This window comes from Paenibacillus aurantius (genome assembly GCF_032268605.1).
Taxonomy (GTDB): Bacteria; Bacillota; Bacilli; order Paenibacillales; family NBRC-103111; genus Paenibacillus_AO; species Paenibacillus_AO aurantius.
In genome coordinates this window covers 687,501-918,186 of record NZ_CP130318.1, presented here as the reverse complement: position 1 = coordinate 918,186, position 230,686 = coordinate 687,501, and the positions used below count along the sequence as shown (strand labels likewise).

Genomic DNA, 230,686 nt, shown 5'->3' with positions numbered 1-230,686 from the left:
ACGTAGAAGCACGGAACGATGACGCGGCCCAGGAGCAGAACGAACTGCAGCTGCTTACCGGGAATGACATTCAGGTACCGGAGAAGGAACACGTGCGCGAGCAGCACGAGAAGACAGCCCGCCAGCTTGAACAGGGTAATGCCCGGGTAGTAGTTACGCATGCTTCTTCCACTCCCCTCTTCCTTCCAAGGCGGCCCGGATTTCGGGCACCGCGATCTTGCCCGAGGGGGACAGCGGCAGCTCGGGAAGGAACACGATCGTTTGCGGAAGCTTGAAGGCGGCGAGCTGCGGCGCCGCGAAGCCCCGCAGCTTGTCGGGCGTGAGCCCGGCTCCTTCCCGGGCCACGACGCAGGCGCAAACCTGCTCGCCGTACAGCTCGTCGGGCAAGCCCAGCACGAAGGCCTCGTCCACCTCGGGATGGCCGAGCAGGACGCCCTCGATTTCAGCCGGCGAAATCTTCTCTCCGCCGCGGTGAATGAGCCGGTTCAGCCGGCCGGAGATCGTCAGGTTGCCTTCGCCGTCCACATAGCCGATATCCCCGGACCGGTACCACCCGTCCCCTGTATGCGACGGCCGGTCGCCGGTTTCCTTCGCGTAGCGCATCACCCGGTGGCTGCGGACGGCGATCTCGCCAGGCTCGTAGGGAGGCTGGAGCCGGCCCGTCTCCGGATGGAGAATGCGGAGCTCCACTCCCTTCTCGATCTTGCCCGCCAGGGAGCCGGCCGTTCCCTCGAAGGCCTCCGGCTTCACCATCCCGCTGAGAAGGCCCGCGGCCTTCAGCAGGCGGTACAGGATCGACAGCAGGGGCCGGCTCCGGTTAGGCAGGAAGCAGGCTCCGTTCGAAACGGACCCGGCCTCAGAGGAGCCGTAGCTGACGAGAAAGAAGGACAGCTCGAGCTCCTCAATGACCTTCCGCAGTACGTTTGCCGTGACGGCCGCGGAGGTGAAGACCACCCCGAGCAGAGGACGGAGGTCATAGCTTGCCCTTTCGGGAGAAGCGACCATCCGCTGGATCATGTACGGCGTGCCGATCAGCACGCGGCAGCGGCAGGCCGACAGCTGGGCCAGCGCCCGGCCGGGGTGATAATGACGCAGCATCACGATGGGGATGCTGCACGTATGCAGATTGGTGAGAATCGTTCCGAAGCCGCCCAGATGGTACAGCGGAAGCAGGTTGAGCACCGGAAAGCCGCGGGTCAGACGGTCGGTGACCCGAGCCGCCCATTCTCCCGCTATCCCCTTGTTCCGGGCAGGCGGGAGGAAGGAAGCGGCGCTTCGCAGCACGGCCTTCGGTGTTCCGGTCGTTCCGGAGGTATAGAGCAGCACCAGCGGATCGTCCTCATGTACCGATCGGCAGGCGGCGAGGAACGGCTCCCGGGTGTCTGCCCCTCTTCCGGCGGCGGTGAGCTCAGCGAACGGACGAAAGGGAGCGCAGGCGGCTGGATCCTCTCCCAGAACATAGACCCGGGAAGGCAGCCAGGAAAGGTCCTCCCCATCCGTCATGCTCTCCCGGATCATCTCCCGCAGCAGGGCCGGATAATGCTGGCCGTGTCCTTCCCGGCCGAGAATCAGAACCGCCGGGCGGGCATCCTCCAGGTAAGCCCTAAGCTCCTTTTTGCGGGAATACGCATTGAGCGGCACGGCGACGGCTCCGATGCAGCCCGCCGCATACAGGGAGAGCACCATCTCCATCCGGCCCGTCATCAAGAGAGCTACCCTGTCTCCTTTGCGGACGGGAAGCTCCAGCAGCCCGCAGGCCAGCGACTGGACTTCCTTCCATACGGAGGACCAGGTATAGGCCTGCTCCGTCTCCGGAAAGAGATAAGCGGTGTCCTCCGGTGATTTCGCCGCCCTCTCGGCCAGCAGTCCCGGAAGGCTCCGGGGGGCAAGGCCTTTTATCCGCCCCTCATGTTCTTTATAACGACCAATCATGTTTCTTTCCCCCTGCTAAATCCTGCTCATTTTCTCCACTATATCACCCGATTTGTTCTTTATAAAGAACTATTTCACATAAATAAAGAAAGCAGGCCCTTCCAGAAAGGGACCTGCTTCCTTCAACCATTCTGCCTTAAGAAATTTCCACACCTACGGCTGCCTAGGACGGTATTTCTAACGAAGCCGACAGGGCGGCGGCATCTGCCGACAAAATACTGGCGGCGGTTTCGTCCAGCCGGTGCTGATTATCCTTGACCGTGAGCTGCTTAGCAAAGAGCTCCAGCTGGTGCCGGGCCTGCACAGGCTGCCCTTTCTCCACAAAGTGGCGGGCCTGGCGCAAAGCATTGCGCAGCACCTCGCTGCTCTCCGCTGCGACATCCCCCTTCTCGAGATACCCTTGCAGCTCCTTTTCCAGAGAATCCAAGGTAACGCTGACCGTCACGGTTACCCGGTTCGTGACAAGCGTCACCCCATCCAGGACCACCTCCGCCGAAATCTCCGCTGTTCCCGGATTTAACGCGACAAGCTTGCCGTTCTCCACGGCCGCCACGTCGGGATGACTGCTCGTATAGACGGGAGCCCGCTTCTCTAGATGGGTGATCGACCGGCCCTGCGGGAAGAGGGCGCTGATGGCCGGATCCGAGCTCTCGCCTCGAGTCAAGGTAGTACGGGACAAAGAAAGCTCCGCTCCCGTCGGTTGAAGAATCAGACTGGGGATGGTCAGCTTAAGCAGATCGGCCCCTTCCGTCAAATAGAAGTTCCCGTACGCATCCTGGGAAAGCCAATTTCGTTTGCCCACATTGCGGATGACTTTCATTTCCTTGGTGGCGGCATCGATGACGAAGAACTGATTGGCCTGAACCCCGTATACGTTGCCGTCCGTACCGATCTCGAACTGCGTATCCCTCCAGACGGCGCTGGCATAGCTCCGCGGCATTAACAATTGAGTATGGATCACCTGCCGGGTTACGGGATCGAAGATGAACAGGTACCCTTCGGCCGAGCCCCAAATGTTGCCGTCCGGGCCTGCGATCAGAGCCGTAATGCCTTTGGCCCCCGGCACCGGGGTCATCTCGAACACCTTTTGCTTCGACTGGACGTCCCAGATAAACAGCTTCGCTTCCGTCGCCACCGGATCGGCTCCCAGTCCTCCCCATATGTTGGAGCCGCCGTAAATCAGCCCGTCCTTGTAAGTGACAGCCGTGACGCTCTGCTGGTCGACGATGTTCCAGTACACTTCCCTCTCGTCGGTCACCGTGTCATAGATCGCAAGGGCTCCGCCCAGATGGCCGTATTTCGGAACGGTCCCGATCGCAAGCTTCCCATCCTCCATCATAATACCGGCCAACCCGCGGTCCTGGTAGCCTACATCGGAGGCGGTAAACAGCAGCCGGGGATTCGGGGACACCGGGTCGAGACGGTTCCACGGCTTCGCCGGATCGAATTCGTATACATTCATATTGGAGTAATTAACGTAATAAACCTTGTCCCCGTAATGATAAATGCGGTCCGTCTGCGAGCCCGGAAGCTTCTGGTTGTCCCCTAACGTTTCGTTCGTAAACTCTTCGGTCTCCCCGGTAAAAGGGTTGAAGATCGCGGTTCCGCCCGACAAGTAGCCGCTTGTATGCACCAGGCCGTCCGGTCCTACCTCCACGGTTTGCAGCTCCGTGGGCACTCCCTCGATGCCGAGCCGGATGCTTTTGGCAAGACCCGTCGTCGGGTTGTACTTGAAGAGCCTTCCCTCACGGGTAACCCCGATCAGGGTGTCGCCGGGATACTGCGGGTCATTCAGCTGGGCGAACCCGAACCCGTTCATATCCCCCTGGGTTTCCACTTCAAGAGACACATACTGCTTAGTCAAGGTATCGTAATAGCCCAGCTTCGACTCCGACGTATAGTAAATCCGGTTGTCCGAAGGGGCTTTCGGGGAAACCAGCCGGGATGTGACGTTCCCGTCCACCTCGTCAAATTGTCCCGTGTTCAAGTCCATCGCGACCGTCAAGCCCGGCGAGAAACGCATGAACAGCTTGTCGCCCGCTACCGTCATATCGTAAATAAACTGGCTGGATTGGTAACGTTCGGGAATGGGGATTTCCGTCTTGGTTTGCGTGTCGCGGTCGTATTTGATCAGATGGGCATGGGCTCCGATCCCGAAGTAGGCATCGTTGCGCTGCTCGTCGTAGGCGACGGAATAAGCATAGGATTCATTGTCCATGATGCGGCCGAGATTGGTATTGGTGCCCGTTAGCAGATTAAATTCAAAAGCTTCGCTGCGGCTGTAGGTGCCGCCGATCAAGGTTCCTTCCGGTCCGTTCTTCATATCGAAAACCTGTGTCCCCGTCACCTTGCTGACGAAATTCACCTTGCTGGCGCCGGGAACATACTTGAACAGGTTGCTGGGCGTCCCCGCCATATACACCGTGCCGTCAGGCTGAACGCTGAGCCCGCGGACATACGTGCAGGAATAGGACGTGCCGTTAACCGTATCCTCAATCGGAACCGCGGCGATCAGCTTCTCTGTCTTCACGTCGATGACCAGCAGCTTGGCGGGGATGCCGACCATCGTCGAATAGGCAACGGGATTGCCAGAGGCATCCTTGCCGAGGGCGGCCCGGTGGGTGTTGATCGTATGGACCTGGGGACCGAGATTCGTTAATTTAAAAGGAATGGGGTTGGCCGGCACATCGGATTTAACGGAAAAAGCCACATCGTCTACCGAGGCCGATCCTTTCGCGGCCGATGTTGTATAGAGCAGCACCCGGGCAAACGCTGCATCTGCAGGGGCCGGGGCATCGAGGCTCATCTCCAGCCAGGACAGCGAAGAGGCGAGCGTCATCAAAGGCGGCTTCGCGATAAAGGCCGAGATCGGATTATCCGTCGCTTTCTTGTAGAAGCGGACCGCCGCATAGACCGTTCCGCTTGCTCCTTTGGTCTTCAGGCCGAGCTTATAGGACTGTCCGGCCGTTACCTCGATGGGGTCGCTGTAAACGACGATAGCCGCCGACGTGTTGTTATCCTGAACGGATAGGCTGTAGGCGCCGGAAGCGCTTGTCTCGTCCGTCACCTCAGCCGAAACACCGGGCTTGACGGTACCGTCCGCGCCCCGGTAAACGGTCCAGCGGGGAATCTCCTCCCCCGCTTCGCTCACCTGCTCAAAGCCGGGATTGGCCAGCAGATTCGGCACAGCCTGCTGGGCTCCGGTTTGCGCGGACACCCGGTTTGGCGCTCCCCCCACCGACGCTGCCATCACCAGCATGGCCAGGAGGGTGCCTGTCCATGCCCTCCCGCTTCCTGATTTCCTCGTCCTCATTGCCTTACCTCCTTCTTCCTATTGGTGCGTTATCCGCCCGTCGAAAGCGGCCGGATAAAGGCACTGGTTTAACCGGCTGGGCCGGGATCACCCTTTAATGGAGCCAAGCAGCATGCCTTTTACGAAATACTTCTGAAGGAACGGGTAGACGATCAGAATGGGCAGGGTGGCGACCACGACGGCGGCCATCTTGATGGTCTCCGGAGGCAGCTGCTGAAGGTCCTGGACGTTAAGGCCGAGCTCCTGGCTGACGCTGGGCGTCAGGATCATGCTTCTCAGCACCACTTGGATCGGCATGAGCGACTTGTCCGTCAGGTACATGATCCCGCCGAAGTAAGCGTTCCAGTGATTAACGCCGTAAAACAAGCCGAGGGTGGCGACGATCGGCATCGACAGCGGCAGCACGATGCGCAGCAGCGTCTGGAGGTCCGAGCAGCCGTCTACCTTGGCGGCCTCCTCGACCTCGGCGGGCAGGTTCTCGAAATAGCTTTTCATGATGAGCATATTGAACGAAGAGACAAGCCCGGGAATGATGAGGGCCCAGATCGTATTAAGCAGGCCTGTGGCACTGACGACCAGGTAAAGGGGAATCAGCCCTCCGGAGAAGAGCATGGTGAACACGATACTGACCAGCACGGCGTTGCGGCCGGGCAGGTACTTTTTGGAGAGCGGATAAGCGAGCAGAGAAGTGATCACCAGGTTGCACAGCGTGCCGAGCAGCGTCACCGTGACCGTGATGCTAAGGGCGTCCGGGATGCGGTCGCTTGCGAAGATGTACCGGTAAGCATCGAGCGTAATCCGGTCCGGCCAGAGCACGAACCCGCCGTTGCGGAGAACCTCCGCGATCGGAGTCACCGACATGACCATCACATAATAGAGAGGAAATAGAGTGGCGAGTCCGAAAAGGGCCAGGCCCGAGTAGAGAACGGTATCGACGGCCCGGTCCGCTTTGGTCTTCTTCAGGACATAGGACATGGGGGTTCCCTCCTTCTACCAGATTCCAGAGCCGCCGAATTTCTTGGCGACCTTGTTGGCCGTAACGACAAGGATAAAGCCGACCATGGATTTGAACAAGCCGACCGTGGCGGCCGTACTGAAATCCAAATTCTCGATCCCCCTGCGGAAAACCCACGTGTCGATAATATCGCCCACCTCGTAGACTCGGGCATTCAGGAAGATGTACACCTGCTCGAAACCGGCATCGAGAATGTGGCCGATTCTAAGAATCAGCAGCATGAGAAACACATCGCGGATCCCGGGCAGCGTCACATGCCACAGCTGCTTCCAGCGTCCGGCCCCGTCGACGACCGCCGCCTCATAGAGCTCCTGGTTGATCGTAGCGAGGGCCGCCAGATAGATAATGGCGCCGAAGCCCGTGTTCTTCCAGATGTCAGTCATGAGCAGGATCGGCCGGAACCATTCCTTGTCGGTCAGCAGCTGGAGCGAGATCCCCATGTGGTCCCGGACCCAAGTAGTGATCAGGCCCGATTCGGGGGCAAGGAAGGCGAAGGTCAACCCATAGACAATGATCCAGGAAAGAAAATACGGCCCGTACGTGACGGTCTGCATAAGCTGCTTGAACCAGCGGACGCGGATTTCATTCAGAACAAGCGCCAGGATGACGTCGGGAAGCATATTGAACACAATGCGGTACAGGCTGAGGGTGAGGGTATTCTTAAGCAGTAGAGGAAAGTCAGGGGAACGGAAGACCTCGCGGAAATGCTCCAGTCCCACCCACGGGCTCTTCCCTATGCCCTGCATCAGATTGTAATCCTTGAAAGCAATGACGAGTCCCGCCATGGGGATATAATGGTAGATCAGGTAGTACAGCAGTCCGGGAATCATCATCAAATATAACCAGTGGTACCTTCTCAAGGTACCCAGGACGGCCTTCCATGCGGTTCTGCCGGCGGCCGGGGACATAAGCCCGGGGGCTCCTGTCCATTCGGTACCGGCTCCCGGATGGTCGCTCTTCATGGGTCATACCTCCGTTCTCTCTTCCAGCAAGGATGGGATCGCTCAGGAGGACCCGGCGGAACCGTACGAGATGACGGCACCAAGCAGGGATCCCGGGTTATGCCGGTACTGCTCGTAAACCTGCCAGGCTTCCCCAACCGAAACGCAGTTCGTAATTAAACCGCTTACATCAATTCGCCGCTCGGCAAGCAGCCGGATATACTCCGCCAGGTTCCGTTCCTCCGTCCACCGGACATACCCGATCGGGTAATCGCAGCCGTCCCTTTCGTACGCCTCATCATACCGGCCGGGGCCGGCGGCGCGGGAGATGAGCACCTGGGCCTCCTTCAGAAACATTTTGCCCCTCGTAAACTCCATGTACATGTCTCCGACAATGACGATACGCCCCCGGTCCCGCAGCCAGTCAAAGCTCTCATCCAGCAGCTCCTTCTGCTTGCCGCCCGCACAGTGAAAGACACTGTCCGCTCCCTTCCCGTTCGTGGCCTCCGCCACGGTCTCCCGCAGCTCTTCCATTGTCCGGCACACTTGGATTCCGTCTACCCCAACGATTGCTTCGCACCGTTCGGGCAATAGATCGAAAGCCACCACTCGGGCGCAGGCGGCTCCCGCGATCCTCGCCATAATCTGGCCGAGGATGCCGAGGCCGACGACCACGACGGTTTCCCCGAAGCTCAGCTGAGCCTGTCGTAGAGCATGAATGGCAATGGCCCCCAAGCCGGCGGTGGAGGCCTCCCTCAGCTTGACCTGCTCCGGAACAGGAACTGCCAGATGCTTAGGAACGAGCAGATATTCCGCGTGCTTGACATAAGGGCTTCCATAGCAGGCCACGCTTTGGTTAACCCCGATTCCCTCCACCCCGTCACCGACGGCAACGGCGATTCCGGCGGCGCTGTAGCCAAGAGAAGCCGAATTCTCCGGCATCCGGCTCAGGGAGGTAAGCTCCGTTCCCGGACTGATCGCGGAATACAGGGTTTTGACCAGGATATAATGGCTCTTCACTTGCGGCAGGGGCTCATCGGCTACTTTAACCTGACCTCTATCATTAATGATGGCTTTCATAGGCTCAGCTAACTCCTTCCTAATGGATGATGGATTCCCATTCTTGCCCTTACCTCCATCATCTAATTTATATCTAGATTATAATTAATCGGAAATTCCCCTGTCAATCAAAATATTTCTCCTAACTAATTCACATCTAATAGATTAATCCACATAAAAAAACACCGGCTTCAACGGCCGGTGTTCAGTAAGTGCCTTCAGGTTGTTCTTCAAAGAATCTCTTCGATACGGGCGCAGGTGACTCCGATGTCCTGCAGCTTCGACCAATAGAGCTTGGCCTCCTGCAGAACCTCCGACAGCTGCCGGGAATTCAGCTTCAAGTCGCTGAGCAGCCGGAAAGTCGGAACGATTTCCCGGTACATGCTGTACCGCGAAGGACGCTCCATGCTTTCCTCCCCTTTCCATTCCGCCGCGCTCTTGTCCGCCGGTATACTGAGCGTATTCTTTCTCATGATGAGCTGGGCCTCCGAGGACTGGAGGAACTCTACTACCTGCCGAGCCGCTTCCTTAACCTTCGATTTGCGGCTTACCGCCAATCCGATGATGACCAGCAGGGTCCGCGCTTCGTTCAGAAACGGAAGAGGGGCTATATCATAAGAAATGGAGGAATCCTTGATCCGGTTCAGCCCGAAATAACTCGTCATGATCATGGAGACCTTACCGTTGCGAAAAAGCTCCTCCGCATCCGCGTTGCTTGCCGAAAGCATCGTCGGAAAGACGTTCGGCATGTAAATGATTTGGCGGCACATCTCCAGGCTTTCGCTTAGCGGACTTCCGCAAATCCGGTAGCGTCCGTCTTCTCCCCGCTCGAACCCCATTCCGCTTTGCAGGGGAAAGATCGGCCACCGGTTCTGGGACAACAGATGGAAATAGAAGCCGAACCTCTCGTTCTCTACAGCAAGCTTCCCGGCATGCTCCAGCAGATCGTTCCATGTCCAGCCGCTGTAAGGCTCCGACAGGCCCCGCTGTTGAAAATGATCCCGGTTGTAGCATAGGATGACCGGGGAGAACGAGAACGGCTGCACCCTATTCAGGCCATTATGCGTGAACGCATGGGTAAGAAACGGGTAAATCCCCGGATTTGGCTCACACGGCTCCAGCAGATCGACGGTCCCGTTCTCGATAAACTCCATAAAGGTCCATTGATTGATGGTGAAAACATCCAGCAGGTCGGCGTCCAAATATTCCTGAACGGAATTGTGAAAATTCGCCGGAATCTCAACTGTCTGCACTTGAATATGAGGATGGCTTTCATGAAAGGCCGCCAGCATTTCGGTCAGGGCCGTCTCGTCGTTCGTCGTCGGATGGTAGCCGATGCGCACCAGCGTCTTCTTCTCATCCAAGGGGGCGCACACCCGGTTGCCCACCTTCGGGATCTTCTCGATCAGTCCCTCTTCCACCAGCATATCCAGAGCTTTGCGGACGGATTTGTTGCTCAGCTGAAACTGCTTCGTCAAGTCCAGCTCCGACGGCAGGAACTCCCCCACCGCTCTTCTGCCGGACAGAATTTCTTCCCTTAGAACGCTGGCCATCTCCTCCAGCCTGATCCGAAACGTCTTTCGGCTTGCTTTGCCGTTTTCTTTCATCTCTCTTCTCCACCGCCCGAAGTCCTGCTTATCTCATCCAGCATACACAAATTGACAAGGGCCTTCAAGTTTCCCCACGACGAATTCCACTGCCTTGGCAAGGCAGTGGAATCGGGAATCGGGTTATGGGTTGGCCGCTACAAAGGTATACGTTTTGCCCAGCGCCTCGGACACCTGCTTCGCATAATTATCGAAAATCTCTTTGCCCTGGTATTTGTTGATCAATTCCTCGCGGTATTTGGGCCAGTTGGAGGCATCCTTCTCCTCGAACAGGATTTTGGCGTGATAGGCGTTCATTTTCGCGCGGAAGGCAGCGAGATCGAAGCCCTGCGGCGGAGTCAGGCTCGTGCCCGGGGAAGGTACATATTTATAGGTGCGGAGCTTCTCCACAATTTTGCGGTCACGGTCCGTTTCCTTCGGGTTAATCACTTCCAGCTTCAGGACGAAGGGCTCTTCCGGCGTAAACGCGCCATAAATATTGAGGAAATTGCCGTTATCCGATATGTCTTTCTTGTACGCTTCGGGGATTATCGTAATCTTCGACCCTTCTTTCTTGTAGTGGGTCCCCTCCTGCCCGTAATGGGTCAGCAGGAAGCCTTCCTCACCGAACAGCCAGTCCATAATTTCCGCCGTTCGCTGAAGATTTTCCTCCGGTGCTTTGGAGCTGAACAGGAACGGAGAGCCCGGTACCGCCTCTGACATCACGCCCGTGCTTGCCCAGGGGTGGAACGGCTGCCAATCCACCGTTTTGACGCCGGTCACATCGATCGTCTTCTTCTGCAGGCTGGTAGGGCTATTGTCAAAAGCTATGTCCCGCGCCGAGGAAAGAATAATGCCCGCCTTGCCCTGGGACGCTTTCTCCACATTGAGTCCCGTCTTGTTCAAATACCAGTCCGGATCCACGACCTTCATCGCAAGAAGCTTCTTCGTGTCCTCCAGAATTTCCTTCATCTTAATGTCGCTGGCCGAGTCGATAAACTTGTCCCCTTCCAGAATAAATCCGGCAGGCCGTCCGTATTGGTACCAAGCGGGGAAATCGCGTCCGAAGTTGGCCCCATTGCCGGCTGCCGTGAGTCCGTAGGTGTCGTTCTTGCCGTTTCCATCAGGATCGTTAAAAGTAAAGGCTTTCATAACCTCGATCATCTGGTCGTACGTCTCCGGGATCTTGAGGTTCAGCTTGTCGAGCCAGTCCTTGCGGATATAGTACGACGTATACTGGGTTCTGGCAAAAGGCACCGGGGCCCGCCCGAAAGCGCCCTGCACCTGGTACTGCTTGAGCTCCGTTTCATTGGTCCAATATTTGAAGTAATTCGGCATCGTCTTCGGAGTCACGTACTTGCCCATATCGGTTACCACTTTATCCAGGATGTACTTGTTGGATTCCCGCCCGCCCATAAAGAACATATCGGGAGACTGGCCGGAGGAGATCAGCAGATTAACCTTGCTCTGATAATCGGGACCGAACGACATGTGCTGGATTTTGAGATCCACGTTGAATTTCTTCTCGATCGTCTGTTTGACAAAATCTTTGTCCGGGGAAGGAAGCTGCGCGTTGTTGTCGGCAATCACGAACCAGTTCAGGCTGATCTTCTTCTTACCGTCCGGGGTCGTGCCTGCCGCATCGGCTGGCTTCTTGCCGCTGTCGGAGCATCCGCCCAGCAAGAGGGCTGCGGCGAGAGAGCCCCATACCGCTTTCTTCATTGCGATCAAATGATCATCCCCTTAAATAGTGTATATCTAACTCACAATTATATCGTATTTTCTTTTTTATCCCCTGTCAATAGGGTTTATTAGTTCCCCCTAATGTATTTTGCAACGCCATTCCATCAGATGAAAAAAAGGCCATTCTTCACAAAGAAGAAGGGCCCTGGGTTAAAAGTTGATGGTTATTATTTCCGTATGCTCTTTGTAACTACAGCTGAGACCAATCCCCGATAAAAGCCTCCAGCACCGGCTTCAGCAGGGAACGGGCGGCATCCGTTGCATCCTCCGGCTTCGCCTTCTCCAGATGCATTAGGGCATCCTGCAGATGCTTCACCGCCTGCTCATAGCTCCCCTTCTCCTTCTGGTGCACCGCCTGCTTGACCGCATTGGCCAGCTGCGCGCTGACGGAATGCTTCAAGTCTCCGCTTTGCTCCAGCCCGTCGATCCGGGTAAGCAGTCCTTCGGGATTAATCTTCAACGTGTAGGACATGGTGACGTCGTCATAATAGGCGGTCGTCATCCACAGGTTCGAGCAGAACAGCACCACTCTCGCATAGACGGAGCCCTCGGGTGCCGCCTTCGTCATAGTAAGCGGCTGCCACTTCCCGGCATTCGTTGTAATCTGCACGGAGGTCTGCCCGATTTCCTTATCGTTCGCGTCGTAAAAGTTTAGCGTGGCTAAGGTGCGCCCGCTCTGCAAATACACGTTCATATTGACCGTATATTCCGTCCCGGGCGTAACCGGCATCGGATCCGACTTCACCCCGACGGTCTCATTGGTTGCCTTGTCCGTCAGCTTTAGGCTGCCGGGCGCCGAGCGGACCACCTCGCTGGAGATGCCGTAGGAAACATTCGGCGTGACCGAGAACAGAGAGGTCCATCCCGGAATCTTGCCATCGGTCCCCACAGCCTGATCGAAGGAGCCGTTGACGACCGGAACCCCGATCTTCACTGGAAGCTCTCCCGTCCCTTTCGTGACGGTTATCTTCTTCAAGGAAGTGCTGTCGGCGTAATAGATGCTGCCGTCGTTCCCGAGCGTCATGAGCTCGGTGGAAGCCAGTGTGACGGAATCCAGAGCCTTAGGATCCATAACGGTCAGCTTCCCGGCCAGCGTCGTATAGAGAAGCCCGTCCGAGCCTACCCGAATATGAACCGGCCGCCATCTTCCGTAATCCGTTACGGTCGGATAGATCGTCTTGCTCTTCACAATCTCCAGCGTATCCGGGTTCATGGCGAAGATCGTGCCGTTCCCCGCCGCCCAGAGCAATCCGTCCGGACCGAAGGTCAGCCCGCTGATGATTTTCGGCTGGGAAACCGCATCCGGTATGCTCGGCACCCATTCCTTTATTTTCTTCCCGGTGGCGATATCCCAGACGAACAGCTTAGCCGCCGGCTCGGTTGGATCGATGCCGAGTCCCCCGGCTACCGTCGTCGACCCGTACAGCTTCCCGTCCCGGACGGCCAGACCGACAATCGACTGGTTATGGATCACGTCAGGGTAAACGACTGGTTCTTTTCCGGTGGTGGGGTCGAGAACCGTCAGAGCTCCGCCCAGCACACCGTAATCCGGGATGGTCCCGATGAACAGCTTGCCTTCCCCGGACTTGATGATAAAGGGCCGGTCTTCATGCGGAATGTCATAGATAAGCTTCGGGTTGACCTTGTCCTCAAGCGGCTGGGTCACATCAAGCTCATAGATCATGGCTCCCGTGTAATTGCCCAGGTACAGCTTGTTTCCGAGGGCTCCCATGCCTTCGGACTGGCCCAAGTTGAAGGATTCCATTTGGCCCGTTTCCGGAGAGAACCGGGCTCCTTTACCCCCCGGGTATCCGCTCATGTAGAGGCGGCCGTCCGGACCTTTCTCCAGCGTCTGGATGGGAATCGGGTTGCCGGACATGTCATAGGAAACCGACTTGACCTTCTTCGTCTCCAGGTTCATATAGGCCACCCCGCCGCCGAACGTGACGGTGGCCAGCGATGAGCCGGGCAGGTCGGGATCGTTCGGGATCTCGATCCATTCCGTATTCCGCAGGAACGTCCCGTATTCGATTCCGGTATCCACCGCGTTCAAGGTATTCAGATCGAGCTCCAGCAGATGGTTGTTCTGGACGAAATACGCCTTGTTGCTCCCCGGCTTGCCTAGGGAGAGCTTGATGCCCTTGTTATCGAGGTAATACTTGTCGCTCCATTCTTCCTTCTCGGTGTCATAGAACAGCAGCGCCCGGTTCCCGCTGCCCAGTCCGGCTACAATGTACTTGCCGGCCGCGTCCAATTGGTACACATCCGCGGTCTGAACCGCCCCTCCATAGGTGGGCAGGGCAATCTCTTTCGTTTCCCCGGTCTCCACATTGAGCCGGACCAGGCTTCCCTGAATGCCGATTCCGGCATACAGGTAGCCGTTCAGATAAGCGGTAGCGCGCGTGTAATTGCGGCCGGGGGCCACCGTCCCGTAGTCCTTCAACTCGCCCGTCGCCGGATCGTAACGGCCTACCTTGGCGTTGGGATAGGTTCCGAAATAGACCCGGCCCTTCTCATCGTGGGAAAGCCCGTAAGCCACTCCTTCCCCAATGCTTCCCAAGTCCTTCAGCTGTTTGGTGACCGGGGAATAGGAATAAAGCCTGCCGCTCCCGCCGCTTCCCCCGATATACACCGTGCCGTCCGGGAGGGTAAGGTGGGACCAGGAGCTTTCAGCCCCCGTCAGCGGAAACTTGCGGAGAATTTCCTTCGAAACCAGATCGACGACCTGAAAGATGGCCGGCTTGCCGGAGACGGTCGTATACATGACCTGCCGCCCGTCTTCCATACCGAAGGAGGCATTGTAGATGGCGATACTTTGAATAGGCGATCCGAGATCGACCGGTTCGCTGAACGTTTTGTCGACCCGTGCTGACGCCGGTACGGGTTGGATCATCAGGCTGCCGAAAGCCAGGCCGAGGGCCAGACAGCCTGTCAGCCCTTTTTTTCCGAGGCGGAGCCAATTCTTCATGGTGCAATTCCCTCATTTCCTAAAGGATGGATGCTGATTCTTATCAAGATTCGACAAAATATGATAACGCTTTCAAAAACAAGTGTGACTTAAGTACGATTTTCTTGATTACCTTCCCTTTTTCTTCTCTATTCAAGGCGCCATTGGTATATGTCTGGTTCGTTAACTACCATACGTTCCAAACGAACTCCGATTTCCCCTCCTTTCCTCCCTCGCAGGATGTTTATCTGGTATATATCTGGTCTGTATAACACAAAACCACCATACCACGGGTCCTTGGGCCTGTCAATTGGTACCATCCCGGGCATATCGGAAACCAAAAAAACCTTAACCGGCTTAACAACCGGTTAAGGTTAATGGGGATTATGCTGTCGCGTTTATTTCATTCCGGCAAACTCCCGGTTTGCCCGGTCCAGCATGGCAGTCCAATCGGTGAAATCCGTCTGGCGGGCCACATGCCGGTCCAAGAGCTCCCGGTGGAGGTTGCGGATGTCTTCATGGGTTTTGACCGGAAAGCTGCCCGCCTCCATGAACTCTCCGAAGCTCGGGAATCGCGTATGCTTCTCCATGAACGAGTCGGGGAACAATTGCTCCAGCGAAACCTGATCGGGGTCATCCTGGACCGTTTTCTTGCCTTGGAGCTCGGTTAAGAGCTCGTCGAACGACATGGGTTTATGCTTTCTCAGATGATCACTCCTAATTAATAGTATTAGTAAAAAACCTTACCGGCGCAAAAGCCCTTCCCAGGTGCTCTTCAGCCAAGCGTCAAACTCGTCGCCCTTGTCGCCTTCGTAGGCGTCGTACAGATCCAGCCTCATGTTCCGGAGCTTTTCCTTGAACGCTTCGTAGGAATGCTCCCGCGGCAGGCTTTTCTTGATCCGGACGAAGGTCTTATTAGCTCCGCGGATGAGCTCGCCTTTCCTTCTCGCCGGCTGCTTGACATCCTCGCCAAAGGAGCGGAGTTTGCGGTAAGCCGCCTCCTGTACCCGATATACGGTGTCGTTATTCATCCGGTGGGTCAGCACATCGATAGTGGACGGGGTGTTGAATTTCCCCAGCTCTTCGACGGCGGCAAGGCGGTCCCTCCAGGAGGACGTCCGGTTCGCGGCCGCCCTCAAAGCCTCGTAATTTTCTGGCAGCTCGGTTTTGCTTTCCTGAATGCTCAAATGATCCCATCCTGTTCTTATTTTACTTAGGCGGTGAGTCGTCTTTATTTTTAGTGCCTTTGCTCTTGTATGGTTTAGGTGCGCTCTTGGCGCGGTTTGCGGCAGCCTGCCAGCGGTTCCAGCCCTTCTTATCGGTTCCCCGGCCCGTTCCGCCCTTGCCCTTGGCTTTGCTCAAATCATCACTCCGTTTGCGATAATGCCCTTCCTTGTCCCCATTCCTAAGTTTGACAACACCTGCCCCTAGCATACCATCGTTACGGAAATAAATAAACTTATGATCTTGCCGCCCCGGTCATGCCAAAATAAGCTGCCTCAAACGCAGGTGTCCGGTCGGAAGGAGGTTCGTTCTGCTATAATGAAGGCAGAAGGCTTCCCGCCGTAGAGCCATTCTCTTGAAGAAAGGAACCGGATGCCATGCTCCCCCTCCCTTCCCTGCAGGAAAGACTCACGTTCAAGCAGAAGCTCATCCTCTTCTCGCTCCTGATCAGCCACATCCCGGTGCTGATTCTGGGCACGGCCGCCTCGTATCTGGCTTCGAGCCGGATTCAGACGGAGGTGAGCGCCAAGCATGAGCTGGCCCTCCGGCAGCTGGCCGATCAGGTCGATACCGTCCTGAAGCGGCTGGATTATTTATCGATCCAGCTGGCAGGGGACGTGACCATTGAGAAGTCGGTGCGCATGGGCATCTCCATGGACCAGCTCGACGCCCTCGAAGCCTCCCTCGATATGAAGGATACCATTGCCAAATACCGGAGCTATTCCGATATCCTGTTACATATTAACCTCGTTTATCATCATTTCTCTAAAGTATTTTCGAGCCGCCTCGGCCTCATACCCGAGAATGAATTTCCATACGGAGCCTTTTTGTTCTCCCAGCCGGCCGGGACGGGTGCCCGGATTATCCCGGCCAATACCTACCCTTCGCAGAAGGACCTCCTGATCGTCCGCCCGATCGGGCCGTCCGGCCTCGACGGAACGCTTGTACTCGAGGTGGACATGAGCCGTCTCTACCAGATGCTCAAGCGGGTCAGCCTGGGAGACGGGAGCCGGGTGCTTGCCGTGAACGGCGAAGGGCGGATCGTTCTTGGCGAAACGGAGCAGGAAATCGGCACCCCGCTGGAGCATTCCCTTTACCGGAGGGTACAGGCCTCCCGTTCTCCGCTGAGCGATACCCTGATGCTGGAGAACCGGTCCTTTCACCTGTCTTCGCTTCGTTCCGCCTTTAACGACTGGTCTTATCTCGTTCTGACGCCCAGCGCCAACCTGACGGCCAAATCGCAGCAGATCCGTAACCTGACCTGGCTCATAACCGGCTCCCTGTCGCTCCTCTGCGTCATTATGGTGCTGTTCGCCTCCCACCGGCTCTACGTCCCGATCCAGACCCTGCTCCAAAGATTACCGAAGCTTCCCCTGTCCGCCTCCTCCTCTCTCGCCGAGCTGGACCGCTTCATGGCAAACATGCTGGAGACGAACAACCGCCTGGCCGACGAGCTTAAGGAGAAGCTTCCTCTGCTTAAGGAGAATCTGCTTCTTCAGCTTCTGCGGGGCGAAATATCCGAAAGGGACTTCGCCCAACAAAGCTCCCGGAACCAGCTGAAGCTGGACGGTCCGGTCTTTCTTCTCTGTCTGTTCGAGGTGGATCAATTCGCCCATTTCCAGGAACGTTACTGGGGCCGGGACCGCTCGCTCATGATGTACTCCATGTCCAAAGTGATCACCGAGCTGGCGGGAGAGAAGCAGGAATGCTGGACGGTCACCCCCAAGCCCGGCCAAGTCGCCTTGATCCTCTCCCTGTCCTCCTTCGGTGAAGCCGCTGCGGATGAAGCGGAGGCGCTGTGCCATCAGATCCGGTTTCACATCAGTCTGTTCCTGAAATTCACCGTGACGGCGGCCATCACCCGCCCCTGCTACTCCCGCTCCCGTCTTCACGAGGCCTACCAGGAGGGGCTCGACCTGCTCCAGTACCGGATGCTGCTTGGCGGCGACATCACCGTCCAGCCGGAGGCCGTCCGGCAGATGCCCGCCATCGGCCAGTCCACCCGGATGCTGATCAAACGGCAGAAGGGGATCGTAAAGCGGATCGCGGAAGGGCGGATCGACGAGGCTTCCTCCGAATTCGAACACTTCATGCAGGAGCTGCCCCGGGTGGCGCCGGCCGCCCAGTCCGTTATCGGCATCTTCACCCAGCTTCTGGCCGAGGTGGACCACGGCCTGGACGAGCTCGGCTTGGACCTGTCCGAGCTCGTCAGCCTGAAGGCCTACAGCCGCTTGATGGAGGCCGAATCGCTCGACGCCATCAAGGCCTGGTTCGAGCAGGAGTTCTTCCCGGCCCTGCGGAGCCGGTACGAGAAGCTCTCCCCCTCGGTCGCCGCCCGGCTCGTCCAGCAGGTGGTGGAGTATATCCACAACGGGGCGGAGCAGGAGCTTTCCCTTCAGGAGGCAGCGAGCCGCTGCGGGCTGTCCCCTTCCCAGCTGAGCCGGATGTTCAAGGAAGAGAAGGGCTGCAATTTTATCGACTATGTGATGGAATGCCGGATGTCCAAGGCGAAGGAATGGCTCGCCCATACCCCTATGCCGATCAAGGAAATCGCCGAGCGTCTTCAATATACGAACACCCAAAATTTCTCCCGCGCCTTCAAGCAGCACACCGGCCATTCCCCCGGGCAGTACCGCGAGCAGGCCCGCTGAAATCCTCGCATTAACCGCCATCACCCCCAGGAGCCGGGCCGCAAAGCCCGGCTTTTGCCGTTCCGGACGCCTTGTATCTCCGCTTGCAGATGAGTATCATGCTTTGCGCCGCCCCCGCCAAAAATGGATTGTTTACGAAGCCGCCCGGCTTTCCCTATTCTAACGGTATCCCCAAACAAGGAGGGCCGCCCATTATGGCATCGTTTACCGAACCGCTCGACCCCGTCTCCCCGCTCGCCGCGAACCGCTCCAAGCGCGAGCCGACCATCGGCCGCAAGCTATGGAACAGCCGCTACATGTATGCGTTTGTCCTGCCGGGAGCCCTGTATTTCCTTCTCTTCAAGTATGTCCCCCTGCTGGGGTCGGTTATCGCCTTTCAGGACTACAGCCCGTTCCAAGGCTTTCTGCACAGCGATTGGGTCGGCTTCGCCCACTTTGCGCGCATCTTCGACAACCCCGAGGTGCTCCAGGTGCTGGTCAACACGCTGACACTGTCCTTCCTGCAGATCGCCTTCGCCTTCCCGGTTCCGATCGGGCTCGCCCTGCTGCTGAACGAGATCCGGAACGAACGGTTCAAGCGTCTCCTGCAATCCTTCATCTACCTTCCCCACTTTCTGTCGTGGGTGGTGGTGATCGGCATCGTCACTCTGTTTCTGCGGAGCGACGGCGTGATCAATTCCATGACCGCCAAGCTGTTCGGCTGGCCGTCGGTGCAGTTTCTTCAGCTTCCCTGGCTGTTCAAGCCCTTGCTCGTCCTGGAAATTATATGGAAGGAAGCCGGGTGGGGGACCATCGTCTTCCTGGCCGCCCTGGCCGCGGTAAACCCGGAGCTGCAGGAAGCCGCGATCGTGGACGGAGCGGGACGCTGGAAACGAATGTGGCACGTGACCCTGCCTGGCATCCGCGGCACGATCATCATTTTGCTCATTCTGCGGCTCGGCACGGTGCTTGACAATGGCTTCGAACAGATTTTCCTCATGCTGAACCCTTATGTCGAGGAGGTCGGGAATGTGCTCGACACCTATGTCTATTACAAAGGCATTCTGCAGTCGGATTTCAGCTTTGCCACCGCAGTAGGCCTGTTCAAGTCGGTCGTCGGCCTCATTCTCGTCGTCGGGGCGAACAAGCTTGCCAAGCGCTTCGGCGAAGACGGCATCTACTAAGGCTTTATCCGCACCAAGCTTAAGGAAGCGTAATGACTTTTCGGATAAGGCTAGCCGCCGCTTACCATTCCACAAGGAGCTGATGTCCATGCTGCACCGAACGTTTCGGGACCGGTTGACCGATTGGGCCATCGCCGTCATTCTCACCGCGGTCGCGGCCGCTATGTTTATCCCGTTTCTGTACATCTTCTCTGTGTCCTTCACCTCCATGGACGAATACTTGCGCCGATCGTTCCTTCTCTGGCCGGAGCGCTGGGTGACGGGAGCTTACCAATACATCCTCGCCAACAACCGTTTCGTCCGGTCGGTCGGAGTGACCGGTTTCATTACGGTCATCGGAACCCTGCTTAATCTCGCCTTCACCACGACGATGGCCTACGGCTTGTCCCGGCGGTTCTACGGCCAGAAGCTCTTTCTCTTCCTGGTGCTGTTCACGTTCCTGTTCAGCGCCGGCATCATTCCCACGTATCTCATCGTTAAGGCCGCCGGCCTGCTCAATACGGTATGGGCCCTCATCATTCCCGTGCTCATCTCGCCCTGGAACCTGATCGTGTTCTCCCAATTCTTCCGCGGCATCCCGGAGGAGTTGAACGAGGCCGCCGTTATCGACGGAGCCGGGCCCTTCACCGTTTTCTGGCGGGTCATTCTCCCGCTTTCCAAGCCGGCCCTGGCCACCTTCGGCCTCTTCTACGCCGTTTCGCACTGGAACGCCTACTTCACCGGCATTCTCTACATCAGCGATCCGAAGCTGTGGCCCATCCAGGTGCTGCTCCGGCAGATCGTGGTGGTGAACGACACGAGTGCCCTGCAGATCACCGAGCAGGTGCTGACGGACCCGCCTCCGCCGGAAACGGTGCAGATGGCCGCCATTCTGCTCGCCACCCTTCCCATCCTGATCGTGTATCCGTTTCTTCAAAAGCATTTTGCCAAGGGGGTGATGATCGGCTCGGTGAAGGGCTGACGGCAAGTGCGACTTTTCGGTCATTCAAGGTTTAACGGGGGAGCAAGCCAGCTGTACTAAATCCTGGAGGTGCAAGCGAATGAATCCGTCCAAAATCACGAAAGCCACGCTAGCGGTGGCACTGGCCGCCATGGCCGCCGCCTGCTCGAAGGAAGCCGCCGATGGGAACGCCGCCGGCAAACCGGCCGATTCCGGTGCCAAGACGAACAAAACGTACGACATCGGCTTCCTGAACTTTGCCTACACGATCTTCCCGGATCCGAACGGCAAAGGCGTCGAGGCGATCAAGGAGAAGTTCAACGCCAACATCAAATCCCAGTTCATCCTTCAGTCCGACTACAACGAGAAGCTGAACGTCATCATGGCCTCCGGCGACATGCCGGACGTGGTCGCCATCAAGGACCGCGACTCCAACTATTACAAATGGGCCAAGCAGGGCGCCTTCCTGCCGCTTGACGACTACCTGAACCAGTACGAAACCTTTAAGGCCGTCCCCAAGAGCATCTACGACCAGTTTCGCGTTAACGGCAAAATCTACAGCATCCCGATGTACGCGCCTACCTATTCGTTCTCCGGCACCATCCGCCAGGACTGGCTCGACAAGCTCGGCCTGAAGATGCCGACGAACTACAAGGAGCTTCTCGACGTGGCCGTCGCCTTCACGAAGAACGATCCCGACGGCAACGGCAAGAACGACACCTACGGCTTCGCCATGGGCGAGAACATCAACCCGGCTCCGACCATGGGCGCCTGGTGGTCCGGAGCCTGGTACCACAAGGATGCATCGGGCAATCTCATTCCCGGCACGATCAGCCCCGGGCGCAAGGAGGTCATCGACACCCTCGCCAAGGCATACAAGGAAGGAGCGGTGACGAAGGATTTTGCCGTGCTGAACTGGGCGCAGGCGAACAAGGAGTTTTACTCGGGGAAAGCCGGGATCTTCATCGGGACGCCGACCGGCATGGTCGAGGAGTATTATACGGGTCTGTTAAAGGTCAATCCCCAAGCCAAGGTAGCCCCCATCCCCTTCTTCGTCGCGCCGGACGGCTCCCAGGGCAACCTGAGCAACCGCGGGTTCTTCGGGCTTACGACCCTGTCGGCCAAGCTGAAGAGCGAGCCGGACAAGGTGAAGAAGATTCTCGAGATTCTCGACTACGGCCGCAAGTTCATTCCGCTTAAGGACCGCAATCCGCAGAACGAGACGTTCAACTGGATCATGGGCGGCCAGGGCGTCGGCTATGATATGGTGAACGGCTTAGCCGTGCCGAAGGCGGGACAGGAATCGAACACGCCGATCCAGTACATGCTGCAGCGCCATGAGTTCTGGAAGCCTTGGGCTCCGTCGAACGAAGCGAACGAATACTCCAAGGCGTCCTACAACTCTCCGGAAATGCAGAAATTCATCGCCACCATTGAGGATATGGAGAAAACGTATAACAAAACGCCTTACAACGACCCGTCGTACACCGTTTACTCCGAGACCCAGGCGCAGAAGGGCGTCGAGCTCGACAAATACCTGATCGCCGAGCAGACCAAGATGATCTCCGGCCAGCGTCCCCTGGACGATTGGGACAAAATGATCCAGGAATGGAAGGACCGCGGCGGAGCCCAGATCATCAAGGAAGTGAACGACGGAATCAAGGCGGCCGGCACCGGCAAATAAAAAGCATTGGCAAGAAAGGGGCGCTCGGACGCCCCTTTCCCATGAGGAAAGGAGACTTACCCATGACAACAGACCATTCCCCCCTGCCGGCTGACGTCCCCTCCCGCCTACGGGAGATTCTGAAGGACTATCTCCCTGCCGCCTCCAGCTGGATCGCGGAGGACGGCTCCTTCCCGGATCCGTACGAGCTGGAGTACAGCGAGAATTACGCGCCGGCGAATGCCGCCGTGCTGTTCGCTTCGGTCTACACCGACACTGGGGATGCAGACGTCCTCCCCCTGCTTCATGCGGCGCTGGACCGTTCCGTTGTCCTGCTTCAGGACCGGGCAGGGGTCTCCCCCTTTTGCCGGGTGTTCCTGATCCACTACAGCCTTCTGGCTATCCTTCTGCTGGAGGAAGCCGAACGGGAGAAGCTGGCCGCGGCGTACGGTCCCTTCTTCGGCTCCTACGAGGACGACTGCCCCGTCGTGAATACGAACTGCGCCGCCCTTCAGTGGGGAACCGAACGGTACCTGGACACGCTCGGGTACCGTCAGGCGGACGGCGGGAAAGCCGGACGGCTTCTTGCCTTTGTGGAGAAGGCCCAGCTCGAATCGGGCTTTATCAACGATGAAGTAACGGAGCAGGGGGCCGAGGACGGGATGCCTATTGCCTATCACGCGTTTACGCTGTTTATTATAACCGGCGTCCTGGCCGGCGTTGGAGAGGAGGCGCTGCCGGAGGAATCCAAGGCGACCGTACACCGCGTGATGCGGAAAGGACTTGCGTGGATAAGCCATACCGTAACGTTGGACGGCTCCTTCGCCATGGTGGAACGAAGCAGCTACCAGACGTTCACGTGGGGAGCCTTCACCGCCCTGTGCGCCTATTCCGGCTTCACCGGAGAAACGGCGGACGACCTGCTGCGGCGGGCCGTCGATTATTGGCTGCCATTCCGGCACAGCGACGGCACCTACGGGTGTACTCCCAATCACCTGCCCCATTCGCTGCGGGCCGGCTACGAAACCTACACCCACCTGAACATGTACAACCTGCTCGGCTTGACCGGCCTGGCCGTCGCCGGCCGGCTGCTGGAGAGAGGCCAGCGGCTGGAAGACTCGGAGGGGGCGGAAGAACGAGACAGGAGAATCGCGGACGCAGCGGCGAATTGGGGGCGGGAAACCGCGGCCGGAAGGGACGGCCTGCTGGCCCAGGCGGAGATGGAGCCGCTCGCGGACGGCCGGGTGAAAGAGGTGCGCGGAATACGGAGCGAAGGCGGGAACTCGCGGGAGCCGGCGGCCGGTTCGGGCGAATCTCCCCCGCTGGCCCAGGGTAAGCACGAGCGGGTTGAGCGGGAGAACGACCGCAGGGCGGCCCCGTTGACGGCGGCCGCCGGATTCCGGCTTCCTGCGCGGAACTCCTTCGTCGACGAAGCCAGCGGGTATGCGTTCCTCCGCCGGGGAGACGACTTCCTCGGCTGCACGCTGCGGATGCACAACCGGCGGTACGCCCCGGCGATGCAGGGCTTTCACCTCCGGCTGGGGGGACGCCCCCTCCCCCTCGCGGAGCCCCGGCTGCCCGCCAAAGGCAGCTCCGATGCCGCCGCGGACGACGGCGTCTGGGAGGGCTTCCTTCTGCGGGAGGGAGCAGCCGGAGAAGCCGGCGGCCGGGTCCTCTTCCCGGCTTTCACGGCCAATGCCGCGGTCACGCCGGTCCAGGACGGCTTCCAGCTGCACCATGAGGAGGAGGCCTTCCGCGTCCTCAAAACCATCCGCCTTCTGGAAGACGGCATCTCCTGGGCCTACCGGCTGGAGCGGAAGCGGCCGTTCCCCGGCTGCGAGCAGGTCATCCCCCTGCTCGTTCATGACGGCCGGCAGGCGCTGAGGATCCGGGAAGAGAGCGGCCAGAGCCTCCTCCTCCGCTTCGGAGACACCGCCTGGCGGCTCGAATGCTCCGCTGCCCTCCGCATGCGGATGCGGCTCGAGCGCTCCCTGCTCTCCGTAAGCGGCGTGTCCGCCCAGCTGCGGATCGTGCTCGCGGAGACGGGAGCGGAGACGCCTGCCGAGTTGAGCTGGCAGACGACCCTGCGGCGGATCTCCGGGTGACGCTGTCGGGATGAAGGCGGGCGGTTTTCAAGCAACGTCGAATCCTCCAACGATAATTCAGAGCCGCCCCCAAGGCGGCTTTTTCTTGCGAAGAGTTTCTTCTATCCTTCCATTGACGGAACCGGTGATCTAATCTTATTTCCAATGCTTGACAAGCAACCCCAGGGTTGCCTATACTCGAGGTATGAATGAGGACAACAACGCTATTTTCCATGCTCTTGCTGACTCGACCCGGCGGCTTATGCTAGACGAACTATCCGAACGCAAGGAGATGACTTTGTATGAGCTTTCGGCACGTCTGATTATGAAGCACCACCTTTCCATTTCACGGCAGGCCATAGCCAAGCATCTATCGGTACTGGAAGAGGCCGGACTCGTCCAATCGGAGAAGAAGGGCAAGTACCGGGTGCTTGTCTTCCACAACGAACCTCTTAAGCATTTGTTGAAGCGATGGATAGAGGAAGGGCAATAAAACCCTCTGTCGCAACCATTATCCAGGGAGGCCAACCCATTATGAAAATCATTGTCACCAGTCTATTCGTTCAAGATCAGGACCAGGCGTTGCAGTTTTATACCGAGAAGCTAGGCTTTGTCCTAAAACATGACGTTCCCGTCGGAGAATTCAGGTGGATCGCGCTGGTTTCCCCCCATGACCAGGACGGTACCGAGCTTTTGCTCGAACCGAATAACCATCCCGCCGCCAAGGATTACCAAGCCAGGATAGCGGCCGACGGCATTCCCGCCACCATGTTTGGAGTGGAGGATATTCATAAAGAGCACAAGCGTTTGTTGGATAACGGCGTGAAGTTTACCATGGAGCCGACCCAAATGGGCGAAGTCACCATTGCGGTCTTCGACGATACGTGCGGCAATCTGATTCAGATGATAGAGAAATAGCCGTCAACTAAACGATCAACAGGAGAGTAAATGACAGGAAAACGTATCATTTGGATTTTGCTTTTTATTTTCATCATTCTCTGTATGTTTGGATGGTATATACAGCGTACACCTAAAATTCATGGTCAAACGGTGGCTGGCGTCACCATCTTGGATCCCGAAGGAAATCATGTGGTTAAAAAGTGGTCGTCCCAAAATAAAAAGGAGCTTGTTTGGTTGGCCCAGGCTTTCGATTATGGGGAGAAGCTAATTCCTATTCCCCAAACGAAACCAACTTATTTGGTCCATATTGAATACACCAGCGGTTCCCGAGAGGATCTTCTTGCCTGGCTCGAAGAACCGGGCAAAGGCTCTTTTGTTAATGCCTTCCCAGGCAATGGCGGTTACGAATACGGGGGCACGGCTTCCTCGTATCCTATTAAGGAAAAGGATAGAGAGGAACTAAGGCGGTTATTGCAATCGAAATGATAAAATTCCCAGGCACTCCTCGAGGGGCTCCTGGGAATTTTTTATAAGGAAAGCGGTCTCATCCCTTGCGGGCCAAAGTCTGTTATCATAGAAGTGTTCACCCGGATAAGACACGAGACAACAAAGAAAAAAGGGGACCTGCCTATGATCCGCCGCCTCTTCCAATCCCGGCTCTTTCTACGATATATGCTTTCGTATCTGACGATTCTGCTCCTTCCCCTCATCCTGCTGACCGTCCTCATCTACCAGAGCGCGGTCCGCAACCTGAGAACGGAAATCGAGCGCTCCCACCTTAACCAGTTGACCCAGGCCCGCGTAACAGTTGACGCCCGGATCCGGGAGCTCAGCGACATCGCTTCGCGGATTGCGTACGACAACCGCCTGACCCGGTACCGGGTGCATGATCCTTACTTCAGCTCGGAGGCGATTGCCGCTCTCGACCAGTACAAGGCAACCAGCTCCATTATCGGGGAGCTTTTTCTGTACTTCCATGGAGACGAACAGATCTATTCCTCCACGGGTCTCTCCTCCCTGGATGTGTTTCAATCCAAATACAGCTTCGCCGGCTGGGACAAGGAGCAGGTGCGCCAGGACCTTAACACGGCGGCCTTTCCTTTCATGCGCCCGGCCGACCGGGTTATGCGCAACGGGCACATCGAGCAGTCGATGCTCGCCTATGTCGTTCCGGTTACGCCCAACAATCCGAATCCGCACGGAACGCTTCTGTATCTCATCGAAGAAGGGGAATTCAACGGCCTGATCCGGTCCATCCTCGGGAGCTACCAGGGGCTAACCTACGTGTTCGACAACAAGGGGCAGGTGCTGACCGCAAACCGGCAGGGCGAAACGTTAAGCGCTGAAGAGACCCGGCAGCTGTTCGAGCAGCCCGGCGGCATCCACAGCCTCGTTCTCGGCGGAAGCCGGCACTCGGTCGTCTCCGTCAAGTCCGACCTGAACGGCTGGACGTATACCACCGTCATGCCGAGCAGCCAGTTCTTCAGCCGGGTCGCCCATGTGCGGAGCATGATGCTCCTGCTCTTCACGCTCGTCGGGCTCATCGGCGTGTTCGCTTCGCTGCTGCTCGCCCGGCGGCAGTACAGCCCGATCTCGCAGCTGGCCGAATTCGCCAGCTCCGCCTTTAAGGCCCCGGCCGGGCGGGGCAGCCGGGCAAGCGACGAGCTCGAGCACATCCGCCGCGTGCTGCGGGAGTCCAGCCAGCGGGCTGGCCTGCAGGAACCGTATGCGCGGAACCATTACCTGCTCATGCTGCTCAAATACGGCGGCTCGGAGAGCCTGACGCCGGATCTGCTTGAGGCGTTCCAGCTGCGCTTCGACCGGCAGCGGTACGCCGTGCTCGTCCTGGAGTGGGAGGGTCCGCACGACCGTGCGGAAGCGCCTCCCTCCCTGCCGGGCGGCCTCGCCGACCTCGAGCTGCCCGCCCTCGCCGCCTCCCTCTACGCCGTCGAGCTGCCCGAGCCGAACCGCTTCGCCTTCATCGCGGGGTTCGATCCCGCGGAGGGCGAAGCGGAGGCGGGGCAGCTCCGGCGGGTCGTGGAAGCGGCGCGGGAGCACGCGGAGGGGCAGCTCGCGGCCGGCCCGAGCATTGGCGTCGGCACCGTCTACCCGGGGCCCGGGCAGCTGAACGAGTCGTACATCGAGGCCTGCTCGGCCTTCGAATTCCGCCTCTCCACCGGCCCGGGCGGGACGAGCTTCTTCGCGGAGCTCTCCGACGCGCCGGGTCCGGCGGACTGGCTTCCCCCGAGCCTGCTGCTCAAGCTGACGCAGAGCCTCAAGCAGGGCAGCTACGATGTCGCCGTGCCGGTGATCCGGGAAGCGCTCGGCTTCCTCCAGACGTCGGGGGCGGCGGTGCCGCTTATGCGCTGCATGAGCTACGATCTCCTGAACGCCATGCTGAAGACCGCCTCCGAGCTGGGGCTTCCGCATTCGGCCCGGGACATCCCTTCCGTCACGGCCTTCAGCTCCCTGGAGGAGCTCGAGGAGAGCTTTCGGCAGCTGGCCTCCCGCATCTGCTCGCAGGCGGAGCTGAACGCGAAGACCGAGGAACGGACGCTCATGGACCGCATCGTGGCTTACATCGACCAGCATTACGGCGATCATGCCCTCAGCCTGGAGTCGATCTCGCACGAATATTCCATCTCGCCCTCTCATTTCTCCCGTTCCTTCAAGGAGAAGGTCGGCCTGAACTTCACCCAGTACGTCTGGCAGAAGCGGGTGGAGGAAGTGAAGCGCCAGCTCGCCGCCACAAGCGATCCGCTGAAGGACATCATCGTGCAGGTCGGTTATTGGGACGCCCCGAACTTCATCCGCAAGTTCAAAAAAGAAACCGGCCTGACCCCGGGTCAGTACCGCAAGCAGTACGCCCCGGACCCGGCCGGCGCATCCTTCGACGAGGAGGACGCGGAATGAGCGGGGAAGGAACGGGGATTAGTGGCAGCCCCGGATGCCCCCTCCCTCCGGACGGGATGCTCCTTGCAAATAAGGAACCGTTTCGGGAGCAGCCTTACCTATTACACACAGAAAAGGCCGGCCCCGGCAGCACGTAGTGCTGGCCGGGACCGGCCTTTCCCTCTTTACCTAGCAGCGGATGGACTCCACGACTACTTGGACTGGTTCCAGCGCTCGAAGGCGTCCTGGTAAATCTTGACCAGTTTGTCGCTTCCCATCTTCTGAACTTGAGCTACATACTTGTCCCAGTTCGAGAGCGGCTCCTGGCCGGTGACGAACTTCGCTTCCATCTGCTTCACATACGTATTCAGATCCGACAGCATGGCCGTCACCTGTGACTGCTCCTCCGGCTTGAGGAAGACGTTCGGGAACGGCACCTTGGCAAAAGGAACGAGCTTCTCCTTCGTTTCCTTGTCCACGAACTGGTCGAAATTGTCCTTCAGCCCCTTGTTGACCTCGGGATCGTTCACGCCGGGGGTAAGGATACCGTAATTCGGCGTCAGCGTGCCGCGGATTTCCTCCCGGTTCTTGCCGCCCTGCACCGGCAGCCATTCCTTCGTGTGCGTCGCTTGGTCCTTGTACTTCCAGAGCGTGTTTTCCGGCCCCTGGTTGAACAGCGTGCTGCCCTCATAGCCGTACAGGTAGTCGACCCAGCGCATGGAGGCTTCGGGAGCCGGGTTCGTTTTGGACAGGGCAAAGGTTCCGTTCGCCGACTGGCCCGGGTGCTTGCCGTACACCGGCGTGCCCGCCACCTCGCTCTTCAGCGGCTGCATCATCGGATGCTCAGAGCTCGGATCGCCGCCCATTGTGAAATACGGGAAATAATCATTGAACAAGGCGATCTGGTTGTTCTTGCCCTTCGCCTTCTTCTGATCCGGCGTTTGGGAGAACGTCTCGTGATCGAGCAGGTCCTCTTTCCACAGCTTGTTCAGGAAGGTGAGGTAGCCCTTATAGCCCTCCTCCTGCGGAGAATAATGGACCTTGCCGTCTTTGTCGGCATAGATCTTCTCGTCATACATGCCCCAGAAGCCGAACAGGAACATGCGGACATCGTCCAGCTTGGTCGAGGTGAACGGGATTTCGTCGGCCTTGCCGTTGCCGTTCGGGTCACTCGTTTTGACCTTCTTCAGGTAGTCGTACAATTCATCTGTCGTCTTGGGAATCTCCTTCACGTTCAACGCCTTCAGGAATTTCCCGTTGTACCATAGCGGGCTCATGTACCAGACGGCCGTCAGGTCGATATACGGCAGGGCGTAGATGTGCCCGTCCGGGGTCGTGATGTTTTTGCGGATTTGCGGGTTGGCGTCGAGTATCTTCTTCAGGTTGGGTGCATACCCGCCGTCGATGTATTTCTCAAGGGGAAGGAGGACCCCCTGGCTGCCGTAGGTCACCTGCTCCGCCGGCTTAAGATCCGCGGCATAGAAGATGTCCGGCAGATTGCCGCTTGCGAACACCAGATTCTTCTTCGTTTCGAAGCTGTCGAGCGGCGCATTCTGGAAGGTGAGCTTGATGTTGGAGCGCTTCTCCATCTCCTGGATGACCGGCATCGTCTCCCACTTGGCCTGACCGGCGTCGGGCGACATCATGCTGAGCGTGATCGGTTCCTTCACAATCGGCATGCCGTCCTTGCTCACCTTGTCGGCCGTCTTGGACGTCTCCTCCGTGGATTCTTTCTTCGGTTCCGTCTTGCCGCAGGCGGCAAGCGGAGTGACAGCCAAAGCCAGTCCTAGAGTGGACAGCAGCAGACGGGCAGGTTTTCGGGGTGGATTCAACATGTGAACATTCCTCCTGGGATTTCAATTGGCAGCTATGGTCTTTCCTTTCCCGTCCATGTTGCGGCTCATCAGCGGCTGGCCATCGCCCTCCTCCGCCGTTCGCCTGTTCTCTCTATTGATTCCCTTACCGGGAGGCTCTATTCTAGCCCTTCACCGAGCCGATCAGAACCCCCTGGACGAAATACCGCTGCAGGAACGGATACACCACAATAACCGGCAGCGTGGACACGATAATGACTGAATACTTCACGAGGGCCGCCACCTCGGCTTTGTTGTTGAGCGCGGAGGCCGTTGACGCATCGACCGTTCCTCCCGTCTGGGCGGACATTTCCTGGAGCACGAGAATCTGCCGCAGGATGATCTGAAGCGGATATTTGGCCTCGTCGTTCAAGTAAATAAGAGCCGAGAAGTAGCTGTTCCACTGCCCCACCCCGTAGAAGAGAGCCATAACGGCAATGATCGGCAGAGAGAGCGGCAGGATGATGGTGAGGAACAGCCGGGTCGTCGAAGCTCCGTCCATCTGGGCTGCCTCCTCCAGTTCCCTCGGAATGGCGGACATGAAGAACGTGCGGGTGACGATGATGTTGTAGATCGAGGCCGCGCCGGGCAGCACGAGCGCCCAGATGGTGTTAATCATGCCGAGATCCTTCACCAGCAGGTAAGTCGGCACCAGGCCGCCCCCGAAGAACATCGTAACCATAAACATGCCCATAAACAGGTTCCGGCCTACCAAATCCCTCCGGCTCAGCGCATACGCCGCCGGAAGCGTGACGGCTAAGCTGATCGCCGTTCCGACCAGCGTGTAGAGGATCGTGTTGGCGTAGCCGCTCCAGATCTTGGAGTTCTCGAACACCCGCTGGTAGCCCTCGAAGGTGATGCCCTTCGGCCACAGCCACATCTCCCCGGACCCTACATAGTGGGGATTGCTGATCGAAGCGCTTAGCATGTAGACCACCGGATAGGCCACAATGAGGAATGCAAGCGTCAGGTACAGGTAATTCGCGAAGAGAAAAATCCGGTCTCCCCTTGTCTCTTGGATGCGTGTAGTCATGGCAGCCTCCTCCTTTGTAGGATGATCTTCCTCACCATAGGCTGTTCTCGCTCGTCCGGCGCACGATCTGGTTCACCACGACGAGCAGCGTCGCGTTGATCACCGAGTTGAATAAGCCGACAGCCGTGGAGAAGCTGTACTGGGCATCGACGAGACCGGACTGGTAGACGAAGGTGGAGATGACGTTGGACGCTTCCATGTTGAGCGGATTCTGCAGCAGGAGAATTTTCTCGAAGCCGACTCCCAGCAGGCTGCCCATGTTCAGGATGAGCAGAATCGTCATCGTCGGCACGATCGCCGGGATGTTGATGTGGCGCATCCGCTGAAAACGGGAGGCTCCATCGATGATCGCCGCCTCATGCAGGCCGGGATCCACGCCGGACAGAGCCGCCAGGTAGATGATCGTCCCCCATCCCGCCCCCTGCCAGACGCCGGAGAGCACATACATCGTCTTGAACCAGCGCGGGTCGGTCAGGAAATCCGGGGGATTCAAGCCGATCCACTCCAGCATGTGCGTGATAATCCCTGTCGTCGGCGACAGAAACGTGATAATCATGCCCGCCATAACGACCACCGAGATGAAATGCGGGGCGTAGGTGACGGTTTGCACCATTTTTTTGAAGAAGCCCGTTCTCACTTCGTTGAAGGCCAGAGCCAGAATGATGGGGACCGGAAAACCGACCGCCAGCTCATACAGGGAGATGCTGAGCGTATTCCAGATTAGATCCCAGAAGTAATACGAATGGAAGAACCGGGTAAAATGGTCGAACCCGACCCAAGGGCTTCCCGCGAAGCCCTCGCTGGGGTTGAAGTTCTTAAAGGCGATCTGGATGCCGTACATCGGAAAATAACAGAAGATCAGGAAATACAGGAAAGCCGGAGCAATGAACAGATACAGCTCCCAATTGCGGACGATGGCCATTGCCTTGCGGCTGCCGGCTCTTCTCGCCTTCACCGGACTATCGGCGGCCAGGGATGGATTGGTGTTCTGCATGCCGTTCCCCTCCTCTCAAGATGTTGGTTGTGGATCACTTTTTACCGGATTGGGCCCAGCGGTCATACGCGTCCTGGTAAATCTTGACGATTTTGTCGCTGCCCATCTTCTTCAGCTGGGCGGTAAATTTGTCCCAGCCCGAGAGCGGCTCCTGCCCCGTGACGAACTTCGCTTCCATCTGCTCGACATAGGTGTTGAGGTCGGACAGGATCGAATTGACCTCCGACTGTTCCGCCGACGTCAAGAACACGTTGGGGTAAGGTACCTTGGCGTACGGCAGGATCTTCTCCTTGTTCTCCTTGTCCACCCACTCGTCGATCGGGCTGCGAAGGCCTTTGTTCACATCAGGCAGGGAAACGCCGGGCACCGTAATGCCGTAGTTCGGTGTAAGCTTGCCGCGGTAATTCTCCCGGTCGCCTCCGTCCGGTACCGGCAGCCATTCCTTCACCTTGTTCTCTTTGTCGGTGTATTTCCAGAGCACATTCTCGGGTCCTTTGTTAAACAGCACCGCTCCGTCATACCCGTACTGGTAGTCGATCCAGCGCATGGTCGCTTCGGGGGCCGGGTTCGTTTTGGATATCGCGAACGTGCCGTTCTTCGAAATGCCCGACGACTTCGCCGCGACCGGAGCCCCCGGAACGCCCGTCTTGAGCGGAGCCATCACCGGATTGTCCGTACTCGGTTCCCCGCCCAGCATAAAGTGCGGCAGCCAATCGTTGAAGAGTGCCACCTGGTGGTTCTTGCCCTTCGCTTTCTTCTGCTCGTCGGTCTGGGAGAACGTCTCGTGGTCGAGCAGGTCGTCCTTCCACAGCTTGTTCAAGAAGGTAAGGTAACCCTTGTAGCCCTCCTCCTGCGGAGTATAGTGAACCTTGCCGTCCTTGTCGGCATAATACACCTCGTCGTAGATGCCCCAATAGCCGAGCATCTGGACGCGGATGTCCTTCAACTTCGTGGAGGTGAGCGGAATTTCGTCCGCCTTGCCGTTGCCGTTCGGGTCGCTCGTCTTGACCTTCTTCAGGTAGTCGTACAGCTCATCCGGCGTTTCGGGCAGCTTGTCGACACCAAGCTTCTTCAGGAAGCTGCCGTTGTAATAGAGCGGGCTCTTGTACCAGACGGCCTCCAGGTCGATATAAGGAAGGGCATAGATGTGGCCGTCCGGTGTCGTGATGGACTGGCGGATCTCAGGATGCTCGTCCAGCAGCTTCTTCAGGTTCGGCGCATACCCGTCAATCAGCTTCTCCAGCGGAACCAGTGTTCCCTGGCTTCCGTAGGTTACCTGCTCCGCCGGCGTCAGGGCCGCGGCATAGAAAATATCGGGAAGCGTCCCGCTCGCAAAAATCAAATTCTTCTTCGTCTCGAAGCTGTCCACGGGAATCGTCTGAAACGTCAGCTTGACGTTCGACTGCTTCTCCATCTCCTGAAATACTTTCATGGAATTCCACTTGGCGCTGCCCACATCGGGGCCGAGAACCGACAATGTAATCGGCTTGTCGACGATGGGAAAGCCTTCCTTACGGACCGATGCCGCCGTATCGGACGCTTTGGCGCCTTCCGGCTTCGCCGACTTGTCCGGCGTACACGCGGCCAGCGGAACGAACGCCGTTGTCAGGGCGAGGGTATGGGTGATCAGTTTAAGCTTGCGCATGAGTCGAATTCCCCCTTCTGTATGGATGGTAGCAAGAGTTCTGCAGGGATGGTAGCAAGAGTTCTGCAGGGATGGTAGCAAGAGGCTCGTCCGGTTTCCTGCCGAAGGCCGTCTGTCGTCAAAAGCTCTCTATAGTACAGAATATACCTTTAGGGTAAATCCATCTCCCCTCCCCTCTTTCCTTTTTCTGCTATGGCGCCTGGCAATACTTCGTGTTACTAGATAATTCTTTTTTTGTTTTGTTGGAACGAATGGTATTCTCTTATCGCCCGCCGCGGTTGTCGTTCATTCGCTGGATGACCGGGCGGGACCCTCGTCCCCTGGTCTTCCCCCTCCTTGCCGGATTGTCGGAATGAAGCGTTTTCATATTTCTATCCTAGCGGGGTCAGGCGGGCCGCGGCTATATGTCGTTTTGGCTGGAGGGCAGGTAAAATCACGGGTTTCTTCAGGAATACCAGGCTTTGAGCCGTGTCAACAAACGCATGGTGTCCCCGTTCTGGGGTCCCGCAAATCAAGAATGACATATCGCGAATTGGTCATTTTTGCGCCGCAAAGTAAGCGTTTTCGGAAATGACAGCTAAGCCTACTCTCTTTGGCCGATGCCGCTCGGCCCCATGAACGCCATGAACTCCCCCTTGTCTTATCCCGACATCGATCAGGAGGGCGGAGGATAAGCCGGGAGGCAACTGGGCTCAGAGGGGTTGGGCATGGGGGGTGGACGTCTGCATGCGGGTCGAAAATAAAAACAGCGACAGCCCCGGACGAGAAATAAGTCCTGGACTGCCGCCGCTTCCTTAAACCATCGGATTCCGATAGCTCAGTCGACCAACCTGTATGGTTTGTTGCTTATCATCATAACGGGCCAAGCTTATTACGAAGTCATTGCCAGAACAAGAGCTTATAGACCACGAGAGAAAGACCGCGTCCCGTACTTGAAGGAATAGACAGACTGCGGGGCAGTCTGCTCGTTTAACTATCGTTTCCGTAAGCGTCTATCCTCTACTGTTTAGGCTAGATCACTGGCGTCCTTTTGTAAGGATCCGGAACGTGATACCGAATTTATCCGTTACATTACCGTACGCGGGGCTGAAGAAACTTGCTTGCAGCGGATCGTTCACTCGACCGCCTTGCTTCAATGCTTCAAAATATTGGGTAGCTTTTTCTTTGTCACCGGTTTGAACAACGATGGTGATTTGCGTTCCCTTCTCGTAGGTGCTTCCGGTAACATTATCGGTAATCTGCAGTTCGGAATCGCCAATTCTCAAGACAGCGTAATTCACCCAGTCCTTCTTTTCCGGCGGCACGGGGGCTTCCGGATTTTCCGGCATGTCTCCGAATCGAAGCATATAGGCGACCTCGGCATCCAACGCCTTCACGTATAAATCGATGGCCTCATTCGCGCTTCCGTTCATTTCAAGAAAAGGGATCAAACTCGTACTCACACAATCATCTCCTTGGATTAAATGATTTCAACGGATAACCGGTAGATGCTTCTTACCCCATAGACCTGTTTCCCTTGTCACTAACTATGTCGTAACTAAGAAAAGAAACGTGACGGACATGGCGAAAATTGTTTTAATTAGCAATCGAAATGCAAAAACGGAATTTTTTCATACCACTCTGTCACATTTAGAGGACTTCTTACGACAAATAAGTAAATAGATAAGAAACGAGAGAGGAATTGTGGTGCATGAACGATCATAGCTGGCTTGTTGAACAATTCGAAACGTACCGGAAACATTTGCAGGCGTTGGCTTACCGGATGCTAGGATCACGGAGTGAAGCAGATGACGCTGTGCAGGAGTCATGGATCCGTCTTATCCGGTCCAATACGGGAGAAGTCGAGAATATGGGAGGATGGCTGACAACCATCGTCTCGAGGGTATGCCTGGATATGCTGCGAACCCGTAAGTCGAGACGTGACGATCTTGTAATGGCTGGCGCACCTGAACCGGTTACTGGTCACCAAGACGGAAGCGATCCCGAGCACGAGGCGCTAATGGCGGATTCCATCGGACTTGCGATGCACGTTGTCCTCGAGAAATTGAATCCCGCCGAACGCGTTGCGTTCGTACTTCACGATATATTCGCCTTGTCATTCTCGGAAATCGCTCCCATCCTTGGACGTAACGAAGCCGCCGCAAGACAGCTAGCGAGCCGCGCGCGCCGCCGTGTCCAGGGTACCGAATCGTCTTTGGAAACGGCGGAGCTTCAGTGGAAAAGGGAGCTTGTCGAGGCATTCCTCGCCGCTTCTCGTAACGGAGATTTTGAGAAACTGCTTTCCATATTGGACCCGAATGTCGTACTTCGAAACGACCCCGCATTCGCGCCTGTCGCCAATGTGCCGGTTGTTCGCGGTTCAGAGGCGGTGGCCAAGCAGGCCAAGCAATTCGCCGATCGTGCCCGGAGCTTGATGCCGGTGCTTGTGAACGGATCGGCAGGCGTCATGGCCGGACCTTTCGATCAGCCGGTATTCATTCTCGAATTCACTATTGGGGATGGCAAGATTACCGAGATCGGCATGATTGCCGACCAGGCACGCCTTCGCGGGTATGACATCGCCGATATGAACGATTGATTGGCTGAAGAGGGAAGGAACGGCAACAACCCTACCCTACAATAGAACACAAAAGCAAAAAAACGCACTGTCGTTGTCGTAGACAGTGCGTTTTTTTCAGCTTACCTTTTGGTAAGTACCTGAAAATAATGTGCATACTCGCTTTATAGACACTCTGTAAGGCATAAATCGTTCAGTGGGAATAGTCGAGCCTCCTGTTTTCTCTCCCCACTCACACATCATATGCAAAATCGGAATGACGGAATGCCCGAGCTCCGTTAAGGAATATTCAACCTTCGGGGGGATTTGGGCATAATCTTTGCGCAGGATCAGACCGTCAGCTTCGAGTTCTTTTAGCATGATGCTTAACGTTCTGTAAGGAATTCCGTTAATTCTACGCATCAATTCAAGAGGTCGTAGAACATCGTGTTCGGCTAGACAGCTCAAATGAGCAGGCGTCGCGGGAAGCGGATATTCCCTATCAAGTCAGGACATTTGCCTAATCTACCGCAGCGACCGGTCTATCGGATACGGACAGCTATCCAACAGTCGAAGTCTTCCTAGATGGGGGCGTTGGGTTAAAATCACCTCGTTCCTAACAAAACCCGCCATGGGGCGGCTTTGAGGGGAATAGCCTCTTATGGGGCGATGCCTCCCTATGTACCTGTCAAGTTAAGATCCTTCTTCGGCTTGTGAGTTCTTCTCCTCCCGAAAGTTTTCCCAAAGCGGTCCGATGTACTTTTCTAAGGTCTGAACGACGTCATTTCTTCGGTTCTCCTCGACATTTACCGTGTCCTGGGAAATCTCATTTCGGATGCGGATGAGGACAAATAGAGGGGGCAAGGCCGCCTCGCGAAGAGCCTTAAGCATGAGTTCTTCTTGTGGGGTAATCTCCATAGGTTACGTTCCTTTCTTTCTGGCCGAGATCGGCTTCGGGATAATCTCATTATAGACCCTGACATTAAGGTCAGGGTCAAGAGAAAGGGAACAATAGGCTCGTAAGCTCCTAGAACCGGATTCGCACCATGGACCATGGCAGCTATTCTTTCATTGCAGCTTTTGTAATGCGTTTTTAAATATGCCCAGCACCATGCCAACAATGGTTTCATCTATATTTTCCGTGCCTAATTAATTGCTTCGATATCTTTCGCCAACTAAGCCTTCGGTCATGCAGATAGCCGGCTCCTGAGGGCCGGCTATCTGACTTGGTATGTATTGCTTATCGTTAGTTCCAGAGACAATGTAACACGATTGCTTGTTGAACATAAAGCAGATTCTTTTTAAATGTATGTCCCACAAAATAATTAGAAGAAACTGCCTCTTCACTAATCTCTTCCCCTCTGAAAAAAGGAGGGCACGGATTTAAAATAGCTTTTTTCTTAGTTAACTTCATTCTCTCCAAAGTTATTTGGTATTTAGTGATGTATTCCTGAGTCCTAAATTCCTTAGGTAAGGAATCCGTTAAAATTACATCGCTTTCCACTAGAATATCCTCAAGTTCCGTATGGAATTTGTAGGTGGGGGAATCTTTACCCATTTCATGTCCTTTTGTGCAAACATGATTAAAAGTAAGATTCATTAAAGAGGCAACCTCCGCCCACGATCTGCAAATATTCCCTACTGGACCCACGAATGTATAAACAAGTTCCTTGAAGTGCTCTCTTTGTCTACTAATCGAATATAAATCAGATAAGATTTCACACGGATGATTAAGGGAGGTCATGGCATTTATAATGGGGATCGTCGATTGATTAGACAATTCCTGTATTTTCGAAAGATTGGGATGTCTTATAATAACTCCATCCGCCCAATTCTCCAAGTAGTTAATGACATCGCTTACCTGCTCCCTCTTATCTAGGGTTTCAGGAGGGAACAATATGCACTCTCCTCCCAAATCCTTTATCCCTTTTTCGAAAGTAATTCTTGTTCTAATACTTGATTCAGGAAAGAATAGGATGAACGTTTTTCCAACCAATGAACCTCTTTCCTTTTCTAACTTGAGTCTATCGGCTAGATGAAATATATCGGTTATCTGCTTAGAAGATATATCACTGATGTCCAACAAATTCATATATTTACCCCTTTAATTAAAGAAATAAATTCATACCCGGAGCATCCACTGCTCTCTCTTTGAATCCGAATTTTTCATAGAACTCTTTCTTACCTTTAGCACAGGCTAATTGAACCCAGCGAATACCTTTGGTCTTACAATAATTCAGGAGTTCGTTCATAACTCTCTTGCCAATTCCTTTATTTTGATATTCGGGCCTTACGATCATTTCGCAGATAAAACATTGTATAAATCCATCCGAAACTAGGCGGCCCGAAGCCACAAGCTTATTATCATCGTAGACAGTGATTATGTACCAACTATTCTTAATGGCTACAAAAAGCATATCAACCGTCCAAACACCGTTTGGGTTCCACCCAGTTGTCTGAAATAAATTAAAGTATTCCTCTTTATCTGGAATATCGCTGCGACAAATAAGATTCAAAGCATCTCCCCGAATATATAATAATACATAATTACGTATATTTATACATTCGTAGGCAGCTTATTTGTATTCCGCAAACCTGCCAGCTTGTTATCGTAAGGGATAATGAAATTCCACGTCCTGATCCTTTAATTCATCCACAAAGAAATAGTTATGATCAGCTCCTACCAGGCAGAGAATTCTCTTACCTTGATTGGCTCCAATGGTATTCTTTACTCGCTCTATCATGATCAAATTCCGGATCGTCCAACGAAAGTTAAACGATCTTAGGTTCCATTGTTCTAACCATTCGTACTTTTTCCTAGTCACCTGATCAAATTCTTTGGAGTTAAATGGTATGGACCCAAACGAGCTGGTAGCCATCTGTTTGCCAAACCATTCCTCTTCCATTGTTATACCTTTCTTTTTTTCTTCCTCAGAGAGCTTAGCAAAGGGATCAAAATTGTTCCACACGTCTAGCTCGAACCAATCAATCGGAATAAACTCAATATTTCTATTTGCACATAGAGGAAAAATCAATTCCCCATACTCACTTGCCGGTTCACCCCAATATCCCTTATCATTTTTGTTCCTACAATACCTTTCCCAAGCACTGGGGTGAACTTCTCCGCAAATGATATCTGGCTTAAACTCCACAATTATTTCCTTATAGAGTTCCAGTGGACAATTATACTTTTGCCTTAATTCCTCATTATGTATGGTCCCTAAAACACCAACTACAGTCATGTTTCACCCCAATTTTGGATGCCCGCACTCGTTTATAAAATAGGACTAAGACCACCCATCCCACCCTATCCTAATGTAACTTAAGTGGGAACGCCTTCGGAATTAATCGGAACGATTGTTTCACTGAGCTGCAACGGCATGACAGACGGTAAGCGGTCGTTTTGGAAGACCGCTTCCATGGATGCCGCCATGGCTTCAGCCGCAGCGGCATGAACGGGGACCGCGTGGAGGTCTCCGTAGTGGAGCGGCACATCGGAGAACGACATATGCTGAGCTCCGTTTACCCGATAAAAGCTGGCATTCGTCAGGGCCTTATACGCATTCCGCTGACCGTTGATATAATCGTGTGCAATTTTCTCATTCATCATTGCTGCCATCGCCTCATAGTTCGAAGCTTCTTGCCGCAGCAGCAAAACAGGAGCATGGCACATTATGTCCTCTAAACGGATGATATGAAAGCTGGGATCGAGAAGGACAGCAGCTTTGATGCGTTCCTCCAACTTGGCGGCTTCGAGGACCGCGGCGCCTCCCAGCGAATGCCCAACCGCAGATACGTTCTTCATATCGAATAATCCTTCCAACTCAGAGTCGGACTCGTTTAGAGTATCGAGATATTTAATAACGGCCGTAATGGACCTAATTCGACTATCCAGGAGACGGTGCCAGCCCTTATAATCGGAACTCTTTAGCTTGACCATTTCTTTAGCTTGCTTAAGAAAGAGGCCATCCGGATATACGGTAAACACGGATTCGTACGGAGCACCAATAGTAACTACAATGTATCCCATCGGCACGAGATTTGAGATCAACCCAAGATACATATCGCGTTCTATACCGAATCCCGGTGACAGTAGAACAACGGGCCACGTTTCCTTTCTTTGCTTCTGCTTTATCACTTGTGGTCAAATTGTCGGTAATGTTCAGATTTTCAAGGTCGACGCCCATCTCCCTTAAAATAGCAGCCACCTTTTCCTGACAAGGTGCGTATAAGTCTAGCCCTCTAAGTGGGCTCCCCCCGGTCGAAGGGAAAAAAATACTGATGGCGAGACGTGGGTTCTGTCCCAAAACACGTATGATCCTCCGGATCATCCTTTCACTCCATTCGTGAATTGCTATATGGATATAAACCCTTACTCCCACATTACCCTACCTGCTAGTTAACCATTTCGCTCAACCAAACATAGTAGGTCCCCAGCATCTGTTCGAGCTCCTGGATGTTCGCCCGTATGGCTATCGCATGCTTTTCCAACGTAAAGCGTTGCATGCCACTTAATGCTTTCTAGAACAGCGGCAAAAGCTCGGGCAGAGCCCGGATCGACCGGTAAGGGGGAACGGGCAGCGTTTGCGTGCCGTGAACTCCTTTATGATCGACCCAAATGCCTTTCATGCCCAGCTTCTGGGGTGCGGCTACCTCCCACTCGTAGTTGTCACCGACCATCCAGGTTTCTTCCGGGGCTGTACCCAGCAGGTCCATCACATGCTGATAGATCGCTGGTTCCGGCTTTCCGATCCCGAACTCCTCTTCAATAAAAATGTGCTCAAAGAGAGAGCCCAGAGCAAACTTGTTGATTTTCTCGCGTTGCGGCAGGGAAGCCCCGTTCGTAATAAGTGCAACCGGGATGCCCATCGTCTTAATCTGTTGAATGGTTTCGACAGCGCCCGGAAAAAGCGTGACCAACAAGTCCCGCGCCGCCCCATAATCGGTCGCAATCCTAGCGGCGCATTTCAGGTTCGGATACTTCAGTTCATGCAACGCCGCTTCTATGATTTCCTTTCGCGCTTTTGGTAAATCCAGCCGGCCGGTCCGGTGTCTTTCGGCGTCACTCCAGTATTCTTTCGCCTGCCTTTTAATGGTCATCACGGCCTGCTCGATCATGCCCGCTTCCATCCCTGCCAGATGAGTAACGCAGGCTGCCATCCAGCAAGCATCCAGGTCCAGTCCATGGTCAAAGGACAGGATCGTATCATCCATGTCAAAAAAAATTGCACGCGGCCTCAAATGGCTTCCCCCTTAAGCGCTAATCCGCCAAATTTACAAGAAGTCGTCTATTAAAGAGCGAGCATGGGTAATCCGCATCCGGCTGTCCCTCAGGAAATCTTGAGTCCAAAGATCAGCATGCTGCAAATCCCAGCTGCGATGCATCCCCACATAAACAATAATCTCCCGAAGACGAAGGAATAAGGGCAACTGCTCTTTCCAACCCTCGGGTAGCCTCTGTCCGGATTCTGTATATCCTTCTATAAAATGATGCAGGAAGAGTTCATATTGCGCCCTTCGGTCGTTCTTGGAATCCTCGCCGAACACATAGAGCAGGTAAAAAAGCTGCACGGCAATATCTTCGACGAACCAGCTGTATTGGCATTCGTCAAAATCAAACAGCGTTAGGGTCCCGTCTTCGCCAACCCTAACATTGCCCACGTTCAGATCTCCATGAATCAAACCGAAAGTCTCTGCCGAGATCGGCAGTGCAGCCACCTGCTCCATTAGTTTCTCCAAAGCATGGAGAACTGGCTCGTCCGATATGTAATCAGCAGCACGCAAAAGGTATTCATTACGCCGCCAATCATGCCGTCGCGTCACAGGTATGTATTCTCTGGAAAGTTCATGAAGACGGCTGGTTACGCGGCCGAATTGTTTATAAAGGGAAGGGTTATGGAGGCATTCGGGATACCCATTTTCCTGCCTGCTGCGAAGTGAAACGAAGTCACATGAAAGGAGACGGGTGAACCCGAGATCGTTTCCATCTCGTTTTCCCACCACGAAGAGACGGGTTCGGAAACGGCTATCCCCTTTGAGGCTAGGTATCTTATCCATTCCAACTCCGCTTTTATTCCGTCGGAGGTACGAAGGGTACCAGGGGTGAACCGAAGGATATATTGGCTTCCGTTCCTCCTATAGGAATAGACGAAATTCTGAAAGCCGCCCAGGAAGGACATTTCCTTCAAAGGAATCCCGAACCTTTTCCCGCCTTCTGCGGCTATCTTGTCTCCAAACAATTTCTTGATTTGGAGGTCCATGAAGAATCTCCTTACCATTTCACCCAATTTTACCCATGATAAACTGTTGTGGAGATTCTCACAAGGGATCGAAAAAAGCGATGGATCGGTTCCATCGCCGCACTTCACCTAATATGTATTTCGCAACTCAGTTCTTCGCTGCCTGCATGGCTTCCCATTCCTCACGGCTTGGCCCATAAATGCCCGGCACCTTAAGGCCGGCCTGACGCATGAGAATCGTCATTTGACCGCGATGATGGGCCTGATGCTGAATAACAAACCGAAGGAACGCATGAATCGGCATGTCATGGCCGAAGAAATTGCGGACCTCTGCAAGCGAAGCGTCTGTCCATTGACTATCAACCGCCTCCAACATTGCCGTACTATCGTGACGATACGCCTCCGCGATGGACTTGGCCGATGAGGGCTGGTCAGCTTTAACCGCGGTAGAGAAATTCAAACCCGTCAGGGATAACAGAAAATGCACCGCTCCGGTTACGTGCGCAGCCAGCTTACCCAAGTTGGTGAAACCCGGTGCTACCTCTTGACCGAGCGATTCGTCCGTCAGCGCCTCCAGTACCCTTTGCGTTAATGCCGCTTCCTGCTTCCATTCCCCTTTAAATTCATCCAAGCTTCTAAACATGTCCAAACCCTCCTACCCAAAGTAATGTCCTTTTATTTTCTACAAGGACCGGATTTTTCCCTTTTCGTTACTAATCATTCACAAAAATTCTCTTGCCTCATGTCAGCACGCGAACCGGTGTCCCGGATAAATAAGCTTCGATATCCTCAACCACATCCCGATAAAACGCCTCATAATTCGCTTTCGATACATAGCCGATATGCGGCGTAGTGAGCAGATTCGGAAGTGACCGGTACGGATCGTCCTTCGGCAGCGGCTCCATTTCAAAAACATCGACCGCGGCGCCGGCGATCCGGCCGTTCCGCAAAGCCTCGGCGAGCGCGGCTTGATCGACGATCGGCGCACGCGAAGTATTGATCAGATAAGCCGACGGCCGCATTCGTCCCAGCTCCTCGGCTCCAATCAAGCCTCTTGTCCGGTCGCTCAAGACAAGATGAATGGAGACAAAGTCGCTGTTTTCCAGAAGCTCCTCCTTGGAGGCGGCCAACCTTACGCCTGCTTCATCGGCGCGCTCCTTGGTTAAGTTCTGGCTCCACGCCATGACCTCCATACCGAAGGCTTGGCCGAATCGGGCGATTTGGCTGCCCAGCTTGCCGAGTCCGAGTACGCCGAGCGTCTTGCCGTACAAATCTGCTCCGATCGTGCTTTGCCACCCCCCGCTGCGAATGGCGTTGTGCTCCTGCACAAGGTTGCGGGCCAGCGCCAAGAGCAAGGCCCATGTGAGCTCGGCGGTAGCGTTACCTGCACCGCCCGTCCCGCAAACGAGGATTCCTTGCGAAGCGGCAGCGGGTAGATCGATGGACGCATTACGCATGCCTGTGGTCACGAGCAGCCTCAAGCGCGGAAGCCGGGCAAGCAGCGGGGCGCGAAACGGAGTTCGTTCCCGCATGATCACGACAATATCGCAGTCGGCGATCTGCTCTGCCAGTTCATCCGGTTGGTCGATATGCCGATGGATGGTTTTGACCTCCACCTGTTCCAAAATCGGAGACCAATCCGCCGCAGTTAACGCCACTTGCTGGTAGTCGTCCAATATCGCGCAGCGAAGCTTCATATATCATCCCTCCTTGATCGCACGGCGTCGGTCGAGTACCGACGCCAGCACTATTTTACCATAGCTAGGCCGTGATCACGGGAAGGCCTCTTTCCTGCAGCTGGTCGCCCTAGTATTTTTTTAAAAAGATTAGTAGTTAGTCCAATTCCTTTCTCTTATTTGATCATACTCTATTTCGAATAAGATCAAAGGAGGATCACTATGGCACAACAGGTGAAAGTAAGTCCGCAATTTAGAAGGCTTTGTATGCAATTCGGCAAAATCTTGGGAGGAGAATCGGAAATTGATGCAGGTCCGGTTTGTTTTGTCACGCGAATGACGAACTTAAAAGAAACGATCTTGGGAAGAAGAACGCGCTCTCCTCTGGTTCAAATGCAAATGTTCTCGTTTGAATCGCTTGATCGTTCGGGGCGTGCGCTATGCTTGGGTGAGACTGCCCTCCATCAAGATCAGGTTAATCGTTTGATGTCGAATCTCCGTAAACGGGGGATAAAAGTGACGGCCGTTCATAATCACTGGTTAAAGGAAAATCCCCGGTTGATGTATATGCACTGGGAAGCCATCATGAATCCTGTTGTATTTGCCAGAAAAACCAAAGATTCGATCGCCTTCTTGGGTTAAGGCGCCGTCGAGATTCAAATATATTTATTTAGGAAAGGATGATTTCGTATGGGGAACCAAGTGAAAGTAAGTCCTCGCTTTAAAAGACTATGTGACCAATTTTCTACCATTTTAGGTGGAACAGAACATGAAATTACAAAAGGTCCGGTTTGTTTTGTTACTAGAAACAGGAGAGTCAACGCCTCTATTTTAGGAAGACGGACCACCTCTCCTTTGGTTCGTTATCAGCTTTTCTCGTTCGAATCCCTGGACAAATCCGGACGCGCCCTCTGTTTAGGGGAAACGGCCCTCTTCCAAAACCAAGTCAATCGATTGCTATCCAATCTTCGCAACAACGGGATTAAAGTAACCGCCGTCCATAATCACTGGCTGTTTGAGAACCCGCGTCTTATGTATATTCACTGGGAGTCGATCGATAATCCCATTGACTTTGCAAAGAAAGTAAAACGGTCTATTGCTTTCTTGGGGTAATTCCCCCGCAAGGGATCCTCGACTTTTCTTAGAGCTGTAGTGGATACAGCTCTTTTTTGTGGTCTGAGTCAGGAGCAGGAGAGTCGCCAAAAAAGGCCCGGATGCTTCAGAAAATCGATCAACTCCGGCCGGCGGACCGAGGGCATACCCGAGCACAAACTCCTCAGGAGGTTACATCACCGAAGTTCTGCAGAAGGCGCTGCTCCAGCCCTTTTTCATTGGCCTTTAATTCCTGCATGATTGGAATCCTCATATCGGTATCCGGGTTGTACTTAAGCCCCCAATGCATAATGGCAAACACGATCGGAAACAGATCGAGAGCCTTTTGGGTCGGCCGGTACATAGTCTGGGCCCGGTTGGATTGCCCTTCCTTCTTAACGAGTAAACCGGCTTCCGTTAGAGACTGGAGCCGCGCGCTTAAAATATTGGTGGAAATGCCTTCTCGTGAAGCGAGAAACTCCCGGTAATACCTCTTGTTATGGATAAGGACGTCCCGGAGAATAATCAGGCTCCAGGGATCACCCCATAGGTCAAGTGCGTATACGATTGGACAAACGGATGGGGTTCGCTTTTTCATGAGCCTGATTATACTCACGATGCTTGCTTATTACAAGTATTAAGCCTTTGATTTTTGTACTTGCATTTTGAAAGTATGGGAATTATACTCTAGTGGTAATCACTACCATATCGAAGGAGAGATCAGGCTATGGAGCAAAGCTACAGCACTTCTTTTACCGTAAACCAACCCGCCGACGAAGTCTTTCAAGCTATCAATAACGTACGCAGCTGGTGGTCCCATGACATCGAGGGGGATACCGCTCAACCCGGTGCGATCTTCCGCTACCGCTTTAAGGACATCCACCGGTGCACGATGAGGATCACCGAATTTCTACCCAACGAGAAGGTCGTCTGGCATGTCATGGATAACTTCTTCAGCTTTACAGAAGACAAATCGGAATGGAAAGATACCACTATCGTTTTCGAAATTTCCCGGAAGGACGGCCAAACGGAAGTCCGCTTCACCCATGTGGGCTTGGTTTCCGAGTTTGAGTGCTATACCGCTTGTCAGCAAGGATGGAATCAATACATAAACGGGAGCTTGCAGCAGCTGATTGCGACGGGACAAGGACAACCTAACGTCGGGGAGGCCATTACGGAAAGCGAGCAAGCGCTCGGTTGAGGAAAGGGGCTCTTAAGGAAGAAAGACGCTGAGGGGTCAATGTGCTATTCCCGAAAAAATGGTTTCGAGCGCAGTAATGACAAAAAAAGCCCGCGGTTTCCGCGGACTTCTTTTGTCTTATGGTTGGGTAACGGTAAGATCCGTCCCCCCAAATTCAACATTTACATTTCCTGATTTGATGGTGGATCCGGTCCAGTTAAGGAGCGCATAATTATTGGCTTGCAGCGCATCGATAATCCTATTATCCGTTCCGCCGCCTTTTCCACTTAAAAAGTACATTTTTTGCAGAACCGTGCTTTTCAAGGTTTCTTTCAGTGTGCTGGTCGCGTCTGTCAAATCGGCGGAAGTCGGGCTCGTTATATGATGGTTCTCATAATAGGTATTCACTATGTCATTATAGCTGTTGGTCACGATCGCATACTTAGGATTGAGGGTGCTGGCAATGGAATCCGGCATGAGGCTAAAGTAGAAACCATGATGGGCCACCTGATAAACACTAACATTTCCTACGACCTCTTGTATCTTTTTCCCAACCTCATAAGAATAATTCTGATTGCTATTCTCCCCTACGTCAGCGCCCAAGTAGGTTCTGAAATTGGTGCCCGTACTGGTTGTGCATTTTAGCAGCAAAGGGGCTGCGTTCAAGTTATCATCCCATGTTCCGGACAACTGTTCGATGATAGACTCATGATTCCAGTTGTTTCCGTTAAACCAGGTCATGGTAAATTTACCGAAGGTGATCGTATCATAGAGGCCAGCCGATACATAGCTGCCTTGTGCGTTTTTAGTAAATTTCTCAATTTTCGCCTTGAATTTGTTGGCGGATAAGCCTCTAAGCTCCGTTAAGGATCCCACATCATTGTCGAAGGCTTCATAAGGCTTTATTTTCCCGATAGGCATGCTTTTGGCCTTGGCAGCCGTTATGATCGTATCTGCTCTATTGGCAATACTGGCTTCACCGGGATAAGTAGAGGCGGGATCGGCTACGTCCTTGATATAAAGGGTCGTGTTGGCATTCGCAAAACCAGCGATGGCCGCTTCGGCACCTCCTGCATGATCCCCATGCATATGGGAGAAGGCGATAAAAGACAATTTGGTCGTTCCCAATACGGAGGTTAAGTAGGGCTCTACATAGGTGGTGTAATCTCCACTCGAGCCGGTGTCAACCAACCCATAGCTCGCCGTCGTCCCACTAATGGTTTTGATCAGGGTGGCATTTCCCTTTTCCCCGAGATTGATAAAATAAACGCCGGCTTCCGCAGGAGCTGTTGCAAAGGAGGTTGCGTTTACCATAAGCAAACTCATACAAAATAGGACAACCACGGAAAATCTCATTCTCCATTTTGTTTTCATCCTAATCCTCTCCCTTGTTTAGATTAGATGACCTACTCCAGCGGAACAAGCTTCAGGGCATTCTCCGCATAAATCTTCCGGAGCACGGCTTCCGGCAGCCCCAATTCATTCAGGAACTCCTGGTGGACATTATCCAAATAATCCCGCCCGTACAGAATCCGGTCCTGGAATTCAGTCAGGAACGACCGGGCAAACTCCGGGTCGCGCTTGAACGCGTTGCAGCCGGAGCCGGCCGAGATGTCGCAGTACAGGTTCGGGTACTTGTGCAGCATCTCGACGACCTTGCCTCCCGGCTGGATGGGGCCCGTTGGGTAGGCAGCCTTGTCGTATTGGTCATCCCCGGACAGATGGGCCCAGAAGCCCGGAGCATGACCGAGAAAAATGGTTTCCGGGCAGGCTTGAACGGCCCGTTCAAATGCTCCGATCCCTCCGCCGTACCACCAGTTAGGCCGGGGATAGGCATAGCCCGTCGCAAACTCATAGTCGATATGCACGACCACCGGAAGCCCCTTCTCCCCGCAGTACCGGTACAGCCGGATGGCATCCGGGTTATCGTACATCATCCGCAGCTTCAGCTCTCCGTACACCCTTACCCCATAGAGCTCGACGGCATGCTTCAGCAAATCGATCGCTTCCGGCCGGCGCGGATCCGGGGCATATCCAAGCACAAACTTGTCCGGTCGCTGCTGCACATACGCCACGCACCGCTCGAATGGAATCGGGCCATTCCCTCCGACAACGGGAACTTTGGAATTGTACTGGGGATCGTACTCGCTGGCCGGGCACTCCCAGCTGAGCAGCCAGGTCCGGTCGATATTATACTTTTCCATGTTGGCGAGAAAGCGGGTAATGTCATACCCGTACCAATCGGGATGGTTATGCGCGTCGATGATCATTGGTTTATCCTCCTTAGACCAGATCGTATACCTTCTGATTCGTAGCCGCGTTCGTTACGGTAAAGCCTTTGAAATTGTTTCCCATACTGACGAAAATATTGGACGAGGGCGGCGACACGGACAAGCCGACGGAAGCTACGTGGTCGTGCTGTAATTCCGCACTTAGCTCCCCTGCTTCACCACATACGTTCCTTCCGGGACGAAGACGATCACGGACTTGCTGCTGTTCGCCGGATTGGCCGTATCTTTGGCGACATCGAACTCCGCCTGGAAGGCGGCATAATCATCGGTTACCCCGTTGCCCACGGCACCGTAATCCTTACCATCAATGTACGCGCTTACAGTACTGGCCGATGCCTTCTGCGGTTCGGAGAGCCATCCCCCTGAGGCCATGGCGACTCCAGCCAAGCCTACCGTTTTCAGCAGGCTCCTCCGGTTCATTCTTACTTCCGTCTGCCTCTTCTGTCCATTCGGGTTCCGGTCCGTGCTCTTGTCCATTCCTCGTCCTCCTCATGAGAAATCCTAGACTTCCTGCGCCTATCCTCTATGGCTCGAAAAACAAGTCGGGCAGCCGGATGGGCCTGCCCCGCCTGCTTCCAGGTGGGTTCCAAGCGATGGAGCAGCGGGCTTGTTCTTCCCCCAAATTGTACCATACCGGTTTCTTTTTAAGGTGACTTTTAGGAGGCAGCGTTAAAAAAAATCTCCCTATCCGAAGGATGGGAGGTGGGGTGGCCAGGTCTGGGCCTAAAAGCATAAAATCAATAGACTTATAGACTCATATTTATAGATTTAATAAAGGAAAATAACGGAATTCGCCGAATTAAAGAGGGGTATTTAGCATTCAATGGTAACTATCTTCTTTTAAGAGGTGAGGACGGATGGGATCGCAGGCAAGATTGATGGACACAAGCAAGCGGATCGTAGAAATCGTATAGTTACGACGAGGCTCTGCATTTCTTAACATCGGAAGGGTAACCCCCGCCTGACAGGCGTTCCCGTTTAAGACGACTGATCCGTTTTTCTTCCAATTAGCCCCAGCCGAGCGGCATCGGATTATCAGAGAATAAACGCTCGTCAAAAAAAGAGACCCTCCGGTGTCTTCGGTTTTAGCCGGATGGCGGGTGGATGAGATTTTATTGCAATAACCCAATCCGCATTGATTCGTATATTTCATTCGTGGTAAGATTAGAATAGAAAGAAGAGCCGGGGGCCTAATCCCGACTCTAATGTAACCTCTTGGTGGGATTACCTCCGAGGGTGAAGCCGCAGAAGTAACCCACTAGGCCCTTAACCTACGGTGGGTTACTTTCGTTTATCGATGTAGGTCAGCAGCGCGATCAAGAAGATCCCGAAGGTGAGCATTATCGAGATAGCGGAAGTTTCCATAGCATGACCTCCTCTCTGGAGGTCAGACTATCCCACGCAAGGCAGTTACAGTTGAATTATACCAAATTCTGAGAGTCTAGCATACGCTGGGCTCTTTTGCTTTCTACCAAACCCATTCCGCCAGAAGCTTCGTATGCTTAATCATCCGATCCGTTCTCGCATTCCGGTCCAGGTACACTTCCGCGATCCCCGCTTCGCCAAGGACATCCGACACAATGTTGGCGGTTCGCAAATTCGAGTCTCTCCGTTCCTTGATCCTTCTATCCAACCCGTCTTTCGACTTCTCCCTAACCCGGTTGCTGCAGTTTTGAGGGAGTGCCTTCCCGGGTGCTTCGTTCAGAACCCCCATCGCAACCCGAATGAGCTCGGAATCGATCTTTATCCCCCGAAGTTTAAAAGGAAACTGCGGACGTGAGCCGCTAATCACCGCTACGGCCCTGTCCAACACTTCCTCGGCCAATCCTTCCTTATGCATTCTAGTAGCCCCTCCCTATATCGTGCAGCCTCTTAATGAACCACCGGCTGCTTCTGACCCTTACGCTCAAAATGATAGTGAAGCCGGTACTGACAAATCTCCAGCGTCCAACGGTACAGAATCCGGCTTTCCGGCGGTCCCAGCTGATCAAGCTTCAGAGAGAACACTCCGTCCTCAAACGTCGTACGGCTGCCCTTGGACGAGCTCCATTTGGTCATCGGCATGTCGGCGATGAGCCGGCTGACACCGGTTTCGTTATAAACCCATAGCTTCCGAGAGCTGGGGTCCGAGAAATCGATCCGCTTCCGGTGCTCCTTCTCCGTGAGGTAGCGGTGAAAGAACGGAGCCGCCTCCTGCGGCGTTATAGGCTCCGTCCAGCGTTCCGGTCCGCGCTCCAGCATGTAGAGCAGGATAATCATTTTGTAGCTCTTGTTCATGGCCGTCTTCTCGGTGTCGCGCAGCCAGTCCTCGTATTTCAGGAAAACCTCCGTCTCCTCCGGCGTCAGGCCGTCCGCCCAGTGAAGGAATCCGGCATAGGAGCCGAATTCCCCCCGGTACTCCCCACTTCCGGACTGTCCGTGCAGATGGAGCTCCAGATAGGACGGAATCCGGCCGAGCTCGCTTTTCAAATCCAGAAAGGACCTCAGCAACTGGTCCCGGTGCGGCATCCGCTTGCGGCTGAGCTCATCCAGCAGGTTGATGACGCCCGTCTCCAGATTAAGCTCGCAGCCCTCGGGCACGGAGGCGGCAAACGGCTCCCTCCGGCCTCCTTTCACCTCCCCGGGATCCCCCGAGAACAGCCCCAGCTTGATATCCGCATTCCGGTAATTGCCGATCAGGTCGATGATGGAGTAGAACGCCTTCCCTTCCGCGAGACGCAGGCCCCGCCCGATCTGCTGGGTAAACACGGTCAGCGATTCCGTAGGCCTTACGAATAACAGCGTGTCCACGCTTGGAATATCCACGCCTTCATTAAAGAGATCCACGGTAAAAAGAACCTCCAGGCTGCCCTCCGTCAGCCACCGGATCGCTTCCTCGCGGGTGATGCCAACGGTACCGGAATGCAGTCTTACCGAAGGAATGCCCTGTTCCTGAAAATAACGGGCGAGAAAGTCCGCCTGGCGGATGGACGAACAGAACCCGATGGTCCGGGTCTGCCTGTGTCTCTTCCATGCCTCCAGCACCTTCTCCGCCTGGCTTTCCTTCAGCTGGGCGGCAGCCAGCTGCTCTTCGTCATACCGGGTGCCCATCCACCGGATAGCGGAGTAATCCGTATCGTCATAGACGCCGTAATACCGGAAAGGCGACAGCCAACCCCTGCGGATCGCCTCGATAAAATGAATCCGGTAAGCCACGTTCCCTCCGCAGATGGCGTAAACGTCCTTCCCGTCCATCCGGTCGGGGGTGGCCGTAATGCCGAGCAGGAAGTTCGGCTTGAAATAGTCGATCACCGCTTGGTACGAGGCTGCAGCGGCATGATGGAATTCATCCACTACGATCAGATCGAACCGCTCCGGAGTGAAGGCCTCCCGGTGTTTCTTCATCCCCAAGGTATAGATGGAGGCGAACACGCAGTCCGCTTCCCCTTCCTTCCGCTGGCCGTTGTAGAGCCCGCTTGTCCGTTCCGGCATGATTCGTTGGAAGGATTTTTGCGCCTGGTACAGAATTTCCTCCCGGTGGGCGACGAACAGGATTCGGGTGAAGCGGGTGCCGAAGAACCCGGCCAGGTAGGTTTTGCCGAGGCCGGTCGCCATAATAACCATGGCCCGGTTGTATTCTTCCTCGAGCGTCCGCTCAAGCTCCTCCAGAGCGGCCTCCTGGGCCGGTCTCGGTTTCATCGGAACCACGCCCGTTTCCAGGGAATCAGCCGCCGGTTCTTCTGTAGCGGTAACCCGGTATTCCGCCTCTTCCATTTCCGTAATCTGACGGATGAGCTCCGGATTCTTCTGATGGTAAAGCCTGTATTCGTCCTCGTACAGGGCAATGGTGTCTTCGTGGAGCGGCAGCGTGGAATCGTGATAGAAGTTTTGCATGAATTTGTCCAAAGCGATCTGGAAGGTGTACGGCTCCGCCTGCGCATTCATGGCGAGATTCCATTCCATGCCCATTTTCATGGCCGAAAGGGAGAAATTGGAGGAGCCTACGATCAGTATGCCTTCCCCGTTCTCATAGTCAAAAAGGTACGCCTTCGGATGAAAAGACGCCCCGGCGCTGCGCCACAGCCGGGCCTCCAGCCGGTCGTCGATCTGCCGGAGGGCCCGGAGTCCTTCCGGCTGGGTGACAAAAAGGTAGTCTCCCGCCAGTACCTTGACCTCCGCCCCTTTGTCCAGGGCGCTTTTGAGATGGGGGGCTAGCAGACGGACCCCCGACTGCATCACGAAGGAGGTCATGATGTAAATGGCGGAGGCATTCTGCATGCCATGGATCAGTTCGTCCCCCAGATTCTCGGTAATGAGCTTAACGTTAAGCGTCGGCTGCATCGATCAAATACACCCGGTCCTGGAACCCGCCGCGTGCCTCCGCTTTCTTTGCCCTCAGGGCTTCCAGCTCCTCTCCATCCGCCCCGTGGACTTCCGCCAGAGCCCGGATGACCTCCAGCATGTCCGCCAGCTCTTCCAAGGCTTCCCTGGAATCCTCCGCTTGAAAATATTCCTCCGCTTCTTCCCGGAGCTTCGTTCGTAAGGCTTCCCGGTACTCCTCCGCATCCAGAATGCGGGTTCGGAACGGTTGACCGCTTGCTTCTATGATTTGCGGGATTTTATCCCGGACCAGCTTGTTGTAGACGGGCACTTCGTTCACCTGCTTTATTTTTAGATGGATTAATCGTTTACCCCGCTAACCCTGCCGACCATCACCCATAAAGCCGGCTCCATTTTGCCAGCCGCTCCTTCATCGACTCGCGGTACGACCTTGGCTCCAGAATCTCCGCGTCCTCCCCATACTGGAACACCCAGTTAAGGAACTCGCGGTCATGGTTCAGCGTCACCTCGAACAGCAGGCCGCCGTCCGGAAGATCGGTCATCTTCGGCTTCACGAAGAGCTCTTCCTCTTTCACGTACCGCGCCACCACCGGGGAGAACCGCACCTTGAAGGAGATCTGCCCCTGCCCCCGCTCAATGGACCAGGTGTTCTTCATATACTGCCGGAGGTTGAAATCCCCGCGGCGGAAAAAATGCTTCGTGATCTCCACGCGGCGAAACCGGCTCAGCCGGAATGTCCGGATGGCCTCCGCCTGATGGCAGTAACCGATCAGGTAGAAGCGCTGGTCGCGCGGCACGAGGTAGTACGGGTCGATCTTCCGTTCCGTGAGCTCGTTGCGGCTTTGGGTATGGTAGACGGCGGAGATGGTTTTCTCGGCGAGGATGGCCTGAATGACGGGAAGCAGGTAATTCGGGGATTCCTCTTTATAGGCGGGCGAACCCATCTGAATGATGTCGGTCACGTTCTGGAGAATGTCCTGATCGCGCCTTTTCTGCTTGAGATGGGAAGCCATGACTTTGTCATAGGCGGTATCGAAGCCCGGGGGAAGGCTGCTCCGGTCGACGAAGGAAGGCAGCATGGAGAACACCAGCGCCTCCTGCTCCGTCCAGTTAAACGGATACAGGGCAAAATCCCCCGCGAACGTATACCCTTTGCCGTATCCTTCGTTGGTGATGGGGACAAGCGAATCAAGCGCCCGCAGGTCCCGGTAGGTGGTCCGGACGTCGGTTTCACACCGGTCGGCGAGCTCCGGAGCGGTAATGCCCGGTCTTGCCTGAATCGCCTGGACGATGCGGAACCACCGGAAGAACTTCTCTGCCATGCTGTACACTCCCAAGGTCCTAATGTCTTCCATGGAAAGATTCGACAATTTAGGACTTTTTCCCTTCTTTTTGGTTAAAAAAGAGGTTTTCGCTTGTATTCTCCGCCAGGACTCCGGGGATAGGGAATCCGAATCGGCTCTTCCTCCTCCCAAGGAGAAGAAACGATAGGCCATCCGGTCACCTCCTCGGCGGCTTCCACGATAATGGTGTCCCGCACAATGAAGCGGATTACGCCATAAAAGACTTCCTCCACCTGGTCGTACGCCCGCCCCGCGCTCCGGCAGCCCGTCGGTACCGTATGCGGGCTGTTGGCGACATAGCCGATCTTACCCAGAGGTTCGAGCTCGGCGCGGATGGCGTCGGGGTCGTGGCGGTTGTCCGGTTCTTTGACCAGGCGCAGCCACAGTCCGGGCTTCAGGAAGTCCGCTCCGTAATAATGGGTCGTTCCCGTGACGGCCAAATAGATGGTTCCCATGGTTGGTCTCTCCTCTCTCTTGCCTCCATTATGCCGGAGGAGTGTGGCGGAGCCTGTCAGCGAACGTATGGTCGGGAGAAAATTATCCGATAGCCCTTCCCATCGCAGTACCTTGAAGGCCTTTGGACCCGTTACCAAGTTACAATTGGGATTTCCTTGTGTATACTATAGATATAGACAAGTTGCTGCGGAACTTGAAAGAAATGACGAGGTGGACATCATGAAACACGAGCCGAACGGCTCGATCAGGCGGGGATCGGCAATTACCCGTATACAGGAGGAAAGGCATCCGGGCGGCGGAAGCTTGTCCCTGCTCGATAACAACACAAAGGGCGGCAAGCCCGCGGACGGATTTACCGGAGAAGAAGCGGCGGTCAAAACGTGTACGCACTGCGGCCGTTCCCTTCCGCTCAGCGAGTTCAAACGCCGCTCGGGACGGCGGTCCGGCCGGACCGGACGCCGCGGCGCCTGCCGCACGTGCCGTCAGCTTCTGACGGCACAGGGAGAAGCAGCAGAGAACCGGGACGGCACCGCTCAGGAGCCGGGTATGCTGCTGAAAGCGGCGGCCGGGATAGAACGGAGCTCCGATCCGGCGAGTGATAAGGCAAAAGACAAGAACGGAGTGAAACGTAAAGAGAAAGCGGCTCCAACCGGGATGGACGGAAAGGCAAGGCCTGGCATGAAAGGGGAAGCGGAAGGGGCGGAGCCGGCCGGCAAGGAAGATGCGGTACTGTCCGCACAGAACGGAGAAGCTGGAGAAGCAGCTCCGGGCAAAAAGACGGGCAGAAGCCGGGTATCCTCCAGGAAGAGGAAGCGGCGTACCTCTGCTTCCGGCGCGCACGAGCGCGACACCGCTCTGCTTGAGGCGGAGAAGCTTCCGGAGGCCGGTGAGCAGGCGGACAGGAGCGAAGCGGCATTTGCGGCAGGCCGTCCGCGTGACCGCGGGGCCACCGAGGCTCCGCCGCAAGTGAGCGGCGAGGAGGCGAATGCACCGGGAGCCGAGGCAGTGGCTGTGGGGACCGAGGCGGAGGGCGCCGATGCCGGCGCTCCGGAGGCAGGCGAGGATGGCGGCAGCAAGCGCAAGCGCCGCCGCCGGGGCCGCCGTCGGCGCAAGGCTGCGGGGGCGGTGGCTCTCGCCGGGGCTGACGCGCCAAGCGCAAGCGGCGCCGCCAAGGCCGCGGGAGCGCACGCTTCGGCCGTGACTGCCGCGGAGGCGGTTGCCGCCCCTGGCGCAGCCGCTGCGCGAGATGCGGGCCCGGCTGCAAGCGAGCCGTCCGAGCCTGCCAGCGCAGGGCCGCGCGACGCGGGTCCCGCCGGGGCCGGGTGGCGTGCCCGCGCGGGCACGGCGGCGCAGGAAGCGGCTCCTGCGGACGGAGCCGCGCCGACCGGCGATGGCGCAGCCGACGCAGCGCAGCCGCCGGAGGCGGAGGCCCCTGCCTCCGCGCCGCGCAAGAAGCGCCGCCGCCGCAATCGGCGCGGAGCCAAGGCCCGTGCGCGGCTCGCTGATGGCGGCAGCCTTGGCGAGGCGGCCCTGACTCCGCCGCGGCGCATCCGCCGGCCTCTGCCGGTGCCGCCGCCGCGGCCGAAAGGGCCGGACGTCTCGGTGCTGCGCCCCACCCGCGCAGGCGTGATCAAGATGCGCGGCCGCACCGATAAAGGCCGCCGCTGGGTTCAGGACACGGACCTCGCCACCGCGATCAACCTGGTGATCGAGCACGCCGCCGTTGTGGTGAATCCGCATACGATCCGGCGCCTCTATTCCAGCCGGTCGTTCCGGCAATATATCCTGGAGCGGGACAAGTACACCTGCTTCTTCTGCGGCGAATACGGCAATACAATCGATCACCTCGTGCCGCGTTCGAAGTCCGGCCACACAACGCCGATCAACTGCGTCTGCGCCTGCCACCTCTGTAACCAGAGCAAGGCGAGCCGCGACCTGGACGACTTCTACGAAGACGAGTAAGCCGGGCACCTACACCGCCCGACCGCACGAAAAGGCTGCTTCCATGGGAAAGCAGCCTTTTCGTGTGATCATTTGAGTTCCTGGACGCTTCAGCGCTCTCAAAGCCTCTTTATCCATGATAAAACCGGCCAGCTTACCAAGTCTGCTCCCCCCCGGTCCGGGGCTCCGGTCCTGGTGTGCAGCTCCTACAAAGCCTCCGAAGCGGCCTTCACCCAGGAGGTCAACTGACCGGGGTCAAAGGAATCCCCTTGGTGAAGCTTCATCGTCTTCCTTTCCGGCGGGCCGTCGAACCGGTCCTCCGGAAGCTCCAGCGCGGCCGCGTTAAAGATGGTGAAGCTCACCGCGTCCTTCGAGGTGGAGATGACGGCGGCATACTTGCCGTTCTTCAGGAAGTGCGGCTTCTTGTATTGAATCCGCTCCTGCGCGTCGGGAATGGCCCCCTGAACCGCCTTGCGGAGCCCGGCGGACAGCTCCTGCTGCCAAGGCTCTTTCAACGCTTCAATAAAATCCGTTACTTCTTGGTTCATCATTAGCCACTCTCCTTCGAATGTAAGTAATCCGTGAATTTGTCCTTCTGAAGCCCCCGTTCCGCCGCATGCAGCAGCTGCAGCCGGAGGTCGGCTTCCATGGTCCGGATCCCCGGTCCCCGGCGGCTCTCTTCCCGCTCCTTCAGCTGGCGCAGCTCAAGCCGGTACGCCCCTCGTCCCGCGGGGACCGGCATCCGCAGCACCCATTGGAGCGCCTCGTCCTCCGACTCGACCTCCAGAACCGCGTAGGCGGCTACAAGCCCGCCATCCGAGGGAAAAGGCCCCGCCTCCACCTCCGGCTCTCCTCCTGCCGCCGGGTAGGTGATTCGCATACCGGCCGCGCTCGGGACCAGCTCCTCGGAGGCAAGCAGCGCACCGGCGCCGGCTAACGCCCGACGGTAGGCCGCCATGGCTTCCACGTGCTCCGGTCCTGGCCCTATGCCCGCTTCCGAGAATCCCGTCGCCTGAATCATGACCATATATCTCATCCGTTTTCCCTCCTCGCGGGAGGATTGCAACCTCTCCGGTCCGATCCCCTCCCTTACTTAGACAACGAAGAGGAGCGCCTGCAATCGACATGCCGCACGAAAAAAATTATTCCCCCTCCGCCATATTCCCGCAAGCAGCGGCACGGTTCAGCAGCAGCGTCCGCTCCCGCTCGTTGCGGGTCATGGCGGCCGCCCGCTCGAACTCCGCCCGGGCTTCCTCGTGCCGGCCCAGCTTAGAAAGAAGATCGCCGCGCACGCTGGGCAGCAGATGGTAGTCCTTAAGCGCCGGCTCGGCGCACAGCTCGTCCACGAGCTGCAGCCCGAAGGCCGGGCCGAACGCCATCGAGACCGCGACGGCGCGGTTTAGCTCGACGACCGGCGACGGGGCCACCCGCGAGAGGGCCTCGTAGAGCGCAGCGATCCGCGTCCAGTCCGTCTCCTCGGGGGTAACGGCCTGGGCGTGGCACGCCGTGATCGCGGCCTGCAGCGAATACGGCCCGAGCGCCCGCCCGAGCCTCCGGCTGCGCTCCAGCGCCGCCAGCCCCCGGCGGATCAGGAGCCGGTCCCACTGGGCCCGGTTCTGATCCATCAGCAGCACCGGCTCGCCGTCCGCGTTGACCCGGGTGCGCAGCCGCGAGGACTGGAGCTCCATCAGGGCGACCAAGCCGTGAACCTCCGGCTCCCCGGGCAGGATCTCGGCCAGCACGCGGCCGAGCCGGAGCGCCTCCTGGCACAGCAGCGGCCGGGTCCAATGCTCGCCGGAGGTGGCGGAATAGCCCTCGTTGAATAGGAGGTAGAGCACCTCCAGCACGGCGGACAGCCGCTCCTGCAGCTCGGGGCCGGCCGGCACCTCGAAGGGGACCTTCTCGGCGTTCAGCGTCCGCTTCGCCCGGACGATGCGCTGGGCGATGGTCGACTCGGCCGCGAGAAAGGAGCGCGCGATCTCCTCGGTGGTCAGGCCGCCCAAAAGCCGGAGCGTCAGCGCTACCCGGGCCTCGCGCGACAGCACCGGATGGCAGGTCATGAAAATCAAACGAAGGAGATCATCACCGATCTCCCCGTCCAGCCGGCTGTCCGCGTCGTCCTCGGTGTACAGGCTTGTTTCCCGCGCCAGTTCGGCATACTTCTCGTCGCGCCGCTTGCTTCGCCGCAGCACGTCGATGGCCCGGCGCTTCGCGGTCATCATGAGCCAGGCGCCCGGATTGGCGGGAATGCCCGTCTCTGGCCAGCGCTCCAGCGCAATGACGAGCGCATCCTGGGCGAGGTCCTCGGCCAGGCCCACGTCGCGCACCATCCGCGTCAAGCCGGCGATGACCTTCGGCGATTCGATCCGCCAGATCGTGTCTATCGTCCGATGGGCCGGATTCGGGCTCACGCTTTATTCCGCTCCCCCAGCTTCATGCGCAGGGCGTTTTCCTTTTCCTGCGATTCCGGGTTTTCCATGATGTCCTCCACCTCGTACACCTGCCGCAGCTCGATCTCACCCTGCCCGAAGCCATGGGGGTCCGGCATCCGCATCGCCCATTCGATCGCTTCTTCCCTGGACTTCACTTCAATGAGCGTGTAGCCCGCGATCATTTCTTTTGCCTCCGTAAAAGGCCCGTCCACCACCTTCGGCTTGCCTCCCGGCTCCGGATACGAGATGCGGACGGCGCCCGCGCTCGGCATCAGCCCATCGGCCGCAAGCAGCACCCCGGCCTTCACCAGCTCCTCGTTATATCTCTGCATGGCGTCAATCAGTTCCTGGGTCGGCTTGACGCCGGCCTCCGAATCGGTCGTCGCTTTTACGATCATCATGAATCTCATCGTTATCCCTCCTGGTTGGTGTTATCTACAAAAACGCCATCAGCTCCGAAGCCACCATACGGGCATTCAGCTTCTTTGTATGGCCTAGCCCCTTCCTGCTCACCAGCTTCCCTTGGGGAAGGGCTTGCGCCAGCGCTTGGGCCGCATGCCGCAAGGAAGCCGGGCTTTCCGGCCCCTCCAGGACCAGCGCGGGCATCGAAACGCCGTTTGTCAGCTCCGTTGGCAGCGGCTTCCCTTCCGAATAGCCGTCCAAGAGAGCCGCATCGTAAGGAAGCGTGTGAGCCAAGGCCATAAGCTGCGACCATACGGGCATCCAACGCAGCATCGTCACTACGAAGGACGGGGCGCCCATCCCCTCGGTCATGAAAACCTTGACCGCCTCCGCCCGGCGGCCCTCCGCCACCAGCCCGTTCACGCGTTTGCCCAAGTCCTTCGGCGGCCGGCGGTCTTCGGGCTTCACCACGAACGGAGGCTCATGCAGCGCGAGCTTCGAGATGTTCAACCCGCGGGCCGCCGCCCGCAGCGCCAGCACGGCACCCGAGGACAAACCGTAGACATAGGCGGAACCGCCTGCCGCGTCGATGATGGCCTGCAGGTCCTCGATCTCTTTTTCCACCGAGTAGGGTCCGGTGTCCCCGCTGTCCCCGCGTCCTCTGCGGTCATAATTGAAGACGGTGAAGCGCTCCGCCAGCTGTTCGGCCAGATGAACCTGTCCCGGGAATTTCCGGTAGCTGAACGCTCCGGCGACGAGAATCAAGGCGGGCCCTTGGCCTATCCGGTCATACGCGATAAAAGTTCCATCCTTGGAAACGGTAGTGTGCATCGTATCTCTCCTTTGCTTTCCCTGTCATGGAAGACGCTCTTAGTAACACAACGAAGGGATGACGACGGAATCGACATATCCATTAAAAATAATTTTCGCGGCCGGCAGCCTGTTTTCCTGCCAGTTCTACTGAGGCTTCGTTCCACCAGGGCTCGGTCACACAGCAGCTTCCCTCCTTTATCCCCACCGGCTCATTCGACACGGGCGGCGGTCTTCTTTATGCTAGAGGAAAGGAAGATAGAGAACTTAGGGAAAGAACCTAGAGAAAGAGGGGCATCCGATGCCGATTCGCTACGGGGTGCTGAAGGGGAAGGCGGTCGACCGCCGGCGGGGAACCCTGGACAGCCTGCATTATCAGATTAAGGTCATGGCCAAGGGAGTGCCTTACCGGGTGGCCGTTAACGTCAAATCCCGGATCCGGCCGTATGATTTGCTCTACTGGGCGGACGAGCAGTTCGAGCATGAAATTACGCGCGAGCTGGAGCGGCTGCCCGAAGGTTACACAGAGCTGGAAAACCGCCCGGGCGGCATAGCGCTGGATTTCATCCGCAGCAACCTTTTCGATCCGGCTCTCATGAGGCCGCTGCCGTTCGACCTGCCGGGGGCGGACAACGATCTCAATGAGAAAATGGACCATTACTTCGCCAAAGCCGCCGCCTCGAAGGACGCGAGGCTGTATGCTTTTGGGGAGCCTTGGGGGCCGGAGGCGCAGTCGCCGGACCGGATGTTCGGCTTCGAGCCCGGACAGGGCATGCATAACGTTCATATGAACCAGGGCAACGCTCGGCCTTACCGCAAGGATGACGGCGTATACCAGGACGGCGCGCTCCTGTTTCACTTCCCTGCGGAGAACCGCTGGATCGGGGTCTTCCTCGCCTTCCAGTCGCAAAGCTGGCATACCGATGACACGACCGGCCATGCGCTCGGCGCTGGGCGGACCCTCCAACCGCCGGTTAGGGCGGAAGGCGGGAATGAGCCGGGATTGGCAGGCACAGCGGACCACGGCATCGCGCCGGGACCGGCGGGCTTTCCTCCGCAGCAGCCTGGCACCGCTGACCGAGGGGCCGGGCTGGAGCCGGAGGCTGGTCGTTCTTCGCGGAATGCCGACCGGCCAGCTAGCCGGCAGCCGGGTACCACCGACCGAGTTGCCAAGCGGGGGCCGGCGGGTATTTCCTCACAGCGGTCCCCCGCTCCCGAAGGCGAGCCGCTCCCTCCACGCGAGGGCGAACTACCGTCTTCCGCGTTGCCGGACCCTTTTCCCGGGCCGGTCTACCTGGCGGGAGCGCGTGTCTATTCCGCCGGGGCATACGTCCGGGAAAGCGTCACGCTCGTGAACGCCGGTGACCGGCCGGTGGACTTGAGCGGCTGGACGGTCACCAACAAGATGAAGGCGAAGCAAGCATTGAGCGGAACCCTTCAGCCGGGCGAGTTCCGGACGTTCGAGTTGGAGCGGCTTCCCGGCGGGGGGCTTTTTCTCGGGGAGCAGGGCAATCTCCTCACCCTCCTCGACCCTTCCGGGCTCAAGCGGCACGGCGTCTCCTACACCCACCGCCGGGTCCGGCCGGGCTGGACTATACGTTTCTGATCCATTATGACACTAGGTGTCATAAATCCTTTTGTAGAATAGAAACAGAACACGAAAGGGGATGAACGTTGTGAAGAAACCGCTGGAAGGAAAAATCGCTCTCGTCACAGGGGCAAGCCGGGGTGCCGGACGGGGGATCGCCGTCGAGCTTGGAGAAGCGGGGGCCACGGTGTATGGATCTGGAAGAAGCTTGCGGGGGGCGACGACACTCGGGTTTCCAGGCAGTCTCGACGAAACTGTCGAAGCCATTCAAGCCTCGGGGGGAACGGCCTTCGCCTGCCGCTGCGATCATACGAACGACGAGGAAACGAAGGGCCTGATCGAGAGAATCCGCCGGGAGCAAGGGCGGCTCGACATCCTGGTGAATAATGTTTGGGGTCTGCATGAGCTGGAGTCAAATCCTCATCCCAAGCCATTCTGGGAGTATCCTTTGCAGATGTGGGACGCGACCTTTCAGAGGGGGGTCCGCGCGCAGCTGGCGACGAACCATTTTGCCATCCCGCTTATGCTCGAGACCGGCTCCGGCCTAATCGTCCATACCACGTTCCGGGACCGGGACAAGTACCTGGGGAGCTTCTACTACGACTTGGCCAAAAATGCGATCAACCGCATGGTGTTCGGGCTGGCGCAGGATCTGGCCGGCACCGGCCTGGCGGCGGTGGGGGTCTCCCCGGGCTGGATGCGGACGGAGCTCGTGCTGAAGGCTTTTCATACGGATGAAGAGCATTGGCAGGAGGTCGGGGAGCTGCAGCAGACCGAATCGCCCTATTATGTCGGGCGGGCCGTAGCGGCCCTGGCCGCCGATCCGGAGGTGCGGAACCGAAGCGGACAGGTGCTCCTGACGGGCGACCTGGCGCGGGAATACGGGTTCACCGACCGGGACGGCCGCGTGATCCCTCCTTTTCGTCTCTAAGGGGACGGAAGATAATTGGATACTTCAATCAGGTTAAGATCCGGATCGCGGAAATAAACCGATTCGATTGGTCCCATCGCCCCTGTCCGTTTAACCGGCCCTTCGAGGATTGCAATGCCGGAAGCGTTCAGATGCCGAATGATGTCGGCCAGGGGCGTAGGGGAAACAAAACATAGATCCGCCGAGCCGGGGACCGGATGATGGGCTTTCGGCTCGAACTCTTTGCCCTGCTCGTGCAGGTTGATCTTCTGCCGGCCGAACTGCAGCGCACAGCGGCCTTCTCCGAACCGGACCACCTCCATACCCATAATCTCCTCGTAAAACTTTACCGTTCGCTGAATATCCCGTACCGTCAGCACGAAATGGTCCAGCCGCTCGATGACGATGCCGGTTGGTTGACTCATTTTCATTTTTCCTCCTTATTCGCAGCCGATTTCCTCCAGGAATTATTTCGTACCAGACTATCGTAAAGTATCGTTTATTCGAAATCCAATCCATTCTTGAACAGGCGGGTCCCGGTCTTATGCCCGAGCCAAAGCAGCGGGATGACTCCCCCGACCCCCAGCAGAAGCCCAAGTTCCGCCGTCGCCCAGGTCAGCAGATCAGCGGAGAACAGACGGTAGTATGCATAGATCGAATACGGAAGTACGAGAAGGACCGCTGTCGCGACGCCAGGCGTGTAGCGGCGAAGCAGAACGGACTGCCCCAGATGGGTGAAGGAATGTGCGAAAAAAACGGCCAGAGCCGCGGCGAACGGCAGCAAGCTTCCCCCTTGGTCCAACGCTATCCCTGCCCAGACGGTACAGAAGGAGACGCCCAGCAGCATGAAGCCGACTGCCACCGCAAAGGAGCCTGTCCGCATGCCGAAGATCTTATTAAGACGTTTGCCGATCCCCGAAGGCAGCCGCTTCTCTATCTCCATGCGGTTACGCCGCATGAAGGGCTCGACCGTCACAATTTCCTCGAGATCGTGAAACATAAAGACAATCGGCAGCAGCCAAATCACCGTATGCAGGGATAACACTTGATTCAGCCATGGAAACATAACGATACTTCCTTTCTACATTTAATTTGCAAGATAGAGATAGAAAAACACCCCTTAGAATTCATGGAAAGCATCGTAGGGCTCCCATTCTATTCTAAGGGGTATTCTTCAAAAAAAGATAACACTTTCTTTGCTTACGACTTGCAAAAAACAAGGAATTGGATTTTGTCGACCTTACGCAAAAGCTGCACTGCTGTCAGCCGAGATGATTCCTTTAGAGATGAGAATCGAACGAGAACTGTTGTCGGAAGGGACATAACCTTTTTCCAGCAAATCGTTAATGTGAAGTTTATTATAAACAAAGCAAAAGACCCATGAGCTTAATCCGAAGGTGATAGAAGCGCACAGAAACTGAATAATCGCCCATTTCCAGTCTCCTCTGAAAATTGCCGGAAAGAAGCCAAAGAAGAACGTTGTCCAAGAAAATCCCAGTTTCCGCTGCTTTACCATTCCTACTTGGTTTTTCAAATTGATTATCATGTTAACCCCCACCTTATGAACTAGTTCTTAAGAACCAATATTTTTGATTATAAGGGAAATACATCCAAAAAGGAAGGTTTTTTAGGAATAAATACCCATAAATTTTATTGATTTCTCTCAAAACATCTTTTCCAGTAACTCTACCAGCCACCAAAAAAAGACCCAAAGGGCCGGAAACCCTTGGGTCTTCTTGTCTACTTCTCTGCCTGTTCCTTCCGGCGCGCATCCTCGAGCGTAACCTCCACCAGACGGCGGATGGCCTCGTCCAGCGCTTCGCCGAATGCCTCCGGATCGGACGTGGCCTGCCAGCGGTTTTCGCGGATGACGGCAAGCGGGCCTTTAACGGATTCGTCCCGAATGCCCGCATCCTCCAGCAGCTCGACTGCTTTAGTCAGCGTGTCGACTAAACGCATCGGGCCGTAGCTTGCCGGCTCCTTGCCCAGCGCCCGTGCGGCGGTGAGGACATACCCGACGAAATCCAAAAGCCGTTCATGCCGCTCTTCTTCAGATCGATTCCTTGCCGTATCGGTCATAGGACAGCACCTCCCTGGACGGCTTGCTCGTTTTCGGCCGCGGCGGCTGGTCCGCGTACCCGAGGGTGATCATCAGCTCGGGCACGACCTCCTCCGGCAGGCCGAGCAGCTGCTGGATCGCCTTCGCGTGAAAGGACCGGGCCGGACAGCTCGATACCCCGAGCGATTGCGCGGTCAACAGGATGTAGGCCGCCGCAATGCCCAGATTGACGAAGCGCAGCGTTTCGGCTGTATCCGCTCCGCCTTTGGATAAGGCTTCCACCCGGTTGGAGCAGAGAACCGCCACGGCGGCCGGGTTTCCCGAGACGCCCTGGGCAAATCGTTTTACCCTCCGGATCTGGTCCGGCTCCTGTACGATCACAAAATGCGATTCCTGCGCGTTGCTGCCGGACGGGCTGTTCAGCACGGCCTGCTCCAGCGCTTCAAACACTTCCCGGGGAAGCCGCTTGGTGGAATCGTAAGAGCGCGTGCTCCGCCTCGTTCTTATAGACTCTGCTACGTCTAGTACCATTGGTCATCTCCCGCCTTCCCTACCGCCGTCTAGCGAATCGTAAAACCAAGCTTCTCCACCGTCTGCTTCAAATTGTCCCGCAGGCTGGCCGACGCCGCGATCGTCTCCGGACGCGTGCAGCGTCTGGCGGAATGCTCCGTCCAGCCGTACTCCACGCCTTCCTTCTCGGGCTCGCCGGCAAGCGAGACCCGGCGGCCGTCGTACGTCCGGCGGGCCATCATCGTCCGGTCGTACTCGGCCAGCCCCTCCTCCAAGGAGGCGGTATCGTAACGTTCCTCGTGCACGGTCACTTGGGCTGGCAGCCGCGGCTTCACGCCCCGCCGCACGCCCTCCCGCTCGAGCCCGATGGCAAGACCCGCGAGCGCAAACACGCCGGCCGGGAAGTCCAGCTCCTGCGCGACAGCGGCCGGGTCGTTGCGGATGGAGCCCACCGGCACAGCGGCCAGCCCCATGGACTCCGCCGCAACGAGCGCGTTCTGCAGCGCCAAGGCTGCGTCGACGGAGGCGAGCAGGAACATCTCCAGCGTATCCGCCGCGAACCGGTAGCCCTGCCTCTCGGTCAGGTGCTTCAGCCGGTAGATGTCGGCACAGAACACAAGGAACACCGGGGCTTCGCTAATAAAGCCCTGGCGGCCGGAAAGCTCCGCCAGGCGGGCCTTCCGCTGTTCGTCCTTAACGACGAGGATGCTGTACGCCTGCAGGTTCGAAGAGGTCGGCGCACTTCTCGCCGAGGTCAGAATGGCCTCCAAGGCCCCTTCCGGAAGCGGCTTGTCCCGGAATCCCCGAACCGATTCGTGGGACGCGAGAACATTCAGCGTCTCGTTCTTAACACCAGCCGGAAGCTCGATCCCCTCAAGCTCCCAGCGGCTCCGGACCGGTTCCCCGCTCATAGTGTCAGCTTCCCGTTCTCCAGGATGATCCGCTCATCAAGGAAGACGTCCGGTGCCGTCACCACTCCGTCGATGTGAACGCCGGCCGAAACGGTTCCGCCGAACGTGTTGTTGCTGCCGAAGGCCACGTGAATCGTGCCGTACACCTTCTCGTCCTCCAGCACGACGCCGGTAATTCGGGCTTTGTCGTTGGTCCCGACGCCGAATTCCCCCAGCTGCCGGCCCTCGCCTTCGCCCAGCACGCCGAGCAGCCAGTCCGCCGCTTCGCCCTCGGCCCGGACAATCCGGCCCTTCTCGACGGTCAATAGCAGCGGCTCCCCCAGCTTGCCGTAGTTCGCGAGCGAGCCGTCGATAAGAATTTGGCCTTCGGCCGAGCCTTCCACGGGAGCGATGTACCCTTCCCCGGACGGCAGGTTGCCGGATTCGCCGGGATTCCGGTACACGCCCGTGCTCGGCACACCTTTTCTTCCGTCGATGGAGAAGGTGAGGGTGTAGCCTCCCTTCTCAATGCGGACCTGCTTGCCCTCCGTCAAAACCGCGGTTACCTGCTCCGTCCGTTCCTTGACTTCGGCATAATCCGCCGCGATGGCGCCTTCGAGGAACATATCCTCCGTAATGCCCGGCATGGTGGCCAGGCGGGCCCCTGCGGCAACGGCCGCTTTACGCGCCTGGGTATGCGTCAGCGAATGCTCGGTGATGCATAGGACGACCTGCGATGCGGCCATCGCCGCGGCAACGGGAGCCGGCGGCTCTTGGCCGGAGCGCTCCCTTTCCCGGATCACGGCGAGCATGGCTTCCGCACCCAGTCTTTTTCCCGCCTCATAAACGGATTCGGCCAGCTCCTTCTTGACATCATCGGCTACGATCAAGAAGGTTTCGCCGGCCTGCAGGCCGAGACAGTTTTGCAGCATTTTCACACTGACTTCCACAAGCTGTTCCTTCATCTGTATTCCACCCATCCTATAGAGTTTGGGGCATCTATCCCTATTAAATCATTTCCGAGACCAGCTTCGCCATCAGGGCATTGGACAGAACGACCGGTTTGCCGCTCAGGCGGTGCACCCGTTCCCGCGCCTCCTCCGTGTAGCCCATGCAGTCGAGCAGGATCAGGTCGGCCTCGTCCTTCAGCTTCTCCGCCGCCTTCTCATAGGCTCCTTCCTCGATCCGGTAAGGCGAGGCGATGCCGAACACCGGATTCAAGCCGACGGAGGTGTATTTCGGCAGCAGGCTGTCCGTCTGCTCCCGAAGCGGCACCAGAACGCCGAGACGTCGCCCGCCCGCCATCGCCTTGACCGCAGGCGGGATAATGTGGTCCGGCTCGATGAGATGAGCCGTTGTCGTCTTTAATCCCGGGAATACGCCGGTGCAGAGCAGCAGGATTTGATGGATTCCCGCCTCCTCCAGCTCCCGGATCTTCCTCTGCAGAATCGGCTGGATCTTCTCGCGCGAGAAGACGGCGGATTCCCCCGTCGTTAAACGGGACGTCAGAACGTATTCTCCGGGCTCCGGCTTAAGCTTCGTGTCGATCTCCTCTTTCGTACAACCGTCCAGCGCGCCGGCTTGAACCAGCTCGGCGCGGCCCTCGAGGTACCGCTCCAGAATCGGCGCCACATCCGTGCGGGGAGCCTGGCCGATCGTGACCATCCCTAACCGTTCCATCCGTCCTTCCTCCCTTTCTTGAAATCGGACAAAGAAACCCCCGGCGCTAAGCGCGCTGGGAGTTTTCTCCGCCGGTCTGTAAAATTTTCATGGAGCCATAGAGCTTGGTAATGAGCGCAAACTCTTCCTTATCGTAAAACTGCGCAACGCCGCCGGTAAACTCCTTGGCCACTTCCACCGCAAACCGTACGGCGGCCGCGATGTCGATCTCGTGGCTGGCGCCGGTGCCACAGCCCGGCACGGCCGATTGGGCCGTAACGGCAAGTCCGACAACCGGAGCGTCGGTCGCTACACAAGGCTGCAAAATCGAGTTGATGTGATACAAATCGTTGCCGTAAGGCGTAATATCCTGCGTCGTGACCGGGAACGTGCGGGCGAGCTCGCCTGTGGCCATTTCCATTATCCGCACGAGGTCCTCGCTAATGCGGAGGATGTACCCCTCCTTGACCGTAGGGGAGAGGGCGATGCCCTTATGGTTGATGACGCGGTTGCCCTTCGTCGTATCGATCGACAGGATCGCTTCCATCTCCGGCGTCACTTCGTGGTTGTTCATGGTCAAAATATCGACCGGCGAATCCATGAAGTCGACCGGCTCATGCGGCCGGGTCGGCGCATCCGGGCAGATGTGGGTGCTGACGATGACGTCGCCCGTCAGGGTGTCGCCTTTCGTCTGCATGTCCGCCAGCTTCAAGGCGGCGGCGACGGCCGCTACCGCGCCGTCGGCGTCGGAGACGAGGCCGATCCGGCTCGGGCGGGCGCCGATGCCGCCGAGGCGGCCGACGATCCCGAGGGTCGGCGCGCTGCCGCCTTGGCTTTTGCCTTCCGTTCCCGGAATGACGATCTTAACGAAATCCGTGCTTCCTTTGCTCCCCGTCACTTTGGTTACAGTAACAGATACGCCCGGGTAAGCGGCGAACAGCTCCTTGATTTGGTCTCCGTTGACATAGGCGCTGTCCATCGCCTCCAGCACCGTCATGGTGTGCTTCAGTGACATTTTGTTTCCTCCATCCTGTGTTGAGCTTAAGCCAGATACGGAAGGACCGGTTTCCCGATGATGTCCTCGACCGGCTTCAGCAGCTTCTGGTTGTACATGGTGGTGCTGAGCAGCAGATTGTGTTTCGTTACAGTGATCACGGCCACCTGCTGGCCTTTCTCGATGGCGGCGGTGATGACCGGCTTGGCGGTTCGGGCATCCAGCGTCATGATCAGGTCCGGGAAGGTCGAATAGCGCTCACCGTCCTTCTCGAGCGTCATGTACTCGTTCCAGAAGGTCATCTCATATTGGTTGTCGATCACGACGGTTCCGACATCGAATCCTCCAGTCGTTTCAAGCCGGAAGTCCGTGACCGTACCGGTCGTGACCACCTTGCCGCCCAGCTGGCGGACCACGGCGTCGATTGCGGCCTCGCCCTTCTGCGACAGGAGCGCCTCGCCGACTTGGATCGCCTGCGAGATCGCGCCCGGCGCGCCGTTCTGCTTCGCGTAGCCGGCGGTGACCGGGTTGCGGGCGACCGCCACCAATCCGCCCGCCTCGACGGACGCCTTGCGGATGAGGGTGGCGGACCGTTCGAGCGAGCCGGACAGGCTCAGCTCTAAGTAGTTCGCGCCTTTGCCGCCCACGCCCGCCTGGTGGGACACATACCCCTCCACTTCGGACAGGTTCAGGGAACCCATCGATCCCGTCGGATGGGCCCGTCCGTTGCAGGCAAAGTCCACAAGCGGGATGCCGGTGATGGCGGACTGGAACCATCCGTTCACGGTGGTACCGGCTCCGTTCTCATTGGTATGGAGCCCCTGGATCGGCCTGCCGATCTGCTTCGAAAGCAGCTCCAGCGCCCGGGCATAGTGGATCGGCATGACATACTGGTCCTTGGCCGCGGGCGCGCCCACCATGGACACGGTCACAAGCAGGTCGCTGTCCGCAAACGAGTCGATCGGGGTGAGCTCGATCGGCCCGACCTCCAGAGCCAGGCGTCCGAGCTTGAGGCCTTCCTCAATCCAGCCTCCCCCGCCGCCGCCCAGCACGGCTCCGCCATATACCGCGTACTCCACCATCTCGCGGTCTATTTTTAGGTTAGGCATCAGGGAATCTACCTCACTTTCTGAACTTGAATACCGAGTTGAAGAAGCTGTAAAGCGCATCCCCTGCGATAAACCCGGCCGCCATGATGCTCATCGGCGTCTCGGCTTCCTTCTTCCAGATGGCCGTTACGATGAGCCGGATCGCGATACCGGCGAGCACCGCCCAGCAGGCGTTCGGCGTAAGGATCAACAGACCGGTGGCGAACAGAACCCCGAGCTGGCGGCTCGGTCCGCCGATCAGCTGGACGATCGCGCCTGGAATCGCCCACAGCAGCAGCTGCTTGGCGACATCCGGCGAAGCACCCGCCTTAATGGTCGAGACATACACCTTGTCGATCGGCGGCACAAGATTTTGCGCGAAATAGGAATTGTAGGTGGCGACTACGGTCAAGAGAGCCACGCCGAAGGCGATCATGCCTGTGATATACTGCTGCTTCCGTCCCGCCAGCTCGTGCTCGCGGTCGGCCCCGTTGCCCCGCAGAATATGGCCCGTCTTGAGGTCATAGCCCATATCGGCGAACGCCGGACCGGTGGAAGCGCTGAAGCCGGCCAGAAGAGCGAGCGCCACCGGCGGGAAGCCGACCAGCATGCCGAACAAGAGCGTGATGAAAGCGACGGCAAAAGCCGGGAACCAGCCGGAGTGCATCGCCGCAATGCCCACGATCAGCTCGTGGATGAAGGCGGCGAAGGCGGCGAAGAACAGGAACCCGATCAGCATGCCGAGGGACATCTTCGTCACCAGCCCGCCGAGAAGCGCAATGACCAGGGCCACAACCAGGTAAGCGACGAAGCCGAGGCCAAGCGCGCGCTTTGCTTCGTTAATCGGACGCGTAAGCCGGGCATCATCGGCTGCTTCTTGTTTCCGTGCGGCTTCGCCTGCAGCCGGGTCCTTCTTCCGCCCCCGGAAGATCAGGATGGACACCTGAATCAAAGCGACAATGCCCGCTCCGATCATAATGCCGTGGGCGATATACAGCTTATTGACGTCCACGTCGAACCACGGCACGGAATACTGGCGGATCATGAGGCCGATGCCGAACATGGTAAGTGCCCAGATGTTCCCAATAAACGCCACCCCGAAGGCCGACATCGAAATGTGGAACCAGGAGCCGATGAGGCCGATGGCCGTCCCGATCCCGAGAAGCCCGGCACGCTTGCCTCCCTTGTCCCCCGCGAGGATCGATTCCGCAGTCGCCACCCCTGGCGCCCAAGTACCGGAAGCCGGGAACAGTTTGGAGTCGAAGAGCTTATACAGGAGGCCGGCATCCACGAACATCGCAAGCGCGGCCCCGATGAGCATCGGCACGATCAGCTCCGGCGTCCCCATGGCGAAGGGAATGCCGATCGGAATGAGCAGGGAGTTCGCCGCGCCGAAGGTCGCCGACGAAATCGAGGTCTGCACCAGGTTTTGCCGGTGAATGGATTTGTATTTCTTGAATATGGTAACCGGGATGCGGGCGATCAGCATGGCGACCAGCGCCCCGATAATCGCTGTGTTCGGCGTGACGCCGAGGGTGGTGACGATCTGCATGCCGATGATGGCGCCGATCACCGCCGTCACGATGTTCAGAAGGAGGGCGAACGGTTCAAAGATACTCGGGTGCTTCTTTTCCTGTTCCTCTTGCTGCAATGGATCGTTTTTCATTAGATAATCCCCCGTTTCCTCTAGTGCCTTAGCCGTAAGTGTTGTTCTGCTTCCCTTTTCATTTTCGTGCGCCTAGAGAGATTCTCTCTTTCTTAAGGATGGCCAGTCCCCTCCGCCCTTTAAACCAAGCCGGTATAGGTAACCATGTAAACATTCCCTAAAGCTTCCTCTTCCCGCTCCCTCGGTTCCACGTTCCCAGCATCACGCCCGCGAAGACGAGCAGCGCCCCGGTTACTTTGCCTGCGGAAAGCGCATGGCGGAAAAGAATCAGATCCAGCAGCATCGTCATCATCGGCTGAAGGTTCAGCACGATCGCGGCCTTGGCGGCGCCGACGGTTTGCATGCTTTGGTTCCACCACACGTTCGTCAGCCCCTGCGCGATCAGGATGGAGCCCAAGGCAAGCCCCCAGATCCATAGGGAATGCTTCCATTCAATCGGAACATAAGCCAGCACGAACGGGTCGAACAGCAGGCTGCTAAGCGCAAAGCTGTACACGGTGACGATAAAGGGCGCGAGCCGCCTCGACAGGATGCGGATGAAGATCAGGTTGCAGGAGAACGTGAACGTCGCGCCTAGCATAAGCCAGTCCCCCGAATGAAGCTGGAAGCCGGTGAGCCCTAGCGCCTGGGAGATTCCTGCGATGGCCACGAGGCTGCCCGCGATCATGCGCCAAGTCACCCTTTCCTTAAGAAAAAGTGCGGCGAGGCCGGCCGTGATGAGCGGCGCCAAGGTGAACAGAAGCGAGGCGTTCGTAGCCGTCGTCCGTTTCAGGCCCTGGTACAGAAAAAGCTGGTTGGCGATAAGCCCGACCAACGCCGACAGGAGCAGGAACAGCATCTCTTTCCGGTTCACCCGAACCGCCGCCTTCGTGGCAAGCGCCCAGACGAGGAAGACGACGCCTATAACCGTCAGGCTCAGCGCCGAAAGAAAATACGGCGAAAATTCCTTAAGCAGAATTTGACGCGAAAGGTAGTTCAGCGACCAAATGAAGACGCACAGGAAGAGGAGCGTGTAGGAACGGGCCGGTGTATAGGCCCGGGAATCCGAATCAGACAACCGCCCTCTCCCTTTCCAGCTGCTTGTACAAGGCGGAGGCGAGCAGGCCTTCCGCCTCGACCGCATCGATCACGAGCACGTTCAGCTCCTGCCGCAGGACATCGGCAAGGCCAATTGTCGAGAAGCCCGTGCAGGCGAAGACGATGACCTCCACCCCCTGCTCCATCAGACGGCGGGCGGCGGCAATCGCCTTCTCGCCTCCGGCCGGAGTCATCAGGTCGGTCGTGTTCGTGACTTCCTCCGGCTGGAGGTAGGTCACCAGCCTGTCGCCGAGCAGTTCCTGCATGACGGCCGGCGCCCCGTCGGTAATGCCCATTACGCCGACCTTCCGGCCGACGGCGAGCGCCAGGTGCGACGCCGCGCTACCCGCTCCGATGACGGGGACCGCCACCTTCTCGCGAAGCTCCCGGATGGCGGGGTCCGCCGCGCAGCTGATCACCAGAACCCGGCAGCCTTGGGCTTCCAGGCTCTGGCCGAGCTCCACAATCTTTGGAACGGCGGCCGCTTCCGTCTCGTCGTTGTAAATGCCGAGCGGCTGATCCGGAATGCACCGGCTGATAACCGGCACTCCATACAGACGCGAGATCAACTTCCCGTGCTGCTCCAGCACTTCCTCATTCGACGTGGTCAACACACGAATCAAACCGATCATGGCCTGTCATCCTTTCCAGTTGTAATGGACTAAACGGAAAAAGTGTTTTTTTCATTGTATCCGCCACCAAATGTGTCAACAATGTGTCGAGACGCCAAAATGCACAAAGACCTCTTGTGCTCGCAGCACAAGAGGTCGGATTTTAGTCAGACTTTTTCAGCAAATAAAACGCCGTGCACAAATAATAAACGAACCGGTTCAGCGCATTATCCAGGTCGATGTCCAGAATTTCCTTAATCCGGTCGATCCGGTATTTAACCGAGTTCCGGTGCACATACATCCGGTTGGCCGTCTCGATCAGGCTGCCGCCGGTGGCCAGGTAATAATAAAAAGTGGTGATCAGGTCGGTTCCGTTCTCTTTGTCATAAAGGGACAATTTCCCTATTTTCTTCTCGAGCAGCGGATCGAATTGGACATATTCCGAGGATTCAAGAAGCAGGTGGAACATCTCCACCTCGTCGAAGGTGAAGGTGTGCCGGTCCTTGTCCAACCGGGCCCCGAGCGTGATCGCTTTCTTCGCTTCGATGTAGCTGCGGTTGACCTCCCCCAAAGGGCGTTTGCCGCCGAACCCGGTGCACACCTTTCCGCCCTGTTCCAGCAGCGGGCCTAGGAGCTCACTCCACTCCCTGGCGGGCTCCCTGCCTAGTGCCGGCTTCCGGTCTAGGCTTCCTTTGGCAGTGGCCAGCAGCAGCACAAGCCGTCCCGTCTGCAACTGGAGGTGGCAGCGGACCTTCCGGCGGGCGGCCTCCTGGTGAACGAGCTCGCTCACCTTCACGAACAGCGGGCTGCTCTCGTCCAGGACGCCGTCTTCCCCCTCGATCATGCACACCTCCCACAGCCAGTCCGGCTGCAGGCCCAGCTGCCGCGCTTTGTTCTCCACCTCCTGGCGGGATAGCGGCAGGCCCATCAGCAGCTCCTCGAAGAAGCTGCCGCGCAGCCGCTGCTCGGTGTCGTGCTCGGTTTTGCGGCGCATGAGCTCCAGCGCGAAGACGAGGCGGGCCTGCTCGATGCAGACCAGCTCCAGCTCGTCCAGCTCCTCCTTGCCCACAACCAGCCGGCCGACCGACCGCTTGTCCACCGTGACGTCCCATTGGCGGCTTCCCGCAGAGGGCTCGTAGGGGGCCGATGACGGAGAGGACACGAGCAGCTCGCCGCCGCTGCCCACGATCCAGATCGGGCATTTTACCAGCTCGGCCACATTATCCGCCACTACCTGAATGCCGCTGTTGTTCAGCACCAGCGCCGTGAGCGTCTTGTATACCTCTTCGGACCGCCGGAGCAGCGCCGCCTGCTTGTCCAGAATCTGCTCCATGACCGTATAGGTAATGTCAATATAGGGCGTTTCGTTCGGGATCTCGATGATGGGCACCTCGTACCGGCTGCTGAGCTCCAGCACCTCCTGGGGAATCCCGGTCATGAACCGTTCCGGCTTGATCCCGAGCGCCGCGGCCTCCGCCTGCGCCAGCTGCTCGACCAGATCCAGAAGCAGCTTCGGATCATGGCGGATGGAATAGCCCGTCGTCAGAATAAGCTCGCCTTCGCGGAGCCAGTCCTTCACGTCCGGCACTTCCATAATGTCGATGTAGCGGACGATGCGATCGAGCCCCTGATCCCCGCTGACCAGCTTCGCGTTCTTCAGAATGGGCAGCTTCAGCAAATCCTTAACCGTCAGCCCTTTGAATTTCATGGTTGTCACCTGCCTCAGGCAGAGTATGAGTATGTTCCTTCATTGTACCATATGGCCGGGACGGGTCCGGGGCTTCGGGCTTGTCCTGTTTTTGGCAATACAAAAAAAACCTCGCAACGGCAGCGGGAGGAGCATCCTGTCGGATGTCCGGTTATCCGCTGCCTTCGCGAGGGGATCGTAACGTTTAGGATCAGCCATATCATTTTTTAAGCTTGCTATTGAACTTTTGTACCCGTTAGTTCAATTACTTAAGGTATTGCGTTTCATTTTCAGGATACTTCGTGCATTACAATCAGGACATGATAAATATCTTTCGAAGTCCAATGGATTCACATTACTTTGAATGTCCTTTACTTGTAAATAAAAATGCCCACATTCAGGACAAACGACTTTTTCGGATGGGTCCTTACCTAAAACCTTTGCAGCGTCTAACTAATTTTGGTTCATAATTCGCCTTCTTACTTATTATTTTTATCTTCATTATCTTTGCAATTCCAATGATGTCCCCCACGTAATCTTTAGTATCGGTTTGGTTTGTAATTCCAATGGAATAACAAAATTATCTTTGTTAAATTCGATAATTAGACTTTCAAAATTATTAGCCCTTTTTATAGTGAGGTTATGAATATTCTCTAAGAAGAACTTGTTTATTTTTTCATTCCCAAGATAGTTCAGGGATTTTAATCGTAATCACCATCGTTTCTTTCTTGTGTAAATATCTTTATTGATTCGTGAATTAATTGAACCCATTACTTTAACAAACCAGGGACAGCTACCTTAGGCTATCTGCTCCCTGGTTTGTTGCGCCCTAGCTCTCATGCTTGTTAACAATCAAAACTAATTAAAAAATGAATGCTTCCCTAAAAATTTTCCTTTTATTTGTATCTAACTCAAAATCATAATTAATCAATTGTAGAGTAGCATTGTGGGGGAGATTCATTATCCCCCCAAGATCATTTATTTGCGACAGAATCTCTTTTAATGTTAACCCTTTATCAATGTTCTTTACAGCTGAAAGAAGTGAGTCTTTTTCCTTTTCATAATTAATATTAACACCCAAATTATAAGCTGATTTTATCCGCTCTATCTTATAATCCTCAAACTTCTTATACTGTTTTTCATTATCACGAAAAAATTTCGTGACATATTCGTAAGTATCATATGAAATATGCTTACAGAATGAAGCAGCACAAGACTCCCATCCTAGGGAAAACCGAAGATTTGAGGAAAATGCTTTCTTTAAAACAAATATTGGATCTGGCAGGATGGCTCCAATTTCGAGTAGCTCCTTTTTAAAACAATGCGTGGTTTCATCAACATACCTAGGGTGGATCTCTATGATCTGAAATACACCTTTAGAATATCCCGTTACCCAGTCACCTTTAGAAAACTCCATGCAAATACCTCGGAAAGTAAATTTTTTACATCCTTATCTTAGCATAACTTCATTGAAGAAATCTGCCTGTTACTGGAGCAGCAACTATTGCAAAGCAAATAGGCGATGGATCGGTTCATCACCGCACTCTCGTTTCACTTTAGCTGAACGTATATTGATTAAATTCGTTATGTCACAATGGATAATTCCATAAATATTTCAGCAATATCATTATCATTGTATTTTGGTATCTCATAAAAGCCAAAACTTTGAAATACAGACATCGCTTTATAAGATTGTTTCTCAGTGTCCAACCTCAGCTTTATTAATCCAGCTTGTCTTGCAAATTCTATTATTTGGCTCATCATGCTTTTACCGTAACCCTTATCTTGATATTCAGGTAAGACGAAAAACCTCTTTATTTCACCAATTCTGTTTTCAGAATCAATACCCTTCAAACCAATAGTCCCAATAACACTCTGTTCTTTCTTCAATAACCAGAATCCGCCTCCCGTTTCAAAATATAGCCGTTCAATACTTCTAATATCTGAATGCGACCCTTCAGGATCAAAGACATATCCTCTGGAAACATACATAATTTTCATAAACTCTTCCAATTGATACTGGTCTGATCTAATGTATCTTTGTAGCAATAAGCATTCCCCTCTCTTTTGTATTCAACAAAATGCAATCAACAAAACTGCCCGTTAGCGGAACAAGCGGCCGCTTGTTGTCGTTGCGTTATCGTCCCCGTTAGAGCAAAAAATTAAAATATTGTCGGTACCATTCCCCCATCTATGCGGATCGGGGATCCTTTGAAGGCGGAGGTCATTGGGCTGCAAATGAAAGCAGTCAATCGGCCGATCTCCACAGGTCTTATAAACCGTTGGATTTCGGATTGAGGCAGGTTCTTCGTCATAAAGTCTTTCTCTTTATCCTCGAAGGTCATCTCTTCGTTCGAATAAATGCTCTCGATGATCTGCTGCACGTTTTCGGAGAGGGTCGGTCCCGGCAGGATCGTGTTCACTGTAACTTCGGTGCCGCGGGTCAACTTGGACAAGCTCTTGGACAATGACAACAGCATGGATTTGGTCACACCGTATTGAGGCATCTGTCCGGAAGGCATGACGGCTTCCTCACTGGCGATGAAGATAATACGGCCGTATTCGCGACTAAGCATGGAAGGCAAATAAAACTTGGTTAAGTCGTTGGCGGCGAGAAAGTTCGTGCGGAAGTACTTTTCCCATACGGCATCGTCTACGTCGTCATAGGACATGATCTCATAGATGCCCATGCTGTTGACGAGGATATCGACGTGGGGGAAATTTGCGAATAAAGTTTCTCTTTGCATCGAATCGACGAGATCGGCCGTTGCATTTCGAGGTTCCGTTTCCGGGAACGCCGCTTGGATCTCAGCCACCGTGCGCTCTACGTCATCGTTGTTCCGACCATTTATGAGAACATGAACGCCTTCCCTGGCAAGTTCAAGGGCAATCGCTTTTCCTATGCCTCTAGTTGATCCCGTTACTAAAGCTGTCTTATTCTTCAATCCCATATCCATCTGCCTGCACTCCTTATGTCTAGGATAGGGATCATGATACATCGTTTCGCCTACCCGGTAACTAGCACGGAGCGTCAATTTTCTTGCGCGACGCGCCAATTGGTGGGAGTATCCCCTTTCCATGAGCGGAACGCGCGATAAAACGAATTTTGGTCCTCGTAGCCGACAAGAAATGCGACCTCTTTGACTTCCAGCGCGGGGTCTGCCAAGTAAGCGACGGCCATCTCCCGCCTAGTTTTCGCCAGCAACTGCTTAAAGCTTGCGCCTTCTTCCGTCAGCCTGCGCTGCAAGGTGCGCTCGCTCATCCCCAACTCGGAGGCTACGGTTTGAATGTCGATTCGCCCTCGAGCTAGGCATCGGGTTAAGATCCACTGCACCTTAGCGCTCACGGTGAGCTGGTTCTGTCGTTCTTCCAGCGTACGATCCAAGGCGGGAGTCAGAATCTCGAGAAGCTCTTCGTTGTACGACGTGAAGGGGCGGTCCAGATCATCGCTATTCAGTATTAGCCGATTGCGTAGCGTCCCCATCCGAACGCGGCAACCGAAAAAACTTTCAAGGGCTTGAACGTCGCCCATGGGGTTTATGAATTCGACGGAATGTGCCTTCAGATGACGGCCGGTTCCCCGGCGCCCTAACTCAAGCAGGTAGGCGAGCGTAATGCCGACAAGCACCTGCGGTCCGGGAAGCTCGGCATGCTGCCACTCCAGTTCAATAGAGCATTGCTTGCCTTCTTCCTGAATCCTCAAGTTTTCCGGAGGGCACATTTGCTTATAGCGCGCCATTCGGTTCAGCGCGTCCCGGTAGTCGCGAGCGTGAAAGGTCGCCAAAGCAGCCGGTGGATACTGAGCTGTCTCGTACGCGGTCGCAAGCTTAACGATTCCTGTAGCGATGTCTCCGACTAGTTCGGAATAGGCTTGCCAGATCGAATAATATTGTGCGGTCGTGACTAACGGTTCGGTGATGACGGTTAGCGGTAGACGTGCTTGGCGCGCTACATCCATAGGTTCTACCCCTATTCCCCTGAGGCTAGTCCAGAAACCTGGCGAGATCTTGATACGGTCTGCGGAAGAAGCATTCATAGCTGTCGACCTCCAAGGACAAAGTCCAACTACAATAATCCACGGAGCCCGTGGCCCATTGATTCCTCTGATTATAGCCTAACCGTGCGGGGTGAGGCCACCTGGTTAACCGGCATTCCATGAAAACAACTGGGGAGACGCTTCCGGCCTACTGTGAGAACGAAATTCTGAAGATTGGGTGCATGTAAATTAACATGATTTCAAAACCAGATTGTTATTCTTGCAACTTGGACAATCAGAACGCTCCAAGTTCCTCAACCTTCCGAATATCCACCATATCATGTTTCTTAGCTTCTATCCCCAGCAAATAAAAAATCCGACCCGTTTTGGTTCCGACTTTTGACTTCTCCTCATTATAAAAAAATGGAAATTCGCCATAAGAGTTTCGGATTATCTTTTGGATCCCAATCAACTAAGGCCCTTACGCCGCTCTTAGCAATTTTCTTTACTACTCCGTGGATTAGGTATTTATCTTTCTTGTGCTTTACAATATCACCTGGTTTTATGGATTCCATGCAATTATTCCCCCCTACTTCTTTGAACTTTGACTACATCGGTGGGCTATAGGGTGATATTGAGCACTCTGCACCGGGTGGGATTTGCTCCACAACGAATATTAGAATTGAGGAAAATCTCAGTTTGCCGCTTAGGCAAGCTTATGCTTCCAATTTACCTCGGAAAACTTATGCTTCTAAAATGAAAAAGCCCTTTAATTTCAAGGGCTTTTTCAGAATTATCCAAATAAATTTTTAAGGATCGCCGAAAGCTCGGTATAGGATATCCTTTATTTTAACAGCAAGCTTTTCTGCAGTGGTTGTGCCGGAAAGTGCAGTAACTATCTCGCGAATTTCAGTTTCGTATTCGTCGTCAGGACAATGAGTAGCAAGCAAATCAAAGGGGTCCCACCTATCAATTGTTTCTTAAACTAACAAAAACAGATTCATGTTAACCCCTTTAATTTTGGGAAGATTGGTTTGAGCGAATCCGGGCACGCCACAAACGGAAAACGGCCATCTCCTCAGGTGGACGAAAATGGCCGTTATGGCGGTGACGGAGCACCTTTGCCGTCAGTTCGTCTTCACGACTCTCGTGCCGCGAACCGATGCTGTTGCATATACGGCGAGCGCTGTCCAGATGAGCGCGAAGCCGGCGAGCAGAACCGGTGAGACCGATTCTTTGAACACGAATACGCTCAGAAACAGCATAATTGTCGGTCCAATGTATTGTACGAAGCCGAGCGCTGACAGCGCCATCCGGGCCGCCGCCCGCGCAAAGAAGAGCAGCGGCAGCGCCGTTACTACGCCGGACAGAAGCAGTTCGACGAACGTGGACGCGGGCAGCGTCCATGCGGTCGTCTTTCCCACGGCGGCCAAGTAGATCCAGTAGCCAAGCGCGACGGGCAGGACGACAGCCGTCTCCGACAGCAAACCTACAGAAGCGTCTTGCACGATCTTCTTCTTCGCGAAGCCGTACAAGCTGAACGACGCGGCCAGCGAGATCGCGACCCACGGGAACCGCCCGTAGTCGATGGCGATGATGAGCACCGCGGCGCCAGCGATGGCAATCGCGAGCCATTGGCCTCGGTTTGGCTTCTCACGAAGGAAGACGACCGCCAGCAGCACATTTAACAATGGGTTTAAGTAATAGCCGAGACTTGTCTCGACGACATGCCCGTTGTTGACCGCCCAGATGAAGATGAGCCAATTCGCCGCTATCAGTAGTCCGCTGGCGGTGAGCGACAGCACTAGCGCGCGGCTAGCCGCAATTCGCTTCATGTCGCCCAAGCGGCGCTGGATGGCGACAAGAATACCCATGAAGACGAACGACCAGACGACCCGATGGGACAGAATCTCGCCTGCCGGCACGTCGTTAAACAGCTTCCAATAAAGCGGGAGAACCCCCCACATGATATACGCGATAATGGCGTTGATCAACCCGTTGTTCATAATCATTTCCCCGCTTCTCGCTCCAATGTCTGAACGGATTATACTCTTCGATCCGCGCTTAAGCAAAGGAAATATTTGGTGTGGCGGCCGGCAACGGCGCCCCTGTTCGGCTGCTGTTGTGTATTTTGAGCTATCGTATCCGTTAGTTCAATTCACATTACAGATGCAGCTTGTTCGAAACAAAAAATACCCACGGGCTAATCAAAAATAACTAAAATATTGCTATCCTGGCTGCTTTTTCTGCATGAATCTGTGTCGTATCAAAGACTGGTAAAGAAGTGTCTTCTTGCTGTATAAGTAATCCTATTTCAGTACATCCCAAAATTACACCTTGGGCTCCTTGTGAGGCAAGTCGTTCCATGACATCAAGATACTTTTTCTTGGACAGTTCAGAAGCTATGCCTAGACACAGCTCATGATAAATAATGTCGTTGACCACTTCAATTTCCTGCTCATTCGGAATCAGTACTTCAATCCCTGAATCAATCAGTTTCTTTTTATAGAAGTCTTGCGTCATGGTGTATTTAGTACCTAGCAGCGCAACCTTTTGAACTTTATGCTGTAGCAATTTGCTTGCAGTCGCCTCAGCGATGTGAATAATGGGAATATCAATATTGGCTTGAATTTGTGGAGCGACTTTGTGCATGGTATTCGTACATATGACGATGAAGTCCGCTCCGCCCTTTTGTAAATTTTGTGCTGCTTCAGACAAAATGGCTGCGCTCTTATCCCAGTCGCCATTCACCTGACATTCTTCAATTTCAGCAAAATCTACACTGTACATCAAGATTTTTGCTGAGTGTAATCCGCCTAGTTCTTTCTTAACAACTTCATTCACAGTCTGATAATATCGTGCAGTACTTTCCCAGCTCATACCACCAAGCATTCCGATCGTTTTCAAATGTGTATTTCCCCTTTAATATGTGATTAATGAACTTTATTCATAGCTTTTGACGACAACATCGTTTAATTCTAACAAAGAGAAAAAGATATATAAAGCTCCGAGAATCTCAAGTGTTGACTTTACCCGAATTACCAACAGAACTTAATGTATATAAAAGTATAGATTTAAATCCATTAAAGTAAACTGCCCTTTAGCTTAAAAGGCTGCCACACATTTTCGTGGCAGCCTTCCCAACTCCCCTTATTTAACTATCGTATCCCGTTAGCGTAATGAAAAAGCAGCCGTAGTTTGGCTGCCTCTGCTCAAATGGACGTTCAAAAATTAAGTGCGCTGTTCGGTGAGATATGTTTTGACTGAAGGAGCCTTATAAATCGAGAACTGCTTCAGAATCCCCTCTGGAGTATTATCTGTAATGACCATAGCACGATACTTCGATTGCATGAAATGGTCGCGTTCCATAGCATCAAACATGGAGACAAGTGGATCAAAATATTGATTGATGTTCAGCAATCCACATGGCTTTTGATGCAATCCTAACTGACCCCATGTAAAGATCTCAAAATACTCTTCTAATGTTCCAGGTCCACCAGGAAGAGCAATAAACCCATCTGCCAATTCCGCCATCTTTGCCTTACGCTCATGCATCGAATCCACCATTATAAGCTCTGTTAAGCCCGTATGCGCTATCTCACGGTTTTGAAGAAATTGAGGGAGTACTCCAATAACAGAACCTCCATGCTCCAGCGCAGCATTAGCAACAATCCCCATTAGTCCGACATTAGCTCCACCGTAAATTAGAGTGATTTGTTGTTTGGCAAGCTCTTGTCCTAATTTAAGTGCGTTTTCTTTATAAATTGAAGAAGCTCCTTCACTAGAACCACAAAATACAGCGATTGATTTCATAACCCATCTCCGTTTGTTTTAATTTTCTGAATAACGTGCCTGAAGCTTTTGTTTATGTGATATCAGGATATCATCAAGCGATATATCATATTTATTAGCGATCACAATGAGATTTCCTAAAACATCTCCAAGTTCTTCTGTTAATTCAGATTTATTCTCTTGAAATGTGCCTACAACCTCATCTGGACGATCCCTACCAATCTCTAATGCACGAATTGCACGAGCTACTTCCCCAGTTTCCTCAGCAAGAAATCCAATACGGACAAATATATCTAAGTCTGACCAGTTACGATTCTTATAATAATCCTTAACCCATTGTTGAAATTCAATGATATCCATGTTTCCCTCCAACATAACAAGATTGCTCGATCTCAAAAACTCGAAAATCATAATACCATATTGAAGTTTAATAATCTATTTAGCCAATTTCATCGGTTGCTTTCTGTGAATTAATCATTGGAACTAACCTAATCTGCCCTTTAGCTTAATGAAACCGGCGGCCTATCATTAGAGCAGCTGCCGCCCGATCTGCTCTCTGGTTTCCAGTCTACTTGCTATCCATTCATGATGGCTTCTTACATGCAAATGACTATTTGGGTATTCTTCTCCATAAAGAAGTGCTAAAACTGCCTCATCATGGTTACCTGTTATCATAGAAATATCAATCGCCCAATAAAAAACCAAACGACACTAAGGAAATGTCGTTTGGTTTCTCTGGTAACCACCTTCAGCCGTCAGATAATATCGAGCGGCTTTTTACGTGTGGGCGGGGGAAACGCCTCATCGAGCTTCCTCTGCTCCTCCTCCGTTAACGAGAGGGCCGCCGCACGGGCATTCTCGAGAACATGCCGCTCCGTCGAAGCCTTCGGAATGGCGATCACGTCCCCGCCGCGGATGCACCAGGCGAGCATGACGGAGAACGGAGAGACCCCGTGCCGATCGGCGATCTCCCGGACGGCAGGGTGCGTCACGAGACCTTTTCGAAGAGAGCCCGCCTGTGCCAAGGGGCTGTAGGCCATGGCCGGAAGCCGATGCTCCCTCATCCAAGGCAGCAGGTCATACTCGATGCCCCGGGAGCCGAGATGGTAGAGCACCTGATCGGTCGCGCAGCGGGTCCCGCCCGGCAAGCCGAGCAGCTCCTCCATGTCCGCCTGATCGAGGTTGGAGACACCCCACCGCAGGATTTTGCCCTCCTTCACCAGCTTCTCCATGCCTTCGATCGTCTCACCGAGGGGCACGCTCCCCCGCCAGTGAAGCAGATACAGATCCAGCCGGTCGGTCTTCAGCCTCCTTAAGCTGTCCTCGCAGCTGCGGGCGATCCGGCCCCGTCCTGCGTTATGGGGGTACACCTTGGACACGAGGAACACCTCGTCCCGGATCCCTTCGATCGCTTCGCCGACCAGGGACTCGGAGAGTCCTTCTCCGTACATCTCCGCCGTATCGATTAGGTTCATGCCGAGCTCGACCCCGAGCCGGAGCGTGCGGATTTCCTCCTGAGCCGCCGCAGGGTTATCTCCCATATTCCAGGTCCCCTGCCCGAGTCTCGGCACCCGCGTCCCGTCCGGAAGCTCTACCCGGCTTTCGTTCAAGCTTTTCCGGATGCGGTCCCTCTCGTCTTGACCGATGGTCGCCATGTTCTCCACTCCTTCTCCGTATAATGCCCGAGATAGTCCGAGCCTTGTCTCTAACCCGGCTATTTCGACGGCTGGGATGCGGCTTCCCGGATCTCTTGGGGAATGCTCACTTCGTTGATTTTATTGAACTGGTCGTAACTCAGGTCCACCCGGAGGGTGACAGTCTGCGCCGCATTGTTAGCCGTGGCTTCATAGTGAAGCTCCCGGATAAACAGGGTTTCCTTGTCCACTATTGTTTTCAGGTCGGAGTGAACCTGGCTCTGGTCTACGCCCTTGAAGTTTATGGTAAAAGGCTTCTTAAAGGCCTCATAAACATTGCCGCTCTCCCCTGAATAGGACAGGGAGTATCCCTCTTCCCGTGGTTCGACGGACAGCTCCGACTCGATTTTCCTCAGCGCTTCGACGAGATCCGCATGGGTGGCTTTCAGCAGCTCTTCCTTTTGCAGCCGGGCGGAAACATCCTTCCAGCCCTGTTCGTTCTCATTGGAAAGAATCAGCTTCCCTTGCTTGTAGAGCTCCGTTTTCCCCTGCTTGCCGCTTCCCTTATTCGTGGTGACGTAGGAGGAGTGAAGGTCGGGATCTTCCTTGGCGATGTATTCGACCGCTCCCTCTACCGTTTCTTCGGACTGTACGAGGCTCCCGCTCTTTACCTGTGCGGTTAGACGGAGCTTCACCTGGTAATTGGCTGCTTTGTCTGCCTTCTCGGCCATCGCGGCCACGGCTTCCTCCTTCGGCAATTCCTTGGCGTTGCTGCCGCACGCCGCCGTCGTTAACAAAGCCAACGCTGCCAGTGTAACGCCTACCATTCTTCTCATCGTGCAAGTCCCCTCTTCTTTTTAAGTCATTCCCCATCTCGTGATTACTTGGTAAATTACCCAGAAAAAACGAAAAGAATCAGGAAAAGACTCCTGATTCTGTCAAAGTAGATGGTGGTTGCGGTGGTGATTCCTGGGCAGATAGCGAGGATACGTTTTTGGCCATTACTTATACGCTTGATCAACCGTCCTTACCATTTGATTCATCACATCATCCCAGTCCAGGGAAGGGTTCTCTATGATATAGGCTGGGAACGGCAGCTTATCCAGCAGGCTTAGTTCGATCCGCTTGCGGTTCTCCATAAACCGGATGTTGGATTCCGTGGCGAAACGGGGCCTGGACCGGATGGAGGAAATCCAAATCTGCTGCTCCCTCACACTGGGATGAGTCAAATATAGCAAAACAGGGTTCAGAGCGGCAATCCGATCGGCGATTCCCCGGATATGCTCCTTTATAAGGCGATCACTCGCCTGATAGTGGCCAAGCATATCATGAATCTGATGCTGAAAAAGCACCGCTTCCAGCACATAGACCTCTTCGGAGCGGCTGGCAAGCTCAGCAAAGCGCGCCCATTGCCGCTGTATTAAGGAGGTGAATTCGGGAAGAGAGGCGGGCGGCGAATCCGTCCAGCATAGCTCGTGTGAATTCAGCTCGGCATAGAGCGCCTCCCGCTCCCGAAATGCCCCGACCTCACGGTAAGGAATCAGATAATAGCTGCCGTCTTCTACGGCCCGTTGGCGGATTTCTTGGGCTGCATCCGGAAATCGCTTCAAAAGCTTTGCATACTCCTCCTCTCGAAAGAAAGCATGCCCATTTAAGCTCGCCGGATGCCCCTTGGCTCCTTCATCATAGAATCGGGACGAGATGCCTTGCTGTATCAGGCGGTGATGCAAGCGTTCCGCTAGGGTGGATTTCCCCGTACCGCACAAGCCTTCCACCAATATTAATTTGCCTCTCCTTCGCATTCCACTGGCTCCTGGTTCGAACGATTTTAAAAGATTCAAAACATGATATCCAGAGGAAGCCGGATTTCCACCCGCGTTCCTTCCTTCACCTTACTGGTATACGTAATAGTCCCCTTGTGCTGCTTGATGATCCGATGGCAGATCATGAGGCCGAGGCCGGTTCCTTTTTCCTTCAAGCTATAGAAAGGCTGGCCCAGCCGCGGCAGCAGCTCCTCGGGGATCCCGCAGCCCTGGTCTTCCACCGAAACCGTGCACTCTTCCTCCGAGGTTCGGCGCAGGGTGATGCGGATCTCGCCGCCGGCAGGCATGGCTTCTATCGCGTTCTTCAGGAGATTGAGAAACACCTGCTTTAACTGGTTTTTCTCGCAGAGGATGGGATAAGCGGCGTCCTTATACTCCCGGATAAATTCAATCCGGTTCATAAGTGCCTGGGGAGACAGAAACTCGATCGTGTACTCGATCAGCTCCCGGATATCCGTGCTGGTCAGCTGCGCAGCTTGGGGCTTTGCCATCGAAAGCAGCTCCCCGGTAATAATCTCGATCCTCTCGAGCTCGCTCAGGAGCAGGTCCGCATGCTGGATCCGTTGATCCTCCCGCTTGTACACCTGCAGGAACCCTTTGATGGTCGTCAAGGGATTGCGGATTTCATGGGCCACTCCCGCGGCCAGCTGCCCCACGACGGACAGCTTCTCGGATTGCAGAAGGAATTCCTCCGCCTTCTTGCGCTCGGAGATGTCCCGGCCGATGATGACGATATGTTCGATCCGGCCGCCCTCTCCCCTAACCGACCGGCAGCGGGATTCAAAATCGATCCAACGCCCCTCCACATGCCGGAGCCGGATCTCCATCGTGTGGGCATCCTCCTGCTCGAACAGCCTTCGGATCATATCATGGAACATCCCGCGATCGTCCGGATGCACCAGCCCGCTTGCCTCCCCTCCTACCCCCTCCAAGCTGGGATACCCCAGCACGTGCCCGTGGGAAGGCGAGAAATAGCTGACGGACTGGTCACGGTCGAGCACCAGAATGAGGTCAGACGTATTCTCGGCGATCAGCCGGTATTGGGCTTCGCTCGCCTCCAGCGATTTCTCCATGACCTTCTTCTCTTCTATGATCCGGCGAAGCCGCTCATAGGATTCGATCAGCAGGCCGCCCAGGAGAACGCCAAGCATCACGAAGACCAGGTACTGGACGTGAAAGAGCGGCTCGTCGATGAGAATACGAAACGTAAAGACTGTGCACAGGTAAGCCACAATATAGGCTCCAGAGAACGCCGCGAGTTTCTTAAATGGAGAGAGACGAGAGGTCCCAAGGTGCAGGCCGGAGAAGACCAGCATAATGAAGGTCCACCCAATGATAGCCGGCGCCCAATGCCCTCCCGAGAGCAATCGGGTGAGCAGGGAGAATGCGCCCGTGATCAGCCCCGGCACAGGGCCCAAATAGGCGAACATGAGAATAATCGGGGCATAGCGGATGTCATACGCATACCCCTGCTGCTTGACCGCCATGACCACGAGAATGATGGAGACGAGCCCCGCATAAATGCCCGTCCACACGCGCAGCTGCTTCAGGGACCGATGGTTCCAGAACGAACGAATGACCAATGGAGTACTGACCAAGAGTGAGAAAATGGAGAGATTCACCATGTAATCGAAAAGAATCAAGCCGGACTCCCCCGCCTTAAAAGATTGGCCGTTAGGCAACATGTCTATCATAAACCAGGGGAAGCTTGATTTCTATATTTTTACATGGGGACCGTGTGAGAATAAGATGAAAAAGCCGCTCTTCCCCTATGGGAAAGACGGCTTGGCGGGGGTAAACTTTCAACCGCCCGTGAATAACGGATCCACCGGCTTTTCCCCAGAGGGTAAATCCGTGTCCGCCACGGCGTTGCGGCGGCCGGGCCAGAAAGCCCATCTGCCCAGGAGCAGCGTGATGGCCGGTACGAGGAATGGCCGGACAATGAACGTATCGATCAGAATCCCGAGCGCGGTAATGACACCCATTTGCAGCATTAACTGGACCGGCATCGTGATCAGAACAGCGAACGTCCCCGCAAGAATGAGGCCTGCCGAGGTAATGACGGAGCCCGTCTCCTTTACGCCTTCCAAGACCGCTTGCTTCAATGGCATATGCTTGCTCTTCTGCCATATGGAAGAGATCACGAAAATGTTATAATCCTCGCCCAGCGCGATCAAAAAGACAAACGAATAAAGCGGGATCGTGCCTTGAATGACGTCCATGCCCATGAGGTTATGCAAGACGAGCCACCCTAATCCCAAAGCCGACAAATACGAGAGCAATACCGTTAAAATAAGATAAGCCGCGGCGACCAAAGAACGCAGATACACGACCAGGAGAGCGGCGATCATGATAAGGATCATCGGCAAAATGATGCGCATGTCCCGCTCGTTTGTTACTTTCGTGTCATATTGCTCCGCTGTCTCTCCGGAAATCCATACATGCTTCGCCGCATTCGTGTCGCCTGACTGACTCAACGCGCCTTCGACCGTTTGGCGAACCTCCGGAATGAGATTCATCGCCTCCATCGAATAAGGGTTTAGGTTAAGGGATACGTCATACGACACTAGCTGCGGGTTCGTCCGCCCGGCCAGCGGCGCGGATACTTGTGCCACATAAGGAAGCGAGGCCAAAGTTTGGGCAACGTCCCGATCTTGGCCGCCGGTATCCACGATCACTTTAGCGGGAGCGAGTTGGCCGGGTGAGAACTGCTCGCCGATGACGGAGAAGCCTTCTATGGAGGCCATCGTCTTCGGGAACATGGCCAGCTTATCGAACGTGAACTTCACCTGAGTCGCGAATACGGCAAAACCGCTAAGTACGGTGCAGGTCAAGACGACAATGAGCCAAGGCCGGCGGACGACAAGGGAACCGGCAAAATCACGCGAGGGCTTGTTAGAAGCCGGGGCCGAACGTCCCTTACGCTTGGCTCGTTCGGCCAGCATGCCGGGCGTCCTCGGAATGAACGGCCAGAAAGAAGCGCGCCCCATAATGGCGAGCAAAGCAGGGACAAGCGTCAAGCTGGCCAGACTCATAATGAAGATGGAAATCCCGAACGGTGCGGCGAGCAGCCGGAACGAACCGTACTCCGCCGCGAGAAACGTTAGAAGCGAGAGAATGACGGTTAAACTGCTCATCGCGATCGCGCCTGACGATCCGGTAATGGCGCCGCGAAGTGCCTTGCCCTTATCCGGTTCGGTCTGGAGCAGTTGGCGGAACCGGTAAATGAGGAACAAGCAATAATCCGTTCCGGCACCGAACAATAAGACGGTCATGATATTGGTTCCTTGCTTTTCCACCGTTATCATGCCGCTGTGCACCATCCAGCCCAAAATCGGACTGATGACGAAGTAAGCGATCCCCACGGCGACCAGCGGGGTCATGGCCAGAATCGGCGAACGGTAAATCAGCAGCAGCATCACGAGCACTAGAAGCACGGTACCGAAGAGCAAGGTTTTATCGGCCTGTCCGAATACTCCGGCTGCGTCAATCTGGATGCCGACCTGACCGGTAACCCTCGCGCTCAAATCGGCCGGGGAATCGACAGCAACCGCAAACGGATCGGAACCGAATAGGCCGGCCGCTTCTTCTTTCGCACGGTCTACGCCTTCCTTCCACTCATTCGACTGCGCGCTTTTACGGAAGAATACCGGCGAGACGATGGTGCTGCCGTCCTCCGACAGCTTCGTTTTCATAACCTGGAGGGGCATTTGATGCAAAGGCGGTATGGTGGTCTGATACGGTACGGGATGTGCCGATAATCTTTCGGTAAATTGCTGGATGCGCTGCAGGTCGGTATCGGTTAATCCCCCTTGGCGGCGCCACACGAACAGGGCAAGAGCATCTTCCGCATTCGGATATTCCTTCATCGCCAATTCCCGTGCTTGTACGGATGGCTTATCATCTGGCAGTGGGGGTGCATTATTCACGACTTCCTTGCTAAGAGACGGGGCCAGCATGCTTAACAGCCCTGCGGCGGCTAACCAAATCAACAAGGTAACCCATCTGGCAACGGGCCCTGCCACCCATTTATCGATTCCCAATCGAACCTTCATGCCTACTCTCCTTTTTTAACATCACCGGATGATAGTTTCCAAACGTGGTCCTTCTCAACACTTCAACTTTGCTGTTTTGTCATGCCGAGCCGACCGAACCAGCCGAATTATTTCCATGCTTCCCTTCAATGCCAAAAGGACAGTCATTATTTTCAGCCAAGGGATGACGTCCGGTTGGAAGATGGCGGCAATAGGCCATACCGGTAAAACTTCAGTCATATCCAACAGCAGGATAATAACTAGACCGGCAAAATGCAGAGCAATTCTTGCCATATCTTTAATAGATAGTTTAGTAGGGCCGGAATGAGCAGGACCCCCCGGTCCAAAGAAGCGCTTCACCGTTCGAGCGGTCGCATATATGAACCAGGCGCTGAGAAGGAAGATCAAGCCATTTACAAGCCAGTATTTCTGCGAAATGCTTAGACCCGATTCTCCAATGGGCTGCCCATTCAGGATATTTATGACCCCGGAGGCAATATGGGTTGTCGTAATGACGTGGGTTTGGGGCCAAGCGGCATCGATCGCGCCAAGTACGTTGGCGAACACGATCACTCCCAATTGTTGTTCCGGAACCATAAAAGCTTGGGCTTGAAAGCCTAGCGAGCCGCCCGGTGAACCGATAACCCGTAACCCGTTAATGGAATCGGCCGACCAACCCATGGCGTACGTTCCCGGAACCGGTTCGGTCTGCATGAGTCGTATGCTTTCCGAAGAAAGCACAGAATCCTTTTCAAATCGGCCGCCGTTTAGTTGGGCAATCAAGTAATGACTCATGTCCTTCGCACTCGTATAAAGGTAGCCCGCCGGCGCATCCCCCGGAATATAAACATAGGGGCCATCGTAGGCCACATTATATCCAAATACCCGGCGATAGGGCGTAGCCAATCCATGGTCAGCCGCTTCCTCCAGCGTAACGAAGCTGTTAGGCATAGACAGAGGGTTGAAAATATGTTCCTTTACATAATCGCCATAGGACTGGCCGGATACCCGCTGCACCATATAGCCAAGCAGCACATAATTGGCATTCGAATATTGGTAAGGATGTTCGGTTTGCTTGGGTTGACTTAAAAACTTTTCCGCATAAGACAAGGCGTTTTTCTCCAGGGCATTTTGGGGTTCTTGATCTTTGACGCTCGAGAGCGTGTTGCCGAAAGTGGAGATTTGGGAGAACCCGCTTGTTTGGTTAAGCAGCTGACGTACCGTTATGAACTCGGCGCCGTTATACTTTGTAGGGAGATAGCGCTGTATAGGCGCATCCAAGTCAATTTTTCCCTTGTCGGCAAGCTGCAGAACGGCTATAGCCGTAATCGACTTACCGATCGACCCTAATCCGAAGGGGGTTTCCGGTGTAACCGAACGACCCGATGAATCAGCTTCACCATATCCCTGCAGGTAAAGAATCTGATCCCCCTGTACAATCGCGAGAGCCAGCCCCGGAAGACGCTGCCGTTTCATTTCGCGGGCGATATACGCATCCACTTCGGAGAAGACGGAAGTTCCAGACCGCTCTACTTGCATGCTTCCTTCGCTTTCGGCTGAACCGGATAAGGGGAAGACAAACAGACCGCACCAGATTATGGCTAATATTCTTATTGTCATTTTCATTTCCAATCCATCCGATCTGTTCTATCCATCACTTGCTTGGAGGCTCGAAGAGTTCGATAGGGTTGCCTGCCGGGTCATCCAGTAAGATCTGCTTACCGCCAAAACCGGTGACAATATTATTGCGGAAGCTCAGTCCTGCTTCACGCAAGGACCCAACAAGGCTTTCCAGGTCATGGACCTCGAGTTGGATCCGGTTCCAGCCGCCCGGCTCCGGTTTACGCCCATCCGGCATGGCTTGAGCGGCTCCTCCTGGACCATCTTTGGCATTCACCAGAAGATTCAAGTCCCCTCGCTGCAAAACGGCAAAACCGGGTGCGGGATGGACTTTGACAAGAAAATCAAGATGCTGGGTGTAAAAGGCGATTGCCGCCTCTACATCGTCGACAATGTAACGTACTCGGATTAGGCTCATACTTTCTCCTCCTCGATTCAATCTGATCACAAGTTCTTGCAGTCTTTGGTCATTGGCTTGGAATAAAGGTAAAAAGAACCAGGATACCGGACATTCCATAGAGAACAATGACCAGCATTCGAAACCAACGGGTTCTATTCTCATAATCATGCACAACCAGATGCAGCGATACTCCGGACACGATAAGGAATAGAATGATCCATAGATAATCGGATAGATTAGGGCGGCATCTTTTCCTCTCCATCCCTATTGAAGATTGGGCTCCAAACTTCCATTCAACCGTTTTGCTTCGCAGCTTCCTGCTTTCTTTCCCTTTGGAAGGCATCGGTCTTCCGTGCGAGGGACACCGTTCCCATAAACAACAGCAGCGCGAGCACCGGATGAAGAGCAGATAAATAACCGATTCCAGACGGTAATTTTGCGCTGACCGCGATCAAAAGGATGATGCCGAACAAACCTGCACTACGCAGTCGAAGAGCAAGGGGCAGCCGGGCGATGAAAGATACCACGAGAATCAGGACGGAAACAAGGATCAGCAATCGGGCAAATCCCGTATGGCTCGCCCAACGGGCCGGATCCCAAAACAGGGCGAGCCCGGCAAGAAAGACCTGGAGTAATAGGCAAACCGCGAATAGCCTTACCATCACCTTAAATACCAAACGTGCCCCAACCACAAAAGATGATAGGCTGGTTAGTTCCACCGGGCGATCACCGGCTTCCGATTCCCTGCGGTTTACGGATAGGTTGCTCATCTTTAAATCCTCGCTTTCGTTAAAATAAAATCATCGGCCGAATTGGCTATCTCCTGTTTCACCGTCAGTTTAAACAATAAATGTCGAGAACTTATGCAGAACTTTCTCTTTTTGTATGGACTTCTTCCAGAACCTGAGGAGACGACAAAAAGCCCGCCAACGTGATAGGGTCACGTATCGGCTGGCTTTGTTTGAATACAGTCAGATTAGCGGGGATTACGGGAGCAGGTTACTATATTGAAGTCTAGACGTCGAATTCCAGACAATCCCCCCCACTCAACATACTTAACACTTGGGGAAATAGAAAAAGCCGACCGAATATTAGTATTCGATCGGCTTTGCTTAAACCCATCATAGCCATACCCTTCGCTATTCGCCGCCTGGTTCCTCGGGGCGCAGCATCGGCACGTTGTCCCGGTATTGCCCCGGGGTCATGCCTTCGAACTTTTTGAACAGCCGGATGAAATGCGACGGCTGATAGCCGATCCGCTCCGCGATATCCGACACTTTCCAATCCGTGCCTCGCAGCATCTCCTTCGACTTCTCCACCCTCAGGCGCGTAACATAATCGATGAAGTTAATGCCGACGGTTTGTTTGAACGCCCGGCTCAAGGTGAATTTGCTTACGCCGAGCTGCTCCGCGCAAGTTTCCAACGACACCTCGTTCGTGAAGTTCGATTGCAAATAGTCGGTCGCCCGGTCCACCAGCTGCTTCCGGTGACGCAGCTGGTCCTTCTCGAGCTCGTCCATGTACGGCGTCAAAATCGCCTTTTCGAGAAACTCGACCATCTTCGCCGGCTCCTTCAGCTGGAGCAGCTGCTCCAGCTTGTCGACACCGTCATAAGCTCCCTGCGACGGAACCCCCGCCTCCATGATGACATGCTGGATGCCGCCGAACAACTGAACGATCCCTTGCTGCACCGCATATTCCTTCCCGGATCGATGCACCAGCGCCTCGACGAACTCCGCCGTCCGGGTCGCTGCCTCCTCCCGGATGCCGAGCTTCACCGCTTCGAGAATCGCCGCCTCCAACTCGAAGGGATAGTCGCTGCGTTCCTTCTTCTCCGGCACGACATCCTCCATGTCGATGATCTGCCCTTCCCGCTGCAGGTCCCGGTAACGTACGACCTGGCGCAGCTCGGCGAACAAGGGCGGGATGTCCTTGGCCTGCAGCGTCGGCTGGCTTACGGCGACGATTACCTGCATCTTCAACAGCTTCCCAAGCACGTCGATCCACTGCTCCGCTATGCGGAACAGCTCGGTTTTGACCTTCTCCCGGCTCCCCTCCAAATCATACGTCAGCAGCACCCGAATCGACTTGTCCTGCATGTTCAAGACCGCGCTCTCGCCCTCCCTGCCCTGAAGCAGCTCTTCGAGGATGTTCGTTGCCGCGAAGGTCACCAAAGGGTCGTCGCCCTCCGTGAACCGGTTCTCCGGATTCCGGAGATCGTACAATTGCACGTGCATCAAGACGAAGCCCCGGTGGTCGGTGCCGAGGCCGAACGCTTCCAGCCGGTCGCGGATTTCCTCTTCCTTCATCGATTGGTAATGACCCTGAACGAATTGAAGGAGAAAGCCGTACCGGAGCAGCGGCTGTGACTTCGCCAATTCCTCCTGCAGCACCTTGCTTTGGCTTGTCATGCGATCCCATTGCATCTCGATGAACGCCATCTCGTCGCCCGGCACGTTCGCCGGCTGGCGATGATCCTGCAACCTGCCGACGAGCTGGCGGATCGGCCGGTACAGGCGCTGGGACCCGATCCAGGCGAGCAGCATCGCGACGAAGAGCCCCAGTGCACTGATGCCCAAGCTAAGGCGCGACATGGCAAGCACCGGCTCCGTCAGCTGCGACAAGGAAATCGCGGCCACGTAGGTCCACGTTGTGCCCAGTCCTTTAAACGCCCCGTAGGACACCGAGTACGTCTCCCCGCCCCAATGGTACGTAAAGACGTCGGCTGCCCTCCCCCGGTCCGCGACTGCCGCTTGCAGCCCTTCTTCGAATGCCGTCGGCGGCGCCCCGGACGCCGCTCCGCCGTATACGAGGAACTCTCCCTTTTCCCCTAACAGGAAGGAGGCTCCGTTCGTTCCGTTAAAAAATTCATTCACCGCCCGCGCGACGCGGTCGACGTCCAAATATAAGAATAAAAGCCCGTAAGCGTTCTGCCCGTATCCCAGCCGCTGAACAAATGCGATCTCCTGGCGCTTCTCCATCGGAAGCGGCATGCGCTCCACCCAAAAGGCGCCCTCGACGGCTTCCATCATCGAACGGTACCTTTCCCCGGCTTCCCCGCTAACGGGGATAATCCCCTTATCCTCCATAATGACGACTGGTTGGGATTGGTCAATATACAACTGGATTTCGCTCAAATACGGGTACGGGTTTTTCATTAAAGAAAGCGCGCTGTACAAGGTTTGCGTCTTCTGGAAATCCTGCCGGAAATTCGTGTCCCGGATCGTTTCGTTGAAGAGGGGATCGAGCGACCATTGCGCGGCGGCCAGCTCCAGCTGGGACAAATCCTCGTCGATGCGCTCCATCGCCTTGGCCAGACGTGCTTGATTCGATCGGTGCATTTCCTTCTCGATTTGCTTCGTCGCCAGCAGGTACGACCCCGCCCCGATCAATGCGGTGGGTATGCTTGCAATACACAGAATGAGGACCAAGCTTTTTCGAAAATAAGAACCTTGTCTCCCCTTGCCTCTCAACCAGCGCCATACGCGCACGGCTTTGCCCCCTTTCTCGAAACTCCCTGCCCGGAAAAGCAAGAGGAACCCCCGGCGCCCGTTCGGGGCCGGAGGTTCGAAGCAGTCATCCCTTGGCTTTACTGTTTCTTGCTTTGTAGGCTTCGTTTAATTCTTCCGTAATCTTAATCAAATCCGGGTTCGCTTTCAATTCCTTCACGAATTGATCCCAATCTTCCAGCGACTTAACGCCCATAATAACCTTCACTTTCAAATCGAAAATCTTCTTGTCCAGCTCCCCGCCCTTCTTCAGGTTCGTCTCCGAATAGAGGCCCGTCGACGGATCCGGCACGCTGATTTTTTCCCGCATGTCGATGATTTTCTTGTTGCGCTCGTACAGATCGTTCGGGATGCCCGCTCTCCATGCGCGCAAGTACTTGTCGTATTTCAAGAAGATTTGCCCGAGCGCCTGCTGCGCGACGATGTCTTTCTTGGCTTGTTCGGTCGATACCTTGATGCCATTCTCGACCGTATGGTGAACGCCCTCGAAGCCGTAGTTCGCCAAGTCGCTGCCTTCTTCGGAAGCACCGTAATCCAGGAGCGCGATCAGCTTCTTCATCTTCTCCTCCGATACCTTCTTCGGAATCGCGAACATGCCGAAGGAACCGTTATCCTTGCTTGCGAATCCGTTGAGACTGACGAGCGGCAGGAAGGTCGCATCCGGGTTCGTCTTTCTTAAGATTTCCGTGGGTTCCCAGGAGTTTTCCACAATATTTTCATAGACGCCGGCTTTGCCGCCCTTCACCATGTCGCTGACTTGGGAGCCCTTCAAGACGGCGAAGTCGCTCGGGATCAGCTTTTCGTCATACAAGCGTTTCATATATACAATGAACTCGCGCACTTCCGGCAGCAGATCGACGCGAACGAGCTCGTTGTTGATGGCCTTCCAATGCCAGTGGGTGCCGGTGAATACGTTCTGCAGATGGATGAAGTTGTTCAAGTGATCGCTTGCCGTCGCTCCGGCGAACGGCACGACCTCCGTCGGCTTCAGTCCGTCCGGGTTTTTCTCTTTAAACGCCTTCAAAGCGGTATACAAGTCTTCTGTCGTTTGCGGAACCGGCAGGTTCAGCTTCTTCAGCCAGTCCTCCCGGATGATGAATCCGCTTCCACCTTCCACCGGACGGACCCGGGGCACCCCGTAATTTTTACCGTCCCGCTGCTTCTGGTTGTTCCAAGTCGCATCCGGAAACTTCATCAGATTCGGGTAGTCTTTCCTGACATCCGTAATGTCCCAAAACGCGCCTTGCGCAACCATGGTGCGAACCTGCGCGTTGAACGGATCATCGAGCAGCACCAGATCCGGAATATCTCCGGAAGCGAGCGTTACGCTTAATTTATCCCGGTAGTTGTTGGAGGAGACCCAGGTAATGTCCAGATCCGTATTCGTCCGCTTTTCGAATTCCTTCACGATGACGTTGTCCGGTCCGGGCGGCTCGGGCGTGTAATACGTTGTCATGATGCTGACCTTCAACGGCGCTTCCTGCTTCGCCCCGCCGGTGCCTGCTGTCCCCGTATCGGATCCGCCGGCCTTGCCGTTGCTGCAAGCGCTCGCAACCAGCACGAACGCCGTGGCGAGACCAAGCAGGGATAATCCTTTGTTACGTTCCTTGCTCATGAAGTAACCTCCTTGAAATGTAAACCTATTTTATACTAAACGGATTTCAAAGAGAAATCCTGTTTATTCCTTCACCGAGCCGACCATGGCGCCCTTGGCAAAATGCTTCTGCAGGAACGGATAGACCAGCAGGATCGGCACCGTGGCGATGACCACCGCGGCCATCTTCAGCGTCTGCCCCGGAATGCGCTGCTCCGCCATCATCTGCGCGGCCTCCGAGCTGCCGGAAATCGACGAGTCGATCAGCATATTTTGCAGCAGAACCTGCAGAGGCTGCTTATCGAAACGGTTGATGTACAGCAGGGCACTGAAAAACGTGTTCCAATAATCAACCGCATAGAACAATCCGAACGCCGCGAGCGAAGGCAGGGACAGCGGCAGAATCACCCGCCACCAGACACTGAAATCGTTACAGCCGTCGATTCGCGCCGCTTCCTCGAGCGACGCCGGGATGCTGTCGAAAAAGCCTTTCATCAGGAGCACGTACCAGCCGCTTGACAGCACCGGCAGGATCAGGGACCACGTGCTGTTAATGAGCCCCAGCTCGCGCACGAGCAAATAGGGCGGGATGAGGCCGGGGTTAAACAGCGTTGTGAGCAAGATCAGCAGCAGCAGCGTCCGCCGTCCTCCTAACCGCTTGCGGGACAATGCGTAGCTCAGCCCCGACGTAACCACCAGGCTGCAGGCGGTGCCGACCGTGGCAAGGAACAGGCTGTTGCCCATAGCGTTCAAGAATGAGTTGGTCGACATCAGGTAGCGGTAGGAATCGAGCGACCATTTTTCCGGAAAAAGAACGACGCCCTTGCGAACATATTCCGACGGATCCGTGAAGGAGACAACGAAGACATAATATAACGGGAACACGGCGACAAGGCTGATCAGGATCAGAATCGCTGCATTCGTGGCGGTGAACACCCGATCGCCCATTCTAACTTTCAAGCTCAACACTCTCCCTCTCGATCTAAGAACCAATCTAGTAGACGCCTTCTTCGCCGAGCTTCTTCGCGAGCATATTCGCGCCGATGACCAGCAGCAAGCCGACAATGGATTTAAAAAGCCCGACGGCGGTGCTGAAGCTGAACTGGCCTTCCCGCACGCCCAACCGGTACACGTACGTATCGAATACATCCGCTACGTCGGACACGATGCTGTTCATCATGAGGAACACCTGCTCGAAGCCGACATCCATAATGTGGCCGATGCGCAGGATAAGCAGGATCACGATAACGTGGCGGATCGACGGCAGCGTCACGTGCACCATCTGCTTGATTCTACCCGCCCCGTCTATTTTCGCGGCTTCGTACAGCTGTGGATCGACCCCCGCGATGGCGGCCAGGAAAATAATCGTGCCCCAGCCCGCATCTTTCCAGATCGATTGCACCGTCAGCATCCCCCAGAACGTATCCGGATTCGTGAGAAAGTTGATCTTCTCGAAGCCGAGCTCCACCAACAGCTTGTTGATCGCCCCATCCCCGCTGGACAGCAGCAAAAACGAGATGCCCACGATGATGACCCAGGACAGGAAGTGCGGCAAATAGATAACCGACTGAATGATTCGCATCATAAACGTGATCCGCAGCTCGTTCAGCATGAGTGACAGCAAGATCGGGATCGGGAAAAAGAAAATCAGGTTCAACAGATTGATCGCCATCGTGTTCCGGAACAAGAGGAAGAAATCCGGATTCGAGAAAAATCGGACAAAGTGGTCGATGCCGACCCACGGGCTTTTCATCATTCCCAAGTAGGGGGAGTAATCCTGGAACGCAATTAACACGCCGTACATGGGCACATATTTGAAAAGAAGAAAATACAAGATACCCGGCAGCGCCAACAGGTATAGAAATTTATCGCGAAGAAATCGTTTGCCGATCGTGCGCCAAACGGACGGCTTCTTCGCGGCCAGTCTCGGCCTGCTTTCTTGCAACGCACTTCTTTGCATCGCGGACATTCCGTCTCACCTCATCAAGTATTGCGAATATTGTGGATGGCGAGCACCGCGTTCCCGCCTCTCGCAAGTTCGACTATATTCGCCCGCGCCATTTCCGGCAATCACGTTGTTTTGCACCACGTTTCCACCGATTGATCTATCTTGCACCGGCGCCGAAAACCCGCACAGTGCCTCGGAAAACGCAAAAGAGAACGCTAACGGAAGCAAGTTCCGGGCGTTCTGGAGACCAACTGCGGTTTTTTTCTTTTCCCAGGGGCGGATGTATCTGACAAGCAGGTTTCGGCGGCATATCCTATCTTGAAATGTACACGATGAACGAGGTGATAGGCCGATGCCGTTGCGTTATGTCGAGGAGAAATTGTTAAAAGATAAGGCGATGCGAAAAGACCCGCGGCTTCGTCACCACCTGCCCGAAACCCTTCCCTGGAGTCCGGGGATTTTGGCCATAATGATCAGCCGGTATCCAACCGTGTTTATAAAGCCGGACGTGGGGAGCCTGGGCAATGGAATCGTGAGAGTGAAGAAACAGAAAAACCATCGGCTCCAGGTTTCCTGGGGCCTTCATCACCGGGAGGTCGATCGGAACTCCCTGCTGCCTGTTTTAAGAACACTGCTTTCTCCTAGAAGGGCCTACCTCGTCCAGCAGGGGCTGCAGTTGGCCAAGTACCGAAACCGGCTCCTTGACATTCGGGTGTTCATGCAAAAGCCGGATAAGGCCTGGCGGATTTCGGGTAAAGTGGTACGGGTGGGCGCTCCCGGAAGGTTCGTCACCAATTATCATCAAGGAGCCCGACCGGAAACGGTGGAGAATGTACTTAGCGCTCTATACCCACGAGACCCCGATAAGGTGAAACATACGATTCGGGAAATCAACCAGGTTTCGGCTATGGCCGCCAAGGCTCTGGACCGGGAGTTCCCGGGACTTCGGACTCTAGGGATCGATATCGCGGTGGATAACAAGGGGCGTGTCTGGATCATCGAAGTTAACACCGCACCGACATTTAACACATTTCGCGCACTAAAGGACAAAACCATGTACTACCGGATTTTGCGGCGTGCCAGAATCATTCAAGCCAAATATGGATAGTGCGAAACGGCACCTTTAAGTTCTATGTTGTCTTCGAGCTTAACAAGGCCAAAGAAGCAAACAGGCATACAGAACCCGGGCTTTTTACAATAGCTCGGGTTCTTTCTATTAAGGCTTTTGCGCTGTTCCACCTGCAAAAAGCTTAGACAACCCCCGCCAAGCGAGAGGTTAGTCTCACTTGTGGTTTATTAATTGATTATTTGGCCAGTTGAATATTGTCATTATTAACTTTCAATCTTTTAGCCTCAATCAATAGTATGGAGTTCCACATTTCCAATAATATATTCGGTAATCCCACATATTGATCAATGTAGTTTCCTTTTAATGTAATACTGGCTTCAGCGATATGATGGACTGCGGTTAAATCAACATAGTTCCATTCCTCGGTACTTAATCTTCCGTTTCCAGAATCATTGACCCAACAATAAGAAATTACATCTTCAAAAACAACCTCGTAATTAGTTTCTACGCCATTATCTATCGCTACAGTCTTTAGGTCTATTCGGTGGTTTTTGTGGTCAATATTAAATTCTTTTACTGTTGTTCCCCAAAGTATATCCAATTTCTCTTGAATCTTAGACAAGAATGGCTCACCCCACTTCTTGATGTTAGGCAACTTCTACTGCTGTGAGTCCAACAAATAGACCTGAAGCTAGTCGCAAGGTGATTGAATGAAGATCATATTGTACTAAGTATTTACTGCAATTAAATCAAAGCGAATAACATTCAGTTGAATATTATCACCTTCTAGAAATTCTTTTTTAGTATCATTAACATGGAATAAAATAATTCCAGAAGAAGTCTCTACTGCATCATATTGCTTCCCCAAATCTCGGTCTTCCGCAATCTGTTGCCAGTCTTTTATCTCCAATTTACCAATGTACTTCCCTGTTACTTTAGTCATTTCATATCCAGGAGGTGATAAATTAGCAAATAAAATACTTTCAACATAGAATGCCACTTTTGATATTAAGTTTAGACAACTGTAATCGAATATCTTTACTATAGTGCCATCCTTCATTCTCGCCGTAATCCAGTAGTTAAATATGGTATCTTCATACTCAGAGCCTACTTCAACATTCTCAATAAATAGTAACATGCATTTCTCTCCTTAAGGGCTAAACGGGTCCTTTAGGAACTTTTGTTGATATAGTCTCCATAATAAATTTTGAAACTTGTACACCATCGGTTAAACCCCAAATAAGCAAATTCTTTTTCATGCCTTAACATAATGAAAATTTATTACTTCCTTAAAAATAAACCAATTTTTCGAGCGATATTTTCAATTAAATTGAAATGTATATGGTTCCGACAATATACAGGAAAAGACAAATCATAATTACCCACTACTATAGATTCTGTTTCTAAAAAGAAAAAGTTTGAAAAGTGTATTTCTCTCGTGGACAATATCAAAAATAAAGTTAATACCTCTTGACTAGTCGTCTTAATAACCTCTGAACCAAGTGAAATTGCTCTTTCAAGTAATTCTAACTGCTTTTCATCTAAAAATGACACATCCTCAGATTTAAACAACTCATCTAACTTTGGACTAAAAATGGTTACATGGGAGTTATTAAGAATAAATAATTCCTTAATAAAATCAAGATAGGCTCCCTCATATCTTAAGTTATGGTCATTAAAAGATGAAAGGAATTTTTCTGCATCTTCCTCCGAAAGAGCATGATTGTAAATATCTAAAATACCTGTTACGAAATGTTTTGGACCTTCATCTTCATGAATATTTAGCTTACCAAATAAATTAGTCAGAACATTAAGTTCCTCTGTATTTATTTTTGCAAGAATCAATTGGATACCCTCCACAAAGTGTGCCTATTGTTTTCTTCTCAGGATATTACCTGCTTGATCAAGTGTCCAATAGCCACTTTCACTATCCATAGAACACCCCATAATTAAAAATACTGAAAGTAAGATCAAAACCATAAGTGGTATGACTTTCTTTCTATACTGACCCATATCCAAATAAAATGAATATGATATTTCCCTTTGTCAGTAAAGGAGATATCCATCCGTAGATCATCAACCATCTCTAAGTATAGTGAAACGCGGCCGTCTTTCGCGATCAGCCCAAGCGTGCTGCCCAGGGCATCCGTCAGGTAGAACAGCGTCCTCGGGGCGACGCCGGGTTCGGCTCCGCCCGCTCCCGGGCTCGGTTCCCAGCCGTTGTTTGCATCGTACGCAGGCAAATAGGTCATGCTCAGGCGCTCTCCGCCTGCTCCGTATGTGTACGTTTCCTTCCACTTCGTTTCGTCCGCTTCCGTGGCCATCAACGGTTCCGGCAGCGCCAGGCTGACATCGTTGGTATAGCGAAATTCCCAGTGCTTTTTCTTGTACTGGGATTCCCAGCCCTCCCGCGGTCCGCCCGGATGCATGTCCGGATACGGTTCTTCCACCTGTCCGCACTTCTTGGCCAGGCCCGGGGGCACAAAGCCCGGCGGGACGGTGTGGCATTTGCCGCCGCCCTGATTCGGATTGCCGCTGCCCGCGTTGCCGTTCCCTTTTCCGTTGCCGCGCTTTTTCGGGCCGTTCGCCAGGTCCAGCATCATGCTCACCCGGTTCCCGTCCCCGTCGTAGGCATACCGGCTGCTATCGCCCTGATCGTTGACCTGCTGCACCAGTCGGTTCGCGCGATGATTCCGCCCCATAGGCTGGCTATGTTCAAGTGATTGCCAGCACTGATACGTCGTGACGGCGGGATCAATGAGCCCTTCCTTGGCTCGGCGTTTCGTGAGAACAGCGTGCCCGCCGAGGTTCCATGTCAAGCCGCGGCTCTACCTTTTGCTAGATTGTTCTTTTAGAGGTTACACACTTTTCTTGACAGACTCATCTCATCGGTACTTGCCGTCCGATCCATTCGGCACGGGGTGGGGTAAAGAAAGACCTTGAGGATTTCGCCCCAAGGCCTTCGTCATTAAATAATTTCATATTCTTTAGCTAGTATCCACCCGTTTAACCCGTATGAAGAGGAAATGACGTAATATGCATACTGTTCTTTTATCAGTTTTTCCGTTAGTTCTTCAAAGTTTCCGTAGTCAATTGGCCAGCATGAATTCTTTTGTTTCTCCAATAATTCACGATTATCTTGAATAAAATGGCTTAATTCATATTCCTCAACATCTAGAATAATGCTACCTTCAAGATGAGTTTCAAACAAATGTGCTAACACATCACTAAAGATTAATTTAGTACATGCTGAATCCCGATATTGAATAGTGTGAAGTATTATTTTGTGTTTCCTCAAATCAACTTCATAAGAAATTATCTCATTATCGTGAATATTTGACACTTATGCAACCTCCTAATTACATCACTATTGCCGTGGATTCTTCTGTGTCCAATCCCATTCATGTCTATGAGGGAAAGTATGAGTTCCATCAGCGTTTGAATGGTCATAATCGATATCTAGTTGTGCTTTTCCATCAGGCCCATAATATCTTCTTTGTGTTAGAACACCATCTTTATTATATAAGTCTACCGAGGTATTGGGTTCACCTTTAGGATCTAAAGTCCTTCCAGTGACTACTTTATGATTCTGATATGGGTCTCCCTTTGACCTTAAACTAGAAAAGTCAGGACAATTCGTATTATGCACCCAAATGCCCAAATCCGTTACATAATACGTATGGAAGTCAGCAACGGTAAAGTTGTAAACCGTTACTGGCTCATCCAGTTTAACAAACTCAACCTTCTCAATCGTCAGGTTACTTCCGTCAGCTTTTTGGAGCTTGTCCCCCACTTGAAGTTCATCGGCGAAGACCCACCCTTTGCCTTCCACCCAAAACGGATGGTTGTCGGTCGTCTCGATGACCTGCTCTCCAACATGCAATTTAATAATATCATCACGTTGGTTACGGTATAAAGCCGTTACTTCCTTGTAGGCTAATTCTCCCTCAGGGTTATTCTCATCCTTGGCAAGAACCTTATCTCCGACTTCAACGTCTTCGATATTCTTCTCCCCTTCGTCTGTAAGCACCTTGGTACCTGCCGTAAAACAATTGCAGCTCGCTACCCTTTCCAGTTTCATGACCTTTGCTAAAACCGGCGCCTTTTCTACGATTTTGGCCACGAAGGCCGTTGTCCCGGCACCCGTAAAGCTTACGGCCAGGCTCGCTATGTTGGCGATCGCTTCTCCAAAGTAAGCTCCATACTCATAATCTTCCTGATAGGTTCCCTGGTTGCTCCAGATCCGATCAAAATTCTGGTATAGATACTGGAATGGCCGAGCGAAATCTTCCCCCATGCCTTCGATTATATCGACAACCGAAATATCCCCGTTTACCACAGCTTTTGTAAATTCCCACATACCCGTATACGTTTCTTTTTTGGCAAACTGTGTGGCAGCATCTATCGCATAGTTCCAGAGATACGATCCTGCTCCAAAGGTCACGTTGGCTGCCGTTCCCCAAGATATGGTGTATTGGGATAAGACAGAAGTGCCCCCTCCGCCACCACTATCTTCCATGATTTTATGTCCACTTGGATCGATATACTTCAACGGATTATTCTGCACATACCCATAAAGATTCTGACTTTGCGGCTCAACGACGTTGCCTTTATACGTATCCTCACTAATAAACCGCCCGATCTCCGGCTTGTAATACCGCGCCCGCGCATACGTCAACCCGCTGTTGTAATCGTACCCCAGCCCGGTGTACCCGAATGGGTTGTCCGGCCCCGGCCAGTTCATGTCGAACTTCTTCGCATCCAGCGGCGTGCCGAACTCGTCGTAGTGGTAACGCGATGAAACGCGGCCGTCTTTCTCGATCAGCCCGAGCGTGCTGCCCAGGGCATCCGTCAGGTAGAACAGCGTCCTCGGGGCGACGCCGGGTTCGGCTCCGCCCGCTCCCGGGCTCGGTTCCCAGCCGTTGTTTGCATCGTACGCAGGCAAATAGGTCATGCTCAGGCGCTCTCCGCCTGCTCCGTATGTGTACGTTTCCTTCCACTTCGTTTCGTCCGCTTCCGTGGCCATCAGCGGTTCCGGCAGCGCCAGGCTGACATCGTTGGTATAGCGGAATTCCCAGTGCTTTTTCTTGTACTGGGGTTCCCAGCCTTCCCGCGGTCCGCCCGGGTGCATGTCCGGATACGGTTCTTCCACCTGTCCGCACTTCTTGGCCAGGCCCGGGGGCACAAAATCCGGCGGGACGGTGTGGCATTTACCGCCGCCCTGATTCGGGTTGCCGCTGCCCGCGTTGCCGTTCCCTTTTCCGTTGCCGCGTTTTTTCGGGCCGTTCGCCAGGTCCAGCATCATGCTCACCCGGTTCCCGTCCCCGTCGTAAGCGTACCGGCTGCTATCGCCCTGATCGTTGACCTGCTGCACCAGTCGGTTCGCGCCGTTCCATGTGTACTGCTCCAGCAGCTCCGGAAGGCCTGACGGCTCTTCTTCCTCGTCCGGTAGCGTCTGGTAGACCGCGTTTTCGACGGTCTTGTCTCCATACACAAGGGAATCCACCGAATCGAGTCCCGCCGCTTCCAGGACGGACTGCCCCAAGCCGGTGATACCGGACACCACAGGCTAGAATCACACCAGACATACATAAGCATGGGGACGATTCTTGAATTTTTCACATCGGACATAAACCGCTTGTTATGTGATAGTCAAGCCAATAACGGTAAAGCCTGAATGTTCTCGAATAAGTTGCCGCACCCCATCACACATTTGGGAAATTCACTTGGCCTCGTTCTCTCCCGGCTGCTAAATCAATGGTGCATGGTGCGTGGGGGCAACATCAAAAAGAAACCACAACGCAAGGGTTAGTCGCATTGTGGTTTTTAATTATTGTATTAGTTGGTTCTTTTTGTGAAATCTTTCATTTTGTGTGAATAATGCTTCTTGTTGTCAAATGCTACATAATTGATGCCTTGGCAGTAAGATAGGTCACCATCTATTATGTTAGTCTTGGTAAATACAAAAAATTCAAGCTTCTCAAGAGAATTAATAAAGCTTATACTTGATAATTCTCCGCAGTTAATAAGTAGTAATCTTTTGAGGTTTTTTAATTTCCCAATAATCTTAAAATTAATACTTTTGCATGATTCTATTTCTAACTCTTCAAGGGTATCTAAGACTAGTTCGAGACTTTCAATATCCTCAAGCTTGCTTAAAAAATTCAATCCCAATTTGCGTAAACTTTTTAAACCTTCACATCCCTTTAACGATGTAATAGATGATTGAGTTAATACCAATGTGTTTAATTTAGAAAGTGATATTAGTTCTTCGATATTCTTACTAATCGGCTTATATTTAAGTAAATAGAGTTGCTTTAAATGAATGCATTTTTCCAAGTTAAGAATGTGTTCCTTTCCATCCTCAATAGATAATTTCTCTAGCTGACTAAAGCGAGATAAATCAACATCTCTTTCAAGGGTATTAAGGCTCAAATCCTGCAAATTTTCACTTATAGCATATAGACCCTCAAAATTTGTAATTGGAGCTCTGATATTCAATTTTCTTACGCTAGATAACTCACTAAGAATGTTTACATCATTTTTACGGTAGTGTGGACTACAAAGGTAAACCGACTGTATATTTTTTTCCTTAATGTAATTTACATAGTCTTCAGTTCGATTATCTTCAATAATAATAGTGTCTCTATTTAGTGGGCCAGTAGAAAACTTATAACCATCACGATAATTATCCACTTTTACCTTCTTCTCCTCTCTTCTTCCTCTAAGATCTTCTTCCCTGGGCTATTAATCTTATTATAATTACCGAACTGAGTTCCGGGTCCACCATTTGCTCGTATCCTTCTTGCCTCTTCCATGAAGGCCTCCCTTCTATTAGCAGCCGGAGTAAACACTTTACCGTTAGTGGCAACCGGGTCATTATAATTTTTTAACTTTTCCCTTGCTGACTGTTCCATACGGCTTCTCGGGCCTATACCGTGATAGACCATGCCACTTTGGAAAGTGATTGTGTAGGTGCCTATCTCACAATTATGAACCCATATTCCCAGATTGGATACAAAGTATGAGTTGAAATCCTCAACTTCAAAGTTATATACCGTTGAATGTTTATCCTCTTTTTCAATCCGATCAATTCCAAGTGTACGTCCATCGCTTGTTACAAGCAAGTCACCAACTTTTAAATCTTTAACTAACGTCCAGCCCTTGCCCTCTTGCCAGAATGGGTGTTCTCCAGTTACCTCGATTATTTCATTACCAATATGAATATAGTAGACTTGATCAGCTTGTTTCTGGAACAACCCTACTACTTCTTTGTATGCTATTTCGCCAGTAGCATCATCTTTAGCAAGTACCTTATCGCCAACTTCAATTTTCTCAATGGGCTTCTCTCCATCAAGAGTCTTAACCTTTGTACCTGCCGTAAAACAATTACATTCGAATTGCACTGGACCATCATCTAGACTGACAACTGCATAAGACTTAATCTCCCCATCTACATTATGATGAATATTAAGATAGCCTTGGCCTTTTTCAGTAAAATACGCTGAACCACTTTTACACCCATCTGCTAAGTAACTGCAAGCATCACTCCTTAAGGCCAGTCCTTGTATTTCCATTACTGTACGCATACTACTATCTGCAACTGCAAATGTCTTTTTAAGCATTTCCAAGTTATATTGTTGTTTACCATTAAGTAAGTTATCGTAACCACTAAATTGATTTATCGGTAACGTATTAAAAAAGTAATTAAGAGAATTAATATACCACGTCTCTTTAGCTAGTTCTCTTAATCTATCTGCACTTGGTAGTTCATATTCATTACCCGATGGATCAACATAAAGTAGAGGATTATTGAGCACATACTCATAAAGATTCTGACTCTGCGGGTTCCACAGACTGCCCTTATACGTATCCTCACTAATAAACCGCCCGATCTCCGGCTTGTAATACCGCGCCCGCGCATACGTCAACCCGCTGTTGTAATCGTACCCCAGCCCGGTGTACCCGAATGGGTTGTCCGGCCCCGGCCAGTTCATGTCGAACTTCTTCGCATCCAGCGGCGTGCCGAACTCGTCGTAGTGGTAACGCGATGAAACGCGGCCGTCTTTCTCGATCAGCCCGAGCGTGCTGCCCAGGGCATCCGTCAGGTAGAACAGCGTCCTCGGGGCGACGCCGGGTTCGGCTCCGCCCGCTCCCGGGCTCGGTTCCCAGCCGTTGTTTGCATCGTACGCAGGCAAATAGGTCATGCTCAGGCGCTCTCCGCCTGCTCCGTATGTGTACGTTTCCTTCCACTTCGTTTCGTCCGCTTCCGTGGCCATCAGCGGTTCCGGCAGCGCCAGGCTGACATCGTTGGTATAGCGGAACTCCCAGTGCTTTTTCTTGTACTGGGATTCCCAGCCTTCCCGCGGTCCGCCCGGGTGCATGTCCGGGTACGGTTCTTCCACCTGTCCGCACTTCTTAGCCAAGCCCGGGGGCACAAAGCCCGGCGGGACGGTGTGGCATTTACCACCGTCTTGATTCGGATTGCCGCTGCCCGCGTTGCCGTTCCCTTTTCCGTTGCCGCGCTTTTTCGGGCCGTTCGCCAGGTCCAGCATCATGCTCACCCGGTTCCCGTCCCCGTCGTAAGCGTACCGGCTGCTGTCGCCCTGCTCGTTGACCTGCTGCACCAGTCGGTTCGCACCGTTCCAGGTGTACTGCTCCAGCAGTTCCGGAAGGCCTGACGGCTCCTCTTCCTCGTCCGGCAGCGTCTGGTAGACCGCGTTTTCAACGGTCTTGTCTCCATACACAAGAGAATCCACCGAATCGAGTCCCGCCGCTTCCAGCACGGACAGACCCAAGCCGGTGACACCGGTGATGCTCAGCAGGTTGCCGCGCAGGTCGTAGGCGAAATCCTTGTAATTGTCGCCGTTCTGAATATGGGTCAGCTTGTCGGCTGCATCGTACGTGTACTCCTCGGTGTCGGTGACTCCGCCCCATAGGCTGGTTTTGTTCAAGCGATTGCCGGCCTTGTCGTACTGATACGTCGTGACGGCTGGATCTATGGTCCCTTCCTTGTACTGCTGCACCTGAGTCAGGCGGCTCAGAGCGTCGTATGCGTAATCGGCAATCACGCTATCGGCATGGTCCGTTGAGTCCGTATCGTCCTCGTCGTTGCCGTCGCTTCTGCGCTCGGAGCGGATCCGGTTGCCGATCGGATCGTAAGCGTATTTCATTTGCTCTACGATTTTCCCGTACTGGTTAGCATGGCGGATGTCCAGGCCGCCTGAGCATCACCTTCCTGTACGCTTGTAGTTGTCGAGACAACAAGGGTACGGGGGCAAGGAAATGCTGCAGATGGCTAATGACCGGTTAATCAAGCAAACCGATAAGCGATACGGCCAGGAAGACCGCCTGAGATCCGCTCGGAGGACATAATTTTCGTTATACGCTGATAAAGATCAAAAATCCCAGCGATTCACGCTCACTAGGTGAACGTAAACCGCTGGGCTAATGATCATATGCTATCCGTAAACGCCAAATCCCCGTTTTCCGGCTTCCCTCTCTTCCTGACCTCGCTTCTCCTGTAGGCAGTGGCGATAATCGTCGCCGCGATCAGCAGGACTCCACTGATCATCACCCTAATGGACAAGGCATGGCCAAGCACGAGATAGTCCAACACGGCCGTCAGGGCCGGCTCCAGACAGAACAAGATCGACACCGTAACCGGAGGAAGCCGGCGTTGGCCGAAAACCTGCAGCAAATTCGCCGCAACCGATACGAATAGGATCATGTAAAGAATGCCGGCGACCGTCCCCGGCTGAGACAGCAGGCTCGGCAGGGCAAACCCGCCGGGGTTGAAGCAGGCATAGATACTCGCCGCCAACGTGAAATAGACAGCACAGCCGGCTACGCCCAGGAACGAAACCTGAATGACCGACGCCCGATGGAGGGAAAGCAGCCGGCTCGTTAGCACGATGGAGTAAGCACTGCCGAGCATGCCGATGAAAGCCAACCCGTCCCCCAACCGAACGGCGCCGTCCTCGGGTCCGACCAGCAGCGCTACAGCGGTTAGGGCGATGCCCACTGACCAGATTTCGCCACGGGCGGGCCTGCACCGTTCATGAATCCAGCGGAGCAGAGGAACGACTCCGATGATCAGGCTGTTGATCACCACTACCCTCGTTGGCGTCGTATATTGCACGGCATAAATAGAGAAAAAGCCTAGGACAAAGTTAGCCAAACCGAGGCGCATCAGTCCCATTTTCCAGAGTGAGCCGGATATGGCCTTAATCGAACGATAAAAACAAAGGAAATAGACCATGGCCACCGCCGCATACCTCCAAAATTGGAACAGCAGCTGGGGATAATCGGTTGTCGCCGTTTTCATCACGATATAGGACACGGCCCAGATCAATACCGCTCCCAGCAAGGCAAAATAACCCTTCATGACGAGCCGCCGGCCCTCACACCAACCACCACGCAAGCGCGCTCCGCGGAGCCAGCTCGACCGCTCCGGAAGCAGGGGCCGGCACGTCTTGCCCGGACCAGAATTCCTTCCATTCGTGCGGCTTAGCCATACATTCTGGAGGGATAGCTTGCGTTCGGTAATCGTCGCCGAGATTGAACAGCACGAGTAAGGTCCGCACCCCGCTCTCCGTCAGGACGATGGGCAATTCATCTCCGTCGGGCTCGAACAGGTTGAGGGGGATCATGCCCCGCTGAATGGGGGCACGGAGCAGACAATCGAGCAGTTCGGTCCCAAGCGGATTGAGCTTCGTCAGAGCATCCCCAAGAATGAGGTCTCCTCCGGTTACGTAACAAGCCAAGAGGAGGGTTTTGGCCTCCGTTAGGCTCATTTTTCGGCCCGATGTCCAATTGGCTCCGGCACTCCACGGTTTCCTCTTCGAGCGGCGGTTGGGCTGTTTGTCGTCCGATGTTTCCTTGCACCGAACAATGGCCGTGTCCGGATCCGTGTTCCCGATCGATCCCTGCATCCACCCCCGCCCGAACATGGAGCGGATGTTCTGGCGGATATGACTCCAGTAGTTGTGAATGTCGCCAGTCGTCCGATGGGCGTCCGCGATGCCGATAACGGCTTCGTACGGAGCGCCGCAAGCGAGCAGATAGCTTTCCGCTCCGATCGTTTCCCGGATCACCTCGAACAGCCGGCGAATCATCCCCGCATGGGACATATCGCTTCGATGGAAGGTGGAAGCGCCGAGAAGCAGCTGGGCAAAGTCGCATTTGAAGTAAGTAAATCCGGCGGAGTGCAGGTGCTCGTAGGTTCTTCGGATATGCGCTTCGACTTCCGGATGGGTGATATCCAGCTGGGCCATGACACCGTACGCCGTGTCTTCCAGGTAGACGTTCCCCTGCTCGTCTCCGGCGAACCAATCGGGATGCTCCCGGTACAAAGGGGTATACACATTCACCAGGAGGGGTGCCGTCCAGATCCCGGGCTCGTATCCGCTGGACCGGATCTGCTCGCAGACGGCGGACAGGCCCTCTTCGAATTTCCAGCCGGCTTCCCATATTCCCCACTGGCGCTCGTAGCCTTCGTCTATCACGATGTACGTAAGGGCGTCGCCATATTGCTCCCGGGCTTTGGCCGCATTGCGGGCGACATCCTCCGCACGGACCGCCCCCGAGTAGTAATCCCAAGTGTTCCAGCCGGTGATCCGTTCAGGGCGGGGGCTGAAATCCTTCAGGCGCGTCCGGATGACGTCCGCATACCGATTTAGCAGATCTATGCCGTTTCCTCCCTGCAGCACCATCAAGTGGGCGAGCGTTACCCGCTGACCAGGGCCAACCGTGCGGGGAGCCTGAAGATGAAAGCCGAACCCGAACGCCCCGTCATGATGCGGTTCTTCGTGCAGAATAGGAAGGTCGACAAAGCAGTCTCCATAAGGCGGAACTGCCCCCAAAAGGATACTATCGCCCGTCTGCCGATGACGGAGCACGCTCACCATGCCCGAGGCGTCCGCAGGCCGGGACCAGTCATTCGGCCGGTGCACCGGACGGATGCCGCACAGCTTCATGAAATCCCGCGGATGATAGAGCTGGATATAGTCGCGCGCATCCAGCGAGGACTGGAAGAAGGAAGCCGGCCATTCCAAAAGGACCCGGCGCAAGCCCACCTCCTGCAGCCCTTCATTGTGTATCGAAACGGCCAGGACCCCGGCATCCCCGGCGGGTTCCAAAGAAACCGAGAGGGAGACGGCCCGATAAACCGCCGCCCCGTCGTTTGTCCGTTCCGCTGCACCAACCTCCAGGGTTTGATTGGATAGGACTACACGCACCGATGCCCTGTTCAGGTGCAAAGCTTGTTTTAGCATTCGTTAACCACCTTGCCTCTCTGCCGTGTCGAACGCTGCCGCGTTCGCCGCTTCCTATTTTCCGACCCGTTCCCAAATGAATCCCGGGCCGTTGTCATGCCTGCCGGGGAAGATGGGATTGAATCGCCGTATTGACCGACTCCCTGAATTCCAGCAGCCATTGGGCATCCTTCGGGTATTGGCTGAAGGTTAACGCCTCCGGCAGCCCTTCATCGATCATCGCTACCACCTGCTCACGCCCAATCAAGCTTTCCAGCAGTTGAAGCGCCCTCATATCCTGCAGGGCTTCGAAGAAGACCTCCATACGGATCGATTCGACGGGGAAGCCGTCCTCGCCCGGGTAAACGAGGAAAGCATCCCCCGATGGAAAGCTGCGGCCCGCATCCGTAACGCGGTAAGGATCGATCGGTTTTAACGAATACTGCGAGTTCCAGAAGTTATAGCCCCAATGCAGGAAACCGGCGATTTGGAATTTGTACAGCTGGATGCCAATAATGCGGTTGCGCGCCGACGGCATATGGAAGAAACGGTTGGAGACCTTCCGGTATTGAACGCAGGCATAATAAGTCCAAAGCTCCGGAACCCCACGTTCCAGGAAGAGTTCGACGTGATCATTAGTCGGGATCGGCCGTTTCACCAGTCCCTGCTCATAATATTCATAATTGGTAAGGGCATCGATGATTGGAAAATCTCCTAAGTGGGCCTGCATCAACTCGCTCGCGCTCCGGTACCAGGGCATATGCTCCAGAAACGGTTCGTCCGAGATATGAAAATAGCTCCGCTTCTCCACCTTCTGCTCCCGAAGATAAGCGACGAGTGCGGGGAGAAATTGACCCAGAAAGCTTTTGTAGGCTTCTCCCGTCGCATCCGTATCCCATCCGAAAATACGCCGGTATTCGCCTTCCTCTTCGGCCATAATCTTCGGGGCGTGCTTCGCTCCCCACTGGGTAAACAAGTGTGAAAATTCAAAATAACGGATTCCCGCCCGTTGACCCATATCGATCCAGCGTCCAAGCCGGGTAAAATCAAACCGGTAGGCCGCTCCTTCCTTTTTTACATCCACAAGCTGCACAGTTAAGCGCTCCCCTCCCTCCTGGGTATCAAGCGGAGGGGTAAACAGAGGCGTTAGGATCATGTTGATGCCGTGACGGACGGCCGTCTCCACATACCGTTCCATGAGCTGCCAATGCGCCTCGCTAAATACTTCCACCCCGTAATAGTGAGCCAGACAATCGCAATGGAACCATTCGGTGTGAATCAGGGTTTGATCGGGAAGCGCCGCGTCCATCACCTGCAGCTCAAAGCACTCCTCGGCGAGCGGTTCCCCCATTTTATCTGCAAAACGGACGGTGATGGGATACAGACCCGCCTCCGCATCGTCGTCCACCTCCACCGTTACCCAGACGGACCGCCATTGATAATGGGTACCGGTTACCCCTTCCTGTGCATCGATCGGAAATAGCGGGTCCGGATACAGGCCGGGCGTGGTCCGGAGCACATTCTCGTCGTGACCGCGTTGGCAGGGAAGCTCAGACGGCGCCAATCCGACGGACCGCAGGGTAATCCGTCCCGGCAAGGCGGAATCAACACTCACCGAAATATTCTTTTTTAACTGCTGCGTCCGATAGGCCACCTGGAAGGCGTACACCTCTCCCCGCAGCATCGACCCCCGTGTAACGGAGCCGGCCTGGAGCTCTTCGTCCGGAAATACTTTCTCCAGGGAGGTGAGGCATCTCGTTTCCAATCGATCCATTGGCTCAGGCATAAAAGGCCTCCTTTGTTGTCACCGGCAAGGAAAAGGCTTCGCCCTCATCATGGACGGTGGCCGTTGACGTAATAGGTGACGGCCGCCGCGCTTGCGCTTGGTACGGGCAGCCGCCCTACTATCCACTCCTCCACCATAACAGCTCCCCTAACAAAAAAAAGTGCAAAATCTGCACTTTTCTCGCTTATCGGGCTGTTCAATTTGGATTTTTGTGAACCACTCGGCGGAAGGGCTTAATCAACTTTTTCTGTCATGCCAAAAAAGCCAAACGGGAATCGATGTCCCGTTCGGCTTTTTTTACTTACGGCTGCAGCCGTTTCATCCGTTCGTTGGCGTCACTTATTTCGAGTTATCATGAGGGACCGTAACGGTGGCGACCGCAACCGCCGCGTTGCCGGCTTGATCCGTCACGGTATACGTGATGGTATAAAGGCGTCCGTTTCCTTGGCCGGATCGCTCCGCACGCAGAGCAAAATCATAATCCGCCGTACCGAAATCCGCTTCTTGGATGTCGCCCGCCTTATCCCCGTCACCGAGCCCGTTGTCCGGCTCATTGCTGGAGATGGAGGTCAGCACGATCGAAGCGGCCCCCGACAGACTATCGCTTGCATCGACGTCCACATGGATCGGGATGAGCTTATGATTAGGCGTCGCAAGAGTTTCCAAGCTCGGAGAGAGCTTGACGACCGGCGCCGTCTGGTCCAGCCGCACCGTCATCGTATGAGGCTCTTCAACGTTGCCGGCACGATCCGTACTCCAGTAACGGATCGTATGAACCCCGTCCGCCGCGAGCTTAATGCTGGTGCTGGTCTGCACGGCTCCGTCGTCCACCACATAGGAAGTGAACGCCACACCCGATTCCTCATCAACCCCGTTCAGGGTGACGGTAACCTCGGAGGAATACCAGCCGTTCACGGCAGGCTTCGCAGCACTTGCATCCGCGCTCGTAACCGGCGCCGTAACGTCCAGAACCTTCACGGTTATCGTGTTGGATTGCACGGTGACTCCCCCTAACGTCACCGTTGCGGTAACCGTAGTCGATCCATAGCTCTTGGCCTTCACCTTACCGTCCTCTACAGAAGCGATAGCCGGGTTACCGACCGAATACTGAATCGCCGCGCCCGCCAAATCCTTCGTCGTGTGCCCCTTTTCGAGCAGACCTGTCAGCGTGAGGGACGTCTCCTCGCCCGGCTTCAGCTCCGTTTGCGCCGCCGTCAGGTCAGCGCCGGTCAGCTTGAGCACAAGCTCCGGAATCGTATACCGGTACAGGTGAGAGCCTTCCGGGTTGCTGTACAGGTAGAAGCGTCCGTAATCGTCCACGGCGACCTTGCGGGCCTGGGTGGCGAGTACCGTCATCTGCTTGGTCACGGCGTCAATTTTGAAGAAGCGCCCGCCGACCGTCGCATACACGTTGCCGTCCGTACCCGTTACGAACGAGCCGTCGATCCATCGGCCGTTCGCATCCGGGAATTCATCCTTGCTGTAGATCACTTGCCGGGTCACCGGGTCGAAAATAAATAACGTTCCGTTGGCCAACCCCCAAATGTTGCCGTCCGGCCCGATGTGAAGCGCGGTAATGGACTGTTTGCCCGGCGCCGGCACGACTTCGAACACCTTCTCGCCCTTGAGCACATCCCAAATGAACAGAACGGCGCTCGTGGCCGTCGGGGTGCCGCCTTGCCCGCCGTGAATCGAAGTGCCGCCGTATACGAACCCATCCTTGTACTCGAGCGATAAAATGCTTTGATCCGGCACGATATTCCAGTAAACGTCCGGTTTCCCGCGCTTCTCCAGATCATAGACAGCGAAGGCGCCGCCGAGCAGACTGTTTTTCGGTACCGTTCCGACGAACAGCTTGTGCAGGTCCTCGGAGCCTGCCATGCCGAACGGACGGTCCTGATCCGTGTAGCCCGGAATATCCGGATTGTAGGTCAACGCAAACAGCAGATTCGGATTGAGCTTGTCGGAGTTGGTCCGGTTCCACGGCTTCGACGTATCGTACTCATACACCTTGGCCGTCGGATATATCCCGAAATACAGATTATCGCCGATGGAAGTCATGCCTTCCCCTTGCGAAATCCCGCTTAAATACTGACTTTGGCCGCTTGAAGGCGTGTAAACTCCCACATTGCCTTGCAAATAGCCGGTTGTATAAATATTGCCGTCCGGCCCCGTCATGATGTCATGAATGTTCACCGGTTCGGCCGGCACCTGAACATCCTTTAGCTCCACCTTGCCGGTTTCCAGGTTGTACTTGAACAGCTTGCCTTCGTTGCCGGACAGACCGACCAGGCTGTAGCCCGGGAAGCCGTCCTCCTGCAGCTGGGCGAAGCCGTAGCCGATCGCCGCTCCTTCAATGGTTACGTGCAGCGAACGGTACACATTCGTATCCAGGTCATATTCGAACAGTTCACCGCCCGCGCCTGCAAAATAAAACTTGTTCGCAACCGGAGACTTCGGCGAAATGCCGCGCGAGAGGTTCGGGAAGACGAAGCTCTTCTCCCCTGTATCGCCGTTGGTCACTTCCACCTGAGCCCCGGTTTTTACGTCGATGACGAACGTTTCGTTCGCGTTGTTCGCTTCCTTGCGCGCAAACAGCCTGCCGCCGACCAGGTTCAAATCGTACACCGCGATAATATCGCTATACTCCGCAGGAAGAAGATCCCGCTTTGCGCCCGTCGTCAGGTCGTACTCGAGCAAGCGCGGTGTGTTGCCGACGCCGGCGTAAATTTTGTTCGTCTCTTCGTCATACACGACCACGCGCGTCCAGCGCTCGCCGCTCGTCTTGAAGGACATTGTCCCGTAATCCGTGAAGCGGTTCGTGGCCGGATCGTATTCATACAGATTGGCGGTCGGGTACGTGCTGCCGTACATTTTGCCATCCTTGCCCGCGGCCATCGGATACAGCACGGAATCTTTGGTCGGCAGCGGGTGACCCAGGTTAATCAGCTCGTCGGTTTGCGGGATGTACCGATACAGCAGCCCCAGGTTGTACGCTCCCAGATAGACCGTGCCGTCGCTGGCGGTTGTCACCGACCAGGCACCCGACGTATCCGGCATCGGCTTGCTCGAGGTAACGGTTCCCGTCGAGATATCGATGATCGTGAAGACGGAAGGCGCACCCGCTACAACCGTGTACATCACATCCCGGCCTTGACCGTCCTTGCCGTAAGCCCCCCGCATCAGCGTCGCTTTGCGGATCTGGACGCCCAGATCTTCTCCTACTTTCAGAATAGAATTATCAGGTACCGGTACCTCTTTCACTTCGTGATCTCCCCGCAGGATTCGGACATCGTCCGCATAGTAGGTATACGTCCTGTTGTTCGAACCGGCATACATCACCGCAGCGTAAGCCGCCTCAGCCGGTACGGTAAATTTCACGAATTGATCGAACCAGGCGTCCGTCGGCTCCGACAAAATGCTCCAGTTCTGCTTGCCCAAATAAGCGCCGGAGGCATCGAAAAAGCGGACATACATGCCGGAGGAGCCGGCTTGAATGTACGTTTTGGACAGAGCTGTGTAGGTGGCGCCCGGCTCGACAGGGATCCGATCGCTCACTACGTTCAAGTACTGCCCCGGAGTGTTGGTCAATTTAAGGCTTGCGGTGCCGCCTGCAGACAGCTCGTTCGTGAGACCGAAGCTTGACGCGTCGGAGGCCGCAAACTTCTTCCAGCCCGGAATGACGCCGTCCGCCGCAGGCTTCTCCATGTCTCCGTTGGCGAGCACCTTCAGCACGCTGACATCGTCCAGGTATAGACGGTAGTCCTTCCTATTCCCGGAGATAAGCGACACCTTCAGCTTCTTCCCGCCTGCCGGAACGGTGAACCGCTTCTCGACATACGTCCATTCGCCCGCCGGAATCGCCGTTCCCGGAAGCGCGCTCAGGTAGGTTTGGAAATCCTTCCCGTCGGGGCTTTTGACGAGATTGCCTTGGGCGTCATAGACATAAACGTACAGCCCCTCAAGCCCTCCGGCCTCCAGGTTGACCTGGGTCGAAAGCCGGTAGTCAGCGTTCTCTTCCACGTCGATCAGCCCGCTGTCCATGTTGATGCCGCTGCCGGTCGTTTTCACATTCTGCACGAAGAGGCTGCTGCTGCCGTCCGTCGCCGTCGAAGCAGTAAGCGAGGCCAGTCCGGACTTCACGGTCCAGCCGGGAATCGCACTCCCTTGAAGCGGCTGCTCGAAGCTGCCGTTCACGAGATACAGCTGAGCGGGCGGCGGAGGCAGCTCCTCCGACCAGGTTAAACGATCGAAATAATACGTTCCTATATTCGTTTTGCTCGAATACAGCACAACGGCGGCCTTCACGGCTCCCGCGGGAGCAGCCTGCTTTAGCGTAAGCGCCTGCCAGCCCGCCGGCGGATTCGCCGCTACCGTATTCACATTGCTCAGAAGCGTATCGTTCGCGTCATAGAAACGCAGGTACATTTCCGCGTTGCCCGCTCCATCGCCGGACAACATGGAGCCGGCCGTGTAGAGCTTGCCCGGCGTTACCGCGATAAAATCGCTGATCACGCCGAGCGGATCGGCATCCGAGCTATCTGCGAGCACCAGGCTGCGGGAGCCTTCCAAATAGCGGTCCGCGCTGAGCGTAGTCGGCTGCGTGCCGAACGCCCGCGACCAATTCGGAATGCCGCTTCCGTTCAGTGGCTGCTCGAACCCGGCGTTCTGCAAAGTGGGATACACCGTTCCCGGTCCGGGGTCCGTTTGACTGACATAATCCGGCAGGCGCTCCATCAGGACGACGTCGTCCCAGTAGGATACGCCCTTGGTCGTTTTGCCGCTGACCAGCACGACGGACGCCTGGGTCGCGGCTTGCGGGGCGACCGCCTTGACGCTTATCGTCTGCCAGACTCCAACGGGCTGCGACGTGTAGTTCGGGTCGTTCACGGCAATCGTCCCGGTCAGCTTGCCCGTCGGATCATAGTAACGGAGCTGCAGCTGCACTGGCCCGCTTCCGATATAGACGGCGGACGTGACGGTTTGCTCGCGGCCTGCGACAACCGGGGTCTTAGCGCTTTCGACACCGAAATTCACCGCGTCCTGATCATTAAGGCGAAGGCTGGCCGCACCGCTCTTGACCGTCGTCGTATCCAGGGAAACGCTTCCAATCTTCCCAACGCCGAAGGTTTGGGTCCAGCTTGGAACAACAGTGGAGCCGTCCGCGGCCGCCTCAAAGCCGTTATTCTCGATCGGCAGGCTGCGGGACAACGCGACGTCGTCCACATACATCGTCCCCTTCGAGGTCTTGCCGGTAACGAGCACGACGGTCAAATAGGCCCCCTGCTCCGGAACGGCCGCCTGAACGCTTAAGGGGATCCATTGATTCGTCGGTCCCGTCGTAAAGTTCGGGTTATCGACGGCGATGCTTCCACTGATCAGCACGCCGGTCGGATCGTAAAATCTCAGCTGCAGCTGGGCGGCACCCGACTGCAGGTACCAATACGTATCGGCCTTGTAGGTCTGACCGGCCGTAACCGGGACCTTGCGGCTCTCGATCGCGAAGCTGACGCTATCGTTATCGACGAGCTTCAGGCTCGAATTGCCGCTGTGGAATTGCTCCGAGCTTGTGGCAAAGCTTCCGTTCTTGCCGGCCCCGAGCAATAGAGACCAACCCGGTACAGCCCCGCCCGCGGAGCTTAACTCGAAACCCGGGTTTTCCAAGCCTTCCTGGTCCGGCTGCCCTGCCGCTTCCGCGGATACAAAGCCGCTAAGGCCTAGGGACATGAACACCATAAGGACACATAACAGAACAAGTCCAACTTTACTGCGAAATGCGTCGTACAAAATGCCGCCTCCTTCGAAGTGGATCCATTCTACTTGCGATCGTCAACTAGCGGTTTTGCGCTTTCGAAACGGTAAGCTTACTAGATTAATGTTTATTCCGTTTCCGATCTGCCCCTCCTCTTCCAAACGGCTTCTGGTATTCGTAAAAAACCTGTGTTATGTCACTTTCAGCTTGAGCTGAAAGCTTCTATTCATATGGTAGCACAGCCCTAAATGTTAGTACAGGAATGGTACATGTTTCTAAAGTAATAAATTCCTCCTTATTTCGACACAGTCTGATAGGATCAATCGAAAGGAGGGACTTTCGTCCCCCTTTCGGAAATCCGGTAAACCAAAAAGGGCAGTGCAGACACAGACCCACGATGGTCCGTCTCCGCACTGCCCTTCGTTATTTTCTAGCTGCCGTTACCTATTGCCGATAATATTTAGTTTTTTTCCATAACATCTTATTGAAAATGATAATCTGATCCTGTTGATGGATCGTACCCTTTGAGAGCCATCTCGTAGCATTTTAACCTTGTAATTTACCAAGCAATAGTTGACTCAACTCTTGATTTATTTCCCCCGACTTCAAACAATAAGCCCCCATCCGATATTTCTTCCGGTATTCATCTTCAAAAAAATGCGTATTATCTACTCCTGCTGCTGGTGTAATAATGTAGACCTCTTCAACTGCCCTAGTGCTGTCCGACCTCCGCACAATGCCATCCCGATATTTATGCATCTCCCCAAGAGCAAGCGGGAGGTTATGGTCAAGTCGATACTTCGGATCGAACACATAAAGCTTGCCCTCCTTCTCCAGTACGATGTCCGGTTTCATCCCATGGGTATAGGTCATAAATTCTTGAGTGGAACGGGTAAACCACCGTTGGTAGGCCAAGGTAGCGCCACCAACCAATCGAACGCGGTTTTCTTTCTTCTCCGATAAGCTCAGAACCAGACCATCCTGCTCTAACGAAAACATCTTCTTCGCATCCAAGAGCAGATCGTTTACTCGAAGCATCCTGACCATTTGCATAAAAACCCAAATCTCGTATAAATGATAGGTATCTTTTAGGGGGATCGAGTTTTTCATACCGACTGTGTACCGATCAAACTGATAAAGCTGCTTAAACCAGGAAAACCAACTGCGATAAATAGGATGCTTCCGAAATACCTGAGAGATGACGATTGGACCTTGGTGTAGCTTAACTTTTTGAAAAAACAATGAGCGAAGCCAATAACTTACTTGGTCATTATATTTTATGGCCTTCAACCGAATCGTATCGACGGATATCGATTGATACTGTTTCAAAAGATATTGCAGCTCCCGCATTTGGCGGAGAATGACCCGGTTTTCATAAACGTCAAACGAATCCTCTCTAACCTCAGTCCATAGCATGGTTGAAACCGGGGTTTCAGGAGTCATTCCACTGCTAGGATGACGTTCCGACCAAGCTAGGAGCGAGGGGGTGACATGTTTGACATTTTCCCTTCGCATCCACTGATTCTCTGTATTAAGCCTGCGTAAAGGCGCTCCTTGAATATCCCGAAATAGCTGGCACAACCGATAAAAGGATCGCTCGATATAATCCCATTGTGCAATCGAGATTCTTCTTTCAAAGCCACTACTATCGAATGCCAGCTTAGCCCCTTGGAATTGAAAACAAGCGGCTGCCTCCGTAAGGATGTCTGTAATCATCCTTTGATACTCGGATTCCGTCAATTTTCGCCTATCCGGATACAAATAGGACTTGACATTTTTCCGTTCAGTCTGCTCAATCGTAAATGTAATCATGCCCGACTGGAAAGGCATCATCACTTCGCCTTCCCACCCCTCCTTCGTCTGGATCATCGGAAGGGGGATGTTATTGAAGAGAAAACCAAATGGAGATCGAAAGGATGATCTCCAGTGATATGTTTTCGCCTCTTCGAACCGCATGAGCTCAATAGAAATCCAGGATCCCGTGTCCGGACATTTAAAATGAAGACCACTATCTCCAGAACTGGGTGGCACCATAACGATCCAGTTCCCCCTTCATGCGTTTCAAATGCGCTAGCGAAACGGAATGGTCACCAAAAGAGGAATTTGTCCACTCCACCAATTGCTCAAGTAGGGGCTCAACCCGTTCGTCTCCCCTTATCTTCGGCAATACCTTCTCTGCGATTACACGATCGACGGCTTCTGCTTTATTCAAACGGATTTCCTCGGGCAACTGAAAATTGGCGTACAACTTACGAATGATTTCATTCATCGTGCGATATCCGAAATGGAGATCAAAGTGGCTTAGCTTTTCATGAAGCTGCTTCATTAATACCCATTCACTTTGCAGAACTGTCCTATATTTTGTACCTACCAATTCCCAAAATTGATCCAGGTCGACATCCGATAACGTCATGACAAAAGCTCGGTCCAATACTTTATCCGAGATACTGTGAGTCGTTTCATCCACGTTAATTGTCCCAATAACGTATAAGTTATTAGGGATGTGCAGCTCCTTTGGAACATCCGTTATATGGTCTTCGGTATGCAACCGTACGGACTGTCTTGATTCAATTGCACTTAAATAATCGCTCAAATAGTATTCAACTCGAGCCAGATTCATTTCATCCAGAACAATAAACATCGGCTTCCCCTCTTGGATGGCCTGAAGAACTGCATTTAGGAAGGGGGTGCGTACATATCTCTTTTCCAAGGCACTGTAATAGCCAAACAAGGATGTGGAATCCGTCCAGTCAGGCCTGACCGGGATCACTTTTAAATATGGATTTACCGCGTCAAGTGGTTTTCCGTATACTGCATTTGCGTACAGCAGACATAGCTTTGTTTTTCCTGTACCTGAGATTCCATTCAAAATGACAAAGTGCTTATCTTCCAAGCATACTAAATTCAGATGGAAATCACGTATGATCGCTTGGCTATACGTAAGTCCGCTTCCCTGAATGTTGCTGATGATGCTGGACAGATCAAAGTCATGCTCGAATAACTCCCCTTCCAGTTCTGCCTCAGTTTCATCAGTAATCATTACATTGCTTTCAGAAATCTGAGCATCTTTTGGTAGGTTAATCATTCCGGTGCTTTCAGCGAAAAGGACAGCTGCTGCAATAAATCTCCGTTTTATTTCTCCGCTGGGCTCCACAAATTGCAAATTTACATTATCCCATGTTCCTACGGTAAACGTATTTCCTTCCAGGTTAAAGCCATGGACCTCAAGTGCCTCCATCGCCCTTTGCTGCGTGGCCTTATTGACATCTTCACTTTCTTTTTTGTGATGTCTAAAACTCTTCGTAATTTTCCATTTTACACAGCCATCTCCATGCAGGTTGCGCAGATTTGAAAAAATAAAACCGGCACCATTAACGAAGATCCCCACTGCTTCATTCGGTTCTCTTCGGTAGCCCGCCAAAGCTCCGTCCGTGACCAGCTGTCCTTTGTCATAAATTCCGAAGTTCTGGCGCCGCTGATAAGACTTGTTTTTGAAAACCTCTTCGAATTTAATTTCATAGGTTCGGCCGTAGAGCTTTAGCGATACTGGATCTTGATGCTCATGCAACGCATGCAGCATTCTCAAGGAGAGCGCGTGTCTTGACGTCTCTTGCTCTAAATAGTCTTTTATCGGTTTCATCCGGTTCCACGTCGTCCACATCAAATCCAGAATCTGCTCCGAGGATACGAGATTATCAAAATCAATAAACGTACCAAAATAGAACCATGGTTTTTTCTTCTCGGACACGCACTTTTGAAGGAATGGGATGAGTTCATCTTTATTCAAAAAGATGTCCTTATCCGAAGTTTGGATTTCTATTTCTTCAGGTAGAGATTCGATTACTTTAGCAAATTCCTTCTCATTTCCTTTAGTCCGGATGGCTTCCCATAACGGATAAAAATTGGTTGGGAGTACAATCTTACACTTTCTTTCAGGACCGTAAAAGCCAAGATTAAGTACCCAAAACTCTGTTTGGAAGGAATAGCTTTTGTCCGCTAATTCAATCCACGCTTTTTTACCGATATCCGAATTCCGCTTTTGTTCCGCATAATTTGGATTTCGCGCATCGTGCATGGTTGTTCTAAGCGTTACCTCGTAGGTATTGACGCTATAGTCCAAAAGTTTAGGTACTTCCGCCTCATGTTTATTTTTAAAGTCATCCATCAATTGTCTAAGTACCGGTTGTACTTCATCGAGTACCCGCTGACAACGTAACGCTGTATCAGAAATTGAGAGGGCTTCTTCTATTTGTTGGATGTTCATAGATCCTCCGTCTTAGTCATAGTTAGCTTTCTACATCAATCCGCATTACCCGCTCCACGCGGTCCACATGCACATGGTCAAGCTGCACCTTGACTTTGCCGCGGCGGCCCTTCGGTAGCGGGGCGCCTGGAATAGATAGGATGCAATTTGCTGGCGAATGACCGCGAAGTGTCTACCCGGCGGACGGCCCAGCATGCGGCCATTACGCGCCGCTTCCAACATTCCCTCCTGCAGCAGTTGCTTCCGTGCCTCTTCCGGATCTAGCGATTCTTTGCCAACATGAAACAACGAAGGATCCAAAGAAGAAAGCTGATCCCTTGTGAGTTTATGAATGAGTTGCTCGTACAGTCCTAGCTTCATGAAGCACCTCGTTTGCAGGATTTCACTGGAAAGTTTTTGTGTTATGCATTTATGAGCTGTTGTAAGTCCCTCCCAGCCTTATATTCATTCTCGTAATCTATGGTATAGACCTTAAGCCACTTGTTGGGGTTACCCTCCAGGTGCCACGATTCTAAACATTCTCCACTTGCATGAACTCCTTCATGATGTGGATACAACAGAATAACGCTTCCTACATCCTTATACCTCGTCAGATAGGCGTACATTTGATAAAAATCCTGCCTTTGTACCCCATGTCTCGCTCTGGAAGAATGGAGGAGCTTCCACTTGGTGTCCACGATCACCGTTTGGCCGGAAAGATTCTCTAAAAGCAAATCCGGCTCAAGCTGGAAGACCCCTCGGTTCGAACCAGCCTGTACCAACAGCTTGTGAGTTCGGTCCTTGACGGTTACTCGGTTACAAACCTTTCGTGCTAGATAGGAAACATAGGCTTCGAATAAATCATTCATCTTAAACAGAATGGAACTGCTCCTGCTAGAACCTGGTGTTGGTACTGGTGCTGATTGACTGATTAAAAGCTTAGCTAATGTAAAACAGGGTTGAAATCGCCGGTTTGTTCTGTCAAAATGTACCCGGCCCATAAGAGCTTGGTTAGTAGTGACTGAGGTAACCCCATCTAGTAAGGCCAAACAACTTGCCGCCGCTTTTCGAGTCTCTGTGTACTTGCAACGAGATATTACCAGCAGAAGGGCAGCCATAAACACTTGATTTAGCGGATGGTTTATTTGAAACTCATCATACAAACAGCTAACCCCGCCCTGCATCATGGCCTCACGACGAAGCTGACGATTCATATCAATTTTCCCACGTACGAGATGGAGCTCGCCTTGTTCACTTTGATACGTGCGGTAGATGCCCTTTCGCATTTCGCGTGTGAGTTGGTAAGTAAAAAGATAACCTATTATTTCCATCAGGTTCATTCGTTCTAATTTCAGCTGACTGACCTGACTTTCATGAAAATCTAGAAACCCGGACCGCTGTAGCATGCGCAGAAGCACTCGTCTGGAATGCGCAGGGTCATTTCCTGTAACCTTCGGCAGCACCTCGACGGAACAAGAGCTTAACTGGATAAAACCTACATAGTTCATAAAACGAACTTCATGCCGAGTAAAGACTATCCCTTCCTCGTCCAGCCCTTGCTGACGGACGTAAGCGGCCAGCTCATCCGCCTCTTCGGGGGTAACCCCCTCCTGAGAATGCGTGGATATCGGAAGTGAGCCGCTGCATTCTATGGCTACAAGATGCTTCATTCTAGGTCATCCTGTCCGTTCGAATCTGTCGCTGTCTCATAAATTCGCTTTAAAGCTGCCTTTGTCGGATTGTAGTGGACCAGGTATCGGCTTTTATTAGGTTCGAGCGCTCCTATTCTACCTTTAAAGATGCGCGGAGCCAGTAGTTCCTCTCTATTTAAGAAGTAAGTGCTGTCTCCAACTTTCCCCGCTCCTCCTAAAATCAATTCGATTTGTTCCCAATCTTCATAGAAGTATTCCTGAAGCAAAGGAATCACCTTGTTTTGAATTACATAGATGTACTTCAGGATACTAGGGTTATCCATAATTAAATAAGAATGTCCAATAACATGGTCTCGATCATACAGGTACTCAATTCTGTCGTTAATGGTCCGGAGCAGCAGCCTAATGTTAATCCCCTCGACATCGGTTGGAAGCACTGCATAATCAGGTAGCATCTCAACAAATTCAAATCTTCTCCGGAGAGCTGTATCGATTAAGGCGATGGACCGGTCAGCGGTATTCATCGTTCCCAGTAGGTGAACGTTTGATGGTACCCGAAGACGCTCCTCAGAATATGGCAGCGTGATCGAGAGCTCGTTATTCTGTCCCATGCGTTTGTCTGCTTCAATTAGAGTAATAAGCTCACCAAAAATTTTAGAAACGTTACCTCGGTTAATCTCATCAATAATGAGGACATAATTTTGGTTTTTCCCCTGGTGTGCTTGATCCCCAGAGATTATGTTTTGAATACTTTCCATATTCAAGTCTTGAGAGTTGAACATGTAGACTGTTTGTTGGGAGAAGACCTTATCTCGTAGGATACTTTGAACAGGAAGCAGCACTTCGTTATCTTCGAATAGCCATTGCACTTCGCGGAACTGATGGTAGGCAATGGGGGAATCGGCCACATAAGAGTAATCCCCTGTTATTTTGCCAATCGCCCTAGCTTTCTTATTGCCATAAGAAACTACTACAATATCTCCTGGCCTCATCCAATGTTTGAACCTCTCTACAAACTCCACCCCATACGGATTTTCGTTTGGCAGCTCAGCTTCATACAATCGCCGAATTTCCTGCTTATTCCCACAACTCGTGAAATCTACATGCTCCCCCCAACCAAGGGCAATCACATTGTTCGAAATACAATAGTCGTATACCTCGTCGTCATCCGTTGCTGTATTGCCAAGTGACATCTTGAAAACACGGGTATTTTCTGGGTCAAAGTTATAAGTCTGCTTCCGATCAGACGTAGCTGCACGCGCGGCATTACATAGCCTCTTGAAGACACCGTCTTGAACATCATAACGGTTCTTCTCTTTGTTGAAGCGAATGCCTTCGACGAATTCCTCATAACTAAAGGATTGGTGAAACGTGCAGAAGGTGACCTGATTACTTTCAACATACTGGTTAAAAAGATTAACCGCCTCATCCCTACGGCTAGGATCGGTAATAAGATTATTATCGAGATCGGGATCTAATATTGTCAGGGCCTCATAGATGACATGATAAGTTTTTCCGGTGCCCGGAGGGCCATATAAGATCTTATTTACCGGTTGCTTAGTTTTCATAACTACTTGATGACCTCCCCTATCCTCTTCATAACGTTCGAGTAAATATACCACATGATAAGCATCGATTAGGTCTTGCACGTTATACCCAAGCTTTTTTGCCCGGGCAAGGATCATGTGGGTAACTTCATTATATAAGGTATATCTCTCTACCACGTTGTTAGGTGCTGTAAGCCCCAGTCGGTCGACATAGACTCCGTAATCATTGGGTTTATAAAGAACGTAGTCCTCTGGACTATAGGCCGCTAACAAAAGGGCCAGGAGCTGATTCGGTGTCTCCACCTTCTTCTTCGATGCGGCGAACTTACCAGCCTGAAACAACAGGGTATATTGATCCTCCAGTAGCAGCCTAACATCCTTGGTTATGCCATGTTCGAATAATTGCAGAAGGAAGTCTGATACCTTCTCAGAGCTTGCATAGCGCAAGAAGACGAGGAAGTCATCCAGCCAAATATAACCCCCGAGAATTTTCTGAAGAAATGGACGGATGTTGTGCTCCTTATCTTCCCCAGAGATGATTCCTACCAGTTGGTTAATGGCCTTAGTCGCATCTTGCTTTATTCCCCGAAGAATCGGTCCAATAGCAGAAATGAACGTTGTTTTTGGGTTTCTCTCTTGCACAAGATATTTCTGTTCGTTCTGCAGCCGGAACTGGTGGAAACAAGCCAACGATTCGTCCATGAAGGCTTGGTTGAATTGTCCAGTCGATTGACTACTCTCCAGGGCCATTAACTGCTTCAATACCAGTTCACTGTCCTTTTGCCACGGACGGCCATTTGGCCTATCATCTTTGTAATGAACCAAGGTCACACTTGTGGTACTTACCGTCGGATTCTCCTGAAATAAAAGACGAACACCTTGTTTCTTTGCAGCCTCTAGTTTGCCTTGAACCTCAGTCTGAGCAATCTCCGCACCGCTATCTAGCACTATCACATAGTAATGATGGCTATCTATCTTGATAGTCAGAATATAGTACCGAGTCTCTGTCCCCATGATGTATTGTCGATTCACAATACCTAAACGAGCTCGATTAAGAATCTGCTCCTTCAATCGATCCAGCCTCCGCGACTAACATTGTTAAATCTATTTTTGCCAGCCCCACAACAACATCTGTAATATCTCATGGACATGTCCCTGTATCCGCTTGTATATCAACACCACTAGAAGTAATATAATTCCATTATAGCAAGCTAATTGATTAGATGTATGTCATGGAATGTCTGTTCATAAAAAAACCTGCGCGGCGGCGCAGGTGAGAAGTTAAAGTCGGCGTGGGAAGGGATTCCGATTGGCAATGACTTGGATTAGCCTTCGTCGGAATGCGACAGTTGAGGATAAATGGCCGCAGGGGATGAGGGGTTTCTCTGTCTGGAAGATAGCTTGAGAAAGAAAAAACCGAGCGATAATCAGGGAAAATTCCTGATTTCTGTCGGCTCAGCGGCAGACTATTTTTGTTTTCCACAGTTACTTACGTACCAACAACACCACCGACTCCACATGGCTTGAGTAGCAGTCGCAGACACATTGATGTAGTGGTGTTTACCTTAAATTACTAATCCTAAAACCAAGTGATTACGTGCAAATGAACAATATGATTATTTTTGCTTTAAAACAATCCCTTAAAATCACCTTATATTTTTCTGTATTCTTTCAAACCAAACAGCATCCCAAAGAATCATCGCATTATCTAAAAACCATGTTGACCAAAGAACTGGACTCTTTTCCACCACTCTATGAGAATTCTCATGTACCATTAATCTATTAATCACCTTTTTAACCGCAACAAAAAATTGATCAATATCTTCATCAAAGATCTCTGAGAAGTCCCACCATTTACTCATACTCGGGTGCCCACCGAAAAAATTTCTTATGTCGTATAATCTAGCTAACTGGTGTTTTTCCTCTCCCGACATTTCAAAAGCAGTAAGAGTTAAATCCCTTTGATTATCAGAACCATTAATATTCATACGTTCCCTAGCATATTGCTGTATTACGTCTACTGTTTTATCTAAAGAAGTTATAGCTTCTTCATAAAATCCACTGTTTAGTAACTTACAAGAATTTAGAAAATTAAAATGGATTCTATGAACAAATGGGTCTAATGAGTTTGATTGCTCAATTAAGTAAAATAATTGTCTCTCGTTCGAACTTAGTCGTTCCTTATAGATTGGAACAGCCTCAGATTTTAATGCTAATTCAAGGCTGTTCTTACAGTTACTTTTTTCTTTTAGGAACCTAATCATTTTGTGCCCTCTAAAATCACATGTTCGTCCATAAACAAGATTAATTGACGCAATTACATCTATCATCCGACTCCTAGCTACATATTGCGAAGCATAATGGAAAAACCAGGATACTACATCGTATACATGTTCATCTCTACAAATATGTCGTAATCCCCTTTCCCATGAAGGCATTATAATACCTATGTATAAATTCTCCATTCTACTATCAGGAGCAGTTAATAGTTCTTCACCTTTATAGCTAAAACTCAGTTCTTTCGAATCCACTAAATTTCTAATAATTATCTGCACGTCATTGTCTCTTTCAAAAAGATGACTCATTAATACATTATCTAATGAATTAGTGAACTTTCTTGTACCGTGCTCAGGTAGATTCGATTGAGCCCACTGGCAAAACTTACTTTTGAACTTTTGAGCACTAGTTGTCAATGGCACTTGAACATCCACCCTTACTTATTAAAATAAGCCCCTCCTAATTCCGTTCCATTGTGGCACATGCATGAATCACTGAATACATCTTTTGAGTTACTACTATGCATGTTTAAAGTAATCCATACAAATGTTACAGAAATCAGCTTCATATCCACCATCGTCACTGTATCTTCTGTAGATAAGCTTTTCGTTGCACCTTGGTCCATTGCAGGTTGTTAAGTTATCTTGGGTCGGTTTTACCCCACAGGTCAAGCACACATACTGATACCCATCTAGACATAAGAAAGTTTCCAAATCACACTCAGGGCACTCTAACAGAGGGTCTTCTCCACCATCCATCACATGACTGTATCTATCAACAAAACTATCAATATACTGTTCTGTAAAATTCTTGATATTCCCATCACAGAAGTAACAGAAAGCATCGGTTTCATCTGTAAATTCAACCGTCTCTTGATTACAAATTGGACATTGTAAAATTACATCAACATTTTTTAATTTTTTCTGAATTAACTGAAGTCTCTCTTTAACATATTCATCAAATTCATTTAGGTACTCTTGTATTTCTGAAAATCTTTCGTCATCAGAATCAATCAATTCTGTTTCAATCATTTCTGACTTAATAAAAGGAATGAGGTATGCAAAAAGCTTTACAATATTGGATTTAAGCACATCAGCAGTTACTACAAAGTGATAATGTTCTGTTTTATTTCTTTCCTTTCGCAACCAATCCATCATATCAAGAAGGTTCTCATCGAATTTAATACCACTAATTTTCTGTAGCCTCTTGATTAAAGTATCATAATTTACACTTATAAAATCCCCGGATTTCAACTTATCTTTATCGGCAGACTCTATACTTTGAAATATTAACGACCAGTGCTCTTGGAAAAGTATCTCTTTCAATAGCAGCTGTATCCCTGCGTGCAAATTGATTAGTGAATATTTTAGATCTTCATCTGGTCTTTCAATAGTTTGTAAGGACTTTGAAATAAAATCTAATCCGTTCTCGACCATATTTAAGTTAATGCGATGAGCCATGCAGTTTTCCCCCTCCTTAATTACAAAATGATAATAGAACTTGTTTTCAAAACCGAAGCGTTAGCCCAAGGTATAATTGATCGCTTAATGTATGGGGGAGGACTATTGGGTAGGATCTGCACCGTAGCAGAAGTTGTTAGAAACGATTCTGCTATTCCATTCAGTTGTGCAGCAATGTTTTTAAAATCAATATCAAATCGAGCATTTTCACACGAATTTTGTTTCCACTCATCTCAAAATCACAATCTGGCGTAATGGCTTCTTCCGTTTTAGCATAGAGCAACATACCCGCCACATTGTCGGTATTCTCCACATCCTGATTTTTAACGTATGTAAATATCTGATAGAGGTTTTTGGAATAGAAGAACATGTTATAAAATCATCTAATGTGAAGAGATGCTTTATTGCGACGCTTTATAAATCATCGGTTATTTCGTCGCTTTCGTTTTCAGTTGTAAATGATACAAAAAATGGATTAAACCCTGATTTGCTTTGATTTACTAAATCTTCAAAATGGCTTGGTTCTATTGATAAACTTTCAAATTGCTTATTATCAAACATAAAAATCTGAAGATTATCCTTTCCTATGCTTTCATAAGCTTCTGAAATCACTCTTCCTATAGCTTTACAATTTTTTTCATCAAATGGTTTTGATATATGATCAATAACGAGTATGGGTATCAATGGATATCTGTTATCCCTTATCAAAAAATTTAGGAAAGCTAAATACCCACATAGCTGAATAAGAGTATGTCTTGCCATACTACCAATGTAATAGTTGACTTCCTTTTTTATATTTGTTTCGCCATCCACAGCTTTAGTTACCATCGGTTGTAAAATGTTGCCCCGTTTAATATATTGAATTTTAAATCCTTCTTGATTCATATCATCTTCAACTACTGATGATATATCTTTAGCAGAGTAATATAGATTTGTTATCAATTCGGAAATTTCTTTTATTTTTTTAGTATCATCGGAAGCTTGTAGCAGCTTTAATTCTTCACGTATTTTCTTAACTCGTTTTCTTTTCTCTTTTAATTCCTCATCTAAATTACGTACATCTGTCGTAAGATAATCTTCAATCATTGCAATTGATTTGGACTTTTCTTCTAGTGTATACATTTCAAACCGAGAATCATTTCTCTTCATTGCACTTCTTAGCTCTTCTCTCTGTTTTCTCAATTCCTTTATAGTGTTATCACTTATTACATAATTGCTAAATGAAATTGTATTATCAATTTGCCACAGTAGATTTTTTAGAGGATCTATTAAATAGTTAAATCCTTCATTTTCGGTTATTAACGTTTCTAGTTTGCTTAATAGTAGTTTTCTGTTTACATTATCTTTTTCAAATTGCTTTGCATCGGACAAACTGTTTTCATATATCTTTATTTGTTCCGAAATATTGTTATACATGACTTCCAAATCGGCGATATTTCTTTCACTCTTTTTTTTATTTATATTCTGCATACTTTTTATTGTGATTAAGAATTTCCGTATGTCATCCGCATTCTTGCCGGTATACCAAATATTACCCCCTAATTTTTGGAGGTTTTTGTTGACTTGGTTTATAACAAAGTCATATTTAGCAGCGTTCATTTCTATCTCTCTAAGCTCAGCCAGTAAGACTTCTAGCTCATTCTGCAATTCATATATTTTTTCTAAGTTATTGTTAAAGATGAAGTTTAGGACCGGAGCTAACTTGACAGAATATCTTACATCACTACATTTATCTAAAAAATCATGTATTGCTCCTTGTCTTTTTTCACCAAGAAAATTAAACATTGTGAATGTCCTATAAGTTAATTCTTCATCAGTAAAATTCCGAATGTCTCTTAATAAATTAATGTCTCGAGCAAAAATGGAGTTCAATTTATCTTTATATTCTCTTAAATCTATAGCATCTGGCTCGTTCTCTCCGAAGTAATACAAATAATTCTGATTTGGCTCTCTGGTTCTCGAAATACAATACTTTATATTATCAATTTCAAATACCATAGTGGCTTTCTTGAGAGAGTCCACATACCAAGGTTTTTTCCTAATATCTTCAGATGATCCAAACATAAAATCTATAAAACTATAAAACTCAGTCTTACCTGAACTGTTTTTTCCTTTGAAGTAATTTATTCCCGACTTAAACTTGTAGGTATATATTTCGCCATCCATGCTAAACAGCATTAATTCGCTTATTTCAAACATTGTACATTACCTCTTTTATAAATTGTTTGTCCGTCATCCTCTTGCTGGCCTCAATAGTTTTTTCTAAAAAGGCATTCTCACGATAAACTAATTTAGAATTATCTATTGTTGAAATAGCTCTTATGATATTATTTTCTATAAGAATTTCTTCGTTAATTTTCAAAAGATGAATAGCCTTAATGATATATTCGATACTTTCACAGAAACCCTTATAATCCCCTGCTAGAAGAGAGAGACCTTTATATATTAAATCCTGAGAAGAATTAGCATTATATACATTATTCAATAGAAAATTGTTATTTTTAGTAAGATATGAAAAAACAAGCATTTTGCTTATGCTTAACTCATTGTGTCTTTTCAAGATTTGCTTAATTATGTTGCAATATATGCTAATCTGAATAGTTTCTGTTTCAAACTTTAGACTTCGCATTCTGCTCGTCCTCCCATGAGATTTGATTATCAACTATATCTTCTCTTGTAAGATATATGCCACAGCCATATCTTATTTGTTCATTTTCAGCATGTGAATTCGGCAATTTTTTCGTCTCTTCTAGTCTGTTATATGGTTCATCAAGGCTTTCTTTTTGTAGTCTAAATTTTACATTTTCAAAATTCTCAAATGTAGTTTCTTCAATATCTTCAACTTTACTCAATTTATTTGTTTCCATATATTTCATTAGTATATTTTCATAGTAATTCTTAAATGTTAAATGTTGTTTTATTAAATTCTCTGGCAACTCACATGCAACAAGTTGTTTATATTCTCTTAATCCGGATACTTTGCTATCCGTAAGATCTATCTGATTGATTTTTTTAAATTTAGAGTATAATGGAGCAGTAACTTTTTCAGTTAGACGAGACGAAATATCCTCAATCAGTTTAACAAAGTCAGAATACTTAATAGAATATGAACTTTTCTTGTTTACGGCTTCCATAATTTCAACTGTAATATGTTGCAACAATTCCTTGAGTCTTTGATTATAAACTATAGAATTTGCAACTTTTCTAAAGTGAATAGCACATTTGTCGTCAATTTGCTTATCAATATCATTTAACGACAAAAACTCGTATTTTTCATTGATTGCTTTGTATATCTTTTCAAAATCTTCATATTTGTCTTTAAATAACTCTTTCACTTTTGATATCGTGGCATTCTTTTTTTTATTTGACTTTATAATAGTTTTAAATACATCTTCTACTTTATTATCAAAAATAATGTCTTTATTGTTATAAACGTCTTCAGTTAATAAGACATATTTCGTCACATTATTACTCGAAGACTCAAGTAATATCCAATTCAATAAGATTTTCATGGCAACATCATTCGAAATAGTTGTTCTTTTAACCTGAATAGCATGATTAAAGTCTTTACTCAACAAGGTGCTTCTAAAACTTTCACTATTGTCATCAATAGTATCAGCTTTAATTTTTTTCACATTTACATCTTCAATAGTTTCAAATTCTATTTGCATGCCTTCCTTAAGTTCAAGCATATAGTATACAAACACTTTGATTTGAAATGAAAAACCGCTTAAACTATTTATTCCGCTAGAATCTTGCTCGTATTCCATATCTTTTACACCTCACTTTTCAGCCCAATTCAAATTGGAACATAGGATGTCCTATCCTTTTGCCTTCGTATAACTTTGATTCTGATTTCTCTTTAATGCCATGTTTATATTACCTCCAGAATCAGAGGCATGTGTTTTCTTATGATTTCCATAGTATTTCTAATCTTGTGGTACTTTCTATTGATACATTTGAAAATATTCACTATACTTTTTTCTATAAAACTACATAAAATTCCTTTTTTTGCAGATCAATCACCACTCTTGCAACACACATATAGGAATATCCATCAATATATAACCGCCACTCTGCAACAGAAAATTGGGGACGCGAATCGTACGCGTCCCCAATTCATCTATTCAATCATTCAAATTCCTTAAGGAACATCATGATGAAATTCACAATAACATATGGTATTATCGCTGTTCAACTGAGTTATCATTATAAAATATCGGCAACATATCCGTCTTTCGTCTTTGAAAACACAACTTTAGATGGGAATACGTTCTCGCCCATATTTGCTAAACCAACAAAAGTCATCGTCCATTCAGATAACTCTTTTGGAATTCGATAGCATTTTACTTCGTCTTCTTCTACAATCGTAACTACTGGAATCATTTCTTTACTTAAGCCTACTGATAATACATCGAAGGTTTGGTGTCCGTTTTTTATTTCAAGCAAAGGTTGCCTGTCAATGTCAAAGTAAACCTTTGCACCTCGACGATTTATTACAAAACCATTAGATAAGTCATTATCTGTAACGGCATCAATTGGCAACGCCGGTATTTGTCTGCCGTATCTCATTTGTTCAAAATGTTCACCAAGATGTTCACAACAATAAGCGTTAAAATACTCACCTTGCATATCAAGGTCTTTATTTATATCTTCCACCGATTTAAAGTGATTCATGAAACTTAGGAGAGCAATGAACCCAATCAAATCATCCGAGTATGTTCCGGCAAACGCCTTATACCATGTCTTGTTCAATTCAATGGCCATTTGGTGCAATTTCTTGTAAAGAGCGAGCTGTCGCTCATTGACGAGGAACCAGCTCTTGTCGAGAATCTTCTTGTTTAGCAGTTCTTCAGGCGAAGCATATTCCAGTGCGCTATGTAGTGCCTTAAGCAACTTTGAAATGATGCCTGCCAACATATCAGCCATACGAATTCCGCAGGAAGTCAATGAGTCTGCCTCGGAAACTGAGCATAAACCCACTCGTTCAGCGGCTTTTACCGTGTTGCAATGTTCACCTTCCTTGTCTATGGTAATCGAATAATCATGGATTCCTTTTTCGTCCAAAAATTTTCTAAATCCCACGAAAGCAATATCATAATTCCAGTCAATTGTTTTAATCGTGGACACGTCATCCAAGAGCAAGAGAATTTGGCTGAATTGCACGATCTCTTTTTGCTTCAGCGTTTCGTTTGCCTTACCTTTTTCGATTTGGGCTGTAAAGAAGTCTTTCAATAATCCAATAAGTTCACTTGTATTATTATACATCCCCGCCATAATTTCGCTTGGCTGATACAAGACTATTGCCTTCGTGATGGAATATTTCATGGCATCCATATCCACGAAAAGGCTGTTTTCGTAGTCTTCAAATAGCTGATGAATGATGTACTCGATTTTGCTTGTAACAGCATAGTAGACAAGGATTCTTTCATCGAACAGCGCCAAGAAGTCCTCTAACAAGGAGAGGTTATCAGCGTTCAAGGAGGCAAAACCACTTTTTAGTTGGCTTTGCTTGATAGTAGTGCTTTTTAGTTCGCCGTTTGACTGCCTGTGTAGATACTTAGACTCAAACGTTGCGTATCTTTCATACAAGGCTGCCTGATTGTTGGAGGGCCAGCCAACGACAACCGCAATAAAGCTGTCGAAATAATTCTCCGCAGTTATAGTTTTGTGGTTGATTTTCCGGCTATGCTCAGATTCATCATAGTAAAAACTGTATTTGCTCATCGGCTGCCTCCTTTCGCGGTGTGGTAAATCATCATTAATTGCTTTACTTTGACGGAATATATCATTCCCCCTGATAATTTATCAAGCACATATTATCAACGAAATTCTCAAGAGCTCTTCACCATAAAAGGTGCTTGATACTCTCTCTATCGCATGTTTAAATATGTTTGGGGGGCTAACCCCCCAAAATAATTCGGCTATGCTGATTTGCATTCCATTCTTATTCTCGTTTCAAAATGACGCATACTACTGTAGCCATAAGCACGTCGCTTAAGCACCTTTATTTTGTTATTGGTTCCTTCCATGGGAGCGTTGGAGACGCGGTACTGAAAGTAAGACTCGATTTCCGCTCGCCATTTCAAAATTGCTAGGCGTATAGAATTCGCCTCCGCCTTGTCCTAACATAAATGCGAATTTGCCCAAGAAGTATTCATATACTCTACCCAGTGCATCTTCTTCAATTAGCAGAGTATCCGAGTTTTCAAATACTAAAACGACTTCACCTACTCTTCTTTGATCAATATCAGCACCTGAGTAGATTTTAGGGAGCACGCCTGCCAGCTTTTTATTTTCTTTTTCAATCGCAATAAACGCTTCATCAATGATCTGTCCGATATTCGGCTTGGTCGCATGTTCAATAATATATTTCCATCGCGCTTTTTCTGGCACATAGAAAACGTTAAAGCGTTCATACTCATCCCGATCATTTTCAAAACCACCGCCCTCATCGACAAGCTCCTGGTATCTTTTTTCAAAACGATCCGAAATATATTTGAGGAAGATAATCCCCAAGACTACATTTTTATATGCATCAATACTGCCTCTTAATTTATCTGCTGAAGCCCATAATTTATCTTCTAAGCTTGCAACTAACTTCTCGAGCTGGAGGCAAAGTCTGTAAAGTCCAAACTTCAACTACAAAAACAACTCGATAAATTATCAAAAGACATCGATACATTGAAGAAGCGTAAAAAGAATTTTGTCAACCTTTTAGCTGATGAGCTCCTTACACATGAGGAGTATCGCGAAAATGTTGATGCCACCAATACTGAAATCAATGAGTTAGTCTTGAAGAAAACCGAGTTGACATCCGAATTTGAACATGAAAATGTTACAGAAAACCTTAGTCAGCTGAAGTCAGAGTTGCTTAGCTTCCTAAATTTCGATGAATTAACTCCCGAGATGCTACACCGTTTGGTAACTCGGATTGAAGTTCGAGAAGACGGAATGCCACGGATTCATTACCGCTTCTCTGCTCCAAACAACTGAATAGAAGCAGGCTATCCCTTATCGGGAGCCTGCTTCTTCTTTTAAGACGATCTGCGAGACACACTCAACGAGCTCCGTATGCGGGAACATGTACGGGTTGGTTGGGATCTGTATTGGTTGGTTAATACCCTTGATATATAAGGGTTTTAACTATAGCATATCGGTCCTTTTGTTTGAGTTTGATTGCTTGTTGACGCTGTTCGTCAACAAGACGTCAACAAGTCCGTAAGGTTCTATACACAACAAAAATTCCTCATCCGGCTTTTTTTGTTCAAGTTGCGAAAAGGTGGTTTACCTGAGTCCTGTGTGTCTATTAGATACCTCAGGACTCATGCTACTTAGCCTTGAATGCCGAGGACCGGAATCGAACCCGTATAGTGGCCATCCACCGCAGGATTTTAAGTCCTGAACCGTCCTTCGTGCCCCCTCTTCTACATTACGAAAAGCTCGTGCATAAATCCTTTAACCATGCGGCTTAAAGGCACTCTTTATGTTCTACGAGCTCTATGTTAAGGAAGATGCATACGGAGCCATGTTAGCAAAAATGTTAGCAAAATTAAAAGAGCAGAAGCCGTTTAATTCTGCTCTTTTTTAGGACAGCTCACGCTTACAATTGATGCCTATCCAATAAAAATATGCTTAGATGCGATTTTTCAGGCATATGCATCGTATGCGGAGAACGACCTATTCCCGCGATATTGGTTACAGTCACTTCGGGCATGAGTTTTTGAAATGAATACTTCATATCCCCCTTGAGGAAGGCTCTTTTCGTTCTTTATTTATACCGTAGCCTCACCACTAAAAGGCTTGCCATCGGTGTTGTATGTCACGTTGAAAACCATATCCGCCAGCCACTTCTTGAAGGACGGATTGTCACCCCATTGCTTGAATATTTCCATATTATCAGCCATAATGTTAAAAATCACTCGTTGTAAGGCAGCATCACTCTCCATACGGGCGTTTTGCTTATCCGAATTCTTCATAGCGTTTTGGTACTTGGTATCCTTTGATACCATGCCCGGAATACGCTGTATTTGCGCCCGTACATTATCCGCGTCCTTCCAGTCGATGTTTCCGAACAGGTCGTTGAAGATTGACAGTATGTTTGTAAGCAAATCAAGTTCGGGTGGCTGCTTGCCACCGATTCCGCCAGTCGGAACAGGGGCAACTTCGGCATTATCATCTCCAAGCTGAATTGAAATCATAGAGCGGGCTTCCGCACGGTAGCTATCGAGGTCGATTGATTCCATAATACCCGCCGACAAATCTTCCTCTTTGGGTGACGGAAGTTTCGGTAGCAATAGGTTTAGGAAGATGGACAGCTTTTCCCACTCGGCATTACCGTAAGGCAGTATCGCACCGAGGAATCCATATGTTCGTACAAATCCTTTTGCAGAAGACTTGAATTCAACTTGTCCTGCTTCATCAAGTTTTTTGTAATTGTTGGCACAAGTGTCCAGAATTGGATCGAGTTTATCGCGCTCCGCACTGCCAAGATAAAGGTTAATAAAACCGTCCACATGATATTCTGTGTAGACTTGGTGTTGCTCCATTGCTGAAATCAAGTCATATAGCTTGTTCGGGTCTGTTTCGCCTGATAGAATCGTTGTGCGATAATAGCGCGAGAACGCATTTCCAATATCTTCCGATTCGTTAGCAAAATCTAAAACGAAAGTGTCAAACTTACCCTCTTTTGCGCGATTTAGTCGGGAAAGGGTCTGTACCGCTTTAATGTCGGTCAAAATTTTGTCTACATACATTGTATGCAGGAGTGGCTCGTCATAGCCGGTTTGGAACTTGTCCGCTACGACTAAAATACGATAGGGTTCTTCGGCGAACATATCTTCAATATCCTTGCTGGGGAAATCGTTAATTAGGCTCTCGTTTAGCGTTTTGCCACCGTATTCCTTGTCACCCGAAAAGGCGATGATGGCTTTATACGGACTTTTTCGTGCTTCTAGGCAGCTGTAAATGGCGTAAAAGTATTCAATCGCCCGCTCGATACTACTCGTTACGACCATTGCTCGCGCCTTGCCGTCAATTTTGCGGCAGACGATGTCGTGGAAATGCTCAACCATGATGCCCGCTTTAGTGGCAATGGCGAATTCATCACTCTCAACGTAAGCACGGAGTCTTTTCTGCGCCTTTTTCTTGTCGTATTCGGGATTGTCGGTTACAGTTTTCACTAGTTTATAGAAACTCTTTATTGGTGTATAGTATTTCAGCACATCCAAAATAAAGCCTTCTTGAATGGCTTGTTTCATCGAATAGTTATGGAACGGATAGTGTTTGACTGTACCGTCTGGTTGCGAAGAAGGAATGCCGAACATCTCAAGAGTTTTGTTTTTGGGTGTCGCGGTAAAGGCGAAATAACTGGCGTTAGTCAGCATTTTGCGCCCTTCAACAAGTGCGTTGATTTTGTCCTCTACGTCGGCTTCGGGGTCAAAATCGCCACCAAGGGCGACGTTCATAGATGAAGACATATTACCACTTTGACTGCTATGTGCCTCGTCTATGATAATAGCAAATTTGCTGCCTTTATGAGCTGTGCCGATGTCATTTAAAATAAACGGGAATTTGTGTACAGTCGTTATAATAATTTTCTTACCACCGGCGATTGCTTCCCGCAAATCTCCTGAACGCTCCGCCCACGCCACGGTATTCGACACCTGCATAAACTGCTTGATAGTGTCACGGATTTGTTTATCGAGATTCACACGGTCTGTAACCACAATCACAGAATCCACCACCGCAACGCCGTTTACTTCAAGACCTACAAGCTGGTGAGCAAGCCACGCAATGGAGTTCGACTTGCCGCTACCCGCGCTATGCTGGATAAGGTATTTTTGCCCGACGCCATTGGCTTTAACGTTGGCAAGCAATGACCGAACCACGCTGAGTTGATGGTAGCGCGGAAAAATCTGCTTTTCGGTTTTCTTCTTTGTTTTTTTATTTTCATCAATCACCACTTGGGCGTAGTTTTCAATAATATTGGCAAGGCTAAATTTTGTAAGTATTTCTTTCCAAAGGTAGTCGGTCATGATGCCGTTGGGGTTGGGCGGATTGCCCGCACCGTCATTGTAGCCTTTGTCAAAAGGCAGAAACCACGACGCTTTCCCTGCTAGTTTAGTGCAAAACTTCACCCTTGCGTCGTCCACGGCGAAATGCACCATACACCGCTTGAAACTAAACAGCAACTCCTTTGGGTCGCGGTAGGTCTTGTATTGATAAACGGCATCTTCCACGTCTTGTTTGGTTAGCTGGTTCTTCAGCTCGCAGGTGACGACGGGCAAACCGTTTATAAAAACGCAAAAATCTAAAGCGAGGCGAGTGTTATCCTTACTGTATTGCAATTGGCGGGTGACACTAAAAATGTTCTTCTCAAAAAGTTCCTTTGCCGCAGGGTTCTTTTCCGATGGGGTCATGTAAAACATAACAAGGCTTGCGGGATAAACTTTCACACCGTTTCGAAGAACGTCAATAACGCCGCGTTTGGCGATTTCACCAACAAGTCGGTCAAGAAACTGACTATATTTAAGTCTGCTTTGCTTAACCCCAAGCAATTCCAATTGTTTAGGTTGTGTCGCCTCTAAGAAGCGGAACAACCGCGTTTCATCAATAGTATACTCTTTGTTGTAGTCCTCGTTCGTGCCTTGATCGTAGCCGTTTTTTTCTACGAGCCAGTCAACAATTAGGGACTCAAGTCCCGATTCTCTTGTATTTTGCATACTCAAACCTCGTTCGCCATTTGTGGAAGTTCATATACATTTTTAAGCAATTGACTAATAAATACAATTATTCGTGCAGCGTCTTCTTTTGTTGCTTCGTCTATTTCGTGGATGTAATGGTTTCCTCGTTCCCTTATTTTGTCGACCCAAGGTCGATTGTGCCGCGATGTATACCCTTCTGTCTCTAAATAGTTTACATATTCAATAAAACTAAGATTTGCGCCTGCACCTTTATCCACAGCTATATGCATCACTAACGAGCGAGCGACCATTATAACCGAGTAGTAACATTCAGTAGAAAACGACTTTCTACATTCAACGTACATCTTTTCAATCTTCTCTGGCAGATGCTTTATATCCTCAAATGGCAGGAATAAGGACGGCGGTATTATCTTGCCATCTTGCCCTATCGTTACGGGCATACTGCACTGCGAACACTTAAAGATATGGTACTTAATCGCACCGAGTTCGGCATCAACAATTCTTGTGTCGGCAGTTGTGCGAACAACAACATTACAATACGGACAGCGAAAAGTTTCTTCTTTTCGTTCTCGCTTGCTTGGCTTTTCCCAATTCCATTCTTTTATTGCGAGCATTATTCATCACCCGCTTCTTCAAAACTATCGTCCGCATCATCATCTTCCACAACAGCAGTTTCCTCTACAGTTTCATAATCGGGAATTACCACGTCCCGCACATCCATTTTGCCTGTGACTACATCGGAAATAAGGCGAGTGCGGTATTCCTGGAGGAGTTTCATCTGCTCGTTTTCAATTTTTATTTTGCTATCAATACCAACACAAATGGTATCAAGCTGTGAAACAATAGCTTCTTGCTCTCCAATAGGAGGTACAAGAATTTTGAGTCGACGAAGCGCACTTGTAGAAATGTGAACGATAATATCACCTTTTGCCATAGATGCCCTTTGTTTTGCTACATAAGGACACCGTAAAGCGTAAGCCAAAAAGCTATATAAAACATTATCATTAGCAGTGAATATTGCGGCATCACCACTACACCATGTGTCCTCGTCAATACTATTAACAAGTGCTTGCCCTATTTCCTCTTTAGTTTCTCCGGATAAAGCAAACAACATTTCGGACTTATAAACTCGAGCATATGAAACTGATGACTCCGCTGTAATTCTTGTGATTGGTTCGTGCAAGAACAATACGCCACTACGATAAATATCACCATAACGAATACAAGCAACGCCACCGCTCTCTGCATCATCGGCACGAGAACCACCAAATCCTTTACGAAAGCTACCAAGATTACCAAGACTAACGTCCTGCCATCCATCACCGCCTCGCGTCACAGCCTCATTTATCGCAGCCCGCTTCTGCTCCTGCAACAGTGCAATCAGCTTCTTCTTAGCGTTAATAAGCCTGTTTATCCCCAAGACTCTCCAATCTAAAAAGCGTACAATTTGGTCTTGCTCATTGCGTGGCGGGAGGGGCATCATAACATAGTTCATATTTTGCATTGAAACACGTAAGCGAATTGTATTAAGGCTTCCTGTTGAAGATTCGTGAACAAGAATGCCTTTGCTAATACCAATTAAACTTCGATAGAACGTAACCAAACGAAAGATGTAATTGTAGTACCAGATGTTGATTTCATCTGCGTTCCTTGGATATAAAGCGTAGTACACAGGGCTTATCGCACCATGCCATTTAGAAACACCACAAGAGCCTGCCAGTACATTCATGCAGTTAACAAGCAAGTCGTTCTCATGTGCGATTGAATATTTTGTTAAGTCATTTTTAGGCTTGTTGCCTCCTTTCTCCACGCGCTCGGAATACGGAACAACACCATGTGCCGCTGACAGAGATAGGATAAAATCCGTTTTCACTGGTGCATTTGTCTCTTTGCGTTGCTGCAACAACGCCCCAATACGCTTACTTTCCCATCGTTCTGGCAGATCACCAAACCATTCGCTCATTCCAATACCTCCGCAAGCAAACCATTGGTTTCCACTTCCAACGCCCGAATATCTGCAACAATTTCCGTGAGTTCACGGAGTTGTACCGCCTTATAAAAATGCTTGGTGAAACTGATTTCATAACCGATTTGCGTCTTGTTTGCATCCACCCAAGCATCGGGAGCGTAAGGCAAAACTTCTTTTTCAATAAAAGCATCAATACCGCCTTTGTAGTCGAGCGGAATCTGTTCTGTTTCGGTCAAGTCCTTATTCGGCACGAGTTTACCTTTTTTATCGCGGAGTGGCTTGCCGTCCTCTCCCAACTGCGGACGCAAAACAGTAACTTTCCAATAACCAAACGCGCTGTTGTCAAAAATCTTACTGGATTCGTTCTCTTCAAAATCAAGGAACAATTGCAGAATCTGCTCACGCAACGCCTTTGTTAGCTCGCAGTTCTTTTGCCCAAGGTTCTTGCGAAGCGGTGATTTAAGCGTGGTCGCGTCAATCAACTGGATTTTCCCCCTGCGCTGCGCGTCTTTACGGTTGGACAGCACCCAAATAAATGTACCAATGCCCGTGTTGTAAAACATATTGTTTGGCAAGGCTATAATCGCTTCTACCAAATCCCGCTCAATCATATAGCGACGAGCATTGCTTTCTCCTTGCCCTGCATCACCCGTAAATAATGAAGAACCGTTATGAACCTCGGCAATGCGCGAACCCATTTCGGTGGTTTCTTTCATCTTGGCCACGTTGTTAAGCAAAAATAAAAGCTGACCATCGCTGACGCGCGGAATCATCGAGAATTCGGGATTGTCATCGAAAGACGTAACAAAGCGGGTGTCCTGAATACCTTTCTTGCCGCCGAGCCTATCCGCATCGGTCTTCCATGATTTTCCATAAGGGGGATTGGAAAGCATAAAATCAAACTGTCGGGAGGGAAAGCCATCGCTCGATAGTGTAGAACCGAACGCGATATTGTCCGCTTCAGCACCCTCTCCTTTTAGCAGCATATCCGCCTTGGTGATGGCATAGGTTTCGGGGTTGATTTCTTGCCCAAACAAATGAATAGACACCGTGAGGTTATTCTTTTCAGCAAGGGAAAGCAGACGGTCTTGGCTCACAGTGAGCATACCACCAGTGCCGCTCGCGCCGTCATACACGGAATATGTAGAGTCCTTTATTTGGTCGGCAACCGGTAAAAAAATAAGGTCTGCCATCAACTCTACAACGTCACGGGGAGTGAAGTGTTCCCCAGCTTCCTCGTTGTTTTCCTCATTGAAGCGGCGAATAAGTTCCTCGAAAATAACTCCCATCGAGTGGTTGTCCAGCGCGGGTATGCGAACGCCGCCTGTATCATCCAACACAGGGAGTGGACTGAGATTAACGGTTGGAGACACGAATTTCTCAATTACCGCACCGAGAATGTCCGCGTCAATCATCGTGTCTATCTGGTTACGGAATTTGAACTTTTCGAGTATTTCTTGCACGTTTGGCGAAAAGCCATCTAAATAGGCGATAAAGTCAGTTTTTAGTTTCTGCTGGCTTACGCGGCTCGTCAAGTCACGCAGACGAAAATCCGATGAGTTGCAGAAAGACTGCCCAGCGGCATTGCATAACGCTTCGTTCTGATTGGTCACGCCCGCCGAGTCCAGCTTCTTTTTCATATCAAGAACAGCGTCCTTGGTATCTTCAAGCACGGCATCCAAGCGACGGATGACCGTCATGGGTAAAATAACATCGCGGTACTTGCCGCGTACATATACATCTCGCAGGCAGTCGTCTGCAATGCCCCATATGAAACTGACTATTCGGTTGTGAGTTTGGTTATTCATCATTCGTTCTCCTTAGAATCATCTATGGTAATTATTTCTGCCACTTGCCCAGAACGTATCCATGAGTCCACTTCGGGGCTTCGAAAACTGGCGTTTGCTTGTTTGATTTCAGAATCTGCGGTGCACTTTTCACCTGTTTCCATGTACTTGAAATGCCGCCACTTGGGTCGTTATCGTCGCGGTTATCATCTTCTTTCGCGCCTTCCGTAGTAATAATCTCGTTCAGCTCAGCAAGCACGTCCGTCAGACGCTTCCGAAAATGTTTCATCATCGAATGATGAAACGGCTGCTTTATGACGATCCCGGCCACCCCGCTTTAGTATGGTATGTATGGGATTTTTGCTGATCGTTTCTAGTCTCGGTCGGATAGCTGCATTCTCTCTTGGATGATAGGCGAGCCAAATCCCATCGCAAACTGAGCGTTTGCTGATCTCGAAAGGTATCTTTGAGAAACTTACCGTATTTCTGCCCGGCCGCTGCCCACTGCACCAGCCGGGCCAACTGAACACTTCGATTTTCTTCATCCAGCTTTCCACCGAATGGAAGGAAGAAATCTCCGGGCAGAATCAATTGTATCTTTCAGTTGCTCCGTTGGTTTGAACACACGCCTCGCCCCATTTGTAAAGGTTTTGCGTTATTTACGGGATTTTCCTTAATATGTGATGAATTCGACAAAAAGTGCTAATATCCTTGTTTCAGTGTAATTTCCAATCACTCTTACCGTTCGGCAAGCCCTATGTAAGACCTTAAATCTTGAGTAAACATGTGAATTCAAGATACATCGCTATAACCAATTAGGAAGTTCAACTCCCCAACAGCCTTCAATATTAACATACACAGGCATCTCGTAAAAATCTATTTAATCACAAAATACGTTCTCGAAAATTGGAAAACACAAATCTATATTATATCCATGTGTATAAAAATGACCACTAGTAACAAACCTTCAAGCATGTACTGCCCTTATGTGTCCTATCATATTATATCGGAGTATCTTCAACGAGGTTTAATAGTATATCCTGGTCATATAAGGTAGAATCTTTGTCTTCCCTCTCGGGGTAAAGTCTAAGATAATTAACATTATAATCATTCAGCAACTCGTCGATATTTGCGGATTTTCAAATAAATCATTGATTCCATCTTTTTGATCCTATGTATAGATGCTGTTAGTTCGAATTCCAAGCCTTTTTTCTTTCATACTCCCTTCAATATGTTCATCTACATTCCAAAAAAACTCCTTTATTTCTGAAGACGTATAATATCCTTCCTATTTGTCTTTCAGTTATTCGAAATATTAATTTTGTTGATACGATAGTTTCACAACCGCTTTCATATTCTGCCGATCGATCATGTTCGATATGAAGGCCGTATTCGTCACAGATAGGGCACTTATATCGTTTTTTATAGGTTAATGCTGGGTATTTTTCTCTAAATAATCTTTGCCACATAAGTATGCACCCCATTTATTAAATATACATGTAGCAATAGTATTGTCGGCATAATGAAAAAAGCTCCAATAGTCATCTATATAATGACTTCGGAGCCTTTATCACCTTGAACCTAATGCCCTAATAACTTTGAAGCCGTCTGGTAAACCCAATAATAATAAAGGCCTACCATTGCGAAAAAATACATATTCACTTCAAAGCTTTCTAAGCCAAGAGCATTCCTAAGTAACGGAATTACTTTTGGATATAGTTTTTTAAGTGGGTACAAGAAAAGTAAGGAAATAACGTGGATCGTGAGAAAAATAAACATTTAACATTCCTCCATAGAAATTGGTATCAGAGTAGTTTTTAGGCATATGCCCTTGCATCGCTTAAATTACTCTTACACCTCTATGGGGCTTTTCTCACTATGCCCCTTATTCCTTAACTCACCATAAAACTATTGAAGTCCAAGGGTAGGTAAATAATACCATATTCCGTTTTATTATTCAATATCTTATAAATAGCACATTTATTCCACTTTATATTAAAGCCTAAATTAATGTTACCTAGTAAGAGGTGACAGATATAAATTGAATAACGTAAAAAAAAATCCATCAAGCTAGCAAGCGAGGACAAGTTTCGCTTTCCAGCATGAATATTCATTTTTCAAATTTTATGTTATCCAACACTAAACAAACTTCATTTAGAAATTCGCTAAATATCTTGACCATGTAACTGATAAATTCATAGTTGAATTCTAGAGACCTTGCCTGATTCTCTAGTTGTAAAATGCACTAAATTTATCATATTATCAAGCGATAAGATTATACGGTATAATTCTGTTCCGCTTTCCACAATACTCTTTCCTTCATGTGCAATAAAGTTTCTGATCTGCCTAATTTCATTTACTTGTTCCCAAAGTCTACTCTCGAATAACGAAGCAAATGTATCGGTGGTCTTAATCAAATAATCTTTAGATTGAATTATTCCGAAGTTTTTCTTTCTGCCTAAAGAAGAGAAACGGTATCTGCGATGAAGAACATCACATAAATTCTTAAGTTGTACCTCAAAAAATGAATAACAAGAAATCACCATAGACCTCTTTAAAATATTTGGGAACGATTTATTTATCGTAGTGTAGTCATCTAAATACATATATTCGAACATCTCATCTTTGCTTTCATCATCTAACCCCTTAGATTGCTCCTCAAAATCATCTTCTACTCTTTTTTTTCTCACACTGATCGCTACTTCCATATCCGAAAAGAATTTTTCAAATTCATCAAATCCAATTTCATAGGTCATTTTAAGCCAACCAGTTGCAATTTTTTCTCCCATTCTGTTCACCCTTCTTTATCTAAAGATCGCGCCAATAACTTTTACACTAGCATCTGGGTTTCAACTTCGAAAATAATATTTTACATTTCACTAGCTTTGATTTAATAGCTAAGTAAGTCTCACTTCAATTTCCATCTTAATACGATAGGATAAGATTTTTAAACCTTTATTATTGATGATTTCATTTTTAGTTCAGGTTTCCCTCATTTGATTGGTTATTTTTTTTCAACTAACAAAACAATTACAGAACTAATAAACACCCGATTTCTGCATCGGGTGTTTTCAAATCAATCTATTAATTTCGTCAACAATCAGTCAACTCTACTATTTTCAAGTATCTGTTTTACACTTTCAACTAATCTGTACTACTCCCCAAACCCGCTCCACTACTACATTCTTAGCTCTCTACACCATCCCTCACCAACAAAGCCACCGACTCCACATGCACCGTATGCGGAAACATATCCACCGGCTGAACCTCCACCGTGCGGTACCCTCCATCCTCCAGCACCCTCAAATCCCTCGCCAGCGTGGCCGGGTTGCACGACACGTACACCACGCGCCGCGGTTGCATCTCGATAATCGTCTCGAGCAGCGCCGGGTCGCAGCCTTTGCGCGGCGGGTCGACGACGATGATGTCGGGGGCGAGGCCCTCTTCGGCGCGCCAGGCCGGGATGACTTCCTCGGCTTTGCCGACGGCGAAGTCGACGTTGGCGATACCATTCAGCGCGGCGTTGCGGCGGGCGTCGGCGATGGCTTCGGCGACGATCTCGACGCCGCGGACCTGCTTCGCGTGGCGTGCGAGGAAGAGCGAGATCGTTCCGATGCCGCAGTAGGCGTCGATGACATTCTCGCTGCCGGTCAAAGCCGCGTAGTCCAGGGCGGTGCGGTACAGCACCTCGGTCTGGACCGGGTTGACCTGGTAGAAGGAACGGGCCGAGATGGCGAATTTCACGTCGCCGATGTAGTCGTAGATGAACTCATCGCCCCACAGGACTGTTGTTGAGTCCCCGAAAATAACGTTCGTCCGTTTCGTATTGACGTTGTGGCAGATGCTCTTCACGCCCGGCACGGCTTCGCGGATCTCGCGCACCCATTCGTCCAAGTGAGGAACCTTGTTCCCGTTGGTGACGAGGACGACCATGACGTCGCCCGTGCGGAAGCCGAACTTGACGACCACGTGCCGCAGCAGGCCTTCGTGTGAGGCTTCGTCATACGCGGTAATACCGAGCTTGCGGCCGATTTCCTTCACCTTGCGCACGACATCATCGTTGGCCTCATGCTGGATGAGGCAGCTGTCCATGTCGACGATCCGGTGGCTGCCCTGGGCATAGAAACCCCCGACGAGGCCGCCTTCCGCCCAGCCGAATGGAACCTGGGCCTTGTTGCGGTAGCGCCAAGGCTCGTCCATACCAATGGTCGGGTGGACCACGATGCCGCGTTCGGAAGGGTCCCCGTTTACTCCGGCCCCAGTGACTTCAACGGAAACCGAATGTTCCCGAGCCCTAGGGCCTGCTGCCTCTCCATCTGTCTTTCCGGCCGTCTTTCCAGCCCTATCTTCTTCTCCACCTGCCTCAGCGTCCTCACTACCACCAACCAAATCCGCTTCCCCCACCAGCACATCCGCGCCTCTGCCGCTACAGCAAACCACCAGCTTCCCGATCCGCTCCAGGCTGTCGATGACGCTCTGCCGCTTCCACTTCAGCTGGGCCTCGTAGCTCAGGTGCTGCAGCTGGCAGCCGCCGCACTGGCTGTAGATCGGGCAAGGGGGCGCGCTGCGGTCGGGGCTGGCCTCGAGCACCTCGAGGAGCTTGCCGTAGCCGTACTGCTTTTTCAACTTCACGACCTTCACGCGCACGCGCTCACCCGGCAGGGCCCCATGTATAAAAAGGGTAAAGCCGTTAACCCGGCCTACCCCTTCTCCGTCGTGTCCCAACCCGATAATGTCCGCTTCGTAGTCTTCGTTCTTCTTCACCGGCAGGCCGGCTTCATAAGCCCGGCTCCCGCCGGCCTCTCCCGAGCGACGGGCTCCTGCCGGTTTCCGGCCCTCCCCGCGGGGGGCGGGCCGCTTCTGTCTGTTCATCTATGGTCACAACTCCGTTGGTTAATTTTCGTTGCGGGTATACGTCGCGCTGGGCGCTTCCTGGTTGAAGCCGAGCGTCTGGATCAGCGTCTTCTTGACCGGCTTGTACGTGGAATGGCCCGACTCGTCGATGATAATATCCAGGTGGCACGGCAGCACCGAGATGGTGCACGGCAGCGTGCCGCCGAACTCTCCGTCCAGGTTAAGCTGGACATAGTCCCGCGAGGTGATCTCGACATGGCTCGTGGAGAAATGGATCAGGTTCGGGTCGCCCATATGCTCGCCGCGCATGGTGGCGGAAACGAGGCGGATGAACTCCGCGAGGTTGCACTTCTTCAGGATGAACACATCGAGCCGCCCGTCGCTCATGCTGGCGTCCGGGGCGAGCTTCTCGAAGCCGCCGACGGAATTGCTGTTCGTCACCAGGAAGAGCATGATCTCGCCCTCGAACTCGATCTCCTTCGCCTTGATGAACACCTCGATCGGGCGCAGACGGGGCAGCTTCTCGAGTCCCTTCATATAATAGGCCATCTGCCCCAGCATGGTCTTGAGCTTGCTCGGCACCTCGTAGGTAAGCTCGGTCAGCGACCCGCCCCCGGCGATGTTGATGAAGTACTTCTGGTTCACCTTGCCGACGTCGATCTCCTTCGTGTGCTGCTTGATGATGAGGTCGCACGCCGCCTCCCAGTTCTTCGGAATGCCGAGAGCCCGGGCAAAATCGTTCGTCGTCCCGAGAGGAAGAATGCCCAGCATCGGCCGGTGCGGCTTCCCCGCCAGGCCGTTGATGACCTCATAGAGCGTCCCGTCGCCGCCGGCGGCGATGACGATGTCGAAGCCCCGCTCGACGGCTTCCGCCGCGGCCAAGGTCGCATCGCCTTCCCCGATGGTCGCGTGGGTGGACGTTTCGAGTCCGCCCCGCTCCAGGCGGGCGAGCACCTCCGACAGGCGCTTCTTCATTTCCTCGCGCCCCGAGGTCGGGTTGTATATCAGTCTTGCACGTTTGGCCATTCGTTAATCACCCGTATCTCATTATTAGGAAGGGCTCCGGTCCCCTGCTCTTCGGATGGGAGCGCAGCGTGCGGCAGGAAAGCCGCCGCCTGCTTCTCGATCCACCGCGACACGAGAGGGTTCGGCAGGAGCGCCCGGCCGTTGTACCGGTACTCCAGCCCTTCCAGACGGGAAGGGATCACGGTCTTCGTGAAATACCCTTCACTCAAAAAAAGCGGCGACACAATCACGGCCAGGTCCGGCTTGCGCTTCCGCATCGATCGTATTTGACAGGCCAGCTGGTCGGGCAGCAGCATCGCCGTCCCGGCCTCCGCGAAGCCTCCCTGCTCCTTCAGCCGCTCCGCGAGCTTCCGGAGGCCCTCCCGCCAGCGGCGGTGGAAGCCCTTCTCCTTGCTGCCGTGGCCGACGAGCAGGACGGCTTCCTTCGCCGGATCCGCCGACAGCTCCGCGAGGTTGGCGTACAGCATGCGGGCCACGTCGGGATCGTCGTCGATCGGCGAGGCGAAGTGGACGCGCGCTTCGATCCGGAAAGGCTCCAGGTCCGTCTCGAGAGACGGCTCCGGCTGGACCCCGAGCGCGTAGGCGATCTCATCGATGTGCGTACTGCCCGAGGAAACAAAAAGCGGGACGACCACCAAATCGGTTACGCCCTGCCGCTCTAATTCGTCTATGCCGTCCTGGATCAGGCGGCCTTCTACAATTTCGAGAAAAGAAGAGGACACCGGAACGTCCTCCGGCATCCGGACCGCCGCCACCGCGTCGTCGACCAAGCCGACCCATTCCGCGCTGCGCGACCCGTGGCTGATGACCAGAAGCCCGTATTTCTGCATCGTTCATCTCTCCCGGGTTGCGTGTTTCTTCTATTATTCATGCTACCCATCCGAAGGCCTATTGTCAATGTTTTGAGGGGCAAGCCGCACGCCCGGACACCAGAAAAAGCCAGGCGGCGAAAGCCCCCGCCGATCGTCCGGAAGCCTCCTTGAGCCCAGCTCTTTGCAAACTTATGATTCCTAGTCCGAGGCTGTCTAACGGCCGAGGCGCTCCAGCGTGAGGCTGTAGCCGTCATTGCCGTAGTTCAGGCACCGTTTGACGCGGGAAATGGTTGCCGTGCTCGCTCCCGTCTCCGCTTCGATCTGGTTGTACGTGTTGCCCTTGCGGAGCATCCGCGCCACCTCGAGCCGCTGGGACAGCGACTGGATCTCGTTCACTGTGCACAGGTCGTCGAAGAACACGTAGCACTCCTCGATGTCCTTCAACGTCAGAATCGCTTCGAACAGCTGGTCGATCGCTTTATCGTTAAGTTTCTTTAACTGCATGAAAGAATCCTCCCGGATTGGCTTGATGAATTAGATGGTTTGTTCTCTTTTTCGACATCCGCGCCGTCAATCCCTGCTTTAGAAGTTCATGACGGTAAAATTTTTCAGCGTTAGCGCACTAAATTCCTTCCCCATACCACTGCGCTTCCACCGCCATACAAGCAAAAGTCCAAAGCCCCACGTAGGCGTCTGTCCCTCCGCTTCTTACCGCTTCCCCGCTATATAAAGCAGGAAGGAATACCGGGAAGCGTCGGGTGATGCAGATGAAGCGGGACTCGCCCCAGGCGGATGCCGGTCCCTTTTTGGGGAATGCGGGCTATCGTCCATACCAACCTTCCGCCCACCACATAGACTAACACATAGATTATAATTAAAAAAGGATCGTGAATCCAGTGAAACCTAACTTACCAGCAGTGTATACCCCGCAGACCCCCTACACCGAGGTCATCCCGGCTAGGGCTCAAACGCGCGCGTTAGCCCCCGGTTCAGGCGGCGGGTTCTTTGGAGGAGGCGGGGGCGGTGCTCCCGGGGGCGGATTCTTCGGCAGTGGAGGCGGAGCTTCAGGTGGTGGCTTCTTCGGCGGAGGTGGTGCACCAGGCGGCGGCTTCTTCGGAAGCGGGGGAGCCCCAGGTGGCGGCTTCTTCGGAAGCGGGGGAGCCCCAGGTGGCGGCTTCCTCGGAGGCGGAGGCGGAGCTCCAGGCGGTGGCTTCTTCGGCGGAGGTGGAGCGCCGGGTGGCGGCTTCTTTGGCGGCGGAGGCGCGCCGGGCGGAGGGTTCTTCGGAGGCGGCGCACCGGGTGCCGGAGCGGGCACAGGGCTTATCCCCGGCGGGGGAGCCGGTGCAGGCGGAGCGGGCGGCAGCGGCTTCAACATGGCCCAGCTCAAAACAATGGTCGACCGCATGGGCGGGATCGACGGCATCATCAACACGATGGGCAAGGTTCAGAAGGTCGTGCAGAACGTGCAGCAGTTCGGTCCGATGCTGAAGCTGCTCATGGGCTCCTTCGGGGCGAAAGCCGCTGTGAAGGAAGGCGGCAGCACCACGGGCACCGGCAAGCGCAGACGCCGCAAGAGCAAGACGAAGAAAGCTCCGGCCCGGCGCAAGACCGGCGCCTCCCGGCCGTTAACCCGGACGCGCAAACGCACCCGGCGGTAGCCGGCACGCAAGCAAGGTCTCCGTTCGCGGAGGCCTTTTTGGCGTTATCCTCCTCTCCTCAAAGTCAACGAATCGCCACAAACCCTATCGGGATTTCGTTGTGCGGTTCGGCGTCCTTTTGCTACAATGGAGGATGGATATGCTTTAGGGGGTCAACCATGAATATTAAAATGAAAGCCACACTGATTCTGCTCGCCATTCTCGGCGTGACCGGGCTGCTCGTCTACCTGCTCATTCTGGGCGGGATGCGCAACGATACGCAGACGGTGCTGACGCTCCCTTCGGAGAGCGAGGCCAGAGCCTATGTGCTGGATAAAAAGCTGCTGGCAAGCGCCAGCAAAATAGAGAAGACGCGGTCCGGCGGACCGGAATTCCTGATGGTCGACGGTTTCGACGCGGAGGGGAATCCCAAAGCCGTTTGGCTCGCTGTCAAGGACAAGTCGATCAAGGTCTTCGGAAGCGCCCTGTACAAAGAAGGCGTGACGAAGGAAAGCATTGTAGCGAAGGTGAAGGAGAAGGGCATTGCCGAGGATCAGATCCGGTATATCTATCCGACCGCCTACGATTACACCTCCAACAAGGTCATCTGGTATGTGCAGGAGCAGGGCGATAAGAAGCATATGCTCATGTATGATTTTCATAACGGGGATCTGCTGTGGGAAGGGTACCAGGACCCGACGGCGTGGAAGCTGACGGGTAACTGACCGGCAACGACCCATACGGATCTTAGCGGACCCACACCAAAGAAGAGGACCGGCAAGGAGTTTGGAACTCCCGCCGGCCCTTTTTTGTGCCTGATGCCTTATCCGCCTTTATGCCTGGTGCCTTATCTGTAAATGGAATTCTTCTTCCCTGTTGAGTTAACTGCCTATAAGGAGGCCTCGTTCCAACAGAGTTACCGGAAAAGGCACAGGCTATCCATTCGCCACATTCCGTATTCAGCTTTCGTCCACCCAAACGTTAATGGGAAAGCCGTCCGGCCCGATCTCGAAGCTCCAATAGGCCGTGTATTTTACGTTCAGCACTTCCAGCTCCGGCTTCTGCCAAACCCTTCTGCCCTGCTCGTTCCGTCCTGTATCCCGTGTTTCCATCGCGGTTCACCTCCTGTTCGGCCCGGGGAGTCAGTCTTTCCCCAGGCCTTTATTTCCTTCTGTTCCCTCAAAATGATCAATAGGCTCCTGCACCAGTGAAGGTACCCCGGTCAAAGTCCATTTTGTTCATCGGGCTCTCCGTGTTTCCGGTCAGGTCGGTACTGAAGTACTCCACCGTGTGGGTTTCCCCGGCATAGATGACGAACGTTCCGGTATAGGTCTTCCACGCTCCGCCGTTGATGCGGTATTGGATGCTCTTGACTCCAGAGCCTCCCGTGTTGTCGGTCGCCTGCAGGGATACGTTATACCCCTTGACGTACCGGACCCCTTTGCTGGATACCGCATAGATCGGGTCAAAATGATACTTCGTCACCGGCGCGACCGTATCGGCCGGCGGTTTCGGCGTCTTATCCAGCTTGAACCCGGCCGTCTTCACGGCCTCCTGGTTCCCTGCAAGGTCCGTGCTGCGGTAGTCTACGGTGTAGATCCCGTTCTCCGTCAAGGCCACCGGCCCGCTGAACAGGCTCCAGGCCCCGCCGTTGATCCGGTATTCCGTCTTGGCCACGCCGCTTAAATCATCCGTCGCCGTGAACGTAATGGTAATGTCGGTCGTGTACCAGCCGTCCGTTCCGTTAGGTGAAGATGGGGAATAGACAGCCGTCGTCACCGGAGGAGTCGTATCGAGAACGACCGGCGTCTTGGCGATCTTGAAGGATTTGGATTGTGTATCCTCCTTATTCCCCGCTTGATCCGTGCTCCGGTAGTCGAAGGCGTACGCTCCGTTCTCCGAAACGGTGACCGGTCCGGTATAGAGGGACCAGCTGCCTCCGTTCATCCGGTATTCCGTTGTTGCGATGCCGGAGAGGCTGTCGAAGGCAGTCAGGGTCACGCTCACATTCGTGGTGTATTCCCCGTTCGCCCCGTCCGGTGCCGCCGGATTCAGAACCGCAGTGGTTGCCGGTTTGCCTTTGTCCAGCTTGACGGAGACGGATTTCTCTTCCTCGACGTTCCCTTTCTTGTCCGTGCTGCGGAACCCGACGGTCGTCGTTCCCTCCGCTGTTACCGGAATCGGGCCCTGGTAATCCGCCCAGCTGCCGCTGTTGATCCGGTACTCCGTCTTGACCACTCCCGAGCTGTTATCGGTTGCGGTTAAGGTGACGGAGGCGCCGGTCACATACCAGCCGTTCGTCCCGTTAGGTGCAGCCGGATTGACCGCGGCTTCCGTGACAGGCGGCGTTTTGTCCGCCGGCAGCCATTTGACCGCTGCGGGATCGGACTGGATTTTGACCGTTCGGGCGATTAGGGTATCGTCTCCGGCGTTATTCCCCGTATAGCGGAACACCGCCGTGCCATCCGTCCCCGTGACGGCCGTGTATACGCCGGGGTTGGCGCCAGTTACTTCCAGGGTGAGAGGCATTCCCGCCATGGTGTTTCCTTTGGCATCCTTTACCGTTGCGGAAAGCTCATGCGTCGCCCCAACCTCCCGTTCGGCCGCGGCCGGGTTAAGCAGAACCTGGGCCGGAGGAGCGGATCCGAAGCCGGATAGAGGCGCTACGTCATCGAGACAGGACTCCACATAAGGCGTCGTGGCATAATTGTGCCGGTCGCCGACCAGCTTCGAATACGAATAATCCAGGAACAGAAGATAGCCGTTGTTGTCGGCGACAAGGATATGCCCTTTGCCGTCCGCCGCGCCCTGGTCAAAAATCCGGCCCGGGAAAATACGCTCCGAAACCAGCGTACGCGTTTCCGGATTGATCTGGGCGATCTGGTCATCCCCCACCAGAATCAGGTCCCCCGTGTACACGTCATAGAACATGCCGTGTGCCCCAGGAATGTCTTTCATGAGTCTCTTGGTCGTGAAGGTATCGAGATCGATCGTCCCAAAGGTTCCGTTACCGCCGGCGCCGCTGCTCGTGTAATAGGCGTTCCCCACGCTGTCGAAAGCAATGGAGGTGATGTAATCCTCATCGCCCTTGATCGAATGATAGGTTCCTTTGCCGAACGGCTCGAGCGGGAAGTCGATCAGGACGCCCGGAATGCCGCTCGCCCATACCTTCGTTCCGCTCTTGTCGAGGGCCAGGTGATACACCGTCCCGCCGTTAGGCGAGGCTTGAAGGGTCGCTCCCGTTTGCGGGTTGACCTTGTACAGATAGTTCGCGCCGCCGACCAGCAAATCCCCGTCCGGAGCAAAAATCAGTCCGTCCGCCTTGGCCGTGGAGGTAATGGTGGCCGGCGTCTTCAAGGTAAACTGATTCGCGCCGTCATAGCTGAACTCCACTTTGCGCACATTCGGCGCTGTGCAGTGCCGGGTATAGAACAGATCATTGGCCGAAATGGCGGATCCCGGGTAGAGATAAGGCGCGTAAGCCGTTACTTTAAGGGACGATTGGGTGCTTCCGCCGTCATCATCGGTCACCGTCAGCGTGGCCGTATAGGTAACATCCGGCGCCCCGTCGGCCACAATCGGGTACGTATGGCTGAAGGAGCACGTGGTGGACGTGGTCCCATCCCCGAAATCCCACAGGCATGTGCGTGAATCACGTCCCGGGTCGGTGATGACGGGACTGAAAGCAACCCGCTGCCCGTTCGCGGCCCACTGGTTCGCCATAGCGCCGATGGACGGGCTCACGTTGTTCACGGTGATCGTCTTTATGGCTTGGGAGACCAGTCCCCGGTCATCCGTCGCCTCCAGGGTCACCGAATACGTCCCGTTGTCCGCAAACGTATGGCCGACGGCCGGCTCGCCCGTTTTGCGTGTTTCCTTCGCCGTACCGTCGCCGAAATCCCACACCCGTTTAACGACCTTGCCTCCACCCGGAACAGCGGTCGTGTCCGTGAAGGTCACGGCCTGCGCTTCATTCGGAACGGCGGGAGTGAAGGTATAGCCCGGCTCCGCCGGCGCGAAGACCGTCTGCTTCAGCGAGAAGCTTCCGGTCTTGCCCGTGGCATCGGTGGCGGTCAGCTTGACCGTATACTCTCCCGGACCCGGGAACGTATGGGTCGGTGCCTTCTCGGTGCTGCTCGTTCCGTCGCCAAAATCCCAGCTCCAGGCCGAAATATCGTCGTCGGGGTCGGTGGACAGGTTCTGGAAGGTGACCGTGGCTCCGCCTTCCTGCCCGCTCATCACCTTAAGCTGCTGCGTCGAAATGACGGTGGCCGCCCCGTGCCGGGACAGCGGACTGTATTTCACATACTTGGCGAGAACCGGCTTCGGCAGCATAAATTCCTGCAGCGTCCCGTTGTTCGCGGTCGTTGCCCGAAGCACCGTCGTGTATTCTTTATCGTCCAGGGAAACCGCGATCTCAAAATCCTTCACCCGCTGATCGGCATAGTCGATCCGGGGCATGACCTGTACCCGGTCGATGAGGTACGTTTGGCCGCCCGCCAGGCTGAAACGGACCCACTGGTTGTTGATGCCCGATGTGGCCCACGGGTACCAGGGTTCCGCCGAGTAATCCAGCATGGCCTGCGGAGTGTGATACCCGTCGTATTGACTGGACACCGCTACGACGGCCGCCCCCGACTCGAGAAGCGCCGCATTCCGCCAGCTTGGCGACGGGTTGAAGAAAGCCTGAGGCGCTCTGTTCTTGTCGATCTCGACCGAGACGGATTGGGGCTCCTCCCGGTTCCCCGCCTGGTCCGTACTCCGGTATTCCACCAGGTAGGAGCCGCTCGCGGTTAACGAAATCACGCTGCCGTAGGGGGTCCAGCCTCCCCCGTTCACCCGGTATTCCGTAGACGCCGGGCCGGAGCCGCTGTCGGAAACCGACAGGCTGACCGAAACGTCGGACGAATACAGGCCGCCCGGGCTGTCGGGAGCCGGACTGATGTTTGCCGCAGTCACCGGCTTCGTCTGGTCGATCCGGAGGCTCGATTGGCCCTCGGAGACATGGCCCGCCTTATCCGCCGCGCGGTAGCCCAGCGTATGGCTGCCGTCTTCCGCATAAGCAACCGGACTGACGTAGGACGTCCACGCTCCGCCATCGATGCGGTACTCGACTGAAGCGATCCCGGAGACCGGGTCGGAGGCGGTGAGGGCCGCGGAAACCGGCGTCGTGTACCAGCCGTTCGTCCCGTTCGGATCGGCCGGCGTAAAGGCGGCTGTCACGACGGGCAGGCCGGTATCGATCCGGAAAGCGGCCGTTAGAACGGCTTCGCGGTTCCCGGCATGGTCGATACTCCGGTACTCCACGGCATGGGGGCCTTCCCCGGTTACGGCTGCCGCCCCGGCATACTCCGTCCAAGCCCCGCCGTCGATCCGGTATTCCGTTCTCGCCACGCCGGCCCGGTCGTCCGTTGCCGAGAGGCGGAAGGACACCGCCGAGGTGTACCAGCCGTTGCTGCCTTGCGGCCCTGCCGGATCCAGCACGATCGTCGTGACGGGAGGAACTGTATCCTGGACTTCCGGCGGAAGCTGGATCGTAAAGCTTACGTTCTGCCCGGCCTCCACATTGCCGGCCGCGTCCGTGCTGCGGTAATCCACCGCATACGTTCCGTTCGCGGCAATCGTAAACGGATCGGAGTATGCCTTCCATACTCCCCCGTTGATCCGGTATTCCGTTTTCGCCACGCCGGATGCGTTGTCCACGGCCGTAAGCTTCACGGTCACGCTGGAAGCATACGTCCCGCTCTCCCCGTCAGGGACGGCTGGAGTAAGGGCCGCCGTGGTAGAGGGAGGCGTCGTATCCCGCGGCGTCCATTGAAGCTTGAGCGGTGTCGAAGAGATTCCTCCCGCCGAAGCGGTGATCGTATCCTCTCCGGCCGTGCTTCCGGTGTACGTGAAGCCCGCTTTGCCGTCGGAGCCGGTGACCGCGCTAAGCGTCGTCGGGTTCGCACCCGTGATCACCGCCGTAACCGGCAGGCCCGCCACCGGCTTTCCTTCCTCATCCGTGACGGATGCGGTGAAGGCATGCACTTTGCCCACTTCTTCCGCAGGTGCCGTTTGGGATAGCTGCACGGCGGCCGGCAGCGGAACACGGGCGGTCACCATCCAGCCGATCCTCACCGTTCCGCCTAACGGATTACCGTCCGACGCTTCCGCCTCCACGATATGAATTCCCGCTGTGGATGGGGTATACGAATACGCGGCACCCGTACCAGCCGGCGCTCCGTCCGCATACCATTGAACCGTGACCGGCTGTCCTTCCGGATCCGCCGCCGTTACCTGAAAGGCAAGAGGTTCGCCGACAAGTCCGTCCGCATAGAGGAAGGACGGCGAGTAGGCGGTCAGAACCGGCCGTTTGTTCGCCTCGCTAATCTCCACGGGGGAGTACGCGACCTGGCTGAAGCCTTCGCTGTCCGTCACCTTCACTCCCGCCAGTCCGCGGAACGGCTGCGTGTAGGTGAAGGTGACGTTCGATCCCGTCCCATCATTGAAGCTCCCGTCTCCGTCGAGATCCCACTCGTACTTCAAGATGGACGAAGGGCCGGACGCCGTCGCGTTAAAGTAAATCGCGTTACCTTCGGTTCCGCTGTACGGTCCGCCTGCGCTGACAACCGGATCTTTGTCCGGAATGGAGGGATCCTCCTTCAGCGTCTCGATCAGGTTGGCGATGAACGAGCCGGCGTAAGAATAGAGATCCGCGCCGAACTGGCCGTTATCGTTCTTAAAATCGGATTGGAAATTAATAAAGTCCGCTTTGGTGAAAACATAATTTTTAGCCGCAAGCCCGGCCCTCACCTGCTCGATCTCCTCATCGCTGTAGCCGAGGCTTCTCAGCCGGGTGAGCTCCTCCGCCGTGAAGCCCGTGCTGACGATCCGGCTCCGCAGCTGCTCGAGGGCGGCTGCCGTCGCGTCAAGCGGCCGCTTATCGGCGGCCAGCGCCTGGAACAGCTGGGTCATGGCCGCGTTGGTGCGCGTAAGCTGGGCGTCGAGAAGATTCGCATACTTCTGGATCGCCCGCACATGAGAGAGCGCCCACTGACCGTGAGACGCGGCGTCCGCTCCCTGGTAGCGCTCGAGCGAGGTCAGGAGCGCCTGGTTGATGGCCTGCTCCGTCCCGGCGGCCGTGCCGACCGCTGCTTCGGCGATATCGAGCGGATCGTTGCTCAGGAAGTCGAAGGCCGGCCGGCTGCCAAGCGGCGTCACCTGCTGGTAATTCGGATCCGGCGGATCGTCGGCGATTCCCTCGTAATGCTTAGCCTGGTTCGCCATCTGGATCAAGGTGCCCTTACGGGGATCCGTCAAGCCGCTCCTCATAAGGAAATCCACAAACTTCTCATTCGGATTCCGGTTTTCATCGGCGGCTTTGGCGAGCGCAAAGAGCTTCTCCATGTACTCCTTGTATTTCTCCCACCGTTCGGCGGCCTTGCCCGCATCCTCCTTCAGCTTCGTCAAATCCAAGGGAGGAATGGGGTCCGAGCTGGAATAATCCACCTCGAATGAATTCTTAATGATTTTATCGACGAAAGGGTTGTATTTCCCGTCCTGGCATTCGTCGAACACCAGGTCATATTTCCCGGGTCCGATCTTACCCACAGGAGCCGTATACCCGATCGGCTCGGAGATGAACACCCCGCTCGCCGTCATCGCCATGACGGAGTTCGGCTTGCCTCCGCCGGCATCCTCAAGCTCCTGTCCCGCCTCGGTCACACTGCCGGCGGGCACAATATAGATGTCCGTCCAGGGCATCAGAAAATCTTCCGTCCCCTCCTCGGGGCAGGCGGCCACGTACTCCATGGCTCCCTCGTAGATCCGGATTTCCTGGTTCGCCCCGAAGGTGCGGAACGCCTCGTAATCGTACGTCCACACCACAAACTGGTGGAACGCCTGTGCTTTCGAAAGCGGGAAGCCCGCCAGGAGAACCACCATAATCAACAATCCGATTAACGTCTTTCTCAACTCTTCCATCCTCCCTGCCTTATGGCAGTTTGTTAGATAAACCGCTTAACCTTATGCAACCCTAGACTATTTAACCCCTGCGTTTCGTGGCGGCCACCTCCTGTCTTTTCCTGGCGCTGAATCAGGGGAATGAGGATGAATCGTTCGCCTGCCTGCCCATCTGTTGTTCTTAATGAAGAACGACATTATGATTTTATAACGAACATCGCCTTTCGACAATATGCCGGAGCAGTTTTTTTACCAATTATTTTACAAGACTTTTGTCCTACCTTTTATCCGGGAAAAAGAAAAAGACCAACTGCGGACAGTTGGCCAAGGTACCGCTTTAGCAAATCATTAAGCTGCTTTCCGGTTGTAAGCGCGCATCGCGAACAGATAGGCGACGATCATGATGCCCAAGCACCATGCTAGAGCGATCCAGATCTCATGGCCTGCCGGCTGACCGGACAGCAGGGCCCGGAGGGTCTCGACTATCGACGTCACCGGCTGGTTCTCGGCAAAGGCGCGTACGACGGACGGCATGGTCTCGGTCGGCACAAAGGCGGAGGAGATGAAGGGCAGGAAGATTAACGGATAGGAAAAGGCGCTTGCCCCTTCGATCGTTTTGGCGGACAGTCCGGCAATGGCCGCGATCCAAGTCAACGCCAGTGTAAACAGCACGAGGATACCGGCTGCGGCAAGCCAAGACAGGACCCCGGCCGACGAACGAAAGCCCATAAGAAGCGCGACGAGAACGATGATGACAATGGTCATGACGTTGGAAACCACCGAGGTCAGCACATGCCCCCACAGGACGGCGGAACGCGCAATCGGCATGGAGTGGAATCGCTCCATGATGCCCTTCTGCTTATCCATAAACAGGCGGTAAGCCACGTAGGCCACCCCGCTCGCAATAGCCATAAGCAGAATGCCGGGAAGCAGGTAGTTCACATAGTTATCCGTGCCGGTCTGGATGGCGCCGCCGAACACATAAACGAATAGCAGCATCATGGCAATCGGAGTGATGCAGACCGTAAGGATGGTATCCAGGCTGCGGAAAATATGGCGCATGGAGCGTCCAAGCATAACGCTCATGTCGCCGAAGAAATGATTTTTTGACGTCTCCATTTACATGGCCTCCTTATGACCGATGATGGCAAGGAAGATTTCCTCCAAGGTCGGCTGCTTCTCCACGTACTCCACCTGTGCTTTCGGGAACAGCTGCTTCAACTCGGCGAGCGTGCCGCTCGCAATAATCCGGCCCTCGTGCAGAATGGCTATCTGACCGGCAAGCTGCTCGGCTTCCTCCAAATACTGCGTGGTCAGGAATACCGTCGTCCCGCCGTCGGCCAGCTCCTTTACGATCTTCCAGACTTCGATCCGTGCCTCGGGGTCAAGCCCGGTGGTGGGCTCATCGAGGAATAGGACCGGCGGGCTTCCCACCAGGCTCAAGGCGATGTCGAGCCTGCGGCGCATCCCACCCGAATAAGTGGATGGCTTGCGGTCGGCCGCGTCCGTCAAGCCGAAACGTTTCAGCAAATCGTCCGCCACTTGACGCGGATTGGCGAGGTGGCGCAGCCTGGCGATCATGATGAGATTTTCCCGCCCGGTCAAGATCTCGTCTACCGCCGCAAACTGCCCGGTCAGGCTGATCGACTGCCGCACCTGGCCGGGCTTTGACGCGACGTCAAATCCGTTTACGGTAACGGTTCCGCTGTCCGGCTTAAGGAGAGTGCTGAGGATTTTGACAACCGTCGTCTTGCCCGCGCCGTTGGAGCCGAGCAGGGCGAAAATGCTGCCCTTGCTCACCTCGAAATCCACGCCCTTCAGAACATGATGCTGTTTGTAGGACTTTTGCAGACCTTTCACCATAATGGCTTTTTCCATCCCGTTGTTCCCCTCCTACTTTTGGTTATCCGTGACTTTTTTGATGGCCTTGCGGGTTTCTTTGCCAACCGATTCCTGCCAGTTGTCCGTGTGCGTTTTGGAATCTTTGATCAGCTCGTCAGCGAATGCCGCTACGTCACGGCCCGTCACTTCGAGCACGCCCTTTCCCGAGGCCGCACCTTCTTCAAAAAGATCGACAATCCCCGAAAGCAGCCCCGTTCCTTCGTTCAGCTCTACAGGGCCCACCTTAAAGAGATATTTTTGAATCTCTTTGTAGACAATCTGATAATCCTGCGGAAGCGCTTTGACACGCGCCACGTGTGCCCGCCATTCTCTTTTGCCTTCGATGATATCGCGGATGTTCATAGTAATCCTCCTCCTATTTACCTAACTTTTTCGCGATCGTAGTATTGAGCTGCTCGCGCCACTTGTCGCGGACAGACTTGGCGCCTTCTTCGCCGGCCAGCGCGGAACAGAAGCCTTTGATATCGTCCCCCAGAACCTCTTGGACACGTTGACCGTCCGCCGCCGATTCTTCGAGCAGGCCAAGCACACCGTCAAGAATGGGTATGAGGTTGCGGCCGGTAAAATCGGCGTGCGCCCAAAGATTGACGTTAATTTCCTCCCATGCGGCCTGATATTCGGCCGGCAGCTTTTTGACTCGTGATTCAAACGTCTTAAATTCTTTGGTCATGTCGCTCCCGGTGATTCTTTCCCAAAAATTCATGATTCGGTCTCCTTTAGCTCGTTAATTTTGGAGGATACGAACTCCCATTTTCTCCAGAACTTCTGCAGCTCCTCACGCCCGGCGTCGTTAATCGCGAAAAACTTCCGCGGCGGTCCCATGTCGGAGGGTCTCTTCGTGACCTCCACCAGCTTGTTTTTTTCAAGCCGGATCAAGATGGTGTACACCGTTCCCTCCACCACATCGGTGAAGCCGAGGGCGTTCAGCCGCCGCGTGATTTCGTAGCCGTAGGTTTCATTGCGGTTAATAATTTCAAGGACACAGCCCTCCAGCACGCCTTTGAGCAATTCCGTCAGGTCTTCCAGCACAACCACCTCTATTCTGTATGACTGATATTCAGTATCACTTACTACTGCTATATAGTAACACGTAGTACCACATCTGTCAAAGAATTATTTTCCATCCCCATTGGCCTCTCCCACAGCAAAAAAGCCATCCGCCAAAGCGGACAGCTTCTCTATGGGTCTCCTGCCTTCCTAGTCCCGGGAAAGCCCGAACAGACGCAGCAGCGACAAAAACAGGTTGATGAAATCCAAATACAGGTTGAGCACGGCAAGCGGGATCATCTCTTCCGTCAGCCCGTGCTTGTACTGCGAGATGTCGTACAGGATGTAGCCGGAGAAAATGACGACTCCGAAGAAGGCGAGCGTCAGGCCGAGCGTGCCCCCGAAACCACCGGTGAACATCCCCACCAGGCTGAAGCCCACCAAGGTCAAGAGCCCGATCATGAGAAAGCCCCCGAGGAAGGTGAAGTCCCTCTTACTCAAGTAGGCATACAGGGTCAAGCCGGCAAAAACAACCGTCGTCACCACGAACGCCGAGGTCACGATCCCCGCTCCACCGGTGGAGGCGTAGTAGGCGATCGTCGGATAAAGCGTGATTCCGCTGATGAAACAGAAGGCGTACGTAAACAGGTAGCCGATGGACTTCTTCCGGCGCCGGATGAACATGGCGGAGATCAGCATGATGAACTCCACGACGATGAGCGGCAGGATCAGCGCGGGAGGCACCTGGGTGCCTGCCAGCGTACCAAGAAACGAGATCAGGATCGAAAGCGTAAACATGCGGAGCAGCTTATGAAACGAGGAGTTGTACTCCCTTTCCCAATCGGCCGCTTTCTCGCTTTGCTGCAGGTTCATGGGTTTCCCACCTTTCTGGTTATACTTTTAGTATATCATACCGGGGGGACGAACTATGCCTGCGGTTTTCCGGCTGGGTAAGGCTCGCAGGGGTGGAAAAGGTAAGGTTCTTTTCGGTCGGATCTGGGGCATTTTGTTAACCGGGCGGCGGTTCGTCAAAAGGCGTTCCGGGTAATTAACCTATGAGTATATTATAGAAGGGAGCTTGACCCATGGAGAGAAACCAATTGGAAAAGCATATTTCAAGCATGCTCGACAACACCCGCTTCTGTTCGTTCGCGACGGTGGAAGGCGGCAAGCCTCATGTCCGGTATATGACCGTTTATCATGACGGGCTGACGATCTACCTGGCCACCAACCGCAAGTCCCACAAGGTGGAGGAGCTCGACGACAACCCTCACGTGCATATTCTTACGGAGCTGAAGGACGACAAGCCGGACGAGTTCCTGCAGATCGAGGCTACCGCGACCGTTACGAAGGATGACTCCCTGCGCCATAAGGTGTGGAACGATTGGCTGAAGCCGTGGTTCGAAGGACCGGACGATCCGGACTATGTCATTCTCGAGGTGAAGCCGTCCCGCATTGCATTCGCGAAGGACATGAACGTGCAGGTGTGGGAGGCTTAGGCAGCGTGGAAGCGGATGGTTAGCGCTATAACAAAAAGCTCCTCAAGAGGGTGTCCCGAAAGCCATGAAAGCGGCTCAGGGATACCCTTTTTTTGGGGCTGGGCTTAGGTGGCTGCTCTTCCCGCCCTGACAGACTCACCACATGGGGCGGATTGGCGGAGTTCTTCAATGCTTGGTCCGCAGAATGATTTCCTCTCCCTGGTTCAGAATGATTCGGTAGCCCTCTAGGAGGGGGAGCATATCATGAATCTCTTCTTCCGTCAGGTCACTGGTCCGGATATCGATTTCCCCGCTGTATTCCACTTTCTTGCCTGCTTGTAATCTTTTCTCTTGCTGAATACTCTCCACCTCGCCCAAGACGATCCGCTTCCCTCTCTCATTCAGCAGGGGCACCACTTGGTCAATCGTAAAAGAATGGTTCGTCGGGTTGTCAAACGAAACGGAAAAGCCCAGCACGCTTTTCTCGGATGGCTCCTTACGGACCGATTCATCAGAACCCCCGATGTAAAACAAGGCAGGCTCGTTACTATCACTTGAGAAAACCTTCATTAAAAAGACGGCTATGCCCAGCATAATAAGCAAATAGCCTAAAGATCTAGAAACGGGCGCCGTCCTCTGACCTGCTCTCATTTTCATCCCCCCTGTCACGTAACCCATAAATTTTCCATCCAATTTTAGCAAACTTACAAAAAATGAAAAAGCCCTTGATTTTCATGGACATTTTAGCAGGGGCAGAGCTATTAGGTTGATGGCTCTGTTTTTAAAAGCAAGTAATAATGCTCAAAATCTTGTTTCCCTTCCCTACATACTTCAAATCCGATACTTAGGATAGCAGATTTGAGTTGACTTATTGGGATTCTGCTAGTTAATGGAGGGCCGAACGCGCCTTGAGTTTCAGGGTCAAATTTAGAAATTAATATGCGCGTTTTTACATTGGAAAGAGTGCGTACATTCTTGAGGATGTCAAGAATTGACTCTGCATGGTGAAGCACATCGGTAAGTGTAATCACATCAATATCATGAATTTCAGTATTGTAGGGTTGCTCTGCATTCCAGCATACAGTTATAACATTAGGCTGGTTTGAGGTCTTTAAAAAATAATCAATAGCTTCTTTTGATTTTTCAAGAGCTATGACTTTACCGTTTGTTCCGACCAAACTGGCGTATTCATTCAAAAAGGCTCCGGGGCCAGGTCCGATATCAAGTAAGGTACTGCCTTCTTTGATACCGGCAATTGAAGCCCATTCGGAGACTAACGACATTCGTTGTAGCTGGCGATTTCTCACCTCTTCCCATCCTAGATGAGACAGATCTTTTTGAAATTCCATAATAACCCACCTTTTTACCAACCGAATTGGTTTAATGTGTAAAAGATAAACCCCAATGATACAACTGTTGAAATAATTGAAAATGCTATTGTCCAAGGCTCCTTGCACTTGTGTTTGAACAAACGGTAAATCGAAATAACAACCATTATTAAGGTCAAAATGATCATAGTTCTTCTTATCCAAAAGACAGTTGACATTGTAGCCATCATATTAGTTGATCCACCTAATAGAGCCAGTATGCCCATGTGTAACCAATGATGAGAAGATGCTAAAAATGCAAGAACGAAAGACGATAGATTGGTTAGCGTTTGTCCCCTTTTACTTATCATTTTGATTCCTCCTATAACGAGATAAGGCGAGTGTAAGCTTATTAAATCCTCCGAGAATAAGTTCCTTATCTTCATCCGAAAATTCCTCCACTAGGCTACGAAAAAAATCTACCGACCGCTGCCTGACTTGTTGAATGGACTTATTTCCTTTTTCAGATAAATACAAAATTACTTCTCTACGATTAGCTGCATTTATGTCACGATTTACAAATCCCCCCTTAACTAGATCATCAACGAGCCTGCTTACCGAACTTCTTTCCAGCTCTAGTTTTGAGGCCAGTTCTGTAATGGACAGTTGGTTAGATTCTAATTCTTGTAATGCGTAAACCTGGGATACAGAAAGAGGGTAGCCACAGGGGGTAGCGTTGGTTTCGAGTAGTCCAAATAACTTTACAAAGTTTTGTACGCTTGATCTAAGCTCAAAGTAATATTCATCTTTCATAACAACCACCCCTTAAACGTGATCTATACAACATATGTATCATACACTAATTATGCCCATTACGCATAGTGCTTCTAGCTTGAATTTGGAAAATCGTGATTATCACTAACCTTCCTCTATGAGAAAAGGTTTTTCTCCGGAATACTCGCTCTTTCTCACGAATTCTTTCTCACGAATGCGGCTTTTCCGAGAATACAATAGCCATGACTGGCTGGAATGGTTATCAAGATGAAGAAAATCCCGGGGGCGTAGAAAGCGCAAAGCCACATCGAAATATGTTTTTATTCATTTTTCAATCTTTCTTTCGGGTGGTTTACTTCATCATAACAGATGAATCCGTCTTGCTCATCAATCGATCGATATAGACGCTAAATAAAAAATCAACCGCAGATAGACGTAAAAAGGAATTGCATTGTGTTATTTTTGGTGTGCAAAAGAAAACGAGGAGTGATTGCCATGGAATTGACCAGAAAAGACGAAGATGTCAAAGAAAGAGGAAGATTGAAGTTTACAGGCATACAATTGCTGAAACGATGGCCCTCGTTATTGGCGTTAGCTATGGCCGCAACAGGGCTCCCTGCTTCGACGGATCCCATGTCATTTATCCTGATTCTCATCGCGCTTGTCTACCCGATTGCAGGCGCAATTCGCGGTCATCTCCGCGGGGTTCGTACCATCTTGATACAGGCGGCCGCATTACTGTTTTTCAGCATTATCGCGTTAGTGTCTCTGTATGTCGACAGAGAAACGGGACTGATCCTGCTTGCGGCAGGTTATATCGGCCATGCGGTCTGGGACTTTGCTCATTTTCTGAGCAACAAGATGGTCTGGCGGTGGTATGCGGAATGGTGCACTATTTTGGATTTTTTTATTGCAGCCTTTCTGCTCGCACCGATATTCATGTAACAAGTGGAGAGGATGCCTTTGCCATTGCATAGAATCTGATGGGAAGCGGCATTGAATTTTTGACCATTACCATTGACCGCAGGAAACAGAAAGGGAATGATTCTAGATGGAATTGAAACGCTTGATGTACATGCTGCCGTGCCTACTATTTCTCCTTGCCATGACCGCATATAGTCAAAATCTTCAACAAACAGCTCATCCATCTTCTACACCAGTCGAAGCCACATTCACGCTCGAACCGAGTCAACCTGCTGCCAGAGACAACGTTACTTTTGCGGTAACCGTTACCCAGGATGGTAAACCAGTGGATGACGCAAGCGAAGTCATATTTGAATGGTGGAAAGAGGGGCAGGAGCCTCATATGATGCTACCTGCCACTTTCCAAAAGGATGGACTCTACATCGCTACGCAGGCCATCACTGAACCGGGATCGTACTTCGTCTATTACCATGTGTCGGCACGTAATCTCCACACCATGGAAAAGATCCCTTTCACGGTTACTGCTACGAAGGAACCATCCGCTTCCGCAACGACACAAGATTCGCCAGTTGAAACGATTGCTGGCAGTCAACATGAGTTGAGTGCCACCCATGATCATGGAAAGACTTTATGAGCTTTATCTTATGCCGCTTTCTCCCACTATCAAGTGGGATTTTTTATTTTTGCACACCTTGTGAATCGGTAATTATCATTCATAAAGTTGTGCTAAAACACCAATTGCGAGCTGCGAGAACGTACGCTACAGACCAGCTCCAACGGCACTGGGTGCCGGCAGCCTTGTGCAGAGTGCTAACAGAACGATCATGACGGCCTGCGCTTCCTTCTTTTATCCGTTCCCGGCCTTTGGGGGATGTGGTAATCTATGGATGAGGTCTCTAGAGGGAAAGGTTGGGTTGACATGTCCGTTCGGCGAAAACGATGGCCGGTTGTTTGCGGGGTCGTTTGGTCCTTGCTGTTCGCCTGTATGAGCTTTTATTGGGCGGGTGGCGGCTCGCTTGGTGTCGAGACGCTCGGACCGGAAATCTCGAGGCAAGCCGTCTTGAGGGACGACAGCTTTATCCTTGTCGTATGGTTGACGGGAGCGGCTAAGGTGGCCGGAGCGCTTGTCTTAATCGCTCTGGAGATCCGTTGGACCATCCGGTTCCTTCCCACAGCGCTCCGCTTCGCCGCCATGATCGGGGGAATTTTCCTGTTTCTTTACGGGCTGCTCAACTTCGCGGCCGTGCTGCTCGCCCTGGCCGGCGTGCTGGACTTGCCCGTCGACCGTTACTCGGCGTGGTGGCGGATCTTCTTCTGGGAGCCGTTCTGGATGGCGGGCGGCCTGTTCTATTTCTTTTCCGGCCGGCGGGCGAGTCAGAACCTAATAATCCCTAAACAATAAAAGCGGCAGCCCAGGACTTAACCGGTCCAGGCTGCCGCTGTTCTTATAGGCACGCTAGATTCTTCTGCCTACCGGCCGACTCCGGTAAAAGAAGCGTCCGGGCGGCGCTCCGCTTCCCCGAACCAGACACGGGATCTCCGGATCAGATACAGCGAGAGCGGCAGGGTGAGCCAGACCAGAATCTCGACCAGCCACAGCGGGAGAACCTTCGCCTGGTACAAGCCCGGGAAGAAATCCACGCCGGCATGAAGGACAATGGCCCACAGCAGCATGGCTAGGCGGCCCGAACGGACGGCATACAGCACCATGAGCGACATGGCGATCTGGAGGAAGAGAGCGGGAATCCGTTCCAGTCCGCCGACGAGGTACAGGCCAAAGCCGCTGTCCGTGAGTGCCGTTTTCAGCTGGGTGGCCGCTTCGGCCGGGAGCTTGCTCCCGAGCACCTCATCAAACGTTCCGTTGTTGAGCAGCGTGGCATACAGCAGGTACTGGACGCTCGCCAGCCCGCTGATGAGCAGCGCCTCGATCCCACCGTGGCCGAGGCCGAACGACAGGCCGTCTTTCCACTCTCTTCTCCGGGGCATGAGAAGCTTCATGCCGATCCACCGCCCGCCCTCCTCGAAGAGAGCGGCGGCCAAAGCGCCGTACACGGCGAGCACGAGCGGGGCTTTCAACCATTCCATCGTCACGGGGTTGCCGGTCATGACATACAAATGAAGCAGCTTCTCCAGCACTTGGGAGAAGACGAGGAAGACGGCGGCCCCTACCGCGAAGGGGACGAAGGAGAATTTTTCTTTGCGGTAGTAGTAGAGAATGGCGATCAAAGGAATAAGGACGGCCAGAACTCCCTGGACAATCATTCCGGCAAAAGCAGACGTTGGCACCATGCTAAGCACTCCTTTCATAATGGGCCTGCAGCCATTGCTGCAGAACCTCGGCAAGCTCCGGAGCGATCGGCTCCCCGGCCATTCGTTTATACTGCTTGATCAGCGTCAGCATGGCGGGCGTCTCCTCCGTAATCTTGAGAATGTGGGTCATGTTCGGGATGATCCTCCATTCCCCTTCGCCCTTCACGGCTGCCGCCATCCTCTCGGCGTCCGCGGGATCGACTTGGAGGTCCTTGTCTCCCGTGACGGCCAGCGTAGGACAAGCGGCCTTCGCCAAATCGTCCATGACGTTGTAGGCGAGATGCTCCCGGAACCACTTGGCGTTGAGCTTCTTGCCCTGAACTCGAATGACCGGAACGGTCGACTGCTCCAGCCTGCGAAAGAGCTTCCCCTGCTGCTTGCGCGCCTTATTCCCGACCTTCAGGAGACGGACGAGGAAGCCCTTGAAGCCGGTCAACGCTTCCAGCTCCCCGATCGCCCTCTCGTTCTGCATCGGCAGGGCATCCTTCAGGGAGCCGGCCACTCCCGCGAGCAGTATCAGCCCGCTCACCGGATGCCGGGCGTTCAGAGCCGGGCCGAGGATGCAGCCCTCGCTGTGGCCGAGAATGAGGATTCGGTTCGGGTCGACCTGCGGATGGGCCTCGAGATACCGGAGGCAGGCCTCGGCGTCGTCCACCTGATCCCACATGCCGGATTCAAGGAAGCTTCCCTTGCTGCGGCCGATTCCCCGCTTGTCGTAGCGGAGGGTTGCCCAGCCGAGCCCCGTCAGAACATGCGCCAAATCCTTGTACAGGTTCATGCGAAGCATTCGGCTGTTGCCATCCCGGTCGTTCCCTCCAGTCCCGGGGATGATCAGGATGGCGGGATAACGAACCGAAACGCCTCTGTCCGGCCTGCCTCCCTCACCCGGTACAGCCTCGGTCTCTTGCCCAGCCGCTTCCCCATTTCTTTCGCCCGCTTTCTTATCAATCGCCCCCGGAAGCGTCATAGCTCCCGCCAATTCATAGGCCGCGTGAATGGTAACTTCCTGCTCGGTAATCGGGTGTTTCATTGTGACCGTCCCTCTCTTTTTCTCTCTTTTATTATGTGGGGCTCATTCCGCTCCGTCTGCCTTCGGCTTCTCGTCCCCCTCTGAAGGAACACTCTTCTCCGGAAGGAGAATCGTCGTCAGCGTGCGTGCCCGCCGGCCGGGGCCAGGGCCATAGGAGGATGCCTTCGTAATGGCCGCTCCGATGCTCATCACCATTTCCCTCAGCTCCTCATCGCTTAAGTGAAGGCGCGCCTGCCGGTACGTGACCATATCCTTCATCATGTCGAACGACTCCTGGCTCACGTACTTTTCGAAATCCGAGATCACCCCCGCCAGAAAGGACAGAAAAAGCTGCAGATGCTCGTCAGGCGTCGCCTTTTCCAGGTCCTCTTTCGTCAGGGTATGGGCATCCGTGCCCAGCGCATAGACCTTCTCTACGGTTCCCCTTACTTGATTCTGCTCCACCACCCTGAGGAGTCCTCCCTTGGTGAGGAGGTTCAGATGCCGGTACAGAGTGGCTTGAGGAACTTCCGGCAGATGCTCCGCCATGCCTTGAACCGTCAGCCTGCGCCCGCCTATCATGGATTGGATGATTTTTAACCGGACCGGGTGCAGCAGCAGCTCAGCTTTGGTCTTGTTCATCGATTGCCGCCTCCTGATCTTTGATTATTATCATTATCAATAATGATAATATAATACAGAAAGGACGCTGAAGCAAGGGCTTTTTTGCCATGCGGTCCCCATTATCAATGGTAGGGTGAAAATTCCCTTTGTGCCTTATCCGTCAAGAGTTCTGCTTCCTTATGGATTACCGTGCGCATACGGAGTTTTTGCTCCCAACAAAGGTACCGGATAAGGCACCCGTGCCTTATCCATGAAAGAACCGCCCTGCTGAGAAGGCGGCTTAGGAAACTTCAGTTAAGGAGTCGATTCTCGTATTCATTTGTGTACAGGGAAGCGTAACACGGTTTTCAGCTTGGCCGCTTCTGTCTTGCGGGGGTCTGACAAATAAATCTCCCGGTGAATTTTGCTCGAGCGAATAAAGCCCTGCTCCGTACAGAACGCCTCCATGCGGACAAAGCTTTCCGGCTCCTCGTCAAAGCTTCCCTTATGCATCATTTGACAGCTCAACCCGTCCTCGGCCTGCTCAAACCGAACCTTCTTCAGGAACGGATTGGATTTCTTCCTCATCGCCTGCTCCAGAAACCGCCCGAATAGCTCCTCCGTCACAAAATCGGGCTGCCGGATCATCATCGTGTACTTGAGATTGCTTTTATCCGTGGGAGGCTTGGTCCGGTCGACCAGATCCCAAATGCCCTCCAGCGGAAAAACCGTGTACTCATAGTAGCCGGCCGGCACATCCGAACTTTTGTAAGACATTCTCACCGCATAGCTTAAGCTGTATAGAGCTTCCGTCACCTTGGCAAATTCCTCGCCGTTGGGGTCCCCGCTGCCATTGACCATAAAAAAGGGCATGCCCGGGACGTCCACGATTTCCGGAACCGTTTTTGGCAGGTATAGATGCTTATAGTCTTTTTTATAATCGACCTTATGGCTCAAGCCTCATCTCTCCTTAGGGGCAGGTCCGGGTAAAGGAAGCTTTCGATGCGCTTCGTCGTCTCCCGCCACGGCTTGTTGTCGTACCGCCCGTAGTTGAAGAACCCGTGCTCCATGCCTTCGTACGTTTCCAGGGTAATGTCGTTGCCGGCCTCTCTCATCCCCCTCACGAACTCCATGTTCTGCTCGTACAGGTCGTCGGAGGTGCCCAGAAGCCACAAGGTCCGGGGCAGGGCCTTGCGGATGTGGTGCAGCGGGGAAATCTCCCGGGCCTGATCCAGAATTTCCGGGTACCGCCGGCCCATAATATCCACCGCGTCCATCCCGGCGGCAAAGATAACCAGATTGTTAGGGACGGCATCCACCTCCCTTTCCTCTGGGCTTGCGTCGTCGACAGCCGGGAAGAGAATCGAGGACACCGCAATGTAGCCGCCGGCGGAAGCTCCGCAAACGGTGATCCGGGACGGATCGGCCTGAAGCTCCGCGGAATGGGTTCTCACCCAGCGTACGGCGGACTTCACATCCGCGATGGCCTGCAGGGGAGTGAACCCTTCGTCGCTTCCGTTGCGGTAATCCACACAGATCCCGATCACTCCCCGCTCGGCAAAATAACGGGCCTGGTGCTGGAATTGAACGGGACTAAGCTTAGGGTCCTTCTGGAAGCTTCCTCCGTTAAAAAAGAGGAGAACGGGACGGGGGGCGGACGATGGTTCGTCCGGCTCGAACAGATACAGCTTCAGCTCCCGTCCTGCCTCTTTGTAAACCTGTTCCCTCATGGGAAAATCGAAATGCAGGGGTTTCATGCCGCCATCTCCTTGTGCCGTTCGCAGGATAGGGTCGCCGGGAAGTCCTTGTTGGTTAGTTTCCATTTTATCACAGCAGGGAAAGGGACAGAGAGGGAAATGCAAGGGCGTGCGCTCGTTCGTGCAACCTTTCTTCTCTGCTCGACGTCAAGAAGGGCACAAGCGAACGAATAGGATTTCCATCGGAAAGGGTGGTGTCGTATGAAACGTTTACTCCCTTTGGCCCTGCTGCTTTCCCTGCTTGCCGGCTGCTCCCTCGACGCACGCACGTCGGGCAAGGGTTCCTCCGGCAGCTATCCCGGCGCTGTAGCTTGGAACGGCAGCCTGTACGGCTTGTCCGTTACGGAGGTCCCAGCGGAAAACATAGGCCGCGAGCTTGGGTCCGTGCAGAAGCAGGTGACCCCTATGCCCCGGCATAACGGGGAGGCCAACTCCATGGAGACCGGAACCCTGTTCTTCGAGATTAAGGGCACGGACCCTGGCGAGGCCGTGGCGGTCGAAAAAGAAGGACGTTACTACCATGCTAGAAAAATGGGTCCCCTCCCCTAAAGAAAAAGCCCTCCGGGCAAGACCTGCTTGCCGGAGGAGGGATGGGCTCAGACGGGCCGTCCCCCGACTTATTTGAAGTGCTTCAAGGCCTCGCGCCGGCTGAGCGGCTTCAGCTCATTCCCCGCCACAAAGGCCTGGACGCTGTCCGGGCGGACCTTCGCGTATTCCCGAAGCACCCAGCCGATCGCCTTTTGCACGAAGAACTCCCGGCTGTCCGAGCGGCGGATGACGTAACGGTAGAGCCTTTCCTCGTCCGTCGTCTCTTTGTATTTCAGCTGATACAGAATGGCCGCCCGCTGCAGCCAGAAGTTCTCGTCTTCGATCCACCGGTCGGCGTGAAGCGGGATCAGCTCCGGATACGTACGGAACAGATACCCCATGATGTGCGGGGACAAGAAGTCCACCGTATCCCACCATGATTTGGTGACGATTAACTCCGTTAACCACGGCATATCGCCCGGCCCCAGCGTTTTCTTCATCTTGCCGAGAAACTCCAGAGCCGCATACTGGTAATCCCTCTCCGGCCGGCTCCACAGGTCTTCCACAACAGCTTGAAGGTCCCGCCCCGGAAGCCCCTGCTCTTTCCAGAACCCTTTGGTCAGCGCCTGCCGTTCGGCCGAACGGATGCCGAGAAAATCAAACTGGTCCCGCATGTATTTTCGGCTCCCGGCGGCTATGGTCCCGTCCGCATGCGCCTCGTACAAATCCATCAATGGCTGGAGATAACCGTTCATGAAAAACCTCCTTAATTAAGGACGCAAATGATTAAGGCGTTCCATCTTTTATGACATACCCTTGCCCGAGCTCCGTCTCCGTGAACCCGGCCATCTGCCGGGTCTGGTACGTGATCGGCTTCCCGCTTCCCATGATCACAAAATTCCGGACCTCTGCCGATCCGGCCGCAGGCAGCGAGAACGTCTGCGTATACGGAAACTCTCCCTGAAGCGTCGTGTGCACGGCGCTAACGAGCTTATCGTTCCGTTTTCCCGTCAGGTTCATCAGGAGGGAGCCCGTCGGCTCGAGCTTTCCCCTCGCCATTCGGATGAATTCCCGGGACAGCAGGTGCAGCGGCGTTCCCTCCGCCTGGAAGGCATCCAGGACGATGGCATCGTACGAGCCGGGGGCTTCCCGCTCCAGAATCTCCCGGCCGTCCCCTACCATCAGCGGACCGCCCGCATAGCCAAAAAACCTCCGGCTGAGCTCCACCACCCCGGGCTCTAGCTCCGCGGTGGTCACCTGCCCTCTCTCGAAATAGCCGGAGATCGTCCCGATCCCATGCCCGATCACAAACAGCCGCTCTAGCGAAGGATGGTTGGCCTCGATCAGGTGAATCATCGCCCGCGGGTATTCAAACACGATGCGCTCCGGATGATCCAAGTCCAGCGCCCCCTGGATGGCGTCTTCGGAGAATTGGAGAACGCGGAAGCGGCCTTTTTCCCCGTACAGCTCGTCCGTATCGTAAACCGAAATTTGGGAAGTATGGTGGACTTCCTGGTGCAGCGGCTGCACAGCGGAGCTCCCCTTTCTTGGAAAATAATTCTTCCCTCATGGTTCCCTCATAAGGTAAAATCCCTTCATAAAAGGTACCACGGTTTGCGGATGAACGGTAGAAAAAGAATCTCAGGCATTCCGGTAAACTTCATTTCCACCCCCCCCAAGAGGAGGAGCCCGAGTCCATGAAAATCACCCATCTGTCCGATTCGGACTATTCGATAGAGGGCCTAATCCTCGATGAGCTGGGAAGCCGGCGGTTTTGTGTGTTTGATTTGGAAGCGACCGGTCCCGATCCGGATGAAGACTTCATTACTCAGATAGGGGCGGTTTGCTTAGACGGAGATGGGCTCGCAAGGCAAAGCTTTCAGACCCTCGTTAAGTCCCCCAAACCCATCCCGCCTCTTATCGAGAAGCTGACCGGGATCCGGAATGCCGATCTGACGGAGGCCCCCTCTTTTCGCGAAGCCCTGGACGCCTTCCGAACCTATGCCGGCGATGCGGTTCTCGTAACCCAGGCGGGGTATGAATACGACTGGCCTTTGCTGCACAAGGAATGCGAACGAAACAGCCTGCCGGCAATGACCAACCCGATTCTGGACACGAAGGTGCTGTTTGCGTACCTCCACGAGGTTGAGGAATGAATCTCCACCGATGCCCTTATCCGCTATTACGGGATCGACGATTCCGCCTATAAACGGCATGACGCGCTGGGGGACAGCCTTCTGATCGCGGAGATTTTCGGCAGGCTGCTGGAGGAGTTTCACCATCGGGGCATTAGCCGACTTTATCTTTCGAAACCGCTTGTTATCCAAAAATTTAAGCTCCCCCCTTTATCGTAAGCAGCAAAGGAGTGAGAACCATGCAGCCCAAAATCCATATTATCGGCTCGGTCGGCAGCGGAAAATCCACCCTTGCCCGGAAGCTTTCCGCCACGCTGGACCTTCCTTACTATGAGCTGGACAATATCGTCTGGCGGCGGGTGCCCGAAGGCCCGGATATCCGGAATCCCGATGAAGAGCGCGACCGTCTGTTTCACGGGATCCTGGCCACCGACGGCTGGATCGTCGAGGGGGCCCATAGGAATTGGGTGCAGCCGAGCTGGGAGCGCGCCGACCTAATCGTTTACCTGGACACCCCCATCCGCAAACGGAATTACCGTATTCTAAAACGATTCCTCGTCCAGAAGCTGGGATTTGAAAAGGGCAACTACAAGCAGAGCTTCGACATGCTCGCCAAAATGTACCGCTGGAGCTACAATCATGCGCGGACGGACAAGCCCAAGCTTATGGAGCAGCTTAAGCCGTACGGGGACAAGCTGGTTATTCTTGCCGACAATACGGAGCTCGACCGGGTAATCCGGCACGTGAGAGGAGACAAGAGATGATTCCAGAGAAAAATCCCCCCGCTGCCGCCTCCGCCGGGGTCCCGGATGAAAATATAATCGCCCGCCTGCGGGCCGCCGGCTGCGTCTATGCCGAAGAGGAGGCCCGGCTGCTCCTGGCCGCGGCAAGCACGCCCGACGAGCTCGCCGGCATGGTCGAGCGGAGGGCCGCCGGCTCCCCGCTGGAGCACGTCATCGGCTGGGCCGAGTTTGCCGGCCTGCGGATCGCCGTGGAGCCGGGGGTGTTCGTCCCCCGGCTCCGCACGGAGTTCCTCGTCCGCCAGGCGGTCTCCCTCGCCCGGCCGGGGGCCGTCGTGCTCGACCTCTGCTGCGGCACGGGCGCCCTTGGCGCCGCCGTCGCGGCGGCGCATGCGGGCATCGAGCTGCACGCGGCCGACCTCGACCCCGCGGCCGTAAAGTGCGCCCGCCGCAACGTGGCGGCCTTCGGCGGCCTCGTCTACGAGGGCGACCTCTTCCGCCCACTGCCGGAAAGCCTGCGGGGCCGCGTCGACGTCCTGCTCGCCAACACGCCCTACGTGCCGACGGCGGCGATCGAGCGGATGCCCGCCGAAGCCCGCCTGCATGAGGCGCGGGTGGCGCTGGACGGCGGCGCGGACGGGCTCGACGTGCAGCGGCGGGTAGCGGCCGAGGCGGCGCTGTGGCTCGCGCCGGGCGGGCACCTGCTCGTGGAGGCGAGCGAGGAGCAGGCGCCCGAGACGGCGGCGCTTTTCGCCCAGAACGGGTTCGCGCCGCAGGTCGTCCGCTGCGACGACTGGGATGCTACCGTGGTTAGAGGGACACCGTCGCATCGGGATGTGGCTGGTTGAGACGGATTCTGTTATCAGATGAGTTAACGGGTACTGGCCTGCCCCAAGCCACGCTTTTGAAGTAGTTTCACTTTCACATTAGTTAAGAAGGATCCTTTTACCTAAGCAAAGACAGCAGCCCCATGATTTCATCCACTGTCCTTTGTTTAATAAACCAACCCAGCTGTCCATATTCCTTTCCCTGATGGAACCTATGGTCGAATGCTGCGAAATCTTCTTCCCGATCCAAAGGATACACCATACAGGCCATGAACCAATCTTGTAGAGATGTTGCCTTCTCATCCAAAGGGAATACCAGAACCGACTTCCCTTCTTTCCCGCTAAACAGGTAGTAAAGACATCTGTGCTTAACGAGATAACCAGGCTGCGCCATAATAAGCCTCCCACTTTTGTTAAACTCCGCTCCTCAACCATCACACCAAAAAAAGCACCCCCATGATCCAGCAGGGAGATTCCTCTCCCCGCCAAACCCGGAGGTGCTTTTTGCATTATACCAGCGCCTTCTTGGCGATATCCGTGCGGTAGTGCTTGCCCTCGAAGCGGATCTTATCCGCTTCAGCATAGGCTCGCTCGCGGGCTTCCGCGATATCGCGGCCTTTGCCCACTACGCCCAGCACGCGGCCGCCCGCGGTGACCGTCCGTCCGTTCTCGACAGCCGTTCCCGCATGGAACACGAGCGCATCCTTCACGTCGGCAAGCCCGTCGATCACGAGCCCTTTCGGGTACAAGCCCGGGTAGCCGGGCGACGCCAGGATGACGCATACGGCCGCTTCCTCGCTCCACTCGATCTCCAGCTCGCCGAGACGTCCTTCGAGCGTCGCCAGTACGATCTCGAACAGGTCCGTCTTCAGCCGGGGCAGCAGCACCTGCGTCTCCGGATCGCCGAAGCGGGCGTTGAACTCGATCGTTTTCGGCCCGTCGGGCGTCAGCATCAAGCCGGCATAGAGCACGCCGCGGAACGGGCGCCCTTCCTTCACCATCGCCTCTGCTGTCGGGATAACGATGGTCTCCAGGGCTTCCTGCACGATAGCCGGATCAATGTGCGGAACGGGCGAATACGTGCCCATGCCGCCCGTGTTCGGCCCTTGGTCGTTGTCGAACACCGGCTTGTGGTCCTGCGAAGGGACCATCGGCCGGACGACCGTTCCGTCTACGAACGCGAGCAGCGACATCTCCTGCCCCGTCAGGAATTCCTCGATGACGACTCGATTGCCGGATGCGCCGAAAGCTTGGTCGACCATGATCGACTTCAACGCCTCTTCCGCTTCCTCCATCGTCTGGGCCACGATGACGCCTTTTCCTGCTGCCAGTCCGTCCGCTTTGATGACGATCGGCGCTCCCTGTTTGCGCAGGTATCCGAGCGCTTCCTCATAGTTGTCGAACGATTCATAAGCCGCGGTCGGAATGCGGTACGTTTTGAGCAGGTTTTTCATAAATGCCTTGCTGCCTTCGATGATCGCCGCATCCTTGTTCGGGCCGTAAGCACGGATCCCGTGGGACTCCAGATGGTCGACCAGTCCCGCTGCGAGCGGGTCGTCCGGCGCCACGAAGACCAGGTCGACTTTGTTTTCCAGCGCGTAGTCGCTGATTTTATCGAATTCGAGCTCTCCGATCGGAACGCATTCCGCGAGCTCCGCAATCCCTCCGTTGCCGGGGGCGCAGAGAAGCTTCGTAATCTTCGGGCTTTGGCTCAACGCCCATATAATCGCATGTTCCCGGCCTCCCCGGCCAATGACCATGACTTTCATCGGATCCCTCCTCCCGCCTATTTATTCAACACGGTCAGCTGAGCTTCGCCGCTCTCGCGCGAAATGGTCTTCACCAAAAGCGAGATGCGGTTGTCCGCATTCAGCAGGTTCCAGTAGAAGCGGGTCGTCTCCTCGGCGCTGTCAAACAGCGGAGCAAGCTTCGGTTCCCCATCGAACGAAGGCAGCGGGTTGCCGTCTCCCTGGTACGTCGAGATAAAATGCCCGTACCCGGCAAGGGCCTGCTCATAATGAAAATACTGCCGCTTCGTCTGCGACTCGTCGTTGTCGTTCGACTTCAGGATCGACAGCTTGTACGCATTCTGCTTGTCCCCAAGGTCTACAACGCCGGAAATCCGAGGCGTAAAATTCGGGCCGTCCGGCTCATACGTACGTGTAGCCAGAGCCCCTTCGAACGTGCCGCCCTGCTGCAGCGCTTCGTAAATGGTATCCGTCTGGTCCCCGTTCGTCACGATATGCGCCCCGCCGGTATGGCGGACCGGATAATAAATGATAAGCGACGGGTCGGACAGCTTCGCCGGGTCGGCGGCTTCCGTCCGCAGGTATCCGTTCTCTTCCTCCACAAAAATCCGGTTGCGGCTGTTCTCGCTCCGCCCCATGATCCAATACACCTGCATAAACCGCGATCCGTCCGGCGTTAAGCCGATGATGATGCCACGTCCCGGATAGACATTCTCCTTCAGCTCACGGATGGTCGCATCCGCGAGCGCCTGCCAATTTCCTGCCATTTTCCGATCCTGCCCCCTTCTCAGGCTTGCCGCCCTCTTCTCTTAATGGTGGAACAAACGCACGCCGGAATACACCATGACCATGCCGTAATCGTTCGCCGCCTGCACGACTTCCTGATCGCGCATCGAGCTGCCGGCCTGTACGACGTATTTCACTCCGCTGCGGGAAGCCCGGTCGATGTTGTCGCGGAACGGCAGGAACGCATCCGAGCCGTAAGCAACGTTCTTCAAGCCATTCAGCCATTCGCGCTTCTCCTCGCGGGTTAAACGGGGCGGCACTTCCTCGAACGCCTGCTCCCAGCTTGCCTGCTCGATCGGAGTAAGCTCTTCCTCGAGCCACAGGTCGATGGCATTGTTCTGCTCGGCACGCGCGAGTCCTTCACGGAACTTCATGCCAAGCGCAATCGGGTGCTGCCGCAAAAACCACCGGTCGGCCTTGTCCCCCGCCAGGCGGGTACAGTGTATGCGGGACTGCTGGCCGGCGCCGATACCGATCGTCTGGCCGTCAAGGGCATAGCAGATGGAGTTCGACTGCGTATATTTCAGCGTAATCAGGGCGACGAGCAGATCGCGCTTGGCGCTGTCCGGCAGCTCCTGGTTCTCCGTCACGATACGCTCGAAGGACGCTTCGGTCAGCACGGCATTGTTGCGCTCCTGCTGCAGTGTCAAGCCAAACAGGTTGCGCTGCTCGATCGGCTCCGGCACGTAATTCGGGTCGATCTCCAGGATGAGGTATTTGCCGCCCTTTTTCTGTTTCAGAAGGTCAAGGGCTTCCGGCGTGTAACCGGGAGCGACCACCAGATCGGATACTTCGCGTTTCAAAAGCTTAGCCGTCGACTCGTCGACCACGTCGCTCAGCGCCGCCGCGTCGCCGAAGGACGACATCCGGTCCGCTCCGCGCGCACGCGCATAAGCCGTAGCCAGCGGAGACAGCTCCAGTCCGGACACGCCGTAAGCCTGGGCGAGCTCCGGCGTCAGCGGGCTGTTAACCGCGGCTCCGGCCGGGGAGACATGCTTGAACGAGGCCGCTGCCGGCTCGCCTGTCGCATGGCGCAGCTCGCGCACCAGCTGGAACGCATTCAACGCATCCAGCAGGTTGATAAAGCCCGGATCTCCATTCAACACGCGAATCGGCAGCGGCTTGCCGCCGTTCGTCAGCTTCGCTTCTTTCTGATGGGGGTTCATCCCGTAGCGCAGGGACAGCTCGTTGCCATTCGTCATAATCGTTTATCCCTTCCTTATCCTCGTTTTAGTGAATCCGTACCCGGCGGCCGTTCTCCTCCAGCACCGCACGCCCTGCGCGCAGCCAGCCAATAACCTCCGGGTACAGCTCATGCTCGATTCTATGAAGGCGAAGAGCGAGCGTCTCCGCGGTGTCGTCCTCTTGAATCTCTACAGCCCGCTGGGCGATGATCGGCCCGGTGTCCATGCCGCCATCCACAAAATGAACCGTGATGCCGGCCACTTTCGCTCCGTAAGCCAGAGCTTGTCCGACCGCGTCCATACCCGGAAAAGCCGGCAGGAGCGACGGATGCACGTTCACGATCCGGCCCACGTATGGCGCGAGAAGCGTATCGGTGATGAGCCGCATGTAACCGGCCATCACGACGAGATCAACCCCGCGCTCCTGCAGCTGCCGGACGATCTCGGTCTCATACACTTCCCGCGAAGGATACTCCTTCGGGCGGAAGGCGAAGACCGGCACGCCGGCACGCCGTGCCCTTTCCACGACCGGCGCCTGCGGCCGGTCACAAACCAGAAGCTCGACGCGGACATCGAGCTTCCCCGCGGCCACCGCATCGACGATGGCCTGAAAATTGCTGCCGCTCCCCGAAGCGAGAACGGCGATCCGATAAGGCTTCATTAGACGTCCGCTCCGGTGAACGTCACCTGCTTGTCGCCTTCGGTGACGCGGCCGAGGCGGTACACGCTCTCGCCCAGCTCCTTGGCGGCCTGCTCCGCTGCCGCCGCCTGTTCCTCCGACACGATCACGACCATGCCGATGCCCATGTTGAACGTGCGGAACATGTCGTTGTTCGTGATGCTGCCGGCTTTTTGCAGAAGCTCGAAGATCGGCAGGATCGGCCAGGAACCGTAATCAATCTCCACGTTGACACCATCCGGCAGACAGCGCGGGATGTTCTCCAGGAAGCCCCCGCCGGTGATGTGCGCCATGCCTTTGATCTCCGCCTTCTCCAGCATGCCGAGAACGGATTTGACGTAGATGCGCGTCGGCTCCAGAATCACGTCGCCCAGCTTGGCGCCGAGCTCATCGATGTGCTGGTCCAGCCCGTAGCCCTTCTCCTCAAGAAGAAGACGGCGAACGAGCGAGTAGCCGTTGCTGTGGATGCCGCTCGAGGCTAGGCCAAGCACGATATCTCCCGGACGGATCGTCGAGCCGTCGATGATCTTCTTCTTGTCCACGATGCCGACCGTGAACCCGGCAATGTCGTATTCGCCGTCGGTGTACATCCCCGGCATTTCAGCCGTTTCGCCGCCGATCAAGGCACAGCCCGCCTGCACGCAGCCTTCGGAGATGCCCGCTACGATCGCCTCGATCTTCTCCGGCACAACCTTGCTCGTGGCCAGGTAATCGAGGAAGAACAGAGGCTCCGCGCCCTGTACGATGATGTCGTTCACGCACATCGCCACGGCGTCGATTCCGATCGTATCATGCTTATCCATGGCAAAAGCCACCTTGAGCTTCGTGCCGACGCCGTCGGTTCCGGACACGAGCACAGGCTCCTCGTATTGGTCCTTGTTCAGCCCGAACAGGCCGCCGAAGCCGCCCAGGTCGGTCATCACCCCGGGACGCATCGTACGTTTCACGTGCTTTTTCATGCGTTCTACGGCTTCGTTGCCCGCCGCGATGTCGACTCCGGCTTTTTTGTAGGCTTCTGACACTGTGATCTCTCCTTTGGTTGGCGGCTTGGGTGATCGCGCATGCTTCCTCCGAGGATAGCGGATCCAGTCCGGCCACCGAAAGCAGGCTCTTGAAGGTACCGGCCTCTTCCGCTCGCCCTGCGGCGCAGTGGTTCGAAGTTAGCCGAAGCCCTCTATTCGTCCTGCCACGAGCATCCGCTCGAAAATAGAGGAACTACGGTGCGCTAATCACCCATTTTGCCTACTTATTCAAAATTTAGAGGAACTATGGTTCGCTATATCCGGCGAATCCGGTCAAAAATAGCCGCTGGAGGGGATTTTTCCTCTATCCTTTCACCATCCCCTCCAGAACGGCGAATAAAGGAACCGAGTTCCTTTATTCCGTCAAGGGACCCCGGCAGCCTCGGATGAATCTCGACTTCCTCACTTGAGCTGTCCCAGCGGCCTCCCTCGGGTGTTCCTAATTAGCATGCGGCTCCCGAACTGGCGTGGTTCGATACCCGAGACCAGCTAAGGGTCCATCCAGACCCGCACCTAGCTTCCTGCCAAGCACCTGGACCCGATCCGGCTGCCTGGGGAAGGGACCGCCCAGCCTTTCACCAGTCTCTGAACTGTCTCTTGCCTGCCCAGCGTTCGCTAAACGTCTTTCCAACCTCTGCCTCGCTAGCGTTTCCACCTCACTCGGCTCCCGCCCCACTAACACCCGCAGCTGGGGTCCTCGTCGTTCACCGGCGTCGGGTAGTCGTTGTCGAAGCAGCCGGTGCACATGCCCCGGTTGTACTCGCCGACGGGGCGGCCGATCGCTTCGAGCAGGCCGTCCTTCGAGAGGAAATGCAGCGAGTCCGCGTTGATCGAGCGGCGAATTTCCTCGACCGATTTCGTCGACGCGATGAGCTCCTTGCGGCTCGGCGTGTCGATGCCGTAGAAGCACGGGTTCATGTACGGCGGTGAACTGATCCGCACATGAACCTCGGCCGCGCCGGCCTCGCGAAGCATATTCACGATGCGCAGAGAAGTGGTCCCGCGGACGATCGAGTCGTCGATCATGACGACGCGCTTGCCCTCGACCACCTTGCGCACGGCGCTCAGCTTCATCTTCACGCCACGCTCCCGAAGTTCCTGGCTCGGCTGGATGAAGGTCCGGCCGGTGTACCGGTTCTTGATCATCCCGAGCTCGTAAGGGATGCCCGTCTGCTCGGCGAAGCCGATCGCCGCCGAGATGCTCGAATCCGGCACGCCGGTCACGACGTCGGCGTCCACGAACGCTTCCATCGCGAGCTGCTGCCCCATTCTTTTGCGGGAGGAATGGAGGTTGATGTTGTCCAGGTCGCTGTCGGGCCGCGAGAAGTAGATATACTCCATGGCACAGAGCGCCCGCCGCTCCATCTCGGCAAACCGGTCCTCCTTCAGCCCATCGCTATCGAAGATGAGGAGCTCGCCCGGCTCGATGTCGCGGATGAATTCGGCGCCGACTGTTTCGAAAGCGCACGTTTCCGAGGCGAACAGGTACGCGTCTCCGAGCTTCGCCATAGCCAGCGGCCTCAGGCCGTGGGGATCGCGGGCCACAAACAGGCGGTCGTTGACCATGATCAGGAAGGCAAACCCGCCGACAACGCGGCGCAGCGCTTCCTTGACCGCCATGACAAGCCCGTTCGCCTTGGACCGCGAGATGAGGTGAATGACCACCTCGGTATCGCTTGTCGTCTGGAAGATCGAGCCTTCCTCCTCGAGCTCGGCGCGGATCTCATCCGCGTTGGTGATGTTACCGTTCGTGCAGATGGCGATGTTTCCGCCGCGGTACTTGAACACAAGCGGCTGCGCATTCTCCAGCTTGCTTGCTCCCGACGTCGAATACCGGACGTGCCCGATGGCCGTCGTTCCCTTCAAGTACTCAATGCGCTCGTTCGTGAAGACTTCCTTCACCAGGCCCATGCCTTTGTGAACAAAGAACTCGCTTCCGTCCACGGTGGTGCAGACGCCCGCGCTCTCTTCCCCGCGGTGCTGCAGGGCATGAAGCCCGAAGAACGAAAGGGCCGAAGCCTCCGGGTGACCGAACACCCCGAAGACCCCGCATTCCTCTTTCAATTTATCAAAAACGTCCGAATCGACTCCCTCATTATAATAACGCCCGGTCCATAACGGCTGGGGGTTTATGAGTTCATCAGACATGGGATCGCATCCTTCCAGGCTTTTTCTAGCTGATCGACGGATGAACGGATAGCCGGCTTGCGGTTGACCGAAGCCGACAGGTCTTTCCCTCCTACCGTACCCAACTTCACGACCGGAACCCCACGGTCAGCCAAATGCTTCTGCAAAGCCTCCGCCTTATCGGGCGTGGCGCTCAGCAGCACGCGGGACTGGCTCTCGCTGAACAGCGCGATGTCCGGACGCAGGTCCGAAGCAAAATCGACCTCCGCCCCGATGCGGCCGCTGATGCAGCTCTCCGCAAGTGCTGCGGCCAGTCCGCCTTCGGACAGGTCATGCGCGGAAGCCACCAGGCCCTGCTGGATAGCGCCAAGCAGCGCTTCCTGAAGGTTTTTTTCCACGTTCAGGTCGATCTGCGGAGGACGGCCTTCCGTCACGCCGTGAATCACGTACTGGAACTCGCTCCCGCCAAGCTCGGCCTTCGTCTCGCCGGCGAGCAGGATCACGTCCCCTTCGCGCTTGAAGCTCTGGGTCGTGATGTGGTCCACGTCATGCACCAAGCCGACCATGCCAACGACCGGCGTCGGGTAGATGGCGCCTTTGGCATTCTCGTTGTACAAGCTCACGTTCCCGCCGATAACCGGCGAGTTCAGCGCGCGGCAGGCTTCCGCCATGCCGTCGACGGCCTTCTCGAGCTGCCAGAAGATCTCCGGCTTCTCCGGGCTTCCGAAGTTCAGGTTGTCCGTGATGGCCAGCGGCTCGGCGCCCGAGCAGACCACGTTGCGCGCCGCTTCGCTGACGGCGATTTTCCCGCCTACCTCGGGATCGAGGTAGACGTAGCGGCCGTTGCAGTCGGTTGTCATGGCAAGCGCCTTGCGGGTGCCTGGAATGGTCACGACCGCTGCATCCGAGCCCGGACGCACCGCGGTGCTCGTGCGGACCATGTAGTCGTACTGGCTGTAGACCCATTCCTTGCTCGCCACCGTCGGCGAAGCCAGAACCTTCTCCAGGGCGCCGTTCAGGTCCGTCACTTCCTCATAACGGGTCGTATCGACGGACGCATTTTTCTCGTAGTAAGCCGGCAGCTGCGACGGCTTGCTGTACACCGGGCACTCGTCGACGAGCGCCGTAACCGGCATGTTGCCGACTTCCTCGCCGTTGTGGATGAGGCGGAGGCGGCCGTCGTTGGTCACCTTGCCGACCTTGTGGCAGTCCAGTCCCCAGCGGGCAAAAATGCCCTTCGCCTGCTCTTCATGCTCCGGCTTTACAACAAACAGCATGCGCTCCTGTGATTCGGAGAGCATCATCTCGTAAGCCGTCATGCCGTCCTCGCGCTGAGGCACCATGTCGAGGTTCAGTTCCATACCGTTGCCGGCCTTCGACGCCATCTCCGCACTGGAGCACGTCAGCCCCGCGGCGCCCATATCCTGGATTCCGACGACAATGCCGGAATTGATCAAGTCCAGGCACGCCTCGAGGACGAGCTTCTCCATGAACGGGTCGCCGACCTGAACGGCCGAGCGCTTCGCTTCGGTCTCTTCCGTTATTTCCTCGGAAGCGAACGTGGCTCCGTGAATGCCGTCGCGTCCCGTAGCCGGACCGACGTAGAACACCGGGTTGCCGATCCCTTCGGCGACGCCCTTCTGGATTTTGTCATGATCGATCAAGCCGACGCACATGGCGTTCACGAGCGGGTTGCCCTCGTAGCTCTCGTCGAACATCACTTCGCCGCCGACGGTCGGGATTCCGATGCAGTTGCCGTAGCCGGCGATCCCGCCGACCACATGCTCGAACAAATATTTGACGCGGTCGTTCTGAAGCTTGCCGAACCGCAGGGAGTTAAGAAGAGCCACCGGACGGGCACCCATGGAGAAAATGTCGCGGATAATCCCGCCCACTCCCGTAGCCGCGCCTTGATAAGGCTCGACGGCGGACGGATGGTTGTGGGACTCGATTTTGAACACGACCGCCTGGTTGTCGCCGATATCGACGATGCCGGCGCCTTCGCCCGGTCCCATAAGGACGCGTGGTCCGGTCACCGGGAATTTTCTCAGGACAGGCTTGGAGTTCTTGTAGGAGCAGTGCTCCGACCACATGACGCTGAACACGCCGATCTCCACGTAGTTCGGCTGGCGGCCGAGAAACCCGCAGATTTTGGCATATTCGTCGTCGGTGACGCCCATTTGCTTGTAGATTTGCTGATCGGCGATTTGTTCGGCCGTCGGTTCTTTAGCGGATAGCTGCTGCGCCATGCTGTTCCCTCCATTTGTTCAGAATCGATGTAAACATGCGCTTGCCGTCCTCGGAGCCGAGCAGCTGGTTCACGGCGCGTTCCGGGTGCGGCATCATGCCGAGCACGTTGCCCCGTTCGTTGCAGATACCGGCGATATCGTCCACCGAACCGTTCGGGTTACTGCCTGCATAACGGAAAACGATCTGGTTGTTCGCCTTCAGCTTCTCGAGCGTCTCGGCGTCGCAATAGTAGTTGCCTTCTCCGTGCGCGATCGGGATGTCGATCTCTTCCCCTTCGCGGTACTGGTTCGTAAAAGGAGTGCCCGCATTCTCCACGCGAAGCATCGCCGAATGGCAGCGGAACTTCAGCGTGCGGTTGCGGAGCAGGGCTCCCGGCAGCAGGCCCGATTCGGTCAGAATCTGGAAGCCGTTGCAGATGCCGAGCACAAACTTGCCTTGCTCCGCGAATTTTACGAGCGCACCCATGACCGGGGCAAAACGGGCGATTGCGCCGCAGCGCAGGTAATCCCCGTACGAGAAGCCTCCCGGCACCAAAATGCAGTCAAAACGCGAAAGGTCCGTCTCCGTGTGCCAAACGTATTCGACCTTCTGGCCGACCGTTTCTTCCACGGCTTTATAGCAATCTATGTCACAGTTCGATCCCGGAAAAACGAGAACTCCAAAGTTCATGCTGCACCCTCCCTGAAAGTGATTCGATTAAGTTAAGCGATCTCGAAGCGGTAATCTTCCACGACGGTATTAGCGAGAAGCTTCTCGCACATCGCTTTCAGGCGCTCTTCCGCCTCCGCGCGGTCGTCGGTGTCGAGGTTGACCTCCAGGTACTTGCCGATGCGCACCTTCCCGACCTCTTGGAAGCCCATGGAGTGAAGGGCTCCCTGAACCGCATTCCCCTGCGGGTCCAATACGCTTTCTTTAATGGTTACGTAGACGGTAGCTTTTAACATGAACAGTTGTCCTCCTTTAATGAGTCCCTCGCGGGAACGATGCATGGTCATGGGTAGGAAAAATGCCGGCCCTTTTGGGCTTATGACTCTAGCAGATGATATGGGCCGGATAAAAGAGCAGATTATGTTACGCCGTGCTTACAATCCGGTTCAGGATGTCCCGGTACCGGTTCGACGTCGCTTCCACCACGTCCGCCGGCAGCGGATCCGGCTCGCTGTTTTTGTCCCATCCCGATTGGCTCAGGTACGTGCGGACCGGCTCCTTGTCCATGCCGTCGATCTCGATATCGAGCGCGTACTTCTCCGCCGCCCAGTAACGGGACGAATCCGGGGTGAAAATCTCGTCGATCAGAATGACCTGACCGTCGATCAGCCCGAACTCGAACTTCGTGTCGGCGAGGATGATGCCGTGTTTCTCGCAGTAATCCCGGGCGAACTCGTAGAGGCGCAGGCTCTTCTCCTGCAGCTCGGCGGTCAGCTCCTTGCCGACCAGCTCCTCCATCCGTTCGATGGAGATGTCCTCGTCATGGCCGACATCGTTCTTCGCGGCGGGGGTGAAGATCGGTTCCTCGAGCTTCGCGTTCTTGCGGAGCCCTTCGGGCAGCTTGTGCCCGTTAATCTCGCCATTCGCCTGATACTGGCGCCAGCCGCCCCCCGTGATGTAGCCGCGCACGACGCACTCGATGTCGATGCGCTCGGCCTTGCGGGTGACCATGATGCGGTCCTTCAGGAGAGCCGGCTCGGTTACGAGATCGCCGAGCTTCTCCACATCGCAGTGGACGACGTGATTCGGCTGAAGGTCAGCCGTCTTGTCGAACCAGAACCGGCTCAGCAGGTTAAGGACGTTCCCTTTGTCCGGCACGGCCGGCTTCAGGACGTAATCGAACGCCGAGATCCGGTCCGTTACCACGATCAGGTAATGCTCGCCCAGGTCATACAGCTCCCGGACCTTTCCTTTATACAAGAGCGGTGCTTGGACATAGTCGACGGCGGTATACAGCGCGGTGGTCTCACTCATTCGGACAACCCCAATCGGCGGAAAATGGTATCCACATGCTTCAGATGCCAGCTTGGATCGAAGCAGTCGGCGATTTCTTCCTTCGTCAGCGTCTCGCTGATGACTGGATCGGCCTCTACGATGTCGCGGAACGAGCGCTGCGTTTCCCAGGCCTGCATGGCCTTCGGCTGAACCGTATCGTACGCCTGCTCGCGGGAGAAGCCCTTGTCGATCAGCTTCGTCAGGACGCGGCCGGAGAAAGGAACACCGTACGTGCTCTGCATGTTGCGCTTCATGTTCTCCGGGAACACCGTCAGGTTCTGGATGATCCGGCCGAGACGGTTCAGCATGTAGTTGACGAGCTGCGTCGCGTCCGGCAGGATGATCCGCTCGACGGAGGAGTGCGAGATGTCGCGCTCATGCCACAGGGTGACGTTCTCGTAGGCCGAGATCATGTGGCCGCGGACGACGCGGGACAGGCCGGAGATGCTTTCGCAGCCGATCGGGTTGCGCTTGTGCGGCATCGCGGACGAGCCCTTTTGCCCCTTGGCGAACGGCTCCTCGACTTCGCGGAACTCGCTCTTCTGCAGGGCGCGGATTTCGGTGGCGAATTTGTCCATGGACGTGGCGATCAGAGCCAGGGTGGCCATGTATTCGGCGTGCCGGTCGCGCTGCAGCGTCTGGGTGGAGATCGGAGCCGGCTTCGTGCCGAGCTTCTCGCACACGTACTGCTCGATGAACGGGTCGATGTTCGCGTAGGTGCCGACGGCTCCGGAGATTTTGCCGTACTGGACGCCGTCCGCCGCGAAGCGGAACCGCTCCAGGTTGCGCTTCATCTCTTCATACCAGAGCGCCATCTTGAGGCCGAAGGTCGTCGGCTCGGCATGCACGCCGTGCGTCCGTCCCATCATCGGGGTGTCCTTGTAGGCGATCGCCTTGTCGCGCAGGATATCGATGAACGCGAGCAGGTCCTTCTCGATGATCTCGTTGGCCTGGCGGAGCAGGTAGCCGAGGGCGGTGTCCACGACATCCGTAGAAGTGAGGCCGTAGTGCACCCATTTGCGCTCGGGCCCGAGCGTCTCGGAGACAGCGCGCGTGAAGGCGATCACGTCGTGGCGCGTTTCCTGCTCGATTTCGTAAATGCGGTCGATGTCGAAGGAGGCCTTCGCTCTCAGCTCGGCCACATCTTCCTTCGGAATAACGCCTAGCTCGGACCAGGCCTCGCAGGAAAGAATCTCTACTTCGAGCCATGCCTGGAATTTGTTCTGCTCCGTCCAGATGGCGGCCATTTCGGGTCTTGTGTAACGATCGATCATGTCGTAAGTACCTCCGTCGGGAAATTGTCAGGCCGGTAAGTCCGGCTGCATGCTAGTGCCTTATCCGGCAGCTTTGTTGGTGGGAAAACCTCTGGATGCTCTCGAATCTACAGAAAACAGTACAAAGACTAACGGATAAGGCATTAGGAAAAAGGCGTAAGCCCGCTGTCCGGATGTCCGGTTCTTCGGGACTGCCCTTCTGTTCTTTTCGTTTACCCACGCCTGGATGCCGGCGTTGAAGTTGGCGTTGTATAAAATAAGCGTTTCGCTCAGCCGCGGGGGCCTCGTCTGGACCTCAGCGGTCTTTCCAAATCCCTGAACGTTCCACCCAGGCGAGCGCCTTCCCGGTATCGGCTGCGAGCACGTTGATATGGCCCATCTTCCGCTTGGCCTTCGCTTCGTGCTTGCCGTACAGGTGAAGCTTCACCGCGAGCCCTTCCTCTTCGGCCGTCTGCTCCGCGAGCCACTGCAGCGCCGGCTCCATATGTTCGCCGAGCAGGTTCGCCATGACCACCGGGGTCATGAGCTCGGTCGAGCCGAGCGGCAGGTTGCACACGGCGCGGACATGCTGCTCGAACTGCGAGGTGCGGCAAGCCTCCATCGTGTAATGGCCGGAATTGTGCGGCCGCGGCGCGAGCTCATTCACGTACAGCTCGCCGTCCCGTGTGAGGAACATCTCCACCGCCAGGAGGCCGACGACGCCGAGCGATTCCGCCAGCCGGACCGCCATCGCCTCCGCCTCGCGGAGCACGGCTTCGGTCGTCCGGGCGGGCACGATGGACAAATGCAGGATGTTGTCCACGTGGATGTTCTCCGCTGCGGGGAATGCCTTCACTTCCCCGCGGGGGCTTCGAGCCGCGATCACGCTGATCTCGCGCTCGAAGGGCACGAACTGCTCGAGCACGAGCTCCGTGCCGGCCCGGGCCAGCGTGTTATACGCCTCGTCGACTTCGTCCGCCGAGCGGATGACCCACTGCCCTTTGCCGTCGTAGCCGCCGGTGCAGGTCTTCAGGACGCACGGCGTCCCGAAGACCGCCACCTGCTCGCGCAGCTCGTGCGCGCTTGCGATCTCGGCGTAGGGCGCGACGCGCACGCCCGCCGCCTCGATCGCACGCTTCTCGCGCAGCCGGTGCTGCGTCATATGCAGCAGCCGGCTGCCCTGCGGCACGTACGATTCGGCCTGGAGCATGCCGGCCACGCCGGCATCCACATTCTCGAATTCGTACGTAATCACGTCCGCGAGCTTAGCCAGCTCGCGGGCGGCATCCGCGTCGTCGTACGCGGCGGTGATTTGCCGGCCGGCCACCTGGCCCATCGGCGAATCTTCCGTCGGGTCCAGGGCGACGAAGCGGTAGCCCATGGCGCTGCCGGCGAGCGCCAGCATGCGGCCGAGCTGCCCGCCGCCCAGCACGCCGATCGTGCTGCCGGGCAGAAGAACGGGAGCCTTCGCACTCTCGCCCTCGCGGGTCCCTCCTGCGTGAGCGGCCACCCTGCCACTTCCCTGGTTACCCTCCGGCGCCGTCACCGGCTGATGCTCCTCTTTCCGTCCGCTCATAGCTGCTCACTGCTTTCGAGGACCGCCTGCTTGATCTTCTCGCGGCGGCTGCGCACCCGCTCGCGGATCTCCGGCTCGAACGCCCCGAGAATCTGGGCGGCCAGAAGGCCCGCGTTCGTCGCTCCGGCTTTGCCGATGGCCACCGTGGCCACGGGAATCCCGCCTGGCATCTGAACGATCGAGAGAAGCGAGTCCAGTCCGTTCAGGCTTGCCGACTTGACCGGCACCCCGATCACGGGGAGCTCCGTCTTCGAAGCCACCATCCCAGGCAGGTGAGCGGCTCCGCCCGCTCCGGCTATAATGACTTGAAGCCCGCGTCCGGCCGCCCCTTCGGCGTACTCGAACATCAGATCGGGCGTGCGGTGAGCCGACACGACCTTTTTCTCGTAAGGTATCTCCAGTTCATCCAACACGTCGCACGCATGCTTCATCGTTTCCCAGTCCGACTGGCTTCCCATAATCACACCGACTCGCGCGGTCATTCGTATCCCTCTTCCCCATGATTAGTCTAAGATGAGCTGCAGCGATTCTCTCTTCATTATGCTCATCCTTCTATCCTTCCATGAAGCCATCTAGCAGCAGGAGCAGACCCCACATAAACAAAAAAACGCCCCGGCAAAGCCCGCTAAAGGGCTTCATCCGACGGACGACAAAGAAAGGCGCCTGCTCTCCCCGTACAGCACGGGCATAACCAAGCGGCGTTCCTCCATCCTCGTAGTCCAAAAATTTATGGTTTTCGGGTAGAAACTTTCGGGCCGTATCCCCGACTTTATACGAGAGCTTTGGATTGCTTTATGAATTGGGTAAAATGGCTTTTTTCCTGCCTTCAGTTTACCAGCCTGGCGAAGGCCGTGTCAACCAAAGGCGAACGTTTTTATCCTATCCTTCTTGTAAAGTTCGCTTTTATGATACAATTCCCCATCCGCTTCGGCCACCTGACGGGGAAGGGCTCGTGCGTTCCCCCGGACGTCCCCGAATGTGATATGATTTTAATAGGATTCGGATTTATTCTATAGAAGAAACCGTACACGTCAGGAGGGACCTTTTGTGAAAATCGTCATATTGGACGGCTACACGCTCAATCCCGGGGATTTGAGCTGGACGAAGCTTGAGCAGCTTGGAGACCTAACGGTTTATGACCGGACCCCGGAGGACCTCATCACCGAACGGGCCCAGGGAGCGGAAATCGTGCTCACCAACAAAACGCCCTTGAACGCCGAAACGATCAGCCGGCTGCCTGGCCTGAAGTACATAGGGGTTCTCGCGACGGGGTACAACATCATCGATCTGGAGGCCGCAAAAGCACGGAACCTTATCGTCACGAATGTGCCGGCTTACAGCACGGATTCCGTCGCCCAGCTGACCTTCTCGCTCCTGCTGGAGCTGGTGCAGCAGGTGGCCCGGCACAGCGAGGCCGCCCGCAGCGGCCAATGGGCGCAGAGCCAAGACTTCAGCTTCGCGCTCGCCCCCCTTACTGAGCTCGCCGGCAAAACGATCGGCCTCGTCGGCTACGGAGACATCGGCAAGCGGACGGCGCGCATCGCCCGGGCGTTCGGCATGCGGGTTCTAGCCTCTACAAGCGGGCGCCGGGCTTACCCGGACGAGTTGGAGGTCACCTTCGCGAGCCTCCACGACCTGCTGGCGGAGTCCGACATCGTGTCGCTGCACTGCCCGCTCACCCCCGAGACCAAGGGACTGATCAACGAGGAGTCCATTGCCCGCATGAAGCCGGGAGCGGTGCTGATCAACACGTCCCGCGGAGGGTTAGTCGTCGAGGAGGATCTCGCCCAGGCACTCCGGGACGGCAAGATGGCCGGCGCGGGGGTCGATGTGCTGTCCACGGAACCGCCTGCGGCCGATAACCCGCTGCTCTCCGCGCCTAACTGCGTCGTCACCCCGCACATCGCCTGGGCAAGTGTAGAAGCGCGCCGAAGGCTGATGGACATCGCGGTGGACAATGTTCGGAATTTTCAGAACGGTCAACCGGTTCACGTCGTTAACGGGTAACCGGTTGACCAAAACAAAAGCTGTCCCCCCAGTAGATGGCTCTACTTCGGGGACAGCTTTTTCATTCTCTCTATAAGGTAATGATCGTATGCTTAGCCTTGGCTTCCCACCAGCGCATAGCGCAGGATAATCAGGATGGCGAGCACCCACATCAGCCAGTGAACCTTGTACTTGCCGTTGCCGGTTGCGTTCGCTACCGAGGCAAGAATAACATACGTAACGATTCCGAACGAAATTCCGTTGGCGATGTTGTACGTAAACGGCATGATGGCCAGCGTTAGGAACGAAGGAATGGCCACAACGAAATCGGAAAAGTCAATTTCTTTGATCGACTGGGTCATGAGAACACCGACCACGATCAGAGCCGCCGATGTAGCGGCCGCAGGAATCAACGCCACAACCGGGGCGAGGAACAGGGAGAGCAGGAAGCACACGCCGGTAGTTACGGCTGTAAGCCCGGTGCGTCCGCCTTCGGCCACCCCTGCTGCGCTCTCGATAAAGGCCGTCGTGGTGCTTGTCCCGAGCGCCGCGCCGCCGCTTACCGCGATGGCGTCCACCATCATGGCTTTGCCGACGCGTTTGCGTCCGGCTTCCTCATCCTTCATCAGACCGGCACGGTTCGCGGTACCCACAAGCGTTCCGAACGTATCGAACAGCTCGACGAAGGTAAAGGTGGCAATAATCGAGATGATGCCGGCATGCACAATGCCCGCAAAGTCGAACTGGAAGAACTGAAGCGCCGAGAAATCCGGAACCCAAGGCGCCTGACTCTTGCCGATGCTGCTGAAATCCACATCACCGGTGAACATCCCGATCACGGTCGTGGCGAGAATTCCGTACAGAATGGCGCCTTTGACGCGCATAACCATAAGGATCGAAATGAGAACCAGACCGACAATCGTGAGCACCACGGTGCTGTTCTCCAGGCTGCCCATATGGAAGACCGTCTCAAAGCCGAGAACATCCGTGAACTGCCCTTTCGGAATATCCGTTACGGAGTTCTCCACCGCTACGGTCAGCAGTCCGCTGTTCTTGAGGCCGACGATCGTAATAAACAATCCGATCCCGACCGTAATCGCATGCTTCAAGCTGTTCGGCACGGCCACCAGCAGCAGCTGCCGGACATTGGTAATCGTAAGAATGATAAAGATAATCCCCGAGATAAAGACGGCGGTCAAAGCCATCTGCCACGTAATCGACCCGCCGGAAGCCAAAATAACGGTGGCAAAGTAAGCGTTAAGTCCCATACCCGGTGCCAGAGCTACCGGAAAGTTAACGAACAGCCCCATCGCTGCGGTGAAAATCCCTGCCGCCAGCGCCGTTGCCAGGAACACGGCATACCAATCCATTCCTGTTTGGCCGAAGCCGCTTAGCACATTCGGATTGACGGACAGAATGTAAGCCATGGCCATGAAGGTTGTGATCCCCGCCATAATCTCCGTCCTCACCGTCGTTCCGTGCTCTTTCAATTTGAAAAACCGATCCACCTGCTACTCCCCCTAAAATTGGATTAAAGCATAAAAAGCCCAGGTCATTATGACCTAGGCTCCCAATCAAGAAGGAAGATTATGCACAAAGCCTCCATCAAACCATAAGCTTTGCGCCATCTTCCTTTTTTCGTAGCCAGATCATTTACGGTGATCTCGTAGAGACTTCCAGGCCCATTCCCGGAATTATACGAAAAGAAATAAACGTGATAGCTGCTTCTTATTTTAGAGGGAGTGTCGAAACTTGTCAACCGTTAAAACCGAACGTTTAAGCTGGTTTTTATCTATCCGTTCGGATTTGTTCGTCTTTTTAGGCCCTTACGCTCCAGCCTTGCCGCGGTTAGCGGAATACTTCAGAATGATTTCCGCCGCGCGCAGGCGCAGCTCCTCGTTCTCGTTCTCGAGCATTTCCGTCAGCACGCCCACGGCCTTCGTATGCAGGTACATCTCCGAACCGGCCTCCGTTTCCGGCTCCTGCCGCCAGTTCCACGTCATCCGGGCGGTACGGTTGACATCCTCTTGATGGTGGGACATCGTTTTCTCCAGAAAATATACGTTCATGGTCAATCCTCCTTGCAGGGCGCCGCCCTGTTTATCCTATCTTGTCATTTGCTCCGTTGTGTCCGGCTCCTGCTCCTTAACGGTTACCGTCTTGCTCCGTCGCTTCTCCTCTTCCAACTCACGGCACCTCTTGCTTACAGCCGCAATCTTACCTTATTCCTTCCTGCGCCGTCCCTTACTGCCGCCTGTACCCATTATAGGCAGGCCGCCGCAGGAAGGCATGGTGGAATTTTGCTATACCCAATCTTTCCCTCTTTCTTTAAGTAACGAATTCTCCGTGCCGAAAGATACTCTCCAAGCCCTTTCCCCACCCCAACGTCAAAAAAGACCGATGTCTTTCCGGCGGCACATGGAGTGCCACCGGCCGACATCGGCCTGCTCAATATCTTATAAGACGGCTGGTGCGGCTCCCGCCGCAGCCTGGTTTACTCCCACTCAATCGTCGCCGGCGGCTTGGACGTAATGTCGTACACCACGCGGTTGACATTGTCCACTTCGTTTACGATCCGCACGGAGATTTTCTCCAGTACGTCCCACGGAATGCGGGCCCAGTCGGCGGTCATGCCGTCAATGGAGGTTACCGCCCGGATGCCGACCGTGTAGGAATAGGTGCGGGCATCCCCCATAACGCCGACGCTCTTCATGTTCGGCAGGGCGGTAAAGTACTGCCAAATCTCCCGGTCGAGCCCGGCGTTGGCAATTTCCTCGCGGAGGATGTAGTCGGAATCGCGGACGATGGTCAGCTTGTCCTCTGTTACTTCCCCGAGTACGCGGATCGCAAGTCCCGGTCCCGGGAACGGCTGTCTCCAGACGATCGCTTCCGGCAGGCCGCATTCTTCTCCGACCTTGCGCACTTCGTCCTTGAACAAGGCCTTCAGCGGCTCCACGAGCTTGAACTTCATGTCCTCCGGCAGACCGCCCACGTTGTGGTGGGACTTGATCGTCTGGGCCGTAGCCGTTCCGCTTTCGATGATATCGGTGTACAGCGTACCTTGTGCCAGGAAGTCAAAATCGTCAAACTGCGTCGATTCTTCCTCGAACACCCGGATGAACTCGTTGCCGATGATCTTCCGCTTCTTCTCCGGATCGTCCACGCCGGCCAGCTTGTCCAGGAACCGTCTCTGGGCATCGATCTTCACGACCTTCATGTCGAACTTGCCGACGAAGGTTTCCATAACGCTCTCGGCTTCGCCCTTGCGAAGAAGGCCGTGGTCGATGAACATGCAGGTGAGCTGGTCGCCGATCGCTTTATGGATCAGCATCGCCACCACCGAGGAATCGACCCCGCCGCTCAAAGCGCAGAGAACCTTTTTGTCCCCGACCTGCTCGCGGATTTCCCGGATCTGGTCCTCGATGAACGTTTCCATGCTCCAGTTGCCTTCGCATTTGCAGATCTGGTAGAGGAAATTATGAATCAGCTCGTTTCCGTAAACGGAATGACGAACCTCCGGGTGGAACTGCACGGCGTAAAAGTTTTTGTCGGGATGGCTCATCCCGGCAATCGGAGCATGCAGGGTGCTTGCCGTCACGACGAAGCCTTCGGGAAGCTCCGACACCATGTCGCCGTGGCTCATCCAGACCTGCTGCTGGCGCTCCAATCCGTTCGAGAGCAGGCAGATTTCGGAAAAGTCCACAAGCGCCTTGCCGTATTCCCGCTTCTCGGCCCGGCTGACCTTGCCCTTCAACTGATGCGCCATCAGCTGCATGCCGTAACAGATGCCGAGAATCGGGATACCGAGCTCATAGACGCCCGGATCGACGTGAGGGGCATTCTCGGCATAAACGCTGGAGGGCCCGCCGGAGAAAACAATTCCTTTCGGCTGCAGGGCCCGAATTTCCTCCGCCGGGGTGTTGAACGGCAGAAGCTCGCTGTAAACGCCCAAATCCCGGATTCTTCTCGCGATCAGCTGGTTGTACTGGCCGCCGAAATCCAGAACGACAATGAGTTCATTTGGTTTAATCAATTCCGTACCTACTTTCCCAAGTTAATAGTGATTATTATATTAAACCCCCATTGATGCCGTCAACCAGCCCCAGGATCCGGCATCCGAAGGCAGGAAAGCACTCCATCCCTGTCATGACCATCGAAGCCTTATCTTTTCGCCGATCACCTCACCCGGGAAGCCCGGGTTCAAAAGCAACCGGAGGATCAAAAGGATCCGGAAGAATATGGTAATACCTATACCCTATTACTTTTTATGGAAACCATGGATCGAAAGGAGGAATCGCCTCTCCCCTGCTTCTCTCTAGTAGATTGCTCACTCCGCGTGTTTTTCAACCGTCAGAAAAGCCTCTCGGCAAACGTTATTCTTCATAAGTACTTTAGCCAAGGGAGGACTGTTATGAATAAGGACAAGCCCCTTCGCCCCCTAGCTCCTCTACCGGTCAAGCCGGATCCGAAGGAAGAGGAGTACACCGACAATTCCACCCATCCCTATGAACGGAAGGACCCTTCCGTTGACCCTGTCCCTATGGCCTCCGTGCCGAAGCCGATCCGCTATTGTATGTATGCCGTCCTCTTTACCGTCGTGGTCCTCCTCATCCTGATCCTGGCTGCGAAGCTGCTCACCCGCTAGTGCCTTTTCCGGTATCTTTGTTGGCGAGAAAGGCTCTGTAGGCGCACGAAAATCATAAGACAAGCAGAACTTCATTTGCGGATAAGGCACTAGTTTCTTAGGCAACAGCCTCACCAATCGACCGGAAGGAACCCGCCCATGCAAAAAGCCGCTCCTAATGGAGCGGCCGGCGGGATCAATACCAGCTGTATTTCTTGTGCATGCCATGCTTGCCATGCTTGCCGTGTTTCTTGCAGACGACGATCGCCTTTTGACCAGGCTTCAGCTTGATCACTTTGACTTTGCCTTTGGAATGGCCGTGTCCGTGACCATGATCGTGACCATGCTTGCAGGAGCAGGATTTGTGCTTGCCCATTCGCATCCACCACCTTTGTTTGGAAGATAGTGTAGTTTATGAACATCGAACCTTACCCGTTTGGACAAATCGTCCCTGCTCCTGCAAAATACGCATTCGTTCCCCTAGCCCACGGCATCCATACGCCGGTCGGGGAAACGGCCGCCCCTCCAAGTAAAACGCCAGCGCCCCTCCAACCTAAGAAAGCTCCAGATAATCGGCATGCCGCTGCCTCAGGAGCTTTCGTCAGCTTCAAGATCGGGTTATACGGCTTCGGGCGGCACGCCGGTTCCCGAGCCATTTCCACGTCTCCCGGAAGCGCGGCTTGGACAAGTGGGGTCCCAGCATGTCGAACCGGGCTTCTTCATCCAGCTTGACCCATTCCATGAGCATCTGCCGGCCTTCCGGATCGGCCGCTCCGATTCGGTCGACATACTCCCGCAGCGTCATATCCGGAGCCCTCGGGCCATAGAAGCGAAAAACCTGTTCCCACAGCCGGTCCAGCACCAGCAGCTGCACGTCCGGCTGACGGGTTCTCCGCTCCCGGAGAAGGCGCCACAGCTGCAGCCTGCCGCGGCTTCGCCATAATAAGCCTCCTGCCACCGCCAACATCAAGGCTGTCCCCCCCGTTGCCATCCAGTCGGCCGCCCTCCAACCGGCAGCGGCCGTCACCAACGAGGTTCCTGCGCGGGAAGCCGAAGCCCCAAGTCCGGACAAGCCGGGCCAGCGCCATCCTTCCGCGGATAGCCCCGCTTTCTTTGGGGAATCCGGCGAAACGGACGCACTTCGGGTAAGCGCGGAGGCACCAAAGCCCGGAGTAGGATCGAACGGCACCCAGCCGTAACCGGGAAAATAGGCTTCCACCCAGGAATGGGCATCCTGGCTGCGGACCGTGACCCGGTACCCCGGGTGCGACGATCCTGGTTCCCCGGAAAGGCCGGAGGCGGAGACGCCCCCCGTCAGGTCCGTGTCATAGACGTTCGACAAGGCAGGACCGGACGAAGCTCCGATCACCGCATCCGTCACGCTCCCGGCCTCCTCCTGCACCGGACTTCCCGCTAACCTGTTCAGCCGCTCCGCCGGATCGCTCTTATCTCCGGACGAGAGGGAAATCTCGCCGGGAGCGAAGCCTTTAACCCATCGGGCCGGAACGCCAACGGAGCGCAGCATCACCGTCATGGCCGTCGAGAAATAGTCGCAGTATCCGACCTTCTGGGTAAACAGAAAGTCGTCCACGAAGTCGGCCCCCGGAGGAAGCGGCTTCGGCCGGTCCAGGCTGTACGGATACGACGTCTTCAAGAACGTCTCCAACGCCTGGGCCCGGCGGAACGGGTCCGGAGCCCCGGCCGTTACCCGGGAGGCCAGCTCCCCGACCCGGGCGGGAAGGGTTTCGGGCAGTTCCAGATACAGCGAGCGGATCCGTTCCCCGTAATCGGTTCCCGCCTGGCGGAGGGCCGTTTCGTCTCTCTCCGGAAGCTCCGCCAGCACCCGGTACGAGAGCAGCCGTTCCGGCCCATCCTGGCGTTCATACCGTCCGGCCTCGGCATCCGCTTTCACCGTCCCCGCGGAGAGCGGCATGCCCCCCGCGGCGGTCAATTCGTCGATCCGGACGAGCTTTCCTCCGGCAAGCAGCAGCCGGGAAAACAGGCCGGAGGAGGCCGGATAGATCTCCTGAACGATTCGTCCGGGACCGGACACTTCCGAAGCCAAAGCGGCCGGGGCATCGGCTGCCCCCCACTCCGCCTGCTCCGTCCCCTTCTGGGTCCATCCCCTGCCGTCATAGGTGTTCTTGCTTTCCCCGCGCCAATAAACCGGCTGCTCCGTATACGCGGTGAAGAGGATGCGGTTCTCCTGCTGCAGCGGGCCGCCCAGCCGGGTATCGTCCAAGCCGTAGCCGGTACGGGAGATCCCGTTTCCGGCAAGCGGGGCCATGGCAGCCGTATAACGGCCGGCGCCGCCTCCGGTAAGCCACTCCTCCTGAGCGGCTCCCCACGCCAAGGGAACCGCCTCCCGCGGCTGATTCCGGGCGGCGAGCCAGCCGGCGGCGGAAGCCCCCGCGGCCAGCAGGAGGACAGCCGCCGCCCAGCCGGCGGAAGCCCCCCGTTTCCCCGCCGGGGGATAGGAAGCGGCTTTCTCGGCCGGCCAGCGCTGAAGCGAGGCGAGCAGAAGGCCAAGCACGAGAGCCCGGGCGATGCCGGGTGACGTGTCGAGGCCCGGGCCCAACTGCAGCAGCACCAGGTACCCAAGCACCACCGCGGTGAACCAGATCGACTGGCGGCTCTGCCGGACGATGGAATAGAGTACCGCCCCTAGCATCGCCCATCCTCCCAGAAACACCAGGGTGCGGGTAGGAGCGCTGATCTCCCCGGCTTGGCCGCTCAGGGCACGGGCGGCATCCCGCGCCGCTTCCTCGGCATACTCGAACAGCCACCCCATGCCGGCGAACCCGTCGCCGTAGAACATCCAGCCGACGGCGGCCAGCGCTACGGCCAGCTTGCCGGACCAGCGGAGAACGGCGGAGGTCTCCATCCAGTCCAGGAGAAGAAATCCCCCTAATGCTATATACAAAGGGAGGGTTTCCTCCACGGAGGTGAGCTCCGATAAGGCGGCTACCGGCTGGAGGCACTCCCGCAGCAGCAGGAACAGAAGCAGCGCGGCGGCCGCTTCCCGCCCCCGCCCGGGACGGCCGGACGGCTCGGCGGAGAGGCCCCGATGGCGGCTAGGCGCTCGCATCATCTCGGCCCGCCCCCTTCCGCGCCGGAGCCTGCGCCCCGTGCGCCCCGTGCCGCCCGGCCGCTTCGGCCAGGGCCGCCCGCGGGGCTTCCGGCGGCACGGCCACGGCCGTGTAGCCGCAGCCCTCCGCCTCGCAGCGCCGCCGCCAAGCGGCGTCCGCGGCCTCGCGGCCCGCTGGGGCCCCGTCTCCCGGCTGAACATGGTACAGCCGGACGGGGCACCGGCGGCGGGCCAGCGCGCCGAGCGCCGCTAGCAGCCGCTCGTCGGGCGCGGCCGTCACAGCCAGCACGGCCGTGCCCGGCGCAAGAGCCGGCGCCTCGCGCGAGACGAGCCGGGCGAAGGCGCCCGGGCCGGAGGCGGCGGGCCCGCCCGGCGCGAGCTCGGCGAGCGGCCTCGCGGCGGCGCGGAAGCCGAGGCGCGGGCCGCCCGGCAGCCGCACGGCAGGCCGCAGGCCGCCGCAGGCGAGCCCGGGTGCCGGGCCGCGGGCGGCGGTGCGCGCGAGCAGGCCGGCGGCCGTGCGGGCGCACGCCTCAAGCGCGGCGGCCCCGCCGGCGGCTCCCGCGTCGACGAAGAGCATCGTCCCCCCGGCGCTCTCGGGCTCGGCTTCCCGCGTCATTAGGCTGCCGCTTCGGGCCGTCGCCTTCCAGTGGATGCGCCGAAGCGGATCGCCGGGGGCGTACTCCCGTGCCCCCGCCAGGCCGCTTTCCCGCACCGAAGGGAGCAGGGCGGCGGATGGCCGCCCCTCTCCTGCCGCTTGCGGGGGAGAAGGAACCGCCGCCGGAACGGGACAGGCCGCCGCTTCGACCGGGCTTTCCCGCCGGACGGCGTGAGTGACGAAGCCGAACCAGTCCCCGGTGAGGACCGTGACTTCATGGGAACGGTACACTCCCCGGGGAAGGGTAACCCGGTAGCGGTAGTTCAGCTGCCGCGCGAAGCCCGGAAAGACGATACTGCCCTCCCCGTTTCCCGCCCCCGCCGCCCCGGCCCACCGGTCCCTAACCATTAACCAGGCCAAGGGAAAGGGAAAGGGGAAGCTTCGCGTCAGCCTCAGCTCCACGGTTACCTCTTCTCCGGCAAACCCCCAGGAGGGGGTGACCCGGGAGGTTACCGTCAGTCCCCTTAAAGCCATTCCTTTGACACCGCCTGCATACAGGACCAGCAGGCCCAGGCTTCCGCACAGGAACCAAGCGGCATACCCCCCGACAAACCCGGCATAGCAGATCGAGGTGAGCAGGCCCAGTACAAGAATCAAACCGTTGCCCCATCGGTTCATCGTCTCCCCCCCTAAGAGCCGGCTGCCCGGCGCATGCCGGGCACGGGGATTTTGGAGACGATATGCTGCAGCAGCTCGTCGGAGCGGATGCCCGAGAGACGGGCTTCCGGGGACAGCACGAGCCGGTGGGCGAGGACAGGCTCGCTAAAGCCTTTGACATCGTCCGGGATGCAGTAGGACCGGCCGTTCATGAAAGCCCTCGCCTTGGCCGCCGTCAGCAGGGCGGCGGAAGCGCGGGGACTCGCCCCCAGGAGGAGATCCTTGTGGTCCCTTGTCCCGGAGGAGATTTCGACGACATAGCGGAGAATCGCCTCATCGGCATGCACGCGGCGGACGAGACGCTGCAGCTGCACCAGCTCCTCCTGCAGAACGACCGGCTTCAGGCGGTCCAGAGGAGAGGGATCGGAGAGCCGGTTCAGCATCTCGATTTCCTGCCTCAAGCCGGGGTAACCCAAGCCGACCCTCATCAGGAAACGGTCGAGCTGGGCCTCCGGAAGGCCATAGGTCCCTTCCTGGTCGACCGGATTTTGGGTTGCGAGAAGCATGAACGGATAGGGTAGCCGGCGGGTTTCGCCGTCGGCCGTCACCTGTCCCTCTTCCATCGCCTCCAGCAGGGCGGCCTGGGTTTTGGGCGTGGTCCGGTTGAGTTCGTCGGCCAGCACCAGCTGGGCGAAGATCGGACCCGGCCGGAATTCGAACTGTCCGGTCCGCTGGTGATAGACGGAAACTCCAGTCACGTCCGAAGGCAGCAGATCCGGCGTGAACTGGATGCGGCTGTAGCTGCAGTCGACCGTCTTGGCCAGGGAACGGACGAGCTGCGTTTTGCCTACTCCCGGCACATCCTCCAGAAGAACGTGGCCGCCCGCCAGCAAGGATGCCAGCACGGCTTCTATCGTTTCTCTTTTGCCAAGGATGACTCTCTCGATGTTATCGATCATGCGGGATAGAATCGATTGCGGTTCATCCCACAAAGGGTAAGAAGGAAGCGTATCGCTGTGCATAACGGATGCCCTCCAAAATGATAAGATATCTATCATTTTTCCCATCCGTCTAGCAATTAAACCTATGGGGCCGGACAATGCTAGAAGCTAGCCGGGCAGAAGGCTAAGCAGTCAAAGGAAGAAGACGAAAGCCCGGCCCCCTTACCTCCACTTCGCGGGTTTCCGCCGAAAAGACCACGCGGCCGATCCGGCCGCCCAGAAGCTCCGCCGTTTTCCTCAAGCCGACCCTTATCTCCCCGTTCACCAGGCGAAAGTCGGCGAGGGGGCTTCCTTTCCAGCTGCCGTCCGGCAGCTTCTCCCGGATGGTATGCTCCAGCAGACGGTATTCGAGCCGCTGCCCGCCGAGCGTAACGGCCGCCGACATCTCCGTGCCGTTCCACTCGACCCGGGCGCCGAGCTTCTCTGCCAGAAGCCGCAAGGGAACGGCAAGCCGCCCCTCCCGGAGATCGTACCGGGTGCCATCTAGCGTAATCTCTTCTTCCCCTATCTTCAGCTTAAGCGGATACGGCTCCGCCTGGGGAGACGGGGGTTCCGGTTCCGCCCGGACCTCCGGGGGTTCCTGCTTCTCCGGTTTGCCGGCCGGAGCCTCGGCTTCCTCGCCGCTGCCTTCGTCCTTCCAGGCTGCGGCTCTCTCCCAGGCGCTGGCCAGATGGTCTTGGAAGCCTTCGAAAGATTCGGAACGGGTCCATTTGAGTTTGGCGATCCCGAATTGAACCGGCTTGACCTCCTGGCTTAACGCGGCAAAGCGGTAACCGTGCTCCTTGAAGTAGGCGATGATGGCGGGAAGAGCCTTTACCGTTTGTTCGTGTCCCGTCCCGTCATGCATCAAGACATTCATTTCCTGCTTCAGCGGCGTGTTCTTAACCGCCCGGATAATCTCATCGGCGGGCACCCCGGCCCGGCTGGCATCCTGGCTGTCCGTATTCCAGTCGGTCACCCGGTACCCCGCTTGGTCCAAGTAATAGTAGTAGAAAGCGTCAAAATTCGTCGCCGTTCCTCCCGGAGCCCGGACAAGACGGGGGCGAATGCCCGCAATGTCGTACAACGCGTCTTCCGTCCGGCGGATCTGCCCCCAGAAGGAAGCGAAGTCACTGTACAGCTTATTGTAAACATGATCGTAGGAATGATTGCCGATCGCGTGTCCTTCCGCCAGCACCCGGCGGACATACTGGGGATAGGCTTGGGCCGATTGTCCCAGCTGAAAGAAAGTGGCCTGCACGCCCTGCTCCTTCAGAATATCGAGCACCTGAGGGGTCAGCCGGCTCGGCCCGTCGTCGAAGGTCAGGTAGACGGTGCGCTCCTCCGGAGGCTTCGCCGCTTCCCCCGGTCCCCCCACCCGCTTGCCCGCCTTCAGCTGGGCATACGTTTCCTGAAGGGATGCCCTATCGCCTCCTTTGTCCGCCGATGCGGCTGCGGCTGCGGACGGCGGCCATCCAGCGGCGGGCAATAAAACAGCGCCTATCAGCAGCAGGATAAGGCGCTTCTTCTCGATCCATTTCTTAATAAGGGCACATTCGGTCATCTCGGGGGCTCCCTCCGGTTCGTCTATCATCTCGAATCTGATAGAGTATATGGGAGACAAAATCCGGATATGACAGCTCCCCCTCCGGCCAACAAAAAAAGCCCCGTCAAGAAGAGGACAAGTCCCTCGGACGGAGCCACTGCCAAATGCGGTCCATCACCTTCTGCAGGTTGGACACGCCGTTATCGTCTACTTTGTCCCAGCGGAAGTAATCGGTATGGCCTCCGACGATGTTCACCTCATCGCTAACCTTCGGGGCTCCGAAACAGGGCTTTCCGAGCCAGGTCACCCAATCCCCGATTCTTCCCGCCTTGCGGAGGGCATGCACTCGGTTGTGCCAGTCCTTGTGAATCCACTGCTCGGGAGCCCCCACCAGAATAACGCGGGCTACCCGGTAGCCGTCGTCGCTCAGAAGCTGGGCGGTGTTATAGGCGGCGATGCCTCCCCCGCTGTGTCCGATCAGAATGATGTCCCCGCTTCCGTATTGATCGTAATCGGCCTTGATTTTCTCATAAGCGAGCCGGCCTCCGATGTTACGCTCGTAACGGACGTACATATCGCGGCTTACCTTAAGCGCCTGCTTGGCCAGGTGCCGGTAGAACCGCTTGGAATGCACCCCATCCATGGAGCCGTAGGGATAGAGGTCCCGGACATGGACGAAGGCATAGCCTTCGGAACGGTACCGCTCCATAATATCCCGCATGGCCCCGGCGAACATCCGGCCGGATTCCCAGGTTCCAATCCCGGACAGGAAGTAGACGGATACGGCCTTCTCAGCGGTCCGAACGGCATCGCCCGTCTTCTCCGCCCCCACGTTTCCCTCACTCGCTGCGGACGGGATGGAGCCGGTGGAAACGGCGCCTGAATCGCAAAGGCTGCCGCCTGCCTTTCCTGCTTCGCCCGCCTTCCGCCCCGTGTTCGTCTCTGCCGCCGTTTCTTCCGTTTCCATTCCGTTTCCTCCTTCCGGATTCGGACGATTCCCCCGCCCCTCTAAGAATAGCCGGGCGGCATCCGCTTCTCTTGCTCCCCTTGCTTCTCTGACCGTCCGCCTGCCATAACGAAAACCGTCTTCCGGTTAGGTTGCGCCGTATCCTTATTTTTCAACACAACGAATAGACTTTAACCGCCTCCGGGCTATCCTATCCGTCAGCATTCGTACTATTTTCTAGCCCCATCATAGCACTTCCCCAAAATCTCCGTAAACCCGACACGCCGGCGGGCCTTCCCAATAAGCACCCGAACCTATATGCCCTTACGCAAGCCTGTGCCCGCTCCCCAAGGCAGCAAAAATCCCTCCTTCCTAAGAAAGAGGGATGGTCTTATTCAATATCGTTTGGAGGAAGCCGCTTTCCGGCTATCCGTCTCCATCAGCTTTGGAGCCGGTCCTTGAGCAGCTGCAGCCTCGGTTCGACTGTCGCCGGAATAGGCTCGTGGCCGAAGTACCGGTACACATGCATTTCCTTGGAGCATTGGAGGTGATTATAGGCCGCGAATACGGTGGAAGGCGGGGTGATCTCGTCCACGAGACCGACGCACATCCACGTATGGCATTGGATCCGGGAAGCCAGGTTCATGACGTCAAAATAGGAGAGCGTCCGTTTCGCCATGTCTTCGATGGCCGGATTGGAATTGCGGCGGAAATATTCGTTAATCTCGAGATAAGGCCCCTTCGGAGCCAGGTCAATCGCCCGCTCGAAGTTCGACAGGTAAGGATACTCCGCCAAAGCAAGTGCAGGCAGGTCCGACAAAGCGGCGGCGGCCAGCGTCAGCGCCCCTCCCTGGCTGTCTCCCGCTACGGCGATCCGTTTGGCATCGACCTGGTCGAGTGAGGCCAGAATATCAATCGCCCGGACGGCATCCATGTAAACGGCGCGGTAGTAATATTCCTCCGGGCTCATGATTCCCTTCGTCATCCAGCCCGCCGTCCCTCCGTGGGAAGGAACGACATTGTCCACGCTGTCTCCCTGCTGTCCCCGTACGAGCATTTGAAGCGAAGCATAGCCCCGCAGCGCCCAGTTAACCGTTTCGTGCAGCCGGCCGTCAAAGGCCCAATTGTAGCCGTGATAAAGCACAAGCCCGGGATGAGGTCCCTCACCCGCGGGAAGCGCCAGCCACCCGTCAATAGGCGCATTCAGGAACCCGGAGAAGGTGATGCGGTAAACCATGACGCCCTTAACGGGATAAGAGTAGGGAACAAGGTCGTAGGTCATGGGAACCGTGGAAAGCTCATCTAGGGTTCCTTCCCAGAAATCATCGAAATCATGCTGCCGGGTCAATCCCGGTTTATACGTGCGGAGCTGATCCAAGGACAAATCATAAGGCTGCGGCAAACGAAATCACTCCTTAAGGGATGATGGGTTTCTTCTATCTTACCTTTCTTGGAGGCGGGGAACAAATTTCGCTTATCCCATAAGAGGAAGGCGTACGGTAACCGTAGTTCCCAGTCCCACCTGACTCGTCAAGTGCAGGGTTCCCCGGTGATCCTGGATGATTTTATGGCTCACCATCATGCCGAGGCCCGTTCCGTTCTCCTTGGTCGTATAGAACAGGCTGCCTACCTTCGCGAGCTTGTCCGGAGGAATGCCGACTCCCTGATCCGTCAGGCTGACCGCCACCATTCCCTCTTCTAATCTTACGTCGATAAGGATCTCTCCGCCCTGAGGCATCGCTTCTATGCCGTTCTTAAGAAGGTTGATGAATACCTGTTTGATTTGATTGTCGTCTCCGTTTATGTATACGCGGGAAAGAAAATTAAACTGCTTGATCAGAATGACGTTGTTCATGATGGCCTGGGTCTCGATAAATGACACGACATGCTCTAGAAGCCGGATCAGGTCCTGCCTGCTGAACTTCGCCTCCCGCGGCTTCGAAAGCACCAGCAGCTCTCCCACAATGGATTCAATCCGGTTCAGCTCGGACGTGATGATGTCCAGATAACCCGCCTTGGCCCCGCTCGTCTGCATAAGCCGGACGAAGCCTTTGATGGCGGTCAGCGGATTGCGGATCTCATGGGCGATTCCTGCGGCGAGTTCTCCGGCAATTGACAGCTTCTCGGAGTTGCGCAGCATCTCCTGCGTCTGTCTGGACTCGGTCACATCCCGTCCGATCGTCAGAATCTTGTCGACCTCGCCCTTGAAGCTCCGGATTTTCCGGAGGTTCGTTTCGAACCAGATGTAATGCCCGTCCTTGTGTCTTACCCGATAGGTCAAGGGAGCAGCGGGATTGCCCTCCTGCCTCTGGAATTCCTGAAGCAGCCAGACATCGTCCGGATGTACATACAGGATGGCCCGGGTGCCTACCACTTCACCGGCATCATAGCCGAGGAGCGTCCGGACGGAAGGGGAAATGTACCGAAGTATCCCGTCATCCGCCGAGACAAAGGAAATCAGCTCCTGGGCATGCTCCGAGATCAGGTTGTACAGCTCGACGCTTTGGCGAAGCTCCTCGTCGTATTGGTAATGGTCCGTCACATCTTCGGTGGTTCCTACCAGCTTTACGGGCTTGCCCGATTCGTTAAGGACAGCCTCCGCCTTCGTGACTACGGTCCGGACCGTCCCGTCGGGCCGGATCAATCGGTACTGAATCCGGCAGGGTACTCCCGCGACCGCCTCCTTAAAACTCCGGAGGACCCATTCCCAGTCCTCGGGATGAACATATTTCTCTCCGTAACCTGCGGGCGGTTCATTGTCCATTGGCATCTTCAGCAGGTCGTACATGCCCTGGGACCAATATACCCGGGATTCTCCCAGGTTGACCTCCCATCCTCCCCACTTTCGTTCGGGAGCCGGCTGTGCGCCGGGGCGGGTGCGGTTCCCCTCCAGCTTCTGCTGGGTGATATCGAGAAGCTGGACCAGAAAGCCCGTGCCGGTCCCCTTATCATCCCGGACGAGGGACACGGTCATCAACGCCCAAACGGTTGTCCCGTCCTTATGATGAAACCGCTTTTCGGTTTGGTGGAAATCCTGCTTGCCTTTGCCCATCAGGAGGATGTAATAAACGTCAATCGGGAAGTCCTCCTGATAGGTCAGGCTCGTGAAGTTCAGCTTAATGATTTCCTGTTCCGAGTAGCCGAGCATGCGGCATAAAGAAGGGTTTACCTCCAGCACATCCCCTTCCAGCGAGGCAACAGCCATGCCGAACGAAGCGTATCGGAACGCTTTTTCAATAAGGCTCTCTCCCTGATTATGTACGTCCGCACGGCATTTTCTCTCTTCCATGCCCGACCATCCCCCGTATCCTTGCCTTATGCCGTCTGTATCGAGTCCACAGCCCGTCCGGATCTTACGATCCGTTCACGGCATCCAGCACGTCCTGGGCATGGTTCTTCACCTTTACCTTGCGCCAGGCCTTGATCAGCTTCCCTTCCCCGTCGACAAGAAAGGTGGAGCGCTCCACCCCCATATACTCTCTTCCGAACATCTTCTTCAACTGCCAGACCCCAAAGCTCTCGCATACGCGGTGCTCCGGATCGGATAGCAGAAGAAAAGGCAGCTGATGCTTCTCGATAAATCTTCCATGGGACTTCAAATCGTCGGGGCTGATGCCGATAATTTCGGCGCCTGCCTTGCGGATTTGCGGGGTAAGATCGCGGAAATCACACGATTCCTGCGTACACGTCGGCGTCATATCCGCCGGATAAAAGTAAATCACGAGCTTCTTTCCCCTGAAATCTTCAAGGGAGACCGATTTTCCGTTGGACGCTTGCAGCTTGAAGTCCGGAATGGGTTGCCCCTCTTGCAGATGCTGGGCGTTCGTCATGACGTTCCTCCTGTTGTCGTGGCTCTTCCGAAATGACCACCGGATAAGCAACAAGGTTTTGCAATTCTGCCTTATATTGTCCAGTTCCCGCGATTTTCCATATTTCCTTATATTCTGCTCTCTCTGTGGACTCCTGTCAACTCTTGGTTGAAAGCCTTATCATGCAAGCGGCGTCCGGCTTTTCCTTCTTTACGAGCCCGCTCCCCGGTAGCGGCGGATGCCGTAATTCCAGAACAGCAATCCGGCCCCCGCAAAGCCTGCGCCGACGGCCGGCGTCAGCAGCGCCATGGCGCCCCAGTTCGTCTTATCGAGGAAGTAGGCTGCCGGGTAGAAGCCTACAAAGGCAAACGGCAGCACCCAGGTGAGCAGGGCCGTAAGCAGGCGGTTGTAGATGGTCACCGGGTAACGCCCGTAGTTCTGCAGGTTCCAGATCAGCGGAAGGATTCCTGTCGGCGCATCGATATAGAACGAGATGGCGGTAAAAATCAAATAGATTCCTCCGTAAATCAGAACGGAGCCCAGCGTCAGCAGCACAAACACAAACGGATCGTACCAGACGAACTCCATCCCGGCGGAGTGCCAAGCCGATCCCATGATGACAAGACCGACTATGGAGCCCGCAAGCGCCGGAGGATCCATGTTCTCAAGAATAAGCTGGGCGAGATTATGCGCCGGGCGTGTCAGTACCCGATCGAGCTCCCCTTTGACGATGTAGCGCTCCGAGAAGCCCCACAGGTTGAAGAAGCAGCTGAAGATGCCGTACGGCACCATAAAATACCCGTAAATGAAGAGCACCTCAGCCTGTGTCCACCCTCCGAGCACCGGAGTATGGAGGAATACTACTGTAATAAACAGGAGATTGATCCCTTGAAACAGCAGATCCGACAGCACCTCAACCCAGAAGTCAGCCCGGTAGGTGAGCTTGGTTTTGACGTAATTCTTCATATAATCCGTAAACAAAGCCGCATAGAACATCGCCTTACCCTCCCTGTACGAACAGCCGGTAGCGGGCCCGCCGCCACATGGCATAGATCGGAATAAGAAGGGCCAGGAACCAGAACAGCTGGACCCCGAGCACCCCGCCGACCGAGCCGCCCGTCACTTTCCCCGTAAACACCGCACCCGGCAGATAGGTGATCGCCTGGAAGGGAAGCAGCCGAAGCAGCGTCTCCGCCCAACCCGGGAAGAAGGTCACCGGAATGATCAGCCCCGAGAACAGGTCGACCGCCACCCGCTTCATCCGCATCATGCCTTCGTTGTTCTCCACGAAGAAGGCAAAGAGCCCGGTCAGAATGTTGATCTGGGAGTTGATGAGGAAGGCCATACCAAGCATCAGCAGAAAAATGAGCCAGGTTCCCGGATTCGCCGGCAGTTTCACCGGAAAGATCAAACAAGCGGCGATCATCCCCGGAATGGAGAACAGCAGCAGGCGGAAAATGCCTTCTCCCATTCCCTGCATCACCTTGACGAGCAAGTACTGATAAGGCCGGATGAACTGAATCGCCACGCTCCCGTCCTTGATCTCGCCCGCGATTTCCCGGTCCAGGTTGTTGAAGTAGAACGCACGGGCCATCCACGAAACCGCCACGTAGGTCGTCATCTGCGTCATGTCGAGTCCGGCGAGCGTCCCGTTATCCTGATAGATCGCCTTCCATAGAAAATACTGGGCTCCAATGTTGAGCACATAAATGAGAATGCCGCTGTAATAATTGACCCGGTAGGCAAGCATCATGAGAAACCGCATCCGGATCAGCTCGAGATAGGCGCCGGTCATGACTTGGACCCGCCCTTCCCGGCCGTCTGAAGCTCTCTCGAGCCCTCCCCTTCATCCCTTCGCGGAGACAATTCCAGCCCCCGGGACGACCGGTTATAGGAGGCCGAGCCCGATTTATAAATTTCCCGGACAATGTCGTCGGTGTTCGTCTCAATAATCTGAATGTCGGCAATGTCCATCACCCCGACTACCCTGGCGAGAACATCCGATATTCCCGCATGCTCGGCCGGAACCCACACCTTGGCCGTGTAACTGTTCTCCATCGTCCATTGAACCCGGAGCCCTTCGGTCAGCCGTTCAAGGTTATCGAGGGCAGCGGCCTCGGGAAAGCGAAATACGACTTCCTTGCCCTGTCCCCAGCGGTTCTTAAGCTCCTCCAGCCCCCCGTCATAGATAATCTTCCCGTCGTCGAGCATGATTACGCGCGAACAAAGCGCTTCAATATCCTGAAGATCATGCGTCGTGAGCAGAATGGTCGTGCCGTACCGCCGGTTCAAGTCCTTCAGAAACTCCCGGATTTCCGTCTTGACCACAATGTCCAGTCCGATCGTAGGCTCGTCCAGGAAGACGATGGCCGGATTATGGAGGAGGGAAGCGGCCAGCTCGCAGCGCATCCTCTGTCCCAGGCTAAGCTTGCGGACGGGCCGGTTCAGCAAATCCCCCAGGTTAAGGCGCTCCACCAACTCGTTTAAGCGCTGCCGGTAATCCTCGGCGCCAACCCGGTACACCTTGCGCAGCAGCTGGAACGATTCGATGACCCCAATGTCCCACCATAGCTGGCTCCGCTGGCCGAACACGACGCCTATGCCGCGGACGAATTTTTCTCTTTCTTTATAAGGAATGAATCCGTTAACGCGAATATCCCCCGATGTCGGAACGAGAATGCCCGTAAGCATTTTGATCGTTGTCGATTTTCCTGCCCCGTTCTCTCCTATATATCCGCAAATTTCCCCTTGGGGAATGGTGAAGCTGATGTCGTTTACCGCTGTCACGTGACGATACTCCCTGCGGAATAAATCCTGCAGCGCTCCCTTAACTCCTTCCCGGTTGCGCTGGACTTTGAATTCCTTGCGGAGGCGGCTTACTTCTATGGCGTTCAATCAATTTTCCTCCCGTGTCAGAAATTGGCCTTCGGTTTTCCTTGCTAACCCTGCAAGAAACCCATTATAATGACTAAATGACAAGTTTTGTCGAAGGGAATAAAGGTTATAAAATACTATACAATATGATACATCAAATAACGGACGAGTAAAACGCGCCAAATCCAGGAGAGGAGCCAGTTTTATATGCGCCGATTCTTTAAATGGGTCATGCTGACCCTTTGTCTGTGTGTGCTCGGATACGGAGGCTATTACGGTCTATCCATATACAATTCCTTGAACGGACTGAGCAAAGAAGGAAAGGATTCGATTTTTACCAATCCGAATCACGCCACTCCCATAAGCCAGGAAGAGCCGCCCAAGTGGGAGGGCAAGAACCGGGTGAACATTTTGCTGCTCGGAGGAGACTCCCGCGGCAAGAAGAACAGCGAGCCTCCGCGCTCGGATTCCATTATGATCGCATCCATCGATCCCGTTACGAAGAAGGCCACTCTCTTCTCCATTCTTAGAGATACCTACGTGAAGATCCCGGGGTACGGCAGTGATAAGATCAACGCCGCTCTCGCCTACGGCGGAGCCAGCCTGGCCATGAAGACCGTTTCCGATTTTACCGGACTTCCTATTCAATACTATGTCTATACGGACTTCCAAGGCTTCATGGCTCTCGTGGACGCTATCGGCGGCATCGACCTCGATGTAGAGAAGGATATGAAATACAGCGATGCCTGGGACGGTCATGAATTCGACATTAACCTGAAGAAGGGCTACCAGCATCTCGACGGCAAAACGGCTCTTCAGTACGTCCGCTTCCGTCATGACGCCACCTCCGATTTTACAAGGACGGAACGTCAGCGCAAATTCCTGACCGCCGTGGCCGAGAAGATGCAGACCACCTCGAACATCCTGAAATTCCCGAAAGTTCTGCAGGCCGTCGATCCTTACATCGATACCAACCTTCCGGTCAGCGATATGATGAAGCTCGCTTCTCTCGGCATGGAAGCCAAAGGCCAAGGCATCGACTCGCAACAGCTTCCGCCCATGGAACTGCTGGAGGAGAGAACGGTAGGCGGAGCGTCCGTCATTTCCGTGAAGCCGGATAAATTGAAGACCTTTATCCAGAACAAGCTGGAGGGCATTGATCCTTCCGCTTCCCCGTCGCCCTCCCCTACCTCGGCCAGCCACCGGAAGCAGCAGGAAGCTTCCGAGCTGACTTCCCGCCGGTAAGGAAGACGGAAACGAGAATACAGGCAGGGTTCTTGCCTTGTCCCGAAGCCCGGCCATGCTGCCGGGCTTCTTTTATGCGCTGTGCGCCATAATCCCCTATCAGGAGGCTAACCCTAATGAACCGAACCCGATCCAACGAGCTGTACGAGCAAGCCCTTCAGCATATAGTAGGAGGAGTCAATTCCCCTTCCCGGTCCTTTAAAGCGGTAGGCGGCGGCGCCCCTGTCTTCATGCAAAAGGCCAACGGGGCCTATTTCTGGGATGTCGACGGAAACCGCTATATCGATTACCTGGCCGCTTACGGGCCCATCATTCTCGGCCATGCCCATCCTCATGTGACCGAGGCCATCACGCGGGCGGCGGCCAACGGCACCCTCTACGGCACGCCGACCGAGCTCGAGATCGACTTCGCCCGAATGCTGAAGGAGGCCATCCCTTCCCTGGATAAGGTGCGTTTCGTCAACTCGGGAACAGAAGCCGTCATGTCCACGATCCGGGTCGCGCGCGCTTACACAGGGCGGGCCAAGATCATCAAGTTCGCCGGCTGCTATCACGGCCACTCCGATCTCGTCCTGGTGGCCGCGGGCTCCGGGCCCTCCACGCTCGGCATCCCGGACAGCGCCGGCATCCCGCTCAGCCTGGCGAGCGAGGTCATCACCGTGCCGTTTAACGACCTGGCGGCGCTCGAAGAAGCCCTTGCCGTCTGGGGCGGAGAAACGGCCGCGGTGATGGTCGAGCCGATCGTCGGCAACTTCGGCATGGTGATGCCGAAGCCCGGCTTCCTCGAAGGGCTGTGCCGGCTGGCGCGGGCCCATGGTGCGCTCGTCATCTACGACGAGGTGATCACGGCCTTCCGGTTCCATTACGGCTCCGCCCAGACCTACGCCGGGCTGCCGCTGGAGACGCCTGGCGGGTGGGACGCCGTCCAGCCCGACCTGACGGCGCTCGGCAAGATCATCGGCGGCGGGCTGCCGATCGGCGCCTACGGCGGGCGCCGCGAGATCATGGAGCAGGTGGCTCCCCTCGGTCCGGCCTACCAGGCCGGGACGATGGCGGGCAACCCCGCCTCCATCGCCGCGGGCATCGCCTGTCTGCAGGCGCTCCGCGAGCCGGGGACCTACGCCCGGCTCGAATCGCTGGCGGCGGCTCTCGCCGACGGCCTCTCCGCGGCGGCGCGGCGGCACGGCATCGCCCTGACCGTCAACCGGATCGGCGGCGCGTTCTCCACCCATTTCTGCGATCACCCCGTCACGAATTATGACGAGGCGCAGGATACGGATGGAGAACGCTTCGCGCAATTCTTCCGGTTGATGCTCGAGCAGGGCGTCTGCCTCGCCCCGTCCAAGTATGAGGCGTGGTTCCTGACCACGGCTCATACGGAGGACGATACGGCCGCCACGCTGGCCGCCGCGGAGCGGGCCTTCGCCGAGATGGCGAAGCGCGGCTGAGCCTTTTATTCCGGCTCCGTACGCCCCTTCTGAGGCTATGGTTCCCAAGCCGGATAACGGTATGGCAGGAACCGGTCTTTCTTCTAAAAAGCTGCCAAAGACGAACCTTTTCCGTCATTCGGAAAGGGTTCGTTCGCTTTTGGCACAGACCCCTCCCCGTCCATTTCCTTTATTCACCATTATGCAATATAGACAGCGCTTACATTTCTTGAAAACGACAAGGAAGTATTGTTAGATGCCAATATTCGTGTTATTCTGTTTATACCTATAGATTAAGAGAGAATCCCCTTTTTTATCCCTTCACCGGGTAAACCTTCCTTTTTTCGAGTCTTACTCCCCTAAGACGACATGCCGCACCAGCCCGGCTATGCCCAGATGTGACAACTGGTTTTATACAGTTATTTTGAATTTTTATTCATTTTATAAACGGGAGGTGGAGGTCAGGAACCTGACCTGTACTACTATGAACCAAGCCATGATCAACGAAGGCCGCTTCCGCAATCTGCTAGAAACCGAACATGACAGCTGTGGAATTGTATGCATTATCGAGAAAAACGGCCACCCTTCCAGGGATAACATACAAAAGACGATTGATGCCCTTGTTAAATTGGAACATCGTTCGGGTTTTATCAATGGAGAAGGCGACGGCTGCGGAATTCTGACCGACATCCCCCGCGCGCTCTGGGAAAAGAAGCTGCAGGACGCCGGTCTGGACGGGAAGCTGGCTTACGATAAGCGTTTCTCCATCGCCCACATCTTCGTGCCTCGCAAGCTGGCTATTTCCGCCGCCGACATGCAGGCCTCCATCCGCGAAATGTTCCGGGAGCACGGCGTTCGCATTGTGACGGAGCAGGAGAACCAGGTCGACAACTCCGTTCTCGGACCGAACGGTCTGAACGACGAGCCCGTTTTCTGGCAGGTCGCCGCTCTCTGCGAGAAGGAAGGCGTGAACACGGCCGATCATTTGTTTGAGCTTCATGTGGCGATCGAAGCCCGGTTTACCGTGCACGTCGCAACGCTCAGCAATACGACCGCCGCCTACAAGGTGATGGGAGCCGCCAGCATTCTGCCGCTCTACTTCAACGACACGCGGGATCCGTTGTTCGCCGCCCAGGTAACGATCGGCCATAACCGCTATTCGACGAATACGCTCTCCAGCTTCTTCCGGGTTCAGCCGTTCTCGCTTCTCGGCCATAACGGGGAAATCAACACGGTCAAGAAGCTCCGCCTCGAGGCCGACATGGTCGGCGTTCCGCTCGTAGACGGCGGCAGTGACTCGCAGGACATGAACCGGACGATCGAGACGTTCATTCACCGCTCCGGCATGAGCCTGTTTGAAGCGATGGAAGTGGTCTTCCCTCCGATTCACAACGAAATGAAGCTGTTCCGCGGAGAGCTTCAGGATATGTACGTGTACTTCCGCCAAATCTGGGGCCACTATGCCCAAGGTCCGGCCGGGATCGTGTCCCGCTACGGCAACGAGTGCATCTTCAGTGTGGACGCACTGGGCCTTCGTCCGGTATGGATGGTGGAAACGGAAAACTCCCTGTACTTCTCCTCCGAGCAAGGCGTCGTAACGGTCGGCGAGATGATCGCCGAGCCGAAGCCGATCGCTCCGGGCGAGAAAGTCGGCGTCGTGCTGACCCCGGGAGAATACGTTCAAGTGCTTCCGTATACAACTGTTCAGTCGCTTGTGCATGAGCGCGTAAGCAAGCGCGTGGATTTCAGCGGCATGCGCAAATACCTCGGCTCCGTCGAATCCGGCATCACTGCCTCTGCGAACGAAGTGCTTCAAGTGAATGATGCGCTGTACAGCGCGAACGGCTGGGACCGCGAAGGCATCCAGCAGATCGAGTCGATGTCCGAGACCGGCGCCGAGCCGATCCGCTCCCTCGGTCATGACGGCCCTCATGCGGCCATCAACTGGGAGCGCCAGAACATTCCCGATTTCATCAAGGAAAGCGTAGCGGTGGTCACCAACCCGGCCATCGACCGCGACCGCGAGATGGAGCACTTCTCCACCCGCGTTGTCGTCGGCCCTCGTCCGGTTCTCTACGGACAGCCGGACAACCGCCTGCGCATCGAGCTGCTGGCCCCGCTCGTTCTCGAAAGCCTGAACGGCGTGGACAGCGACAAAGACCTGAACCAGCTTTCCTATGAGCAGCTGCTCGCAGCCTTCCGTGCCCAAGGAGAGAACGCTGTAGCCGTTCTGTCCGCCACGTTCGCCCGCGGCACGTCCATCCAGGACGGCCTGAACGAGCTTGCCGCTCAAGCGGTGGAAGCCGTTAAGAACGGCGCTATGCTGGTGGTGCTGGACGATTCCGAAGCCCACCGGAACGACCGCTTGTGGCTCGACCCGCATCTTGCGGTATCGAAGGTCGACATTGCCCTGCGGGAGCACAAGCTGGGACACGGCGACAACCTTCGCCGCCAGACTTCCCTAGTCCTCCGCTCAGCGGCGGTCCGCAACCTGCATGACATCGCAGTGGCTTGCGGTCTAGGGGCTGACGTGATTTCGCCTTACCTGCTCTTCGCTACGGCTGCCGCCAAATCCGGGGCTCCCGCCGCGAAGAAAGTCTATACGGCCTTGAACAAAGGCCTGGAGAAAGTCATCTCCACCATCGGAACCCACGAGCTGCGCGGATACACCCGCTTCTTCTCCTCCATCGGTCTGAATCCGGAGGTGGCGGAGGTGCTCGATATCGTGAACTACCTGGGAAGCGACAAGGCCGGAACGGGCTTCGCCAAGCTGGAAGCCGAAGCCGAGAAGCGCTACGAGGACTTCACGAATCCGAAGGCCAAGGCCGCCCGCAACTTCCACTTCTTCCAGCGCATGTGGAAGGCGTTGGGTGAAGCGGCCTCGGGAGCGGCGCCGTACAGCGATTACCGCGACAAGCTTCGTGAGGAAGAGAAGCGCAACCCGATCTCCATCCGCCACGTAGCCGACTTTAACTACGAGAAAGCGCTGGAGGGCCGTCAGCCTCTTAACCCGTCCGATGTATCCATCGGAATCGGCGGGCATGATCTGCCTATGCTGATCTCCTCCATGTCCTTCGGCTCGCAGAACGAAACGGCTTTCCGGGCGTACGCCGAAGCCGGCGAACGGCTGAACATGGTCACGATGAACGGAGAAGGCGGCGAGATCAAGGATATGCTCGGCCGCTATCGCAGAACGCGCGGGGCCCAGGTCGCATCCGGCCGCTTCGGGGTTAATGCCGAGCTTGCCAATGCAGTTGCCTTCCTGGAGATCAAGATCGGCCAGGGAGCCAAGCCTGGAGAAGGCGGTCACCTGCCGGGCTCCAAGGTTACGGCCAAAATCGCCGCGGCCCGTAACGCCACCATCGGATCGGACCTGATCTCGCCTTCTAACAACCACGATATCTATTCGATCGAGGACCTGGCGCAGATCATCTCCGAGCTTAAGGAAGCGAGCGGACGCAAGGCGAAGGTCATTGTGAAGATTCCGGTCGTACCGGGAATCGGAACGATTGCCGTCGGGGTAGCCAAAGCAGGCGCCGACGTCATCACCCTCTCCGGCTTCGACGGCGGAACGGGTGCTGCCCGTATCCACTCGATCACGCATGTTGGGCTTCCGACCGAAATCGGGACGAAGCTGGCTCACGTAGCTCTGATCGAAGCCGGTCTGCGCCACCGCGTTGAGCTCTGGTCTGACGGCGGTCTGAAATCCGGGGCCGATGTCGTCAAGATGCTTATGCTCGGCGCGAACCGCTGCGGCTTCGGCTCCATCGCGATGCAGGCCATCGGCTGTACGACCTGCCGCGGCTGTCATCTGGATACGTGTCACGTCGGGATTGCCACGCAGATTGACTCCATGGAGGAAGCCGAAGAGAAAGGCCTTCGCCGCTTCGTTCCGCGGGAGTACGACCTCGCGGTCAACAGCCTGGTCCGCCTCTTCGGTGCCATCGGAGAAGAGGTTCGCGAGATTGTCGCGGCACTCGGCTTTAAAGATGCCCAGGATCTCGTCGGCCGTTCCGATCTTCTGCAGCAGGTGAACTGTCTCGATCAGATCGACTTGAGCGAAATCCTTCGTCCGGCTCCGCTGCAGTTCATCAACATCGGCGAGTCTCTGGATGAAGCCGCCGTCGCCTCTTCGGATATCCAAGTTGCGGCGGGCGCAGAGGGCCAGGCCTTCTTCCCTGAGTCCCTGTCCTTCGCCACTCCAGTGGAGCGTACCTGGTCCAAGGTAACGGGCGAAACCCGGATTATCGGAAGCCGCTACTCCAGCCACCGGGTGCGCAGCAGCCAGGACAACGACAAGCTTCCGGCCATTTCCCTCCGTCTGACGGACGGTTCGGTACCGGGTAACGGGCTTGGTGCCTTTAACGCGAACGGAGTCAACATTACCGTAGACGGCGGTGCGGAAGACGGAGTCGGCAAAATGTCCAACGGCGGTAAAGTGGCCATTCTCAAGTCGCCTGGCAAGAACAAGGAGCTCATCAACGGCTCGGTAGGGAAATCCTTTGGGTATGGAGCCCAGCGTGGGTTGTTCCTTATCCAAGGCAGTGCCGATACGCGTGCCTGCATCCGGTTCTCGGGGGCGGACGTGGTCTTCGGCGGTGAGATTACGACACCGATCCAAGACGAGCTTGGGGCCATCGCAAGCCGGGCCAACCTGAAAGGCTTCGCCTTTGAATACATGACCAACGGCCGTGCCGTCGTGCTCGGTGATCCGGGTCCATGGATTTGCGCCGGGATGACCGGAGGCGTGATCTACCAGCGCCTGAACCCGGAAATGGGCTTTGACATTGCGGCTATCGAACGCCGGATTGCCAAAGGCGCCAAAGTCAAGATCGAGCAAGTGGGTTCGCAGAGCATCAAGGACCTGAACGAGCTGCTCGGTGCTTACCGCAACGAATTGGCGGCATCGGGTCAATCCGAAGCCGCGGCGAGTGTCGATAAGCTTTTGGCCGACCTCCCGACCCACTTCGTGCGCATCGCCCCGGTTGGCCTTCAGGCGGACCAGTCGGTCGCTACGGAATAATACGAACCTTCTTCTTTATAGATACACTTGGTTTTCGCTCCCTTTTCACTCCTCTGCTGCTCCGGCCGCAGAGGAGTTTTTTGCGTTATCCTTTAGTCTCCACGGCCTCTCCCCTCTTTTCCTTCTCCTCCTCCTTCCTCTCTCCCGGCCGATGTTTTTCTCATTCTTCTCTCTTCCCACTGTCACGCCCCGCCCCCTGTCCCGAATAGAATAGAGTACTTCACTAACCTTAGTCCTCTTACATAGTCTTCAGAGCCCCACCCGATTGGAGGGATTGGCCATGGATTGGACCACCAAGCTTTTTCGCTCTCTTCTGCTTGCCCTTGCCGGTAACCGTGCCGCGGAAGCCCTTGCCTTAAAGTATGGCCTTCGTCTCGGAGCAGACAAATTCGTAGCCGGCGAAACGCGGGCAGAGGCGCTGCGGACCGTCAAACAACTGAACGCCAATGGCCTTCTGGCCACCATTGATCATCTGGGAGAGGGCATCCGTCACCTTAGCGAGGCAGAAGCCTTCCGGGACGAGTACCTGGCGCTTCTGGAAGACATCAGCCAAGAGGAAGCTAAAGCCAATGTCTCCCTTAAGCCTACCCAGATGGGCTTAGCCCTGGATCCGGAGGCGGGTTACCGCAACATTCGAGAGATTGTCGACAAGGCCAGGGCACTTGGCAATTTTGTCCGGCTGGACATGGAAGATTCCCGCTATACCGATGCTACCCTGCAGGTGGCCCGCCGGCTTCATGCGGAAGGAATGGGCAACGTCGGGGTGGTGATCCAAGCGTATCTCTACCGGTCCGAATATGATATCCGCCGCCTCTCCTCGGAGAAAGGGAATGTTCGTCTCGTCAAGGGAGCTTACAAGGAGCCGAAGGACAAAGCCTACCCGAAAATGAGCGAGGTCGACATCCAGTTCAAGAGGCTGATCAAGCGCCGTCTGTTGTCCGGCCTCTATACAGGGATCGCCACCCACGATGAACCGATCATCGAATGGACCAAACGGTTCGTGGAGGTTCACCAGGTGCCTCTGCACACCTTTGAATTCCAAATGCTGTACGGCATCCGAATGAAGCTGCAGGAAGAACTGGCTGCCGAGGGCTATACCGTCCGCTGCTACGTGCCCTACGGGCGCCTCTGGTTTCCCTATTTTGTGCGCCGGCTTGCCGAGAGACCGGCGAATGTAGCCTTCCTGCTAAAGTCGCTGCGTAAAAAGTAAGCCTGCCGTTCCAAGCCGCTTTCCCGCTTTGTTATCCACTAGTTTTCCAAACTGGTTATATCCTTTTCTTCATCCAAGAAGTTGGATATCCCCCTTTTCTCCGTCCAAGAAGCTGAATTTACCCGATTCTCCCGTCAAGCCGGCCAAAAGGAGGTCATGCCTGATGCCAACCCGACAAACGGTCTCTCTGCTTAAGGCACCCTTTGACTTGGGGGCTGGAACCAGAGGCTCCTGCCTGGGCCCGGAAGCGATTCTGCATGCCGGTCTAATCGAACGACTGGAGGCGTTGGGGCATACCGTTCTTTCCGAGCCTTCCCTCCCTTCTCCCCGCAAAGGAGTGGTGTTCAGCAATCTCCCCCTTCTGAATTTGCCCCAGACGGTTTCCTTTAACCGGTATTTGGCTTCCGCCGTTCATAAAGCGGTGGCCAAAGGACATTTCCCTCTGTTGCTAGGCGGAGACCACAGTCTGGCCATCGGCTCTCTGGCGGGGTTGGCTCTCAACGGACGCCAGCCGGGGGTTCTATGGATCGATGCCCACGCGGATCTCAACACCGAAGCCACGAGTCCGACCGGCAACATTCATGGGATGTCCTTGGCTGCTTCCCTTGGTTTCGGACATCCCCATTTGACCGGACTTCGCCCTCCGTCCCCTAAGCTGGATCCTGCCCGGGTCGTCCTGGTGGCCTCCCGGGATCTGGATCCAGGGGAACGGGAGTTTATCCGCCGTACCGGCATCCGCTGCTTCACCATGCAGGACATTGACCGCTGGGGGATGGGGACGGTGATGGAGGAGGCCATTGCCACAGCGGGAAGCGGGCCGGATGGGATTCACCTTAGCTTCGATGTGGACAGTGTGGACCCTTCGGCCGCCCCGGGCACCGGCACCGTGGTTCCTGGCGGGTTGACCGTCCGGGAAGCCCGGATGGCCATGGAGATGCTTCAGGAGAGCGGTTTGGTGAGCTCGGCGGATTTCGTTGAAGTCAATCCTCTGCTTGACCTCCGCAACCAGACCGCAGAACTGGCTGTGGATCTGATCGCCGCTCTGTTGGGTGAGCGTCTCCTATAGCGGAGGCGGGATAGGCCTTCCGGCTTTCCATTGAGGCTATGGCAGAAAGCCACCGGTTAAGGAGGCATTGGTGACGTCTCGTTGACTCCCACCCCCTATATGTCCATCCGGAGAAGGAGGATCGCTTATGTATACTTCATCCGAGCTGATCGACCTGGCGGAAACCTTGGCCGCTCCAACCTACCAACCGCTTCCCATTGTCATCTCACGGGCCAAAGGGGTCTGGGTGGAGGACCCGGATGGCCGCCGTTATATGGATATGCTGAGCGGGTACTCGGCCCTTAACCAAGGCCATCGGCACCCTCGGATTATTCGGGCCCTCAAGGAGCAATCCGGCAAGGTAACCCTGACGTCCCGCGCCTTCCATTCCGAAGCCTTAAGCCTCTTCCTGCAAAAAGCATCCCGCTATACCGGGAAGTCCATGGTCCTTCCGATGAATACGGGAGCCGAAGCCGTGGAAACCGCTCTTAAGGCCGCCCGCCGATGGGGCTACCGAGTCAAAGGGATTCCCGAGAACAAGGCGGAAATTATCGTTTGCGAAGGCAATTTCCACGGCCGGACCCTCGGCGTCATTTCCTTCTCGAGTGTAGCGGAGTACCAGGAAGGCTTTGGTCCCTTGCTTCCTGGCTTCCGCATGATTCCTTATGGCGATCTGCAAGCGCTGGAGAAGGCTATAACGCCTCATACCGCGGCTATTCTGTTGGAACCGATTCAGGGAGAGGCCGGCATCCGGATTCCTCCGGAGGGGTATTTAAGAGGCGTTCGCGACCTGTGCAGCAATCATCGGGTGCTGTTCCTCGCCGATGAAATCCAAACCGGCTTTGGCCGGACCGGCCAGCGGTTTGCCTGCGACTGGGAGAATGTCATTCCCGATGTCTATATTTTAGGCAAAGCCTTAGGTGGCGGCGTGCTCCCCATATCGGCCGTCGCCGCGGATCCGGAGATCCTGTCCCTTTTTCAACCTGGCAGCCATGGTTCCACCTTCGGAGGGAATCCGCTTGCTTGTGCCGTAGCGTCCGCCGCCCTGGACGTGACCGAAGACGAAAACCTCTCCTTACGATCGCGGAATCAAGGAAAGTACCTGCTGAAACGGTTGTCCCAACTGAACAACCCCGCCATAAAAGAAATCCGGGGAAGGGGCCTCTTCCTCGGCATTGAACTGGACCGTCCTGCGAGGCCTTACTGCGAAGCGCTTCTTCAGGAAGGGCTGCTCTGCAAGGATACCCATGAGACCGTCATCCGCCTCGCACCTCCCTTGATCATTACACGCAAGGAGCTCCAATGGGCCGCCGAGCGACTGGAAAACGTACTGGGGTAAGCTACGGTCCACGCCCTATCCCATGCACACTAAAAAACACAGATCCTGGAGAGCGATCTGTGTTTTGCTTTTTTAAATGGCAGCCGATGCCAACCGATAACCTTTCGCCCGTTCTACTGCAGCGGCTCCAAGTTGACCGACCTGTCGGTGTTGTTCCAGGAGACCCGGTAATTTAAGGCTTCTCCGATAAGGCGAAGGGGGACCATTTTCTGCCCCTCGATGAGACGTGGGGCGGCTTCCACCAGGTCCTCCCTCCCATTCACCATGCATTTCGTGGTGCCGATCATCAATTGGACGGAAGAACTTCCTTTTTGCAAAGTGAGCAACTGAAGCTGGTCGTCCCAGCTCATCTGAGCCCCAAGCCGATCCACGATCGACTCGACCGGAACCAGCAAGGTGTCATCATAGAGAGCAGGAGGCATATTCATCTCAACGGCTTGACCGTTAATAGTTACGGGAATAGAGGAATCGGCTTTTGCCCATCCGGGAGCGAAGGCCAAAGCTACCAGAGTGACAAGGGATAGGGTTAGTTTTTTCATAGAGGAAGTCTCCTTTTTCTGGAATACTACTTCTTACCCATATCTTTATGCCCCTTAACCGTTCGCTATGCCGGCTTGTCCTCTTTTTATTTCTTGCTTGCTCCGAGCCTTCGGTTCAGCTAAGTTGCTCCGGTCCCTCTGTTCAGCAAAGCCGCCGGTCAACAATAACAAAAAAGCCCCCGGGTTTCCCCGAGAGCTTGTAGATCCTAAGTATGGTGCCGGTGAAGGGACTCGAACCCCCACGGTTTCCCTCACGATTTTGAGTCGCGCGCGTCTGCCAATTCCGCCACACCGGCCAATTGCAATAAGTATATTAACTTCAGAAAATAAAAAAAATGGCGTTCCCTGAGAGATTCGAACTCCCGACCTTTTGATTCGTAGTCAAACGCTCTATCCAGCTGAGCTAAGGGAACATCCATATGAAGATGGAGCGGAAGACGGGAATCGAACCCGCGACCCTCGCCTTGGCAAGGCGATGCTCTACCGCTGAGCCACTTCCGCATAAAGATGGTGCGGTCGAGAGGACTCGAACCTCCACGGGGGGTTAGCCCACACGGACCTGAACCGTGCGCGTCTGCCAATTCCGCCACGACCGCATATTCTGTTGTCTTTACCATAAGAGGTAAAGTGGTGAGCCATGAAGGACTCGAACCTTCGACACCCTGATTAAAAGTCAGGTGCTCTACCAACTGAGCTAATGGCTCATGCTAAAATGGGGCGATCGACGGGAATCGAACCCGCGGATCCCGGAGCCACAATCCGGTGCGTTAACCACTTCGCCACGACCGCCATAAGGAGAAACCGTTAAGTTCCTTCAAGTAGGTTAAATCTTCAGGTCGCGAATCATACGTGGCATTAAAAGGTAAAAAATGGCGGAGCTGACGGGATTCGAACCCGCGGTCTCCTGCGTGACAGGCAGGCATGTTAGGCCTCTACACCACAGCTCCATGTTTGGTTGCGGGGGCAGGATTTGAACCTGCGGCCTTCGGGTTATGAGCCCGACGAGCTACCGAGCTGCTCCACCCCGCGATAGTGTGTTTCATATGGTGGAGGCTGACGGGATCGAACCGCCGACCCTCTGCTTGTAAGGCAGATGCTCTCCCAGCTGAGCTAAGCCTCCATATGATGTGGTGACCCGTAGGGGATTCGAACCCCTGTTACCTCCGTGAAAGGGAGGTGTCTTAACCCCTTGACCAACGGGCCTTGCTTTATGCTTCTCCGTTATGCGCTTGTCCTATGTAAGATTGCTTGGTCAGCTGCATCTTACATGGTTCTAAGTACCATCCGCAGGAGAAAATTTCCGCTTGGCAACGTCCTACTCTCCCAAGATCCTGCGATCTAAGTACCATCGGCGCTGGAGGGCTTAACGGTCGTGTTCGAGATGGGAACGTGTGGTTCCCCTCCGCCATCATCACCAAACGTTTTTGCGGTTGATTCTGCTTCCCGCTTTCGCTTCAGCAAAATACGTTACCTTGTAAAAGGCCCGCAAGTTCAAGGTTTGCACCCTGAAAACTGGAATCGAAGCTTACGTTTGTTCATCCTTTTGCTCCCCTAATGGGGTCATGAATAAGCCCTCGACCGATTAGTATTCGTCCGCTGCATGCCTTACAGCACTTCCACGCCGAACCTATCTACCTCGTCGTCTACAAGGGGTCTTACTAATTGGGAAATCTCATCTTGAGGGGGGCTTCACGCTTAGATGCTTTCAGCGCTTATCCCGTCCGTACTTGGCTACCCAGCGGTGCTCCTGGCGGAACAACTGGTACACCAGCGGTACGTCCATCCCGGTCCTCTCGTACTAAGGACAGCTCCTCTCAAATTTCCTGCGCCCGCGACAGATAGGGACCGAACTGTCTCACGACGTTCTGAACCCAGCTCGCGTACCGCTTTAATGGGCGAACAGCCCAACCCTTGGGACCTACTTCAGCCCCAGGATGCGATGAGCCGACATCGAGGTGCCAAACCTCCCCGTCGATGTGGACTCTTGGGGGAGATAAGCCTGTTATCCCCAGGGTAGCTTTTATCCGTTGAGCGATGGCCCTTCCATTCGGTACCACCGGATCACTAAGCCCGACTTTCGTCCCTGCTCGACCTGTACGTCTTGCAGTCAAGCTCCCTTCTGCCTTTGCACTCTGCGAATGATTTCCAACCATTCTGAGGGAACCTTGGGGCGCCTCCGTTACGCTTTAGGAGGCGACCGCCCCAGTCAAACTGCCCGCCTGACACGGTCCCTCTCCCGGATTCACGGGAGGAGGTTAGAACCTAGATACGATCAGGGTGGTATCCCAACGTCGCCTCCTCACAAGCTGGCGCTCATGACTCTCTGGCTCCCACCTATCCTGTACAGATCGTACCCAAGTCCAATATCAAGCTGCAGTAAAGCTCCATGGGGTCTTTCCGTCTTGTCGCGGGTAACCTGCATCTTCACAGGTATTAAAATTTCACCGGATCTCTCGTTGAGACAGCGCCCAAGTCGTTACGCCATTCGTGCGGGTCAGAATTTACCTGACAAGGAATTTCGCTACCTTAGGACCGTTATAGTTACGGCCGCCGTTTACTGGGGCTTCGGTTCACAGCTTCGCTTGCGCTAACCGCTCCCCTTAACCTTCCAGCACCGGGCAGGCGTCAGCCCGTATACTTCGCCTTGCGGCTTCGCACAGACCTGTGTTTTTGCTAAACAGTCGCTTGGGCCTTTTCACTGCGGCCCCCTCGGGCTATTCACCCTACCGAGGCACCCCTTCTCCCGAAGTTACGGGGTCATTTTGCCGAGTTCCTTAACGAGAGTTCTTCCGCGCGCCTTAGAATTCTCTTCTTACCTACCTGTGTCGGTTTGCGGTACGGGCACCTTCACCTGGCTAGAGGCTTTTCTTGGCAGCATGAGTACAAGACCTTCGGTACTGTAATTTTCCCTCCCCGTCACAGCTCAGCCTTACAGTGTGCGGATTTGCCTACACACCAGCCTCGCTGCTTGGACAGACTCTTCCATCCGTCTGCGTCTCTTCCCTTCTGCGTCACCCCATCGCTCGTAGCGGTTTACGGTGGTACAGGAATGTCAACCTGTTGTCCTTCGACTACGCCTTTCGGCCTCGCCTTAGGTCCCGACTTACCCTGAGCGGACGAGCCTTCCTCAGGAACCCTTAGGTTTTCGGCGGACAAGATTCTCACTTGTCTTTTCGTTACTTATACCGGCATTCTCACTTGTGTGCTCTCCAGCGCTCCTTACGGTACACCTTCAACGTACACACAACGCTCCCCTACCCATGCATTTCTGCAAGCCATAGCTTCGGTGGCGTGTTTAGCCCCGTTACATTTTCGGCGCAGAGTCACTCGACCAGTGAGCTATTACGCACTCTTTCAATGGTGGCTGCTTCTAAGCCAACATCCTGGTTGTCTGGGCAACTCCACATCCTTTCCCACTTAACACACACTTGGGGACCTTAGCTGATGGTCTGGGCTGTTTCCCTCTTGACGATGGATCTTAGCACTCACCGTCTGACTCCCGGGGTCCAAGTTCATGGCATTCGGAGTTTGACTGGACTTGGTAACCCTTGGCGGGCCCCGCACCCAATCAGTGCTCTACCTCCACGACTCAACCCCCGAGGCTAGCCCTAAAGCTATTTCGGGGAGAACCAGCTATTTCCGAGTTCGATTGGAATTTCTCCGCTACCCCCACCTCATCCCCGAATTTTTCAACATTCGTGGGTTCGGGCCTCCAGTGCGTGTT

Annotated in this window: 194 protein-coding genes, 10 tRNA genes, 2 rRNA genes, 5 pseudogenes and 2 riboswitches (2 of these 213 only partly in view); of the genes and pseudogenes, 36 read left to right on the top strand and 175 right to left on the bottom strand. The window is 54.3% G+C overall.

Going from position 1 to position 230,686, the window contains the following annotated elements:
* From MJA45_RS04490 to MJA45_RS04435, 12 genes are all read right to left on the bottom strand, one after another.
* Positions 1-161: the 5' portion of an acyltransferase family protein gene (locus tag MJA45_RS04490; RefSeq protein ID WP_315606089.1), read on the bottom strand. The gene continues 922 nt to the left of window position 1, outside the view; 161 of the gene's 1,083 nt are visible here — the first part of the coding sequence; it begins with the start codon at positions 159-161; its stop codon lies beyond the left edge, outside the window.
* A complete protein-coding gene (locus MJA45_RS04485) occupies positions 154-1,932 on the bottom strand; it encodes a class I adenylate-forming enzyme family protein (protein WP_315606088.1) in 1,779 nt (592 codons plus the stop codon). The genes MJA45_RS04490 and MJA45_RS04485 overlap by 8 nt, the downstream gene beginning before the upstream one ends.
* A gap of 163 nt (positions 1,933-2,095) precedes the next feature.
* Positions 2,096-5,245, bottom strand: a complete 3,150-nt coding sequence (locus MJA45_RS04480; protein WP_315606087.1) for an FIMAH domain-containing protein — start codon at positions 5,243-5,245, stop codon at positions 2,096-2,098.
* A gap of 87 nt (positions 5,246-5,332) precedes the next feature.
* Positions 5,333-6,220, bottom strand: a complete 888-nt coding sequence (locus MJA45_RS04475; protein ID WP_315606086.1) for a carbohydrate ABC transporter permease — start codon at positions 6,218-6,220, stop codon at positions 5,333-5,335.
* Positions 6,221-6,235: 15 nt separating this feature from the next.
* The gene (locus tag MJA45_RS04470; RefSeq protein ID WP_315606085.1) at positions 6,236-7,222 is read right to left on the bottom strand and encodes an ABC transporter permease; all 987 of its coding nucleotides are present in this window, start codon (positions 7,220-7,222) and stop codon (positions 6,236-6,238) included.
* Positions 7,223-7,264: 42 nt separating this feature from the next.
* On the bottom strand, positions 7,265-8,281 hold the full coding sequence (locus tag MJA45_RS04465) for a zinc-dependent alcohol dehydrogenase (protein ID WP_315606084.1): 1,017 nt from the start codon (positions 8,279-8,281) through the stop codon (positions 7,265-7,267).
* Positions 8,282-8,490: 209 nt separating this feature from the next.
* Positions 8,491-9,867: an extracellular solute-binding protein gene (locus tag MJA45_RS04460; protein WP_315606083.1), complete on the bottom strand. Its 1,377-nt coding sequence runs from the start codon at positions 9,865-9,867 to the stop codon at positions 8,491-8,493.
* A gap of 123 nt (positions 9,868-9,990) precedes the next feature.
* On the bottom strand, positions 9,991-11,577 hold the full coding sequence (locus tag MJA45_RS04455) for a type 2 periplasmic-binding domain-containing protein (RefSeq protein ID WP_407083105.1): 1,587 nt from the start codon (positions 11,575-11,577) through the stop codon (positions 9,991-9,993).
* 202 nt (positions 11,578-11,779) lie between these two features.
* On the bottom strand, positions 11,780-14,557 hold the full coding sequence (locus tag MJA45_RS04450; RefSeq protein WP_315606082.1) for an FIMAH domain-containing protein: 2,778 nt from the start codon (positions 14,555-14,557) through the stop codon (positions 11,780-11,782).
* 377 nt (positions 14,558-14,934) lie between these two features.
* Positions 14,935-15,225: a hypothetical protein gene (locus MJA45_RS04445; RefSeq protein ID WP_315606081.1), complete on the bottom strand. Its 291-nt coding sequence runs from the start codon at positions 15,223-15,225 to the stop codon at positions 14,935-14,937.
* A gap of 54 nt (positions 15,226-15,279) precedes the next feature.
* The gene (locus tag MJA45_RS04440) at positions 15,280-15,723 is read right to left on the bottom strand and encodes a HEAT repeat domain-containing protein (protein WP_315606080.1); all 444 of its coding nucleotides are present in this window, start codon (positions 15,721-15,723) and stop codon (positions 15,280-15,282) included.
* Between the two features lie 22 nt (positions 15,724-15,745).
* Positions 15,746-15,898, bottom strand: coding sequence for a DUF3934 family protein (locus MJA45_RS04435; RefSeq protein ID WP_315606079.1), 153 nt, complete (start codon positions 15,896-15,898; stop codon positions 15,746-15,748).
* Positions 15,899-16,137: 239 nt separating this feature from the next.
* Between MJA45_RS04435 and MJA45_RS04430 the strand changes: the two genes are divergently transcribed.
* From MJA45_RS04430 to MJA45_RS04390, 9 genes are all read left to right on the top strand, one after another.
* Entirely contained in the window at positions 16,138-18,411 is a 2,274-nt protein-coding gene (locus tag MJA45_RS04430; protein ID WP_315606078.1) for a helix-turn-helix domain-containing protein, read from the top strand.
* Positions 18,412-18,605: 194 nt separating this feature from the next.
* Positions 18,606-19,574, top strand: coding sequence for an ABC transporter permease (locus MJA45_RS04425; protein WP_407083104.1), 969 nt, complete (start codon positions 18,606-18,608; stop codon positions 19,572-19,574).
* Positions 19,575-19,662: 88 nt separating this feature from the next.
* Positions 19,663-20,535, top strand: a complete 873-nt coding sequence (locus tag MJA45_RS04420) for a carbohydrate ABC transporter permease (RefSeq protein WP_315606077.1) — start codon at positions 19,663-19,665, stop codon at positions 20,533-20,535.
* 79 nt (positions 20,536-20,614) lie between these two features.
* On the top strand, positions 20,615-22,198 hold the full coding sequence (locus MJA45_RS04415) for an extracellular solute-binding protein (RefSeq protein ID WP_315606076.1): 1,584 nt from the start codon (positions 20,615-20,617) through the stop codon (positions 22,196-22,198).
* Positions 22,199-22,260: 62 nt separating this feature from the next.
* Positions 22,261-24,282 (top strand): hypothetical protein, encoded by a 2,022-nt coding sequence (locus tag MJA45_RS04410; protein ID WP_315606075.1) that lies wholly within the window; start codon positions 22,261-22,263, stop codon positions 24,280-24,282.
* Between the two features lie 184 nt (positions 24,283-24,466).
* Positions 24,467-24,754, top strand: coding sequence for an ArsR/SmtB family transcription factor (locus tag MJA45_RS04405; protein ID WP_315606074.1), 288 nt, complete (start codon positions 24,467-24,469; stop codon positions 24,752-24,754).
* A gap of 41 nt (positions 24,755-24,795) precedes the next feature.
* Positions 24,796-25,179, top strand: a complete 384-nt coding sequence (locus MJA45_RS04400; protein WP_315606073.1) for a VOC family protein — start codon at positions 24,796-24,798, stop codon at positions 25,177-25,179.
* Between the two features lie 30 nt (positions 25,180-25,209).
* Positions 25,210-25,647 carry a hypothetical protein gene (locus MJA45_RS04395; RefSeq protein ID WP_315606072.1) on the top strand — a complete coding sequence of 146 codons (438 nt, stop codon included), beginning with the start codon at positions 25,210-25,212 and terminating at the stop codon, positions 25,645-25,647.
* A gap of 144 nt (positions 25,648-25,791) precedes the next feature.
* Positions 25,792-28,074, top strand: a complete 2,283-nt coding sequence (locus MJA45_RS04390) for a helix-turn-helix domain-containing protein (protein ID WP_315606071.1) — start codon at positions 25,792-25,794, stop codon at positions 28,072-28,074.
* 191 nt (positions 28,075-28,265) lie between these two features.
* On the opposite strand, the gene MJA45_RS04385 is transcribed toward MJA45_RS04390, so the two are convergent.
* From MJA45_RS04385 to MJA45_RS04365, 5 genes are all read right to left on the bottom strand, one after another.
* Positions 28,266-29,888 carry an extracellular solute-binding protein gene (locus MJA45_RS04385; RefSeq protein WP_315606070.1) on the bottom strand — a complete coding sequence of 541 codons (1,623 nt, stop codon included), beginning with the start codon at positions 29,886-29,888 and terminating at the stop codon, positions 28,266-28,268.
* Between the two features lie 142 nt (positions 29,889-30,030).
* Positions 30,031-30,939, bottom strand: coding sequence for a carbohydrate ABC transporter permease (locus MJA45_RS04380; protein ID WP_315606069.1), 909 nt, complete (start codon positions 30,937-30,939; stop codon positions 30,031-30,033).
* Between the two features lie 31 nt (positions 30,940-30,970).
* Positions 30,971-31,861, bottom strand: a complete 891-nt coding sequence (locus tag MJA45_RS04375) for an ABC transporter permease (RefSeq protein ID WP_407083141.1) — start codon at positions 31,859-31,861, stop codon at positions 30,971-30,973.
* Between the two features lie 106 nt (positions 31,862-31,967).
* On the bottom strand, positions 31,968-33,578 hold the full coding sequence (locus MJA45_RS04370) for a type 2 periplasmic-binding domain-containing protein (RefSeq protein ID WP_315606067.1): 1,611 nt from the start codon (positions 33,576-33,578) through the stop codon (positions 31,968-31,970).
* Positions 33,579-34,594: 1,016 nt separating this feature from the next.
* Entirely contained in the window at positions 34,595-35,020 is a 426-nt protein-coding gene (locus MJA45_RS04365; protein WP_315606066.1) for a VOC family protein, read from the bottom strand.
* A gap of 248 nt (positions 35,021-35,268) precedes the next feature.
* On the opposite strand from MJA45_RS04365, the gene MJA45_RS04360 reads away from it, so the two are divergent.
* Positions 35,269-36,156, top strand: a complete 888-nt coding sequence (locus tag MJA45_RS04360; RefSeq protein ID WP_315606065.1) for a sigma-70 family RNA polymerase sigma factor — start codon at positions 35,269-35,271, stop codon at positions 36,154-36,156.
* Positions 36,157-36,252: 96 nt separating this feature from the next.
* Here MJA45_RS04360 and MJA45_RS04355 read toward each other — a convergent pair.
* From MJA45_RS04355 to MJA45_RS04315, 10 genes and pseudogenes are all read right to left on the bottom strand, one after another.
* Positions 36,253-36,573 (bottom strand): annotated as a pseudogene (locus MJA45_RS04355) (winged helix-turn-helix transcriptional regulator); the annotation flags it as partial.
* A 787-nt stretch (positions 36,574-37,360) separates the two neighbouring features.
* Entirely contained in the window at positions 37,361-38,206 is an 846-nt protein-coding gene (locus MJA45_RS04350) for an ornithine carbamoyltransferase (protein WP_315606064.1), read from the bottom strand.
* Positions 38,207-38,222: 16 nt separating this feature from the next.
* Entirely contained in the window at positions 38,223-38,630 is a 408-nt protein-coding gene (locus MJA45_RS04345; protein WP_315606063.1) for a GNAT family N-acetyltransferase, read from the bottom strand.
* 90 nt (positions 38,631-38,720) lie between these two features.
* Positions 38,721-39,356 (bottom strand): hypothetical protein, encoded by a 636-nt coding sequence (locus MJA45_RS04340; RefSeq protein ID WP_315606062.1) that lies wholly within the window; start codon positions 39,354-39,356, stop codon positions 38,721-38,723.
* A gap of 80 nt (positions 39,357-39,436) precedes the next feature.
* A complete protein-coding gene (locus MJA45_RS04335) occupies positions 39,437-40,252 on the bottom strand; it encodes an alpha/beta hydrolase family protein (RefSeq protein ID WP_315606061.1) in 816 nt (271 codons plus the stop codon).
* Positions 40,253-40,635: 383 nt separating this feature from the next.
* Positions 40,636-41,355, bottom strand: a complete 720-nt coding sequence (locus tag MJA45_RS04330; RefSeq protein ID WP_407083103.1) for an HAD family hydrolase — start codon at positions 41,353-41,355, stop codon at positions 40,636-40,638.
* Positions 41,356-41,388: 33 nt separating this feature from the next.
* Positions 41,389-41,976 (bottom strand): annotated as a pseudogene (locus MJA45_RS04325) (phosphotransferase enzyme family protein); the annotation flags it as partial.
* The gene (locus MJA45_RS28605) at positions 41,976-42,482 is read right to left on the bottom strand and encodes an aminoglycoside phosphotransferase/kinase family protein (RefSeq protein WP_407083179.1); all 507 of its coding nucleotides are present in this window, start codon (positions 42,480-42,482) and stop codon (positions 41,976-41,978) included. The gene MJA45_RS28605 and the pseudogene MJA45_RS04325, both read right to left, overlap by 1 nt.
* A gap of 19 nt (positions 42,483-42,501) precedes the next feature.
* Complete coding sequence (locus MJA45_RS04320) at positions 42,502-42,996, bottom strand: DinB family protein (RefSeq protein WP_315606058.1); 495 nt, start codon at positions 42,994-42,996, stop codon at positions 42,502-42,504.
* 97 nt (positions 42,997-43,093) lie between these two features.
* Complete coding sequence (locus MJA45_RS04315; RefSeq protein ID WP_315606057.1) at positions 43,094-44,050, bottom strand: D-2-hydroxyacid dehydrogenase family protein; 957 nt, start codon at positions 44,048-44,050, stop codon at positions 43,094-43,096.
* Between the two features lie 201 nt (positions 44,051-44,251).
* On the opposite strand from MJA45_RS04315, the gene MJA45_RS04310 reads away from it, so the two are divergent.
* Positions 44,252-44,671 carry a DUF1259 domain-containing protein gene (locus tag MJA45_RS04310; RefSeq protein ID WP_315606056.1) on the top strand — a complete coding sequence of 140 codons (420 nt, stop codon included), beginning with the start codon at positions 44,252-44,254 and terminating at the stop codon, positions 44,669-44,671.
* Between the two features lie 48 nt (positions 44,672-44,719).
* Positions 44,720-45,142 (top strand): DUF1259 domain-containing protein, encoded by a 423-nt coding sequence (locus MJA45_RS04305; protein WP_315606055.1) that lies wholly within the window; start codon positions 44,720-44,722, stop codon positions 45,140-45,142.
* A gap of 163 nt (positions 45,143-45,305) precedes the next feature.
* Here MJA45_RS04305 and MJA45_RS04300 read toward each other — a convergent pair whose 3' ends face one another.
* The gene (locus tag MJA45_RS04300; RefSeq protein ID WP_315606054.1) at positions 45,306-45,719 is read right to left on the bottom strand and encodes a winged helix-turn-helix transcriptional regulator; all 414 of its coding nucleotides are present in this window, start codon (positions 45,717-45,719) and stop codon (positions 45,306-45,308) included.
* Between the two features lie 129 nt (positions 45,720-45,848).
* Between MJA45_RS04300 and MJA45_RS04295 the strand changes: the two genes are divergently transcribed.
* Positions 45,849-46,322, top strand: coding sequence for an SRPBCC family protein (locus tag MJA45_RS04295; protein ID WP_315606053.1), 474 nt, complete (start codon positions 45,849-45,851; stop codon positions 46,320-46,322).
* A 117-nt stretch (positions 46,323-46,439) separates the two neighbouring features.
* On the opposite strand, the gene MJA45_RS04290 is transcribed toward MJA45_RS04295, so the two are convergent.
* The 9 genes from MJA45_RS04290 to MJA45_RS04255 all read right to left on the bottom strand — a co-directional run bounded on the left by MJA45_RS04290 (position 46,440) and on the right by MJA45_RS04255 (position 54,710).
* A complete protein-coding gene (locus MJA45_RS04290) occupies positions 46,440-47,675 on the bottom strand; it encodes a ComEC/Rec2 family competence protein (RefSeq protein ID WP_315606052.1) in 1,236 nt (411 codons plus the stop codon).
* A gap of 32 nt (positions 47,676-47,707) precedes the next feature.
* Positions 47,708-48,571, bottom strand: a complete 864-nt coding sequence (locus MJA45_RS04285) for an amidohydrolase family protein (protein ID WP_315606051.1) — start codon at positions 48,569-48,571, stop codon at positions 47,708-47,710.
* A 162-nt stretch (positions 48,572-48,733) separates the two neighbouring features.
* On the bottom strand, positions 48,734-49,069 hold the full coding sequence (locus tag MJA45_RS04280) for a glycosyl hydrolase family 28-related protein (RefSeq protein ID WP_315606050.1): 336 nt from the start codon (positions 49,067-49,069) through the stop codon (positions 48,734-48,736).
* Positions 49,070-49,873: 804 nt separating this feature from the next.
* Positions 49,874-49,957 (bottom strand): putative holin-like toxin, encoded by an 84-nt coding sequence (locus MJA45_RS28600; RefSeq protein ID WP_407083140.1) that lies wholly within the window; start codon positions 49,955-49,957, stop codon positions 49,874-49,876.
* Positions 49,958-50,060: 103 nt separating this feature from the next.
* Positions 50,061-50,432, bottom strand: a complete 372-nt coding sequence (locus tag MJA45_RS04275; protein WP_315606049.1) for a hypothetical protein — start codon at positions 50,430-50,432, stop codon at positions 50,061-50,063.
* Between the two features lie 32 nt (positions 50,433-50,464).
* A complete protein-coding gene (locus tag MJA45_RS04270; protein ID WP_315606048.1) occupies positions 50,465-52,912 on the bottom strand; it encodes a DEAD/DEAH box helicase family protein in 2,448 nt (815 codons plus the stop codon).
* Entirely contained in the window at positions 52,896-53,222 is a 327-nt protein-coding gene (locus MJA45_RS04265) for a nucleoside triphosphate pyrophosphohydrolase (RefSeq protein WP_315607934.1), read from the bottom strand. The genes MJA45_RS04270 and MJA45_RS04265 overlap by 17 nt, the downstream gene beginning before the upstream one ends.
* Before the next feature lie 61 nt (positions 53,223-53,283).
* Entirely contained in the window at positions 53,284-54,234 is a 951-nt protein-coding gene (locus MJA45_RS04260) for a helix-turn-helix transcriptional regulator (RefSeq protein WP_315607933.1), read from the bottom strand.
* Positions 54,235-54,308: 74 nt separating this feature from the next.
* On the bottom strand, positions 54,309-54,710 hold the full coding sequence (locus MJA45_RS04255; RefSeq protein WP_315606047.1) for an HIRAN domain-containing protein: 402 nt from the start codon (positions 54,708-54,710) through the stop codon (positions 54,309-54,311).
* A 220-nt stretch (positions 54,711-54,930) separates the two neighbouring features.
* Here MJA45_RS04255 and MJA45_RS04250 point away from each other — a divergent pair, with 220 nt between their 5' ends.
* Complete coding sequence (locus tag MJA45_RS04250) at positions 54,931-56,673, top strand: HNH endonuclease (protein WP_315606046.1); 1,743 nt, start codon at positions 54,931-54,933, stop codon at positions 56,671-56,673.
* A gap of 185 nt (positions 56,674-56,858) precedes the next feature.
* On the opposite strand, the gene MJA45_RS04245 is transcribed toward MJA45_RS04250, so the two are convergent.
* The 5 genes from MJA45_RS04245 to MJA45_RS04225 form a co-directional block, all read right to left on the bottom strand.
* Positions 56,859-57,200 (bottom strand): DUF1801 domain-containing protein, encoded by a 342-nt coding sequence (locus MJA45_RS04245; protein WP_315607932.1) that lies wholly within the window; start codon positions 57,198-57,200, stop codon positions 56,859-56,861.
* A gap of 2 nt (positions 57,201-57,202) precedes the next feature.
* A complete protein-coding gene (locus tag MJA45_RS04240) occupies positions 57,203-57,688 on the bottom strand; it encodes a YciI family protein (protein ID WP_315606045.1) in 486 nt (161 codons plus the stop codon).
* A gap of 106 nt (positions 57,689-57,794) precedes the next feature.
* The gene (locus MJA45_RS04235) at positions 57,795-59,063 is read right to left on the bottom strand and encodes an RNA polymerase sigma factor (RefSeq protein ID WP_315606044.1); all 1,269 of its coding nucleotides are present in this window, start codon (positions 59,061-59,063) and stop codon (positions 57,795-57,797) included.
* The gene (locus MJA45_RS04230) at positions 59,060-59,494 is read right to left on the bottom strand and encodes a YciI family protein (RefSeq protein ID WP_315606043.1); all 435 of its coding nucleotides are present in this window, start codon (positions 59,492-59,494) and stop codon (positions 59,060-59,062) included. Before MJA45_RS04230 ends, MJA45_RS04235 begins: the two co-directional genes overlap by 4 nt.
* Before the next feature lie 25 nt (positions 59,495-59,519).
* Positions 59,520-60,317, bottom strand: coding sequence for an alpha/beta fold hydrolase (locus MJA45_RS04225; RefSeq protein WP_315606042.1), 798 nt, complete (start codon positions 60,315-60,317; stop codon positions 59,520-59,522).
* A gap of 280 nt (positions 60,318-60,597) precedes the next feature.
* On the opposite strand from MJA45_RS04225, the pseudogene MJA45_RS04220 reads away from it, so the two are divergent.
* Together MJA45_RS04220 and MJA45_RS04215 are read left to right on the top strand one after the other, a co-directional pair.
* Positions 60,598-61,239 (top strand): annotated as a pseudogene (locus MJA45_RS04220) (DUF2278 family protein); the annotation flags it as partial.
* A 733-nt stretch (positions 61,240-61,972) separates the two neighbouring features.
* Entirely contained in the window at positions 61,973-62,815 is an 843-nt protein-coding gene (locus MJA45_RS04215; RefSeq protein WP_315606041.1) for an SDR family NAD(P)-dependent oxidoreductase, read from the top strand.
* Here the strand turns inward: MJA45_RS04215 and MJA45_RS04210 are convergent.
* The 36 genes from MJA45_RS04210 to MJA45_RS04040 form a co-directional block, all read right to left on the bottom strand.
* Entirely contained in the window at positions 62,812-63,219 is a 408-nt protein-coding gene (locus MJA45_RS04210; protein WP_315606040.1) for a VOC family protein, read from the bottom strand. The two genes, MJA45_RS04215 and MJA45_RS04210, sit on opposite strands and share 4 nt — an antisense overlap.
* 74 nt (positions 63,220-63,293) lie before the next feature.
* Positions 63,294-63,860: an HXXEE domain-containing protein gene (locus tag MJA45_RS04205; protein WP_315606039.1), complete on the bottom strand. Its 567-nt coding sequence runs from the start codon at positions 63,858-63,860 to the stop codon at positions 63,294-63,296.
* Between the two features lie 174 nt (positions 63,861-64,034).
* Positions 64,035-64,340, bottom strand: coding sequence for a hypothetical protein (locus MJA45_RS04200; protein WP_315606038.1), 306 nt, complete (start codon positions 64,338-64,340; stop codon positions 64,035-64,037).
* Positions 64,341-64,534: 194 nt separating this feature from the next.
* Positions 64,535-64,873, bottom strand: coding sequence for a DUF6092 family protein (locus tag MJA45_RS04195; protein ID WP_315606037.1), 339 nt, complete (start codon positions 64,871-64,873; stop codon positions 64,535-64,537).
* The gene (locus MJA45_RS04190; RefSeq protein ID WP_315606036.1) at positions 64,845-65,384 is read right to left on the bottom strand and encodes a nitroreductase family protein; all 540 of its coding nucleotides are present in this window, start codon (positions 65,382-65,384) and stop codon (positions 64,845-64,847) included. Before MJA45_RS04190 ends, MJA45_RS04195 begins: the two co-directional genes overlap by 29 nt.
* A gap of 29 nt (positions 65,385-65,413) precedes the next feature.
* Positions 65,414-66,274, bottom strand: coding sequence for an NADPH-dependent oxidoreductase (locus MJA45_RS04185; protein WP_315606035.1), 861 nt, complete (start codon positions 66,272-66,274; stop codon positions 65,414-65,416).
* A complete protein-coding gene (locus MJA45_RS04180; RefSeq protein WP_315606034.1) occupies positions 66,271-67,218 on the bottom strand; it encodes an aminopeptidase in 948 nt (315 codons plus the stop codon). Before MJA45_RS04180 ends, MJA45_RS04185 begins: the two co-directional genes overlap by 4 nt.
* A gap of 43 nt (positions 67,219-67,261) precedes the next feature.
* Positions 67,262-67,933: an AroM family protein gene (locus tag MJA45_RS04175; RefSeq protein WP_315606033.1), complete on the bottom strand. Its 672-nt coding sequence runs from the start codon at positions 67,931-67,933 to the stop codon at positions 67,262-67,264.
* A 46-nt stretch (positions 67,934-67,979) separates the two neighbouring features.
* Entirely contained in the window at positions 67,980-68,927 is a 948-nt protein-coding gene (locus MJA45_RS04170; RefSeq protein WP_315606032.1) for a DUF1177 domain-containing protein, read from the bottom strand.
* Positions 68,928-68,953: 26 nt separating this feature from the next.
* Complete coding sequence (locus tag MJA45_RS04165) at positions 68,954-70,015, bottom strand: S-methyl thiohydantoin desulfurase family protein (protein ID WP_315606031.1); 1,062 nt, start codon at positions 70,013-70,015, stop codon at positions 68,954-68,956.
* Positions 70,016-70,028: 13 nt separating this feature from the next.
* Complete coding sequence (locus MJA45_RS04160; RefSeq protein WP_315606030.1) at positions 70,029-71,660, bottom strand: OPT/YSL family transporter; 1,632 nt, start codon at positions 71,658-71,660, stop codon at positions 70,029-70,031.
* Between the two features lie 157 nt (positions 71,661-71,817).
* On the bottom strand, positions 71,818-72,717 hold the full coding sequence (locus tag MJA45_RS04155) for a DMT family transporter (protein WP_315606029.1): 900 nt from the start codon (positions 72,715-72,717) through the stop codon (positions 71,818-71,820).
* Positions 72,710-73,369: an aspartate/glutamate racemase family protein gene (locus tag MJA45_RS04150; protein WP_315606028.1), complete on the bottom strand. Its 660-nt coding sequence runs from the start codon at positions 73,367-73,369 to the stop codon at positions 72,710-72,712. Before MJA45_RS04150 ends, MJA45_RS04155 begins: the two co-directional genes overlap by 8 nt.
* Before the next feature lie 142 nt (positions 73,370-73,511).
* The gene (locus tag MJA45_RS04145) at positions 73,512-75,056 is read right to left on the bottom strand and encodes a PucR family transcriptional regulator (protein WP_315607931.1); all 1,545 of its coding nucleotides are present in this window, start codon (positions 75,054-75,056) and stop codon (positions 73,512-73,514) included.
* Between the two features lie 841 nt (positions 75,057-75,897).
* Positions 75,898-76,452: a hypothetical protein gene (locus tag MJA45_RS04140; RefSeq protein WP_315606027.1), complete on the bottom strand. Its 555-nt coding sequence runs from the start codon at positions 76,450-76,452 to the stop codon at positions 75,898-75,900.
* Between the two features lie 167 nt (positions 76,453-76,619).
* The gene (locus tag MJA45_RS04135) at positions 76,620-77,048 is read right to left on the bottom strand and encodes a GNAT family N-acetyltransferase (protein ID WP_407083139.1); all 429 of its coding nucleotides are present in this window, start codon (positions 77,046-77,048) and stop codon (positions 76,620-76,622) included.
* A 149-nt stretch (positions 77,049-77,197) separates the two neighbouring features.
* Entirely contained in the window at positions 77,198-77,992 is a 795-nt protein-coding gene (locus MJA45_RS04130) for an SDR family NAD(P)-dependent oxidoreductase (RefSeq protein ID WP_315606025.1), read from the bottom strand.
* Between the two features lie 74 nt (positions 77,993-78,066).
* Complete coding sequence (locus MJA45_RS04125; RefSeq protein WP_315606024.1) at positions 78,067-79,071, bottom strand: AraC family transcriptional regulator ligand-binding domain-containing protein; 1,005 nt, start codon at positions 79,069-79,071, stop codon at positions 78,067-78,069.
* Positions 79,072-79,424: 353 nt separating this feature from the next.
* Positions 79,425-79,586 carry a hypothetical protein gene (locus MJA45_RS04120; RefSeq protein ID WP_315606023.1) on the bottom strand — a complete coding sequence of 54 codons (162 nt, stop codon included), beginning with the start codon at positions 79,584-79,586 and terminating at the stop codon, positions 79,425-79,427.
* A gap of 234 nt (positions 79,587-79,820) precedes the next feature.
* On the bottom strand, positions 79,821-79,985 hold the full coding sequence (locus MJA45_RS28595) for a DUF1871 family protein (RefSeq protein WP_407083138.1): 165 nt from the start codon (positions 79,983-79,985) through the stop codon (positions 79,821-79,823).
* 153 nt (positions 79,986-80,138) lie between these two features.
* Entirely contained in the window at positions 80,139-81,017 is an 879-nt protein-coding gene (gene rarD, locus MJA45_RS04115) for an EamA family transporter RarD (protein WP_315607930.1), read from the bottom strand.
* Between the two features lie 211 nt (positions 81,018-81,228).
* Complete coding sequence (locus MJA45_RS04110) at positions 81,229-81,918, bottom strand: aspartate/glutamate racemase family protein (RefSeq protein ID WP_315606022.1); 690 nt, start codon at positions 81,916-81,918, stop codon at positions 81,229-81,231.
* Positions 81,919-82,242: 324 nt separating this feature from the next.
* Positions 82,243-82,824, bottom strand: a complete 582-nt coding sequence (locus tag MJA45_RS04105; RefSeq protein WP_315606021.1) for an LOG family protein — start codon at positions 82,822-82,824, stop codon at positions 82,243-82,245.
* Between the two features lie 18 nt (positions 82,825-82,842).
* Positions 82,843-83,163, bottom strand: coding sequence for a MazG nucleotide pyrophosphohydrolase domain-containing protein (locus tag MJA45_RS04100; protein WP_315606020.1), 321 nt, complete (start codon positions 83,161-83,163; stop codon positions 82,843-82,845).
* Between the two features lie 395 nt (positions 83,164-83,558).
* The gene (locus MJA45_RS04095) at positions 83,559-84,458 is read right to left on the bottom strand and encodes an aldo/keto reductase (protein WP_315606019.1); all 900 of its coding nucleotides are present in this window, start codon (positions 84,456-84,458) and stop codon (positions 83,559-83,561) included.
* Between the two features lie 59 nt (positions 84,459-84,517).
* Complete coding sequence (locus MJA45_RS04090) at positions 84,518-85,273, bottom strand: DUF6612 family protein (protein WP_315606018.1); 756 nt, start codon at positions 85,271-85,273, stop codon at positions 84,518-84,520.
* A 165-nt stretch (positions 85,274-85,438) separates the two neighbouring features.
* A complete protein-coding gene (locus tag MJA45_RS04085) occupies positions 85,439-86,047 on the bottom strand; it encodes a P-loop NTPase family protein (protein ID WP_315606017.1) in 609 nt (202 codons plus the stop codon).
* Between the two features lie 227 nt (positions 86,048-86,274).
* Positions 86,275-87,954: an ATP-binding protein gene (locus tag MJA45_RS04080; RefSeq protein WP_315606016.1), complete on the bottom strand. Its 1,680-nt coding sequence runs from the start codon at positions 87,952-87,954 to the stop codon at positions 86,275-86,277.
* A gap of 108 nt (positions 87,955-88,062) precedes the next feature.
* Positions 88,063-90,315, bottom strand: coding sequence for an MMPL family transporter (locus tag MJA45_RS04075; RefSeq protein WP_315606015.1), 2,253 nt, complete (start codon positions 90,313-90,315; stop codon positions 88,063-88,065).
* Positions 90,316-90,369: 54 nt separating this feature from the next.
* On the bottom strand, positions 90,370-91,920 hold the full coding sequence (locus tag MJA45_RS04070; protein WP_315606014.1) for a serine hydrolase domain-containing protein: 1,551 nt from the start codon (positions 91,918-91,920) through the stop codon (positions 90,370-90,372).
* Positions 91,921-91,948: 28 nt separating this feature from the next.
* Positions 91,949-92,332: a VOC family protein gene (locus MJA45_RS04065; protein ID WP_315606013.1), complete on the bottom strand. Its 384-nt coding sequence runs from the start codon at positions 92,330-92,332 to the stop codon at positions 91,949-91,951.
* Positions 92,333-92,607: 275 nt separating this feature from the next.
* On the bottom strand, positions 92,608-93,084 hold the full coding sequence (locus MJA45_RS04060) for a DUF6220 domain-containing protein (RefSeq protein ID WP_315606012.1): 477 nt from the start codon (positions 93,082-93,084) through the stop codon (positions 92,608-92,610).
* A 369-nt stretch (positions 93,085-93,453) separates the two neighbouring features.
* Complete coding sequence (locus tag MJA45_RS04055) at positions 93,454-95,805, bottom strand: helix-turn-helix domain-containing protein (protein WP_315606011.1); 2,352 nt, start codon at positions 95,803-95,805, stop codon at positions 93,454-93,456.
* Positions 95,806-95,890: 85 nt separating this feature from the next.
* A complete protein-coding gene (locus MJA45_RS04050) occupies positions 95,891-97,438 on the bottom strand; it encodes an extracellular solute-binding protein (RefSeq protein WP_315606010.1) in 1,548 nt (515 codons plus the stop codon).
* A 63-nt stretch (positions 97,439-97,501) separates the two neighbouring features.
* Entirely contained in the window at positions 97,502-98,365 is an 864-nt protein-coding gene (locus MJA45_RS04045; protein ID WP_315607929.1) for a carbohydrate ABC transporter permease, read from the bottom strand.
* Positions 98,366-98,411: 46 nt separating this feature from the next.
* A complete protein-coding gene (locus tag MJA45_RS04040; RefSeq protein WP_407083137.1) occupies positions 98,412-99,377 on the bottom strand; it encodes an ABC transporter permease in 966 nt (321 codons plus the stop codon).
* Positions 99,378-99,717: 340 nt separating this feature from the next.
* Between MJA45_RS04040 and MJA45_RS04035 the strand changes: the two genes are divergently transcribed.
* On the top strand, positions 99,718-100,473 hold the full coding sequence (locus tag MJA45_RS04035; protein WP_315606008.1) for a YheC/YheD family protein: 756 nt from the start codon (positions 99,718-99,720) through the stop codon (positions 100,471-100,473).
* Between the two features lie 196 nt (positions 100,474-100,669).
* On the opposite strand, the gene MJA45_RS04030 is transcribed toward MJA45_RS04035, so the two are convergent.
* From MJA45_RS04030 to MJA45_RS03905, 26 genes and pseudogenes are all read right to left on the bottom strand, one after another.
* Complete coding sequence (locus MJA45_RS04030; protein WP_315606007.1) at positions 100,670-101,056, bottom strand: YxiG family protein; 387 nt, start codon at positions 101,054-101,056, stop codon at positions 100,670-100,672.
* Positions 101,057-101,161: 105 nt separating this feature from the next.
* The gene (locus tag MJA45_RS04025; protein ID WP_315606006.1) at positions 101,162-101,572 is read right to left on the bottom strand and encodes a hypothetical protein; all 411 of its coding nucleotides are present in this window, start codon (positions 101,570-101,572) and stop codon (positions 101,162-101,164) included.
* Between the two features lie 143 nt (positions 101,573-101,715).
* Positions 101,716-102,279 (bottom strand): hypothetical protein, encoded by a 564-nt coding sequence (locus MJA45_RS04020; RefSeq protein ID WP_315606005.1) that lies wholly within the window; start codon positions 102,277-102,279, stop codon positions 101,716-101,718.
* 125 nt (positions 102,280-102,404) lie between these two features.
* Positions 102,405-103,253: a hypothetical protein gene (locus MJA45_RS04015; protein WP_315606004.1), complete on the bottom strand. Its 849-nt coding sequence runs from the start codon at positions 103,251-103,253 to the stop codon at positions 102,405-102,407.
* Positions 103,254-103,402: 149 nt separating this feature from the next.
* Entirely contained in the window at positions 103,403-103,777 is a 375-nt protein-coding gene (locus MJA45_RS04010; protein WP_315606003.1) for a hypothetical protein, read from the bottom strand.
* A gap of 24 nt (positions 103,778-103,801) precedes the next feature.
* Complete coding sequence (locus tag MJA45_RS04005) at positions 103,802-105,997, bottom strand: polymorphic toxin-type HINT domain-containing protein (protein ID WP_315606002.1); 2,196 nt, start codon at positions 105,995-105,997, stop codon at positions 103,802-103,804.
* 275 nt (positions 105,998-106,272) lie between these two features.
* The gene (locus MJA45_RS04000) at positions 106,273-107,130 is read right to left on the bottom strand and encodes a leucine-rich repeat domain-containing protein (RefSeq protein WP_315606001.1); all 858 of its coding nucleotides are present in this window, start codon (positions 107,128-107,130) and stop codon (positions 106,273-106,275) included.
* 2 nt (positions 107,131-107,132) lie between these two features.
* On the bottom strand, positions 107,133-109,607 hold the full coding sequence (locus MJA45_RS03995) for a polymorphic toxin-type HINT domain-containing protein (protein WP_315606000.1): 2,475 nt from the start codon (positions 109,605-109,607) through the stop codon (positions 107,133-107,135).
* Between the two features lie 281 nt (positions 109,608-109,888).
* Positions 109,889-110,821, bottom strand: coding sequence for a DMT family transporter (locus tag MJA45_RS03990; RefSeq protein ID WP_315605999.1), 933 nt, complete (start codon positions 110,819-110,821; stop codon positions 109,889-109,891).
* 16 nt (positions 110,822-110,837) lie between these two features.
* Positions 110,838-112,709 (bottom strand): alpha-galactosidase, encoded by a 1,872-nt coding sequence (locus MJA45_RS03985; protein WP_315605998.1) that lies wholly within the window; start codon positions 112,707-112,709, stop codon positions 110,838-110,840.
* Positions 112,710-112,803: 94 nt separating this feature from the next.
* Entirely contained in the window at positions 112,804-114,474 is a 1,671-nt protein-coding gene (locus MJA45_RS03980; RefSeq protein ID WP_315605997.1) for a DUF4091 domain-containing protein, read from the bottom strand.
* 339 nt (positions 114,475-114,813) lie between these two features.
* Positions 114,814-120,261, bottom strand: coding sequence for a carbohydrate binding domain-containing protein (locus tag MJA45_RS03975; protein ID WP_315605996.1), 5,448 nt, complete (start codon positions 120,259-120,261; stop codon positions 114,814-114,816).
* 511 nt (positions 120,262-120,772) lie between these two features.
* Positions 120,773-122,095, bottom strand: coding sequence for a DUF2357 domain-containing protein (locus tag MJA45_RS03970; protein WP_315605995.1), 1,323 nt, complete (start codon positions 122,093-122,095; stop codon positions 120,773-120,775).
* A gap of 139 nt (positions 122,096-122,234) precedes the next feature.
* Complete coding sequence (locus tag MJA45_RS03965) at positions 122,235-124,490, bottom strand: McrB family protein (protein ID WP_315605994.1); 2,256 nt, start codon at positions 124,488-124,490, stop codon at positions 122,235-122,237.
* Positions 124,491-124,535: 45 nt separating this feature from the next.
* Positions 124,536-124,850: a hypothetical protein gene (locus MJA45_RS03960; protein WP_315605993.1), complete on the bottom strand. Its 315-nt coding sequence runs from the start codon at positions 124,848-124,850 to the stop codon at positions 124,536-124,538.
* Between the two features lie 41 nt (positions 124,851-124,891).
* Positions 124,892-126,139: an McrC family protein gene (locus MJA45_RS03955; RefSeq protein ID WP_315605992.1), complete on the bottom strand. Its 1,248-nt coding sequence runs from the start codon at positions 126,137-126,139 to the stop codon at positions 124,892-124,894.
* Positions 126,136-128,739 carry an AAA family ATPase gene (locus tag MJA45_RS03950; RefSeq protein WP_315605991.1) on the bottom strand — a complete coding sequence of 868 codons (2,604 nt, stop codon included), beginning with the start codon at positions 128,737-128,739 and terminating at the stop codon, positions 126,136-126,138. The genes MJA45_RS03955 and MJA45_RS03950 overlap by 4 nt, the downstream gene beginning before the upstream one ends.
* 575 nt (positions 128,740-129,314) lie before the next feature.
* Entirely contained in the window at positions 129,315-130,379 is a 1,065-nt protein-coding gene (locus MJA45_RS03945; protein ID WP_315605990.1) for a hypothetical protein, read from the bottom strand.
* Between the two features lie 84 nt (positions 130,380-130,463).
* Positions 130,464-131,405 (bottom strand): hypothetical protein, encoded by a 942-nt coding sequence (locus tag MJA45_RS03940; RefSeq protein WP_315605989.1) that lies wholly within the window; start codon positions 131,403-131,405, stop codon positions 130,464-130,466.
* 160 nt (positions 131,406-131,565) lie between these two features.
* On the bottom strand, positions 131,566-131,700 hold the full coding sequence (locus MJA45_RS03935) for a hypothetical protein (RefSeq protein ID WP_315605988.1): 135 nt from the start codon (positions 131,698-131,700) through the stop codon (positions 131,566-131,568).
* A 119-nt stretch (positions 131,701-131,819) separates the two neighbouring features.
* Positions 131,820-133,604, bottom strand: a complete 1,785-nt coding sequence (locus tag MJA45_RS03930; RefSeq protein WP_315605987.1) for an AAA family ATPase — start codon at positions 133,602-133,604, stop codon at positions 131,820-131,822.
* Entirely contained in the window at positions 133,597-134,034 is a 438-nt protein-coding gene (locus MJA45_RS03925; RefSeq protein ID WP_315605986.1) for a hypothetical protein, read from the bottom strand. Before MJA45_RS03925 ends, MJA45_RS03930 begins: the two co-directional genes overlap by 8 nt.
* Positions 134,015-135,175 (bottom strand): hypothetical protein, encoded by a 1,161-nt coding sequence (locus MJA45_RS03920; protein ID WP_315605985.1) that lies wholly within the window; start codon positions 135,173-135,175, stop codon positions 134,015-134,017. The genes MJA45_RS03925 and MJA45_RS03920 overlap by 20 nt, the downstream gene beginning before the upstream one ends.
* 439 nt (positions 135,176-135,614) lie before the next feature.
* Positions 135,615-137,132, bottom strand: coding sequence for a hypothetical protein (locus MJA45_RS03915; protein ID WP_315605984.1), 1,518 nt, complete (start codon positions 137,130-137,132; stop codon positions 135,615-135,617).
* 197 nt (positions 137,133-137,329) lie between these two features.
* Positions 137,330-137,449 (bottom strand): annotated as a pseudogene (locus MJA45_RS03910) (transposase); the annotation flags it as partial.
* Entirely contained in the window at positions 137,421-138,047 is a 627-nt protein-coding gene (locus MJA45_RS03905; RefSeq protein WP_315605982.1) for a type I restriction-modification system subunit M N-terminal domain-containing protein, read from the bottom strand. The pseudogene MJA45_RS03910 and the gene MJA45_RS03905, both read right to left, overlap by 29 nt.
* A gap of 42 nt (positions 138,048-138,089) precedes the next feature.
* Here MJA45_RS03905 and MJA45_RS03900 point away from each other — a divergent pair, with 42 nt between their 5' ends.
* Positions 138,090-138,401, top strand: a complete 312-nt coding sequence (locus MJA45_RS03900) for a DUF4368 domain-containing protein (RefSeq protein ID WP_315605981.1) — start codon at positions 138,090-138,092, stop codon at positions 138,399-138,401.
* Between the two features lie 779 nt (positions 138,402-139,180).
* Here MJA45_RS03900 and MJA45_RS03895 read toward each other — a convergent pair.
* The 10 genes and pseudogenes from MJA45_RS03895 to MJA45_RS03850 form a co-directional block, all read right to left on the bottom strand.
* A complete protein-coding gene (locus tag MJA45_RS03895) occupies positions 139,181-142,129 on the bottom strand; it encodes a type I restriction endonuclease subunit R (RefSeq protein ID WP_315605980.1) in 2,949 nt (982 codons plus the stop codon).
* Positions 142,130-142,131: 2 nt separating this feature from the next.
* Positions 142,132-142,725, bottom strand: coding sequence for a DUF4145 domain-containing protein (locus MJA45_RS03890; RefSeq protein ID WP_315605979.1), 594 nt, complete (start codon positions 142,723-142,725; stop codon positions 142,132-142,134).
* A complete protein-coding gene (locus MJA45_RS03885) occupies positions 142,725-144,074 on the bottom strand; it encodes a restriction endonuclease subunit S (protein WP_315605978.1) in 1,350 nt (449 codons plus the stop codon). The genes MJA45_RS03890 and MJA45_RS03885 overlap by 1 nt, the downstream gene beginning before the upstream one ends.
* On the bottom strand, positions 144,071-145,888 hold the full coding sequence (locus MJA45_RS03880; RefSeq protein ID WP_315605977.1) for a type I restriction-modification system subunit M: 1,818 nt from the start codon (positions 145,886-145,888) through the stop codon (positions 144,071-144,073). The genes MJA45_RS03885 and MJA45_RS03880 overlap by 4 nt, the downstream gene beginning before the upstream one ends.
* A gap of 91 nt (positions 145,889-145,979) precedes the next feature.
* Positions 145,980-146,492: pseudogene (locus tag MJA45_RS03875) on the bottom strand (IS5/IS1182 family transposase); the annotation flags it as partial.
* A gap of 1,570 nt (positions 146,493-148,062) precedes the next feature.
* Positions 148,063-148,656 carry a hypothetical protein gene (locus tag MJA45_RS03870; protein ID WP_315605976.1) on the bottom strand — a complete coding sequence of 198 codons (594 nt, stop codon included), beginning with the start codon at positions 148,654-148,656 and terminating at the stop codon, positions 148,063-148,065.
* A 397-nt stretch (positions 148,657-149,053) separates the two neighbouring features.
* Positions 149,054-150,739 (bottom strand): 23S rRNA (uracil(1939)-C(5))-methyltransferase RlmD, encoded by a 1,686-nt coding sequence (gene rlmD, locus MJA45_RS03865; protein WP_315605975.1) that lies wholly within the window; start codon positions 150,737-150,739, stop codon positions 149,054-149,056.
* 21 nt (positions 150,740-150,760) lie between these two features.
* The gene (locus tag MJA45_RS03860) at positions 150,761-151,747 is read right to left on the bottom strand and encodes a diacylglycerol kinase (protein WP_315605974.1); all 987 of its coding nucleotides are present in this window, start codon (positions 151,745-151,747) and stop codon (positions 150,761-150,763) included.
* A complete protein-coding gene (locus tag MJA45_RS03855; RefSeq protein ID WP_315605973.1) occupies positions 151,726-152,577 on the bottom strand; it encodes a sirohydrochlorin chelatase in 852 nt (283 codons plus the stop codon). Before MJA45_RS03855 ends, MJA45_RS03860 begins: the two co-directional genes overlap by 22 nt.
* 195 nt (positions 152,578-152,772) lie before the next feature.
* Positions 152,773-153,063, bottom strand: coding sequence for a YerC/YecD family TrpR-related protein (locus tag MJA45_RS03850; protein ID WP_315605972.1), 291 nt, complete (start codon positions 153,061-153,063; stop codon positions 152,773-152,775).
* Positions 153,064-153,476: 413 nt separating this feature from the next.
* Between MJA45_RS03850 and MJA45_RS03845 the strand changes: the two genes are divergently transcribed.
* Positions 153,477-154,217, top strand: coding sequence for an aminotransferase (locus MJA45_RS03845; RefSeq protein ID WP_315605971.1), 741 nt, complete (start codon positions 153,477-153,479; stop codon positions 154,215-154,217).
* 158 nt (positions 154,218-154,375) lie between these two features.
* Positions 154,376-154,921 carry a hypothetical protein gene (locus MJA45_RS03840; RefSeq protein WP_315605970.1) on the top strand — a complete coding sequence of 182 codons (546 nt, stop codon included), beginning with the start codon at positions 154,376-154,378 and terminating at the stop codon, positions 154,919-154,921.
* 234 nt (positions 154,922-155,155) lie between these two features.
* On the opposite strand, the gene MJA45_RS03835 is transcribed toward MJA45_RS03840, so the two are convergent.
* The 8 genes from MJA45_RS03835 to MJA45_RS03800 all read right to left on the bottom strand — a co-directional run bounded on the left by MJA45_RS03835 (position 155,156) and on the right by MJA45_RS03800 (position 165,902).
* On the bottom strand, positions 155,156-155,308 hold the full coding sequence (locus tag MJA45_RS03835) for a paeninodin family lasso peptide (RefSeq protein ID WP_315605969.1): 153 nt from the start codon (positions 155,306-155,308) through the stop codon (positions 155,156-155,158).
* Between the two features lie 76 nt (positions 155,309-155,384).
* Positions 155,385-162,152 carry an OmpL47-type beta-barrel domain-containing protein gene (locus MJA45_RS03830; protein WP_315605968.1) on the bottom strand — a complete coding sequence of 2,256 codons (6,768 nt, stop codon included), beginning with the start codon at positions 162,150-162,152 and terminating at the stop codon, positions 155,385-155,387.
* 336 nt (positions 162,153-162,488) lie between these two features.
* Positions 162,489-163,259 (bottom strand): ABC transporter permease, encoded by a 771-nt coding sequence (locus tag MJA45_RS03825; protein WP_315605967.1) that lies wholly within the window; start codon positions 163,257-163,259, stop codon positions 162,489-162,491.
* Positions 163,260-164,018: an ABC transporter ATP-binding protein gene (locus MJA45_RS03820; protein ID WP_315605966.1), complete on the bottom strand. Its 759-nt coding sequence runs from the start codon at positions 164,016-164,018 to the stop codon at positions 163,260-163,262.
* A gap of 15 nt (positions 164,019-164,033) precedes the next feature.
* On the bottom strand, positions 164,034-164,384 hold the full coding sequence (locus MJA45_RS03815) for a DUF1048 domain-containing protein (RefSeq protein WP_315605965.1): 351 nt from the start codon (positions 164,382-164,384) through the stop codon (positions 164,034-164,036).
* 13 nt (positions 164,385-164,397) lie between these two features.
* Positions 164,398-164,745 (bottom strand): DUF1048 domain-containing protein, encoded by a 348-nt coding sequence (locus MJA45_RS03810; RefSeq protein ID WP_315605964.1) that lies wholly within the window; start codon positions 164,743-164,745, stop codon positions 164,398-164,400.
* Positions 164,742-165,068, bottom strand: a complete 327-nt coding sequence (locus tag MJA45_RS03805; protein ID WP_315607928.1) for a PadR family transcriptional regulator — start codon at positions 165,066-165,068, stop codon at positions 164,742-164,744. The genes MJA45_RS03810 and MJA45_RS03805 overlap by 4 nt, the downstream gene beginning before the upstream one ends.
* Positions 165,069-165,239: 171 nt before the next feature.
* Positions 165,240-165,902, bottom strand: a complete 663-nt coding sequence (locus MJA45_RS03800) for a Bax inhibitor-1/YccA family protein (RefSeq protein WP_315605963.1) — start codon at positions 165,900-165,902, stop codon at positions 165,240-165,242.
* A 212-nt stretch (positions 165,903-166,114) separates the two neighbouring features.
* On the opposite strand from MJA45_RS03800, the gene MJA45_RS03795 reads away from it, so the two are divergent.
* A complete protein-coding gene (locus MJA45_RS03795) occupies positions 166,115-166,528 on the top strand; it encodes a pyridoxamine 5'-phosphate oxidase family protein (RefSeq protein ID WP_315605962.1) in 414 nt (137 codons plus the stop codon).
* Positions 166,529-166,693: 165 nt separating this feature from the next.
* Here the strand turns inward: MJA45_RS03795 and MJA45_RS03790 are convergent, their stop codons facing one another.
* From MJA45_RS03790 to MJA45_RS03780, 3 genes are all read right to left on the bottom strand, one after another.
* On the bottom strand, positions 166,694-167,110 hold the full coding sequence (locus tag MJA45_RS03790; RefSeq protein ID WP_315605961.1) for a hypothetical protein: 417 nt from the start codon (positions 167,108-167,110) through the stop codon (positions 166,694-166,696).
* A 158-nt stretch (positions 167,111-167,268) separates the two neighbouring features.
* Positions 167,269-168,039, bottom strand: coding sequence for a methyltransferase domain-containing protein (locus tag MJA45_RS03785; protein WP_315605960.1), 771 nt, complete (start codon positions 168,037-168,039; stop codon positions 167,269-167,271).
* A 135-nt stretch (positions 168,040-168,174) separates the two neighbouring features.
* Positions 168,175-168,627 carry a MarR family winged helix-turn-helix transcriptional regulator gene (locus MJA45_RS03780; protein ID WP_315605959.1) on the bottom strand — a complete coding sequence of 151 codons (453 nt, stop codon included), beginning with the start codon at positions 168,625-168,627 and terminating at the stop codon, positions 168,175-168,177.
* A 456-nt stretch (positions 168,628-169,083) separates the two neighbouring features.
* Here MJA45_RS03780 and MJA45_RS03775 point away from each other — a divergent pair, with 456 nt between their 5' ends.
* The 3 genes from MJA45_RS03775 (at position 169,084) to MJA45_RS03765 (ending at position 170,914) form a co-directional block, all read left to right on the top strand.
* Positions 169,084-169,533: a hypothetical protein gene (locus MJA45_RS03775; RefSeq protein ID WP_315605958.1), complete on the top strand. Its 450-nt coding sequence runs from the start codon at positions 169,084-169,086 to the stop codon at positions 169,531-169,533.
* Between the two features lie 106 nt (positions 169,534-169,639).
* On the top strand, positions 169,640-170,146 hold the full coding sequence (locus MJA45_RS03770; RefSeq protein ID WP_315605957.1) for a FixH family protein: 507 nt from the start codon (positions 169,640-169,642) through the stop codon (positions 170,144-170,146).
* A 285-nt stretch (positions 170,147-170,431) separates the two neighbouring features.
* Positions 170,432-170,914 carry a DUF3995 domain-containing protein gene (locus MJA45_RS03765; RefSeq protein ID WP_315605956.1) on the top strand — a complete coding sequence of 161 codons (483 nt, stop codon included), beginning with the start codon at positions 170,432-170,434 and terminating at the stop codon, positions 170,912-170,914.
* 68 nt (positions 170,915-170,982) lie between these two features.
* Here MJA45_RS03765 and MJA45_RS03760 read toward each other — a convergent pair whose 3' ends face one another.
* The 5 genes from MJA45_RS03760 to MJA45_RS03740 form a co-directional block, all read right to left on the bottom strand.
* Positions 170,983-171,801 (bottom strand): YhfC family intramembrane metalloprotease, encoded by an 819-nt coding sequence (locus MJA45_RS03760; protein ID WP_315605955.1) that lies wholly within the window; start codon positions 171,799-171,801, stop codon positions 170,983-170,985.
* Position 171,802: 1 nt separating this feature from the next.
* Positions 171,803-172,852 carry an alpha/beta hydrolase family protein gene (locus tag MJA45_RS03755; RefSeq protein ID WP_315605954.1) on the bottom strand — a complete coding sequence of 350 codons (1,050 nt, stop codon included), beginning with the start codon at positions 172,850-172,852 and terminating at the stop codon, positions 171,803-171,805.
* A 42-nt stretch (positions 172,853-172,894) separates the two neighbouring features.
* Positions 172,895-173,473 carry a helix-turn-helix domain-containing protein gene (locus MJA45_RS03750; RefSeq protein WP_315605953.1) on the bottom strand — a complete coding sequence of 193 codons (579 nt, stop codon included), beginning with the start codon at positions 173,471-173,473 and terminating at the stop codon, positions 172,895-172,897.
* 297 nt (positions 173,474-173,770) lie between these two features.
* Positions 173,771-174,391, bottom strand: coding sequence for a GyrI-like domain-containing protein (locus MJA45_RS03745; RefSeq protein WP_315605952.1), 621 nt, complete (start codon positions 174,389-174,391; stop codon positions 173,771-173,773).
* Positions 174,388-175,191, bottom strand: coding sequence for an alpha/beta hydrolase (locus tag MJA45_RS03740; RefSeq protein WP_315605951.1), 804 nt, complete (start codon positions 175,189-175,191; stop codon positions 174,388-174,390). The genes MJA45_RS03745 and MJA45_RS03740 overlap by 4 nt, the downstream gene beginning before the upstream one ends.
* Positions 175,192-175,392: 201 nt before the next feature.
* Here MJA45_RS03740 and MJA45_RS03735 point away from each other — a divergent pair, with 201 nt between their 5' ends.
* On the top strand, positions 175,393-175,740 hold the full coding sequence (locus tag MJA45_RS03735; protein ID WP_315605950.1) for a hypothetical protein: 348 nt from the start codon (positions 175,393-175,395) through the stop codon (positions 175,738-175,740).
* A gap of 68 nt (positions 175,741-175,808) precedes the next feature.
* Here MJA45_RS03735 and MJA45_RS03730 read toward each other — a convergent pair whose 3' ends face one another.
* Positions 175,809-176,474, bottom strand: coding sequence for a DNA alkylation repair protein (locus MJA45_RS03730; protein WP_315605949.1), 666 nt, complete (start codon positions 176,472-176,474; stop codon positions 175,809-175,811).
* A gap of 31 nt (positions 176,475-176,505) precedes the next feature.
* Positions 176,506-177,249 (bottom strand): spermidine synthase, encoded by a 744-nt coding sequence (locus MJA45_RS03725; RefSeq protein WP_315605948.1) that lies wholly within the window; start codon positions 177,247-177,249, stop codon positions 176,506-176,508.
* Between the two features lie 167 nt (positions 177,250-177,416).
* On the opposite strand from MJA45_RS03725, the gene MJA45_RS03720 reads away from it, so the two are divergent.
* The 3 genes from MJA45_RS03720 to MJA45_RS03710 all read left to right on the top strand — a co-directional run bounded on the left by MJA45_RS03720 (position 177,417) and on the right by MJA45_RS03710 (position 179,442).
* Entirely contained in the window at positions 177,417-177,875 is a 459-nt protein-coding gene (locus MJA45_RS03720) for a 3'-5' exonuclease (protein ID WP_315605947.1), read from the top strand.
* A gap of 218 nt (positions 177,876-178,093) precedes the next feature.
* A complete protein-coding gene (locus MJA45_RS03715; RefSeq protein WP_315605946.1) occupies positions 178,094-178,618 on the top strand; it encodes a P-loop NTPase family protein in 525 nt (174 codons plus the stop codon).
* Positions 178,615-179,442, top strand: coding sequence for a putative protein N(5)-glutamine methyltransferase (locus tag MJA45_RS03710; protein WP_315605945.1), 828 nt, complete (start codon positions 178,615-178,617; stop codon positions 179,440-179,442). The genes MJA45_RS03715 and MJA45_RS03710 overlap by 4 nt, the downstream gene beginning before the upstream one ends.
* A 97-nt stretch (positions 179,443-179,539) precedes the next feature.
* Here the strand turns inward: MJA45_RS03710 and MJA45_RS03705 are convergent, their stop codons facing one another.
* The 14 genes from MJA45_RS03705 to purE form a co-directional block, all read right to left on the bottom strand.
* The gene (locus tag MJA45_RS03705) at positions 179,540-179,815 is read right to left on the bottom strand and encodes a hypothetical protein (RefSeq protein WP_315605944.1); all 276 of its coding nucleotides are present in this window, start codon (positions 179,813-179,815) and stop codon (positions 179,540-179,542) included.
* Between the two features lie 115 nt (positions 179,816-179,930).
* Positions 179,931-181,190, bottom strand: a complete 1,260-nt coding sequence (purD, locus tag MJA45_RS03700; protein WP_315605943.1) for a phosphoribosylamine--glycine ligase — start codon at positions 181,188-181,190, stop codon at positions 179,931-179,933.
* A gap of 17 nt (positions 181,191-181,207) precedes the next feature.
* Positions 181,208-181,936, bottom strand: coding sequence for an IMP cyclohydrolase (locus MJA45_RS03695; RefSeq protein WP_315605942.1), 729 nt, complete (start codon positions 181,934-181,936; stop codon positions 181,208-181,210).
* A 42-nt stretch (positions 181,937-181,978) separates the two neighbouring features.
* Entirely contained in the window at positions 181,979-183,157 is a 1,179-nt protein-coding gene (locus MJA45_RS03690) for a phosphoribosylaminoimidazolecarboxamide formyltransferase (RefSeq protein ID WP_315605941.1), read from the bottom strand.
* 28 nt (positions 183,158-183,185) lie between these two features.
* Positions 183,186-183,800, bottom strand: a complete 615-nt coding sequence (gene purN / locus MJA45_RS03685) for a phosphoribosylglycinamide formyltransferase (RefSeq protein WP_315605940.1) — start codon at positions 183,798-183,800, stop codon at positions 183,186-183,188.
* Positions 183,800-184,840, bottom strand: coding sequence for a phosphoribosylformylglycinamidine cyclo-ligase (gene purM / locus MJA45_RS03680; protein ID WP_315605939.1), 1,041 nt, complete (start codon positions 184,838-184,840; stop codon positions 183,800-183,802). The genes purN and purM overlap by 1 nt, the downstream gene beginning before the upstream one ends.
* Positions 184,841-185,515: 675 nt before the next feature.
* Positions 185,516-186,988 carry an amidophosphoribosyltransferase gene (gene purF, locus MJA45_RS03675; RefSeq protein WP_315605938.1) on the bottom strand — a complete coding sequence of 491 codons (1,473 nt, stop codon included), beginning with the start codon at positions 186,986-186,988 and terminating at the stop codon, positions 185,516-185,518.
* Positions 186,970-189,216 carry a phosphoribosylformylglycinamidine synthase subunit PurL gene (gene purL / locus MJA45_RS03670; RefSeq protein ID WP_315605937.1) on the bottom strand — a complete coding sequence of 749 codons (2,247 nt, stop codon included), beginning with the start codon at positions 189,214-189,216 and terminating at the stop codon, positions 186,970-186,972. The genes purF and purL overlap by 19 nt, the downstream gene beginning before the upstream one ends.
* Positions 189,194-189,886 (bottom strand): phosphoribosylformylglycinamidine synthase subunit PurQ, encoded by a 693-nt coding sequence (gene purQ / locus MJA45_RS03665; RefSeq protein WP_315605936.1) that lies wholly within the window; start codon positions 189,884-189,886, stop codon positions 189,194-189,196. Before purQ ends, purL begins: the two co-directional genes overlap by 23 nt.
* A gap of 32 nt (positions 189,887-189,918) precedes the next feature.
* Positions 189,919-190,161 carry a phosphoribosylformylglycinamidine synthase subunit PurS gene (gene purS / locus MJA45_RS03660; RefSeq protein ID WP_315605935.1) on the bottom strand — a complete coding sequence of 81 codons (243 nt, stop codon included), beginning with the start codon at positions 190,159-190,161 and terminating at the stop codon, positions 189,919-189,921.
* Positions 190,162-190,288: 127 nt separating this feature from the next.
* Positions 190,289-191,179, bottom strand: a complete 891-nt coding sequence (locus MJA45_RS03655) for a phosphoribosylaminoimidazolesuccinocarboxamide synthase (RefSeq protein WP_315605934.1) — start codon at positions 191,177-191,179, stop codon at positions 190,289-190,291.
* A complete protein-coding gene (purB, locus tag MJA45_RS03650) occupies positions 191,176-192,474 on the bottom strand; it encodes an adenylosuccinate lyase (protein ID WP_315605933.1) in 1,299 nt (432 codons plus the stop codon). The genes MJA45_RS03655 and purB overlap by 4 nt, the downstream gene beginning before the upstream one ends.
* A gap of 295 nt (positions 192,475-192,769) precedes the next feature.
* The gene (gene purK, locus MJA45_RS03645; RefSeq protein ID WP_315605932.1) at positions 192,770-194,029 is read right to left on the bottom strand and encodes a 5-(carboxyamino)imidazole ribonucleotide synthase; all 1,260 of its coding nucleotides are present in this window, start codon (positions 194,027-194,029) and stop codon (positions 192,770-192,772) included.
* Positions 194,026-194,511 (bottom strand): 5-(carboxyamino)imidazole ribonucleotide mutase, encoded by a 486-nt coding sequence (gene purE / locus MJA45_RS03640; protein ID WP_315605931.1) that lies wholly within the window; start codon positions 194,509-194,511, stop codon positions 194,026-194,028. The genes purK and purE overlap by 4 nt, the downstream gene beginning before the upstream one ends.
* A 213-nt stretch (positions 194,512-194,724) precedes the next feature.
* A riboswitch (purine riboswitch) is annotated at positions 194,725-194,826 on the bottom strand.
* Between the two features lie 250 nt (positions 194,827-195,076).
* Here purE and MJA45_RS03635 point away from each other — a divergent pair.
* Positions 195,077-196,036 (top strand): D-2-hydroxyacid dehydrogenase, encoded by a 960-nt coding sequence (locus tag MJA45_RS03635; RefSeq protein WP_315605930.1) that lies wholly within the window; start codon positions 195,077-195,079, stop codon positions 196,034-196,036.
* Between the two features lie 92 nt (positions 196,037-196,128).
* On the opposite strand, the gene MJA45_RS03630 is transcribed toward MJA45_RS03635, so the two are convergent.
* The 3 genes from MJA45_RS03630 to guaA all read right to left on the bottom strand — a co-directional run bounded on the left by MJA45_RS03630 (position 196,129) and on the right by guaA (position 200,048).
* A complete protein-coding gene (locus MJA45_RS03630) occupies positions 196,129-197,523 on the bottom strand; it encodes an NCS2 family permease (protein WP_315605929.1) in 1,395 nt (464 codons plus the stop codon).
* 113 nt (positions 197,524-197,636) lie between these two features.
* A riboswitch (purine riboswitch) is annotated at positions 197,637-197,737 on the bottom strand.
* 104 nt (positions 197,738-197,841) lie between these two features.
* Positions 197,842-198,084: a hypothetical protein gene (locus MJA45_RS03625; protein ID WP_315605928.1), complete on the bottom strand. Its 243-nt coding sequence runs from the start codon at positions 198,082-198,084 to the stop codon at positions 197,842-197,844.
* Between the two features lie 425 nt (positions 198,085-198,509).
* Positions 198,510-200,048: a glutamine-hydrolyzing GMP synthase gene (guaA, locus tag MJA45_RS03620; RefSeq protein ID WP_315605927.1), complete on the bottom strand. Its 1,539-nt coding sequence runs from the start codon at positions 200,046-200,048 to the stop codon at positions 198,510-198,512.
* A gap of 378 nt (positions 200,049-200,426) precedes the next feature.
* Between guaA and MJA45_RS03615 the strand changes: the two genes are divergently transcribed.
* Positions 200,427-200,660: a hypothetical protein gene (locus MJA45_RS03615; protein ID WP_315605926.1), complete on the top strand. Its 234-nt coding sequence runs from the start codon at positions 200,427-200,429 to the stop codon at positions 200,658-200,660.
* A gap of 175 nt (positions 200,661-200,835) precedes the next feature.
* On the opposite strand, the gene MJA45_RS03610 is transcribed toward MJA45_RS03615, so the two are convergent.
* The 12 genes from MJA45_RS03610 to MJA45_RS03555 form a co-directional block, all read right to left on the bottom strand.
* Entirely contained in the window at positions 200,836-201,015 is a 180-nt protein-coding gene (locus MJA45_RS03610; RefSeq protein ID WP_315605925.1) for a hypothetical protein, read from the bottom strand.
* A 231-nt stretch (positions 201,016-201,246) separates the two neighbouring features.
* Positions 201,247-203,730 (bottom strand): transglutaminase-like domain-containing protein, encoded by a 2,484-nt coding sequence (locus MJA45_RS03605; protein WP_315605924.1) that lies wholly within the window; start codon positions 203,728-203,730, stop codon positions 201,247-201,249.
* Positions 203,714-205,000, bottom strand: a complete 1,287-nt coding sequence (locus MJA45_RS03600; RefSeq protein ID WP_315605923.1) for a DUF58 domain-containing protein — start codon at positions 204,998-205,000, stop codon at positions 203,714-203,716. The genes MJA45_RS03605 and MJA45_RS03600 overlap by 17 nt, the downstream gene beginning before the upstream one ends.
* Before the next feature lie 11 nt (positions 205,001-205,011).
* Positions 205,012-206,001: an AAA family ATPase gene (locus tag MJA45_RS03595; protein WP_315605922.1), complete on the bottom strand. Its 990-nt coding sequence runs from the start codon at positions 205,999-206,001 to the stop codon at positions 205,012-205,014.
* 103 nt (positions 206,002-206,104) lie between these two features.
* Positions 206,105-207,523, bottom strand: a complete 1,419-nt coding sequence (locus MJA45_RS03590; protein ID WP_315605921.1) for a polysaccharide deacetylase family protein — start codon at positions 207,521-207,523, stop codon at positions 206,105-206,107.
* A 106-nt stretch (positions 207,524-207,629) separates the two neighbouring features.
* A complete protein-coding gene (locus tag MJA45_RS03585) occupies positions 207,630-208,472 on the bottom strand; it encodes a hypothetical protein (protein ID WP_315605920.1) in 843 nt (280 codons plus the stop codon).
* Between the two features lie 418 nt (positions 208,473-208,890).
* A complete protein-coding gene (locus MJA45_RS03580) occupies positions 208,891-209,853 on the bottom strand; it encodes an acetylxylan esterase (protein ID WP_315605919.1) in 963 nt (320 codons plus the stop codon).
* Between the two features lie 72 nt (positions 209,854-209,925).
* On the bottom strand, positions 209,926-211,740 hold the full coding sequence (locus MJA45_RS03575; RefSeq protein ID WP_315605918.1) for a PAS domain S-box protein: 1,815 nt from the start codon (positions 211,738-211,740) through the stop codon (positions 209,926-209,928).
* Between the two features lie 64 nt (positions 211,741-211,804).
* Positions 211,805-212,281: a thioredoxin-dependent thiol peroxidase gene (gene bcp, locus MJA45_RS03570; RefSeq protein ID WP_315605917.1), complete on the bottom strand. Its 477-nt coding sequence runs from the start codon at positions 212,279-212,281 to the stop codon at positions 211,805-211,807.
* Between the two features lie 189 nt (positions 212,282-212,470).
* Positions 212,471-213,256, bottom strand: a complete 786-nt coding sequence (locus tag MJA45_RS03565) for an ABC transporter permease (protein ID WP_315605916.1) — start codon at positions 213,254-213,256, stop codon at positions 212,471-212,473.
* Positions 213,257-213,260: 4 nt separating this feature from the next.
* The gene (locus MJA45_RS03560) at positions 213,261-214,055 is read right to left on the bottom strand and encodes an ABC transporter permease (protein ID WP_315605915.1); all 795 of its coding nucleotides are present in this window, start codon (positions 214,053-214,055) and stop codon (positions 213,261-213,263) included.
* Entirely contained in the window at positions 214,052-215,155 is a 1,104-nt protein-coding gene (locus tag MJA45_RS03555) for an ABC transporter ATP-binding protein (protein WP_315605914.1), read from the bottom strand. The genes MJA45_RS03560 and MJA45_RS03555 overlap by 4 nt, the downstream gene beginning before the upstream one ends.
* Positions 215,156-215,341: 186 nt before the next feature.
* Here MJA45_RS03555 and MJA45_RS03550 point away from each other — a divergent pair, with 186 nt between their 5' ends.
* The 3 genes from MJA45_RS03550 (at position 215,342) to MJA45_RS03540 (ending at position 222,829) form a co-directional block, all read left to right on the top strand.
* The gene (locus MJA45_RS03550) at positions 215,342-216,379 is read left to right on the top strand and encodes an LCP family protein (protein ID WP_315605913.1); all 1,038 of its coding nucleotides are present in this window, start codon (positions 215,342-215,344) and stop codon (positions 216,377-216,379) included.
* Positions 216,380-216,495: 116 nt separating this feature from the next.
* Positions 216,496-217,827, top strand: a complete 1,332-nt coding sequence (locus MJA45_RS03545; RefSeq protein ID WP_315605912.1) for a glutamate-1-semialdehyde 2,1-aminomutase — start codon at positions 216,496-216,498, stop codon at positions 217,825-217,827.
* A 463-nt stretch (positions 217,828-218,290) separates the two neighbouring features.
* Entirely contained in the window at positions 218,291-222,829 is a 4,539-nt protein-coding gene (locus tag MJA45_RS03540; protein WP_315605911.1) for a glutamate synthase-related protein, read from the top strand.
* A 45-nt stretch (positions 222,830-222,874) separates the two neighbouring features.
* On the opposite strand, the gene MJA45_RS03535 is transcribed toward MJA45_RS03540, so the two are convergent.
* On the bottom strand, positions 222,875-223,015 hold the full coding sequence (locus tag MJA45_RS03535; RefSeq protein WP_315605910.1) for a hypothetical protein: 141 nt from the start codon (positions 223,013-223,015) through the stop codon (positions 222,875-222,877).
* Positions 223,016-223,109: 94 nt separating this feature from the next.
* Here MJA45_RS03535 and MJA45_RS03530 point away from each other — a divergent pair, with 94 nt between their 5' ends.
* The 3 genes from MJA45_RS03530 (at position 223,110) to MJA45_RS03520 (ending at position 226,423) form a co-directional block, all read left to right on the top strand.
* The gene (locus tag MJA45_RS03530; protein WP_315605909.1) at positions 223,110-224,039 is read left to right on the top strand and encodes a proline dehydrogenase family protein; all 930 of its coding nucleotides are present in this window, start codon (positions 223,110-223,112) and stop codon (positions 224,037-224,039) included.
* A gap of 163 nt (positions 224,040-224,202) precedes the next feature.
* Positions 224,203-225,105, top strand: a complete 903-nt coding sequence (gene rocF / locus MJA45_RS03525; RefSeq protein ID WP_315605908.1) for an arginase — start codon at positions 224,203-224,205, stop codon at positions 225,103-225,105.
* Between the two features lie 127 nt (positions 225,106-225,232).
* A complete protein-coding gene (locus MJA45_RS03520; protein ID WP_315605907.1) occupies positions 225,233-226,423 on the top strand; it encodes an ornithine--oxo-acid transaminase in 1,191 nt (396 codons plus the stop codon).
* Positions 226,424-226,536: 113 nt separating this feature from the next.
* Here MJA45_RS03520 and MJA45_RS03515 read toward each other — a convergent pair whose 3' ends face one another.
* The 13 genes from MJA45_RS03515 to MJA45_RS03455 form a co-directional block, all read right to left on the bottom strand.
* Positions 226,537-226,962, bottom strand: coding sequence for a copper amine oxidase N-terminal domain-containing protein (locus tag MJA45_RS03515; RefSeq protein WP_315605906.1), 426 nt, complete (start codon positions 226,960-226,962; stop codon positions 226,537-226,539).
* Between the two features lie 213 nt (positions 226,963-227,175).
* Positions 227,176-227,258, bottom strand: a tRNA-Leu gene (locus MJA45_RS03510).
* Positions 227,259-227,298: 40 nt separating this feature from the next.
* A tRNA-Arg gene (locus MJA45_RS03505) sits at positions 227,299-227,375 on the bottom strand.
* Between the two features lie 13 nt (positions 227,376-227,388).
* Positions 227,389-227,463: transfer RNA gene (locus MJA45_RS03500), tRNA-Gly, on the bottom strand.
* A gap of 7 nt (positions 227,464-227,470) precedes the next feature.
* Positions 227,471-227,558, bottom strand: a tRNA-Leu gene (locus MJA45_RS03495).
* Positions 227,559-227,590: 32 nt separating this feature from the next.
* A tRNA-Lys gene (locus tag MJA45_RS03490) sits at positions 227,591-227,666 on the bottom strand.
* A gap of 9 nt (positions 227,667-227,675) precedes the next feature.
* Positions 227,676-227,751, bottom strand: a tRNA-His gene (locus MJA45_RS03485).
* Between the two features lie 81 nt (positions 227,752-227,832).
* A tRNA-Asp gene (locus tag MJA45_RS03480) sits at positions 227,833-227,909 on the bottom strand.
* Positions 227,910-227,914: 5 nt separating this feature from the next.
* Positions 227,915-227,991: transfer RNA gene (locus tag MJA45_RS03475), tRNA-Met, on the bottom strand.
* Positions 227,992-228,006: 15 nt separating this feature from the next.
* Positions 228,007-228,082, bottom strand: a tRNA-Val gene (locus tag MJA45_RS03470).
* Between the two features lie 8 nt (positions 228,083-228,090).
* Positions 228,091-228,165 (bottom strand) — tRNA-Glu (locus tag MJA45_RS03465).
* 99 nt (positions 228,166-228,264) lie between these two features.
* Positions 228,265-228,381 (bottom strand): 5S ribosomal RNA (gene rrf, locus MJA45_RS03460).
* A gap of 143 nt (positions 228,382-228,524) precedes the next feature.
* Positions 228,525-230,686: ribosomal RNA gene (locus MJA45_RS03455) — 23S ribosomal RNA — on the bottom strand; it runs 763 nt beyond the window's last position.

Coding starts and splice junctions, on each gene's coding strand:
- MJA45_RS04485 (WP_315606088.1), bottom strand. CDS start 1,932: ATGATTGGTCGTTATAAAGAACATGAGGGGCGGATAAAAGGCCTTGCC.
- MJA45_RS04480 (WP_315606087.1), bottom strand. CDS start 5,245: ATGAGGACGAGGAAATCAGGAAGCGGGAGGGCATGGACAGGCACCCTC.
- MJA45_RS04475 (WP_315606086.1), bottom strand. CDS start 6,220: ATGTCCTATGTCCTGAAGAAGACCAAAGCGGACCGGGCCGTCGATACC.
- MJA45_RS04470 (WP_315606085.1), bottom strand. CDS start 7,222: ATGAAGAGCGACCATCCGGGAGCCGGTACCGAATGGACAGGAGCCCCC.
- MJA45_RS04465 (WP_315606084.1), bottom strand. CDS start 8,281: ATGAAAGCCATCATTAATGATAGAGGTCAGGTTAAAGTAGCCGATGAG.
- MJA45_RS04460 (WP_315606083.1), bottom strand. CDS start 9,867: ATGAAAGAAAACGGCAAAGCAAGCCGAAAGACGTTTCGGATCAGGCTG.
- MJA45_RS04450 (WP_315606082.1), bottom strand. CDS start 14,557: ATGAAGAATTGGCTCCGCCTCGGAAAAAAAGGGCTGACAGGCTGTCTG.
- MJA45_RS04445 (WP_315606081.1), bottom strand. CDS start 15,225: ATGTCGTTCGACGAGCTCTTAACCGAGCTCCAAGGCAAGAAAACGGTC.
- MJA45_RS04430 (WP_315606078.1), top strand. CDS start 16,138: ATGCTCCCCCTCCCTTCCCTGCAGGAAAGACTCACGTTCAAGCAGAAG.
- MJA45_RS04425 (WP_407083104.1), top strand. CDS start 18,606: ATGGCATCGTTTACCGAACCGCTCGACCCCGTCTCCCCGCTCGCCGCG.
- MJA45_RS04420 (WP_315606077.1), top strand. CDS start 19,663: ATGCTGCACCGAACGTTTCGGGACCGGTTGACCGATTGGGCCATCGCC.
- MJA45_RS04415 (WP_315606076.1), top strand. CDS start 20,615: ATGAATCCGTCCAAAATCACGAAAGCCACGCTAGCGGTGGCACTGGCC.
- MJA45_RS04410 (WP_315606075.1), top strand. CDS start 22,261: ATGACAACAGACCATTCCCCCCTGCCGGCTGACGTCCCCTCCCGCCTA.
- MJA45_RS04405 (WP_315606074.1), top strand. CDS start 24,467: ATGAATGAGGACAACAACGCTATTTTCCATGCTCTTGCTGACTCGACC.
- MJA45_RS04400 (WP_315606073.1), top strand. CDS start 24,796: ATGAAAATCATTGTCACCAGTCTATTCGTTCAAGATCAGGACCAGGCG.
- MJA45_RS04395 (WP_315606072.1), top strand. CDS start 25,210: ATGACAGGAAAACGTATCATTTGGATTTTGCTTTTTATTTTCATCATT.
- MJA45_RS04390 (WP_315606071.1), top strand. CDS start 25,792: ATGATCCGCCGCCTCTTCCAATCCCGGCTCTTTCTACGATATATGCTT.
- MJA45_RS04385 (WP_315606070.1), bottom strand. CDS start 29,888: ATGTTGAATCCACCCCGAAAACCTGCCCGTCTGCTGCTGTCCACTCTA.
- MJA45_RS04380 (WP_315606069.1), bottom strand. CDS start 30,939: ATGACTACACGCATCCAAGAGACAAGGGGAGACCGGATTTTTCTCTTC.
- MJA45_RS04375 (WP_407083141.1), bottom strand. CDS start 31,861: ATGGCCATCGTCCGCAATTGGGAGCTGTATCTGTTCATTGCTCCGGCT.
- MJA45_RS04370 (WP_315606067.1), bottom strand. CDS start 33,578: ATGCGCAAGCTTAAACTGATCACCCATACCCTCGCCCTGACAACGGCG.
- MJA45_RS04360 (WP_315606065.1), top strand. CDS start 35,269: ATGAACGATCATAGCTGGCTTGTTGAACAATTCGAAACGTACCGGAAA.
- MJA45_RS04350 (WP_315606064.1), bottom strand. CDS start 38,206: ATGAATTTGTTGGACATCAGTGATATATCTTCTAAGCAGATAACCGAT.
- MJA45_RS04340 (WP_315606062.1), bottom strand. CDS start 39,356: ATGACTGTAGTTGGTGTTTTAGGGACCATACATAATGAGGAATTAAGG.
- MJA45_RS04320 (WP_315606058.1), bottom strand. CDS start 42,996: ATGTTTAGAAGCTTGGATGAATTTAAAGGGGAATGGAAGCAGGAAGCG.
- MJA45_RS04315 (WP_315606057.1), bottom strand. CDS start 44,050: ATGAAGCTTCGCTGCGCGATATTGGACGACTACCAGCAAGTGGCGTTA.
- MJA45_RS04310 (WP_315606056.1), top strand. CDS start 44,252: ATGGCACAACAGGTGAAAGTAAGTCCGCAATTTAGAAGGCTTTGTATG.
- MJA45_RS04305 (WP_315606055.1), top strand. CDS start 44,720: ATGGGGAACCAAGTGAAAGTAAGTCCTCGCTTTAAAAGACTATGTGAC.
- MJA45_RS04300 (WP_315606054.1), bottom strand. CDS start 45,719: ATGAAAAAGCGAACCCCATCCGTTTGTCCAATCGTATACGCACTTGAC.
- MJA45_RS04295 (WP_315606053.1), top strand. CDS start 45,849: ATGGAGCAAAGCTACAGCACTTCTTTTACCGTAAACCAACCCGCCGAC.
- MJA45_RS04290 (WP_315606052.1), bottom strand. CDS start 47,675: ATGAAAACAAAATGGAGAATGAGATTTTCCGTGGTTGTCCTATTTTGT.
- MJA45_RS04285 (WP_315606051.1), bottom strand. CDS start 48,571: ATGATCATCGACGCGCATAACCATCCCGATTGGTACGGGTATGACATT.
- MJA45_RS04280 (WP_315606050.1), bottom strand. CDS start 49,069: ATGGACAAGAGCACGGACCGGAACCCGAATGGACAGAAGAGGCAGACG.
- MJA45_RS28600 (WP_407083140.1), bottom strand. CDS start 49,957: ATGGAAACTTCCGCTATCTCGATAATGCTCACCTTCGGGATCTTCTTG.
- MJA45_RS04275 (WP_315606049.1), bottom strand. CDS start 50,432: ATGCATAAGGAAGGATTGGCCGAGGAAGTGTTGGACAGGGCCGTAGCG.
- MJA45_RS04270 (WP_315606048.1), bottom strand. CDS start 52,912: ATGCAGCCGACGCTTAACGTTAAGCTCATTACCGAGAATCTGGGGGAC.
- MJA45_RS04260 (WP_315607933.1), bottom strand. CDS start 54,234: ATGGCAGAGAAGTTCTTCCGGTGGTTCCGCATCGTCCAGGCGATTCAG.
- MJA45_RS04255 (WP_315606047.1), bottom strand. CDS start 54,710: ATGGGAACCATCTATTTGGCCGTCACGGGAACGACCCATTATTACGGA.
- MJA45_RS04250 (WP_315606046.1), top strand. CDS start 54,931: ATGAAACACGAGCCGAACGGCTCGATCAGGCGGGGATCGGCAATTACC.
- MJA45_RS04245 (WP_315607932.1), bottom strand. CDS start 57,200: ATGAACCAAGAAGTAACGGATTTTATTGAAGCGTTGAAAGAGCCTTGG.
- MJA45_RS04240 (WP_315606045.1), bottom strand. CDS start 57,688: ATGAGATATATGGTCATGATTCAGGCGACGGGATTCTCGGAAGCGGGC.
- MJA45_RS04230 (WP_315606043.1), bottom strand. CDS start 59,494: ATGAGATTCATGATGATCGTAAAAGCGACGACCGATTCGGAGGCCGGC.
- MJA45_RS04225 (WP_315606042.1), bottom strand. CDS start 60,317: ATGCACACTACCGTTTCCAAGGATGGAACTTTTATCGCGTATGACCGG.
- MJA45_RS04210 (WP_315606040.1), bottom strand. CDS start 63,219: ATGAGTCAACCAACCGGCATCGTCATCGAGCGGCTGGACCATTTCGTG.
- MJA45_RS04205 (WP_315606039.1), bottom strand. CDS start 63,860: ATGTTTCCATGGCTGAATCAAGTGTTATCCCTGCATACGGTGATTTGG.
- MJA45_RS04200 (WP_315606038.1), bottom strand. CDS start 64,340: ATGATAATCAATTTGAAAAACCAAGTAGGAATGGTAAAGCAGCGGAAA.
- MJA45_RS04195 (WP_315606037.1), bottom strand. CDS start 64,873: ATGACCGATACGGCAAGGAATCGATCTGAAGAAGAGCGGCATGAACGG.
- MJA45_RS04190 (WP_315606036.1), bottom strand. CDS start 65,384: ATGGTACTAGACGTAGCAGAGTCTATAAGAACGAGGCGGAGCACGCGC.
- MJA45_RS04185 (WP_315606035.1), bottom strand. CDS start 66,274: ATGAGCGGGGAACCGGTCCGGAGCCGCTGGGAGCTTGAGGGGATCGAG.
- MJA45_RS04180 (WP_315606034.1), bottom strand. CDS start 67,218: ATGAAGGAACAGCTTGTGGAAGTCAGTGTGAAAATGCTGCAAAACTGT.
- MJA45_RS04175 (WP_315606033.1), bottom strand. CDS start 67,933: ATGGAACGGTTAGGGATGGTCACGATCGGCCAGGCTCCCCGCACGGAT.
- MJA45_RS04170 (WP_315606032.1), bottom strand. CDS start 68,927: ATGTCACTGAAGCACACCATGACGGTGCTGGAGGCGATGGACAGCGCC.
- MJA45_RS04165 (WP_315606031.1), bottom strand. CDS start 70,015: ATGCCTAACCTAAAAATAGACCGCGAGATGGTGGAGTACGCGGTATAT.
- MJA45_RS04160 (WP_315606030.1), bottom strand. CDS start 71,660: ATGAAAAACGATCCATTGCAGCAAGAGGAACAGGAAAAGAAGCACCCG.
- MJA45_RS04150 (WP_315606028.1), bottom strand. CDS start 73,369: ATGATCGGTTTGATTCGTGTGTTGACCACGTCGAATGAGGAAGTGCTG.
- MJA45_RS04145 (WP_315607931.1), bottom strand. CDS start 75,056: ATGAAATTCAAAGGGCTGACGGTTAAGGATTTGCTGAAGCTGCCCATT.
- MJA45_RS04140 (WP_315606027.1), bottom strand. CDS start 76,452: ATGGAGTTTTCTAAAGGTGACTGGGTAACGGGATATTCTAAAGGTGTA.
- MJA45_RS04130 (WP_315606025.1), bottom strand. CDS start 77,992: ATGGATATGGGATTGAAGAATAAGACAGCTTTAGTAACGGGATCAACT.
- MJA45_RS04125 (WP_315606024.1), bottom strand. CDS start 79,071: ATGAATGCTTCTTCCGCAGACCGTATCAAGATCTCGCCAGGTTTCTGG.
- MJA45_RS04120 (WP_315606023.1), bottom strand. CDS start 79,586: ATGGAATCCATAAAACCAGGTGATATTGTAAAGCACAAGAAAGATAAA.
- rarD (WP_315607930.1), bottom strand. CDS start 81,017: ATGAACAACGGGTTGATCAACGCCATTATCGCGTATATCATGTGGGGG.
- MJA45_RS04105 (WP_315606021.1), bottom strand. CDS start 82,824: ATGAAATCAATCGCTGTATTTTGTGGTTCTAGTGAAGGAGCTTCTTCA.
- MJA45_RS04100 (WP_315606020.1), bottom strand. CDS start 83,163: ATGGATATCATTGAATTTCAACAATGGGTTAAGGATTATTATAAGAAT.
- MJA45_RS04095 (WP_315606019.1), bottom strand. CDS start 84,458: ATGGCGACCATCGGTCAAGACGAGAGGGACCGCATCCGGAAAAGCTTG.
- MJA45_RS04090 (WP_315606018.1), bottom strand. CDS start 85,273: ATGAGAAGAATGGTAGGCGTTACACTGGCAGCGTTGGCTTTGTTAACG.
- MJA45_RS04080 (WP_315606016.1), bottom strand. CDS start 87,954: ATGATAGACATGTTGCCTAACGGCCAATCTTTTAAGGCGGGGGAGTCC.
- MJA45_RS04075 (WP_315606015.1), bottom strand. CDS start 90,315: ATGAAGGTTCGATTGGGAATCGATAAATGGGTGGCAGGGCCCGTTGCC.
- MJA45_RS04070 (WP_315606014.1), bottom strand. CDS start 91,920: ATGAAAATGACAATAAGAATATTAGCCATAATCTGGTGCGGTCTGTTT.
- MJA45_RS04065 (WP_315606013.1), bottom strand. CDS start 92,332: ATGAGCCTAATCCGAGTACGTTACATTGTCGACGATGTAGAGGCGGCA.
- MJA45_RS04060 (WP_315606012.1), bottom strand. CDS start 93,084: ATGAGCAACCTATCCGTAAACCGCAGGGAATCGGAAGCCGGTGATCGC.
- MJA45_RS04050 (WP_315606010.1), bottom strand. CDS start 97,438: ATGAGCAAGGAACGTAACAAAGGATTATCCCTGCTTGGTCTCGCCACG.
- MJA45_RS04045 (WP_315607929.1), bottom strand. CDS start 98,365: ATGGGCGATCGGGTGTTCACCGCCACGAATGCAGCGATTCTGATCCTG.
- MJA45_RS04040 (WP_407083137.1), bottom strand. CDS start 99,377: ATGCAAAGAAGTGCGTTGCAAGAAAGCAGGCCGAGACTGGCCGCGAAG.
- MJA45_RS04035 (WP_315606008.1), top strand. CDS start 99,718: ATGCCGTTGCGTTATGTCGAGGAGAAATTGTTAAAAGATAAGGCGATG.
- MJA45_RS04025 (WP_315606006.1), bottom strand. CDS start 101,572: ATGTTACTATTTATTGAGAATGTTGAAGTAGGCTCTGAGTATGAAGAT.
- MJA45_RS03995 (WP_315606000.1), bottom strand. CDS start 109,607: ATGAAATACGCTTACGATCCGATCGGCAACCGGATCCGCTCCGAGCGC.
- MJA45_RS03990 (WP_315605999.1), bottom strand. CDS start 110,821: ATGAAGGGTTATTTTGCCTTGCTGGGAGCGGTATTGATCTGGGCCGTG.
- MJA45_RS03985 (WP_315605998.1), bottom strand. CDS start 112,709: ATGCTAAAACAAGCTTTGCACCTGAACAGGGCATCGGTGCGTGTAGTC.
- MJA45_RS03980 (WP_315605997.1), bottom strand. CDS start 114,474: ATGCCTGAGCCAATGGATCGATTGGAAACGAGATGCCTCACCTCCCTG.
- MJA45_RS03970 (WP_315605995.1), bottom strand. CDS start 122,095: ATGATCCAGACGAAGGAGGGGTGGGAAGGCGAAGTGATGATGCCTTTC.
- MJA45_RS03965 (WP_315605994.1), bottom strand. CDS start 124,490: ATGAACATCCAACAAATAGAAGAAGCCCTCTCAATTTCTGATACAGCG.
- MJA45_RS03960 (WP_315605993.1), bottom strand. CDS start 124,850: ATGAAGCTAGGACTGTACGAGCAACTCATTCATAAACTCACAAGGGAT.
- MJA45_RS03955 (WP_315605992.1), bottom strand. CDS start 126,139: ATGAAGCATCTTGTAGCCATAGAATGCAGCGGCTCACTTCCGATATCC.
- MJA45_RS03940 (WP_315605989.1), bottom strand. CDS start 131,405: ATGGCTCATCGCATTAACTTAAATATGGTCGAGAACGGATTAGATTTT.
- MJA45_RS03930 (WP_315605987.1), bottom strand. CDS start 133,604: ATGTTTGAAATAAGCGAATTAATGCTGTTTAGCATGGATGGCGAAATA.
- MJA45_RS03925 (WP_315605986.1), bottom strand. CDS start 134,034: ATGCGAAGTCTAAAGTTTGAAACAGAAACTATTCAGATTAGCATATAT.
- MJA45_RS03920 (WP_315605985.1), bottom strand. CDS start 135,175: ATGGAATACGAGCAAGATTCTAGCGGAATAAATAGTTTAAGCGGTTTT.
- MJA45_RS03915 (WP_315605984.1), bottom strand. CDS start 137,132: ATGAGCAAATACAGTTTTTACTATGATGAATCTGAGCATAGCCGGAAA.
- MJA45_RS03895 (WP_315605980.1), bottom strand. CDS start 142,129: ATGCAAAATACAAGAGAATCGGGACTTGAGTCCCTAATTGTTGACTGG.
- MJA45_RS03890 (WP_315605979.1), bottom strand. CDS start 142,725: ATGCTCGCAATAAAAGAATGGAATTGGGAAAAGCCAAGCAAGCGAGAA.
- MJA45_RS03885 (WP_315605978.1), bottom strand. CDS start 144,074: ATGAGCGAATGGTTTGGTGATCTGCCAGAACGATGGGAAAGTAAGCGT.
- MJA45_RS03880 (WP_315605977.1), bottom strand. CDS start 145,888: ATGAATAACCAAACTCACAACCGAATAGTCAGTTTCATATGGGGCATT.
- MJA45_RS03870 (WP_315605976.1), bottom strand. CDS start 148,656: ATGGGAGAAAAAATTGCAACTGGTTGGCTTAAAATGACCTATGAAATT.
- rlmD (WP_315605975.1), bottom strand. CDS start 150,739: ATGAACAGACAGAAGCGGCCCGCCCCCCGCGGGGAGGGCCGGAAACCG.
- MJA45_RS03860 (WP_315605974.1), bottom strand. CDS start 151,747: ATGGCCAAACGTGCAAGACTGATATACAACCCGACCTCGGGGCGCGAG.
- MJA45_RS03855 (WP_315605973.1), bottom strand. CDS start 152,577: ATGCAGAAATACGGGCTTCTGGTCATCAGCCACGGGTCGCGCAGCGCG.
- MJA45_RS03850 (WP_315605972.1), bottom strand. CDS start 153,063: ATGCAGTTAAAGAAACTTAACGATAAAGCGATCGACCAGCTGTTCGAA.
- MJA45_RS03840 (WP_315605970.1), top strand. CDS start 154,376: ATGAATATTAAAATGAAAGCCACACTGATTCTGCTCGCCATTCTCGGC.
- MJA45_RS03835 (WP_315605969.1), bottom strand. CDS start 155,308: ATGGAAACACGGGATACAGGACGGAACGAGCAGGGCAGAAGGGTTTGG.
- MJA45_RS03825 (WP_315605967.1), bottom strand. CDS start 163,259: ATGGAGACGTCAAAAAATCATTTCTTCGGCGACATGAGCGTTATGCTT.
- MJA45_RS03820 (WP_315605966.1), bottom strand. CDS start 164,018: ATGGAAAAAGCCATTATGGTGAAAGGTCTGCAAAAGTCCTACAAACAG.
- MJA45_RS03815 (WP_315605965.1), bottom strand. CDS start 164,384: ATGAACATCCGCGATATCATCGAAGGCAAAAGAGAATGGCGGGCACAC.
- MJA45_RS03810 (WP_315605964.1), bottom strand. CDS start 164,745: ATGAATTTTTGGGAAAGAATCACCGGGAGCGACATGACCAAAGAATTT.
- MJA45_RS03800 (WP_315605963.1), bottom strand. CDS start 165,902: ATGAACCTGCAGCAAAGCGAGAAAGCGGCCGATTGGGAAAGGGAGTAC.
- MJA45_RS03795 (WP_315605962.1), top strand. CDS start 166,115: ATGGAGAGAAACCAATTGGAAAAGCATATTTCAAGCATGCTCGACAAC.
- MJA45_RS03780 (WP_315605959.1), bottom strand. CDS start 168,627: ATGAAAGATGAATATTACTTTGAGCTTAGATCAAGCGTACAAAACTTT.
- MJA45_RS03775 (WP_315605958.1), top strand. CDS start 169,084: ATGGAATTGACCAGAAAAGACGAAGATGTCAAAGAAAGAGGAAGATTG.
- MJA45_RS03770 (WP_315605957.1), top strand. CDS start 169,640: ATGGAATTGAAACGCTTGATGTACATGCTGCCGTGCCTACTATTTCTC.
- MJA45_RS03765 (WP_315605956.1), top strand. CDS start 170,432: ATGTCCGTTCGGCGAAAACGATGGCCGGTTGTTTGCGGGGTCGTTTGG.
- MJA45_RS03760 (WP_315605955.1), bottom strand. CDS start 171,801: ATGGTGCCAACGTCTGCTTTTGCCGGAATGATTGTCCAGGGAGTTCTG.
- MJA45_RS03755 (WP_315605954.1), bottom strand. CDS start 172,852: ATGAAACACCCGATTACCGAGCAGGAAGTTACCATTCACGCGGCCTAT.
- MJA45_RS03750 (WP_315605953.1), bottom strand. CDS start 173,473: ATGAACAAGACCAAAGCTGAGCTGCTGCTGCACCCGGTCCGGTTAAAA.
- MJA45_RS03740 (WP_315605951.1), bottom strand. CDS start 175,191: ATGAAACCCCTGCATTTCGATTTTCCCATGAGGGAACAGGTTTACAAA.
- MJA45_RS03735 (WP_315605950.1), top strand. CDS start 175,393: ATGAAACGTTTACTCCCTTTGGCCCTGCTGCTTTCCCTGCTTGCCGGC.
- MJA45_RS03730 (WP_315605949.1), bottom strand. CDS start 176,474: ATGAACGGTTATCTCCAGCCATTGATGGATTTGTACGAGGCGCATGCG.
- MJA45_RS03720 (WP_315605947.1), top strand. CDS start 177,417: ATGAAAATCACCCATCTGTCCGATTCGGACTATTCGATAGAGGGCCTA.
- MJA45_RS03715 (WP_315605946.1), top strand. CDS start 178,094: ATGCAGCCCAAAATCCATATTATCGGCTCGGTCGGCAGCGGAAAATCC.
- MJA45_RS03710 (WP_315605945.1), top strand. CDS start 178,615: ATGATTCCAGAGAAAAATCCCCCCGCTGCCGCCTCCGCCGGGGTCCCG.
- MJA45_RS03705 (WP_315605944.1), bottom strand. CDS start 179,815: ATGGCGCAGCCTGGTTATCTCGTTAAGCACAGATGTCTTTACTACCTG.
- purD (WP_315605943.1), bottom strand. CDS start 181,190: ATGAAAGTCATGGTCATTGGCCGGGGAGGCCGGGAACATGCGATTATA.
- MJA45_RS03695 (WP_315605942.1), bottom strand. CDS start 181,936: ATGGCAGGAAATTGGCAGGCGCTCGCGGATGCGACCATCCGTGAGCTG.
- MJA45_RS03690 (WP_315605941.1), bottom strand. CDS start 183,157: ATGACGAATGGCAACGAGCTGTCCCTGCGCTACGGGATGAACCCCCAT.
- purN (WP_315605940.1), bottom strand. CDS start 183,800: ATGAAGCCTTATCGGATCGCCGTTCTCGCTTCGGGGAGCGGCAGCAAT.
- purF (WP_315605938.1), bottom strand. CDS start 186,988: ATGTCTGATGAACTCATAAACCCCCAGCCGTTATGGACCGGGCGTTAT.
- purL (WP_315605937.1), bottom strand. CDS start 189,216: ATGGCGCAGCAGCTATCCGCTAAAGAACCGACGGCCGAACAAATCGCC.
- purQ (WP_315605936.1), bottom strand. CDS start 189,886: ATGAACTTTGGAGTTCTCGTTTTTCCGGGATCGAACTGTGACATAGAT.
- purS (WP_315605935.1), bottom strand. CDS start 190,161: ATGTTAAAAGCTACCGTCTACGTAACCATTAAAGAAAGCGTATTGGAC.
- MJA45_RS03655 (WP_315605934.1), bottom strand. CDS start 191,179: ATGAGTGAGACCACCGCGCTGTATACCGCCGTCGACTATGTCCAAGCA.
- purB (WP_315605933.1), bottom strand. CDS start 192,474: ATGATCGATCGTTACACAAGACCCGAAATGGCCGCCATCTGGACGGAG.
- purK (WP_315605932.1), bottom strand. CDS start 194,029: ATGAGCGGACGGAAAGAGGAGCATCAGCCGGTGACGGCGCCGGAGGGT.
- purE (WP_315605931.1), bottom strand. CDS start 194,511: ATGACCGCGCGAGTCGGTGTGATTATGGGAAGCCAGTCGGACTGGGAA.
- MJA45_RS03625 (WP_315605928.1), bottom strand. CDS start 198,084: ATGAACGTATATTTTCTGGAGAAAACGATGTCCCACCATCAAGAGGAT.
- MJA45_RS03615 (WP_315605926.1), top strand. CDS start 200,427: ATGAATAAGGACAAGCCCCTTCGCCCCCTAGCTCCTCTACCGGTCAAG.
- MJA45_RS03610 (WP_315605925.1), bottom strand. CDS start 201,015: ATGGGCAAGCACAAATCCTGCTCCTGCAAGCATGGTCACGATCATGGT.
- MJA45_RS03605 (WP_315605924.1), bottom strand. CDS start 203,730: ATGATGCGAGCGCCTAGCCGCCATCGGGGCCTCTCCGCCGAGCCGTCC.
- MJA45_RS03600 (WP_315605923.1), bottom strand. CDS start 205,000: ATGAACCGATGGGGCAACGGTTTGATTCTTGTACTGGGCCTGCTCACC.
- MJA45_RS03595 (WP_315605922.1), bottom strand. CDS start 206,001: ATGCACAGCGATACGCTTCCTTCTTACCCTTTGTGGGATGAACCGCAA.
- MJA45_RS03590 (WP_315605921.1), bottom strand. CDS start 207,523: ATGACCGAATGTGCCCTTATTAAGAAATGGATCGAGAAGAAGCGCCTT.
- MJA45_RS03585 (WP_315605920.1), bottom strand. CDS start 208,472: ATGGAAACGGAAGAAACGGCGGCAGAGACGAACACGGGGCGGAAGGCG.
- MJA45_RS03575 (WP_315605918.1), bottom strand. CDS start 211,740: ATGGAAGAGAGAAAATGCCGTGCGGACGTACATAATCAGGGAGAGAGC.
- bcp (WP_315605917.1), bottom strand. CDS start 212,281: ATGACGAACGCCCAGCATCTGCAAGAGGGGCAACCCATTCCGGACTTC.
- MJA45_RS03565 (WP_315605916.1), bottom strand. CDS start 213,256: ATGTTCTATGCGGCTTTGTTTACGGATTATATGAAGAATTACGTCAAA.
- MJA45_RS03560 (WP_315605915.1), bottom strand. CDS start 214,055: ATGACCGGCGCCTATCTCGAGCTGATCCGGATGCGGTTTCTCATGATG.
- MJA45_RS03550 (WP_315605913.1), top strand. CDS start 215,342: ATGCGCCGATTCTTTAAATGGGTCATGCTGACCCTTTGTCTGTGTGTG.
- MJA45_RS03545 (WP_315605912.1), top strand. CDS start 216,496: ATGAACCGAACCCGATCCAACGAGCTGTACGAGCAAGCCCTTCAGCAT.
- MJA45_RS03540 (WP_315605911.1), top strand. CDS start 218,291: ATGAACCAAGCCATGATCAACGAAGGCCGCTTCCGCAATCTGCTAGAA.
- MJA45_RS03530 (WP_315605909.1), top strand. CDS start 223,110: ATGGATTGGACCACCAAGCTTTTTCGCTCTCTTCTGCTTGCCCTTGCC.
- rocF (WP_315605908.1), top strand. CDS start 224,203: ATGCCAACCCGACAAACGGTCTCTCTGCTTAAGGCACCCTTTGACTTG.
- MJA45_RS03520 (WP_315605907.1), top strand. CDS start 225,233: ATGTATACTTCATCCGAGCTGATCGACCTGGCGGAAACCTTGGCCGCT.
- MJA45_RS03515 (WP_315605906.1), bottom strand. CDS start 226,962: ATGAAAAAACTAACCCTATCCCTTGTCACTCTGGTAGCTTTGGCCTTC.